We start from the raw sequence: 230,686 nt of genomic DNA, 5'->3' as shown, positions 1-230,686 counted from the left end.
GGCCAGCTCGACCTCGACCGGAAGCCTGGTCCAGTGCTCGATCGCGTACTTGGCGAGCAGACCCGCGTGATAGGAGCTGCCACAGGCCACGACGAAGACCTTGTCGAATTCGCGCAACTCCTGGTCGGCGAGGCGCTGTTCGTCCAGCACGATCCGGCCACCGGCCTCGTCCTGGGTGAAATGCCCGATCAAGGTGTCCGCGACACCTGCGGGCTGCTCCTCGATCTCCTTGAGCATGAAGTAGTCGTGGCCGCCCTTCTCGGCGGCGGCCAGATCCCAGTCGATGGTGAACGGACGCGTCTTACCGCCGACCTCGTTCCCGTCGAAGTCGGTGACCGAATACGAATTCGCGGTGATCACGACGGCCTGGTCCTGGCCCAGCTCGACGGCCTCGCGGGTGTGTTCGATGAACGCGGTCACATCCGAGGCGACGAACATCTCGCCTTCGCCGACACCGACCACCAGCGGGGTGGACCTGCGGGCGGCGATGATCAGATCCGGGTGGTCGGCATGGGTGAACACCAGCGTGAACGCCCCTTCGAGCCGCCGCAGGACCGCCAGCGCGCTCGCGACGAAATCGCCCGCCGTGGGACCGGCGGCATAGGCGAGTCCCACCAGGTGCACGGCGACCTCGGTATCGGTGTCGCTGAGCAACTCGACCCCGGCCGCTTCCAGTTCCTTACGCAGCGGCACGAAATTCTCGATGATGCCGTTGTGCACCACGGCCACCTTCTCGGTGATGTCGCGGTGCGGGTGCGCGTTGCGATCGGTCGGCGCGCCGTGTGTCGCCCAGCGGGTGTGACCCATTCCCGTGGTTCCGACGAAGCGGTCCGTGCCCGATTCGGCGAGTTCGGCCTCCAGATTCGCCAGGCGTCCCGCCTTGCGTTCCACGGCCAGAACGCCCGACTCACCGAGGATCGCGACCCCCGCGGAGTCGTATCCGCGATATTCCATGCGGCGCAACGCGTCAACGACAACGACGAGCGCGTCCCGGTACCCGACGTAGCCAACGATTCCGCACATGGCTCCCCAGAGTACTTATCGGATAACGTTCACGTCGTGTCGGCGTCTGTGAAATCCCTTTTGAGCACCCTGACCAGCCGTGGCCCGCACCGCGTGTTGCGCGGCAACCTAGCGATCGCGGGGCAGCCCGGTGTCGTCTTCACCCCCGAGTCGGGGCTGAGCCTGCCCGCTGTCGCCTTCGGCCACGGGTGGCTGACCGGCGCGTCCAAGTATCGGCAGCTGATGGAACACCTCGCTTCGTGGGGTTTCGTCGTCGCCGCCCCCGACACCGAACGCGGGCCGATTCCGTCACATCTGGACCTCGCGACCGATCTGCTCACCACCCTCGACATCTGCACCGGTGTTCGCCTCGGTGACGGCGACATCAGCGTGCACCCCGACCGCCTCGCCCTCGCCGGACACGCCATGGGCGCGGGCGCCGCCGTACTGGCCGCGAGCCGACGCCGAGTCGCCGCCGTCGCCGCCCTCTTCCCCGCCCCCACGGCGCCGTCCGCCGAGAGCGCCGCCCCCGATATCGACAGCCCCGCCCTGATCCTCGCCTCGGCCTCCGGCCTCGAGTCACTCAGCTCGAACGCCATCCCACTCGCCTCCGCCTGGGGCGGGACCAGCATCCTGCGCACCGTCGACGGCGCGTCCGGTAACGGCCTCGTCGAGGGCAGGCGAACATTCGGAGCGCTCGGTGCGGGCAAACACGAGAAGAAGACCACCCGCGCCACCCAGGCCCTACTCACCGGCTATCTGCTCCACACCCTCGTCGGCGACAAGACCTACGAAGCGTTCGCCGACCCCGAGGCCCACATTCCGCACTCCACCGTGGTCGATCCCGACGCGCCCCGCGAAGAGCAGGACAAGCCCAAGATCTCCCTCGGCACCGTCGCCTCTCTGCTGCGCAAGTAGGGACGGGTCAGCCGCGACCGGCACTCCGGTTTGTCGATGAACCGGTCGGGGGTGTCGCACATCGCCCGGTTCAGGGCCTGCGGTCCGGCCCTCGATCAACTACGTGGCGTCCGAACCAGCCGACGGTGCTCGCCCCGACTGCGACGGCGTGTTCGGCCAGCGGTCGATCGCCGACGGTCTCGCTCGAGTCGACCACCCGCACTTGGTCCGGTCAGATCAGCCAACTCTCACGTCGGTAGTACTCGCCCTCCGGATCGTCGTCATCGATCGGGGTAACGACGTCCTCCGATCTGCGCGGGACCCTCGCCCGGGCGAGGGCATCGCGCTGTTCGCGCACTTCGGCCGCCGCACGCTCCCGTTCCCCCGCTTCGAGGCGTGTTCGCTCGTCACGCTCGGCTTCGGCCCGTTCGATGGCTTCGAGCACAGCGGCACCGTTGTCCGCGCTCGATTTCCGCTTCATCTCGTCGTATTCGTCGTGGAGCCGCATCATGCCGCGCCGATATTCCTCGACGGTGCCCTCGATTCGAGACCCGTGATCCATGACGTTCACTTCCCACTCGCGCGTCTCACAGCGGGCCCGCCTCTGCCAACAGCGCGCCGCTATCGGGCTGCCGCGCTATCGGATTCTCCGGCGTTCCCGGAACCGGCACGATCTTCGGCATGTGCTCGCCGTCCTCGTGCCGACGGGCGCGAGACGGCAGTCGAGGACTCGCACTCGGTTGCCCGGTGGACCCCTCGGAAGGCTTCTGCGCGAGCTGCTCGGACTTGTCCGCGCTCCGGGACTCGTGCTTCATGCTTTCGCTGTGGAGCTCCGGCCGCTTGCCTACTTCCGCGTCGGTCTCCTGCACCCCGTTCGTGCCGTCGACCTTTCCCGCGATAGTCGGGTTGCCGTTCTCGTCCAAAGTCACGCTGTACGCATGGGAGGTCCCATCGGCACAGGTCTCGACCAACTTCGGCAGGCCGTCCGCACCGACCTCCAACGTGAAATGCCTTCCGGCAAGATCGAACTCGCCGACTTCGGCATCCTTCTTCCCGTCTGCGGCGCCGTCCTCCGATTCGGAATCGTCGGGATCGTCGACCTCCTGATCCTCGATCGCCGCTTCCGCCTGTGTCAGCGCATCGTCGATGCCCTCGGCGATCAGTTCGCCGAGGGAGGCCAACCCGGGCTCGAGCCCCCGAGCGAGTGCGCTTGCCGCCGATGCGAATGTCTGACCGAGGGACTCGAGTCCGCTCAGCGTGGTGTTCTTTTCGCTGTCATCGGCGGTACTGTCGCAATCGTTCGACTTATCTTCGCTTCCATCATGCGATGCGTTCTTGCTGCCGCCGTTATTGTCAGCATTCTTGCTGCTGCCATTGTTCGACACATTCGCATCAGCGCTACCGCCGGGCATGCACCGACTACTATCCTTCGAATCCTTCGTGCTCGGGTTTTCGGCATTTACTTCAGGCACTTCGGCCTGCGCCGGATACGGGGTTGTATCAACCCCGTTCAGCGCCGCGATCAGATCGTCGTAGAGCTGTCTCACCGCAGCCTCGGCGCTCGAACACACCTGCTCGAAACTGGCGACCGTCGCTTCCACATGGGCGGCGAAGGTCTCCCGCAGCCACCGCTCGGCCTCCCTGCCCTCCTCCGATTCGCGGTCGTTCCAGGCGGTGTCGAAGAATTTGTCGATCTCCTCGCGGCTTCGCCCGTTCCGATCGGGGATGTCGGGCAGGGTCGGGTGCCAATAGTTCTCGACGACTCGCGCCTTCACTTCGACGATCTCGCGGAGCCCACCTGCCGCCTTCGTCATCACCGTGGACAGCGCCGAGACACGGTCGTGGTCTACTTCCGCCCTCTTCACCTGGGAGTCGAGCATCAGCCACGCGGCATCGCCGGCTTGCCCCTGCCAGACGGATGGCAATGCCGCCCGCAGTTCGGTCTGACTGTCCAGTTCCACCTTCGTGGCGGTAACAAGCCGTCCTATCGTCGCGGCCATCTGCTCCAATGCCTCGATGTCCAATCCGCGCTCGATGTCGTACCTGGCATACAGCGAACTCATCCGCAAATGAGCGATTTCCCCGCATCCGATGCCGAGCGACGCGAAGCATTTTCTGTAGCGCGGAAGATATTCTTCGAAATACAACAGCCCGGAAGCGCCGTTGTTCAGCAATATGTCGGCGGTAACGTCGGCGGCCGACGACAATGGGATCGTGCGATGCTCGACCATTCAGCTCATCCCCCCGATAGGCGGCACTCGATGTGCCTTCGGCTCGAAATACCGCGAAAATCATCCGAGATCGACGGTCGCTGCCGCGATCCTTCTCACGTTGCTGTTATCGATCGACGCATAACCGCTTGCGCTCGAACTCATCTGCGCACCGGTTCTGTCGACCGCCGACTGCCAGTTCTTCAACCATGTCGTGACGCGGCCCACACCCGCGGCGATCCCGGCGCCTTCGGCGGCGTACCCCCGCCCCGCCCGTGCCGGTCCGAATTCCGATCCATCGACATCCGCGGCTCTGCCCCCGACGATCGCGGCCGAGGTCTGGAGATCGCCACCGATTCTCGCGAGCGTGGCGGTATCGACGATTACCTGTCCACCGATCGACACCAGAATCCTCCATCCGTCGCAGAAACCGCGAGTTATCAGAACGATCCGACGGCCGGGAACCGTCGTGACAGTAGGACGCGACAGGTTGATTCGGTTCCATCGAATCTCGGACGGCCGAACCATCCACGGGACTCCACAGGAACGGACCCGAGCTAGCCGACGCGTTTCGCAGGTTCCGATGATCCGCACGATCCGTGCGGATCATCGCAGACTGCGGCCGGTTCGCCCCTCGAAGGGATGGCGTGTACGGGGACCGGCGCGCATCAGAACAACGGCACCGCCCCGCCACGGAAAGTCATGCGGCGCCACCGATTTCGATGGCTGTCCGCATGGCCTGCCGCAACCTGCTACTTCCCGATCTCACCCTGGTCCGTGCGAACCCACCCCGAGGTTCCGTCGGGGTGGTGGTGGAATTCCCAGGCGGCGTAGTCGCCGTCCTTCTCGACGATGGTGACGTGGTCGGCGATGCCGTCGTGGTCGTAATCGCTCCACACGTGCATGGCGTCGTCACCGGTGGTCGTCTCGGTGTCGAGGATGCCGTCGCCGTTGATGTCCTGGGTGGGATGGTTCAACTCGACGGGGCCGAGTCCCTCCAGTGACGACGAGGTATCGATGTCGGGTAGATCCAGACCGGGGAATTCGCCCGAAGTGATCATGACTCCTCCTCGACAGACTCGGATGACAGTTCTGCGGGCTTCCCCTGCCGACGACTTCCCCCGAACATGGGCCTCCCCCTATGCGATGGAACCACACCATCCTGTCATCCATGACTCCCGGGCGCAGCCCCGTACCTGTCCGGTGGGGTCACTTCTTCGGAATTATCAGCCACAGCGCCAGGTAGAGAATGAACTGCGGGCCGGGGAGCAGACAGGACAGCACGAACAGCAGACGCACGACATTGGCGTTCCAGCCGAAGTATTCGGCCAGACCACCGCAGACCCCTGCGATCCAGTTGTCGCCGGTGGAACGGGTAAGGCGGCGGACGGGTGCGGTCATCGGATTTCCCTCTCGAAGTCGGTCGGTACGCCATCAACTCTGCGCCGAGCGACCGTGTCGAGGCATCGGGCCACCGACCGATCTCGACCCTGATTTCCACGGCATCCGTCTCAGGGAGAAACCCCGAACGCGGGAGTGCGCGGCGCCCGGTGGCGACCGGGTGCGAATGCCGCGACGGAGCACGGCAGACTTCTCCAGGTGAGCACCACTCTGCATGCGCGCGGATTGTCCGCGGGACACGGCGAACGCACCCTGTTCGACGACCTCGACATGACCCTCGCGCCCGGTGACGTGATCGGCCTGGTGGGGGTGAACGGGGCGGGGAAATCGACGCTGATGCGGATGCTCGCCGACCGTGACGCTCCCGCGGGCACCATCACCTTGAGCCCGCCCGACGCGACGGTGGGTTACCTGGCACAGGAGCCGGAACGTGTCCCCGGGGAAACGGTGCTCGAATTCCTCGGTCGGCGTACCGGAGTGACCGAGGCACAGCACGCCATGGACGCGGCCGCGTTGCGATTGGGCGAGGGCGGCGACGACGATTACACCCCCGCCCTGGAGCGTTGGCTGGCACTCGGCGGCGCCGACCTGGAGCAGCGGGCCGAGGAGGTCGCGGCGGATCTCGGGCTCACCGAATCGCTCGTCGGCGGCCTCGACACCCCGATGACCGGGCTGTCCGGTGGACAGGCCGCGCGCGCGGGACTGGCCTCGGTGCTGCTGTCGCGCTTCGACATCCTGCTGTTGGACGAGCCGACCAACGATCTGGACCTCGACGGTCTGGCGAAACTCGAGCAGTTCGTCACGGCCGTGCGAGTGCCGCTGATGGTGATCAGTCACGACCGGGAATTCCTGGCACGCACGGTGAACGGGATCATCGAACTCGATCTGGCGCAGCAGCAGGTCGGCCTGTACGACGGCAATTACGACTCGTACCTGGCCGAACGCGCGATCGCTCGCCAGCATGCCCGCGAGGCGTACGACGAATACTCCGATACGCGATCCGGCCTCGAGGCGCGCGCCCAGATGCAGCGCAACTGGCTCGAGCACGGCGTACGCAACGCTCGTCGCAAAGGTAAGACCGACTCGGACAAAGCCGGTCGCAAGATGCGTGCCGAATCCACCGAGAAACAGGCCGCCAAGGCCCGCCAGACCCAGCGCAGGATCGAACGGCTCGACGTCGTCGAGGAACCGCGCAAGGAATGGGAGCTGCGCATGACGATCGCCGCGGCCCCGCGCAGCGGATCGGTGGTCGCCACGTTGACCGATGCCACGGTCACGCGCGGAGATTTCACGTTGGGTCCGGTCACCACCCAGGTCGACTGGGCCGACAGGATCGTTCTGACCGGCGCGAACGGATCGGGCAAGTCCACCCTGCTCGCGATGCTGCTCGGCAAATTGAAACCCGACACCGGGACGTGTTCGCTCGGCTCGGGCGTCGAAATCGGCGAGGTCGATCAGGTGCGCGAACTGTTCCGCGGCGACACCCCACTGGCCGAGACCTTCGGCACCGAGATGCCCGACTGGCCCGATGCCGAGGTCCGGACGCTGCTCGCGAAATTCGGGCTGCGCGGGCAGCACGTCGGACGCTCCTGTGAAACCTTGTCCCCCGGTGAGCGCACCCGTGCCGCGCTCGCGCTGTTGCAGGCGCGAGGAGTGAATCTGCTGGTGTTGGACGAGCCGACGAACCATCTCGACCTGGCCGCCATCGAGCAGTTGGAACAGGCCGTCGAATCCTTCACCGGCACCATGCTGCTCGTCACCCACGATCGCCGCATGCTCAACGCCGTCACCTCCACCCGCCGCTGGCGTATGGCGGACGGGCGACTCATCGAAGAGGGATAGGGGCGCGGAGACGGTTCGCCCCGCCGGCGAACCGACCACCGCACGACTCGATACCGCGACCGTAATGACCGCTTCACCCGTTGCCACGGTCACCGCCGATCCGCGACACCGCCGGCGGCGTAGCGCAGCACACCGGGTGCGGAATCGTGCGAGCCGCGTCACAGAACAGCCGCGCGGCCGGGATCGGTTCCGCAGCGCCCGGATCGAGGTCGGTTGTCGGAGTTACACCCGCCTTCGCATACCCTCTCGCCGTGGCCGGGAGTTCGCCGTGGCATGCCGCTACCGGTCCGGAATCGAGCCGTCCGATCAACTCCATGGCTTGCCGGTATCCACGCCGACCACGGTGCCGCAGCACCTCGCGCGCCAACCGAACCGGCGAAACACCTTGTTCGACAACCGCTTCCAGCGTCGCGGCGGCGACATCCCGGCTCGCGATCCTGGCGACATCGACGGCGGTACGCGCCGCGGTGGTGGTCAGCGTCCCCCTGATCAGTTCGAGCTCGGCGGATTCGGCGTGATCACGGTGCACGAACAACTGCGCCGACCGGGCCGGGCGCGCGCCGAGCACATGGGTCGTTCGGGTATCGGCGACCGCGAACCCGTGTAGTTGCGCGGCGGTGTCGTAGGCGGCGATCACGGAGGTGAGACCGGTCGTGAGCCGCGCGGCCTCCACCCGTAATTCCGGGACCGGCGGTGTATCCGCCTCGCGGTAGACGCCACGGAAGACCCGCATCCACTCCCCGCGGTCCACCAGGACGCGCATTTCACCCCTGGTGTATTCACAGAGCACCTGCCACACGGCGAATGCACCGAATTGCTTGTCTCGTGCCTGTTCCAGTCCTGGTCGCATGGGCCGAGTCTCGTCAACGGCGGCACCACCGACCTTCGACCGACCTGGGAAAACACTAGGCCTGTGGATAACTCTCGACCTGTGGATTTCGAGAAACCCCGCCCCGGATCGACAGCCGCGCTACATCCCGACGAAGTCGATCATCGGCGCGGGATAACCTGCGACACCGCCGTTCTCGCGCCAGGGGCGATGCGCCGCCGCACCCGCCAACTCGGCCACCTCCGGCACCCACCGTCGCACGTACACGCCGTCCGGATCGAAGCGTTCCGCTTGCCGCAGCGGGTTCAGGACCCGGTTCGGCCTGGTGTCTGTCCCGGTTCCGGCGACCCACTGCCAATTGAGCTGATTGTTCGCCAGATCCGCGTCGACCAGCCAACGCAGGAAATGGTCGGCGCCGATCCGCCAGTCCACGCGCAGCGATTTCGTCAGGAAACTGGCCGCGATCAGCCGCGCGCGACCGTGCATCCAGCCCTCGGCGCGCAATTGGCGCATTCCCGCGTCGACGATCGGATATCCGGTACGCCCCTCCGACCACGCTTCGACGGCCCGCGGATCCTCTTGCCACCGAATCGACCGGTCGTGATAGTCCTTCCAGGCGACGGCGGGGCGGGCGGCGAGCAATTGGTGGTGGAAGTCCCGCCACGCCAACTGGCGGGCGAAGGCCGATCCGCCTTCGCCGGTGACATCGGTCCGGTGCAGCACTTCCGACGCCGACAGACAGCCGAAATGCAGATACGGCGAGAGCCTGGAGGTGGCATCCGCCACGAGGTCGTCGCTGCGTGCCGCGTAGTCCTCGACGGGGCCGGACAGCCACTCGGTCAGCAGTTTTCGGCCGGTCGTCTCGCCCCCGACGGCCAGTTTCGGCGACGTCTCACCGCGACAGATCGACTCGACGGTGGGCAGATCACCCGCCGCGATTCTCGGCAAGGTGATCGCGTGCGGGCGCGGAAGCGGTGCGCGCCGATGGACGTCCATCCATTTGCGGAAATACGGCGTGAACACCGCGAAATGGTCGCGACCTGTCGACGGGACGACGGCTTCGGGCGCCACCGTCATGACGGAGGCCTCGTGCACTCGCAATTCGCATCCGCGCGGCACCAGCCGTTCGCGCAGCGCGTTCTCCCTACGTCTGCTGTAGCCGCTGGCATCGGCCGCGATATGCACGACGTCGGCGCCGACCTGGGCCACGATCTTGTCGACCTCGTCGACTACCGTGCCGCGTCGGACGACCAGTCGACCACCCATCCCCTTCAGTTCACCGTCGAGTTCGGCGAGGGCGGCGGCCAGGAACGCCGCGCGATTGGGGGTCGCCGCTCGGCCCGCCAGAATCGTGTCGTCGAGGACGAACAGCGGCACCACCTTCTCGGCGCGGCATCCCGCGGCCAGGGCCGGATTATCTCGCACCCGCAGATCCCGGGTGAACAGCACAATTCCGACACCGACCACGCTGTCGCACCTCTTTCGCTGGAAAGTGTTACCACAGAACGTCTTCCGCGCGACAACCACGAGGGTCGCGCCGCGACGGCAGTGGGCGGCTCAGCCCCTACCGGCGCGGCGCGCCCTCGCGGACGTCGCGTCACCGATCCCACCAACACTTCGGCGTAACCCATGATAGCCGATAAACGATGCAAATTCGATGCAAACTTCGGAAACCGGAAGATAGCGAACAGCACCGACGTTGGCGAAAGACAGCCCGGATGCACGCACCTCAATGATTCACCATCCCGAAACACGATTGTACGAGGCGTAAACGATGCATACGGAGGATTCGGGCGTGGTTGCCACAGACACGCCGACCGACCTCGTGCTACCGCGAGCTCGGTCGCACTCGATGAGCAGCGCACTGCGACACCGCTGACTGCGTGCCATGGCGACGTGACGAACTCGCATCCACACCGGCGAAAACCGATCGGCGGGCATGCCTACCCGGTAAATCCCGGTCGGCCGCGGCCGACGATCGGGCTTTCTACCTATACCGAGGCGACACGCTTGGCGAGATCATCGGCCAACTGCCGCGCCTGCACCGGATCGGTCGCCTCGACCATGACCCGAACCAATTGCTCGGTACCACTGGGCCGCAACAGGACTCGGCCGGAATCACCGAGAATTCGCTCGGCTTCGCGTACCGCGTCCAGCACTTCGGGCGCGCGAGCGACCAGTGATTTGTCGGTGACGGGCACATTCACCAGCACCTGCGGCACCGTCGTCAGCACCGCTGCCAGGTCGGACAGCTCGCGCCGGGTCTGTGCCATGCGCGCCATCAGTTTGAGACCGGTGAGAATGCCGTCCCCGGTGGTGCCGAAACGCGGCAGGACGGTGTGACCGGACTGTTCACCACCGAGGGTGTATTTGCCGCGGCGCAGTTCCTCCAGCACGTAGCGATCGCCGACCGCGGTGGTGCGCAACGTGATTCCGGCCTCTCGCATGGCGATATGCAGGCCGAGATTACTCATGACGGTGGCGACCAGGGTGTCCTCGACCAGTTCGCCCGCTTCCCGCATGGCGATGGCGATGATCGCCATGATGGCGTCACCGTCGACGATCGTTCCCCGCGCGTCGACCGCGAGACAGCGGTCGGCGTCACCGTCGAGGGCCAGGCCCAGGTCGGCGCCGTGTTCGACCACGGCGGCCTGTACCTGCTCGAGATGCGTGGAACCGCAGCCGTCGTTGATGTTGAGGCCGTCGGGTTCGGCATTGATGGCGATCACGGTCGCGCCCGCCTCGCGGAAGGCGGCGGGGCCGACCTCCGAGGCCGCGCCGTGCGCGCAGTCCAGGACCACGGTCAGACCGGTCAGATCCTGCCCGGCCGCCTCGACCAGATGTTCGACGTACCGTTCGTGCGTGCCCTCCAGGCTGTACCGATCGGGGATGTTCGAGCCGTGATCGCGCGCGCCGGCGGCGTTGAGCACGCGTCCGATCCCCGCGCCGGTCGGGCGGTGCGGTGTGCGCTCGTCGATCAGCGCTTCGATCCTGTCCTCGACGGCGTCGTCGAGTTTGTGCCCGCCCGCGGCGAAGATCTTGATCCCGTTGTCCGGCATGGGATTGTGCGACGCGGAGATCATCACGCCGAGGCACGCGTCGTAGAGCCCGGTGAGATAGGCGACAGCCGGTGTCGGCAGCACACCCACCGAGAGCACGTTCACCCCGGCGGCCGTGAGCCCGGCGGTGACCGCCGCTTCGAGCATCTCGCCCGAGGCGCGCGGATCGCGGCCGACGACGGCCAGCGCCCGCTTCTTGCCCCTGCTCAGGATCTGTGCCGCCGCCCCCGAAACCGCGAGCGCCAGTTCCGGACTCAGCGAATCGTTGGCCAGTCCACGGACTCCGTCGGTGCCGAACAAACGTCCCATAGTCGTCCCTCGTTGCCCTTCACGAGAAATACAGCAATACAGCACGAGAGCAGGCGACCAGCGATTGCTGGAAACCTGCTCTCATACAGCTGCCGCGCCGACCATACCGCTCCCGGCACCGCGTAGGTGCCGGAAAGCGGGGGCCGACGATGCCAAAATCAGCGCTTCGAGTACTGGGGCGCCTTACGCGCCTTCTTCAGACCGTACTTCTTACGCTCGGTGGCACGCGGGTCACGGGTCAGGAAGCCCGCCCGCTTGAGGGCGGGACGGTCGTCCGGGGTGACCTCGATCAGCGCGCGGGCGATGGCCAGACGCAGGGCGCCCGCCTGTCCCGACGGGCCGCCACCGTGCAGGCGAGCGTGGATGTCGAAGGACTCGACGCGCTCGACGGTGACCAGCGGGGACTTGACCAGCTGCTGGTGCACCTTGTTCGGGAAGTAGTCCTCGATGGTGCGACCGTTGAGCACGAAATTGCCCGAGCCCGGGGTCAGCCGCACGCGAACGACGGCTTCCTTACGACGGCCGACGGTCTGCACCGGGCGATCGATCAGGACCGGGGCGTAGGTGGCGGGTTCGGCCTCGTAGCCGTACTCCTCCTCGACGACCTCGACGGTGCCGTCGGCGTCGAAGGTCTCCTCGACGGCCTCTTCGGTGTATTCCTCGGGCGCGGTCACTGGGCCACCTGCTTGATCTCGAACGGAATGGGCTGCTGAGCGGTGTGCGGATGCGTCGGGCCCGCGTAGACCTTCAGCTTGCCCGCGATCGCGTTGCCGAGCTTGTTCTTCGGGATCATGCCCTTGACGGCCTTCTCCACCAGCCGGTCGGGGCGGCTCTCCAACACCTGACCGACAGTGCGCGACTTGAGGCCGCCCGGGTGGCCGGAGTGGTGGTGGATCAGCTTGTCCGCCTTCTTGTTGCCGGAGATGGCAACCTTGTCGGCGTTGATGATGATGACGAAATCGCCACCGTCGAAGTTGGGGGCGTAGGTCGGCTTCGTCTTGCCACGCAGCAGATTCGCTGCCTGGACGGCGAGACGGCCGAGCACTACGTCAGTGGCGTCGATGACGTACCACTTGCGGGTCACGTCACCTGCCTTGGGGCTGTACGTAGGCACAGTGCTTCCCTGTCTGTAGTCGGTGTTGCCGGCCAAGCGTGCGATCGAGGCTGTTCCCGGCGGCCGGTGGAGACCCGGGCCTCGAAGATGCCGCACGCCGACGAGCCACGATACCAGGAGGGTATGGCTCGGGAAGAATCGCCTCAGATCACGACCGGCGGACCCGGATCGCCCACACCGGGCGCCCCCGGAACCACGAAGCGCAGGTTGTCGGTGTTCGGCTCGGCGCAGCCGGGATCCTCGCCGCGCGCGTGCGCGATCGCGGGGCCACGTTCGACACCCACACGCGGGGTGAACGCGCACGCCGCCGCGTCGAGCGAACCCGCCAGTTCGACGCGATCCGAGTCGGGCGAGAAGGCCACCGCCAGCAGCGCGGCCACGCCGACCACGGCGTGCGCGCCGAACAGGTTGTCCTTGATCTTGTTCCAGCGGGTGCCCTTGCGGGAACCGGACTCGTCGTCCTCTTCCGCGCCGGGCGGGCTCTGCCACTGGGCCGGGCGTGCCTGATCCTGCGGCGGATAGGGCGAGCCGGGCGCGGACGCCTGCTGTCCCGGCGCCGGGAACTGTTCCCTGGTCTCCGGCGGTCGGGTGAATCGGCTGCCGAGTTCGGCCAGATGCGGCGGAAGTCCGCGAGACATCTCCTCGCGGGTGACCCTCGTCGTCGGTTCCTCGCTCGGCGCGGGCTCGGGCGGCGCCGTCGGATATCCCGGACCGTAGGTGACGGCGGGTGGCGTGCGCGGTTCGACCGGCGGCGGGGGCGCGGCCTGCGGCGGCACCTGGTCGACCGGTCGACGGACCGTCTCGGGGGAGGGCGCGTCGTGGCGCGGGGCGACAGGTTCCGGTTCGGCCGATTCGCTGTCGGTCACCAGCAGATGGGTGGCGCCGAGCACGAGGGCGTGCATCGGGTGGTCGGCCACCCGCAGACGATGACCGAGATGATTCTGGAAGGCGTACCGCAGCGCCTCGTTGAAGCAGACGTTGCCGCAGAGCAGCACGGTCGAGGTGTCGGCGCCGATCGCGCGGGCGGCCGCCATCACCTCGATCACCACGTTGTCCGCCGAACGGGCGTCGCGCATGGCTTCCGCGGTCACCGCGACGTCCACCGATTCGGTCGGCTGCTCGTCGTCCCCGTGCACCGCGACCACCAGCATGGTCCGGCCGTCGGAATACACCCCCGTCGCGCCGTTCCCCCTCGGAGCGCGCTCGTCGGGAGCGCGGACCAGTCCCAGCGCCCGCACGTAACCCGAGAGCGCCACGCTTTCGGGCAGCGGCTCGACCGCGACGTCGAGCTGCTCGACCATCTCGACGTAGATGTCGATCTTCTCGTCGGGCCAGCCGTCCGGATACGGCAACGCCACCACGTCGGGCCTGCCGCGCAGATACTCGCCGACAGCGGCCAACGGGTTGTACATCCTGGCCCGGAACACGAGTTCCGCGGGCCACGTCGCACCCGCGATCACGATCTGCGGATGCCCGAGAATGTCACGCACATCGGCGATGGCCATGCCCAGATCCGGCCGTTGCCGCTCGACCCCCGCGGTATGCAATCGGCCCGACGAATCGGCCAGAAGATAGGCGGGCGGTGTATACGTCCCTTCCACCTGAACCGGGCGGATCGGCGTGTCCGCACCGCCCGCAGCCACCGACACCACATCCCATCCGAGATGCACTGCCCCTACTCGCACCGTCACAGGCATAAGTGTGCCTGGTGCGTGGACGTCGTGCTCGCGATCCCCGTCATCGAGACGGCGCCGAACGGATCGGTGTCACTCACGCGGCGGACTTCTTCAGCCGCAGCCTGCTCCAGGTGAAAACGGCCAGGATCGCGGTAATCACCAGCAGCAGCGCGATATCGAGAATCCAGGTGCCGGACGTGTGATCCCACAGTCCGTCGGGTTGGGAGTTGAGGAAGATTTCCCTGATGTTCACCGTCGACGCACCCGCCGCGTAACCCCATCGGGAGGGGAACAGCCACGACACCTGTTCCAGGCCCGGCCTGCCGGTCACCGGGATCAGACCGCCCGCCATGACCAGCTGGACCATGATCATCACCACGAGCATCGGCATGACCTGCTCGTTCGATTTCGCCAGGCTCGACAGCAACAGACCGAACACCACGCAGCAGACCGCGGTCAGCGCGATATCGACGTACAACTCGACGCTGCCCGAGGGGATCAGCGAGCCCGCGCCCGGCGGCTTCTTGCCGATGAGGGTGATCGCGATGAGCACCGCGGCCTGCAGGAATGCCGTGATGCTGAAGACGGCGATCTTGGCCAGCAGATACGCCGACGGCAACAGGCCGACCGCGCGCTCGCGGTGGAAGATCGTCCGCTCGCCGACCAGGTCGCGCACCGTGAGGGTCGCTCCCATGAAACAGGCGCCCAGAATCAGCACGACGAGCAACTGCTGGGCTTCCGCGCCGCCGGAGGGGGTGATGGCGCCCGACACCGGGTCCTGGACGAGTCCGCCCGCGGTGAAACCGTTCTTCCCTGGCACCACCAGGGACAACGCGCCGAGAATGAAGGGCAGGACGAGCAGGAAGGCCAGATATCCACGGTCGGCGAATATCAGGCGGACCTGTCTGCGCATCAGTGTGGAGAACTGTTTGACGCCACTGGCGCGTGGTGGGCGGCCCGCCGATCCCGGTTGGACGGGCGCGGGAGCGGGAGCCGGGGGGATGAAGGCCTGACGGGACCGGTAGGCGGCGAAGGCCTGGTCCGGGTTGGACGCCACATTCGCGAAGATCTCGGCCCAGTCGCTGGTGCCCATCGCACCGCCGACGCCCGCGGGATGTCCGCAGAACGCGGTCTTACCGCCCGGCGCGAGCAGCAGCACTTGATCGCACATATCGAGGCAGGCGACCGAGTGAGTGACCACGATGACGACGCGACCCGCGTCCGCCAGTTCGCGCAGCATGACCATGACCTGGCGATCCAACGCCGGATCCAGGCCCGAGGTGGGTTCGTCCAGGATCAGCAACGAGGGGCCGGTGAGCAGTTCCAGCGCCACCGACGCGCGTTTGCGCTGGCCTCCCGACAGCCGATCCACCCGGGTGTCGGCGTGTTCGGTGAGCGAGAGTTCCTTCAGGACACCGTCGATGACCTTCTGACGATCCGCTTTGCTGTTGTCGGGCGGCAGCCGCAATTCCGCGGCGTAACCGAGCGCTTGGCGGACCGTGAGCTGGCGGTGCAGCACGTCGTCCTGCGGGACCATGCCGATCCTGGAGCGCAACGCCTCGTATTCGGCGTGCAGGTTGCGGCCCTCGAAGGCCACCACACCGCCCGAGGGCTGTGTGCTGCCCGCGATGAGTTTGGACAGCGTCGACTTACCGGCGCCGGACGGCCCGATCAGCGCGGTCAGGGTGCCACGACCGGCCTGCATGTTGACGTCGACGAGCAGCTGCTTGTTGCCCTCGACGGTGAATCCGACACCGTGCACGCTCAACCCCTGCTCGGCGACCGGCTTCTGCCGATGCACCAGCGTGCCCTGCTGGACGACGAAGTCGATATTGCCGATCGTGACGATGTCGCGTTCGCGCAGCACCGTGCGCTGCTGGCGGGTGCCGTTGACGAAGGTGCCGTTGGCGGATCCGAGATCCTCGATGGTCAGCCCCTCCGAGGCGGCGACCAGCCTGGCATGTTTGCGCGAGGCGAGCGGATCGTTGACGACGATCTGGTTGTCGGTGGTGCGGCCGATGGCCAGCCCGCCGGGCGGGAGACGATCGGCGCGGGCGATCGGCGAGGTCGACGGCCGCGCGCGCAACGGTGGCAGCGCCGAGGTGTCCGCCCTGGTCGTCATATTGAAATTCGGCTGCTGCGGGACCGGAGGCTGTGCGACCGGAGGCTGCGGGACCGACTGCTGCGGCAGCGGAAGTTGCGGCGAGGACTGCGACGCCACCGGCTGCTGCGGTGTCGGCGGCTTCGGCAAGGCCTGCGACGACGATTGCGGCGGCGCGGGCGACTGCGCCATCGGCTGCGCCCCCGACTGCGACGGCACCGGCTGCTGCGGACGTTGTTGCTGGCCGGGAGCGGGACGATTCGGGTGCTGATAGCTCGGGCGCTGTCCCTGCTGCGGCTGGGCGACCGGGGGCGTCATCGGCCGCTGCTGACGCGGCTGCGGCGCGGACGGAAGCAGATGCAGCAGCGGCCCACTGATCGCGTCACCGAGACGGACCTGCGTCGGGCGATCGATCGCCACCGGCTGACTCAACCGTCTGGCGTCGACGAAAACACCGTTGGTACTGCCATTATCGGAGAGAACCCAGCCGCTCCCCTGCCAGGCGAGCGTCGCGTGTACCCGTGAAACCAGCGGGCTGTCCACGAACAAGGTGACCTCTGGTGCGCGGCCCATGGTGATCTTCTGACTCGAATCGAAGACCCGATCGGTTCCATCATGGCGCACGGTGATGGTCTGCGCCCCCGGTGAAGACATGCAGCGGATACTATGCCATCACCCGGACATCGGCGGTGCCCCCGACGCGCCTTTTGTCCCGATCCGGTGCCCGACGCGAACATCATTCCGGCCGACTTAGGGGGAGCCTTGCCGAAACTCCGAGCGACAGCGGTCATATCGGCGCTGTTGTGCGCGGTAGTGCTGCTGGGGGGCTGCACACGTCTGGTGGACGGGCGCGCGGTCTCGGTATACGACGACCCGTTCAAGGTGGCGGGACTGCCGACGACCAGCGGCCCCAGCGGCCCGAAGGCGAACGTCCCCGATTCCGACCTCACCGCCGTCAACGGCGACGGAGGCGCCGCGGACACCCTGGCGCTCAACGCCGTCGACGATATCCAGGCCTACTGGCGGACCGAATTCCCCAAGAACTTCGACGGCGAATTCGTCCCGGTGGACCGGTTGCTGTCCTGGAACGCGAAGGCGCCGCGCAGCCAGGCGCTCGAATTCTGCAAGGAGACCACCTACCACCTGGTCAACGCCGCGTACTGCCGACTCGACAATTCCATCGGCTGGGACCGCGAGGTGCTGCTGCCGACCATGGAGGAGACCTTCGGCAAGATGGCCGTGGTCATGGTGCTCGCCCACGAATACGGTCACGCGATCCAGAACATGGCCAAGATCGTCGATTCCAAGGATCCGGTGATCGTCAAGGAGCAGCAGGCCGACTGCTTCGCGGGCGCGTTCATGCGTCACACCGCCGAGGGCAAGTCCGAGCATTTCACCATCAACACCTCCGACGGCCTGAACTCGGTGCTCGCGGCGACCGTCGCCATTCGCGACTCCGACCCCGACGATCCCGAGAGCGTGCACGGTTCGGCCTTCGAACGCGTCACCGCCGTTCAGATCGGTTTCACCGACGGTCCCGAGGCCTGCAAAGGCATCGACATCGACGAGATCAATTCGCGGCGCGGCAATCTCCCCCAGTCCTTCGACGGTGACGACAACCGCGGCGAGTATCCGATCGACAAGAGCACGCTGATCGAACTGAGCAAGGCGCTCGCCGCGATCCTGCCGGTCGCGAACCCCCCGACCTACGACTACAACGGCGCGAAGATCGACTGCCGCGACGGTGTCACCACCGAACCGGTGTCCTACTGCCCGACGAAGAACACCATCGCCACCGATGTCCCGGCCCTGGCCGAACGCGGGACCGCCGACAGCGAGGAAGCCGACAATCCGTTACCGCTGAAGGTGACCGGCGATTACAACGGCTACGTGGTGTTCATCGCGCGCTACACCCTGGCGGTCCAACTCGGCCACGGCCAGCCGCTGGTCGGCGCGAAAGCCGGACTGCGCGCCGCGTGTCTGGCCGGAGTCGTCACCGGCAAACTGGCCGACCCCGAGCGCACGCGCAACGAGGGTGACATCACCCTCGCCGCGGGCGACCTCGACGAGGCGGTATCGGGCCTGCTCACCGATGGTCTCGCCGCCAGCGACATCCAGGGCAAGACCGTGCCGAGCGGATTCGCCCGGGTCGACGCGTTCCGTGCCGGCGTGCTCAACGGCGAGAACACCTGCATTTCCCGCTACTCGTAACGCGCGTCAGCCGCCGAAGGGCGGCGGCGCCGCGGGCTCGTAGCGCAGCACGCGGTTGCCGATCATCACCTCGGTGCCCTGCACCAGGATCATCGGCTGATTCGGGGTGAGCCGGACCCAGTCCCGGTAGCCGGGCAAGCGGGTGCGGGTGCCGTTGGTCGACCCCCGGTCGATCACGGTCACATCCCAATTCACGAGATGGACCTCGGCGTGCGCACGCGACATCCCGCCCGACGAATCGTCCACCTTCAGCGGGATCAGCCCACGTTGCACGGCATCGGAATGCTCCGGATCGCGTCCGATGACCGCGTCGGCGGCCAACATGTAGGTCATGCCGTCGTCGAGGACGAGCATGCCGAGCGGCGGACGCACCACCTCGATCAACTGCTGGGTCTGATCGACCGGCATCCCGCACACCGTGCAGAACGCCGATCGAGGATCGCTGGGATGGGCTCGCGCGCATTTGAATCCCAGCACCTTGACGGTGAGCGCGGTCGCCTTCGCCGTCGCCTCCAGCCTGCGCTGTAGATCCGGGTCGGGTCGCGGCGCCGGGTTGGTGCCGCCGAGCTGAGTCAGGGCGTGGTGCGGATCGGGTTGTTCCGCCACCGAATCCAGCATCGACGTCGCCGCCTGCGTGGCCGTGACGTGCGGTGCGGGCTCGGGCGGCTCCGGGCGCTGCTGCGCCGCCCGGGGTTCGGGATCGATACGCGCGGTGGGCAACGGCGCTTGTTCACGCGACACCGAGGCCCCCGCTCGGCCGGGATCGCTCGACCGCGCGCCGTCGGACCACACGATCGCGCCCGCGGCCTGCGCGATGCCCTCGACCAGCCAGCCGATCCCTCTGCCCGCGGGCAACTCCGGGATACGGCCGTCGCCGCCGTCGACGAACAGCGCGACAGCGCGCGACGGAATCGACGCGACCCGGTCCACGGTGAACGCCGCGTCACCACCGCGGAAGAACTCGGTCCGACCGGCGTCCTCCAACACCACCGTCACCGCGCCGTGCAGGAAAATCGCCATTCCCCCGTGCTCGGCCGAGGACAGAATGCCGAAATCGATCGGCACACCCGGACTGATCTGCTCCGCGTGCTTCATCAACCAGCGCGTCGCCTGGCGCGCAATGAACGCACCCGGACCTTCGGGTTGCCGCTCGACGGCGTCACGCACCAGTTCGGCCAACGACTCCACGGCGACGGCCGCGGACGAATCCGGGGTCGGCTCCCCGCCGCCCCGATGCGCGACCAGCACCACCGCGCCCGCGACCCTGGCGACAACGTGGTTCCCGGCGACGACTTCGACCTGCCGCTCCTTCAACGGAATCCGCCTACTACGCGGGCCGGGGTCGTCGCCATACCCAACAGGGTAGTGCGCGACCGCCCGCCGAGTACGGGTTGGTCACGATCGGCCGCCACACACGGGGGGCAGCGCGAGCCCGGAATCAGCGGTCGCTCTGTCCCCGCTCCATCCGGTAACTTCGGAGGGCACATACGGGAGGAACGAGGGGCCTGTCATGGTTCGGATTTCGCGCGTCGCATCGGTGGCGGCATGCGTACTGGTGGCCGGGTTGCTGAGCGCCTGCGGCGGGGTAGCGGGGACGGCGGTTCCCGGGGAGCTCGACGTACGAAAGCTGGAAGTCGGCACCTATCCCGTCGACGCCCACGAATACGATCAGAACTCCTCCGGAAAAGGCTCGTTGCTGGAGGGTATGCGCATGGCCGACGCGGTCGTGCCGAGTGTGCAGATCGACTCGTCGCTGAAATTCGGCCGGGGCAGCACCGTACTCACCGACGCCACCGAAGCACTCGACTTCCTCGCCAAAGTCTCGAAACCGGTACTCGACAACCGCAAATACATCACCGGCTTCGCCGCGAGCGGCGCGGACAAACCCGACCCGGCGGGCGAGACGCGTCCACCGTCGGACGCCACCGCCGTCACCAACGTCCTGCTGCGCTTCCCCGACGAGGCCTCGGCCAAACTCGCCGCGCGCGAACTCGAGGACGCCGACCTGAGCGTCTCCCCCGACAACCGCAAGATCCCCTCGACCAAATACCCCGACGCGTACGTGCATTGGCGACCCGGCGTACCGAACGTCGGCGCGTTCCACGCGCACAAGGAGTTCGTGATCTCGCTGTTCGTCCAGCGTCCCCGCGCCGACAGCACCGACCTGCTGAACTGGGTCGACCGCACCCTCGCCGCGCAGGTCCCCGCCATCGACAACTTCCGCGCGACCCCCGTCAACCAATTCGACTCACTGAAGGTCGACCCCGACGGCCTGCTCGCCCGCGTCGCCGTCGCCGACCGCAAGGGCCACACCCCCGACGACGACTCCTTCGCCATCTACGGCCCCAACCACGGCATCCACTCCGCGGACGACGAATCGGTCACCCAGAAACTCCTGCAGGACACCGGCGCCGACAAAGTCGCGATCGTCGACGCGAGTTCGGTCACCCGGGTCCGCGATTTCGACGCCGCCCGCAAACTCGTCGACGGCCTCATCGACACCGCGGGCGACAAGTTCGACCCCATCACCGCACCCACCGACGTCCCCGGCGCCAAATGTCTGCAACTCAACAGCCGGGGTGACCTGGAAAAGGATTACAAATACCGCTGCTACGTCCCGTACAAGCGGTACGTGGGCGTCGTGACCAGCGACAAGGAACCCGATGTGCGGCAGAAGGTAGCGGCCCAATACGCCCTGCTGGCCAATAGTTTGTGAGGTCCACAGGGGGCTTGTCAGCGAATTCTCAGCAGGGGCGGAAGGCACCGTGAAGTCCCAAGAGAGCAGGGTCGCGGGACGAACGCTCGCAATGCCGGTGCAGTAGCATGCCCGGAGATCGTGGGTATCGAAGGGGGAGCAGTGAATTTCGTCAGGCGTCCGATGGCCCGCGCCGCCTACGCCCTACTCGTCACCGGTGTCCTGATGGCTGGTGCAGCATGCGGATCGGAAATCTCGGGTACACCCGAACGAACGCCCTCCGATACGTCGCAACTCGACGTCGGCAACTATCCGACAGCACCACGCGGAATCGGTAACGCCAAGAACGATAAACAGGCCCGCGCTCGTGAATCACAACGCCTCGCAGATTTTGTCATGCTCCCGTACGAGGCCGACCCCAGTTACGTAGAGGACACCTGGGCCGTTCGGTCGCATGTGGTACTGAATCGGAAATCGCTCGATCGGCTTGTCATCAACGACACCTTCGACGATGTCGCGAAAGATCTGGTAGCAGGCTGGGTCAATGCCTGGTCGACGGGAGGTGCCGTCGACGCCCCGCGACGCGTGTTGAACATCGCGGTGCTGATGTTCCCGGACGCACAGACTGCGGCACAGGTCGGGCCGACACTCGAACACGACGATTTCACCTACAACCGCGACAACGAACCGGTGTCGATTCCCGAACACCTGAACACGACGGCGCATTGGCGTCCCGGCGTCTCCTCGATCGGTTCATGGACGGTCAAGGATCGCTACGTCGTCTTCATCAAGGTCATCGATGACACCGCCGCCCCCGATCTGCTCTCGCTGACCGGTCATGTGGATCGAGCGCTCGACGTCCAACTGCCGCTGTTGGACAAGTTCCAGCCGACTCCCGCTGCCGAACTGCCTCGTATACCGCTCGATCCCGGGGGGCTCCTGGGTCGCACCCTGCCGAGCAATCCCGAATCCCCGATGCGGGCCGAACCCGATGGGCTCTATACCGGCCGCGGGTCGGTGACGCTCCTGGTCGCGAGCCCGGACACGCTACCCGAACTCGAACGTAGCGGCATCGATCTGGTTTCGTTCGGCGATGCCGTCGTCTTCCGAAGCCGAAACGCATCGGGTTCGGAATCACTGTGGCGGGCGTGGCGCCCTTCATCCGATCTCGACGAAAAAGAGAGAAAGGTCGGTGGGCCGACCGGGATCCTGAACGATATCGAATGTGTCGCACATCTGGTGAAGGCCGGAGATCCCTCTTCGGCCGTCGCATTTCACCGATGCGTTTTCCGAGTCGACCGCTACACCGTACAAGTGGCGGGCAGATCGCTGCAGGACGTCCACCAGAAGGTCTCCGCGCAGTACGCCCTGCTGACGAGCAACTGAGGACGGACACCACGTGACGAAACGACTCCGTGTCATCGCCGCACTGGGCGCCTGTGTCGCCCTCGTGGCCGGTTGCGCCGGTTCTATCGTCGGAAACCCGCAACCTGGATTGGCCCCAGTTGCGGTGGAATTGCTGAAAACCGGCGGGAACGCCACTGAACCGACGCCGTTCGACCTTCGTCTCACCGACGGTGTGAAGAACGTTCGCATGATCGAATCACGCCGAATGCTGAACTACCTGATCCATCCTTTCGATATCGATCCCGAACTCACCGATACCGGCTACGTGAGGTTGATCGCGGACCCACGAACCATGACGGTGGACGGCGCTTTTCCTGAGATCTACAAACCGATCGCCGAGCGGTTCGATGTGGTGGCAGGCGCATACGCGACCAGGACCAACGGAAGCCTGCGCGCGACCAAGAAACTGATCATCTCGGTCCTGCGCTTTCCGAACGACATGATCGCGTCCAGCGCGGCGGACGAATTCGATCGCGTCAGCACACAGGCGAGGCCACGTCGACCGCTTGCGATCGACGGTTATACCGGTGCACGCGCGACCGTAGCGGACGATCTCTCGATCCTGTCCTTCCAACCCCACGGCCCCTATGTGATCGTCACCAACGCGTCTCTACCGCAGCCGAACGCGGAGGTGCTCGCGGGGCTGGTGAAGAAGACTCTCGACAAACAGATCGCCCGTTTGGACGAGCAGAAGCCGACGCCGCTGGACGACCTACTGGACTTCCCGACCGATCCGGATGGCATCATGCGTCGCACGGCTCCGAAATCGAAGGAATACACCGACCCATTCTTCAGTCAATACGACGAGATATTCGGAACCTTCGAAACGGAGGGGATCCTGCATTATCTCGCCAACCCGATCGAGGTGCGCAGGGCATTTCAGGAAGGCGGGGTCGATCTGGTCGGTCGACGGGCGAGCACCGTGTACCGAGCCCGTGACGTCCGCGGCGCCATCCTGGTGCAGACGGCACTGACCAGGCTGGCTAAGAACGAGGAACCGCTGGACCCACCGCCGGGTTTGAGTGACGCCCGATGCGTATTGCTCGAAACCAGGGACTTGAATCTGGACTTCACGTCGTTCTGCGCTGTGGTCTATGACCGATATGTCGCCGTTGTCATCGCTTCGGCGCCGACGCTGGCACGCGTCGATCGCGGCTTGCAGGAGCGGACAGCGGCTCAGTACTCGATTCTGGCGAAAAGCGAGTGAAGCCGATGCCACGTGCTCATGTCGCTACCGCCGCACTCCTCGCATTGGCACTGACCGTGGGTGCGTGCGGAGACGACGAGAGCACCACACCGAAGACACCCGAAGTCCAGATCGGCGCCTTGGACTCGGGGAACCACAACACCACGCCGATCGACGTCGAGCGAGCCCGGACCCCCGAGTCCGGTTCGATTCGCGAAGCCATCAGGATCGGCGCTGTCACACCGCTGATGGTGGATATCGACAACCGCCTCATCTTCAACTCGTCCGCGGTCTTCAATCGCAGACTGATCACACCGACCTTCCCGCCCGATGTCTTCGTCTCGACCGAGGTCGGCCCCGAGGAGTTCAATGCGGTTGCCCCCGGACTGATCGCGGGCTGGTACTCATCCGGACAGCGACGCGAAAAAGCAGAACTCGGTCGGACGGCAACTCTGCATACCCTGCGTTTCGGCGACGCCACACTGGCAGGTACCGCACTTCGGGCGCTGGCAGACCGAACGGCAGGCACCGAATACGCCATCCCGGGCCACCCGGAGACAGCGGCGAAGGCGAGCATCGGGAACTCTCTGCGCCCACCCGCCGTCGATGCCTGGTCGGCGCACAACGACATGCTGATCCACGTGCGGGTCGAGGATCCGCTCTCGGTTCCTGTGGACCCGGCCCCGATGGCCGAACTGGCCGGTCGCATCATCGATAGACAGATCGAAATGCTGTCCGCGTACGCGCCGACCCCGATCGACAAGATCGCCACCCAGCCGTTGGACGTCGACGGCATACTGAGCCGGGTTCCGCTCTATGAGAAAAATGATCTCCCGGTCATCGGCGCGAATCCGTGGGGGGTCTATCCGCGCCAGGTAGCGCTACAGGCCGAGGAGCAGCCTCATCTGGCACGTCCGGCCTTCGCGGACGCGGGAGTCGAATTCCTGGCAATCGGGAATGCCGTCCTCGTCTATCGGACACAGGACAACGCGAGTACAACCCGACTCATCGCCGCATTGCGGTCCATGATCGTGGACGAGGACATCTATCAGAAGGCCGATAGCCCACCCAATTTGCCGTCGGCGCAATGTGTCGAGGCAAAACCCAATACAACGTCGACTTCTCGAACCCGACCACTGTGCTGGGTACCGATCGGACGAGATATCGCTCAGGTCACCGGGCAGAACCTCCAGGACACCCATCAGCGAATAGCCGCCCAGTACAAATTGATGGTCGCCGATCGATGACGTCGAATGTCGTCACACCGTGCGAACGCGGGAACTCGGATTCCGGGAGCTGCGCCACGATGTGCGCGACCCCCGGCCCAACTCGTACGATCGGGCAGCCCATATCATCGAGGAGGATCGAATGGCATTGCGGCCCGGAGCAATCGTAGGTGGCTACCGCGTTCTCGACACCCTCGGCAGCGGTGGTATGGGAACGGTGTACCTCGCGCAGAACCCGATCCTGCCGCGCCGGGACGCGCTCAAGGTTCTCAGCGCCGATTTGTCGACCGACCCTGAATTCCGCGCGCGTTTCGAGCGTGAGGCCAATCTCGCAGCGGGGCTGGATCACCCGAATATCGTCGCGGTCTACAACCGTGGCGAGGAGAACGGCCAGCTGTGGATCGCGATGCAGTACATCGACGGAACCGATGCCGCCGAGGAGGCGAGAAAAGGCCCATCGGCGATGACACCCCAACGTGCGCTGCGCATCGTGAGCGAGGTCGGAAAGGGTCTCGATTACGCCCATAGACGAGGTCTACTGCACCGCGACGTCAAGCCGGCGAACTTCCTGCTCTCCACAGTCGACGGCAACGACGAGGAGCGGGTGCTGCTGACAGATTTCGGCGTCGCGAAATCCGTCGAAGACGGCCAAGACCTCACCGGCACGGGCAATTTCATGGCGACCGTGGCATACGCGCCACCCGAGCAGTTGGTCGGCAACCGCCTCGATCCGACAGCTGATATCTACAGCCTGGGATGCTCGCTCTTCAAACTTCTCACCGGACAGAATCCCTACCCCTCGACATTGCCCGCCGTGGTCATGATGGGTCATTTGCACGAGCCCCCTCCCAAACTCAGCGCCGTCCGTCCCGGGTTGCCCGCGGCATTGGACGTGGTGCTGGAGAAAGCCCTGGCCAAAGACCCGGTCCAGCGCTACCGCACCTGCCGTGAGTTCGTGCAGGACGCAGAGGCGGCACTCCACGGTGCAGCACAGCGCTACCGCGCACCGGTCACCGATCCACACGCGAATTACGTATCGCCGACCACTCATCCGCGTATGACTGTCGGCCATCCTTCCGATCCGCAGGCCACGTTCACACCCCATTTCCTCGACCGGGATCCGACCGACCAGAGCACCGTGGCGACCGAACGCAACCCCCGCGATGCCAGACTCTCGCGGTTTCGGAAACTACTGGTCCCCGCCATCGTGACGGTGGTCGTCGCGGTCGCGGTCGCCGCCGGAACGTTTTTGCTCGTCGGCGGCGGGGATTCCGGAAATTCCGGCGGCGGCGACCGACTCACGCAGATTCGCAATGCGAATCCACAGTTCGCGGGCAAGACCGTGACAGCCTTCAACTACGACAGTTCCACACTGTCGGTCGTGCTGAACCCGAGTGACCAAGCGGAATTCTTGCAGGACATGGGGTTCACCTACAGCAGCGAATACCGAGCGGTGGGCGTCGAGAAATCTCCCAGACCGTTGTCTGCCAATGCTTATTCGGCGAAAGTAGATTCTGACGTCATCATCATCGTGCGTTCCGACAGCCAGGCGGGAAACGGTGGTCTCGGCGGACTCCCCGGGTCGCTTCTGGCCGGTTCCGGAAAGTACGTGATCGTCGACGACCTGGCAACGGTTCAGGCATTCAAGATATGGACCGAACAATCCCCGAATACGCTCGCGGACAAGTTGATTCCGGTTATCACCAAAGTACTTCCCAAGCAGTAGTTCGGCGGCGCGCGTCACTCGATCCCTTGTCGTCGAGAGCATTTCGTGCGATCGGTGACTTGCCGGTAGCGTTCGGCCTGCCCGTTCGGTAGGGTGATGCCAGCCAGCCCACTCGCCAGTTCAGGTGGTAGCGAGCAGGGGGAAGGAGGGGACAGCGCTGGCAGCGACCGACGCGACAGCACCCGCGGTCGAGATATTCGAGATGTCCGGGGGGATCTCATCAAGACCCCTGTCCTCGGTGACAGCCGGTCCACCGAAGCGCAGGTGCGATTCGTGATTACCCGCCATCAGTTTTTTCCGATCTGGATGGAACCGATCGCACCCGGGGCGCGTCCAACCATATGAACAGGTCAGCTGGGCACTCGCATTTGTTGACCACGTACAGGAAGAGGAGCCGCTATGGCAGGGTCATTGAAGGCCGATAATGCACTCATCGGCCAGAAGGCCAAGGAGTTCCAAGAGCAGCACAACAACCTGATGCTCGCGATCCGCCAGTTGAAGTCCGACGAGGATGCCGTCACCAACGGCGCCAACTGGCAGGGTATGGCGCGCGACGCGTTCAACGCCTTCATGGAGCGCTACTACGTCCAGGCCGACAAGCTCAACGACAAGCTCATGGAGACCTCCGAGAAGCTGATCAAGGCCGGGTCGTCCTACGAGGACCAGGACACCGACTTCGCGCAGAAGGTGCAGGCGCAGGTCTCCAGCCTCGATCTCCCGCCGGTCTAACCACTTCCAGAAATTCACGAACAAGGAGCTGAAATATGAGCGGCAAGCCTATCTCCGCGAATTTCGCGGGTGTCGAACAGGGTGCCCGGGACATCATCCGGCGCGGCGAGGCCATTCGCGATGAGCTGGAGCAGTTTCACAAGAAGGTCGAGCAGTTCGTCGCCGAGCAGTGGGAAGGTGACGCCAACGAGGCCTTCGCCGAGTTGCAGCGTCAGTGGCAGACCCACGTCACGCAGTTGAACACCACGCTCAACGGCGCGGCCCAACTCGTGAGCTCGGGTAACTCGGAGCTGCAGAGCACCGACTCCGCGCTCGCGGGCCTCTTCTGAGTTCGACTCGGAACTGTTCGTGCCCCCGGCGATTTCGCCGGGGGCACGAACTATTTCACGACCGAAACAGAAACCCTACGGCATCACATCGACCGAGGCCGCGAACTCTTCGCAGGTCGTAGCCAGCGCTTCCCATCCGTTCCCGACGTACTGGCACCCGATGCTCACCTGGGTCCCGTGTTCCACCAAGATGTGCCAGCGCACGGTCGAGCCGCCCTCGGGCTTCTCGGTGTAGGCCAGCATCGAACGGCCGCCGAAGACGACGTCGCGGCGCAGGTCGCTGATCGTCGGCTTCTGTTTCATCTGGTCTGCCAGATCGGCGGCGATCTGTTCGTATCCGGCGTTCGGGGCGACGGAGCCCTGGATGACGGTGATTCGCAGTCTGGTGCCGTCGATCGGTGCGAGGTCGATACGGGAGCCGCCCGTGGCGGGGGTGGCCTTCCAGTCGTCGGGGATCTGAAAACGGATGCGGCCGAACACTTCCTGTGCTGGCGCGGGCGTGGCGGTGGGGGCGGCGATTCTCGTCGTCGTGGACGGGGCGGGGGCCGTCACGGTACTGCTGGGCGGGGGTGCTGCCGCCGCATCGTCGTCGGAACCACCGAGTGCCACGACCGCGCCGACCGCCGCGGCGGCGATCACGACGACGGTCGCGACAGCGCCGAGGATGTACATCGTCCGGCGCTGTTTCGGGTCCTGTTGCGCGGCCGCGCGTTCGCGCAGGGGTTGCAGCCATTCGTTCGCGGGAAACGCGGGGGCTGGGCGGTATCGGGGTTGCGGCTGTGCGGAGCGAACCAGATCGGCGCCGGTCACCGGGCGTACCTCGGCATCGGATCCGCATACCTCCAGCACCGAGGACCGGATCGTTTCGAGTTGCGCGGGAGTCGAAACGCCTACTACTCGAACGATATCGACCGGTCGGCCATCGAGGAGCGTGCCGAGCAGTGAGGACAGGGTCCGGGCGGCGCGCGGGTCGGCACCGAGGTCGGTGACCGCGAGATCCGGTTCGAATTCGCAGGATTCGAGTTGGGGACCGTGTAGGCCGGGTGTCACCGTGGACGCGGTGGTGGTGATCGCGCCGAATTCCAGGACCACGCTGCGTGCGGCGCGTGCGGCCGAGAGGTCGGTGGTCACCGAACGGATGGCCATTTCTTCGAAGGCCACGTCGGTGGTGAAGCGGCGGACGGCGGCGTCGACCACCGAACGCCTGCGCCCGCCCCATTCGGTCGGGCAGACCACGATGACACGTTCCGCGGGCGAGGCGACGCCGAGATTCTCGAAGACCGCGTCGACCAGCGCGGCCATGGATTCGACGACGGTGGGCACGCGGGGCAGGAGCGCGATCCGCTCCGCGGGGACGAACTGGACCGCGGAACTGACCTGGGTCGGAGGGGTCAGCGACTCCCCCACCACCAGATTTCCGTTGCTGCCCAGCACCACCGACGGCGGCACCTCCCAGTGGGTGGCCGGGCCGACGGCCCAGACCCTGGTGTCGGTCATGACCAACTCGACGGTCGACATCACTCCGCCGCCGGCATCCAGGCGAGCTGGATCAGTTCCTGCGCGTTACGGGTGATGAAGTGACCGCGGCCCGGCGGCAGCGGGCTCGGGCGCACGGTGCCCATCAGCACGCCCTCGTCCTTGTTGCAGCTCATGATCAGGCCCGCGGAACCGAGATCCTTCATGCGCGCCATCGTGGCTTCGTACATGGCCCTGGCCGAACCACCCGAACGCCGCGCGATGATCAGGTGGAAGCCGAGGTCGCGGGCGTGCGGAAGATGTTCCACCAGAACCGATGTCGGATTGCCCATCGAGGTGGCGACCAGATCGTAGTCGTCGATGATCACGTAGAGCTCCGGACCGCTCCACCAGGATCGGTCGCGCAGTTGTTGCGGGGTGACGTCCGCACCGGGGGTGCGCTGGCTGACGTAGGCGGCCAGATCGGCCATGTTCTGGGTGAACTGCGGCGCGGTCGAACCGTATCCGGCGAGGTAGCCGTCGGGGACGAGGCCGAGCATGGAACGCCGGTAGTCGCCGAGGATGATCCTGGCCTGGTTCGGGGTGTTCGACGCCGCGATACCGTCGATGATCGAACGCAGCAGGGTGGTCTTACCGGATTCGGTATCGCCGATGATGATGAAATGCGGACTCTCGTTGAAGTCGATGAAGACCGGGGCCAGTTCGGACTCGTTGATACCGAGTGGAATCCGCATGGTCTTGACGTTCGGATCGACCTGCGAAGGCCAGTTGCCCACGTGCTGGAGCAATTGTTCGCGGGGCAGCACCTCGGGCAGCATGCGGGCGGCGGGCGCGGCGCGGCCCGGGGTGAGCCGGGCGATGGTCGACACCGCGTCGGCGACGGCCTGACCCAGATTCGTCGGGTCGGAGCTGCCGTCGATGCGCGGCAGGCCGGTGAGCATGTGCAGGCAGTCCGGTGTCATACCGCGGCCGGGGCGGCCCTGCGGAACCAGTGCCGCGAATTTGCGGCCCAGGTCGGAATCCATCGGGTCACCGAGTCGCAACTCGATGCGGGTGGCGATCTGATCCTTCAGGGCGGGACGTGCCTCGGCCCAGCGGTTCAGCGCGATCACCACGTGCACGCCGTAGGAAAGACCCTGCACCGCGAGGTTCATGATCGGCTGTTCGAGCGGCTCGAAATCCTGTCGGATCGAGCTGAATCCGTCGACCACGAGGAACACGTCGCCGAACGGATCGTCGTGTGTGCCCGCCGCCGCCGGACTGCTCGACGGGTCCATGGATCGCAGCCGCCGGAACTCGGCCATCGATTCGATGCCGAGCGCACGGAAACGTCCCTCGCGCTGACGCACGATGGTGGTCATCTCCGCGATCGTGCGGCGGACCTTGTCCTCGTCCAGGCGACTGGCGACCGAGCCGACATGCGGCAGTCCCTCGAGACTGCCGAGCGTGCCGCCACCGAAATCCAGGCAGTAGAACTGCACCTGTTCGGCGGTGTGGGTCATGGCCATCGCCATGATCAGGGTGCGCAGCGCGGTCGACTTGCCCGACTGCGGACCGCCGACCACCGCGATATTGCCGCGTGAGCCGGAAAGGTCGACCACGAGCGGGTCGCGCCGCTGGTCGTAGGGACGGTCGACCAGGCCGATGGGCGCGCGCAGGGTCGCGGGCGAGGCGTATTCGCCGGTGAGGACCGAACGCGGGATGAGCTGATCCAGGGTCGGCGCCTCGTCGAGCGGCGGCAGCCAGATCTCGTGCGCGGGACGGCCGTGCCCTCGGATGCGGGAGACCAGCATGTTCAGGTTGGACATCTGGTCGCCGTCGTCATGCTGATCGTCGGGTTCGTGGGTGGGTTCCTGCGGCAGCGGAATCCGGTCGACAGCGCGGAAATCGACGTGGTGGGCGGTGAAGGGCCTGGCCCTGACGTCGATTTCGCCCCCCGCGATACCCGCGCTGGTGACCTCGCGCTGCGACCCGCCGCCGACATAGGGGCCGGAGACGTAGGACGCCTGGAAGCGCTGGATCTCACCGGAATCCGACTTGAGGTAACCGCCGCCGGGGATACCGGGCAGGTTGTAGGCGTCGGGTACCCCGAGCACCTGGCGTGATTCGTTGGCGGAGAACGTCTTCAGACCGATGCGGTAGGAGAGGTGGCTCTCCAGACCCTTCAGCTTGCCTTCTTCGAGCCGCTGGGACGCGAGCAGCAGGTGGACGTGCAGCGACCGGCCGAGGCGGCCGATCATGACGAACAACTCCGCGAAATCCGGGTGCTGGGTGAGCAGTTCGGAGAATTCGTCGAGTACGACGAACAGCGCGGGCAGCGGATCCAGATCCGCGCCCGCGGCACGGGCCTTCTCGTATTCGGACACGTTGGCGAAATTGCCCGCCTGGCGCAGCACTTCCTGGCGGCGGTTCATCTCACCGGCCAGCGCGTCGCGCATACGGTCGACGAGATCGGCTTCCTCCTCGAGGTTGGTGATGACGGCGGCCACGTGCGGCACGCCGTCGAGACCGAGGAAGGTCGCGCCGCCCTTGAAGTCGACGAGGACGAGGTTGAGCTGATCCGGTGAGTGCGTGGCGAGCAGGCTCAGCACCAGGGTGCGCAGGAATTCCGATTTACCGGAACCGGTCGCGCCGATGCACAGACCGTGCGGACCCATACCACTCTCGGCGGCTTCCTTGATATCGAGTTCGACGGGCAGTCCGTCCGCGCCGACGCCGAACGCCACCCGCAGCCGCTCCCGGCCGTAGCGGGGCCGCCAGGCGTGCTCGGGATTGAAGGTGCCGATATCGCCGAGGCTCATCAGCTGCGACCAGGTCGAGATCACCTCGCTGTCGTCGGCTTCGACGTCGCTGCTGCGCTGGGTGGCCGCGCGATACGGTGCGAGCCTGCGCGCCACCTGCTGGGCCTGCTGGCTGCTGATCCGGTCGATGAGCGCGAAACGCTCCTGATTGCCGGTGGCGCCGCGACCGATGCACTCGCCGTTCTCGATGACCATCTTGATACCGCGCGACACCGCCAGGCGCGGCGCGTAACCGCAGAGGTCGATGATGGTGACGCCCTCGAAGCCGGATTCGCGCAGTTGATCGTCTTCGGCCTCGAGCAGGCCGCCGTCGACCACGATGACGATATGGACGAGATTGGCGTTCGCGGGCTGATTACGGGAGTAGCGGACGCGATTGGCGAGCAACGAATGCAGGCTCGCCATCGCCTCGCGGATCGAGCCGAAGAACATGCGCTGGGAGCCGATCCCGTCCTGCGCGTCCGGATGCTGGGTGTGCGGAAGCCATTTGGTCCATTCCCATTCCCGCGCGGTGTCCGGCCCCGCCACCACGGCGACCAGAACCTGGTCGGGCGCTTGGAACATGCACAGCTGCAACAACATCGCGCGTGTCATATCGCGGGCCTCGACCCGGTCACCGTCGAGGGCGATGGTCGCGAAACCTTTGACCGCGATGGCCGTCGGCAGATCCGGCACGGTGGAATGGGCGCGCACGAACCGGCGCAACGACACCGCGGCGATCGGCTCCAATTCCTCGACCGGCCCGGTCTCGGGGGCGACGAGCCTGGTCGCCAGACGCTGACCGCCGATGCCGATGCGGGCGTGGCAGAAATCCTTGTCCCCCGCGCGCCGCTCCCACATCCGGCTGGTACCGGCCAGCATCCAGATCAGCGCCGGTTCCGGATGACTCCATTCCACCGAAGCGCGCTGCTGGGAGGCGGTTTCGTCGACATCCTTGCGGACCTGGTCCAGGTAGCGCAGGTAGTCCTTGCGGTCCTCGTTCGCCTCCGCCGCCTTCGCGCCCTTGCCCCCGCTCTGGCCCGCGAACATTCCGACCATCGAGAACATCATCATGAGCGGGAACATCATGCTCATGGGGTTCGACGCGATGCCGCCGCCCTGGGTGAAGAGCAGGGCCATCATGCCGACCATGCCGATCACCATGACGACCGGCATCATCTTCGACAGCAGATTGCCGGGTGTCACCCGGGGAATTTCGGGCGGCGGCTGTAATGTGACCTCACCACCCGGGGTACGGGGCATCTCCCGACGGGCACGGCGCTGGAACCGGACAGTACTCATCGGTCGAGAAATCCCCCTTTTGCATGCTGCAACTTCGGGCTCAGTGTAGAGGCCGCTGCCGACATGTCGTACAGTTCGTCCTGCATTCTGCTGTCAGGACGCCGGGGTTCGCAACCTCGCCGCCTCGGGCGCGCGTCAGCGGAAGTACGAGGTAGAACACGAAGTTGGGGGAAGTTTGACGCACGCGCGCCTTGACCACATCGACGAAGACTCCTCCCGCGGGATCGTCCGCGCGCCGGATCTGGCGCGGGTCACCATCCTGGCCAAACACACCCAGGTGGACATGGCCATCCCGGTCGACGTGCCGGTCGCGTTGGTCATCCCGAGCGTCGTCGACATGGTCGCTCAGCACAGCCGGACCAACGATTTCGACAACGAGGGCGAACGGTACGAGCCCGCCGAGTGGGTACTGGCCAGAATCGGTCAACCGCCGCTGTCCAATTCGCTGAGTCTCGGGGAACTCGGCGTACGCGACGGCGAACTGCTGATGTTGGAAAGCGCCTCGCATATCGCGCCGACACCGCTGTTCGACGACATCATGTACAACGTCGCGATCGCCGACGCGGACCACTACCGAAGCTGGACACCGAAAACCGCGCGCCTGACCGGCTCGGTGCTCGCCGCGATCACGATGGTCATCGGCTGCCTCGGATTGCTGATGTCGCCGGACGAACTGCCGGTGTGGGTGAGCGGTTCGATCGCGCTCGGCGTCGGAATCCTGCTCGTCGTCGCGGGCATGGTGCTCAGCCGCATGTACGGCGACACCAGGACCGCCCTCGTCCTCGGCGGCTGCGCGCTACCCGCGGCCTTCTCGGCCGGAATGCTCTACGTCCCCGACGATTACGGCTGGGCGCACCTGCTGCTCGGCTCGGTACTGCTCGGCGCGACCTCGATTCTCGCCTGGCGCGTCACCGGCGTCGGACTCGCGCTGTTCATCGGCACCGCGACCCTGTCGGTGTACGCGGTTCCCGCGGCCATCGTCGGATTGCTCACCGATCAACCGGTCAAGGCGATCGGCGCGGTCGCCGCGGCCATCGGCCTGGCCGGACTCTCGCTCTCGCCGCGGATCTCGATGCTGCTCGCGAAACTCCCGCTGCCTCCCGTGCCCTCCCCCGGCACCCCGATCGATCCGACCGAGGACGATCCCGACGATCACCGGGCGCTGCCGACCATGGACGCGCTGCGGGTGAAATCCGAGCGGGCCAGGATGTACCTCGCCGGGCTGGTATCGGCGACCACGCTGGTCACGGTGGTCGGCGCGCTGGCGGCCACCGATCCGGAGTCGGGTGATCCGTATTGGCAGGGGATTTCGCTCGCGCTGGTCTGCGCCGCCGTGCTGATGTTCCGCAGCCGCACCTACGCCGGCGCGGAACAGGCCGTCGTCCTGATCGCGGGCGGCGCGTCCATCGTGCTGCTCATGCTGGTGGGGGCCAGTTTCGAGATGGATATGCCGCTCGGGGTGTTCGGGGTGGCCATGATCATCCTGATCGCGTCGCTGATCCTCGGCATCATCATCCCGAACCAGTCGGCGACACCGCCGATGCGTCGCGGCGTGGAACTGCTCGAATACGCCTTTGTCGCCGCCGTGCTGCCGCTGGTGTTCTGGGTGGCCTCGCTCTACTCCCTCGTCCGCGGACTATGAGTGCGGGCAACGAGCCGAAAGCGATGAGGATGAGCGAGGCGCTGTCGTGAAGGTGCCCCTGCGAATCGTCGCGGTCGCTGTCACGCTCGGTCTGAGCGCGTCGCTCGGGCTCGGCGCCGGGCACGGTGTCGCGCACGCCGAGCGCCCGCCCGCGGTGGATCCGGCGGCACGCCCGTCCGGCGATCCCGCCGTGCCGCCCGAGAAGACCGAACGGCCGGCGAATTCCAATTGCGCGGATATCGTCACCGGCGGAAGCGGTTCGACGATCCCCACCGCGCAACGCTCACTGGATCTGGAGCGTGCCTGGAAGTTCTCCCAGGGCGAGGGCCAGGTCGTCGCGGTGATCGACACCGGCGTGGCACGACACCCGCGACTGCCCGACCTGGACGCGGCCGGTGACTACGTCGCCCAGGTCGGTGACGGCACCGAGGACTGCGACGGTCACGGCACCTTCGTCGCCGGACTGATCGCCGCGTCCAGGATCGACGGCCAGGGTTTCGCCGGCGTCGCTCCTTCGGCGCGGATCATGACCATCCGCCAGACCAGCAAGATGTATCAGAAGGAAGGCGCGAGCCGGAACAAGTCGCCCGAGGACCTGCCCGAGGGCTACGGAAATCTGGGCACCATGGCTTCGGCCATCGTGCGGGCGGTCGACCGGGGCGCCACCGTGATCAACATCTCCGAGGTCTGGTGCGGCTCGGAGAACAACGTCGACGGAAAAATCGGCGCGGCACTGCAATACGCCGTCGAGAAGGACGTCGTCGTCGTGGCGGCGGCGGGCAACACGGATACGTGCAAAACCGAGAACACGGTGTTCGATCCGCTCGACCCGACGGCGGACCCGTGGAGCAAGACCACCATGAACGTCGTCCCGGCGCGTTGGGACGACTACGTCCTGTCCGTCGGCTCGATCGACGCGAACGGGGCGCCGTCGAAATTCACCGTGCCCGGTCCGTGGCTCAGCGTGGCCGCCCCCGGCGAGAACATGGTCTCACTCGATCCGCGCGGGAGCAGTACCGCCGTCGGCGCGCTCAACCAGCGCGGTGAGCAGGGACCGATCTCGGGAACCAGTTTCGCGACCCCGATCGTGTCCGGCGTGGTGGCGCTGGTCCGCGCGCGTTTCCCTGAACTCAGCGCCCGCGAGGTGATGAGGCGGATCCAGGCCACGGCACACGCGCCCGCCGAGGGATGGAACAAATACATCGGCTACGGGGCGGTCGACCCGATCGCCGCGCTGACCGACGAGGTGACGGGACCGCTCCCGCCCAAGACCCCGACTCCCCCCAAGAGCAGGCAACTGGCGGTACCCGCCGCGCCGCCGCCCCCCGACAATCGGGCGCGCGATGTCGCGCTCATCGGCACCGGGATCATCGCGGGCACACTGCTTCTGGGCTACCTGGCGTCCTTCCCGATCCGGCGGCGCTTCGGGGTCCGTGGCGACGACATGTGACCACGTCATGTGACGGCGGCGCGGCCGGGCTGCCGCCGCGCGTCGGCAACCGGTAGCCTCAGCGGACCGACCTGCGGTGATGCCGATATCGCAGCCGAAACGACACAGGTAAACCATGGCCGAAACACCGCCCGCGCTCACCCGTCGAGAAATCTGGGAACGGACGACCGGCATCCCCATGATGGTCCTGGCCATCGTGTTCCTCGGCGTCTACGCCTGGCAGGTACTCGATACCGGGGCCTCACCCCGGCTGGACGCCTGGCTCACCCGGGTCGACTTCGCGATCTGGGCGGCATTCGCGCTGGACTTCGCGGTGCGCCTGTGGCTGTCGGGGAACAGGTGGAGATTCCTGCGCACCCATCCGGTCGATCTGCTGATCGTGGTGCTGCCGCCGTTCCGTCCGCTGCGGCTGTTGCGGGCGGCCATGCTCGTGATCGGCACTCTGAACCGCAACACCACGACCAGAGCCAGGCTGGCGGTGTTCGTCGGTGTGAGTTCGGTGCTCGTGCTGTTGCTGTGCAGCCTGGCGTTCTTCGACGCCGAATACGGCGCCTCAGACAGCAAGATCCACAATTTCGGTGACGCGCTGTGGTGGTCGATGGTGTCGGTGACCACGGTCGGCTACGGCGATGTGTACCCGGTGACGACCGAAGGCCGTTTGATCTCGCTGATCCTGATGACCTTCGGCATCGGCCTGATCAGTTTCGCGATCGGCACCACCACCAGCTGGGTGATGGACCAGCTGAAGAACGTCGAAGCCAATGTCGAGAGCACCGATCGCGAGATCACCGTTCTCGTCACCGAGATCAGGGCGCTGCGCGACGAGGTCGCCGCGCTGCGCACCGCGCGGGATTCGGTCGCGGCGGCCGAGTGACGACCCTAGTTGCTGGATTTACCGACGGTCTGTTTCGCCGGTGACGCGTCGGGAGACACCCCGTCGTGGGCGACCATCGCCTCTTCACGTCCCAGGGTCGGCCCCGATGCCAGCAGACCGACGATCGGCCACGGCGCGGGTTCCGGCTTCACACCGGATCCGGTGTCGAGTCCCAGCGCCTTCTGCGAATCCTCGTTCTTGATGCCGTAGCGAACGCCGGTGTCGGCGATGTAGAACATGCTGTCCTTGCGACGGCTGTCCGGCTCGATGCCGGTGGTCTGCACGAAGGCCCCGGTGCCCGGCGGGATGTACACCGAATCGGCGTTCGGTCCCGAACCGTCGGACTGGGCAAGCGGCACCAGTTTCGCGCTGTCCGGAATCGGCAGGGTCACACCGGTGATCACCGAAAGTTCGGCCCACCTGCCGCCGTCCTTGTTGTCGGCCGCCGCGGGAATCGGCTTCCAGGACATGCAGCTGACCGGCTGGTCCTTCACCTCGACGATGCTGGGCGCGCGCTTGGGATAGTCCTCGACCTTGAGCGCGTGCGACACATCGGCATTGGTGCGATCCGACTGGCTGATACGCGGGTCGTCGGACAGCGTGGGATTGGAATTGCGGATGATGTCGGCGGTCAGCTTCGACACTTCCTGGAATCCGTCGCCGAGCACGACGTAGTACTTGTCCGGTTCCGACGGCACCTGGACCACGTCGGCGATGCGGTGATTGTTGGCCTGGTAGGTCACCGTGCCGCCGGGATTGTCGATCTTCGGCGAGATGATCGGCAGCACTTCGGGAACGGTGTTGATGAACCCCTCGGCGACCGGGCGCGGGGTGGCTCCGGTGATGCCGAGCGCGTCGGTGACCGCGCGGACGTTCATGTCCACGCGCGCCCGCTTACCGTCGAATACCAGGTAGACGGTGTCCTTGGCCTTGACGAGCAGAGCCTGGTCCGCGCCGAGGACGGAGGCCTTGTCGCCCAGTTGCGGGTCTCCCGCGAGCACCGAGGTGGTGAGATCCTTGCTGCCGTCGACCTTCAGCACGTCGCAGACCGTCCAGGCCCGGCCGCTGCCGTCCTTGTCGTAGCGCAGGGCAGCGGGCGCGCCCGGAATGCCGATCAGCTGGCCGCGTGGTTTCTTGCCGAGTTCGGATTCCTTGACGATGACGGCTTTTCCGGATTCACCCGAGGCCAGGCGGGCCGAGGCGAGGTTCAGCGCCGGATGCACCACGTCGTCGATGACCACGTAGACGCCACCGGATTCCTTGCCGATCAGCAGGGTGTTGGAACCGATCTTGTCCTGGGGGCGAAGCAGCGCGAGAATGCCGCAACCGGCCAGCACGACGAGCCCGAGCACCAATCCCACCGCGTACGCGCGAGTCTGCGATCGCATCGGATCGTGCAGCATGCGAACGTCCCTGCGGACCAGGGCGTGTTCCATCCGGCGGACCAGGAAGCGATAGCCGCTGACCTGCCAGCGCGTAGTAGGTTTGGACGGCATCTTCTCTCCCCCGGACAGTGCTCACCTTCGCCGAACACAGTACAGTTCGCGGGGACTGTTGTTCAGCTCGGCCGGTAGGAAGCGGTCGATATCGGGTACTTGGGGGACGATCATGGCCGAAGCAGCCGGAGCAGGGCCGCGCCCGCTCCTTGGTCGCATCTCACTACAGAATCTGCTGGTAGCACAGGTGATCGGACTTTGCGCCGGTCTTGTCGCGCTGCTGGCCGGACTCGACAAGTGGCCCGCCCTCGGCGTCGCGATCGCCCTCACGCTGATCCCGCTGATCCCGATAGCCAAACGCACCGTGCTGGATTGGATCGCCACCTGGTGGCGCTATCTGAGCAAGCGCGACTACGAGATCGGCGACACCGTCGATTTCCGCGGGCCCGACGACCGCTCACTCGGCCTGTACTGGGACGGCAGCCGCGTCGTCACCGTCGTCGAGGTGCTGCCGCCGCGCGGCGGTCTCACCAGGATCTCCAGCAGCACCGTGCACGCGTCGCATCTGCTTCCGCTGCCCGAACTCGCGAAATGCCTGAACCAGCACGACATTCTGCTCAGCGGTATCGACATCATCAGTCACGGACACCGCAGCCGATCCGGCACGCCCGCGGGCACGATCTACGAATCCCTGCTCGGTCCGCTGCCCGCCACCGCCCATCGCGCGGTCTGGCTGGCCATCAGCTTCGACACCATCGCCTGCCCGGAAGCAGCGGCCCGGCGCGGCGGTGGCAGCGAAGGCGCCTCGCGCGCGGTCACGATTGCGACGCAGCGGATCATGCGGGCGTTGGAAGACGCCGATTGCAGCGCGCGCATCCTGACCGCTCCCGAAATCCGCAAGGCCGTCCTCCAGATCACCGCGGGCTACGACCCGCGCGCGCTGACCCACCGCTGGCGCTACGCCGAGATCGGCAACGCGGTCAATATCGGCAGCGCCGTCGATCCCAAACGGCTCGGTTCCGATCTGCTCGCCCAATTGTGGGTCGCGCCGTCGCGCGGCACGACCGTCGCGGTACGACTACGGCCGGGCAACTCCGCCGACTCGGTGAGTATCGGCGCCGCGTGGCGTCTCACCGCCAGGGAACTGCCCGACCGCGGCAAACTCGCGGGCATGGTCTCGATGGCGGGGCGGCATCGCGACGGGCTGCTCGCCCACCTGCCGCTGGCGGCCCCCGGTGTCGACGACACCGTGCCGATGATCGAATATCCGATCGATGTGCTTTCCGCGCTGCATCTTCCGTCGTCGGGCTGCGGACAGCTGATCGGGTCGGACGAGGAGAATCAGGGTGTCGCGGTCCGAATCGTCGGCACCGGTATCTCCACCGTGTACGTCGCGGGCGAGCTGTATCTGGCCCAGCAGTTGGTCTTCCGCGCGCTCGCGGTCGGCGAACGAATCCTGATCCGCACCGATCGCGCGCGCGCCTGGGACAACCTGGTGCAGACCATCGGCAACCCGGAGCGGTTGACCATCGCGGTCGAAACCCACCAGTCCGACGCGGGTTTCACCGCGACGGTGGTGGACGGGGTGCTCGCGCCCGCGCCGCACGCGGGTGTCACGACCATCTACGTCACGGGCGATCCGATGGGCTGGCCCGCGACGCGTCCCGATCTGTCGATCCACCAGCCGGGAGCCATCGGCAACCACGTGGTGCTGCGCACCGGGACGGCGCAGGTCGATCTGACGCTGGTCTCCATCCCCCGCGAGGCCACCTATATCGGACAGCCGCGCGGTCGACGGGTCATGCAACACCAGTGATTTCCGCCGTCGCCCGAGCCGCACCGCTCAGCCGGGGTACGGGTCGGCGGCCCGCGCCGTTCGTAATGTGCTTGCCCACCAGGCCAATTGACGCAGCATACGAGCCGACGCGTCGACCGCCGCACCGTCTCGGGTCTCACCGGCGGCGTCGAAAGCGCGCTTGGCCTGGTGGAAACTGACCGTCTCGCGGACCGACACCATGTGGATCTCGGCCACCACCTGACGTAACTGCTCCACCGCGCGCAGCCCGCCCGACAGCCCGCCGTAGGACACGAATCCGATGGGCTTGGCACGCCATTCGTGTTTGGCGGTGTCGAACGCGGTCTTGAGCGAGGCCGGATATCCGTGGTTGTACTCCGAGGTGATCGCGACGAAGGCGTCCGCCGCCGCCAGTCTGGCCCGAAAAGCTTCGACCTGCGGTGACTCGGTGAGGTCCACCGGGAGTGGGGTGTCGATCAGGTCGATGACGCCGGTGTCGAAGGCGGAATCCGCACGCACGGTCCGCAGGAACCACTCGGCGACCACCGGGGCGAAACGTTCCGGTCGCACACTGGCGACGATGACTTCGAGCCGTAGCGGAGTGGTCATGTCGCGAGCCTAGCCCCGGGCTTCCACCGCGAGGCGATCATCCGCCGACGTCCGCGGGCCGACACCATTGCCGCCGGACGAACTCACCGCGCCGTCGGAGGGTCGGGCAAAGTCGAAAGGGCAGCGGAGAGTTTCGCCGGAAGCGCCCTGCCACGATTCAGGGTTCGACGGATTTCACGGCGGATGCGGCGAATTCGGCCAAACCGGGTACCGGGGCGATGGTCGCGGTGAAGTCGATGGCGCGTTTCGCGCGTTCGGGATCACCGACGAAATGCCGGATGTCGGCGAGGCGATATTGGCCCGTGACGACGGGGGCCTGGCCGCCGCAGGCCCGCGACATGGTCGAGGCGACCTGATAGAGGGTGACGGGGTGTCCGGAGGCGATATTCAGCGGGACGAATCCAGGCAGGGCGCGTTCCACGGCGGCGACGGTGGCGGCCGCGGCATCGTCGACATGCAGGAAATCCCTGACCTGGCCGCCGTCTTCGAACACGCGCGTAGCGCTGCCCGCCGCGAGCGCGTCGCGGAAGAGCGCGGGGATCCCGAAATGCGCTCCCGGACCGTAGATCTGGTGGTAGCGCAGGACCGTGACAGCGTTACCGGTGGCGAAACCCCAGGACAGCGCGTAGTTCTCCTGCGCGGCCTTACTCGCCGCGCAGAATCCGCGCGGACGCGACGGCGCGTCCTCACCGACGGGATCCCAGGTCAGCACCTCGCCGGTGCGCGGTGCGCGATGGTCGAACATTCCCCGGTCCAGGTCGGCGCGCAGCCGTACCCCGGGTGAGAACGAGCCGCCGTGCACCATGCGGTACCGGCCCTCGCCGTAGACGTCGACAGAGGATGCCAGCACCAGCCGCTTGACCCCGGCCCGGCTCATCGCCGCGAGCAGGACGGCGGTACCGAGGTCGTTGTGGGCCGCGAATTCGGCCGGGTTCAGCCCGGATTCGACGAGTCCGCCCGTCTCGGGCGGGCCCGTCATGCCGGTGACCCCCGCCAGATGACAGACCACGTCGACGCCGCGAGCGAGCGTTTCCACGGCCGCGGCGTCACGGATGTCGACGCGCGAGACACCGTCCGGCGGCGTCGCGTCCTTACCGTGCACGGCGGGATGCATCACATCGATCGCGACGACTTCGTGATCCGCCGCCGCCAGGGCGCGCCGCACGTGCGATCCGAGAAATCCGGCCGCACCGGTCACCAGCACTTTCATATCACTATCCCTGTTCGGCTACCGCATCGAATTCGCGGCGAGCGAACCCGCCGGACTCGTCTCTCACGGTAATTCGAACGGCAGTGATACTCCCGCATGAACACGGCAGCGGTCGCAGGTGTCGGTCCCGGTCACCGCGGAGACCGAACGGCGAATCAGTTCCTTGAACGGCCCGAGGTTCCGTTTGAACTCGGCGAACACGTCGACCGCGTGCACACCCGAACCCTCTTCGAGTCCCGCGTCCAGATCGGTCACCAGAGCGACGGCGGCGTAGCACATCTCCAGTTCACGGGCGAGGACGGCTTCCGGATGCCCGGTCATGTTCACCAGATCCCAGCCCTGCCCGGCGAACCAGCGACTCTCGGCGCGGGTCGAGAAACGCGGCCCCTGCACGACGACCATCGTGCCGCCCGCTTTCAGCGGCAGCTGCTCGATCTCGGATTTGATCGCCGCGGAACGCAGTTCGTCGCAGTACGGATCGGCGAAGGACACGTGCACGCCGCCACCGTCGAAATAGGTCTGCGGACGGCCCGAGGTCCGGTCGACGAGTTGATCGGGCACACCCACGGTGCCCGGCCCCCAGTCGGCGCGCAGACTGCCGACCGCGCACGGCGCGAAGATCCGCCGCACCCCGAGCGAGCGCAGCGCCCACATATTGGCCAGGTAGGGCAGGGTATGCGGCGCGTATTCGTGCTGCCTGCCGTGGCGCGGCAGGAATGCCACCGCCCTGCCCTCGACCTCGCCGATCGCGATGGGCGCGCTCGGCGTGCCGTACGGGGTGTCGACGTCGACATCGGTCGCGTCGTCGTCGAAGAAGTCGTAGAAGCCACTGCCGCCGATGACGGCGATCGCGGGCCGGGGAAGCGAACTCATGACTGCGTATTCTCCCGATCGCCGAACCGGCCGACGAAACCGGTACCCGATCCGCGCACCCGCCACCCCGGTGACGACCTCGATCACGCGATGATGGGACGCGCCCACCTGACAACCCGTTCGAACAAATGTACCCTAGGGGGGTATCAACTATCGGCGATACCCGGCAGGCAGCGAGGAGAGATTTCGGTGACATCCCCCGAGACGAGCACCACCCAGGATCAGCCCTGCCACGACGAGCACGCGCCGCACGGCTACATCACCGCCAAAGACGACTACCTCAAGCGCCTGCGCCGCATCGAGGGCCAGGCGCGGGGCCTGCAACGGATGGTCGAGGAAGAGAAGTACTGCATCGACATCCTCACCCAGGTCTCCGCCATGACCAAGGCGTTGCAGGCGGTGGCGATGGGGCTGCTCGAAGACCACATCAGTCATTGCGTGGTGGACGCGGCGGTCGCGGGCGGCCCGGAAGCCGAGGCGAAGATCAAAGAGGCCACCGACGCCATCGCCCGGCTGGTGCGCTCCTGAGCGGTGGCCGTCGCAGACAGCCGCCCGCGACGGCCGAGACGATTTCGATCGACAGTCGAGGTGGTCGGTGGTCACGCGGATCGATGAGTCCCGCGCTCATGGCGCGGGACTCATCCCGAAGCTACCGACCGACCCTAGGAAACCGCGTCAGCGCCCCAACGGCAGGATCGCCGCCAAGGTCCGCAGCGCGTCGAGGTAATCCTCGTTCAACGCCTGGATCGCGACGTGATCGGCGCCCGCGTCCAGATGCGCCAGGAGCCCGGCGGCGACCTCGGCGGGTTTGCCGTGCACCGCGAGCACGTCGATCAGGTGATCGCTGCCCGGTTTGGCCACGTCTTCCTCGGAGAATCCGAGACGACGCAGGTTGCTGACGTAGTTCACCAGCCCCAGGTACATCGGCACCATCTTCCTGGCCACCGCGCGCGCCCGCTCCGCGTCCTCGTCGAGGACCACTTTCTGTTCGGCGACGAGCAGCGGATCCGCGCCGAGCGTCTCGCGGGCGATCCTGGTGTGCTCGGGCGGGGCGAGATAGGGCAGCGCGCCCGCGGTCCGGTCGCGCGCCAGCCGCAGCACGCGCGGACCGAGCGCGGCCAGCGCCCTGCCCTCCTTCGGCACCCCGGCCGCGTCGAGTTCGTCCAGGTAGGCCACGAGCGCGTCGTAGGGTTTCACGGCTTCGGTTCCGTCGGACTCCGGGTGACCGACACCGATACCGAGCAGGAAACGTCCGGGAAAGCGCTGCTCGATCCGGTGATAGGACTCAGCGACGGCATCGGCCCGTACCGCCCAGATATTCACGATGCTGGTACCGATGGTCAGCGATTCGGTCGCCTCCAGCAGCGATTCGACCACCGGCAGATCCGCCGGAGGCGAACCACCGAGCCACAACGCGCCGAACCCCAGTTCTTCGAGCTCCCGCGCCGCCTGCGGGGTGAAATTCCGGTAGTACCGCCACACGCCGAACTTCCCGAGATCAACTTTGGTCATGCCGGAGGCAACCCGGGCCCGTGCCTCATCTATTCCGGCGGCGGCCGATCAGCTACCGCAGCATCCCGCGTCGCCGGTGGGGACCGTTCGCATTTCCCGCGTCTCGGCATTGCGGGCCGCGAGGTCGGCGTCGGCCGGGTAGTCGACGGCGATCAGGCTGAGCCCGTGCGCGGGGGCTACGGTGACCGAACTGGAGCGCTCGGTCTCCTTCAACAGTGCGCCGACCCACTCCGGGGTGCGTCGTCCCTCCCCCGCCGCGAGCACCGCGCCGACGAGACTGCGGACCATCGACCAGCAGAAAGCGTCCGCGCTGACCCTGGCAATCAGCAGATCACCGTCGCGCTCCCAGTCGAAACGCTGTAATTCGCGCACGGTGGTCGCGCCCTCGCGCCTGCGGCAGAAGGCGGCGAAATTGTGCAGGCCCAGAAGTTTCTCCGACGCCGCGCGCATGGCCGCGAGATCGACGGTGCTCCGACACGGGACGACCCCGCGCGCCGACAGCGGGTCGGCGCCGTAGGGGGCCGTGGTGAGGCGGTAGGCGTAATGCCTGCGAACGGCGGAGAAGCGGGCGTCGAATTCGGGCGGGGCGACGCGCGCGTTCTTGATACGCACATCCCTCGGCAGGAATTTGGCCATCCGGTGCACGAGGGCGGGGCCGTCGAAGGTCGCGGCGGTATCGAAATGGGCGACCTGACCTTCGGCGTGGACCCCGGCGTCGGTGCGGCCCGCGACCGTGAGCTGGACCGGCTCGCGGTACACCTTGCTCAGCGACTCCTCCAGCACGCCCTGCACGGTGCGCAACCCCGGCTGTTTGGCCCAGCCGATGAAATCCGTTCCGTCGTAGGCGATATCGAGCCGGATTCGGGAGACCGCGGGTTCGGGCGCCGCGACGGTCTCCGCATCGACCGCCGTTCTCACCGAATCCGACGTATCGGTCGGAACCATCGAATCCTCCACGCTGTCGGCTCGTCCGTCGACGAGAGTCGTTTCGTACGAACACAAGGCCGGAAAGAGAGCGAGCCCGCCGACCCGAAACGGGTGGCGGGCTCGTTCTGGAACTCCGACCGAGGTCGGGCGTCCGGATCATCCCCGCTTGCGCGAGGAACGATCTCAGGCGTCCTTCTTGTCCTCGGTGGCCTCGTCGGCAGCCGGGGCCTCGACCTCGGCGGTCTCGGCGACGACCTCGTCGGCGGCAGTCTCCTCGGCAGCCGGGGCGGCCTCGGTCTTCTGCGACGCGGCAACGCGACGGGCGCGGTCGGCCTCGTTGGTCACGGTCTTCTCCCGGACCAGCTCGATGACCGCCATCGGCGCGTTGTCACCCTTGCGGGGCAGCGTCTTGGTGATGCGGGTGTAGCCGCCCTCACGACCCTCGAACGAGGGGCCGATCGAGGCGAAGAGCTCGTGCACCACATCTTTGTTGCGGATGACCTTGAGCACCTCGCGACGGTCGGCGAGAGTGCCGGCCTTCGCCTTGGTGACAAGCTTCTCGGCGTAGGGGCGCAGCGCCTTGGCCTTGGACTCGGTGGTCTGGATCCGGCCGTGCTCGAAGAGCGCCGTCGCCAGATTGGCGAAGATCGCCTTCTGGTGCGACGCCGACCCGCCGAAGCGAGCACCCTTCTTGGGCTTGGGCATGAGTTGTTCTCCTTGTGTGAGGCCGAACCGGGGCGCCTACCCCAGTGGCCTAAAGCTGTTCGGTCTCGGCGTAGTCCTGCTCGCCGCCGTCGGTGTCGGTGAACGTGCCGCTGTCGCTCCACGTTCCGGTGCTCGCGTCGTAACCCACCACGGAGGACGGGTCGAACGACGCCGGGCTGTCCTTGAGCGAGAGGCCGAGCGCGTGCAGCTTGACCTTGACCTCGTCGATGGACTTCTGGCCGAAGTTACGGATGTCGAGCAGATCCGACTCGGTGCGGGCGACGAGCTCGCCCACCGTGTGCACACCCTCGCGCTTGAGGCAGTTGTAGGAACGGACGGTGAGGTCCAGATCCTCGATCGGCAGACCGAACGAGGCGATGTGATCCGCCTCGGCCGGCGAGGGGCCGATCTCGATACCTTCGGCTTCGACGTTCAGTTCGCGGGCCAGGCCGAAGAGTTCGACCAGGGTCTTGCCCGCCGAGGCGAGCGCGTCCCGCGCGCTGATGGAGTTCTTGGTCTCCACGTCGAGGATGAGACGGTCGAAGTCGGTGCGCTGCTCGACACGGGTGGCCTCGACCTTGTAGGTCACCTTGAGCACCGGGGAGTAGATCGAATCCACCGGAATCCGGCCGATTTCCGCGCCGGACGCCTTGTTCTGCACCGCCGGGACGTAACCGCGACCGCGCTCGACGACGAGCTCGATCTCCAGCTTGCCCTTGTCGTTCAGGGTGGCGATATGCATATCCGGGTTGTGCACGACGACACCCGCGGGCGGCACGATGTCACCGGCGGTGACGGTGCCCGGGCCCTGCTTGCGCACGTACATCGTGACCGGCTCGTCCTCTTCCGAGGACACGACCAGACCCTTGAGGTTCAGGATGATGTCGGTGACATCTTCCTTCACACCCGGGACGGTGGTGAACTCGTGCAGAACGCCGTCGATACGAATGCTCGTGACCGCGGCCCCCGGAATTGAGGACAGCAGGGTACGCCGGAGCGAGTTGCCGAGCGTGTAACCGAAGCCGGGCTCGAGGGGTTCGATGGTGAACTTCGAACGGTTCTCGGCGACGACCTCTTCGGTCAACGTCGGACGCTGGGAAATCAGCATGTGGATCATCCTCCTGTACGGGCGCCCACTATTTGACGCCCACGTTGTGGGATTTTCCCTCCCGCCACCGAGGTGGCGGGAGAGACAGCAGCGCGAAAGCCGTTTACTTCGAGTAGTACTCGACGATCAGCTGTTCCTGCAGCGGCACATCGATCTGGGCGCGCTCGGGGACCTGGTGCACCAGGATCCGCAGACGACCGGGGATCACCTGCAGCCAACCCGGAACCGGGCGGTCGCCGACGGTCTCGCGGGCCACCTGGAACGGCAGCGTGCCCAGCGACTTCTCCTTGACATCGATGATGTCGTACTGGGTCACCTGGAAGCTGGGGACGTTCACGCTGCGGTTGTTCACCGTGAAGTGACCGTGGCTGACCAGCTGACGCGCCTGACGACGGGTACGGGCCAGACCGGCGCGGTACACGACGTTGTCGAGACGGGTCTCGAGCAGACGGAGCAGGTTGTCACCGGTCTTGCCCTTGAGGCGGTTGGCCTCTTCGTAGTACCGGCGGAACTGCTTCTCCATGACGCCGTAGGAGAAGCGGGCCTTCTGCTTCTCCTGCAGCTGGAGCAGGTACTCGCTCTCCTTGATCCGCGCGCGGCCGTGCTGGCCGGGCGGGTAGGGGCGACGCTCGAACGCCTGGTCGCCTCCGACGAGGTCGACACGCAGACGACGCGATTTGCGGGTGATGGGGCCTGTATAACGAGCCATTTTTCGCTATTCCTTTCCCGCTAGACGCGACGCCGCTTGGGCGGACGGCAGCCGTTGTGCGGCTGCGGGGTGACATCGGAGATCGTGCCCACCTCGAGGCCCGCGGCCTGCAGCGAACGGATCGCCGTCTCGCGACCCGAACCCGGGCCCTTCACGAAGACGTCGACCTTCTTGACACCGTTCTCCTGCGCCTTGCGGGCAGCGTTCTCGGCGGCGAGCTGCGCGGCGAACGGGGTCGACTTGCGCGAACCCTTGAAGCCGACGTGGCCCGACGACGCCCACGAGATGACGTTGCCGCTCGGGTCGGTGATCGACACGATCGTGTTGTTGAACGTGCTCTTGATATGCGCGTGGCCGTGCGGGACGTTCTTCTTTTCCCTGCGACGCGACTTCTGGGTCTTCTTGGGGCCGGAAGCCCTGCTCTTCGGAGGCATGCGCTATCCCTACTTCTTCTTGCCTGCGACGGTGCGCTTCGGGCCCTTGCGGGTGCGCGCATTGGTCTTGGTCCGCTGGCCGCGAACGGGCAGGCCACGACGGTGACGCAGACCCTGGTAGCAGCCGATCTCGATCTTGCGACGGATGTCGGCCTGAACCTCGCGGCGCAGGTCACCCTCGACCTTGAGAGACGAACGCTCGATGTAGTCACGCAGCTGCGTGACCTGCTCGTCGCTGAGGTCCTTGGAACGCAGATCCGGGCTGATGCCGGTGGCGTCCAGGATCTCCTTCGACCGGGTGCGGCCGATGCCGAAAATGTAGGTCAGCGCGATCTCCATGCGCTTTTCGCGCGGGAGATCTACGCCCATGAGACGTGCCATGGTGGCAGTTCCTTAATGTTGCGGAGGTCTGCTCCCTGTCCGTTCCCCTCGTCTTGGCGGGGCACCGGCCTCCGTACCGGTGGTTGGCTCGCACGCCTCGGGGTAAACCCGAATAACCGCAGCGTGCAGCTGGAGCTGGGAGTTCTTCTTGCCAATCCGAACCGCGTTCGGTGCTCGGCTAGGTGACCGGCCGGGGTTTCCCCCGGCGGGGATCAGCCCTGGCGCTGCTTGTGACGCAGGTTGTCGCAGATCACCATGACCCGACCGTGACGGCGGATCACCTTGCACTTCTCGCAGATCTTCTTGACGCTCGGCTGAACCTTCACGTCCGTCCAATCTTCTTGTGGTTCACACGGGTGTGAACACAGTTTTTCCCCAGCCGACGACTGGGGAAGTCTGTGGTGACGGACTCGCGCCCGTCGATTCGATCGCGCCGGAGCGCGGTCACTTGTACCGGTAGACGATCCGGCCGCGGGACAGGTCGTAGGGCGACAGCTCGACGACCACCCGGTCCTCGGGAAGGATACGAATGTAGTGCTGCCGCATCTTTCCGCTGATGTGCGCGAGAACTTTGTGTCCGTTCTCGAGCTCGATCCGGAACATCGCATTGGGCAGCGGCTCGACAACTCGACCCTCGACCTCGATGGCCCCGTCTTTCTTCGCCATGTCCTCCGCGATCCCGGTTCACCGAACGGCAGCGCCGTTCGAACCTGGTTTGATTGCCTGGGTTTCTGCTCGTATGGACCCGGCGGAATATCGAACCGGCGACACGCAAGCAGTCGGCGCATAGGTGCACCGCCGCTCCAGCCTACCGGGCCGGTCGTCATCCGGCAAAAACGCATGGCCGATGGACAGAGCCAACACCATACTCGCCGAGGCCGCCGAACGCTCGCGGACGGCGGATCCCTCTGCCCACATCGGGTGCGCACCGGTCGCGTAAACTGTCCTCGGTCGAGAACCGGTCGAGCAGATCCCAGGGGGATGTTCCGTGAGCCAGCGCAGTGACCGAGCCGCGCGCCCGACCCCCTCGGCCACGGTACGGCAATTCGCGGACGGGTACCTTGTGGACGAGAGCGCTGTACGGATCGCGGAGATCGCGGCCCCGTGTGCGGCCGGATCGAGCCTTCAGTGGGGTGGCGTGTGAGTCGGAACGACGACGGCCTGCCCATGCTGCCGCCGTGGCTGTCCGAGAGTGACGTCGCAGGCGGTTACGAAGCCCCTGTCCAGAATCTCCCACCCGACGAGGTGATCGACGACGCGCCGTCGCGGCGTAGACGCGGACGGTCGGCCGCCCCCGAGGGCGGACGCCAGGATCCGAATTCGACACCGGGCCGCAAGGACAAGAGGCGCAGACTGTTCGGCGGTCGCGACAAGGACGAGCGCCCGGAGATGCCCGAATCTCCCGCCGATGACGAGCCCGACGCACCCGCCGCGGGCGGCTCCTGGTCGCAGCAGCCGCCCGCCCAGCACGCCCCCGAATCGAGGCGGGCCGAGCAGGCACGCCACGTCGACCCACGCCATGAGCAGCAACGTCCGCCCGCGCCGTCGCAGCGTGGACCCGCCCCTACGGCGCCCGACCCGCGTCATGGTGGGCCGCCCACCGGTTACGACGCCCCGGATCCCTCCGGCGCCGCGCACTACGACGCCGGACTGCCCACGCGACTGCCGGGCACCCCGTCCACGGCTTTCCAGCCGCTCGGTACCAATCCGCCCGGGTCCGAGGAAGCGACGACCAGGTACCGGCGGCCACTGCCCGACGCGCCGGTCACACCACCGACGACGGAGCGCACCGGCGCGCCGGAAGGCGGCGAGCTGCCGTCGTCACCTGCCGCGATGCGGCGACCACCGTTGCCGGAGGCGCCGCCGAGCGCGCAGCGGCCCCCACTACCGGAACCGCCGTCTCCCCTGCCCGCACCGTTGTCCGACCCGCCGTCCCCGAACCGGCGGCCGCCGCTTCCCGAAGCACCGCCGAGCGCGCAGCGGCCGCCGCTGCCGGGACCGCCGCCCACGTCGTCATCGTTCTCCGCGCCGCCGCCCACACCCCCACCGACCTCGCCACTTCCCGGGGTTCCGACCGTCGATCAGCGCACGCCTGCCGACGATTCCGCGCCGACCGCCCAGCGGCCACCACTCGCAGATATGTCACCGGCGACCCGACCGCCGCTTCCCGGCACACCGCAAGCGGCCCAGCGGCCACCCCTCCCCGATCCGCCGACGGCCGAGGGACGACCGCCGCTTCCGAGTACACCGCCGACCGCCTCCGGCGACCAGCCGAGTTCCGGGGGTGGCGGCACCGAGACCCGTCCCGATACCGGCACGCCGAGTCGTCGCTCTCCCGTCCCCGACCGGGCTTCGAACGAACTCGACGGCCCGCCACCGTGGTTGGCCCCTCCCGGCGGCGACGCGCGCGAACTTCCCGAGGATGCCGCGCGATCGGCGGCGACGGGTTCATCGGCCGAGACTGCCGAGGCCGACGCGCGACCGGAATCCGAGGCACCGGCCTGGTTGCACCGGCCCGACGACACCGCCGCGAGCCGACCTGAACAGTCGCCGCCGAGCGAAGGACTCGCACCGACGCACGGCGACGCGGATCACTACCGTAGGTCCGCTGACCAGCAGCGCTCCGGTACCCCGCCCGATCGCCCCGCCACACCGGTACCGGATATTCCGGTCGCCGGTGGCGACAACCGAGGCGCCCGGGAGGGTTTCGCCCCGGGTGGACCGACATGGTCGACCGGTTCCGGTGTCGCCCAGAGTCCACCCGGCCCCGCTGGCTACCCCGCGCCGATACCGCAGCAGCCCCCGGGCGGCGGATGGGTCGATTCGCCCGCGGGCGAATCGATTCCTCCTGGTCGCCACCGCCTTTCGAATCCGGAAGGCGGCGTAGGCAGCGCACCCGATCACCGCGCGCCGGTCAGCGATCAGCCCTCCCCGGGCGTCGTCGGCCGTGACCCGAACGTCTTCGCGCAACCTCCCGCAGATCCTCGGGCACCGGGCTGGCAGCAGCCCATACCGCAACCCCCGGTCGGTATGCCGTACGGGCCTCCGCCCGGTCAGCCGAACCCAGCGGCCGCGCCGCCGAACGCGTACATCCCCGTCGACGGTCGCCCCGGCGAGCCCATGTACCCGCCCGCGGCATACCCGCCCGCGGCACCGCCTCCCGGCCCCGGGGGGCGATTCCCCCAGGGTGACGCGCCGATGCCGCAGCAACCACCGGCCGCGAACGCGCCGCAGTGGAACACGGGGGCCGCGGCGGCGAGCTGGGGTCAGGGCCAACCCGCGACAGGCCCGCACGGCCAGGGCCAACCATCCCTCGACGATGTGCCGCTACGGCGGGCAAAGCGCTCGCCGGCCGGCGGATGGCGCAAAGCCGTGCACCACGTGTCGGGCGGAGCTATCAATCCGGGCATGTCGGCCGAGGAGATGCGGCTCCAGGAGTTGGTGGCTCGGATCAGGCAACCGGTCCGCGGTGACTACCGCATCGCGGTGCTGTCACTGAAGGGCGGCGTCGGCAAGACCACAACCACGATGGGTCTCGGCTCGATCTTCGCCTCGATCCGCGGCGACCGTGTGATCGCGGTGGACGCCAATCCCGACTTCGGCACGCTCTCCCAGCGGGTCCCACTCCAAACCCGGTCCACGGTGCGCGATCTGCTGCTCGATCCGTCGATCGAGCGGTACTCCGACGTGCGCAGACACACCTCACAGGCGACGAGTCGGCTGGAAGTGCTGGCCAGTGAACGTGATCCGGCGGCCTCGGAGTCCTTCAACGACGAGGAATACCGCGCGGTCGCCCGAATCCTGCAACGCTTCTACAACATCATCCTGACCGACTGCGGTACCGGCCTGATGCATTCGGCCATGACGGGTGTGCTCGATCTCGCGCATTCGCTGGTGCTGGTCTCGTCCGCGGCGATCGACGGTGCGCGCAGCGCCGCGGCGACTCTGGACTGGCTGTCTCTGCACGGCCACGATCACCTGGTGCGCAATGCCGTCGTAGTGATCAACCTACCGCGCGAGGGGTCGCCGAATGTCGGCGTGCAGCAGTTGCGTGAATACTTCCTGGCGCGCTGTCGCGCCGTCCACATCATCCCGTACGACCAGCACCTTTCCGAGGGCGCCGAAATCGATCTACATCGGCTCAGCAAACAGGCCAAGCGAGCCTACGTGGAGTTGTCGGCAACAGTCGCCGACGAGTTCGGGGTGAATCACCGCCGGTATCACTGACGGCGGGCGCAGACGGCCGGGGACATGGGAACCCGGCCGCCCGACTCACCGTCGTGCACGCCGCGGCATCACCAGGCGGGTAGCCGCCTGCGTCCCGCGAGCACGTCGCGCACCAGATCGTCGTAGCCGTCCGCGAGTTCGGCCAAGTGGTACCACGCCGCGTGCAACTGTTCGTCGTTCGCGTCGAGCGTCTCCAGCGCATGATGCGCGCGCACCGTGGACTGGGAGAGCCGGTCGATCACCGCGCCGACAGTCTCGGTGTGCAGCGTCGCGCCGAGCCGGTGCTGCGGCACCGCGCGTAGCACCCAGTCGTCGATGGCCATCACCAATTCACCTCGGCGACGGTCATTTTCGAGAATATGCGCGGGATCGGTGTCCACCGAACCGCCGCGACCGATCCACCGGCGCTCATGGAGCACCGCCAGATCGCGCGCGAACCACAGCAGCGGGCCGCCGACCACACGGTGGCCACGACACGCTCTCACTAGAACACCCGAAGAGGGTAGTACGCCGAGTATCCCCGACTGCGCTGCCGGGTCGACACTCCGCGGCGCCTCGGGAACCGCCATCACAACCGTAGATGAATCCGAACCTGCCACGTTGCCTCGCCGTTCATAGCCGCACAACACCGGATCAGGACGTTCTTACAGTAAACCTCCGAGGGGACCTGTCAAGCACTACACGGCCCCGTTAGCGCACTGTAATCGGTGCCGTTCTCCCGCGTACGAGCTTTGCCCAGCGAACTCACAGCACGGCGAGATTCCGCGGCGGGCGAATTCCGGGCGACCACGGGCACGGACGGAATCCGCCGGAGGACACCATCGGTCGACGGCGCGACGCCTAATTCGGCGGCAGATAGGCGATCTGCACCATTTCCGGTTCGCCTCTCGTCAGCAAGGTGCCACGACCCGGCGGCAATTTGGACGCCCGGATGTCACCGAGGATCTTGCCTTCGTCCTTGGGCGCGCTCATGAGCAGGGCGGCGACCGACAGATCCTTCATCCGCCCGAGCACCTTGTCGTACAGCGCGCGTCCGGCGCCGCCGGAACGTCTGGTCACGATGAGGTGCAGACCGATATCGCGTGCCTGCGGCAGGAAATCCAGTAGCGGGTCGAGGGGATTCTGACTGGTCGCCACCATGTCGTAATCGTCCACCACGACGTAGATTTCCGGTCCGGTCCACCAACTGCGGTCGCGCAGTTGCTGCGGGGTGATATCCGACCCGGGGATACGTTTGTTCAGATATCCCGCGACCTCCTTGATCATGCCGATCGAGGTCTGCGACGAGGTGGAGTACCCCGCCAGCTGATCCCCCTCGATCAGCCCGAGCATGGTGCGCCGGTAGTCGATCAGGATGATTCGCGCCTGATCGGCGTCGGAGTTCTCCGTGATGCCGAGAACGATATTGCGCAGCAACGTGGTCTTGCCGCATTCCACGTCGGCGAAGGCCAGGAAATGGGGCGAGGCATCGAAATCCAGGATCAGCGGCTGCAGTTCCGACTCCCCGAGGCCGACCGCGACGCGGGTCGGCCCGAGCTCGATACCGCGGGCCGCGACCGCGGCGAGGACCAGTTCGCGCGGATGCTCCAGCGGCAGCATCCTGACCTCCGGTGCCCGCCTGCCACCGTAGAGCTCTTCGAGTTCCCGTTTGGCGGCCGCGACTCCCTCGGACAGTGTCTGCGCGGCGGAATCCGAATCCAGACGCGGCAATGCGATGAGCATGTGCAGTTTCTCCGGATTCAGACCACGGCCGGGCCGCCCGACCGGCACCAGTACCGCGGTACGGCGGTCCATTTCGGAATCGGCCGGGTCACCGAGTCGCAATTCGAGCCGGGTGCCGATGAGATCCTTGACCGCGGGCCGGATCTCGGCCCAGCGAGTGGCCGAGATCATGAGATGGATTCCATAGGAAAGGCCCTGCGCCGCCAGGGCGTTGAGGGTCGGCTCCAACATGTCGAACTCGGCGCGAATAGTCGGCCAACCGTCGACGACGAGGAATACGTCTCCGAACAGATCCTCCGAGAGCGGATCCGCGATCCGCTCCGCCTCGCCCAGTTGTGCCGATCTGGCCTTGCGCTTGCGGAATTCGTGAATCGTGTCGATGCCGAGTTCGCGGAAGCGTTCCTCACGTTGACGCAGCAGTGTGGCCATTTCGGCGATGGTCCGGCGCACCCGGTCGACCTCGAGCCGCCCGGCCACCGATCCGACGTGCGGAAGGCCCGCCAACCCGGTCAGGGTGCCGCCGCCGAAATCGAGACAGTAGAACTGCACCTGCTCCGGCGTATGGGTCGCCGCGGCGGCCATGATCACGGTGCGCAGTGTCGTCGATTTGCCGGATTGCGGACCACCGACCACGGCGAGATTGCCCTGCGCCCCGGCAAGATCGATGACGAGGACGTCACGGCGCTGCTCGTACGGCTTGTCGATGACGCCGATGGGCATCCACAGCTGGCCGTGCCGATTGGCCGGGGACTTCCAATCCGGATCGGGCAGCAGCATATCCACCGAGGGTGATTCGTCCAGCGGGGGCAACCATACCTCGTGCGCGGGACGTCCGTGGCCGGTCAGCCGCTGTACGACGACCTGGAGCAGCGTCGCGGGCACGGCTTCGGTCGCCCGGACCGCCTCACCGGGCGGCGGTGGGAGTTCCGTCGCGCCGGGCGGCGGCGGCAGCGCGGGAAGCCCGCCGGGGCCGAGCCTTTCACCGACCGGCAGCTCGGACTCGGCCGTCTCGACCTCGGCCGCGGTGAACACCACCGGGATCTGACCGCCGACCACTCGTCCGTCGACCTGCTGACTGCCGCGCGGGGAGACGTACGGACCGGAGACATAGGCGGCATTGAATCGCAGCGGATCGTCGGCATCGCTTTTCAGATAGCCGGAGCCGGGCACACTCGGCAGGTGATACGCGTCGGTGATGCCGAGCACCGCGCGGGATTCGTTCGCCGAGAAGGTCCGCAGACCGATCCGGTAGGACAGGTGACTGTCCAGGCCGCGTAGCTTGTTCTCCTCCAAGCGCTGTGACGCCAGCAACAGATGTACCCGCAGGGAGCGACCGAGGCGACCGATCATGACGAACAGGTCCGCGAAATCCGGTTTCTGCGAGAGCAACTCGGAGAATTCGTCGACCACGACGAACAGCGCGGGCAGCGGATCGAGCTGCGCGCCCGCGGCCCGAGCCTTCTCGTATTCGGTGACATTGGCGAAATTACCCGCCGCGCGCAGCAATTCCTGACGACGGTTCATCTCGCCGGAAAGCGCGTCCTTCATACGGTCGACCATCGAGAGTTCTTCCTCGAGGTTGGTGATGACCGCTGCCACATGCGGCAGCGACTCCAACCCGAGGAAGGTCGCGCCGCCCTTGAAGTCGACGAGCACCAGATTCAGCAGATCCGGCGAGTGCGTGGCGACCATCGAAAGAACAAGGGTACGAAGGAATTCCGACTTTCCGGAGCCGGTGGCGCCGATGCAGAGCCCGTGCGGGCCCATTCCGTTCTCCGCGGACTCCTTGATGTCGATCTCCACCGGGGTGCCGTCCGGTGTGACGCCGATAGGCACCCGGAGGCGCTCGCGGTCGCTGCGCGGTCGCCAGACCACCGCGGGGTCGACCTGCGCCGCGTCCGGAATCTTCAGCAGCGCCATCAGACCCGGCACGGCCCTCGTCTCGTCGCCGAGGCTGACGATCTGGGCGGCGGTGGCGATCCGGTAGCGGGCCAGATCCCTGGCCAGCGCCTGCGCCTCGGCGATGGTGACGCGGTCGGTCGAGGCGAACTTCTCTACGCCCGCAGCCGATTTCGCCGCGACCATACCGTCGGCGACCACGAGTTGCAGACCGCGCCGCACGGCGAGACCGGCCTGGGGCGCGGTGAGGTCGAGCACCGTCACGGAATCGAGACCCGCCTCGCTGATGATCCGCTCGGTACCGCTGACGAATCCGTCGTCGATGATGACCAACAGGTGGATACGCCCCGCGGTGGGCTGGGCGTTACGCATGAAACGGCCGCGTTCGAGCAGTTCGGCGGCCATCGCGGTCTCCAACTCGGCCAGCGAGCGGTACATCATCCTGGCCGAGCCCATACCGTCCCGGTCGACCGGATGCTGGACGTGCGGCAGCCATTTCGCCCAGGCCCAGGCGGGCGCGTCCGGGTCCGCGCAGATGATGGCGACCGCGGTGTGGTCGGGTCCGTGAAAGGTGGTGAACTCCATCAGCATCGCGCGCACCAGCATGCGCGCCTGATCGGAGTCGCCCTCGACATTGATCGCGGGGAATGCGCGCAACGAGATCGCGGTCGGCAGGTTGTGCACCACCGAATGGGTGCGCACGAAACGCCGTAGCGCGACCGTCGAGACCGGTTCCAGGTCTTCGAGCGGCCCTGTCTCCGGCCTGGCCAATTTCGTCGCCAGCCGGTGCCCGCCGACGCCGACCCTCACATGACCGAAATCCGGATCGTTGGGCCTACGCTCCCACATCCGCCTGCTACCCGCGATCGACTGGAGATCACTCGGATACGGATGACTCCACAACAGGGCGTCCAGTTGCGCGCGCCCGGTCTTGCGCACATCACGACGGACCTGATCGAGATAGCGAAAGTAGTCCTTACGTTCCTCGTTGAGCTCCGCGGCCTTCTTCGGGCCGCCGGAGCCGCGCATCCCCGCCATCATGCCGACCATCGACATCAGCATCATCATCGGGAACATCATCATGAAGGGGTTCGCCAGCAGATTGCGGCCCATCATGACCATCATCGCGATCATGCCGACAACCGCGACCACCATCACCAACGGCATCAGCTTCATCAGAATCCCGGCGGGCACCGGCCGTGGAATCTCCGGCGGCGCGGTCAGCGCCACCTCTCCCCCCGGCGCCCTCGGCGGCGCTATTCGCGGCCTGCGCACGAAACCCTCGGTGGCCATGTCTCCTACTGTCCTTCCCCGCTGTCGCCTGCGGCTGGGTCGACGTCCCGGTCACGTTCTCGGCGGTAGGGAATCGACAACGCGTAGCCGATACCCAACAGGGCGAGCAGCGCGATCGAGCCGATGGTGGCGACCCTGCGCGGCGCCGGATCGACGTACGGCGGCTCGGCAGGAGGCGGAATCCGCCGTGCCACATCGGCTCCCGCGCTGATCGGCGACTCGGGCAACTGCGCGGTCAGCGCGGCGAGCGGATCGATGAGTCCGTGGCCGATCCGGTCGTCACGGCCGTTACCCGGCGCGTGCGCGGTCGCGGCGATGCGATCGACGACCTGTCGCGCCGACAGTTCCGGGAATCGCGACCGCACCAGGGCGGCGAGACCCGAGACATACGCGGTGGCGAAACTGGTCCCGTCGATGGTCCCGGTGCCCTCGCTGGTCTGCTGTGAGTCGACCAAGCCGGTCCCGCCCGGTCTGCTGTCCAGCGACACGATATTGCGCCCGGGCGCCGCGACCCCGACCCACGGCCCGCCGAGCGAGAATTCCGACGGCGCGCCGTTGGCATCGATCGAGGCCACCGCGAGCACATACGGTGAAAACCACGCCGGGCTCACGGTGGTACGCACCGCACCCCATCCGGTGCCCTCGTTCTGACCGTCACACGACCCGTTCTGGGAGAGATTGCCAGCGGCGGCGACCACGACGACGTTGCGGTCGTCGGCGTATTTCACCGCGGCGCCGAGCGCGCCGTCGGACGGGTTGACGCCGACCGGGGCGCAGGCGACTTCGGAGATGTTGATCACCGTCGCGCCCAGGTCGACCGCGCGAACCACGGCGGCGGCCAGAGTGAGCACGGTGCCGTAACCGGCGCTGGTGATTTTGCCCGGCACATCGTTGTTGGTCGCCCGGTCCTTGGCCTCGTAGGCGGCGCTCAACTGGCGGATGGTGAGGATCTCGGCTTCGGGCGCGACCCCGGCGAATCCGTCGTCCAGACTCGGTCGCGCCGCGATGAGGCCCGCCACGATGGTGCCGTGACCGTCACAATCGGAGGTGCCGTCGGAATCGGAGACGAAATCACCGCCCGGTTGCAGGGCCGGCAGGCGCGGATGCCGGTTCACACCGGTGTCGATGACAGCGACCTTCTGTCCGGCGCCGCGGCTGAATTGCCAGGCGGCGGGCAGATCGAGCAGGCGCTGGCCCTCCGGCGCCTCGCGCGGAGGGCTGCCCGCGAGCGAGGGTTCGGCGCATATCGAGCGCTGTTCGGTCACCTCGGGCGGGCCGCCCTTGGCGTTGATCGCCAGCGCGGCGCCGAGTGCGCCTTCGTCGATGGTCGGCGGTCCGATGGCACCGGCTGGAGCACAGGTCGCGCCGAGGCCGACCATGACCGCAACGACACACGCCAGCTGCGTTAGCACACGACCACGACGTCGAGGTCCGGTGCGGTGACTCATCGCCGATAACACCTCGCGGTCATAGGTTCCTGGCTGCCGAATACAGGTCCATGACCCATAGCACCAGCGGAATCACGGTAACGATCAGCAGGTATTCGAAGATCTCCCCGGCCCGTCTGGTGACCGGTGACATCTCGGTATGCGGGCCGATCACACCGAACGCCACCATCGATGCGGCGATGACCAGCAGAATGCCCGCCATCGGCACGAGCCAGGACGGATGCCCCAGCGCCACGGTGACCAGCACCGCGAGCAGGGCCACCGCGCCCGCGCCGATCAGCGTCGCCGACTGGGTGAGATCGGCGAAGGCGCGTCCGCGCAGACTCAGGATCACCGCGATGACCAGTCCGAGCGTGATGCCCTGCCAGCGCGCCGCCCCGAACGGGTCGGCGACGAGCACCGAGGAGAGCACGGCCGCGACGGCACTGCCGATGATCACACCGGACTGGTACTCGTTGGCGACCTTGGCGCGCAGTTCGAGTCCGGCCGCGGACGGCAACGCCGTGGCGCCGATCGCGCCGATGTCCTCGATCGTCGGCCGTGGCTCGTGGTCGGCGGGATCGATGGCGGCACCAGCGGTCGGCACCGGCGGTACGGGCAGACGTGCCGCGGCGACGGCAAGCCTCGGCGCCATCGCGATCATGATGAGCGCGGCGACCAAGACACCCGCCGCGATCTTCGACGCGTCGATGTCCCATACCATCCGCACGAGCGCCGCGACACCGCCGAACAGCACCGTCATCACCGTGGCCGAGGTGAGGGTCGCCCCGACTCCGGTCGCGCTGTACCCCGCGACCGCGGCGACCAGGGCGGCGACCGCGGCGAACATCAGATGAGGGCTACCGATGCCGTTCGGCACGAAAAGCAGTGCGGCGGCAGCGCACAACAGCACGCCGTACAGCGAAAGCGCCACCGCGGGCATGCGTGCCCGGTACCTGCGCATGGCGATAGCCGCGGCGGCCAGTCCCGCGATGCCGGGTCCGAGGGCGACGAAGCCGATGGCCCACGAAGCCCCGTCCTGCTTCGCGGCGATCAGCAATCCGACAGCAGCCAGCGAGGATACGAGCGCGAGCACGACGCCCATCCATCCGGCCGCACGCGCCGACCAGTTACGGAAGGTGTCGGTGGTGAGTTTCGATACCGCGTCGATCACATCGTCGAACAGCGCGGGCGACTCCTTCGCGGTCACCGAGCGCAATACCAGCAACTCACCATCGAAAACCTCTGCGGCGGTGAGATTCTGGTCCGGCGGAATCGGGTCGCGACCGATCTTCGCCAATGTCCAATGGGACGTCCGCAGCGGCGCGCCCTCTTCGCGCTCGGTCAGATCCGGGTTGCGTGACTCGATGAGTTCGACGAGGTCGGTGATGAAGGCGGCGATCGGAATCGTCGCGGGCAGACCCAGATCCAACTGGGTGTTGCCTCCGATCACCGATACCCGGCACAGTTCCGGATCGGCGGCACCCAAGCCACTGGTCGACGACTCGGTCACGAGCGTGCAGACTCCCTACATTTCGTGCGTCCCTGCTTGGCAACGCTCCCAATCTATCCCACGCACTCCCGGTATGCTGAGCGAGAACTCGCTGAAACAGTCGCCTTTGGGGGCTCACCCGCATGACCGGCAATCGCCAAGCACAACGCGCCTTCGACGCCGGCGTCCTGTCGCTGGGAATCGTGATAGACGGGCAGGAATCGGCCCGCGACCTCGACTATGCCAAGCTCGCGTTCACCAGGGCCACCGAATGGGATCCCGGCATGTGCGACGCCTGGCTCGGCCGGGCCGCGGCGGGCGAGCTGACCCGCGAAGTGCTGTTCAACCTGTTCAAGAGCAGCCCCAACACGCTGTTCCGCGAGCAGCGCCGACTCGGCCTGCCGCCGAGGGCGCTCGCGGGCCGTTTCGTCATCGGTCAGTACATCGACTATCCGCTGGCCGGATACGTCGAGATCTGGCTCGCGCAGGCGGCGCAGTTGATCAACGACGGCGATCACGACGAGGCCGAACGGGTGCTCGACGAACTCGCCCGATACCGAAAATCCCAGCTGTCACAACCCGATAAGGCGATCGACGACCGCATCTGCGCCTATGTCCGTGCCGTTCTGCACTACCAGACCCAGCGCTGGCCGGATGTGATGACGGTGCTGAACGGGTCCACCGAGTGGGAGGATCCGTACCTCGCCGCGGGCGCGCACGTGATGGTCGGTACCGCGTGCGCCCAACTCGGCCTGTTCGGTGAGGCGATCCGGCGCATGGAGCAGGCGGAGGCGGGCCCGATTCCCGCGGCGGCCACCACCGCGCGTTTCTGCCGCGGACTGTGCCTGCGTGAGAACGGCAACGAGACCGAGGCCCAGGCGCTGTTCGAGAAGGTGTTCTCCGAGGCTCCCGATTTCGAGGCCAATGCCGCGGCCATGCGGGATCGTAAGTACCGCATCACCGTCACCACGAAAGAGCAGATCGACGCCCGCACCGATCGCTGGGATCCCGGTTCGGCCCCGACCACCGATCAGATGGGGCGCGAGGAACGCGACGACAAGGCCAAGCGCATTCTGGAGATCGCGCGCAAGGAGCTGGACGAGCAGATCGGCTTGGCCGCGGTCAAGACCCAGGTCGCCAAACTCCAGGCCACCGCGCAACTGTCCAAGATTCGCGCCGAGAAGGGTATGGCCAGCGTGTCGCGCGGTCAGCACTTGGCGTTCACCGGCCCGCCCGGTACCGGTAAGACCACCGTAGCCCGCGTCGTCGCCAGGATCTATTGCGGGCTCGGCCTTTTGAAGACCGATCACTTGATCGAAGCCAAACGCGCCGACTTCGTCGGTCAGCACCTGGGCAGCACCGCGATCAAGACGTCACAGCTGATCGACACCGCCATGGACGGCGTGCTGTTCATCGACGAGGCGTACACGCTGATCCAGACCGGGCTTTCCGGCGGTGACGCCTTCGGCCGGGAAGCCGTCGACACCCTGCTGGCCCGCATGGAGGACGACCGCGATCGACTGGTGGTCATCATCGCGGGATACGAGAGCGAGATCGACCGGCTGCTCGCCTCCAACGACGGTCTCGCGTCGCGCTTCTCCAAACGGGTGAAGTTCGATTCGTATTCGCCCGTGGAATTGGGCGAGATCGGCCAGTTCATCGCCAAGAAGAGGGATTCCGATGTCGCCGATGAGGCCCTCGCGCTGTTGATCCAAGCCTGCGAGGTCCTCTACGCGAGGGAGGTCGCCGACCAGAACGGCGCCACCCACCGCGGCATCGACCTCGCGGGCAACGGCCGATTCGTCCGCAATGTCATCGAAGCGGCCGAGGAGGAGCGCGAATTCCGCTTGGCCACCGATGAATCCCTCGATCTGAGCAGCGTCGACGCCGATGTCCTCATGCGCATCGAGGCAGTCGATATGCAGAACGCACTCGACAACGTCCTGGCGACCCTGCGCTGACGGCCGCCGGTCAGTGACCGGTGGGGAGGACGTCGTGGCTGACCAGGGCGTCCGACGGACTCAGAGTCGGACCGGGTACCAGCGCGCCGATGATCGGCCACGGCGCCTGCCGCGGTTTCGCCTCCAGGCCGAGGATCTCCGCGGTGGGGGCATCCGGGATGCCGAAGCGAATGCCGTTGTCGGCGATATAGAACAGTGAGCCCTTGCGGACGCTGTCCGGATCCATGCCGGTGACCTGGACGAACTCACCGGTGCTCGGCGGAATGTAGACGGCGTCCACCCGGTCTCTCACACCATCCGAGGTCGCGATCTCGACCGGTTTCGTGTGATCGGGCAACGGCAGTGCGCGTCCGGCCAGGACGGTGACGGTGGCCTCGGGGTCCGTGGCGCCCTTCTCCCAGGACATGCAGCTGACGGGGGCGTCCTCGGCGTCGAGAATCTTCGGTGTCCCACTCGGGAATTGGTCGACCGCGAGCCTGGTCACGTAGGGAATACCGAGCAGCCGATCCGGCGGAACCGTCGTGATATCGCTCATCCCCTGGGAATTCGCGTTGCGAAGGACGTCGGCGGTGAAGGCCGAAATCGACTGCACGCCGTCGGCGAGCACCACGTACAAATCCTCGGAGTTCACCCCGCGCACCCGGATCACCCCACCCACCGGAATATTCGACAGTTTTCCCGGTCCCGGCTCTCCGACGCGCTCGATCTGCGGCACCGCGATCGGCAGCACCTGGGAGGTCGCGTTGAGCAGTCCGGGACTGATGGGGCGGGGCTTCTTCTCGCGCAACGACAGCGACGCGGCGATCACCGAATCCTTCGGATCGATCTCCGCGCGCTTGCCGTCGAACAGCAGATAGGTCTTGTCGGCGCGAGTCACCAGCAGCGCCTCTCCTGACGCTGTCGGGCGCGCCACGGCGCCGGCCTTCGTCTCCAGTCGACCGGCGATCACGGTGGTCTCGGCGCCTGGTGATCCGACCGCGCTCCCGGATTTCGACAGAGCGACACTGTCGCACAGTGTCCAGATCGAGCGATCCCCCGCGGAGGACCCGGGCAGCGCGGCGGGCGCACCGGGGATGCCGAGCATCGCGCCGCGCGGCAGCGCGCCGAGTTTGGAGGTCTTCACCGACGTCGGCGATTCGTTGCTCTGGGTGATCAGTCGCGCCGAGGCAAGGTTGAGCACCGGATGCAAGGTGCCGTCCACCACGGCATACAGGGCGCCCGACTCCTTGGCCATCACGATCTTGGCGTCGTCGATGGAACCCTGTGGCCGCAGGAACGACATGATCGCCGCGCCGGCCACTACCAGCAGACCCAGCACCGCGCCGACGAGTAGCGACCGCGACTGCGAACGCATCGGATCGTGCAGCATGCGCACGTCCCGCCGGACCAGCGCGTGTTCATAGCGCTTGAGCAGGAACCGATATCCGTTGACTTGGGCCCGCGTGGTCAACTGTGCAGGCACTGATGCCTCCGAACTGACGTGTCTACATCGAGAGGGCGAGATCGCCTCGTTCCGCTCACAGTAGCGAAGGAGTGGAACTTCGGTCCATTATGAGCGCATGGCGTCAACAACGGCCGAGGACCCGAAATCGGCACCGCCGCTGCGGTCACCGCACTTCTGGTTGTTCCGAATGTTCCCGCTGCGACAGGTGATTCCCGCGTTACTGCTGGCAGTGGTGGTCGCACTGGTCACGGCTGCTTTCGGCGCACCGCCTATCGCCGCCGTCGCGGGCGGCGTCGCGCTCGCGCTGGTCGCGCTCGTCCCGATACGCGGCGCCACCGTGGCGGCACGCGTCGGTGGCGCGATCACCTTCCGATGGCAAGTTTTTCGCAATCGTTCGGCGACTGTCAACCATGCGCCGTTCGATGTTCCCCTGCCCGACGGCGGCAGTTACGGAATGCGCTGGGACGGCCTTCATCTGATCACCATGTTGCGCATCGACGCTCAGCCCCCGTTCGTGACCAGACTCGGTCCGAGCGGGCTGAGCGCGGGCGAGATGATCCCGCTGCCCGAGCTGGCACGCTGCCTGAGTCAGTTCGATATCGCGCTCGCCGCGATCGACGTGATCAGCACCGGCTCCAGGACGTCGGACGCGGGCGCGGTAGCGCGGCTCTACGACCAGATGCTCGGTCCGTTGCCCGCGGTCGCCCACCGCACGGTGTGGATCGTGCTGCGGCTGGACCCGCTGTCCAATACCGACGCGGTGACTCGTCGCGGCGGCGGTTCCACCGGCACGCTGCGCACCGCGCTCGTGGCCACCCAGCGCGTCGCCAACCGGCTCGCCGCCCGCGAACTCACCGCCTCGGTGCTCTCCGCCGCCGAAATGACCGCCGCCGTCAATCAACTCGTCCGCGGCGGTCACCTCGACGAATTCAGCGAATCACCCGACAGCCTCGAACAGAACGGAGTCCACTCCACCACCTACCGTGTCGCGCTGGAGGAATTCGGTGATCGCGGTTTCACCGATATCTGGGCGACGCAGAGTCTGGCGACAACACTGACATTGCGACTGCGCCCGGCCACCGGTAGCGCCGCGCCTGGTTCCACTTCCGGGATCGAGGTCACCGCGACAGCGCGTTTCGACGCCAGACACCAGCCCGCCGAAGCGACGGTGCCGGGTCTGGTTCCGCTGCGCGGCAAACAGTATCGCGCGCTCGTGCACAGTCTGCCGATCGGCGACAGGGGCCCGGAACTGCCGATCGACGGCTCACTGGGGACACCGGAGTCACTGGCGGGATTCGATCTACCGCTCACCGGTTGCGGACAACTGATCGGCGCCGACTCCAGCGGACAGGGCGTGGCGGTGCCACTGGTCGGGCATGTGCGCCGGGTCGAGATCATCGGCGCGCTGCTCATCGCCAAACAGGTGATCCTGCGGGCGATCGCGCTCGGCGCGACGGTGGTGGTCCACACCAACCGGCACGAGCAGTGGCGCGAGATGGTGGCCTATGTCGATTCCCCACAGGCGCTCTCACTGGCGACGTGGTCGGCCGGGTCTCAGCAGGCGAACGCGTACCGCGCCGCGACCGTCATCGTCTACGACGGCCTGACACCGTCGACCCATCACTCCGACGCCACGGTCATCCTGTTGCGTCAGGAGTCGGGCGGAGCCGGTTTCGATCCCGATCTCACGCTCGTCGAGGATTCCGAGACGGCCAACCTGGTCACATTGCGGTCCGCGGCGGGCAGCACGCAGGTGCACATGGTCGCCACACCTTTCGAGATGACCTATCTGGGTGCACCGCAACCGATTCCGGTGTGACACCGGAGGCCCGCTCACGCCGATCGTGAACGGGCCTTCGGCAACGCTGTCGGTCGAGGTCAGCCCGCGAAGCTGTCGTAGACCTTTTTGTCGGCGGCCTGCGCGTTGCCGAGCGCGCGGTCCACGGCGTCACGCAGATTCTCGAGAATGGTGGTGGTGTCGCTGAATTCCAGCGTCCACGCGTCGTGTGCGTCCTTGAACGCCACCGCGGACTCGTTCTCCTCCCACGCGACGTTCAACAGCTTGGCGGCCACACCCTCGAGGTGTTCGATCTGGCTGTTCAGTGCCCTGTAGTGGCCATCGAGCTGGTCGATGAGCGGCACCAGGTACTTGGGGTCGTAAAGCATTGTCTGTCCTTTCGAAATGAGTGGATCGCCGCGATGGTCAGACCAGGTTGGTGAACGCGTCGACGTTGTCGGTGTCCACGCTGCTCTTGGTCTGGTTGCCCTCGAACACCTTCGAGGTCATCACGTCCAGCTTGTTGTTGAGCCGGATCCCCTCTTCTTCCCAGTTCTGCGCGGCGGTGGTGCACGCGCCGTTCGCCTCGCCCTGCCATCCGGGTTTGGCGGACTCGATATCGGTTCCGATATTGGCGATCGTCTTCTTGATCTCGCCGACTGCCGTCAAGAGGTCGTTGACGACCTCGGCGGCTGCGGCATCATCGAGACTTACCTTCGACATTTGTGGACCTTTCTCGTATGTCTGTTCACTGCTGTTCGATTGACGCGGCCAAGATTTCGCAAGCAGCCCTCGACGACGCGCGAGCTACGGCATCCACCTTCCTCCGGGCAGCGACTCGATCAAGGCCGCGATCGCCTGCGCGACACGGTGATCGGTGCCCGGTGTGAAGGTGGACCAGACCCGCAGGTCGGCTGCCGCTCCGGGGCTGGCGACGATACGACCCCGCGAGGTGTCGTAGACCGCGACAGCACCGGAAGATCTGGTCGAACTACCGTCGACCGAGCTGTAGGCGACGATCTCGGCATGCGCGCGACAGCTCGCCAACGCGAGCCCGTATTCGATCGCGTCACGTTCGGCCACGCCCACCGAGTAGACCGCCTGGGTGTAGTCGCCGGCGTCGGTCGCGCCGTCGAATCTTTCGCGTAGTTCGTCCGAGAGCGCGCTGAAACTCACCACTTCGGCGGGCGGGCACGGACCGAGCGCGGCCAGCACCGGACGGGCGAGCGCATGCGCGTCCTCGTCACCCCACGTGGTGTGGATGTCGAAGACATCGCCGATCCTGGTCGCCAACGCGTGCTGGGCGCCGCGGCGGGCCAGGCACACCCGGCGCATACCGTCCTCGGCGTGGACGCGCGCCACCAGTTCCCGCTCCGGCTGCGCCAATACCAGCAGGGCCGTCGCGAGTTCGGAGTCGACCTCGTCGTATCTGTCGAGCAGTCCCGCTCCGCGCAGTTCGCCCAGCGCGTGGTGCTGCGCGGCCTCCCACTCCGCCACCGAATCCTGTCGCGGACCGACCGCGAGCACGGAGGGCAGGGTCTGGACACCCAGTACATTCGACACCGCGAGCAGGGCGTCATTGGTCATCGTCGACATCACGCCGCCCGCCACCGCGGCGGGGCCGTCACGGCTGGACCTCCACCCGCTGCACCCGCGTCGACTCGGCCGCCGCGCCGAGCACCGGCGGCGCGGCATCGATTCCGGCCTCGAGCTCCAGTCCCTCACCGGGCCTGGCGGCCGCGGCGCCCGCCCGTACCGTTCGCTCGACCTCACCGAGCGCGGTTCCCGGGGCCATGGCGCCGGGGGCCATGCGATTGGCCATACTCCTGTCCGTCGCCACCGGGGCCGTTTCCACCGGGACGACCTGCTCGTTCGCGGTCGTCCGCACGACCGACTGTGCTCGATAGGCGGTCTTCTCCCGTGCGACGGAGAGCCCGCCGAGACCGGAAAGGAATCCCGGCGGCAGGCCAGCCGCCGACACCGGACCGACACCGGAAGGTGTTGCCGGACCGCTCTGTTCGGCCTCGAGCGGCGCGCTGGACGCGATGACGGGGGGCGCCTCGTGGGTCCACGGTGTGGCGAGCGGGGTAGTCGCCGATTCATAGCTCTGCATCACGCGCGCGGCGTTGGCCTTGGCGAGATCCTGTTCACCCTCGACCTGCGCCGCCGCCGCGACCAGCGGCGCGCCCAACGCGGCACCGGCCTGTTGGATTCCACGCATGGCGGTCTCCAACGCGGCGATCTCGACCATATGCGGCATGGCGAGCCGCGCCACCTCGTATGCGACCGCCTGGCCACCCGCTCTCGTGGCGTTCTGTCCGGCCGCCGCCGCGGCCTCGACCAGCCATTCCCGCAGTTTGGAAATGCGCTCCAGCACCGCTTCGCTCTCGCCGGAACGCCAGGACTCGCGAATCCTCGCCAGGATCTGGTCGTATTCGACCACGGCCGCGCCGAAACTCGCGGCCAGCTTCGCCCATGCCGCGCTCGCCTCCGACATGGGTACCGCGCCGGGCCCCGTCGTGAGATCGCGAGCCAGCTGATCGGTGGGTCTGGCCTGCCAGACCACACCGGTGAAGCCGATGACCGGTGGTTCGACCATGCGCGCGCCGCCCGTGTCAGTTCGCCGCGCTGAAGCCGCTCGCGTTCTCGTCGTCCATCCGCACCAGCAGGTCGGACTGAGAACGCAGGGCCGCGGCCAGCTTACGGATTTCGTGAATGCCCTGCACAGCCGCCTCGTCATAGGACGACGCCGCGTCGCGCAGCGTCGCGGCGGCCCGCCCCGAGACCTCGTCCAGTCCGGCGGGCTGTACGAGCAACGCCGGAAGACTCTGTCGCAGTTCGGTTTCCAGTCTGGCAGCCAAGGCGTCCAGATCGGTGGCGGACTGGCCTGCCCGAATCGGATCGAATTCCATGACATCCTCCTGTCAGAGGGTGAGCGCCTTGTCGGGCGAGTCGGAGTCGAGTGGTTCCGATACACGTTCGGCCGCGCCGACCACCGGCAGCGAAGCCCCCTCGATATCACCCACGACCTCGTTGCCGTGCTGTTCGGTGACCAGCAGACCGCGCAACCCTTCGGAGGTCGATTCGCCGGTTCGGGCTGCCGCGGCGCCCGCGGCACCGCCCATCGGCATCATTCCGGGGCTCGACATCGCGCCGCCTCGTGTCATCGCCTGTGTCGCACCGGTGGCCTCGGCGCTCGGCGCGCTCGCGCCCGCAGCGCCCAACGGGCCCGCTCCGCGTGCGGAGCTCCACGACGCGAGCTCTCGCGCGCTGCCGCCGCCGATCGCGCCGAATCCGATCGGACCACCGCCGAGAACGCCGCTGCCGCCACCGTCACCGAAGCCACCGAGATCATCCGTGCTCGCGGGATCGAGGCCTTCCGTACCTTTGCTCGCGATCGACTTCGGCGTGTTCAGCGCGGTATTCACCGCCATCAACTGTTGCGGCATCGTGGTCGCGAGGCTGGTCAGCGGACCCAGGATCTGCATCACCTGGGAAATCGCCTGCATGGCATCGACGTTCTTCGGCGCCTGGGTGACCGGAACCTTCGTGCCGGTCTCGGCCATCGCGGCGCTGTGCACGGTGAGTTCGCCCCTGGTCTTCGCGATGACGGCGAGGGCCTCCGAAATCGTCTCTGTCGTCAGAGCGACCAGAAACGCCTGGCCGGGCGGTGTCGCGAGAAATGGGGCGGCGGCGGTGACCGAGGCCATGAATTTCGTGATGATGGCGGTCATCTGACTCGAGCCCTGGAAAACCGAACTCGCGGCGGTGGCGACACCCACCGAGGTCTGCGCACTCTGATCAGCGACGGCAGCGGTGTCCTTGGCGGCCGCGCCGCCCTTCTCCGCGGCTTCCGCGGAGGCCGCGCTCTGCCACAGCGTCATCGCCAACTGCAGCGCGGAACTGCCGAGCGTGGTCGCGGTCTGCAACACGGTGGAAACGATCTGCATGACCTGGGCCGGATCGACCGGCGGACCTGCTGCGGCCTGCCCCGCCGCGGGTAGGGTTCCGGTGCCGAAGCTACCGGCCAGATCCGTGAGTGGCTTGGCGAGAACAGACAGGTCGATCACCGGCAGCGGCGGCAGATCGGGCATCGGGGGCAAGCCCGGAATCTCCGGCAGCGCCGGGAGACCCATCTCCTTCAGGACATCGTTCACGGGCCGATCGAGCATCGGTCCGATCGCGCTCTGCCGGAGCAGGTCCACCACGGATTGATCCAGGGGAACACTCATATCTTGTCGACAGACCCGAAATCGGTGACGGCCGAAGCCTCGGTGACGTCGTACAGCGCGGCGCTCTCGTGCGCCGCGACCGCGGTCATGGCGTACACGTGGGCCAGCTCGGCGACCGAGGTCAGGTTGTTGGCCTGGGCTCCCGCGAAGGTGGCGAGAAAATCCTGACCGATCAACCCGAAGACGGGGATCGCGGCGGCGATGATCGCCGCCTGGTTGGCCGCACCGGCGACAGCGACGTCCGCGGCCATGCCGGCAGCAGCATTCCCGTACTGCCGAACGGCGTCGGACGTCACAACAATCTTATCCATCGGAAACCTCAGCTGCGAGAAGACTATTGGTCCGTGTGAATCCAATGTACCGGATCACCCGTACTCTCGAGTAGCGAAATATCAGTAAACAACTCGCAAAATGCGGACCATAAGACGATTACGTGCCCCAGTTCGAGAGCTATTCTGCCGCTTCATAATTGAACGCCGCGACGAGTTCGCCGCGCTCGGCGAACGCCCGTTGCGCCGCTCTGGCCGCGGTATTCACGACCACCTGCTCGAATTCCGCGGGTGACATGCGCGCGATCGCACCCGAGAGTTCCAGATCGCACAATGCTCCGTTGCCGTCGACCACCGCTGTCACGGCGGCGTCGGCGGAGGTTTCCCGTACCCGGATCGCCGCCATCCGCTCCCCCAGATCCCGAATCCGATCCAGCTGACCACGCACTCGCGCTTCCAGCGCGTCCATCGCCTCACTCATCGTCGCCCCCTCAGACCGACCGCAGCCAACTCTGCGGTTCGTCCTCGTAGTCCTGCTCCTCGATCAACTCCTGCCGCGCGACATCTTCCGGCTTCGGCAGCCCGGTCAGCGCGAGCACCTCACCGGTCAGCCCGGCGGCCTCCAATTCGGCGCGGCGAGCCAACCCGGCCCGATTCGCGGCCTGCCTGCACAATCGCACGATGTCACCGGCCAGAGCGCTCGGATCCCGCCGCAATTCCTCGGGTTCCACGGTGAGGGATATCGGCAGACCCTGTTCCGTGGTCTCCACCGAGATCGAACCGTTGCGTGATGTTGCGGTAGACATGTCACCCTCTATCTGCGCTCGTCCTTGATCGCCCTGATGACCGAAGCGATTTCGGCGTTGATCAAGGTGGTCAGCCGCACCGCGTCCGCGCCGACCGCACGCGGCGGAACGCCGGCGATGATCGCGTACCTGCCGTCGTCCACCAGGTCACGCCACTCGATCTGATGTCGGGTGATACCGCGCGGGCCGAAGATCGACCGACCCTGCACCACCGTGATGATCCCTTCGGTGATCGCGGGCGCTTCCAGGAACTTCCGGGAACGGTGCGCGATCGGTTCGTCGAACGAATCCTCTACCAGCGAAGCGCCGTATTCGTGTTCCACCTCGTGATCGCGCTCGGCGACGGGCATCATGATCTCGCCGAGTTTCCCGGCGTCCAACGCGGGCATCTCCGCGACCAGGGATTTGGCCAAGTTGACGGCACTGCATTCGGTGATCACGAAACCGCCGCTGTGCCAAATAGTTTCACCGGGAAGTTGCTTCACCAGGTAGCCGATATCACCCTTGCGACCGGCAAGCAGGCGAACACACCCTTTCGGATCGTCCATATCCTGCGCACCCCAACCGTCGACCACGACGCGGATATCCGGAAAAGCCAGGGTGTCGAGCATTTCGGCACTGTCTCGATCATCGATCTTGGCGGACAGAACCTCTCGCGTCCGGATCTTCTCGCGAATGAAATCGTCGTGTCCCGCCGTCCTGCTGGTGAAGGTGAGCGGTGACGGAACCTCGTCGTCGGATTCGGCGCGCTCCCAGAGCACGAAGAATTCCAGGTCGGTGAAGTTCCAGGTACGACTCACTTGTCGACCACCGGCTTGACGACGCGGGGTGCGTCGCCCAGTGCCTCCTCAAGATGTTCGCCGGAGTCGAGAAAGGTCGGCCGCTTGTGGTTCTGGTTGTTCTCGCCAGCACCGCGACCCGCCGCACCCGCTGCGCCCGGCGAACCGGGCATGCCGGCCCCCGACATACCCGTCACACCGGACATCCGGCCCAGCGCGGTCGCGGCGGTCTGGGCCGCGCCCGCTCGCGGGAATAGTTTGGCGGCCTGCGACAACTCCCTGGACACCGGTGACACGCCACTGCCGGAACCACCGACGCCGCCGCCCTTGCCCGCCGAGAGCGCCGCATTCTTTGCGGCCTCCAACGCGGCCGCCGTGGGTGCCAGTCCGGCGAGACCGGGAAGTCCTGCGAGGTCGGACAGGCCCGACAGACCGGAGGACGCCTCCTGCGCGGCTTGCTGCGCCGCCGAGAGGGCTTCCTGCGCGGCCTGCTGGCCGGCCGAGACCGCCTCGGTCACCGCTTGCTGTGCCTGCTGAGCAGCCTGAGCCCTGGCCGCGTCTTCCTGCTGGAGACGCGCCGCCGCCTGCTGCTCGCGCTGATACTGGGCGGCCTCCGCCTGTTGCCTGCGCGCGGCTTCCTGCTGTTCGCGCTGGAATTTCGCGGATTCCTCCTGTTGTTTGCGCGCCGCCGCCTCCTGTTGCTTGCGCGCACGCTCGGCGGCCTCCCGTTGCTGGCGCTCCCACGCCTGCTGGTTGCCGAGGTCCGGACTGCTCGCACTCTGCAACGTGGGTTTGGTCCCGCCCGGTCCCGGGCCGGGCCCGGGTCCCGGGCCAGGACCCGGGCCGGGGGCGGGAGCCGTCGTGGTCAGTTCCTTGTTCGGCGACGGAATGGGAGGGATTCCGGCACTGGCGGTCTGGACTCCGGGGACATAGAGACTATTGAAGGCCTGCCGTGCTCGCGGAAGATATCTGTCACGCGCGACGATTCGGCCGACACCACCGCCGCCGCCGGTACTCCACGCGGTCGGCGGCATATTGAGGCCGACCGCCCACAACCATCCCGATGTCCACTCGAGATTGGTGCCGATGGTGTTGATGACGGATTTCAGATTCAGGATGTTCGTCCGGTAGGTCAGGGCGGCAGCCACCGACGCCTGCGGTCCCTTGCCGCCCCATTGTCCAGATGTGTGCAGGGATTCGATGCTGTTGGCGAGATCGCTGAAGGCGATGTCGAGCCGGTCGCCGATCCAATTCCATACCGCCGAGGCATCGCGCACGGCGGAATTGTGGTCACGAAGACTCACGCCCAGCTGATAATAGGTGCCGTATTCGATGCCGTAGGCGTTCTCGATCGTCGGGTCACCGGTCCAGGCGTCGCCCGGCTTGGCCGAGTCGGCGGTAGCGGTGATGAGCGACACCGGGATGGAATCGGCGCCCTGGGCGGCTTGGAAATCCGCAGGCGGGAGCTTTCCGTCTCGCGGCATCGACGCCGTCGAATTCGGGTCGCTGTAATCGGAATGCAAGTCCGCCGCCCAGCCGGGAAGGCCGCCCTCACCCGCCAGAGGTACGCCGGGAAACTCCCAGGTGGGGTTCTTCCACGCGAAGTAGCGGCTGGGATCGGTTCGGTATTTCTCGAAGTTGTCCGCGGAGGAGTCGTCCGCAGTCGTGTAGATCTTGCCCGCGATCGCGAACATCTCACCCATTCCGCGCAGGATCTTCTCGTCCTCGGCGAGCCGATCATCGAGATCGTTGGCGGCCGTGAAGAACCGGTTGCCCAGCGTGGTGCCCGAGGTGAGGTTGCCCCACCCCTGGAATCTGGTGATCGAGTCATCGATCGCGGATTTGGCAATGAGCAACATGGTCACTGTCTGGGCGACCAGCAACGCCGCGTCTTTCGCGGCCTGCTCGCCGATGTCGATCTTGCCCTCGGCGGCTTGCTGCTGAAAGGTCTTCCACGGGTTCGTTCCCTCGCCGGCCACAGGTCTTGCTCCCGCCTCTCACGACTCCGAATCTCCCGGAATCGATCGATCACTCGACACGCTGTACGACAACTTCCATACTGACACGGTTACCGCGCATCCTACCCACCGAACAGACTGCACGAACTGCCACCGGATTTAGGGGCACGGACGAATCCGATTCGTGAATACGCGATGACTCGGGGGCTAAATCCGGACTACGGTCACGAAATATGTTGTACACGGGATCATTTCGCGCTCTCGTCGGCGAAGCGGTAGTAGGTGGAGCGGCTGGGTTGGAGGAGGGCGCGCATGAAGGGGGCGCCCTCGGCGGGCAGGACGACGCGGCGGTCGTGGCGGGAGAGGACGCCGTCGCGGTAGTACTCGCGGGCGAGGCCGCCCCATTCGTCGTCGACGACCGTCAGGGTGACCCCGCCGTCGTCGGTGCAGGTGAACTCGGCGACCCGGTGCGGGCGTAGGTCCTTGGCGTAGGAGTACAGCACCACCCGGGAAGGGCTCGACGGGTCGCTCATCGGTCGGTCTCCTCTGCGCCGGGTTCGGCGGTGGGGTCGGCGGACTGTGACCAGACCGTCAGACCGTGGCGCCTGCGTTCCTCGCGGGTCGCGAAATCGTTGATGGTGCCGAGGAAATCCTTGGAACTCACCTCGTCGGACGGCTCGTCGGCAGCGGTGGTGAAGGTGAGCTCGTCGAGTTTCAAACGCCGGTCGCCGTGCTCGATCAGCAGGTGTGCGAAATAGTTTCGGCGCGTCTTCCAGTAGCGGACGCTCGTGCGGTCGTCCAGCGGGACTGCGGTGTCGCCGGACTGCACCACGTAGCCCGTGCGATCGGCGTTCACGTAGAACGCCACGGTTCGGCCGAGACATCTGGCGATGAGCCCGGCGGTCGGCGCGGACCGGGTCTCCGGCCGCAGGGTGTGGTGCACACGCCCGGTTCCGGTGTCGTAGAGCACCCACTCGAATCGGTTGTTGCGGGCCAGCCAGATCCTCGCCATCTACCGCACCCCCAGCATCCGGTTGATACGTCCACTGGTCCGGCCCGCCGACGCGATGATCTGCGTCGGCGTCTTGCCTCTCACCTCGTGGAGATATTCGTACGTCGGGCCCACGGGATCACCGTAGTGGCGAATGTTGCGTCGCTCCGCCCAGATATTGAATATGCGTGGCAGCACCGCCCTGGTCTGCACCTTCGCCTGATTCCTCGTGTCGAGCGCCCAGCGGGCTATCTGCTCGGGATCGGCTCCGGCCTCGATCTCGGCCATACCCTGCTCGGTGATAGCGCGGGCGGTGTCGACATAGCGCTGCCGGGCGGCGCCGATCGGCCCGAGCGTCCGGATCGCCCGCCACCAGCCGCCACCGCATCCTGCCAGTCCGAGCGGGTCGACCCAGGTGTGCGGATTGTGCACGTAGGCGGTGGCATTGGCCGGATTCGGCGTCTGCCCCAGCGGATCCGGTGCGGTGTAGGCCGCGGTGACCGGGTTGTAGTAGCGGTGCCGGTTGTAGTGCAGTCCCGTTTCCGCGTCGTGGAATTGGCCCGCGAAACGCAATGCGGTGGCGGCGCGGCCGTTCCACCACGTCTGCCCCCACAGGGTTGCCGACGCCCAGCCCTCGACCGTGCCGGTGCCGGGATCGAGCAGTTCGGTGGGCGCGCCGGCCAGATCGGTGACGATGGCGTGGAACGCGAGGTCGACGACGGTCTGCGGCGCGGTCGCCGCCGACTCGACCGCGCCGTACGCGGGGCCGCTGGTCCGGGTGTACTGGGTCAGCACCTCCCCGTTCTCCGGGTGGTGGGTCCAGCACCAACTGGCGGTCGACGGCACCGAACCTGCCGCGACGGCGTGCTGGAAGACGAGATCGTCGCTGTCCCAGGCGAAGATCACCGATTCCAGCACCGTGCCCGCGCGATCGGTGCGGATCTTGGACACCCGGCGGCCGAACGGGTCGTAGCCGTAGCGCCAGAAGGTTCCGTCGGGGGCCGAGACGGTACGGATGCGACCTGATTCGGTGTGGGTGAACTCGAAGACCTCGGGCCGATGCGACAGCCGGGTGCGCACGATCCGGGTCAGGCGGCCCGCCGCGTCGTACCAGAACCGGCGTCTGCCCGATTCGGTGACGAGGGTGCCCGTCGAGCGCACCCGGTTCGGCACCGCGGGTTCGTCGGCGTCGGCGGCTGTGGCGAGGGCGAGCACACCGGCCGGGTCGTAGCCGTAGTGTTCGTTCGCCGCCGGTGTCCGCTCCGCGGTGATCGCGGTGACCCGTCCCGCCGGATCCACGTCGAATCGCCGCGGTCCGCGCAGGACGTCGTCCGTCGCGGTGGCGTATCCGTCGGCGCGATAGGTCCAGCTGCGTCCGGCGACGACGCCGGACGGATTCCGGACATGCTGGGCGATGATCCGATCGCGGGTGTCGTAGCGTCGCGTGATCGAGGCCGCGCCGATCGCGCGAACGGTCTCGTTGCCGCTCGCGTCGTAGCCGAAACGCACGACACCGCCGGGGCCTGTGCCGTCGTCGGTGGTCGCCGCGCCGAGCAGACCGGTGTCGTCGTAGTCGAAGACGGTGCGCCAGCCGAGTCCGGCATTCGGCACCGCCCTGGTGTCGACGATGCGCTGCGTTCGCCGTCCCGCGCGGTCGTGGGCGCTCGCCACGGTCACGCCGTTGATCTGTTCGGTTCGGACGCGGCCGGTGGCATCACGGGTGAACCGCACGACCGCGTCACCGTTGGCGGCTTCGACCAGTTCACCGTGCCGGTCGTAACGGTAGACGGTGACGCCCTCGTCGGAGTGTTCCTCGGCGACACGGCCCGCGGCATCGTAGATGTAGCGGGTGGTCTGCCCGACGGCGTTGGTCGTGGAGCGGATCCGGTCCGCGGAGTCGTGCGCGTAGGTCGTCCGCGCGCCGTTGTAGTCGGTCTCGGCGACCAGCCGTCCGGCGGGATCGTATTCGTAGCGCCACACCAGGCCCGCCGGATTGGTGACCGAGGTGATCTGCATCTGCGTGTCGTAGGCGATCCGGAGGACACCGCCGTCCGGCCCGGTCATCTCGGCGGGCGAGTCGAGCACCGTATAGGCGGTGGTCTCGACGTTGCCCGCTTCGTCGGTGTGGGAGATCTGGTTGCCCTCGGCGTCGTAGGTCCACGACAGGACCGTGCCGTCCGGATTGCGCCGGGTCAGCGGTTTGCCGTCGATGGTCCAGGTCTGGGCGGTGGTACGGCCGAGCGGATCGGTGACCGAGCCGATGCGGGCGAAGGGATCGCGCGCGTAGGTCCAGGTGCGCCCGCCCGGCGCGGTGACCCGCAGGGGCAGTCCGGCCTGGTCGCATTCGACCGAGGTGACGAGCCCGGTGGGATCGATCACCCGACGCAGCGCGGAACCGGCGGGTCGGTAGTCGTATTCGTAGCGGGTGCGGGAGCCGTCCGGCCCGATGACCGCCGTCGTGTTGCCGACCGGGTCCGACTCGTAGACCCACCGCCTGCCCCCGGGCCAGGTCTCCGAGAGCGGCTCTCCCCACTCTCCCCGAGTGATCCGTGTGACCCCGCCGTCCGCGCCGGTGACCGCGGTGACCGAGCCGTAGCGGTCTCGTTCGAAGGACACGCTCGCGCCGCTGGGATCCACCCGGCGGATCAGATGGTGGGCGGCGTCGCGTTCGAAGGTGCGCACCGCGCCGACCGCGTCGGTGATCTGCCAGACATCGCCGCGGGAATCGGTGCGGAAGATCAGCACTCTGATACGCCCGAAGGTCGGATCGTCGCGCGCTACCGAACGGTTGGCGACCACGCGCGGGCCCGCCGCGCCGAGTTCGTGGACCACCGGCATGTCGCGCAGGGCATCGAGAGCGGATTCGACGTCCAGTTCCCGCGAGGTGTCCAACGGCCGGACCGTTTCGATCAGCGCCGCCCACCGGCCGCCGGGTTGCGCGTCGGCCGACCGGTCCGCGCCGTACACGTAGGCGTTCGCGTAGACACCACCGGTGCCGATCTGCGCGACGCAGCGGCCTTGGTCGTCGTAGCGGTGGTGGTAGGAGACGCCGTTGCGATCGGTCCACGAGGTGAGGCGCAGGTCGGCGTCGTAGGTGTAGCGCAATTCCTCGCCGGACTCGTTCGTCACCGCGAGCAGTGCACCGTCGGCCGCGTACCGGTAGCCCGCGACGGAGACGGCCGTGCCACCCGCCTCCAGTGCGAGCCCGGTCACCCGGCCGGTCGCTGCGTCGGTCGTCACCCGAAGTAGCGCGCCGCCCGAATGGCGCACCGCGGCGACGGCACCCGCGTCGTCGTACTCGAAGGTCGTTCGCTGGCCGCCGCGATGACTCAGCGCCGCGACGGGCGCGATCGCGGACCCCGCCGCGCGCACGAATTCCCGGACGGCGCCCTCCGCCAGATCGCGCACCCGGAATATGCCGTCGGCGAACGACAGCGGACGACGGGGGCCCGACTCCGGGAAGACCTCCACCTTACCGGGTTCCGGATGCGGGTAACTCAGCACGGCGCCGTCCGCGCACACCAGGACCACGCCTGCGTCGTCGAATTCCAGCCGCTCGTCCAGGGTGGACAGCCACCCGGGCCCGAAATGCCTGCCCAGACGCAGTGTCGACAGGTGAACGCGACGAACCAGTAGCGGGAGGGCGCCCGCGGTGCGCAGATCCTCGGCTTCCACCAGGACGGCGCCCGAGGACATGTCGACCGGCTCACCGTCGGTGCACCGGTCGGGCCCTGTCACCGACGCGGCCTCACCGGCGGCTTCGGCCACTTCCCGCGCGGCCGTCGGGAGGATCGGGGCCGGATCCGCGGTCGCCGAGGAGCTTTCGTCCGGGGAACCGATCTCGTCGGCGCTTCTCGAGTCCCCATGCGACGAATCGGGGGCGGCGGGCGCGGGGGCGGTCCCGGCGTTCCTGGCGAGGGTCGCCCCGCCGTTCGGATCGATCGGCATGAGGACCCCCGACCGCGGTTTCGAACCGATCGGATCCAACCAGGTCTCGCCGGTGATCCGGCCGTGTGCCTGGATCTCTCGCAGCCGCGCCGTCGCACCGTCGATGGCGGCGCCCTCGATCCCCAGTCCGCCGAGCATCGCCTCCACCCGGGCCGGGTCGAGCGCCCGCACCTGTGCCACCACGGTCGGCTCGAGGTTCTCACCGAGCATGTGCGCGACGAACTCGGACTGGATCAGCGTCCGCGGCCCCGGATCGGCGCGGGATCCGGGATCGGGCACGGGGGTGAAGGACTCGCGGTCCACCGGGAAGGTGTAGCCGTGGTCGATCGGGGCCACGTGCGGCGCACCGGATTCGTCGAGGGTGGTCAACCAGTTCCGCGAGGGACGATCGTGGGATCCGGCGACGTAGTCGAGTACCGCCGTCATGCTGCGCTCGACCCAGGTGTATGCCTCGACCTGGCGCGCGGGGGCCGCGTCCTGGACGAACCGCATCAGCGAACCGGACCCTTCGGGACCGTCCCACAGCGTGGTCGTCGGAACCAGGCCGAAGCCGAGCAGGTCGTCGAGGCGCGCGAAGGCGACGTCGCGGACGGCCATCCCGGTGGGCGGCAGGTTCATCCCCCGGGTCCACTGGCCGTCCTCGGGTTTGTACACCCAGTCGCCGCCGTCCGGGAACCGCACGAGCAACACGGTGTTGAGTTGATCGAAATCGCCGAGACGGCCGCCGATCTCGCCGTGACCCAGTTCGTGCACCTCGGCCTCGCGGGCACTCATCGTCTCGCCCGCGGGGACCGAGGCGAATGCCGAGCCGACGTAGCCCGGCGCTCCCAGGCCGGGCCAGGCCGCACCGGTGATTCGGCCGCCGTCCCTGATCTCGGCGAGCCGGGCCAGGGCTCCGTCGACGGCGAGTTGTTCGATACCGAGCCGATTCAGCAGATCCACCAACCGGCCCGGCTCGAATTCCCTGATCGCGGTCAGCACGGTCGGATCGAGCGGGGTTCCGAACGCGTCGATCACGAACGGCGAGCGGATCCGCCCGATGCGCGCGCCGCGCACATCGGCCCCGTCGACGAAGGTGAACGATTCCGGCCCTTCCGGCAGCACATCCGGGTTGTCGAGCAGCAGGATTCGCGGCGGCGCGTCGGGTCGGTCCGGTGATCCGGGCAGTGTGCCCCAATTGGTCGCGTTCCGATCGATATGCCCGAAGACGTAGTCGAGCACCGCCGCCCAGTGACGCTGCTCGATCGGATACCGCCGCACCGGAAGTCCCTCGACGAACGGAACGAACTCGCTCAGCGATCCCCGTCCGTGCGCGTCCTCCCACAGGACCGCACTCGGAACCAGCCCCGCTCCGAGCATTCGGTCGAATTCCGACATCGCGACCTCGCGCACCGCGAGACCCGAACCCGGAATGCCGAGGAAAGCGGCTCTGCGCGGGTCGAGTTCGATGCGGTGCACGCGCACCGAACCGTCCGCGAACTCGAGGCGGAAGACATTGCCGAATTCCCCCAGCGGTGACCGGCCCACCACCGGCCCCGGTCCTTCGGCGTTCGGATCGGCCGCCGCGTGCGGCAGTTCGTCGGCGGGGTTCGGCGGGTGATCGCCGTCGCCCGGTTCCGGCCGCGGGGGCTCGGTGGCGCCGATGCGGCCGGACGGCTGCGCCGACAGGTCGAGACCGTGAATATTCGTCGGGCGCAACGGATTTCCGTCTGCGTCGAAGGAGATGGCCGACATATGTGCCACGTCCGGCCCGGACTCACCGCGCCGGTACGGACGCCACCCGCCTTCGTTGGGGTCGCGCACCATGACGACGCCGTCGCGGGCGGCCATCACGTAGGCGTGCGCCCCGACCTCGTCGGCACCGAACCGCCCCCGGTACTGATCGACCAGGATCACCACCCGGGCCGGATCGCGGGCGTCGAGCAGCCGGTCCGCGATGTCGTCGCGCGAAGCGACGGTCTCCAGCCGACCGCCCGCGTAGCCCTCCAGCGCCGCGCCGGACATGCCAGGCAGCCCGGTGTCTCCGATCGGCACCCGGGCCACGGTGCTACCCGTCTCGTCGATGACGGTCCGAATCGATTCGGGGGCACAGTTGTTCGGGGCGACCGTCTCGGCGACCGAACCTCCGAGGCCGAGCCGTCCGATCACGCGCCGCAGCAGCGATCCGGAACCGTCGGCCGTGGCATCGAGGGCGGGTTGCCGGGTGTCCGCGGCCACCAGCAGCCCGCGTCCCGGATCCGACAGTTCCACATCGAGCCAGGCCCGGCCGGTGATCCGGCCCTGTGCCTGGATCTCCCCGAGTCTGCCCAGCGCCGCGTCGATCGCGCGGCGTTCGAGCCCGAGTTCGGTCAGCATCGTCTCGAGTCGCACCGGGTCCAGCGCCCTGACCTTGGCGAGCACCTCGCGCGGCAACGCCCGGTTCAGCGCGTCGGCGACGAAGACCGAACGGAATCCGAAGCGGTCGACCACCGTCGCGTCGGCCGGGAAATTCGCCGCGTCCTCGGTGAAGGAGTGCCTGTCGACGGGGAAGGTCTCACCGTGGTCGAACGGCACCACCCGTCCGGTGTCCGGGTCGGTGAAATAGTTGCGCGAATGCCGGTCGCTCGCACCGGATATGTAGTCGAGTACCGCCATCATCGCGCGGTCGGCCCGGGAATACTCACCGACCTGACGGCCCGGGGCGACCTGCGCGGCGAAGCTCATCAGGGAGCCGACGCCGAGATCACCGCGCCACAGCGTGGTGGTCGGCACCAGACCGAAATCGAGCAGCCGGTCCAGTCGATAGACCGCGACCTCGCGCGGGGCCATCGAGGAGAGGGGAATCACGCTGCCGTACACCGGTTCACCGACGACGGGCTTGTAGACCCAGAGGCTGCCGTCGGCCAATCGCACCCGGAACACTTCGTTGACGTGTTCGTACCGCCCGAGCGGTTCCGGCCTGCCGACGGCCGGGCCGAGCTCGTGCACTGCCCGCTCCGCCGCATCCGCCGGTACGAGCAGGGCTCGGAGCCCCGGCGGTGGACGCCGCACGTCGTGCACGTCACCGTGCCAGGCCGATCCGGTGATGCGGCCCGCGGTCTGGATTTCGGTCAGCCGGGCGACGGCTCCGTCGATGGATTGCCGATCCAGGCCGAGATCACCGAGTACCCCGGCCAGCCGGTCCGGGTCCAGTGCCATGACCTTCGCCAGCACCGCCGCGTCCAGCGGGCGGTTCATCGCGTCCGCGACGAAGCTGGAACGAATTCCGGTGGTGTCACGGCTATCCGGGAACATGTACCCGTTGTCGATCGCGACCAAGCCGCCGTCGGGCGATTCCAGATAGTTCGACCAGCTCCGGTCCCTGTTGCCGCCGACGTAGTCCAGCACCGCCATCATCTGGCGGACTGCCGGATCGTGATCCGCCAGCGGACGGCCCCACGGCCGCGATGCCACGAAGCGCTGTAGGGACCCGGGTCCGCGCGGACCGTCGTAGAAGGTGGTCGGCGGCACGAGTCCGAACTCGAGCAGCGCGTCGAGTGCGTATGCTCCGACCTCCCGGACCGCCGCGCCCGATTCCGGGACGTGGACCTGCGTCGTCGCCTCTCCCGAGACCGGCTTGTAGACCCACTCGCTACCGTCCGAGAAGGCGAGTACGGAGGCCTCGTTGGCATGGCGCAGTGGACCGGGTACCCGCGGCGTGCCGACCGGATCGCCCAGCGCCGCGACCGTCTCGTCGACGTCGACCCACGGCGGCGCCTGCGGTGTCGCCTCGTCGATCTCGAACCAGATGGCCTTGCCGTGGCCCGCCCCGAACGGGGTGATGTCGTAGTCGTCGGCGAGTTGGCTGAGCAATCCGAGGCCGCTGGTCGCGTCGGCCGCCGCCTCCTCGTCCGGGATGACCGGTATCACCGGGTCGTCGTCGAAGACCTCGACGCGCACCCGCCGCACACCCGCTTCTTCGACCAGGACCACGATGATCTCACCACCGGTGTCGGTGTGCTGCTGGACATTGCGGACCAGGGCCACCGCGAGCAGGGCCGCCTCGTGCACCTGGTCGGGATCGGCCCAGTCCACCATGACGTCGCGGACCAGCCTGCGCGCCCGGGTGAGCTGCGCCGGATCGGAGGTGATCGCCATCCTGCCGTGGTCGGGCGGGCCCGGCTCGGGCGGCAGTCCGGCAGCCTGGCGATGACCACCGAGATCGGGCCAGCTTTCGGCGGTGATCATCCCGAGACGCTGGATCTCGTCCAGTCGATTCAGCGCGCCCCGGATCGCCTCGGGTTCCAGTCCGAGGGATTCGAGCATGGCGCGCAGGCGCTCGGGCGGCAGTGCCCGCACCGCGTCCGCGACCGCGGGATCGAGCGGCCGGTTCAGGCCCTCCTCGACGAAACGGGTCGCGCTGCCGCCCACGCGCTGTCCGTCGGGCGAGATCCAGACGAACGAATCGCGGTCGACCGGGAAGGAGTAGTCGTTGTCGATCGGCACCAGCACCCGGGTCCGGGTGCCCCCGTCGGATTCCCACCTGGTGAACCAATTCCCGCCGTGCCGATCGGAATTGCCCGCGATGTAGTCCAGCACCAGCAGTCGATCCTGCTGGACGCGGTCGTAGACATCGGGATGTTCGGATCCGGTGAGCCCCTCGACGAAGGTCATCAGCGAGCCGGGGCCCTCGTCGCCGTCGTACCGCGTCGTCGGCGGGACGAGACCGAATCCGAGCAGTTCGTCCAGACGGGAGAAGGCGATCGCGCGGACCCCGAGACCGGAGGGCGGAACGCCGTACTCGAGACTGTGCGCCTCGTCCGGATCCGGCTTGTAGACGCCGCGATGATCCGATCCGAATCGCACCTCGTAGACCGGGTTGAAGGTGTTCGCGCCGATATCCTCCTCGACGCCGCGGCCCCACCCGCGCATCGCCTGTTCGGCGGGGCTCAGCGGCCACGACTGTTCCTCCGGCAGGCCGATGCCGACCTCGGGCCGGTGCACGCTGGGCGCGAAGCGGTCGACGGGACGGTCGGCGCGGCCGTCGGCGTGGAACAGGATGCCGTGGGCGGCGAGCACGCCGCGGGGTATCAGGCCGCGGCGGTAGGGCTGCGGTGAGGTGCCGAGGGCGCTGTCGTACACCATGACCCGACCGCCGCGGTATGTCATGACATAGGCGTGGGCGCCGACACCGTTCTCGTTCGCGGGCCCGCTGTACTCGTCGACGACGAGGACGGTCATCCCCGGCTGCGCGTGCCGCTTCAACATGGCCGCGATCCGCGCGGGTGAGTCGTACATCCGCATGCGACCGCCGGTCGCCGCCTCCAGTTCGGCGGCGGTCATGCCCTCGGGTCCGATCTGATCGGGAATCCGCAGGTCGGCGTTCGGCAGCAACCGGGAGACGGTCTGCACCGCGTCCCGGCCGCATTCGGGGACACGCTCCTGTTCCCGGCGCGGCGGCAGCCATCGGCGGCGCGGCGTGGATTGCGGTTGCCGGTGCGCCGTCTCACCGGTGACCGTGGAGATCGCGCTCGCGGGCCGCTGGTGTTCGGCGCCGCGGGTATCGGTGCTGTCGAATTCGACCGCGGTGCGATTGGCTTCGGGATCGTTCGGCCTGTTGACCTGGCGCTGCCGCCACGTCGGATCCACCAGCCCCGGCCTGCGCCTGGCGCGGATCATGTCCCGGGGGCGCTCGGCGGCCAGCAGCGCCGCGTTGCGCAGGGACTCCGACGCCCTCGCTCGCGGGCCCGAGTCGTCGAGGTATTTGAAATAGGCCCGGTGCTGATCGAATCCGGCCATCCCAGTCGGGAATTCGGCGGTGACCCGGACGCCCTCGAAGGCGCGGGTGGACGGATCGAGGCCCTGCCCGCGTCCGGCGAATCGGCCGAGGCGCCCGGGAACATCGGCACCGGCCCAGGTGACCGGATCGCCGGAGGACGACGCGACGTACACCGGCACGCCGTAGTCACCCGCGCCGTGCACCGGGCCGACACCCGGCGAACCCAGCAGCATCACCGCCTCCACCGACCCGAGGAACCGGCCGCCCGCCGCCGCGTAGCTGGTGGCGACCGAGCCGTAGCTGTGCGCGAAGAGGTAGTTGCGCGGCATGGCGGCGGATTCGGAACGGCCCGTGAGATATTCGCGGGTCGCGCGGTAGCCGGCCATATCCCGGCGCAGCACGCGCGCGCCTTCCTTGGCGGGGTCGGCGCTGATCGTCTCGCGCAGGATGTCGGAACCGTTGGGCGCGTCGTAGCCGATCCACATGACGGTGGCCACCCGCAGATCCGGATTCATCCGGGTGGTCATCTCGTAGAGGTTGACCGTACTGCGCAGATTGCCCGGCAGTTTGAGCATCGTGGTCGTGATGCCCGGCACGATCCACGACACCGACTGCGCGGTGTCCACCTCGCCCACCGCCACGACCGCCCGCCCGGTGCCACCGAATTCGGCACGGTCGTAGGACAGGACGTGCACCGGTGGGCGGTCGGGTAGTTCGGCCGCGCGGGCGTCGGATTCGGCCAGCGCTGCCCTGGTGGCGATCAGATTGCGCAGTTGGCGCGTCTCGGCGTCGGAGAGCCCGCGCGACGAACCGATTCCGTGCTGGGGCATGCGCGCGAGGAACGCGTCGAAATCGCGGGTGATCTGCAAACGGTTGGCCTGGTCGCGCACCTCGGCCGGGATACCGTCGGCATTGCCGATCTCGAACGGATGCACGCGGATCAGGGCCGCGCGTTCGGCGTCGCCGAGTTGTTCGTGCCACCAGCGCGCGATCCGCTCGGTGTGCGCGCGGGCCTGGCTCTCGATGGTGGCCTCGTCGTACCCGCCGTGCCGGAGCAGATCCGGTTCGATCCCCGGTTCGAGCAGATCGAGCGCGTCGCGGGCGAGGACTCGCTGCGCCTGCGACGGTGCGACGACGGCGGTCTGGGCGGCGGCCGGATCCACCGGGACGACGACCTCGCGGCCGAGGAATCGGACGGTCTCCCGCGCGCCGGGCCGATGCGCGTCGGTGGTGACCGTGGTCCCGAGGCCGGCACCGATACGGCCGAGGTTGTCCAGTGCCGCGGTCGGCGTCGTCCGGCTGCCGTCGGTGAACCAGTAGTACTGGTGGCGCGCGGCCAGCTCGCTGGCGAAGCGTGGATCGACCGGGAATTCGGCGGCGACACGGATCGCGCCGAAGGCCGACGTCGCCGGATCGACGCCGAGCACCTGCGCCTCGCTCGGACCGGCGATGGTGGCCGGTGTGTCCGAACCGCGCCAGGTGAGCCGATCGGAGGAAGCGGTGAGCACGAAGACCCGGCCGGGGCCGAGCCCGAACCGCGATGCGTCGGTGATCGGCCCCACCCCGGGGGAACCGACCAGCGTGACGTCGGCGACCTGCCCGACCAGCCTGCGGCCCGCCCCGGCGAATCCGACAGCGGTCGAACCGTATCCGTGCCCGATCAGGTGGTTGACCGGAAGCCCAGCGGGCCCGGTCTCGCGATGCCCGTTGAACGCCGCGATATCGCGCAGCAGCCGGTGGCCGCCGTCGCGGGCCGGATCGGTGCGCGAATACTCCGACCACATGGCGTGACCGCTCGGCGGGTCGTAGCCGAGCCACATGATCGAGGCCACCGTCGTATCCGGCGCGGTGCGGGCGGTCGAGGCGTAGTGGTTGCGCGCCGCCACCAGACTCGCGTCCATCGACCGGACGGTGGCCGCGAGCCCCGGCACATGCCAGGAGACGTGTTCGGCGGTATCGACATCGCCGAAGGCGATCACCGCGCGTCCGTCACCGTGGAAGGCCCTCGGATCGTAGGCGAGCACCTGCGCGCGGGGGGAGCCCGGCAACGCGGCGGCGTCGCGGTCGGCGCGGGCCAGCAGTTCTGACATGGCGGTGAGGTTGCGCAGCAGGTCGGCGTCCGCGCGGCCGAGGCTCGACAGCAGTCTGCGGACCTCGCGCGCTTCCAGGTCGACGATCGGGCCCGGCACCGAATCCAGCGCCACCGCGTCCCCGGTGAACAGCAGCTGCCGCAGCAGCGCGAATTCGCTTCCGTTCAGGCGTCGCCCGACGATGCGGTGCATGACCTGCGGGATATCCCCGATCCGGGCGCCGAGTTCACGCCAGGCCCTGCGGTGGGCCAACCGGTTGGCCCGGTCGCGCACCTCGGCGGGGATGCCGTCTGCGGCGCCGAGGAACTGCGGATGCACCCGCAGCAGCGCCTCTCGCCCCGCGGTGTCGAGCGAGTCCCACGCCCGACGGTTGGCCGTCGCCTTCGCCCGCGCGTCGGCCACGACGGTGGTGTCGGTGTACTCGCCGTGCGACAGCGACCGGGGCGAGGCGTCCGGGGCGAACAGCGCGAGTGCGCGGTCGGCCCGCGCGACGTCGGCACGGTCGAATCCGAGATCGGTGGGCAGGAGTCTGCCCGCCGCGGGTTCGGGCAGCACGCGGCCGCGGTGGGCCATCACCTCGCGCACCCGATCGGGGAAGTCCGAGACGAGGGCATCGACGCCGAGTTCGATGAGCCGGTGCATATCGGCCGGATCGTTGACCGTCCAGACCGACACCGGCAGAGTCGCCGAACGACTCTGCGCCATCAGGGATTCGGTGACCATCGACCGTTCCGGCGACAGGATCGTCGCCCCGGCGGCCCTGGCGAGCGCCGGGAGATTCCCGCCGGGCGAACGCGGTTTTCCCGTCACCTGCGCCCACAGCATCCGCGCCCGCTCCCGTGCGCTGATCTCCGGATCGCTGCCCATCCACTTCCGGTCGGCGGTGCGCGCGCTGACCAGTGCGACGCGTTCGACGTCCGGCGCGTGCTGTTGCGCGTATGTCAGTACCCGCCAATCGAATCCGAGGATCCGGAAGCGCGCGCCGTGCGCCCGCAGTGTCGCGACCGTCGCCGCGACGAGAGCTTCGACATCGGCGTCACTCCAGCTCGGATCGGTCTTGATCTCGACGGCGAGCGTGCCCGCCCATCCCACTTCACCCGGAAGCCGCGCGACCTCCTCCAGCGTGGGGATACGCGTGCCGGGCTCGACGGTCTGGGTCTCGGCGAAGTCCGAGTGGGTGACGCCGGTGTCGAGGGTGCGGATCTGCGCGGCGGTGAGCGTCCTGATCGGCTTGCCGACGTAGGGATATCCGGCGTCGTCGGGCGTAACCGGGCCGGTGTCGCGCACGGTGTGTCCGTCGACACGCTGTTCGTGGTGGACGACGGGCACACCGTCGGCGGTCAGCCCGACATCGAGTTCGATGACATCGACACCCATCCCCATCGCCGCCTCGAACCCCGGCAGCGTGTTCTCCGCCCACAGACCCCGACCACCTCGGTGCCCCTGCACCTCGGGACCCGTCGGCCCGATCACGGGACCGTCGACCGGGCGGTAGCCCTGGGTTCCGTCGTCGATGTGGGCGGTGGTGGCGGGATCGATCTTGGCGATGCCCCGGATCACGCGGCGCAGCACACCCGCGTCGCCGCGACCGGGCCTGTGCAGTTCGGGTGTGACGGTGTCGCCGAAACCCGCGGCGATCCGGCCGAAATTCTCCAGCGCCTCGCTCGGGTGTGTTCTGGCGGCATCCACGAAGTCGTAGTACTGGGTGTGATGGCGGCTCGGGTCGGCGAACTCCGGTGTGGCCGGGTACTGGGCGACGACGCGCCGACCACCGAAAGCCGAGATGGACGGGTCGACGCCGATACCGAGGAACCGTGACCAGCGCCCCGCCCGGTTACCCCCCACCCAGGTGACCTTGTCCGACGACATCGTCGCCACGAAAACGTTGTCACCCACACCGAACTCACCCGCACGACCCACCGGACCCGCACCCGGAGACGCCGCCAACGTGATCGTCGACACCTCCGACGCCAACCGACCACCACCACCGGCATAACTCGTCGTCGTCGAACCATAACTGTGGCCGAACACATGATTGACCGGGAGCGCCCTCACCCCGTCGGCACGGGCCTCGCGCGCGGCGTTGGCGGCGGCGATATCGCGGGCAAGCCACTCCCCGCCCTGTTCGGCGGGGCCGGTGCGGAAGGCGGTCGAATACCCGGCGGGCGCGTCGTACCCGAGCCACGCGATCGAGGCGACCCGCAGACCCGGATTCTTGCGTGCGGTCACTTCGTAGTGGTTGCGCGCGAATTCCGCGTTCCAGCCCAGCTTTCCCAGATTCGTCTTGATGCCAGGGACATGCCACGACACCGAATCGGCGGTGTCCACGTCACCGAACGCGAGCACCGCCCTGCCCTTGCCCCCGAACGCGGCCGCGTCGTAGGACAGCACGCGCACATCGGGGGTCGGCACATCCGAACCCACCTCCGCGGCATAGCGTTCCGCGTCGGCGAGAGCGGTACTGGTCGCCTCCAGGTTGGCCAGTACCTGTCGCTGGGTGTCGGTCAGCTGCGTTTCCCGGATCGCGCGCAGGTCCGCGAGATCCTGGGCGATGGCCAGCCGGTTCGCCTCGTCGCGGGCGGGCGCGGGCAAGCCGTCGGCATTGCCGATCCGGTGCGGGTACAGATCGATGAGCGCGACCCGTTCGGGATCGCTGAGCGTGTCCCACCAGCGGGCATTGGCGGCGGCGCGGTCACGGGCGGAATCCATGGTCGCGGCGTCGGTGTAGTCGGTGTGCAGCAACCGGTCCGGGGTGGCGCCGGGCGCCCGCTTGTCGAGCGCGCCGCGCGCGACCTCCTCGGCCGTGGGTTCGGTCTGCTCGGGCTCGCTGCGATGTCCGCCCGCCGGTCCGTCGGTGTCGGGACCGTCGGAATCGGGAATCGGCGGCCCGGAGGAGTCGTCGGGGCCCCCGACCGCCTCGGGAACCCGACGTCCCCGGTGGGACATCACATCCCGGAGCCGATCCGGGAAATCCGTCACGATGCCGTCGACGCCCATCTCGATGAGGCGGTGCATCTCGGCGGGATCGTTGACCGTCCAGACCGCGACCGCAATTCCGGCGGCACGCGATTGCGCCAACAGCGATTCGGTGACCATCGTCCGCTCGGGCGACAGCATGGTGGCTCCGGCCGCCACGGCCGCCGCCGCGAGGTCACCGCCCGGATCTCGCGGGGAGCCCGACTTCTGGGCCCACAGCATCCGCGCTCGCGCGAACGCGGAGATGCCCGGGTCGACGCCGAGCCACTTCTGTTCGGCGGTCCGCGCGCTGACCAGGGCGACCCGGTCGACCTCGGGGGCTATCCGGCGCGCGTGGGTCAGGACCCGCCAATCGAATCCGAGCACGCGGAAGGCGACACCGTGTGCGCGCAGGGTGGCGATGCTGGTCTCCACCAGCTGCCGGACCTCGCTGTCGCTCCAACTCGGATCGGTCTTGACCTCCAGCGCGAAGGTGCCGTTCCAGCCGAGTTCCGCGGCACGAGCGGCGACCTGCGCGAGAGTCGGAATTCCGGTGCCGGGTTCGGCGGTCTGGGTATCGGCGAAATTCGGATGGACCACTCCCGCGTCGAGGGTCTGTACCTGCGCGAGACTCAGCTCGCGGATGGGTGTTCCCACGTACGGGTAAGCCTCGTCACCCGGAGTGGCCGGCTCGGTGTCGCGCACGGTGTGGCCGTCGATACGCTGTTCGTGGTGGATGACGGGCACACCGTCGGCGGTCAGCCCGACATCGAGTTCGATGACATCGACACCCATCCCCATCGCCGCCTCGAACCCCGGCAGCGTGTTCTCCGCCCACAGTCCCCGACCACCTCGGTGCCCCTGCACCTCCGGCCCCTCCGGCCGGGTGACCGGACCTCGCACCGGACGGTATCCGTGCGTGCCGTCATCGATTCCCGCGGTCACCGCGGGATCGGCCTTGGGCACCTTCCCGAACACCCGGCGGAAGACATTCGGATCGCGGTCGCCCGGCCGGGGACGTTCGGGTGTGACGGTATCGCCGAGTCCGGCGGCGATGCGGCCGAAATTCTCCAGCGCCTCACTCGGACGCGTCCGGCTCGCGTCCGTGTAGTCGTAGTACTGGGTGTGATGCCTGCGCGGATTCGCGAAGGCGGCGGTATCCGGATATTCGGCGACAACGCGACGCGCACCGAACGCCTCGACCGAGGGATCGATGCCGACCCCCAGGAACCGTGACCAGCGCCCCGCCCGGTTACCCCCCACCCAGGTGACCTTGTCCGACGACATCGTCGCCACGAAAACGTTGTCACCCACACCGAACTCACCCGCACGACCCACCGGACCCGCACCCGGAGACGCCGCCAACGTGATCGTCGACACCTCCGACGCCAACCGACCACCACCACCGGCATAACTCGTCGTCGTCGAACCATAACTGTGGCCGAACACATGATTGACCGGACGGCCCGGCCCGCCGACGCGGACCCTGGCCTCACGAGAGGCGTTCGCGGCGGCGATATCCCGGGCGAGCAGGGCGCCGCCCTGTTCGGCGGGGCCGGTGCGGAAGGCTCCGACATAACCGGCCGGCGCGCCGTAACCGAGCCAGGCGATCGAGGCCACCGTCCGGTCCGGATTCCGGCGTGCGGTCACTTCGTAGTGGTTGCGCGCGAAATCCGCGTTCCACCCCAGCTTTCCCAGATTCGTCTTGATGCCAGGGACATGCCACGACACCGAATCGGCGGTGTCCACGTCACCGAACGCGAGCACCGCCCTGCCCTTGCCCCCGAACGCCAGGGCGTCGTAGGACAGCACGTGAACCGGCGGTGCGCCCAGATCGGCGCTCAGGCCGACCTCGGCGGCCATCCGATCGGCCTCGGCCAGCGCTGCCAGCGTGGTCTCCAGATTGCGCAGGCGCGTGCGATCCGTCCTGGTCGACTCGCTGGAATGGGTGGCGCGAAGGTCGGCCAGGTCACGGACCATGGCGAGCCGATTCGCGTAATCGCGTGCCACCGAAGGGATTCCGTCGGCATTGCCGAGTTGATGTGGGTGGGCGCGCACCACGAGCATCCGCTGCGCGGGGGTCAGCGAATCCCACCAGTGCGCGTTGGCCGACGCGCGGTCGCGCGCCGAAGCGACCGTGTCCGGCGCGGCGTAATCGCCGTGCAGCAGCCGGTCGGGGCCCGCGTCGGGAGCGCGGCGGTGCAGCAGGTCGGCGACCGCCCGCAGTTCCTCGCTCGTCGGCCGCTGGTCGACCGGGAGCAGACCCTCCCGCCGGAATCCGCGGTTGCCGTCGTCCGGATCGGACGGCGTCGGCGGTGCGGGCGGGTCACCGGGGCCGCGTCCGCCGCGATCCCCCTCGCCCACACGCGGCGGCTGTTCGCCCTCGGCCTCGGATTCCGCGACGGCGGGTCGGACCGGTTGCGGCGCCACGACCGGTTCGGTCGCCGAATCCGCTCGGACCGTGGGCTCGTCGGCATTCGGCTGCGCCGTGGGCCCTTCGGTCCGGGTCGCGGTCGAGGACTCGTCGACGGGCGCCCGCGGCGCGCCCGCGGGGTCGCCGGGTCCGTGATTGCGCGAGCGCGGGTCCGTCAGCCGCCGCGGGCCCGGATCATCCGGCCGCCGATATCGGGTCGACCCGTGCTGGATGGCCGCCACGCGAGTGAACTCGGGATCGCGCGGCCGCGACCCGATCGACCGCTGCAACCAGGTCGGGGTGTCCAGCCCCGGCCGATAGGTGCCGAAGGAGACCTCCTCGGCCCGTCCCGAGGCGATCAGCCCGAAGTTCTCCAGGGCCTCGGTCGGTGTGCGGTGCGCCCATTCGGTGTACTGCCAGTACTGGCGGTGCGTGCGCAGCGAGTCGGCGAACCGCGGGATGCGCGGGAATTCCGCGCGCAGACGACGGGCGCCGAAGGCGGCGATGGACGGGTCGGTGCCCTGCCCGCGTCCGGCGAACCGGCCCATCTCGCCGGGGATATTTGCGCCGACCCACGTCACCGGATCGCGCGAACCCGTGGCGACGTAGACGTTCTCGGCGCCGATACCGAAATCGGAAGCGTGTCGCAGCGGGCCCGCGCCCGGCGAACCGAGCAGCGTGATGGTGCTGACCTCGCCCGCCAGCCTGCCGCCCGCCCCCGCGTAACCGGTGGTGGTCGAACCGTAGCTGTGCGCGAAGAGGTGGTTGGCGGTTCGCCCCGGCCCGCCCTTGTCGGCGTAGAAGTCACGACCGGCGTTGAACGCCGCCATATCCCGCGCCAGCAACTTCCCGCCCTGTTCGGCGGGCTCCTGCGACACCGTCTCCTTCGCCATGGTGGAGCCGCTCGGCGCGTCGTAGCCGATCCACGCCACCGAGGCGAATCCGAGGTCGGGATTCATCCGGGACGAGACCTCGAAGAGGTTGAGCGAGTTGGCCATCCGCGCCTTGAGGTGCTGCAGGGTCGTGGTGACACCGGGAATCTGCCAGGACACCGAGTCGGCGGTATCGATATTGCCGAAGGACAGCAGCGCGCGGCCCGCGCCGCCGAATTCGGTGGCGCTGTATCCGATGACGTGGACCGGCGGCCGGGTGACGTTCGGGTGCAGCAGGCCGACCTTGCGCTCGGCCAGCACGAGCGCGCGCTGGGTGTAGACCAGATTCTCGAGTCGCCGCCTCTCGAGGCCGCCGAGTTCCTTGCGCATCCACTGCTCGAGGTTCGCCCCGTCGGGGGCCCGCTCGGCGAAGGCGGCCAGATCCCTGGCGATGGACAGGCGATTGGCGAAATCACGGACGTGGGCCGGGATGCCGTCGGCATTGCCCACCTCGTGCGGGTGGACGAGCAGCACCGCCCGGCGCTCGCCGGGATCGAGTGCGCGCCACCACCGCGCGTTGTCCGCGGTACGTTGCCTGGCCGCCTCGGTCACGTCCGCCGGATCGGCGGCGTGCAGCAGTCGCGTCGACCGCGCGCCTGCGGCGAGCGCGTCCAATGCCCGCCGTGCGGTGCCGCGATCGGTATCGGTGACCTCGGCGACCGTCGGCAGTGGACGTTCGGAGGTCCAGCGGCGACCGGTGCGATCCGGCTCGGCGTCGACCGGGACGGCGCTGTCGGTGTCCGCCGCGCGCACCGCCTCGAACACCCGCGCGACATCGGCGGCGGTGACCACCCTGGCGCCGGACCTGGGACGGGGTCCGTCCTGATCCGCTGCGGCCACCTCTGGGCCGCGACCCGCGGCGATGAGTCCGATATTCGCCAGCGACGCGGTGGGTGTCCTGGTGTGCGGATCGGCGTAGGTCAGATAGCCGCGGTGCGCACCCCGCCGCCCGCCGAATTCCCTGGTGTCCGGGTAAGCGGCGAGCACGCGGCGCGCGCCGAACTCCGCGAGCGCCGGATTGGCGCCGAGGCGGCGCTGCCCGAACCGTCCGATCGGGCCCGGTGTCGCGACCCGATCGCCCGGAGCCGCGACGACGAAGACGTTCTCGGCGCCGATACCGATGTCGGCTGCCACGCGCACCGGACCCGCTCCCGCCGGACCTACCAGGGTGACGGTGGCGATCTCGCCCGCGAGTCTGCCTCCGGCGACCGCGAAACCGGTGGTGGTCGCGCCGATTCCGTGCCCGACGAGATGATGGGCCGGACCGGGTTCCGCGGACGGCAGGATGTGGGCCCGCGTCGCGTTCCACGCCGCGATATCACGCGCGAGCAGGTACCCTCCGACGGCGGCGCGGCGCGGATTGCCCGCCTCTGACCTGGTGTCGGGATGGTCGTATCCGATCCAGACGATCGAGGCGACACCGATCTCCCGGTTCAGGGCGCTGGTCACCGAATGCTGTCCGCGTGCGAACGTCATCCGGTCGCCGAGGTCCTGCATCGTGGTGCGGCGACCGCCGACGTGCCACGACACCGAGGACGCGGAATCGAGATCGCCCAGCGACACCACGATCTTGCCCTTGCCGCCGAAGGCTCTCGGATCGTAGGACACCAGCTGGACAGGCGGGGACCCGACGCTCGCGGCGGCGCGCTGGGCCAGCGCCGCCAACTGCCTGCGGGCGGCGACGATATTGCGCAGTTCGGTCCACTGCTCGGGCGACAGCGGCGGCCGGTTCGAGCCGTCCGCCATGGCGAGGAAGCGTCGCAGGTCACGGGTCATCGCCAAGCGGTTCGCCACGTCGCGGACCGCGGCCGGAATGCCGTCGGCACCACCGATGACCTGGGGGAACCGCACCACAAGCGCCGATCGCTGGATATCGGAGAGTCCGTGCCACCAGGTGGCGTTGTGCGTCGCGCGGTCCCGCGCGGCCCCGACCACGTCCTCCGGTGCCACCGCGCGGTGCAGCATCATGAGCAACCGGACCTGCTGCTGATTCGCCAGTTCCGGGCTCGCGAGGCGACGCAGCAGTTCCTGCGATCGGTGTTCCGGATCGGCGAGTAGTTCGCGCAGCCCTCGTTCTGCCTCGGCCACCGATGCGGCGTCGGCCGGGTCGGGCCGCACGTCGGCGGGAAGTACCGGGACCCGATGCGGGTCGCCGGTGGCGCGCGTGCCGTCGTCCGGTGTGATCAGTTGCCGAACGGCCGCGGCATCGGTCCTGGCGGGAACGCCGACGTCCGCGCCGCGACCGGCGGCGATCAACCCGAAATTCCGCTGCGCCTCGGAAGCGATCCGACCGTCGGGATCGGTGTGGAAGTACAGCTGCGCCAACGGCTCACGCTCGTTGACGCGGTTGTCGACCGCGATCGGGCGGGCCCGGAATCGCGGTGTGGTCGGGTCGACGGTGGTGTCGAGACCGACCAGTCGACCCAGCCGGGCGGGGGTGGTCGCCAACGCGGCCGCGCGGTCACGCCCCGACGTGGCCACGTAGACGTTGTCGCCGATCCGGAACTCCGTCGCCGAGCGCAGCGGCCCCGCGTCGTGGGTGCCGACCAGGGTGATCGTGCCCGCCAGGTCGGCGAGACGGCCGTTGCTGCCCGCGTAACCGATGACGCTCGATCCGTATCGGTGCCCGAACAGGTGATTGGTGTGCCGGGGCGCGGGGTCGTCGGATCGTCGCGCGGCCGCCGCCCTGGTCGCGTCGAAACCTGCCAGATCACGTATCAGCACCTCGGCGCCGCGTGCGGCCGTTCGGCGCGCGCTCGGCAGATGGGCACGGCTCGGCGTCTCGGCGCCGAGCCAGACCACCGACGCCGCCGAGCGTTCCACGTCGGCCCGTGCCGTCGCCTCGTAATGCCCTGCGGCAGCGATCAATTGGTCACCGATGGTTCGCACGGAGGTTCCGCTGTCCGGCACGTGCCACGACACCGAGGCCGCCTCGTCCAGATTTCCGAACGAGACGAGAGCACGTCCCTGACCGCCGTAGCGCAATGCCTCGTAGGACAGCAGTTGCACCTCCGGGACCGGCACGCCCGGATCGAGCGCGGCGGCCAGCAGGTAGGCGCGGTCGAGTGCCCGGTTGGTCGCGATCAGATTGCGCAGGTGATCGGGTTCGGCGCTGTTGAACTCGGGATTGAAGACCTGGCCCATGCCGAGCCGTTCCGGGGTCCGCATCCGGTAGGAATTCAGATCCCGTTCCAGGGAGAGGAGATTCGCGCGATTGCGAGCCTCGGCGGGAATGCCGTCCGCGTTGCCGACGAGTTCGGGGTGCACCCGGATCATCGCCGCGCGCTGAGCCTCGTCGATCCGGTGGTGCCACCAATCCGCGTTCGCCTCGGCTCGCGCGCGCGCCTGTGCGGCGATATCGCCGCGGTAGTTGCCGTGCGGCAATCGCTCGGGGTCGCGGCCGAGCGCCTGGACCGCCGCCTCCGCGTCGGCGTTCTCCTGATCGCTGATCGGCCCGTCGTCGACGTCGGGACGCCCGGCGACAGGATCGGGCGCGGCGATATCGGGTGCGGCGGGATCGGTCTCGCCGACGCGGGAACCGGGACGCAACGGATCCTCGTCGGTCTCGGCGCCGCTGCCCGCGGCGAGTGGACGCAGCAGTTCGCCGTCGGCCCCGTAGAACACACCCCAGGTCGCCTTGGCGTCGGAAGCGGCGGCCGGATCGAATTCGAACGGCTGATCGGCCCGCAGCGGATCATCGACCATGACCTTGCCGGTCTCGGGGTCGAAGTACATGGCATAGGCGTGCGAGCCGACGCCGTGCTCGTCCACTGGCGCCCGCCTCTCGTCGACGACGAGCACGGCTGCCCTGCCACCCTGGTAGCGCAGGCCGTCGGCGATCATCTCGTGTGCCGAGCGCGTCCGGTTCCCGGCGACCGGGGACAGCTCACCGCCCGCGGCCTCCTGGAGTTGTCGCCAGCTCACGCCCTCGGGTCCGATGGAACCCGGTTCGAACAGTTCGATCGCGTCGTTACCGGTCTGCCGCTTGACCCGCCAGAGCGCGGGTTCGGCGCAATTGTTCTCCGACAGCGCGGGCCGGTCGGTATCGGGCGATTCGGTGTCCTGGTTCCGATGCGCGGCAGTGCCCGCGCGATCGGCGGCGAGGACCTCGACGCGGTACATCGCGTTCGTCGGCACACCGTTCGGCGGCTCGCCCCGGTCCGGCAGCGGTGGTTCCAGCCTGCTGAACAGCCCCGACGACGCGTCGGCGACATGCACCCTGACATCGCTGCCGAAATGCCCGGGCCGGATGTACGGGTCGCCGGGCAGACCGCCGAGCACCACGTCGGCGGCAAGGCCCTGGAGACGGCCGTCCTTGCCCGCCGCCTCGGCGACGTCCACGCCGTAGCCGAGCGCGATGACCTTGTTGGTCGTCGGGGTGTCCCGATCGCCGTCGACGGTCCTGACCGCGTCGGCGGCGGCGAGGTCCTGCAACAGCAATCGAGCACCCGCACGCGCGCGCCCCAGGAAGAAACCCTTCCCCGCCCGCAGGCCGCGCGCGGGTGCGTCGTACCCGACCCAGGCGATCGAAGCGATGGACTCGCCCGTTCGCACACTGGCGACCGACGACCGGTACTGCCCGAGCGCGGCGCCGAGACTCGAGCCGAGCGCCCCCACCGTGTGGTTCTTGCCCGCGACGTGCCACGACACGTGGTTCGCGGTGTCCACGCGCCCGAAAGCGACGACGGCCCGCCCCTTTCCGCCGAACGCGGTGGAATCGTAGGCGAGTACATGCACCGGCAGGTCCGGATCCACCGCTGCGGCCTGGACCTGCGCCGCGCGCAGTCCGCGAATGGTGGCGCGCAGATTCTGCAGCTGTTTGCGTTCGGCGCGGGTGAGATCCTCGCGCCCCGCGAGATCGCGGAATTCCCGTGCCATCTGTAGCCGGTTGGCCGTGTCGGAGGCGGTGGGATCGATCCCGGGCGTCCGGCCGATCACCTCCGGATGGGTCCGGATCATGCCCGCCCGCTCCTCGGCGGTCAGCGAATTCCACCACTCGGCATTGGCGCGGGCCAGATCCGCCGCACGTGCGGTCACATCGGTGGCGGCCGGATCGCCGTGCAGCAGGTCGCCAAGTGCCGCGCCGCCGCGCCCCTCGGCGAGTTTGCGCAGCGCGGCGTCGGCGGCCGCGGTCTCATCGACGGTGGGCGGAACGTGGTTCTCCGGCAGGACGCGCATCCGCTCGGCCGCGGCGCGAACCGCATCCGGATCGGTACCGGTTTTCGGGTCGGCATCAGGACCAGCATCGGCATCGGGCACGGTGCTGTCTGCATCGGGCGCACCCGGTATGCCTGTCTCGGCGTCACCGTCGTTCGCCGTTCGGGCGGCACGGTCGGGTGTCGGCGCGCGATTGGCCGCGTCCACTGCCGCGTTGCCGACAGCGACGGGCAGCACGAACCCTTCGGTGGGCAGCGCGGAGTTCTCCGGCTCGGCCTGCGGGCCGACGTCGGTGTTCGCCTCGGCGTCGTCCCGGGTCCGCGCACCGGGATCGGAATCGGCATCGGTCTCCGATCCGGCCCTGTTCCGCTGTGGCACTTCCGAATCCGCGCGATCGGCACGCAGTCCCCCTGCTCTGTCCGCCCCTGCGGAGGTGGGATCGGCGGCCCCGGCGCGCTGGTTCGCGGACGACGGACCCGCCTGCGCGGCCGAACCGGACTCCCCAGCGACCGGTGCCTGCACGGGTCTGACCGCCCCCGGCGACGCGGCAGGCGCGACATGGGACACACCGGCGGCTGGACCGGATGTCGCTGTCGACGGCGCGACACTGGGCTGCGCGGGGGTCGCCGCCGAGGGGGTGCCGCCGACCGGCGCGGCTCCGATCATCCCCCCGGCCGGAGCCGCCGCGGTCATCGCGCCGACCGGACCAGTCCCCGGCATCGCCACCGAACCGTCCGGCGAATTCGTCTTCGGTGCGGCGTCGTTCGTTGTCGCACCGTCGGTCGACGCGGCGCTGGTCGTCGAATCATCGGACAGCGAGCTATCGGCGACGTTCGAGGATCCCTGCGACGACGTCGTGTCGACGGCCGTCGGCGTGTCCACAGCCCCGTCCCGGCTCACCTGCTGGGTGGACGAATCCACGTGCCCCTCGGATTCCGGCGCCTGGTTCGCGACCGACGGATCGTGATTCACGGCCGCGGGCTCCGAGCCCGACCTCGCATCGATCTCGGTGGACCCGTTACCGGTAGCGGACGATTCGGCAGCGGCAGCGGCAGGTGCGTCGGCGCCACTCTCCTGGGCACCGACCTGATTCGACGGTGAGCCGGAATCGGCTGCGGAATGGTCCGTTCGGCCGACCGGCTCGGCGTTCTGACTCGCCTGTCCCGTCGTCGAGGTGTCCGCATCAGCGCCGGTGACATCTGTCCCTGTCGTCCGCCCGCCGTTGGCGGCGGGTGCGCCGGTGTCGGCGACGCCGCCGCCCGACGTGGTCGCGCCGTTGGTCGTGGTGCCGCCGGTGGGAGCGGTGGCGACCCCGGACGGGTCGGCGCTCGCCGGACGCACCGATGTGCTGCCGTCACCGCCCGGGGGCATGGAGCCGACATTCGATCCGGGCCGCACATTCTGCATCGGGCCGCCCGCGTAGTTCGACGAGCCGCGCCAGCCGTGCACCGCGCTCGGGCCGACGCCGGAGAGTGCCCCGCCGGTGAGCATGCGCGGGTCGAGTTCCCATCCGCCGCCGGAGAGGCCGGTCGACACATATGCCGCACCCGCACCTGCCAGTCCGGCTCCGGCACCCGTGACCGCGCCCTTGAAAAGCCCGGCCCAACGCGCGTCCCCGAGCGGGGTGCGATTCATCAGGCTGTGCATGCCATAGCCCGCGCCGCCACCGACGCCGCCCGCCACCGCCGAGATCCAGGCGTTGGTGCCGACCTGACCCCAGTTCATGTTGTCCTGGTAGCCCTGACCCACATTCAGGCCCTGGACCGCCATCTCCTGCAGCGTGCCCTGGATGACCTCGGTGAAGGCTTCCTGAACGATCTCGTAGACGACCTTGGTGATGATCGCCTTCGCGGTCTGCGAGATCGCCATGCGCCCGACGATCGAACCGATCACACTGAGCAGCCGCGAGCCCAGCCAGCGGAACGCGGTCTGGCATGCGGCGATCGCACCGGCCTGAGCCAGCGGCGCGGCAGGGCCGAACCAGATCGAATAGGCGAGTTCGGCGGCCAGCCAGGCCAGCGAGAAGATGCCGTTCAGCTTGTTCGAGCGAATCTGTCCAGCGAAATCCTTCGCCGACGCGCCCATTTGATCGAATGCCTTGGCCAGGCTCTCGATCGACCCCTCACCGGTGAGGAGTTTCGCGAGTTCGCGCTGGATCTGTTCCTTGCCCTCGCCCTCTGGATATGCGACGAGCAGCGATCGAATCGCGGTCTCCGCCTGGGGAATCGCGGAGTCGCGCAATTCGTCGGCAATATCGGTCAGTGCGATGCCGAGTTCCCTTTGCAGGTCCTCGTTGCCCTCGGGCCAATCACTGCCCGCCACCCACTCCAGCCATTGCAGCCAGCCGGGGATCATTATCGCCATTGCCGAGAAAACCCTGTCCTACCAGCTGGAATCGCTGACCCCCGAAGCGGGTTCACTCCGTGCCTCGTGGTCGAATTCCTCCACGTCGGCGAAGACCATGGGTTCCTCGTCGCCCCCGCGTTCGGCGGCGCCCGGCGGTGCGGTGGATACCGGAGGTTCCAGCGGAATCTCACGCTCGAAGTCGGGCATGCCCTCGATGACCTCGGATAGTTTGGGCAGACGCGCGCGGCGCTCGGTGATCGGCGCGGCCAGTTCCTGATTCTTGCGCGCGACCTCGGCGGCGGCTTCCTGCGCGGTCTTGGTCACCGTCTTGGCGATCTCGTCGTAGCCCAGTTCCCCGATACCGGCGGAGAATTTGGTTTCGATGACGATCCCGTTGGCGTTCACGGTGACCGTCACCAACTTGTCGCGCGAAGTGGCGCTCGCGGTCAACTTCACCCGCTGCTGCTGAACCAGCGCGATGGCACGCATCTGATCCTGGAAGGCATCGATCACCGATGCCAGATCGCCCTCGTCGTATTCGCTTCCCATACAGCCCTCTCCGCCGCCCGGCCGACTCACGGCGCACGGCCGCGAGAACGCCGGTTACAGCTCTTGCCACCTCGGATCTTGTCGCCTCGGATCCGGTCGCCTCAGATCTGCTCGAAGCCCTCCCGCGAGGCCTGTTCCTGGCGCTGGACCGCGTCGGCGGCACGGTACTGCCCCTCCGACATCGATCGGAACGATCCGGCCATATTCTCCGTGCCGGTGACCATATTGGTCATGGAGGTGCGGAAACCTTCCGGGCCGTCGGCGAATTTACTGCCGAACTTGTCGGGACCCCATGCCGCGGGCCCCACGGCCATGGCCGTATGCACCGCGTTCGCCAGCCGACTCACCGTGTCGTGAACTTTGCCGGTGTCGGAGCCCGCGGTCCGGAACTTCTCCTCGTAGTTCTCGAATCTACCCACGATGATGAACCTCGCGTCCTCTCAACAGACTTCACGTCCGATCATCGCACGTACGACAAGCGAGGTATCGGTGAACCGTCGAGAAGTTTGTCGACCACCGGCAACGGATCGGTCTAGGACGTCGCGTCGCCCTGCTCGCGCCGATTGTGTTCGATGAGCATCCGCTGGAGGCGATCCCGGCGCGCGGCGGCATTCGTCCCGTCCAACTGCCCGGCGAACGCGGCGCGTGCGGCGCCGACCAGAGCGTCGGGAATATTCGGATACGCCTTGGCGATCTCGATGAGCGCGGCATCGGTGTCCACGTCGAGACCGGTCTCGGAGCGGAGGCCGCCGCCGGAGGTCACCGACTCGAGTTCGCGTTCGAAGTTGCGGCGCAGTTCATCTCCGGTCGGGTACCTACTGCGTCCCATAGCTGCTCCTGATGTCTCGTTTCGAAGTCACGGTATCGGTCACCGCGCGGATCAGCCGGGAAGCCGCAGGAAATCCGGCGGCGGAACCTCCGCGCCGTCCGGATCAGTGCTCTCGCGCACCGATTCGACCGCACGCAGCAGCGCGTCGTGCAGCAATCGCTGGGTCTCGGTCGCGGACGCCACGTCGGGAGACAACTCCGCGTGGGTGACTGCGGCGAATGCCTCCGGCAACGCCTCGACGATGTTCACCCCGCTCGACGGCGTGAGGCTGTATCTGCTGAGCTGGCCCTCCAGCCAATCCCGGTATCGGCGGTCCACGTCGTCCCCGAAACCCGCGGTATCGGCGCCGAACTCGGTCCGATAGCGCACCGCGAGCAGTAGCGGGCCTCGGCTGCGCGCGCCGTAACGTCCCGCGACGTCGACGGCGTGGCCGAATTCGTGGACCACCGCGCCGAATACCGGGCGATCCATCGGGCCCGCGCAGAAGCCGACCTCGACCGCCTCGGCCCAATCGTGCTGGAAGAGCAGCGGATCGGCGGCATAGCGCTCATTGAGGATGATGATCGAGGTCGTACTCGGTCTACCGTGCTCGGCGATCGCCATGGTTCGCCCGAAGACGTTCTCCTCCAGGGGCGCGATGCGGATTTCCGCGAGGTCGACACCGGGGTGCCGCTCGAGCATCAGATCGATGGCCCTGGCGTACTCCCGCGCGGTTTCGACGTCGACGCCCGCCAGATCGAATCCGGTCACGACGACACCGTGTCCATCGGTCAACGCCTCGGCGATCCCGCGCGCGTCCGTGTATCGGCCCCACTCGCCGTCGTGCTCCGGCGCGACGAACGACAGGCCGATATCGGAGGTGGAAGGGTCGACTCGAGTGTCCGCGGCGGCCTGCCGAGCGAGCAGGGCGGCCGATATCCGGTGCCCGTCGGACGGCTCGCCCTCGTCGTTCGCCATCGCCGCGTGTGCTTCGGCGAGGGCCGCGGCGGGCCGGAACGCGCCGAATTGTCCGAAGCTGTCGAAACTGAACTGCCGTTTGAGCCACGCGGTGAATTCGGTCCGGTCGACCGCCGCCCGCCCCTGCCGGTAGTGCAGGAAGAGTTCGCGCATCAGCAGTCGCTGGGCGGTGCCGCCACCCTCCAGATCGAGGAGCCGACCGAGTTCGTAGGCGATGACACCGTGGCCCGGCCGATCCAGCGGACCGACGATGGCCGCGCCGGATTCGCTGTTCTCCCATTCGTATCGGAACAGATCGGGATCGATGGCGTACTGCTCGTTGAGTGTGATCCGCGGCCCGCCGGTAGGGCCGGAGGAATCGGTCCGCGCGAAAACACCCTCCGGCAGCGGGGCTATCCGGATCTCGCGCAATGCCGTCGCCGGATAGTCGGTCAGCAGGCGATCGACCGCGTCGGCCACCTCCCGTGCGATGTCGACATCGATATCCTCGATGTCGAATCCGGTGACGTTCAGGCCGTGTTTCCCGGCCAACGCGGCGGCGACCTCGGACGCGGTGGTGTGGCGGCGCGCGTCCCACACGCCGTCCTCCGGATCCGGGCCGGGATATCCGCCCGCGCGCGCGGCGTCGCTGCCGTACATCGGTCCCGGCGGTGGCGGTTCGGGTACCAGGCTGGGCCGGCGCCCACCCAGGTGGTCGAGTTGCTCGAAACCGTGGCTGAAGACCACGCCCTGGGCGAGCAGACTGCGCACGCCGCGATCGTTGATCTCCGCGGTCGGCCAGTAGTGGCCGCTGTGCTCGTCCATCGCGATCGGTCTGCCGTAGTGCACCTGGATGGTGCCCACCGCCGCGACATCGCCGCCCGCGAGGAACGAGGAATGCGCCAGTCGCCCGGATACCTGTCTGGTATCGGCGTAGATGTTCCCGCTGCCGTCGATGACGAACTCCGTGCGGTTCCAGTCGCCGGAGACCCACCCCGAGTGGAAGGGCCTGCCGTCGGACGCGCTGTGCAGCCTGCCCTCCGGGCCGACGAACAGCCGCGTGGATTCGCGTTCGGCGGGCGACATGTAGTGGATACCCCGATACATCGGGTCCGCCGGATCGCTTTCGCCCGCGTAGTGCGGGCGCATCGGCCAGTCGGCGGGCAGATCCGGTGCGGTGCGCGGCGGCGGAATCCGGGCCGTGGGAACGTCGACCGGTGCGCTACGCCAGTAGCCGTCGAAATCCTGCCAGTAGGTCATCGTCATCCCGGCCCATGGTCCCTCCGGTATGACACCGTGCCGGACCTCGGGCGATTCGATCTCGCCCGCCGTGACCTGTCCCGCCGAATCGACTTCGCCGAGCAGATAGCGGATACGCACCCGTGGATGGTTCAGCACCGCGCGCAGGTCCGGCCATCGATCCAGCGCTTCGGTGAGGGTCGCGTCGATATCGGGGCCCATCCAGTCCGCGACGAGTATCAGCGGTTCCGGACCTTCGACGACCGCCACCCGATCGCTCAGCGCTCGCGCGCCCGCCGCGTCGAATCGCGCACGCAGCACCGCGTCCAGTGGCCGGTCGAATTCGTAGAATCCGTAGACCTGCCGATCCTGGAAGGTCGGCGGCAGGCCCGGCTGACGCACCACGCCCGGCGGACGCAGACCCGCGCGTTCGGCAGGCGAGGACATGACGATCGGCGCTTCCACGACCGGCGCGGGGGCGTCGATATCGACGGCGACCTCGGTAACGGCGGGGTCGCCGAATTCGTTCGAGTCAGCGGCGTGCTCCCCGGTGATCGTCCCGGCGTCGATGATCTCGTTCAGTCGTCGCAGCACGCCGTCGGCAACCGGCCCTGGAACCCCCCGCCCTTCCATGGCGGTACGCAGTTCGGCCGGATCGAGCGATTCCAGACGGTCGAGTACGCCGGGATCGAGGGGCCGAAACATCGACGCCGCGACGAAATCCGAGGATTCGAAATATCCGGCGAGATAGTCGAGCGCGCCGTGGGCGTTGCGCTCGGCCGGGGTCGCGATATCGATGTCGACGTCGGGGAGGAATCCGGGCGGGAGCAGATCGGCGAGCACGGCCTTGACGACCGAGCCCGGAGTCCCGTCGTGACCCGCGAAATCGGTGCCCGCCGGGAGCACCGGGCCGAGAGTATCCGGATCGGGCCCGTTCACGTCGGCAGCGAGGAAACGAACAGCGCGGGTTCCCGTCAGCGTGCCCTGCACCAGGACCTGCTCGAAATCGTCGAACGGGTCCATGGTGGGTCTGTACCGCCAGCCCGCACCGTCCGGCGGCGCGCCCGTCCGCCATTCGAGGATCAGCCCGTCACCCTTGGCGAATGCGCGCGCGACCGCGAGCTGACGCGACCAGGATGTGGTGTCGCTCTCGGTGGTGCGCTGGGTGACATGTTCGTCGTAGGAGGCGTCGTACTCCCCCCGCGGCACCGCCGCGCCGACCAGCGCCGCCAGGTACGTCGGATTCACCCGGCCGTCGGCGAGCAGCCGTGGAATGCCCCGATACAGAGGCCTGCCACCGTCCGGCAGATCCCCGGGGAACAGGACGGCCCCGTTCGGATGCGTGCTACCTGTATCTGCCGGAAGCGCCACGGTCGGATCGGGTACGGCACCGGCCTCACGCAGCAACAGCGCGGTGAGTAGGCGCGCACCGTCACCGGCTACCTCGCCGTGATGCCGCACCGCGGCGAACGACTCGGCGAGCGCTTCGGAGGCGACGAATGTCGTCCCGTTCCAGCTGTATTCGCTGAACTGGGTACGCAGCCACGCGTCGAAGCCGGTCATACTCGGCTGCCGGTGGGTATCCAGGTAGTGGCGCATCAACACGAATTCCGCTTGCCCGCGCGCGGAATTGGCGCCGACATGATCGAGCAGATGCCCGAATTCGTGCACGACATTGGCCGCGACCGGCTGATCGATCGGCCCCACCCGCAACCCCGACTCCACGTCCGCGCGCCACCTGCTCACGAACAGTGCGGGGTCGGCGGCGAAACGCTCGTTGAGCGTGATGGCGACGGTACGGCCGCGCCCGTGCTCGAGCACCCATTCGGCATTCATGTACAGCTCGTCGTCGTCGAGTCTGCCGATGCGAATCTCGCCGACCCTCGGCTGTGGATGGGTGTGCAGCAATTCCTCGAGGGTCGACGCGTACTGCCGCGCGCTGTCGAGATCGATGCCTGGAAGATCGAATCCGACGACCGGGATACCGAGCCGTTCGCCCAGTGCCGCGCCGACCGCCGCCGCGGTGTCGTAGCCGTCGAGATCCCATCCTGTCGCCGAGACCTCCGGGCGCGCGGGCGACCGGGCGGCGGCATCGTCGGGGTTCGACGAATCCGAGGCGCGCGCGAAATCCGTACCCGAGCCGTCGGCATCGGAGACGCCGGGCTCGGGAAACACCGGGAAGAAGGACTGCGCGGCAGCCGCTTCCGCTTCGGCCATCTCCACGACGAGGTGGTAGAGGATCTTCTCGCCCTCCGACGCCCGGTCACCCCGGTGTTCCACGGCGGCGAACGCTTCCGGCACGGCCTCCTCGACATTGAGGGTGTTGTGCTCGTCGAAGCTGTAACCGCTGAACTGGGTGCGCAACCACGCCTCGAACCCGTCGAGCGCGGTGTCGTGGTGAGTGTCCACGTAGTACCGCGCGAGCGCCTCCTCCGCGCGGTGGTACGCCTCCAGGCGGCCCGCGTGCACCAGTGCGTGGCCGAATTCGTGCACGATCGTGCCGTAGGCGGGGCGGTCGACCGGGCCGCGCATATGGCCTTCGCCCACTTCGTCGGCCCAATAACTGTCGAAGATATCGGTATTCGTCGCCCACATCGCATTCAGCGCGACGAACGAGGTGCGCACGGTGAGCCCGCGGACCACCGCTTGGGTCTCGCCGTAGTGGCTGCCGTCGAAGGGACCGATGCGGACCTCGTCCAGCGAGATCTCGGGATATCTGGTGAGCATCGCGTCCACCGCGCGAGCGAATTCGCGGGCCGTCTCCACCTCGAGACCGTCGATGTCGAACCCGGTCACGCGCAATCGCCGATCTGCCCAGCGCTCCGTCATCGCCACCGCGACCTGCGCCGGGGTGTCGTACCCGGACAGATCCCACGCGGGCACCTGCCTGGCCCAGCGCGGGGTCTCCGACCCGGCGCGAGCGCTGTCGGCGCCCCGCTCGGGGGAAGCGTCCGGCGGCAGTTCGTCGGCCAGCAACTGCGTCAGTTCACGGACTGCGCGGCGCTGGATATCGATCACCCGGCCGCGGTCCAGACCCATGACCGCGGCGGTGTCGTCCAGCGAGAGTTCACGGACGAACCGCGCGTCGACAAGCGCGCGCTGCTGTTCGCCCAGGAGACCGACCGCACGCGCGAACGCCTCGGGATTGTTCTGTTGCAGCGCCCGTACCACCGACACCCTCGCGCCGTGTTCGGGCGGGCGCGGCAGTGCCGAATCGGCCAGTTCCGCCCGTGCGGCGGCGAGTAGTTCCGGCATCTTGGCCAGAGCCCGCCGTTGGACAGCGAGCACGCCGTCAGCGCTGCGCCCCATGGCCTCGGCGGTTTCGTTGATCGAGCGGCCCTGCACGAAACGCAGATCGAGGCACTGGGCTTCGATATCTGACAGTTGCCGCATCGCCATGGTCAACGCGGCGGGGGCGGTGTCGCGGGCGCCCACCACCAGGCGCGACAGCTCACCTCGAGTTCCCGGGTCCTCCAGGACGGGTATGGGGCCGATTTCGGCGGAGAGGGCCTGGGCCAGATCCACCACCACTTGCCGCTGGAAATGCCTGGTCGCCTGTTCGGTGCGTCCGAGCGCGGAGGCGACCGCGATGAGTTTCCTTCCCTGCACAAATCGCAATTCCGCCAGCACCCTGGCCTGTTCAGGCAACCGCGCGACGGCCCGGCGGACGGCCGCCGGATTGTCGTGCACGGCGTTCTCCAGGAATGCCGTGGCCTCCGCCGGACTCGGCACTCGCCTACCTGTGAGCAGTTGCGCGAGCCGTGCCACCGCGGTGCGCTGTAGATTGTTGATCGCGGTCTCGGTGCGGCCCATGGCTGTCGCGGTATCCGCCGCGGTGCGCTCCTGCACGATCCGCATCCGAATGACCTTCGCCTGTTCGGGGCTCAGCTCGCGCAGTGCACGGCGTACCGCGCCCGGATTGTCCCGCTGGGTGGCCCGGACCAGCGTCAGATCCGCGCCGCCCTGGAAATCGGGGGTGATGCCGCCCGCGAGCATCTCGGCGAGCCGGGCGACCGCGCGCGCCTGCAATTTCGCCACCGCGTTATCGCTGCGACCCATGGCCTGTGCGGTCCGGGCGATATCGAGGCCGTCGATGAACCGGTGCGTGGCGACCTCGGACAGCGCTCGAGGCAGACGCGCGATATGGGTACGCAGGGTATCCGAGTCGGCGCTGCGGACGGTGTCGAGTGGTGCGACCGTCGGCTCCGGCACGCTCGTGTCCCGAGGATTCGGCTCCGACCGCGGTGTCTGCGCCTCGCCGCTATCGGCGGCGATCAGGTCGGCGAGTTTGCGCGCGGCTCGCCGTTGCAGCGCGCCGACCGCCTCCGCGGTGCGGCCCAGTGCCGCGGCGATATCGGCGACCGGACGCTGCTGGATCAGTCCGAGTTCGATAGCCGAACGTTGATCGGCGGAGAGCCGGACCAGGTTGCGGTGCACCACCTCCGGCCGGGTCTCCAGTGCCGCCCGCACGGTCGCGATGGCATCGGTCGGCGCTGCCGGGGCGGTGCCGCTCAGCAATTCGGTCAGCCGGATCATCGCCTCGCGATACAGCGCCTTCACCGCGTTCTCGCTGCGGCCCATGAGTTCCGCGGTCTCGCTCTGCGAACGGCCCTGTAGCAGTTGAAGTTCGATACTGCGCTGTTGCGCGTCGGACAATCTCGCCAGCGCGGCGCGCAGTCCGCGCGGGTCGGATTCCGCGGCATTCTCGACCACGGCTTGCCGCTGCTGCGCGGTGAGAGTTTCTGTACCGGATAGTAATTCGGCCAGTCGACGGGTGGCCCTCGATTGCAGCGCCTTCATCGCGTCGCCGCTGCGGCCGGTGCGCGCGGCGATATCCGCCGCGTCGAGGTTGTCGACGAATCGAAGCGTGGCGAATTCACGTTCCGCGGGACTCAGTCGCTGGATCGCCGACGCGAACGCCTCTGGGTCGCGGGCCCGCGCGGCCTGCACGGTCAGGATCGCCGTCCCGCGTCCGGGCGCCCCGGTCGGCACGGTGTCCTGCGCGAGGAATTCGGCCAGGGCGCGGAACGCGCGGGATTTCACCACCGCGAGTTGGGCGCGGCTGCGGTCGGTCGCGGCGGCGACCGCCTCGAACGACTGTCCCCGTAGCAGGACCTGTTCGGCGAACTCCTTCTGGGCGCGGGGCAATCGGTCGATAGCGCGGCGCAGTCCTTCCGGATTCTCGCGCAGCGCCGTCGCCACCGTCGCTTCCGCGGCCGAGACCCCCGTGCCGCGCGCGGCGACGATCAACCTGGCGAGTTCCCGGACCGCGCCGCGCTGCATCACCTGGGCCGCGTCCTGGCCGAGGCCGAGCGCCCGAGCGACCTCGGCGGGGGAACGTCCCTCCCAGAACCGCAGCATCACCGCGCGACGCTGTCCACGACCCATCAGATCGAGGGCCTGACGCAGTTCGGTCCTTGTCATCGAGGCCAGGGCCTGGCTTTCCGCCCCCGTCTCCGCGACCCGTTCGGCGCTCAGCAACGCGGCCTGCACATTGCGCCGGAAGTTGTTCAGCCTGGCCTGATCCATCGCCGCGGTCCTGGCGATCGTCAGCAACCAGTCCGTGACAGATTCACCGCGCACACCCAGTGTCCCGATATCACGTGCGGCCCTGGCGAATGTCTCCGCGACGACCTCCTCGGCCGTTCGCGCATCGGGCATCCCCGCGGTGACCCGCTGACGGATCTCCTCGACATGCAGGTCGCGCAGCGTGGCGAAGGCGTCGGCGTCACCTGCCCGCGCGGCACGAACGAGGGCCGGGATATCGGGTGGGTCCGCGGTCGCGCCGGTGTCCTCCTGCGGCGGACGGGCTCCGATCCGCGCGACCGGAGCATCGGTGCCAGGGTCGGCACCGGACTGTTCGCCCCGGACGAGCGGACGCTCGGCGGTTCCGTCGGCTTCGAAGACGATGCCGTGCACGCCGACGACCTGTCTGGAGGATTGTCCCCAGGTGTGCACATATTCGCGTACCTCGTCGCCGACTCGCTCGTGCACGATGACGGCGCCGTTCTCGGCGCGGAACATCACGAACGCGTGAGCACCGACCACATCGGCGCGTTGCAGGCCGCTGAATTCGATGACACCGAGGATCACCGCGCCGGTATCGCGGACCAGCGCGGCGGCCGCGTCGGGCGAGGCGAATCCGCCGCGATGCCAGTCTCCGCCCGCCGCTGCGGCGAAATCCGCCGCGGTGACGCCACGCAGCGGGATCTGTCCGTCGGGGTCGGGAATCTCCGACGCCGCTATGCCGAGTTGTTCAGCGGCGAAGCGCAGTGCCTCCGGCGCGCAGTTCTTCGGAACACCGCCCTCCAGATGCGATTTCGCCCCCTGCGCCGGTTGTGTCCAATAGGTGGTGCCGTCGCCGCGCGCGATACGCCGTGCTCGTTCGTCTGCCGCCTGTGCCTCGCTCACCAGCAAGGTGTGCAGGACCCGGGCGGGCTCGGAGGCGTCGGGACCGAGCACTTCCACATCCGCGAAAGCCTCGGCGATCGCCTCGTGCGGGACGAAGGACCCCTGCGGCCCCTTGAAGCTGTATCCCGACAGCTGACGTAGCCATCCGTCGAAACCGCCCTGATAGCTGCCCACCCGCAGCCGGTAATGGTCGCGCAGCACCTGCGCGATCCGATTCGACGCGACACGCCTGCCCTGAATGTCGAGTGCGTGTCCGAGTTCGTGCACGATCCGGCTGTACACCGGCCGCTCACCGTGCCCCGGCGCGATATTCCCGGTATCGATCGCCCTGGCGATGCTCGTGCGCAGATCTCTCGGCGCGACGGCGAATCTCCTGTTGAGGCCGAGCCCGGCGACATGATCGCCGCGCGCCGATTCCCGTGTCTCGGCAACAGTGTTCGCACTCTCGAGATCGGCGATACGGATCTCCCGCAGTCCCAGCCGGGGGAACCGTGACAGCACATCGTGCACCGCCGCCGCGAATTCCCGCGCGACGCCCGCATCGATAGCTGGATCGTCGAATCCGGTCACCACGATGCCGTGTTCGCCGCGCAGGAATTCGGCGACCTGCGCCGGTGTGCCCGTTTCCAATACCGCTGGCACGACGGGAGTCTCGGGCGGCGGCGGGTCGATTTCGAGGTTGTTGCGTTCGATCATCCGCGTGATGTCGGCGATCTGTTCGCGCAGCCCGGCGATCGCGGTGTCCCTTGGTGATTCCACCGTCCGTCGCAACAGATCGGCTTGGACCTCGAGCAAGGCTTGTTCGAGCACACCGTGGCGCGCGAGGGCGATCTCGACCCGCTCGGCGGGCGTCATCCGGACCAGTGCCGGGTCCAGGCCCGGGCGGAACAGCACCAGCGGCTCGCCGTCCGTACCGCCGTGACGGTCCATCAGACTCAGGTAGATATCCCAATCGGCCCGTGACATGGCGTTCCAGTAGGCCAGCGGTGGATGTTGAATTCCTATCCGCTCAGCATGGATTCGATCGAAGTGCAGGAAATTCTCGAACGGAGACAGTCGGCTGCCGTCGGCGTGACGGGAGTCGAACAAGTCGTGATCGCCGGTGAGAGCGCGCAATTCGCCATCGCTGTCTCGTCCGTGCACCACGCCGTCACGGATAGCGAACCGGCCGCTGTCCACAAGCTTGTCCATCGACGCGCGCAACGCCCCGAATTCGGCGCGGCGCTCGTTCAAACGGCCGAGCAGTTGATTCCAGCGTTCCTCGGACACGGTGCCGCGTGCGGGCATTCGCAGATCACCGACTTCGGTGTCGCTATCGGGGAAACGGAAGAATCCCACCAGTCCGAGTACGTCGGCGGGTGCGCCCAACGCCACATCCAGTGCGTTGACGGATTTGGCCTTCACGAGTTCCGGCTTGCCCGGATTGCCCGCGTTGATCCAGCTCACCGAATCCGGATTGCCCGGCCGTACCGAGATCATCAGGCCGTGCCGGTCCGCGTACCCCTGGATCGCCCGCTGACGGTCGAGCGGAATACCGTAGCGCGCTTCGATTTCGGCGGCGGTCACACCGATCACCGGATCGGGTTCGGTATTCGCCGGGACCATCGCGGGTTGCTGTGCGCCCGGTTCGTGCAGGACGAACCACGTGGATTTGCGCGGGACCGGTCCGGCGGTGTCGGAGGCGGGCAGATCGAGAATTCCGCTGTCCGCCGTCATCTCCACGACCATCGGGAGACCGCGCCCCCGCTCGCCGAGCCCGGCGATCAACGCGTCGAGATCCTCGCCGTCGAGCGTGTCGACGAGATCGTCCGGCAGCGTCCCGAATTCGGACATCTCCGGCCGGGCGGCGTTGGTGTCGAGCACGTCCACACGGAGCGTGCGCGAACCAGCAACCCCGGTGACCCTGACTTCGATATGTACCGGGTCGGCGCTGTGATCGAGTGAGTTCGCGACCAGTTCGGACACGATGACACGAATGTCATCGATCTGATCGGGATTGCGCCAGGCGAGCGCCCGCAACTGGTCGACGACGCGATCGCGCGCAACGGCGGCGTCACGGACTCGCTGCTCGGGCGGCAGCGGAACACCGTCCGAGTCGGGCAGCCCGACGGTGACGACGATCGGGCCGACATCCGGCGCTCGCGGCTGATGCGGGTCGGAGCCGATGCGCGTGCCGGGCCGCGTCGCGTCGAGGTCCTCCGGATCCACACCACCTCCCGACGCGCGGGGGATGACGATCTCGCCGTCGGCGCCGTAGTGAATACCCCAGGTGGCCTTCACATCGGGCGGATTATCGGGATCGAAGGCGAAAGGCGGGCCGACTCGCGGATCATCGACCATGATCACGCCGCTGTCGTTGTACATGACGTAGGCATGCGCGCCGACCCCGTGCTCGTCGGCCGGGCCGTGCTGCTCGTCCACCACGAGAATGGTCGCGCCGGGCCCGAGGGCTGCCAGTTGGGCCGCGGCCACCTGGTGCGGCGTCCGCTCCTGCTCGGCGACCAGCGGAATCATGACGCCACCGGCCGCCGCCTCCAGTTCACGCCAATCCATCCCCTCCGGCCCGACCTCGCCGGGCACCAGCACCTCCGGATTCCCGGTGCGGGCCGCGACCCTGGCCAGCGATTCGGGTCCGCACTGATTCGGCAGCTCGAAGTCGTTGTCCCCGATCGCGGGATCGGTGGACGGCGGGTCGACCGGCTGGGCCGAAGGACCGTCGGTCGGCGGCCGGAATCCGGTGACGCCGTACTTCGCGTCGGGATTCGAGGCGCGGGTTCCCAACGAGTCCGTCGACCGATCGGCGGCGGTCGCGAAGTCGGTGTCGGCCGCCGCGGACGCATCGACGCGAACAGTCCCGGACGACCTCGGTCCGGATGTGTTCGGCGGTGCCACAGCCGGTCCTGGAACGATGAGACCTGCCTCGGGCAGATCCGTATCCGGTTCGCCCGGCACCCCCGACAGCTCCTGGTTCCCCACCGTGGATGGGATATCGGCTCGGCGAGCCTCGGAGTCCGCGACCCGCGCGTCGATCGCGCCGCCCTGGTCCGGCCTGCCTCGCCCGACGCTTCCGGCACGCGGGAGCGCGTTCGGGTCGGCTGTCTCCTGCGTACGCGGGGACCCCGTATCCGCCGGACGTGAGATCGGCTGTACCGCACGAGATTCCACGGCGGGCACCGAATTGCTGTTCGCGGCGGTCGCGTTCGGCGACGCTCCCGGCAGCGTTCGACTCGTGACGGTATCGGGCGTCGTCGTGATCGGCCCCACCGCGCCCGGCGCGGCGACCTGCCCCGACAGCCCCGGGACACCCGAAGGCTGGATCGCCTGCGACGCGGTGATGTCCGGGGCGGTATTCGGCATCGTCCCGTCGTGGATCGCGCCGGAATCCATCGAACCGGGAGACCCCGCTCCCGGGCTGTGCACAGTCTCCGCCCCAGCGGCACCGCTTTCCACGCCTCCGTGGTCGACACCGGTCCTGTCTACCCCGGACGATCGAGCGTCGGTCTGATCTATACCCGACTGGTCGACACCGGTCTGATCGATGCCTGGCTGATCGATACCGGCCGAACCGACGCTCGGCTGATCAACGCGCGCGGACTCCGCGTTGCGGGGATCGGCGCCACCGGCCGAGTCGGAACTGTCGTTTCCCCCGGTGTCCTGGGGTACTTCCTGTGGGGGCGCGGCGGTTCGGCTCGCCGGTGCCTCTCCCGCGGAAACCTCGCCACCACCGATGCCACTCGGATCCGTCGAAGCCACCGGCGCCGATCCGGTCGGCCCGAATCCGTTCGCGGCCGCCGGACCCGAACCGTTGCCGTTCGCCGCCCCCGCGGCGGAGGTACTTCCGTTCGCGGAGGTATCGGCACCGTTCACCCCGCCTTCCGGCACACGGCCCGCCCCGATGGTCGGCGCTCCCGTTGGACCACCCGCGGAATCGGTTCCCGGGTTCACGCCGTTCGCGGCGGGTGCGACACTGTTGGGCGCGATGCCGGTGACCGAGGCCGGGATGGTCGCTGTCGGGGCCGCACCCGGCATCGCGCCGATGCGGGTGAGCGGCATCGGCGCGCCCGCATGGGTGTTCAGTCCGCGGTAGCCGAAGACGGCCGACGGGCCGACACCGGAAAGCACACCGCCGGTGAGCATTCGCGGATCGAATTCCCACTGCTTGGTGATGAAGCCGGTGGCCGCCCACGCGGCGATGGCGCCGCCCGCTCCCGCTCCCGCGCCGACCATCGCACCGCGTAGCGCGCCGCCCCAGCCGCGGTCGGACAGCCCGGTCCTGGACACCAGAGGGTTCATGCCGAAACCCGTCGCGCCGCCCGCGCCGCCCGCGATAGCCGAGATCCCGGCGTTGAAACCGACCTGGCCCCAGTCGAATCCGTCCTGGTGACCGCCCGCCACATGAATGCCCTGGACCGTCAGTTCCTGGACCGTGCCCTGGAAGACCTCCACCAGCGCTTCCTGCACGATCTCGTACACGACCTTCTTGACGATGAACTTCGCGCCTTCCGAGATGGCCATTCGGCCTACGAGCGTCCCGATGAAGGTGAGCAGTCGACCCCCCATCCAGCGAAAAGCCCGCTGGGTCGCGAAGATCGCCCCGGCCTGAGCGAACGGCGCGCCGGGGCCGAAGAGGGAGGCGTAGGCCAACTCGGCCGCCAACCAGCCGAGGGAGATGATGCCGTTCCACTTATTGGAACTGATCTGGGTGCCGAAGCCGCCCGCCGCATCGGCGAGCGCGTCGAAATAGATGGCCAGATCCTCCACCGATCCAGGGCCGGTGCGAACTTTCTTCAGATCCCGCTCGATCTGTTCGCGGCCATCACCGGCCGGGTATGCGACGAGCAGAGCCGAGATCGCCGTGTCGATGGCGGGATATCCCCTGTTGCGCAACCGGTCCGCGACAGCCTTGAGTGAGTCCTCCATCGCCCACATCAGGTCTTCGTTGCCCTCGGGCCAGTCGGTACCCGCCACCCATTCCAGGTGCTGGAGCCAACCGGGGATCATTATCGCCACGGAACCGCCGACCTCATCCGGTCACCGGAACGGTAGCCACCAAACCGGCCAGCGAGAACTGCAGGAGCGCGCCGTCGGTATCGAAGTCGACGCGCCGACCGAAGACACTGTGCACGGTTCCCGCGGTCACCACTCCCACCTCGGCCGCCGTCAGCAGCAGTGCCGCCGCCGTGCGTCCGGGTTCGTTCGGATATCGCGCGACCGCGCCCGCGACCGTCCGAATCACCGTGTCCGCGGTCCACACTCCCGGCATCGCCGTGCCGAAACGACGCGGCGGTGCCGACTCACCTCGAAACCAGCGCCCGCCCGCGACGGGCTGCCACCAATAGCAGAACGCGAGCACACCCTGTTCCGCACGCCGATTCAGCACCGGATCCGCCACCCAATGCGGCGCGCCCGCGAAAAGCGCTGCCGTGGTGGCGCATCGCGCGGAATGGTCCATACCACCGGAAAGCACCGCGCGACCCCCCGGCAACAGGGTCAGCGTCGAGCCGCCGCCCTGTGCGCTCTCGTACCACGCCACCGACGGCACGATCCGGGGGCCGCCGGGCGAGCCCGCCGCGACGAAGGTCGCCGCCATCGTCGCCCATCGCGCCCACAGCACCGGCAGCGCCGGGATCTCGTCATCGACCGGATGCGGAAGTATCCCGCTCGCCCTGTCCGCCCGCGACTGCGCGGCCGCCTCCCGTGGCGTCCGCGACCGGCCGATCATCCGATCGGCCTGCACGATGCCGGACACGATCACTCAGGTGAAATTGTCGGTGGAGGCCTGCTCGTTCCGCTCCAACGCGGTGGCCGCGCCGTACTGGCCGCCCGCGATCTCGTGGAACGAACCGGACATATTCTCGGTGCCGCCGAGCACGTTGCTCAACTGCGCGAGAAACCCTTTGGGCCCCTCGGCGAACTTCGCGCCGAACTTGTCCGGCCCCCACGCGACAGAACCCGCCGCGGTCGCCCTGCGCGCGTCATCGGCGACGGCGGCGAGCACTTCGTGCGCCTCACCGTTCGCATCGCCGGAACGCCGCAGCTTCTCGGTGTACACCTCGACTTCGCTGTTGCCCATGCCGAACCCCTGATGTCGTTGTGCGCCGTTGTTTGTCCACCCCTTCGGGGGCGGGACACACGCACCATCAGTTTCGAACGGAACTGTTAAGCAATCGTGTCGCGGACGATTCGGGTACAAGTCGCGGTTGCACGATCGTGCCGAAATACACTGCTCCGCCGGAAACCTCGGTGAAACCTGGGCGCTCAGATATCGACGGACCCGTGCCGCTGCTGGAAGCGCTGCTCGAACTCGGCGATATAGAGCGCGGGCGCCACCGAGGACGAAGACTGTTCGAGCACACCGTCATCGGCGATGTAGAACAGGGCTCGGCCGATCGCGATCTCCCCCGGCCTGGTCGGGACGTACACCATCCAGCCGACGCTGATCCGGTCCGCGCGCAATTCGTCCAGCGGGTAGCCACCGGTGTCCATGCCGCGATCGATGATGAACCGGCGCACCCGTTCGACAGCGTCCGCCTCGGCCATCGGCTCGGGCAACGTCATCGCCACCCCCGCCATGGTCAATTGGTAATAGGCGCTGTCGATGTCGAAAGTGCCGTCGTCGCCGAATACTTCGACCAGAGTGTCCCGCGTGACCAGGCCGACCTCCGCCGCGGACACCAGATTGAGCACTGCCGCGCGCTGCTGATCGGTCGGTTGGTCGACCACCAATCCGACGATCACGTCGACCACGGTCTCGGTGGTCCAGATCCCCGGGATCGCCTCGCTGAGCTGATCGGCGGGCGAGGACTCACCGCGATACCAGTCGCCGCCCTCCCACCAGAAGCAGAACGACAGCAATCCGTTGGCGGCGCGAGGGTTGAGGACCGGATTCGCGACCCACTCCGGTGCACCGGCGTACACCTCGGGCATCGGTTCGCCGCCGTTGTAGGTGGCGTCCAATTCCGGTGCGTTCCAGACCCCTCCGGACAACACGGCGCGGCCACCGGGCAGGACATACAGTGTCGAACCGCTGCGCTTGGCTCCCTCGAACCAGCCGAGCGCGGGCAGTACCCGCGGCCCCCACTGCGATCCGGCCGCGACGAACGCCGCCGCCATCACCGCCCAGCGTGCCCACATCACGGTCAGAGCGGGAAAATCGCGCTGGGACAGCACAGCTCGCGTTCCTTCGGCCCGATCGGCGCGTGCCTGGGCGGCGGCCTCCTGCGCGGTGCGCGACTGTCTGCCCTCGTGGCCGATATAGGCCGCCAGCCAGACCGGCAACGTATCGCGCGGGTATACCTCCATATCCGCGCGATAGATCTCGGGCGGGAACAGCTGGTCATCCGGGAACGGTTCGTCGCCGTAGTCGTATTCGACCTCGATCGAGCCCGCGCTCGTCAGCGTGAGCAACAGCCGCCACCACGGGCCGTCACTGAGTTGCGCCGACAGATCGCGTTGTTCACGCACCATCGCCAGAACCGATTCGGTCGGCTGGACACGCACCGGACGTTCCGCTTCGTCGGAGAAGAACACCTGGGCGACTTCCGCGGGCGCCGTCAACACGAAGATCGCGTTCAACTGCCGCCAGCCTTGCGGACCCGCCGCCGCCAATTCCCTCGCGATCCGATGATTGAGCTGTTTGGCCTGTTCGGCGACCTCCGCCTCGGATTCCGCATCCTCGACCAGGGTGAACTCGACATCGGGATCGTCGTTCCGGTCCTGGAAACTGCGCATGAACTCGCGCATGAACTCGTCTTCGGGGTCGCGACCGTCGGCGGTGAGTTCCTCGGGATCGCGAGCACCCGGCGTCGACGACTCCAGTTCGGGGGCAACCCCGTCACCGTTGCGGTCCTCACGCGTCTGGTCGTCTGGGTTGGTCACGACGCCGCAATCTCCTCATCTCCTACGCCGGTCGCCACCGGGCCCCGCGGGAGCACGGTGGGCGCCACGACGCCCAAGCCTGTGATGCCACACCATCCTGGCACAGCGACCGACCGGGTAGCCGTGAAACTTCCGGCCCGGCGGCCGAACCGACCGCGCGACGGCCCATCCGGTCGAATGCGAGAACGCCCGAGGCGGGTACCGGTACAGCGAGTCGGCCGGCGCGAGTGACCGTCGACGGAGACGAGGGATGTGTTCGGAGGTGCGGGGTGAGGACCGATCTACTCCGGACGCAGCGTCAGAATGCGCGGACCGTCCTCGGTGACCGCGACGGTGTGCTCCCAATGCGCGGCACGCGTGCCGTCGGTGGTGACCACGGTCCAGTCGTCGTCGAGAACTTTGGTCTGGGTGGTCCCGAGTGTCAGCATCGGCTCGATGGCCAGCACCGACCCGACGACGAGCTTCGGCCCCTTGCCCGGAGCGCCCTCGTTCGGCAGGAACGGGTCCATGTGCATCTCGCGACCGATCGCGTGACCGCCGTACCCGTCGACGATGCCGTAGGCGCGGCCGTGCTTCTCCTCGGCCGCGCGGGTGCCGAGTTCGATGGCGTGCGAGATATCGGTGAGGCGATTGCCCGGCAGCATGGCCGCGATACCCGCCTCCATCGACAGTTTCGTGGCCTCGCTCAGCAGTTCATCGGCGTCGATCATGTTGCCGACGCCGAACGTCCACGCCGAATCACCGTGCCAGCCCTCGAGAATCGCGCCGCAGTCGATCGAGACCAGATCACCTTCGGTGAGGATCTCTCCCGAGGTCGGAATGCCGTGCACCACACGGTCGTTGACCGACGCGCAGATCGACGCCGGGAATCCGTGGTAACCCTTGAAGGAGGGCACCGCGCCCGCGTCACGGATCACCTGCTCGGCGACCTCGTCCAGGGCGAGGGTGGAAACCCCCGGGACCGCCGCCGCGCGCACGGCGACGAGCGCGCGTCCGACGACCGCGCCCGCCGCGGCCATGGCGTCGAGCTCACCCGCGGTGCGGAACGGCACCACTTTCTTGTTCTTGCTCCGACCGAAGACCATCGCGGATCAGCGCTCCCGTTTCCGGGGCATCCCCCAGGTTCGGCACACTCGGAAGACTCGGGACACTACTGTCCCAGCGCGCGCAACGCGCGCGCGTTGACGTCATCGACCTCGCCGATACCGTCGACGGTGACGACCAGACCGTCGTAATGCTGGAGCAGCGGCTCGGTCTCCTCGCGATACACCCGGAGCCGGTTGCGGATCACGTCCTCGTTGTCATCGGCGCGACCACGCGCGAGCATGCGCTCGACCACGGTGTCCTCGGCGACGACGAAGCACAGGACGGCGTCCAGCTTCTTGTCCATATCGCCGAGGATCTTCTCCAGGGCCTCGGCCTGGTCGATGGTGCGCGGGTAACCGTCGAGCACGAAACCGTTGACGGCGTCCGGCTCGGCGACCCGGGACTCGACCATCCGGTTGGTGACGTCGCTCGGAACCAGATCTCCGGCATCCATGTACTTCTGCGCTTCGCGACCCAGCGGTGTCTGCTGGCTGATATTCGCGCGGAACAGATCCCCGGTGGAGATGTGCGGGACGCCCAGCTTCTCGGACAGCAGGACGGCCTGGGTGCCCTTGCCGGCACCCGGCGGACCGAGCAGAACAACTCTCACTTGAGGAACCCTTCGTAATTTCGATTCATCAGCTGGCTCTCGATCTGCTTCACCGTGTCGAGACCGACGCTCACCATGATGAGGACCGCGGTGCCGCCGAACGGAAGGTTCTGGGCGCCGCCGGACGAGCCGATGTCGAGGAACAGGTTGGGCAGCACTGCCACGAGACCGAGGTAGATCGAGCCGGGCAGGGTGATGCGGCTCAGGACGAAATTCAGATAGTCGGCCGTCGGCCTTCCCGGACGGTATCCGGGAATGAAGCCACCGAACTTCTTCATCTCATCCGCGCGTTCCTCCGGGTTGAAGGTGATCGCGACGTAGAAGTAGGTGAAGAACACGATCAAACCGAAGTAGATCGCGATATAGACCGGGTTGCCCGGGTTCACCAAGTATTTCTGGATGATCTCCTGCCACCAACTCGGGTCCGTCGCGTTCTGCGAACCTGTCAGCTGAGCGACCAGGTTCGGCAGATACAACAGCGAGGAGGCGAAGATCACGGGGATGACGCCCGCCTGATTGACCTTCAACGGCAGATAGGTCGAGGACCCGCCGTACATCTTCCGGCCGACCACCCGTTTGGCGTATTGGACCGGAATGCGGCGTTGCCCCTGTTCGACGAAGATCACCGCGGCGATGATGAGGAAGGCCGCCACACAGACCAGGCCGAAGACCAGGCCGCCACGGCTGTCGAGGATGTTCTTGCCCTCGGTCGGAATCCTGGCCGCGATACCCGCGAAGATCAGCAGCGACATGCCGTTGCCGACGCCGCGTTCGGTGATCTGCTCGCCGAACCACATGACCAGGGCGGCGCCCGCGGTCATGACGAGCACGATGATGATCATGCCGAAGATGCTGGTGTCGGCGAGGATGTCCTGCTGACAGCCCTGGAGCAACTGGCCGCGCGCGGCGAGCGCGACGAGACCTGTCGCCTGGAGGATCGCCAGCGCGACCGAAAGATAACGCGTGTACTGCGTCATCTTGTTCTGACCGGATTGGCCTTCCTTGCGCAGGTCCTCGAACCGCGGGATGACGACGGTCAGCAGCTGAATGATGATACTGGCGGTGATGTAGGGCATGATGCCGATCGCGAAGACCGACAATTGCAGCAGCGCACCACCGGAGAACAGGTTGATGAGCTGGTAGATGCCCTGGGAATCACCACCGGAGACCAGCTCGATACATTCCTGCACCGCCTTGTAGTCCACACCCGGTGAAGGCAGCGCGGCACCCATGCGGTACAACGCGATCAACCCCAGCGTGAAGAGAATCTTCCGCCGTAAGTCCGGAGTCCGGAAGGCCGATACGAAGGCGGAAAGCACAGATCCTCCTGGCGCGAACGACATGGTCATGACATGGATATTTCAGCGATGTCCAACTCTGGAGAAGCCGAAAACCATGACGTGGCTTGGCAGACAACAATTGAACTCTAACAGCGGCACCGGACGAGCTTTCACCCGTCCGGTGCCCACTACGTTGAGAGTACCGTCAGCCCAGCTCGGTGACAGTGCCACCGGCAGCGGTGATCTTCTCTTTGGCGGCGCCGGTCACCTTGTCGACGGTCACCTGCACCGCGACACTGATCTCGCCGTCGCCCAGGACCTTGACCAGGCGGTTCTTGCGAACCGCTCCGGCCGCGACCAGCTCGGCCTTGCCGATCTCGCCACCCTCGGGGAACAGCTCGGCGATCGAGCCGATGTTCACGACCTGGTACTCGGTACGGAACCGGTTCGTGAAGCCCTTGAGCTTGGGCAGCCGCATGTGCAGCGGCATCTGCCCACCCTCAAAGGCGGCCGGGACGTTCTTGCGAGCCTTGGTGCCCTTGGTACCGCGGCCCGCGGTCTTGCCCTTGGAACCTTCACCGCGACCGACACGGGTCTTCTCGGTCTTGGATCCGGGAGCAGGACGCAGATGATGCAACTTGATGGTCATGTCAGACCTCCTCAACTGTCACGAGGTGGCGCACGACGTTGATCAGGCCGCGGTTCTGAGGGGTGTCCTCACGAACCACGGTCTGACGGATCTTCCGCAGGCCGAGCGTGCGAAGGCTCTCCCGCTGGTTCACCTTGGCGCCGATCGACGACTTGATCTGGGTCACCTTGAGATCTGCCATTTACCTGGCACCTCCCACTGCCTGAGAGCGCGCGCGCAGCATGCCCGCGGGGGCGACGTCCTCGAGGGGCAGGCCACGGCGGGCCGCGACCTCTTCGGGACGCTGCAGCATCTTGAGTGCCGCAACCGTCGCGTGCACGACGTTGATGGCGTTGTCGCTACCGAGCGACTTCGCCAGAATGTCATGGATGCCAGCGCATTCCAGCACGGCACGAGCCGCACCACCGGCGATCACACCGGTACCGGGCGAAGCCGGACGCAGCATGACCACACCGGCCGCCGCCTCACCCTGAACCGGGTGGACGATGGTCGAGCCGATCATCGGAACGCGGAAGAAGCCCTTGCGAGCCTCCTCGACACCCTTCTGGATGGCCGCGGGAACTTCCTTGGCCTTGCCGTAGCCGACGCCGACCAGACCGTTGCCGTCGCCGACGATCACGAGGGCGGTGAAGCTGAAGCGACGACCACCCTTCACGACCTTGGAGACGCGGTTGATCGCGACGACGCGCTCGAGCTGGTTCTTGTCGGTCTGCTGGTCGCGACGGTCGCCGCCACCACGCCGATCGCGGCCACCGCCGCGGCCGTCGCGGTTGTCGCCGCCACCGGCGGCACCTGCCTGCTGTCCGGCGGGTCCGTTGCCGCCGTCACGCCTCTGACGTCCCGGCATCAGACGTTCCTTCCGTAAATGTTTGCAGTCATCAGAACTTCAACCCACCTTCGCGAGCGGCATCGGCCAGCGCCGCGATGCGGCCGTGGTAGTCGTGACCACCACGGTCGAACACGACGGCGTCGATGCCTGCGGCCTTGGCACGCGCGGCCAGCAGTTCGCCGACCTTCTTGCCCTTGGCCGACTTGTCGCCGTCCAGGGCACGCACATCGGCCTCGATGGACGACGCGGCGGCGATGGTCTTGCCGATCGAGTCGTCGATGAGCTGTGCGTGCAGATGACGCGAGGAGCGGTTGACCACCAGGCGCGGACGCTCGGTGGTGCCGACGACCTTCTTGCGCAGACGGAAGTGACGGCGGGTCTTCGACAGACGACGTGTCGTGGACACGTCCTTGCCACGCGGCTTGCGCTTGGCGATCTGGTTTTCGGTTTGCGCCATGATCACTTACCCGTCTTTCCGACCTTGCGGCGAACGACCTCGCCGGCGTAGCGGATGCCCTTGCCCTTGTACGGGTCGGGCTTGCGCAGTCCGTGGATGACAGCGGAGATCTGACCGACCGCCTGCTTGTCGATTCCGGACACGGAGAACTTGGTGGGCGACTCCACCGCGAAGGTGATGCCCTCCGGGGCTTCGATCGGCACCGGGTGGCTGTAGCCGAGGGCGAACTCGAGGTTCGAGCCCTTGGCCTGCACGCGGTAACCGACTCCGAAGATTTCCATCTTCTTCTCGTAGCCCTTGGTGACGCCCTCGACCATGTTGGACACCAGGGTCCTGGTCAGGCCGTGCAGCGAGCGGTTCTGGCGCTCGTCGTTCGGGCGAACGACCTCGAGCTGGCCGTCCTCACCCTTGGCGATGGTGATCGGTTCGGCGACGGTGAGCGACAGGGTGCCCTTGGGCCCCTTCACCGACACGTTCTGGCCGTCGATGTTCACCTCGACGCCTGCGGGAACTGTGATGGGCTTCTTGCCAATGCGCGACATTTGTCCTGACCTCCCTTACCAGACGTAGGCGAGGACTTCGCCGCCCACGCCCTGCTTGGCCGCCTGACGATCCGTGAGCAGACCGGTCGACGTGGAAATGATCGCCACGCCGAGGCCGCCGAGGACCTTGGGCAGGTTGGTGGACTTCGCGTACACACGCAGACCGGGCTTCGACACGCGGCGCAGGCCCTGAAGGCTGCGCTCACGGCTGGGGCCGTACTTGAGGTCGACGATGAGGGCCTTGCCCACCTCGGCGTCCTCGGTGCGGTAATCGGCGATGTAACCCTCGCGCTTCAAGATCTCGGCGATATTCGCCTTGAGCTTCGAGTGCGGAGCCTTCACCTGATCGTGGTACGCCGAGTTGGCGTTGCGCAGACGCGTCAAGAAGTCTGCGATCGGATCAGTCATGGTCATGGTTAGACCTCGACACCTTTCTCGCCGCGGTTCCCATACAACACCGACCTGCGCGAGGCAGACGGCCGTGGGCCTACAGCAATGGGGCTGGTCCGGCCGACACTTGCCGACCGGATGAGTTCTCTTACGAGCGCTCGGTGCCGGGACTGCCGCACGTCGATCCGGTCATGAGATTCGGAGACATGCGGACATGGGGGTGCCCAGGCAACCGCTCTAGTGTAGGCAACGGTCTTGACCAGGACAAAATCGGGGTGTCATCACGCCGACAGCGAGCAGAACCGAGCCGTGGCGTCTTCGGGCGGGCGCAGCGGCATCGGACCGAAGTTCTCAGAAGCCGGTCGGGTACACCTTGTCGTGTGCGAGCAGACGAGCCAGCCCGATGAGCTCACGCACACGCGGGTCACCGATGCGGTAGTGCAGGGTCCGGCCTTCTCGACGCGCGAAGACGTAGCCGCATTCGACGAGCACCGACAGGTGAACGGAGATGCGCGGTTGGGAGATACCCACGTGCTCTTTGCATTCCGCTGCGGTTCGTTCCCCGGCGAGGATGAATTCGAGCAACCGCAATCTGGTCGGATCCGACAACGCGCGAAAGCATCGCACCGTCGGATCGGTGGGAGACGGAGCGTCGCTGACATCCTGAACGGCGACGGGACAGCAGGGGTCATTCATGAGCATCGTCTTTCGTGGATCGCGTCCATCGGCGAGCCCCACGTTCACCACCGCGGAGCTCGCCACGGGTACGGCTAGCTCGGGACAGCGGCGGTCGGCGCGCCGACCTTTCTGCCCCGGCCCGGCAGCAGGAAGATCAGGCCGAAGACGGCCACGAGAATCGCCGCCCCCGCGATCAGGGTGTCGGCGAACGCGTCGGAGAAATTCGCGGCGCGGGCAGTCTCGCCCGCTTCGGTGAGCGCGTCGGTAACGGGCCCCGGCGGACTCACGACCCGGCAGCTCTCGGGAAGCGCGCCGGGATCCTGGGATGCCGACCGATCGTGGAAGCACCGACCGAATGCGCTGATGATCTCCTCCTGCGCGGGGGCCGGAATTCCCGCGGCGTTCAAATCCGAGCGCAGACTCACCACCGCGGTCGCGGCTCCCCCGGCCGAGCCCTCGTCCAAGACGGTGAAGAACAGCACACCCGCCAAGGCGACACCGAGCGCCATCCCGAGTTGCTGGGCGGTGTTGAGCAGGCCCGAAGCCGACCCCGCGTCGGTGGCTGGCGTATCGGCCAGCACCACCTCCATGGTCGAGGCGAACATCATGCCGAATCCGATGCCGGTGAAGACGAGGACCGCCGACATCGCGGCGGTGTCGATGTCACCACCGAAAAGTCGGGCGAGCTGGGCGTAGAGGACGAAACCTGCCGCCGTGATCAGCGACCCCACCAGCAGCACACCGCGACCGAACCTGGGTACGAGCAACTCCATCGACGAGCCCGCGCCGAGGCCCGCGCCGACAGCGAAGGTCGCCGCGACGAGTCCGGCGTGCAATGCCGACCAGCCGAGACCGATCTGCATGTAGAGGGTCCACACGACGAAGTAGCCGCCCATGGCGAGATTGAACAGCAACCACACACTTAGCCCCGAGCTGAACGATTTCAATCGGAACAGCGCGAGCACAACCAGCGGTGAGCCGACCGTATCCGTGCGTCGACGTTCGAACAGCACGAACAACGCGAAGACGACAACCGATGCCGCTATCGATACGAATGTCCATGCGGGCCAATCCAACCGGCGTCCTTCGGTGAGCGGATAGACCAACAGCGTCACCGCGACGACAGCCATGACCATGCCGACGGGATCCAGGCGCGGCGTGGAGTCTGAACGCGACTCCGGGATCAGCATGCGACCCGCGACGAACGCCGCGACGCCGACCGGGATGTTGATCAGGAAGATCGGACGCCAGGACCAGCCGAACAGATCCAGTGCGACGAGTGCGCCACCGACGACCATTCCCGCCACCGCGGCCAGTCCGCTGACACCACCGAAGATGCCGATCGCCCGCTTGCGTTCACCCGGCGGGAAAGTGGCTTGCACGATCGAAAGCACCTGCGGAACCATGAGCCCTGCCATAGCGCCCTGGAGCAATCGCGAAACGATGAGCATTTCCGGTGTCGTGGACAGACCGCACAGCGCCGACGCGACGGTGAAACTCGCGACACCGATCAGGAACAGTCTGCGGCGGCCGTAGATGTCACCGAGCCGTCCGCCGGTGATCAGCATGGCCGCGAAGCCGAGCACATAGCCGGAGATCGTCCATTCGATCTGCGTGTATGTCGCTCCCAGATCCTCCTGCAACGTGGGAACGGTGACGTTGACGATCGTCATGTCGAGCAGATCCATGAACGCGGCGACGAGAACCACGATGAATGCTGCCCAGGGTCCCCGACCCGGGGATGCGGATGGGGTGGTGCCCGTCTCGGCGGGCTCCAACGTGCGGGTGCGCATGAGTTCTTCGACCTTTCGGTTCGGACATGGAGGCGACGGCTACTGCCCCAGCAAGGATATGCACATCAAGTGATTCGCACTAGAGGTGAGTCTCTCGATGTCGCGGTAAGTTGATCGACATGCCCTCCAACAGCGACCGCGCGCACGTCGGGCTCGACGCGCATCCGACGTTCCTGCTCGCTCAACTCGGCGTCCACACGACCGAGCAGTTCGCGGCATTGCTCACCCCACTCGGCATCCAGCCGAGGCACGTCGCCGTGCTCAGCACGCTGATCGACCGCGAGGGACTCTCGCAGCAGCAACTGTGTGAATCGCTGCGCATCCACCGCAACGTGATGGTCGGCATGGTGGACGACCTGGAACAGCGAGGTCTGCTCACCCGTCGCAGACACCCGGTACAACGCCGCGCGCATGCCCTGCACGTACTGCCCGCAGGCGAAGAACTGCTCCGCGAGGCGGAAGCCGTGCTCGACCGATACGAGACCGATCTCCTCGAGCCCTTCGACCCCGATCAGCGGATTCTGCTGCTCGAATTCCTTCAGCGTCTCGGCGTACGGAGCGGCGTACGCGCGGTCCGGCGCATCGACGTCGGGGGCGGCTGCGGAGCCGACCCCGCACCCGACTGATCGGCCGCTCACACCTCGATGGGCGCCCCGACACTACTTCCGTATTCCGCCCATGAACCGTCGTAATTACGTACATCGCGCAGGCCCATCAACTCGCGCAGAACGAACCAGGAATACGCCGACCGCGCACCGACCCAGCAGTAGGTGATCACCGCCGCATTCGCGGAAAAATTCGCTTCAGCGAATACTTCGCGAAGTTCCGGCAGTCTCTTGAACGTGTGATCGGCATTACCCGCCAGTCGCCACGGCACATTGACCGCACCAGGTATATGACCGGCTCGCTGACCGCCCATGGCATTGGGCGCATCGGAGGGCGAGAAGGTCTCGCCCCGATATTCCTCAGGTTCTCGAGCATCGATGAAAGCGGACGTTGTCAACGAACCGAGGACATCCGACCGAAGCGCCCGAATCGATTCGTCCACACCGGCGGAGCGATAAACGGTCATCGAAGGTCGGGGGGATACCGAGTCCATCGGATATCCGAGTCGCTCCCATTTCGTTCGACCACCGTCGAGAACGCTCGTCCGAGCATGGCCGAACAGCCGGAAGTGCCAATATGCCGAGGTGGACCAGATGTTGTTGTCCGCACTGTAGAGTACGACGAGGTCGGTATCGCGGATCCCCTTGGCCGCCATCAGATTCTCGAACATCTCCTGCTCCAACACTCCGACACAGTCGGGGTTGCGCAGTTCGGATGCCCAATCGATCCACAGAGCTGTCGGTATGTGGCCGGCCAGGTATCGCGCCCGAGTTGTCTCGTAACCGTTCAACTGGCCCACTTCGACGACCACCACATCACTGTCGTCCAAATGCTCGAGCAGCCACTCACAGGAAACCAACGGCGATTCTTCGATCAATGCCATATTGCCGACTCCGATACTTTGTGATCAGGTATCCCACATCCGTAGGCCATGGATTCTCACTGTCCATCGAGACCGCACTCGATATGGGTACCCCGAGATTGATATCTTTCAAAAAGGTGATTGCATGAATTATTACGAAACAACGAGTTCAGACGCACGTCGGCCGATATCGACCGCGTTCGTCGACGTCGACGAGACATTGGTCCGGGATATCACATTCCTCTCACTCTTCGAATTCGACGCACACAGGCGCGAAGGGCGTCCGGCGTGTCACTCACCGGCAGCCGAACACGAAACCGTCCAGAGGTTCCGATCCTTGCGCGCAGCCGGGCTGGGCCGCGCGGACTCCCATCGCTGGCTCTATCGGCACTGGGCCGGCCGGGACGTCGCCGACGTGCGAGCAGTCGGCCGCGAATGGTTCACCGACCGCAGCGCCGCGGCGGGCTACTTCAACGAAGCGGTTCTGCGTCGACTGGCCGAAATCGCTGACACCGGCGCACACATCGTGCTCGTATCCGGTTCGTTCGACGCCGCCCTGGCTCCCATCGCGGAGCAGATCCGCGCGCACGCGGTGTTGTGCACCGACCTGGAGATCGACCGCGGCCGCTATACCGGTTCCGTCACCGCCACGATGGTCGGACCCGATAAGGCGGTCGCGGTGCGCCGCTACGCCGACGAGCACGGAATCGATCTACGCGATTGTGCGGCGTTCGGCGACCACCACTCCGACATCTCGATGTTCGACCTGGTCGGCCATCCTGTCGTGGTGGGGGATGCCGATCCGGCCCTGCGCGGCTATCCCGCCGAACGGCTGGCAGGCTGATCGCTGTCCGAACCGGAGGCGCGAATGCCCGAGCGTCTCAAATGATCTGGATTCGCTGAAGTCGGCGTCGGGTGGACCCGGTGAAACGATTGCGGCCGTGCAACAGGCCGTGGTTCTCCACGATCATGATGTCTCCGCTGTCCCAGTGGTGGGAGTAGCAGTACTTCGGATCGTGCAGCCGAATCGCGAGATCCTCCATCACATACGAGGCGTCCTCGGGAGAAACTCCCTCGACGGTCAGAAACAGCGGATTCAGATACCGGGCCGGATCCAGCGGCTCGGCGTACCTGATGACGGTCTCGCCGGTCGCCGGGTGGGTTCCGAGCAGCGGACTGGTGAGCAGACCGCCGTAGTGAGCCAATTTATCCGTGCGATAGGTGACGGTGGTCCGGCGCCACAACTCCCGAAGCTCTTCGGGCGCTTCGTCGTACACGGCGACCGAATCGCAGAACACCGTTTCGCCGCCGGCCCCGGCGGGACTGCCGGTGACGCACTGGAACAGGAAGAAACTCGGTACGCGTGCGGCGAACGCACCGTCCCAGTGAAATGGGACATCACCGGAGTCGAACAGGTAGTTCTGCGGGTCGTCGCGAACGTCGAGATCGAGGACCGCACCGAAGTCCCACCGCAGGATCTCGCCCGCCGCGGCGCAATACGATTCCAACTCCTCGATACCGAGTAGTTCGTAGCCGCGCAGCACGACCACCTTGGCGCTGAGCGCCGTCTCGAGGAGTCCGTCGATCGCGATGTCGCCCAGCGATGTTCCTGGAACAGCAGCGGTGATCACGGTGCCGAAGGGGCGCAGATCGGTTCCACTCGGACACGAACGGGACAGGCTGTGTGTCATTGTTCTCCACCGGCGATAGTTGCCTCGGCGTCGAGAACGCCGAGATCGTGGACGAAGTGGCTCGGCCTACTGTGCCGCCACACCAGACGAGCGCCGACCGATTCTGCGTACGCGCGTTTGACCAGGGTGAATCCAGCACCGTCATCCAGAACGACACCGTGCCACGGAGTCAGCCAGCTGTCGTGAGTGCGCAGCAGATGCATGCCGATCTTGTCGCTGTGATCGCTTTGCGGATGGATCGAGAGTCGCACGGCGTCCGGGAACATGTGCGATACCAAACCGCTCCATGCCTGACTGCGCTGCACCACCTCGTATGCGGTCCGCTTGGAGCGGATCCGGCACTGGTTGGCGCTCAACTCCGGCTCGATGGCCGAGTTGTCCTCGACCATGAATCGGTGGATCCCATTGAACATCCGACGCATCGGTTCCTGGGTTCGGACCGAATCACGGATGGCATCGATTCCGTCCGAGTACTCGTTGAGCAGGGTGCGCCGGCGCTCATCCCAGCTCATCTTCGGCATCGCGTCGCTCAGGCCGTACATCCCGATCGAACCGCCACCGGTCGCGCCGATGATCCGCCGTAGGTGCGCGCCGTACTCGTCGACGTGTCCGTCGGGGATGCCGAGGGCATCGCTGAACACGTGACCATCAGAACAGATCGTGATGACCGCCCCCGGTGGATAGATCGCGGAGACCTGGTCGCAAAAGGACTGCAACGATTCGATCGCCACGACTTCCGCCATATCTGGCACCCGCCCGAGCACCTTGCGACGGTTGCGGGACTTCGCCGGAAACGCCGGAATCACGAAGTGGATCGGGCGATTCGCCTCGATGAAGGCGACAACCTTCCGCCGATGAGGTGCGAAGCACCGCGGACAAGGATCGGTCGAACAGGGTCCGTCCGGCATCGCGCTGCGACGACGCTGGAAGACTCTGCGCAGGACCCGCTCGGCGACGAGTTCTTTCGGCACGACCGGCCCGGTCGTGCCGCCACAGGTTTCGATCCGATCAGGTAATAGTGCGGCGGTTTCGGTGACTGCATTCATCGACATTCCTTTCGACCGCGTGCACACGAAAAGGACGCGGTTGAGGTGCAACTGTGTGCGAAGGCAGGTTCGCATTTCGTCGGGTGCGTCGCATATCGGAGTACAGCGTCCGGAAACGCTTCAGGAGAGCCGGGAATGCTTCGAACCATGCCGGAACAACGCAGAAGTGGACACGCATTGCACCGGAGCAGCCTCGACTAGATCTGCGAACTCGACGAAAATTCAATCCGATAGGCAATAAATGAATCGAACTTCGATTTACTCCCTGATAACTAGAGATAATCGATGGCTACCGAGACGAAAATTGAGATCTATCATATCGAACGAGGTATCGTCCCCTGTTGGCGCGAATATTCTCGCATAAATCTCCCCCGACTCGCTATCTCGATTATCGGCCTCCCCTACGACCGCCATTCTATGCCACACCCACAGGCCCGGTAAAGCATGTGGCGTGTATCACGTCAATAATTTGTTATTCGCGAAGGCGAATTCGTGCAGTTTGTCGCATCGCCCTGGATGAGGGGCCGAGCTTCTCGGGACTTCCCACTACGCAGCTGCCCGGCCCGCCGGTCGGCCCGGAAGCACGACGTCGGGGATCCGCTCCGCACAACTTCAGCAGCGGACCGGTCATACCGGTGGTCACCAGTGCCATCAGCACCATCAACGAGTACAGCCGATCTCCGACCAAACCGATCGTCAGCCCTATGTCGAGGATGACCAGTTCGGTCAAACCTCTGGTATTCATCAAACTCGCGAGCGCTCCGGCCTCCCGAGGGGTGATGCCGACGCATCGCGCGGCGACGTAGGTGCCCCCGATCTTGCCCAACAGCGCGGCAGCGACTATCACGACGAGTTCGCCGACGCCCGCTCTGTCGAGCGTTCCGAGATCGACATGGAGGCCGACGACCACGAAGAAGGCAGGCAAGAACACTCTGCTGAGGACTTTCACCTCGCCGACGACGGCACCTCGCTGATCACGGGGGAAGATCAGGCCGAATGCGAATGCGCCGAATATCAGGTGCAGACCGAGCCATTCGGTGGCCGCTCCCGCCAACAGCGCGCCACACACCGCCACCACGATCACGAGGTTTCCGCCGCTCACCCTGATCGAGCTGGTCAGCGCGACCAACGCAGGGCGCACAACCCACCACAGCAGCGCGAACAACGGGATGACCAGCAACACCGACCAGCGGGTGCCGATGTCCGGACGTGCGATACCGATAACGACCGCCAGTGCTGCCCACGCGAGCAGGTCATCGACGGCCGCGCTCGCCATCGCGAGCCGGCCGACCCGCGAGCCGAGCAGTTCACGATCGTGCAGTATGCGCGCGAGCACAGGGAAGGCAGTGACCGCGAGCGCAGCGCCTATGAACAGTGTGAAGCCCATCCGATTGTCGCCGACGTGCCTGCTCAACGACCACGGCACGATCGCACATCCCACCGCGAAGGGCGTGACATAGGCACCGACCGCCACCGCGGCTACGGATCCGCGCTCCTTGCCGATCGAGTCACGATCGATCTCGAGACCGGCCAGGAACATGAAGAGCAGCACTCCGAAGTTCGCGAATGCGACCAGATACGTGCGCACATCCGAGGGAAAGAGAAAGCCGGACAACTGGGCGCCGAGAATTGTCGGTCCGGCCAGGATTCCCGCGGTGATCTCACCGAGTACCGCGGGCTGCCCGAGCCTTTCGGCCACACGCCCCAGGGTGTGGGCAGCAACCATGATGAGGACGAGGTCCAGTAACAGGAAAATAATTTGATTTTGCGCCAAGCCCGACTCCGATCGAGGAACGAACACCGGTACCCGCACCGATGTTGAGCGCAGCGGCGTGACGACTGGAAAGCGGATACCAAAACGGTTCGAGGACAACACGGACAATAGACCGATACGTCGACGCCATGTATATCGGCGACGACACTGGCGCAAAGCTGTACCTGTCTGGCGCACATCGCACTGTCCGCCGTCTACTTGGTTTGGCTACTTTGGATATGAACTCGAGTGTGGGGCCGCTGCGAGCAGATCATCGAGCGATCTCGACGTTCGATCAATGGAGTCACGGCTTCGGTCGTGACAACGCATCCCCACTCAGAGATTCGACTTCGAACGTGAATCGGTTCGGCAACGGAGGTTTTTCATGGCCACATCCATCAGCGAGCGTTCCGACGAGTACGACGTCGTGATCATGGGCGGTGGTCCCGCCGGGTCGACACTGGCGGCCATGCTCTGCCGAGAGACCCGACTGCGAGTCGCGGTGTTCGACCGCGAGATCTTCCCGCGTGAGCACATCGGCGAATCCGGCGCGCATCCGCTGGTACCGGTGTTGCAGGCCAGCGGTGCGCTGGAGAAGGTGCTCGCCAGCGAATGTTGGATCAAGAAGTTCGGCGGAATCTATCAGTGGGACAACGACCGTCCCTTCGTCGGATTCTTCGAGCACAGCGACTACCTGGCCGACGGCGTGCATCGCTGGACCATCCACATCAACCGCGCGGAATTCGACACGGTTCTGCTCGATCACGCGGAATCGTGTGGTGCACACGTGTTCCAGGGTGAGCGGATCGTAGAGTTCACTCCCGGCCCGGACGTCTCGGACGTACGACTGGAGGACGGCACCGCGATCAGGACCAGGTACTTCGTCGATGCCTCCGGCCGCGCGAACCAGATCGCGGCGCGCGGAACCACACACGACAAGCAGTGGCTGTCGGAGTACAGGAATATCGCTGTCTGGTCGCATTACCGCAACTGCAAGCCCGCACAGCAAGCAGCCGGGGATTGGAACATATTCCGCGCGGATGACCTCTCCCCCATCTACGCGGTCGCTTTCGACCACGGCTGGGTGTGGTACATCCCCACCCCACGCCTGGTGGACGGCGCGCGCGAAACCGTCTGGTCGATCGGCATCGTGACCAACCCGGAATCCCTCACCCGGATGGACCTGCGTGATCCGCAGATCTTCCACAAGGCGATACAGTCCATCCCGGTCCTGCGCGACCTGGTCGCCGACGCTACGCCCATTCGAGATGAAATGCTCACCGCGACGAACTATTCGCGAGTCAGCGATAGTTTCGGCTCCTTCCCCGAGCGCTGGCTCGCGGTTGGCGACGCCTCATACTTCGTCGACCCGCTGTTCTCCTCGGGCATGTCGTTCGCGGTGACTCAGGCGTGGGCCGCTGCGCTGGTGCTGCGCAAGAGCATCGATCCCGACATCGACGAACAGGGCAAACGAGACATCTGGCGCGACTACGACGTCGAATGGCGACGGATGGCCGAGACCTGGGCGCTGAGCATCGACCAGTGGTACTACGAGATCTCCAGATCTCACCCCGACAGTCCCTACTGGAACGCGCAAGCGCGTCGCGTCGAAAGCGACATCGCCACCGAGGGAACATTCCAGGCTCTGCTCAACACCGCTCTGGTCCCGGACCTGCTCAACATCATGACGAAGAACAGTCGCGATCCGAGGGATCTCAGCACCGAAGGCCCCTACCTGCGTGCCTTCACCGCCGCCGACGCGCTCGAACTCGGACCCGACGATCTGCTCGCGAGCGCCCCGCACGCCCGAATCCGCGCCGGAATCGCCGCGGATATACCCGGTTTCAAGGGCATGTCACCTCCGTTCGATGTACCGCAGCACATCCGTGACGGTCTGGCGGACTACTGGCGCGACCCGATCGCGAACTCCGATTCCGCGCCGTCACCCCTGGCGGACACGGTGGCGTGCCATCGCATCTATTCTGTCGAATCCCCGGAGATCGAGGTGCGCTGCTTGGAACGTGATGGCGGGTGGGAACTTTGGCAGCTGTTGGGTTCAAAACCTGTTCGATGGTCGGACGTCGCCGACGACCTCACGGTTCTGCAGGGCCGGACTCTCAAGCGCTTGATCCACGCGGGCTTGGTTGTCGTCGTCCCGGTTGCGTAATGCACGCCGCGTAGGCTGATTCCATGAGATCGGTAGCGGTACTCGCGGTCGATGATGTCATTCCATTCGACCTGTCGGTACCGCTCGAGATCTTCGGACGCAGTGTTCGCGACGACGGATCGCCCTGCTACGACGTTCAGGTCTGCGGAGAGAGGTCCGCGGTCTCATCGAAGTTCTTCGGGATCTCCTCCCTCGCAGAAATCGAGTATCTGGCCGAACACGCGGATACCGTTGTCGTTCCGGGCTCGATGAGTTACGCCGCGAAACCGTCGCCCCGGCTCGAGCGTGCCCTGCACCGCGCGCACGAGCGGGGCGCACGGATGGTTTCGATCTGCCTCGGTGCCTTTACCCTCGCGGCGGTGGGCCTGTTGGACGAGCGACGAGCGACAACTCACTGGATGGTCGCGTCCGAGTTGGCGGCAGACTATCCGCGGGTGCGCGTCGATCCTGCGGTTCTCTTCGTCGACGAAGAGTCGGTGCTGACATCGGCGGGCGCGGCCGCGGGCCTGGATCTCTGCTTGCACATAGTCCGGCGCGACTTCGGTTCGGCGCTCGCGGCCGACATGGCCCGGCTGTCGGTGATGCCACTGACACGCGAAGGCGGTCAGGCACAGTTCATCTCGGCGAGGCCGCGGTCGAAGGCGACCGATCGATCCATAAATCCCACCCTGGAATGGGCCGAGGCCACGCTGAGTTCCAAGATCACAGTCACCGACCTCGCCGCCCGGGCGGGTGTCAGCAAACGCACCTTGATCCGACGTTTCACCGAGCAGGTGCGCATGTCTCCGAGCGAATGGTTGCAAACCATTCGGGTGCGAAAAGCGCAGGGCCTGCTCGAGACAACCGACGCGACCATCGAGAGCATCGCCGAACAGGCTGGATTCGCGTCGATCGCCGCTCTACGACAAGCTTTCCGGAGAACTGTCGGCGTCACCCCCCAGGCGTACCGCAAGACCTTTGTCTGACCGCGCCCTATCCCGAGGCCGTGGTGTCCGCCCTGTTGTCCTTCGCGACGACCACCACATCGCTGTCGTCCAACTGCTCGAGCAGCCATTCACAGGAGCCAACGGCGATTCTTCGATCAGTGTCATGGGAGTCCACAGATCACCCGCCCGGCCAACGAACAGTCGCGCGATGCTTGCCGCGCGATGCCGACGCATTCGCGGACGATACCTTCGGTGTCGTCGTCATGACGAAGCCCGACCGCGATGCCGGTTTCGTTGTTGTACAGGTTTATTCGTTTCGAGGCATCGCTGTACTGGCGGTCGTCGGGTGCGGCGAGCGAATCCCTCTCGCTCGTTCCAGGTTCGGCATCGTCGCCGCGATCGACGGGAAGCGCATCCTCGCAGGGTGATCCCTCCCGACCCCGACCTTCTATCGCATCCCGCACCGCGGCGTCAGGTGTGCCCGCAGACCTCGATTAGGGCGTGGTCAGTGGCGCATCATGAGCGCAGTAAATCACCCTGCCGACCGCAAGCGCATCTACTCTGAGGCTCATGGTGCACGCCCTGCTGTCCTTCGCGGTCGTCGCCGGTCTGCTCACCCTCGTTCCCGGTCTGGATACCGCACTCGTGCTGCGGGCGGCGGTGAGTCGTGGCCGCCGATACGCGTTCGGCACCGCGATCGGGATCGGGAGCGGCACGCTGGTGTGGGGCGTGGCCGCGGCCGCCGGTGTCTCGGCGCTGGCGACCGCGTCGGAACTGGCCTACACGGTGTTGCGGATCGCGGGTGCGACGTATCTGGTGTGGATGGGTCTCACGATGATCAGAGACGGGCTCCGCCGCCGGGAGGTGGATCCGACAGACGCGGTGAGCGATTCGCCGCGGAGTGTGTTCGGCGCGTGGGCGCGCGGGCTCGGCACCAATCTGCTCAATCCGAAAGTCGGCGTGTTCTATGTGGCGATGCTGCCGCAGTTCCTGCCCGACAGTGTGCCACCGCTGCTGATGGGTTGCGCGCTCGCGGTGGTGCACAACATCGAGGGCATGCTGTGGTTCACCGCGATAATCACCGTCGCGGAGCTGGCGCGGACCTGGTTGAGTCGGGATTCGGTACGGCGTGCGATGGACGCGGTCACCGGAGTGGTCCTGGTCGGGTTCGGCATGAAGCTGGCGGCCGGTCACCGGTGAGAGCCCTTCGATCGAGACCGAATCCAGTGCTCGCAGTATCGAACCGGTGAACGGACGCCACGAAAACCAGTGGCGGCAATCGGTGTCCGGCGAGCATCGTTGTTCCCGTGGTGAGCAGCGATGTGTGGGATGCCGCGACGGCCGAACGCTACGACCGGGATTCGGCGTTCATGTTCGCGCCCGAAGTGCTCGATCCCGCGGTGCGGTTCCTGGCCGACGCGGCGGGCGACGGTGCGGCGCTGGAGTTCGCCATCGGCACGGGTCGGGTCGCGATTCCGCTGATCGAGCGGGGTACCGACGTGAGCGGAATCGAACTTTCCGCGCCGATGGTCGACCGACTCCACAGCAAGCGTCCCGACGTACCGGTGGTCGTGGGCGACATGACGTCGAGTCGGGTGCCGGGCGAATTCTCACTGGTGTACCTGGTGTGGAACAGCATCGGCAACCTGCGAACGCAGGCCGAGCAGGTCGAGTGTTTTCGCAATGCCGCACGACATCTCGCGCCGGGTGGACGGTTCGTCATCGAGCTGTGGGTTCCCGGTATTCGGCGATTTCCGCCGGGTCAGGCGGCCGTGCCGTTCCATGTGGGGCGCGGTCACACCGGATTCGACACCTACGACCTCAGCACCCAGCAGGGCACATCGCATCACTACCGGCACCACTCCGACGGCACAGTCACTTACGGGTTCAGCAACTTTCGATATATCTGGCCGGCGGAATGCGATCTGATGGCCCAGTTGGCCGGGATGTCGTTGGAACTGCGGAGCGCGGACTGGCTCGGCAACCCTTTCACCAACGACAGCGAAAGCCATGTGTCGGTCTGGCGTAAACCGGCGAGGTAGGCGTCTTCGCCGACCGACCCGCGCACTACGGGGCACGTTGTTGGTGTGCGACGGCGGTGCCGCGTCGGCCGTCGCAGGTGCCCGAACTTCTCGACCATCCAGGAAAGACGGCGCTCGGACGTTCGGGCAGGACCACCACTCACGAATACAGCAACCTCGGATGCGTGGCGCACTCGAATCGCACCCCGCGAACCGTAACCTCGAGGGCAACTTATCGGCACTCGGCCGCAATCCTCACAGACAGCGCCGATCCGTTCCACCTGCGCCTTCTTGCCGGAGCCCGGAAGTTCGAGGCAGTTATCCGACTTCACATCGGATTTCGCTTTCCCACAATGCACTCCGTACCGGAAGCTCCGAATTTCGAGTTCCAGCTGCCCGCGCGCAAACCCTCGACCTTCGGTATCGGACCGTGACCTTTCACCCACGCGAATCCGTTACTATCGCAACAGTTACCGACTGGCGTCGGTGACCGGGGAGGAATTCGATGACCGGCCGGTGGTATCCGCATCTCTACAGCATTCGATCCATCGCTGTGCGCGATCCGCTGTGGGCACTACCCCTCCGAGATGTCGCCGGGACGACAATCCTCGAGCTACAGCCCAATCGGCACATCACCGGCTGAACACATCACCCTTCTTCGAGGCCGTATCTCTCGCGGCGAGCACCGTGCTCGCCGCGCCACACGCCTCTGAATTCACCCTGCGATAACCACGCTCATCCACAGTCCGTTCGACGTCGGGACCGTCGAAACGGGCCGCTCGGTGCGCGCACCTCACCATCCACCGAAAACCCGAGGAATCCAGCACAAATGAGTATGAAGAAGTACGCCGTCACCGCACTGCTCGCCATCGCGGCGCTCGCCATCACCGACGGAACCGCTTCCGCCGCAACGGATCTGGCCGACACGGCACCGCATGTCGCGCAGGGGACAGATCAAGGCGTCGGCTTCACCTTCCAAGGCGGGAAGCGCACCACGCTGGACGCGACGCTGACCGGCGGCTCCTTCCGTCAGGCACAGGACGCCGTGGAAATCGTCGCGGGTGACGGCACGGTGGTGGCGACACTGCCCCTCGCGGTCTCCGTGGAAGACCAGGTCGTCACCCTCGCGCCCCGCATCTCCGCGGACGGAACGACCATGATCGCGGACGTGGCCGCCCAGGACGTCGGCTACTGGCGCAAGACCTCCCCGCGCCAGCGCAGCATCGAAGCCGGCGCGGGCATCGGAGCCGCGTTCGGCACCATCGCAGGTTTGTTCGTCGGCATGGCGCTCGGCGTCGCCACCGCGGGCTTGCTGCTGCCCATCACCCTTCCGGTAGGACTCATCGCCGGCATGATCGGCGGTTTGGCGCTCGGAGCCGCCGCGGGCGCGTCGATCCCCAACTCCGATATCCCCGATCAGTGGCAGTACGAGCTGGAGTGCCGAGGCTCCGGCAACTACCGTTTCTGCTGGTAATAGGCGCGATCTGTTACGCGAGGGCACGGAGTTCATCGACCTATGCGCCCTCGGAGACAGGCCGACCTGCCGGATATCGGTTCGCTTCGTCGGCACGACACACCTCGACTTGATCTGACAGGCCCAGGTATCGAGCCGACCGACCGGCGAGAATGTGCGATCGGTGATCGAGCCACCCAAGTGGTCATCTGGCGGAGTTCGCCCTGACATCAGGGGGCACACCCTGCCTGACCAGCGTCGACAATGCTCCGGAGTGCGCCGCCATCGCCCCGGACTGTCCAGCATCGTGCGATGACTGTGCGCCGAGCCAGCGATCTGACGACGCCGATGAGCACGATTTCGCGAACGGGGAAGACCGCTCGTCACGGGACTCCAAGCGACACCGACGGATCTATGTCGGTAGAGGCTGCGGTGCAGCGGTTCTCGGCATGGAAGGACGCGACCGCGATGCGACGCTCTCGCCGTGGCGATGAACTCGAAAGATTTCTGCCCTGCTGCGAAGCACGCTCCACGCGTGGGCCACAACGGCGACCGTTATGCGCGATCCCATCCGTCGCGTGGTTGCACACCCACACCGCTGACGACTCCGACCACGATCCGTGCCGAGATGTCGGTCTCCGCGCAGGACAGCAGCGTCGGCAGACGGCGCAATGACGCTGGTCTCCGATCTTCCGACTCACAGCGGAAACCGAAAGCCGGTGACTTCTGCCCGGGGGAAATCGATCTGTTCGACGACCACAGTGATTCCCACGGAATATGACCGACCGCGTGATGTGGATAGGACCGACTTGAGCGACGTGCAGAATTGGTTCGATCGGCGCGATGCTGCGATCGGGTGGAACCGATCATGGCCGGCGTGCGTCCAAGTGATTGATGGCAGGGTTGCTGTCGTGTCCGACCGAGTAGGAGTGCTGTGCGTAGCGTTGTGGTGATACGGGCTGTGGTCTGCGGTGCGGTTGCGGCGGCGGCTCTCGCCGGATGCGGGGAGTCGGTCGACGGGGCGGCGGGGGCGACGACGACGGTGCGGGATCCGGACACGATCGAGGTGTTTAATCCGTGCCGGGGCGCGTTGTCGGATGAGGTGCTGCGAGGGGCCGGCCTGGATCCGGCCACCAAAGGCGTGCTGACGGATCCGCCGACTGGCGTATCTGCTTGGCGAGTATGTGACTGGATGCCGCTCGATAACCGGTACGGGACTGGCACCCGAAGCGTCAGCATTTTCTCTACCAGCCACACGCTCGAGGATGCTCGTACGAAGGAGAGCGCGACCGTAATCGGCGAGACCACCGTCAATTCCCGACCGGGACTGGTTTCGAAGGAAAAGCGCGACAACGATAGCTGCTATGTCTCATTCGAGGCGGACCAAGGCATGTTCGAAATAAACGTGCGGTGGCTCAGCACGGAGGGTCCGCGTATCGGTGACACCTGCGAGATGGCCGCCAAATACGCAGCCACCCTCGAGCCGCATCTGCCGAAGTAGTCAGCGAGGAGGATCGACGATGACACAAGACCATGCTGGCTACTGGCGTGACATGAAGAGCAAAGCGATCAACGGCGAGTTCAAGATCGAGGCTGACGTCGGCCAAGCCATCGCCCAAGTCGTCAGCCAGTACATCACGGACCTCGAAAGGCAGAGGGGCTACGCGCAAGGACTCGAACGCTTGGCGGGTTGGGGCAGTCTCCCTTCAGCTCAGGCGATCCGCCAGAAGCTTGAATTCAAAGCGGTCGCAGGTGGGTCCGACGACCCCGAAGATTCGGCAGTTAAACGCCTGGACCAACACATCTCCATCGCCCGCGACCAGCGCGACACCTTCCTGGCGGCGATCGGAAAGTTGCAGACTGTCGACCAGCAGAACGCGAGCGGCCTGGGCATGAACGGGGAGGGCATCTGATGGGGTTGGGTGATTTCGGCGAATTCCTCGGCCATGTCGGCACTCTGGGCATCTTCAAGGTTGTCGACAACCACGACAGATCCGACAACGCGTACAACGATCGCGGCAGGAACGAGTGGACGCGGTTGGACGGCAACTCGGAGGTGTCGATGGCCAAGCCCGCCGTGACCGATCCCGAAGCGTTCAACACCTGGTCGCACGAGCAGATCTGGAACCCGCTCAACGGCGGGAACGGTCAACCCGAGGTCAAACCGGGCGATGTCAACATTTACGTTTTCATGACACCGGGAGCGCCACCGGCGATCGGCACCTCGACGATCCTGCGCGGCAGGCATCACGGTCCGAAATCGGCGGGATACTCGCGCACCATCCACTACGAGATCAGCGGGGCCGGGCGTATCGACTACCAATACTGCAACAACACGACCGAAGGCACACACGGCGATCCGCACCACGTCGTCAAAATACTCACGATAGATCTTGGAAGTCACTGACTTCGAACGTGCGGGCCTCCGGTGGCAGGTGCCCCTCAGCGAGGAAACCGGAACGGGCCTTCCGTTCACCTGAGCCGTTCACCCGCGGACGGTTTCCGTTTCGAGCGACGTGCAGAATTGGTTCGATCGGCGCGATGCTGCGATCGGGTGGAACCGATCATGGCCGGCGTGCGTCCAAGTGATTGATGGCAGGGTTGCTGTCGTGTCCGACCGAGTAGGAGTGCTGTGCGTAGCGTTGTGGTGATACGGGCTGTGGTCTGCGGTGCGGTTGCGGCGGCGGCTCTCGCCGGATGCGGGGAGTCGGTCGACGGGGCGGCGGGGGCGACGACGACGGTGCGGGATCCGGACACGATCGAGGTGTTTAATCCGTGCCGGGGGGCGTTGTCGGATGAGGTGCTTCGTGGCGTTGGGCTGGATCCGGCCACCAAAGGTGTGGTGACCGATCCGCCGACTGGCGTGTCTTCGTGGCGAATCTGTAACTGGATTCCGCTCGATGACAGATACGGAAAGGGTCGGCGCACCGTGGGCGTGCTCTCGACAAGCCATACCCTCGCCGAGGCTCGGGCAAAGCAGAACTTGGTCATCATCCGCGACACCACCGTCAATGCCCGTCCAGGCATGGTGTCGAAGGAGAAGAACGACCCAGATGCCTGCTACGTGTCATTCGAGGCCGACCAAGGCATGTTCGAAATTCGCACGTCATGGTTGAGCACAGAGGGGCCACGAGTTGGAGACCTCTGCGAGATGTCGGAAAAATACGCCGCAGCGCTCCAACCTCACCTGCCGAAGTGAATACGGGGTAATCAGATGACGCAGGATCACGCCGGTTACTGGCGAACTATGAAGACTCAAGCGATAAACGGCGAGTTCAAGATCGAAGACGAACTCGGCCAAGCGATCGCCGATGTCATCGATCAATACATCAGCGACTTGGAGAGGCAACAGGACTTCGCTCGGACGCTCGAACACCTCTCAGGCTGGGGCAGTCTCCCCTCTGCTCAGGCGATCCGCCAGAAGCTTGAATTCAAAGCGGTCGCCGGTTCCGACAACACCGACGACTCCGCGTCCAAACGCCTGGACCAGCACATCTCCATCGCCCGCGACCAACGCGACACCTTCCTCGCGGCGATCGGAAAGTTGCAGACTGTCGACCAGCAGAACGCGAGCGGCTTGGGCACGAACGGGGAGGGCATCTGATGGGGTTGGGTGATTTCGGCGAATTCCTCGGCCATGTCGGCACTCTGGGCGTCTTCAAGGTCATCGACAACCACGACAGATCCGATAACGCCGACAACGATCGCGGCAGGCTCGATAACGAAGGCAAGCTGGCATGGGAGGGCGACCGCAGCATTATCGGCAACGAGTGGACGCGGTTGGACGGCAGTTCGGAGGTGTCGATGGCCAAGCCCGCCGTGACCGATCCCGAAGCGTTCAGCACCTGGTCGCACGAGCAGATCTGGAACGCGCTCAACGGCGGGAACGGTCAACCCGAGGTCAGAGCTGGCGATATCAACGCCGGTGCGGATGGTTGGCGACGACTCACGACGGGAACCGAGACGGCGGTGACCAACTACCGGAACAGTTTCGAGCGAGTGCTGTCCGAGAAGTGGTCGGGCACATCCGGAACCGCGGCGATCGACGCGGTGAAGAGTTACACCACCGAAGCGGCGGCACTGCCCACCTCGTTCCAGATGGTCGCCAACGGCATCGACTACATGGAAGGCCTTCTCGGACAGGCGAAGATGACCATCCCGAAGCCGGACAAACCGTCCGGGTTCGACGAATTCCTCGGTCATATCCCCGGTAATGGCCTGGTCAAGGCCGCCAAGCATCGAGCAAACGAAGCCGAGGCCGACGCCCAGCGTTTCATGATCGGCACCTATCAACCCGGTTCGGTCACCGTCGACAACCAGACTCCGGTACTTCCCGTTCCCCGAAACACCGTCGCCGACCCCGGCACCGTCCCGGGCGGCAACGACAATGGCAACGGGACCGGCGGCAACGGAAGCGGCAACGGCGTCGGAAGCAGCGGAAACAACAACGGCGGCACGCCGACTGCTAATCCCACCGGGACGCAGGAGAATCCCGCCACCAACCCGCAATCGAACGGCACCGACGGCAGTCAGGGCAACAGCGACGGCAGCACGAAACCCAGTAGCACCGACCCGTCCGGGAACACACCCACCGGGACGACGCCCGCGGGGACCGACAAGCCGACCACGCCCGGTGACGGCAAACTCGGCGGTTCCGGATCTCCGGGAACAGGATCTCCCGGATCGGGATCATCCGGCTCGGGCTCACCCGGTTCCGGCGCGCTCGGCGGAACGGGCGCACCCGGTGCGGGACGCAGCGTCACGGGTACGCCGGGCAGCTCTGGCGGTTCCGGGTCCGGCTCCGGTGGCTCACGGACGTCGAGTACCTCGGGCACGCGAGGGATGAACGGCATGCCGGGAATGGGCGGCCGCGGTGGTGGCGGCCGCGACGACGAGGACGAACACAAGATCCCGGACTATCTCATCCAGGATCGCGAGAACGAACTCATCGGACAACTGCCCGCGACTCTTCCGCCGGGTGGGGTCATCGGCGGATGAATCGGTTCCACGATCCCTCGGGAAGCGAATACGCCGAGAATCGAGTGCGATCTTCAGGTCGCTGGGAGCTCGACCCGCACGCGTTCACCCTCGCGCTGGAAGCGCACGGCCGCGACCGTCTGCCCTACCCGCTGACCTACCGGCACGAGTTCGCCGAATCCATCGACGTCTACCGGGAACGTCGCGAAGCCGCCGTGCGGAGGCTGCTGGGTGTTTACGACGAAGAGCTGCACGCGGCGTTCGGCGCGCTTCTCGAACCGCAGGTCCGCGTCGAGATCGAAGGCCTGCACGGTCCGGGGCAGACCGAGGTCGTCCGCGTATACGCGGGAATCGTGGGCGACCGGTGCACGCTCGTCGTCCAGGCCCCGGGTCCGACCCGCGAACACGGCGGCGCCGTCACCATCAGCACCGTGGCGCTGCACGCGCTCGCCGCGGAGATCGTGGCGCACCTGCCCCGCGTGCGGGGCGGGACCACGCCACGGTTCCAAGGTCGCCGGGGTGACCTGCACTCCCCCACCTACGGTCGACATCCGACGCGACTCTCCCCCACCGAACAGGTGCAGCGGTTCTTTCTCCGCCCCCGCTCCGGCACCGGCGAAATCACCGTATACCCCGGCTATCAACTGGACGCTCGGCCCACCTCGGACGGCAGGGCCTTCCTCTGGCTCGACTATCCCGACGACGGCCGCTACCTCCTCCAACACACTGGCGACGAGGATTTCACCGTGATCCCCGGACCGCCGGCGGAACTGCAACATCGCCTCACCAACCACATCGCGATGTTCACCGACCGGCGCCAACTGTCGAGGTGACAACCCCGGGTGCCCGGGCAGCGATCCGGTTTGCCATGGCGCCATGCCCGCTCCGGATGTCGAGCGACCTGATCTCCCGGAGTCCATGACCTGGGAAGAACTCGAGCCACTGCCCGAGGAAGTCGCGGCGCGAATCGTGCCGCGGGAGGGGCGAGTGGTGCGGTTGCGGCGCGGGCCCGCGGAACATCAGGCATTCACTTTCGCGTTGACCAGCGCGTTGAAACGCTGGGCGAAGTCGACGATGTCCGAGGAACCGGGAGCCTGCCGGCGCGTCGACTTCGAGACGAACGTGTTCGTCGGCGCTCACGGAAAATCCGGGAGCGGGATGGGCGCGCACGCCCCCGCTACCCCCACCGGTCGACGGGTGTGAAGAACCCGCCACGATCGCTGCTCACCTTGCCGTCCTTCATCACCAGCAGGATGTCGTCGGGGCGGCCGACGGATTCGATGTCGTGCAGTGGATCGCCTCGTACCACCACGATGTCGGCGAGTTTGCCGGATTCGAGGGTGCCGAGACGGTCGTCGACCCCGCACAGGGCGGCGCTGTCGCGGGTGGCGGCGACAATCGCCTCCATCGGGGTCAGCCCCCCGAATTTCACGAGTAGTCCCAGTTCTCGCAGGTTTGTGCCGTGATCCGGCGACAGACCCGCGTCGGTGCCGACGGCGATACGGACACCCGCGGCGGCGGAGCGGCCGACGGCTTCCTGGGCGAGGCGGTGCCAGGTGACGCTCTTGGCGTGCGCGGCGGGTGAGGTCTTGTGCGGATCGAGATCCTCCATGGTTTCCAGCAGTGTCGGCACCAGGAATGTGTCCTGGTCGACCATGCGGCGGCGGAGTTCGTCGTCGAGTTGGTAGCCGTGTTCGACGCTGCTGACACCACCGTCGACGGCGGCCGCGATACCCGCGTAGCCGATGGCGTGCGCGGCGACGGGCTTATTGCCGTAGGCGCGGCATTCCTCGACCACCGCACGCACCAATTCGGTACGCAGGCCGAGCCATTCGGGTTGATCGTTCGGCGAGGCGACCCCGCCGCTGGAGGCGACTTTGATCAGATCCGCGCCGAGACCCAACAGTTGGCGTGTGCGTTTGCGCGCCTCGTCGACGCTGTCGATCAACGGAGACGGCGTCTCCGGGCCGTGCAGATACGACATCGGGTCGAATCCCGACAGCTGGGTCAGATCCGCGTGCCCCGCCGTCTGGCTGAGCATGGTGATCGCCACCTGTAGACGTGGACCTTCGACGAGGCCCTGTGCGACGGCCATCCGGACGCCCGCGTCGATCCCCATCAGGTCGCGCGCGCTGGTCACCCCGTTGTGCAGGGTGACGCGCAGCCGTTCCACGACGGCCAACGTCCGGTACGACGCGGGCACCGACACCGCTTCGTACGGATTTCCCGACCCGCCCGGCAGCGCGAAATGCACGTGGCAGTCGAAGAATCCGGGGCAGACGGTGTTGTCCCGCAGATCGACGACCTTCGCTTCTCCGATATCGGGAGCCGTCGAACGTTCCCCCACCCACGAAATGGTATTGCCCGAAATCAATAGAGCACCGTCACGAAGTGGATTCCGCCCGCTCCCGTCCACCACCCGCACGTTCGTCAAGAACAACTCGGCCATGCAAACCCCCTTCTCGTCAGGGTCACGCCTGTGCGCGAACAGCGTAACCATCGCCCCCGGCAACATTCGCGCGACGTGCGCGGTGCCGAAGGACTTCATCGAATCCGACCGGTTCGCGTGTCACGACAGCACCGGTCCCGGAGACGACCGTGGTGATACTGCCCGCTTCATCGATGGACGCGATACTTCCCCTGCGATCCAGCGAGAACGGTTGCGGCACGGACCCGTTCGGTACGGGCCGGAGCGCATCGCGGTCGGGTTCGCAGGCGGATGACCGGCGGATTCGGCGTCGGCGATGCCGGTCTCGGCGGACATTCTCCGTTCGTATCGGCGCAATCCTGGAATCTTCTTCCGAGAATGTCCGCTGGGAACGGGACCTGGTATCCCGATTCAGAACAACCGAAAGCGTTTGTGGCCGCGCCTATCCGAGCACGAACGAAAGCGTGACCATCAGATGCCGACCCCGCCGTGTCGCTGCTGGAAGCGACGCTCGAACTCGATGACGAACACCGACGGTGCCACCGAGGACGACGACTGTTCGAGCACACCGTCGTCGGCGATGTAGAAGATCGCGCGGGCGATGGCGATCTCGTCCGGGTGGGTCGGCGCGTAGACCATCCAGCCCACATCGATGCGATCGGCGCGCAGGTCGGAGACCGGGTATCCCTCGGCGTCCAGACCTCGCGCGGTGATGAAACGCCGCACCTTGACCAGCGCGTCCTCCCGCGGCATCGGTTCAGGGATAGAGACCGCCACACCTGCCATGGTGAGCTGGTAGAACGCGCTGTCGACGTCCGAGTCGTCATCGAAGACCTCGGTGAGGGTGTCGCGGGTGACCACACCGATTTCGGCCGCGGAAACGAGGGTCAGCACGGCTGCGCGTCGCTGATCGGTCGCAGGCTCGGCGAGCAGACCGCAGATCACGTCGGCGACGGTATCGGTGGTCCACATTCCTGGCACGGCGTCAACGAGCCGCTCCGCCGTCGGGGATTCGCCGCGATGCCAGTCACCCGCCTCCCACCAGTAGCAGAACGACAGCAGCCCGTTGGCGGCACGCGGATTCAGCACCGGATTGGCCACCCATTCCGGGGCGCCGGCGAACAGTTGTGGGGTGGGCGCGCCACGGTTGTAGGCCGCGTCCAGTTCAGCGGCATTCCAGACGCCGCCCGAGAGCACGGCGCGACCGCCGGGCAACATGTACAGCGTCGCGCCACTGCGACGCGATCCCTCGAAAACACCCAGCGCGGGCAGGATGCGCGGACCTCGCGCGGAACCCGTCGCCACGAAGGCCGCGGCCATCACAGCCCAGCGCCCCCACATCACCGGTAGCGCGGGAAAATCGTCGCCGCTTCGTATCGGACGCACGTCGCCCTGCCGATCCGCACGCGCGTGAGCGGCGGCGACGCGTGCCGGACGGTTCTGCCTGCCACCGTGATGGATGTAGGCGGCCAGCCAGACCGGAAGTGTGGAACGCGGATACACCTCGAGGTCGGCGGCATAGACCTCGGGCGGGAAGAGTTGGTCACCGGGGAACGGGTCGTCGCCGTAATCGAAATCGACCTCGATGGCGCCCTCGCGGCTCAGGGTGAGAATCAGACGCCACCACGGTCCGTCACCGAGTTCCGCCGACAGGCGACGATGTTCACGCACCGTGGACAGCACATCGGGTCCCGGATGCACGCGCCGCGAACGGTCGTGCTCGTCCGAGAAGAACACCCGCACCATCTCGGTGAGGGTGGTCAGCGTGAAGACCGCGTCCAAACGCGTCCAGCCGTGCGGGCCTGTGGCGGCGAGGTCGCGGGCGATTCTGTGGCACAACCGTTTCGCGCGCTCCCGCACGTCTTCGGCCTCTTCCGCGACCCTGAAGGCGACATCGGGGTCGTCGCTGTCAGCGGGCTCGGTTGTCGCACCGGATATCTGGTCGAGCCCGTCCGCGTCCACCTCCGACCCATCGTCGCGCGCGGACTCGATGTCGGGGATATCGTCGCGGGCGGATTCGACGACCGGCTCGTAGTTACCCTGTTCGTTCGGCGTGTTCACGTCGCCGCCCTCTCCTCGATCGGGTGTCCACGTCTTCGTTCGACACCGAAGTCCTTGTACAGCTGTGCCGCTGGGGACCGCGGCGATGACGGGCCGATCACGGCCGATCCCGCAGTCTCACGTGAAGACCTCCGCGCGTCGTGCCGTATCCGCCCAGAGATCCCGGATGAAGCGGCCGATATCGAGTTCCTCGGGCAAGGTGCGATAGGTCAGTCGGCACAGGATCGAAGCACCATCGGTGACAACGAATTCCGTCCGCCGCCCCGGGCCCTGGACCCACTCCACCGTGATCGGCCCGTCGAGGTCGAACCAGAATCCGCCGATCCGCGCCACCAACCTGGAGTCGTGGCGATACAGCACGACCATCACGTCCGCGAGTTCGCCATAGACGCCCGACTCCTGCCGGTAGCGGATCGCGGTCGCTTGCAGCGCGCCGGTGTCCGGATCGAATTCGGCGGAGACGCCGTAGCCCGCGAACGGGCGGACCAGCAGGGTCGATTCGGTGTCGCTATGCCCGTCCGGGACTCGACCGTTCTCGGGCTGCCTTCGACGGTTGTCTCGACCGGCTGTGGGCAGGCCGGACATCCCCGGGGGCGGTGGGATCGTCGGAGTGGATCCTTCCTGCGACCAATCGCCCTGCGGCGGGTTTACTGTCGGCGGTATGCCGTTGCCCGGCAGAGGAATTCCCGGCTGGGCCTGGGTTCCGGGTTGCGATCCATGTGCGGGTGGGATGTCGGAGGGTGTCCATGGAGTCGGCGCAGCAACCGGATTCGGCGGAACGGGGTTGCCGGCGTTCCACCCGTTCGGTGGGGTATGGGCAGTGCCGCCCGGTGAGACGTGTGTGCCCGGCGCGAGCTGCCCATCGGTGTCGGGCAGCCACGGGGGCGGAGCCTGGTCGCCGGGGGCTGTCGGGAATGTCGGCCAACCGGACGGCATTTGCCCTCCGGACTGAGGTTGTCCCGTCGGCTGGTCCTGACCTGCGCGATCCGGTGGAGCAAACGCATCAGAAGGGGTCGGCCAACCAGGCGATCGTTGCCCGGGTATCGGATTCTGCCCGTCGGGTCGGTGTTGTCCGGCGGACGGCGTCAGCCAGTCAGGTCGCGCCTGATCGACCGACGGAGTCAGCCCTTCCGGCGGATTCTGCGCTTCCGGCTGAATTTGTCCACCGGGATGATCCAGCCCGGTAGACGGTGGCGTCATCCAATCAGGAGTGTGCCCGCCTGGCATAGCGGGCGCGTCGGAAAGTGGCGTGAACCAATCCGGCGGAACCTGCCCAGCGGGCTGATCCTGCCCGGCGGAAGGCATCAGCCAATCCGGAGGAGTCGGCGCGCCAGGCGGAACCGGTGTGGCGGAAGGCGGCGTCATCCATTCCGGAGGGACCTGCTGATCGGGTGGAGTTGGCCAGGCGGACGGAGTCGGCCCGGCGGGCGACGGCGTCAGCCGATCGGAAGGAACCTGTTCAGGCGGGGTCGGCAGACCGGGCGGAGTGGGCCCGGTGGTCGGCGTCATCCATTCCGGAGGAATCTGCTGATTGGGCCAAGTCGGCCCAGCGGGTGGGGTCGGCCGATTCGGCGGCGTCTCGGCAGGTGGGAAACCGGGCCACGAGCCGGGAGGGATCGGGGGCGGCGGCAGAGGTGAGCCGGGCGGGACCGACTGATCCGGTGGAACAGTGCCCGGCGGGCACGGTTCAGCAGGTGGCGGGTCGGTGCACGGTGGTGGGTGCTGATCACCGGGGGGCGGTGTCGGGATCAGGTCGGGCGGGCACGACGGGTCCGGCAGCCCTTGTTCCGGTGGCGGGTTTTCCGATGGCGGAGGTGTGGGTTGCGTTGGAGGGAGGGGTAATTCCGGTCGCGGCGACCCCGGTCCCGGCGGAGTCGACGGAGGCGGAGTCGACGGAGGCGGAGTCGACGGGGGCGGGTCGGGCTGATCCGATGGAGGTTCGGGCAGGGGCCAGGGGCCCGGATCGATCACCCGGATATCGAGCGGCGGCGGGAATTCGACGTCGTAATCCTTCGGCGGATGCGGAATATGCGAGCGCAGTGCGGAGCCGGGCAACCGATCGGGTCGGCGGCTGCCGGGATCCGCACCGTTCGAGGACGGATTGTCGTCGTTGTCGCCACGGCGACCGTTCCCGTCCGATGCCTCTGACGGTTCGGCGCTCGCGGTGTCTCCATCCGGTGCGGAGGGGCTTCCGGGCGGCGGGACTCCATCCCTCGCAGCCCGGACCGGTGGATCGGGATGATCACCCTCGCGAGAGTTCGCGCTCGACTCCTCGGTAGCGGGCTCAGCGGGCTGGTCGGCGAAGTGGCGGTGCGCTTCTTCGGCGTCGAGGTAGCGTTCGGCGGACTCGCGCAGGGCCTCGATTCTGGCGACCTCGCCGGCCATCTCGTCGACACGCATCGTGCGTGACAACAACCCCTCGACCACCTGGTCGACGGATTCTCGTGACGCCAGATCCTCCGGGTTCACCGGCAAACCACGCATCGCCTCGGCACGTGCGGCTCGGGCGGCCTCCCACTCGGCCGCCGCTCGATCCGCCGCATGCTGCCGGTCGACATCGGCGGGCGACGGCGAATCAGCGGTGGCATCGTCACGACCGACGGCGGCACCTTCCCGCGACGGCGAACCGGAAGCCGCATCGTCACGACCGGCAACCACGCCTCCGGGTGACGGCGAACCGGAAGCCGGTTCACCAGGATCAACGGCAGCGCCGGACTCCCGCGCGGTCGATCGGGCCGGATCGGATGGCGGAGCTGCGTGATCGGGGGGTCGGCCACTGGTCGCGTCTGGCGCGAGGTCATGGAGCGCGTGCGCTTCTTCGGCGTCGAGGTAGCGTTCGGCGGCCTCGCGCAGGGCCTCGATTCTGCGGACCGTCTCTGCCATCTCGTCCACGCGCATCGTGCGCGACAACATGCCTTCGATTGCCTCGTCCACGGACTCGCGCGATGCCAGATCCTCCGGGTTGACCGGCAAACCACGCATCGCCTCGGCGCGCGTGGCTCGCGCGGCCTCCAACTCGGCGGCTGCGTCCTCCGCCGCCCGCTGCCGGTCGAGATCGGACAGAACGTGCTCGGGATCGGAGACGGTACCGGTGACAGATTCGTCCGGCAACGACGGCGATGGGGGGATAACCTCCGCCGCATCGTCGGGGGTCGAGGCACCGGGGGCACGTTCGGAATCCACGGGATCGAGGTCGCGAGCGCTCGCCTGTCCCTCGTCGCCCGTTTCCAGCGGCCACACGCGACGATCCGACGACCGGTCGGTGTTCGTCGACGCGTCACCGTCAGTCGTCGGCGCTGGGTTCGTCTCGCCGGGCAACGCGGGCGGCGAATTCGACGGACCCGTGGGCAGTGCTGCCGGGCCGCCGTCATCCGGGTCGCTCGATGGCCCGTCGGGATTCGACGGGATCGGGCGTGGCGGTGTCTCTCCGGCGCTTTCCGGCGGGCTCCAACCGGGGGCGATCGGGACCGGCGGGGGCGCGTACGGGATTCCGGCACGCCAGTCGGTGAGCGGTGGGCGGTCGGCGTCCCAATGGAAGCCGAGACCGACCGCGTGCACATTCGCGTCGCGCCATCCGGCGTCGGGACGCTGACGCAGGTAGTCGGATTCGGCGAGTGCGTCGCCGAGCAGGACCAGGTCCTGCGGCAGTGGTTCGCCCGCGATGAGGCGATTCCACGCTTCGGCCACGTCGGCCAGGCGGTCCATCGGCCTGCGCGTGTAGACGGCGTGCGGGTCGGCGTGATCGCGCACGCGATGCGCGTCGCGCATCAGGTGATCTTTGATCTGCTGGATCTGTTCGCGTGTGTAGACGGGCGTGTCGTCGCGAGGGTAGGCGGCGAGCGCTCGGGCGATGGTGTCCTCGGGGGTTTCGCCGGGCAGGCGATCACCCGCGAGATTGTCCGGGAAATCGTGCGCGAGCATCAGATCCGCGATGTCGGCGACCGTATCGCGCACCGCCACCTCGTCGTCACTGGCGAATCGGTCCGCGAGTTCTGCGGCGACACGGTCGATTTCATCGTTGATGCGGGCGATCTGCGCATCGACGTCACCGGTCGGATCGATACCGCGATGCCGCAGGACCAACTGCTCGCGAATCGCGTCGACGATCTCGCGGGCCGCCGCTTCCTGACGTGCCCTGCGGTGGGCTTCCAGACCGTCGGCGATCGTGTCGATGTCGGAGTCGTCGGCGAGGAAACGGTCGTATTCGGCGTCGGCCCAGTCTTGAACACGCTGCCAGGCGGCGACGTCGCGATCCCACTCGGCTTGCAACGCGGGCGGGATGTCGACCCGGCCCGCGGGCGGCGCGTGATCGGCCGGATCCCACGGACGGAACATCGGCTGCACATTCCGTTGCGGCGGAGCGAACCACTCGTAGTTCGCGAAAACCGTTCCGAACGGCGGAATATGCTTCAGCCAGGGACGTTGCTGAACCCATCGGCCGATCTCCGGGTGTCTCTGGATCCACGCCTTCACCGCCGGATGATTCGGCACCTGCGCCGCCATGAGGATCAGGCGCACCACATTGTAGGAATCGGCACCCCAGTGCTGGCCGAAAACCTCGACACCCGCCGGCACCCCGGAGGTGTCGTACTGCGACGGTGCCTGCGGCGCGTGGACCGGTAGTGTGCTCTCCGGAATCTGGCCCGCCGGAACGTCATCCGTCGGCAAGGTGATGTCGTTGACGACATCCTCCATCGCCCAGCCGCTCACGCCGTCCGGCGGATCCTTCGGGGTGAACTTCTTGGGCAGGGTCGCGCCGTCGCGCCCGGTCGTCCAGTCGGGACGGGTCGGATCGACCGGGTGCCACCGGCCTTCGGAATCACGCCACCCGGTCATGTCGAGGCGGTTGCCGTCGCGCCAGCCCGAACTCAGTCGCTCGACCTCGGGCGGGGTCATCGGTTCCGTGCGGACTCCGCCATTGCGATCGGCGAGCACTCTGCGGTATTCGACCGTCGTCTCCGCGCGCACCACGGCCTGAGCGACCGCCGAATCCGTGCGCACCGCGTGGTCGAAGGCCCGATCATATTGGGTGCGTGGGGCATACGGGTCGGGCCTGGTGCCGAAAACGACGATACGAGGCCGCTCGCCTTCGATGATCCCGACGCGATCGGTGACCATCCTTCCGCCCTCCGCCTCGATCTGGCGACGCCACTCGCCCGCGAGCCCCGCCATCTCGTCCTGGAGTCGGCCGACGAGATTGTGCGCGCGGGCGACGTCGGCGGCCGCGTCGGCCAGCGCGTCGACAGCGCGCAGGCGTGCCGGGAGTTCATCGACACGCAGAGCGCCGGAACGCAATTCGGCATCGATACGATCGCGCAGGTCGGCGATCGTCTCCTCGAGATCACGGGTGAGGGCCGTCTCGTCGGGAGCACCGGATTCGTCGACGACGCCGAGGCGGATCGCGAGATCGTCGCGCATCGTCCGGCGTGGCTTGACGCGCTGGAGTTCGGCGGCGCGCTGCCTGGCCAACTCATCGATCCGCGCGGCCGCCTCGGCGCTCGCAGGACGATGCACGGCGATACCGGCGTGTTCCAGTTCGGAGAGGCGCTGCTCCGATCGCCGCACCTGTTCATCGAGTTCGTCGAAGCGGTCCGTGGCCTCGATGAGTTTCTCGATCGCCTCGCGACGCGACCGCTGCGCGTCGGCGTCGGCGAGTCTGCGGTCCTGCCTGCTCAGCTCGTCGATGCCGCCGGTGATATCGACTCTGTCGGTGCCTGTTTCGGCGTGCATCGCGCGGATGGCGTCCTCGCGACTCTCGGAGTCGCGCGCCGTCCACGGCACCGAATCGTCCGGGCCGAGACCGATTCTGTGAATCAGATCGTCCGCACGCCGATCGGCTTTGGCGCGCACGAATTCCCGTTCCCTGACCAACTCCTTGTGCTCGGCGAGCAGGCGATCGTATTCCTGGATGAGCCCGATCCGGTCGGCGAGTGCGGCCACCTCGGCGTGCGCGGCGAGGTAATCGGGCACCAACCGGCCGAATTCGGCGAGGGCGACGGCCTGTTCGTCGGTCAGACGCCAACCCGACAATTCCCGAAGTGTGGCGGCGATCCGTTCGGGCGCGAGGGATTCCGCGTCTCGGATGGGGAGTCGGTCCGCCAGTTCGCGCAGACGCTCGGCCAGTGCGTCGCGGCGTGCGACGGCCTCGGCGTGCTCGCGGACGGCATGGGCGGAGTCGTCACCGCCGTCCCGGGTCGGCGGCGCCGGATCGGAATCGGCCTCCGATACCGTTGGGCCGTCAGGTCGCCCGCTGCCGGGGGCGTCGCCACGATCATGAACCGGAGACGCGGAATCCGCGTCCGACGCTGCTGTGACGTCGGGGCGCCCGCTGTCGGCACCGGCATCACGGCCGTCGATCCGGGATGCGGATTCGGGATCCGCCTCCGATACGGGTGGGCCGTCAGGTCGCCGACCGCCGGAAGGCTCATCGCGATCGTGGATCGGAGACGCGGACTCGGAATCCGGCGGATCGGCTTGTCGAGGGGCACCGGAAGGCGAATCGGTGGCACTCTCGCGCGCCGAAATGTTGGACTCGGCGTCGCTGTCGGAACGGGCCGAATCGTCGTGTCGTTGCTCGCCGGGGGTGGGATCCGTACCGGGGTCGTGGGGAATCGACGCAGAGTCCGCGGGGACTTCGGTGTTGTACTCGGCGTGAACGGTGATCGCACCGTTCTCGTCCATCGCCAATCGCAGTTCACGGATCTCTACGCCGGGCATACGCAACAGGTCGGCCAAGCCGGGGTCGGCGGTGAGCGCTTCGGCCAGAACCGAGGCCGCGTCGGCGGCGCTCCAGCCCGCGACGAGGTAACGGGGTGGGTCACCGTCGAGCACACCGAGTCGGTGGTCGCCGATGAGATGCGCGCCAGCGTCGAGCAGTGCGTAGCGTTCCACGGCACGCAGCAGCGCGGCGTCCAGAAGATCGCGGCGCGCGCTCGCCTCGGCTGCGGCCTGCTCGTCCCCGGCTTGCCTGGCCGCGTCCGCTTCTCGCGCCGCGGCACTGGCGTCGGCAGCCAAGCGGTTCAGCACCGCCTGCCGGAATTCGCGCTCGGAGGAATCGTCGGAGCGACCCCCATCGGTTCGTTCGACCTCCTCGGTTCGACTTTCCACGGGGGTGCTGTCGCGCCGCGTGCGATCACTGAAATCGGAGTCGCCGGGATCGTCCGGTCGCGCCGCGCCCGCCGGGGGGTCGGGCGGCTGGGAGGGCGGTCCGGAGGGGGGTGACGCGGATGCGGGGTCGGGAGGGTCGTCGCCGTCGTCGTCGGGGCGGATGTTTCCCCGGTTGTCGTCGCTGTCCGGCCGTGGTTCCGTCTCGGAGTGTCGTCCGTCGGGTTCGATGCCCTGATCGGCGGGAAGCGGTTGTGGCGCTTCGCTGTCCGGACGCAGTGTGTTCGGGCGAGCCGGACCGGTGTCAGGTGCCCCCGAATCCGCGGGCGACAATTCCGTGGGTGGCGTATCCGCGGACGCCACGTCTGCGGGCGTATCCGTAGGCGGACGATCCGTGGGCGGCGTCGCAGGTTCATCGCGCGACGTCGAAGGTTCGGCATCGTCTCGCGGATCGAGTTCGCGGGCAGGGCCTTCCGGGCGACGCCCGGTCGCACCGTCGGGCTCCGCCGAGGGCGGACCCGCTCTGCGTGCGAGATCAGCGAAGAACTCCTGATTCCGACGACGTTCCTGCGCGGCCTGATCCGCGATATCCCGATCCAACTCGTCGAAGGCGTCGTTCACTCGACGACGAAGTGCCTCGAACTCCGCGTCGGTCGACTCGGCCCGCATCCGAGCGACCCACTCCTCCAACTCCGCGCGACGATCGGCACTCCACTCGTCGATCTCGGCGCGACCGCGGGTGAACCATTCCGACTCGCCGCGCCCCGGGTCACCGGGATCCGGGGTCGCCCGTGACGCCGGATCGGCGGGTGGCTCGTCCGAGCCCCCGTCCGATCGGACAGTCGGGGTTTCGGCTTCATCGATCGATGCCATATCCGGTGGGATCTCACCGTCGACAAGTGGTTGCGGGCGCGTCGACTCGTCATCGGCGAGTGGCGCGTCCTCTCGGTTCCGGTCAGGAATGGTCCGCTCCGCGTCGGGATCGCCGACCCGTCGGTCGGGCTCTACCGGATCGATGACCGTGTCGTCACTACCGGGCAACGGCATACTCGCATCCGCGACGGTCTCGTCACTGCCGGGCGGCGGCCGAGTCGGATCCACCACCGTGTCAACGCCACCGGGCAACGGCTGTGTCGGATCGATGACCGTGTCGTCACCACCGGACAACGGCCGAGTCGGATCGATAGCCGTGTCGTCACCACTGGACAACGGCAGAGTCGGATCCTCGACCGTGTCGTCACCAGCGGGCAACCGCCGAGTCGGATCCGGCCCACCCGGGGGCAGCCCGGGCCGAACCGGCGGGGTCTGCGGCCCGACGGGGCGTGGCGCGTACGGGATATCCGCGCGCCAATCCGTCAGAGGCGGGCGGCTCGCGTTCCAATCCAGGCCGAGGCGGATCGCATGCTGATTCGCGTCACGCCACGTGGCGATCGGGTTGTCCCGCAGGAAGTCCGATTCGGCCAACGCGTCTCGCAGCAACAAGATGTCCTGGGGTAGCTGGGTACCCGCCACCAGCCGGTTCCACGCTTCCGCCACGTCGGCGACCACATCCAGCGGTCGGCGTATCAGCACGCCTTCGACGGGATCTCGGACCAGATGATGGTCGTTCATCAGGTGGTTCTTGATTCGTTCGAGGTCGCTCTCGCTGAACGCGGGCTGATCGTCGGCCAACTGGTCGGCGACCAACCGGACGATCTCGGCACGGTCGGCCCCGTCCAGCGGGGTTCCAAGCACGTCGCGCAGGTCGGCGACCAGGCGCGCCGCGTCGCCCGGCTCCTCGTCCACCAGGCGGCCGGTGAGTTCCTCGACTATCGCGTCGACCTCGGCGGTGACGTCGTCGCGGCCCGCCAGGCCGCGCAGCCGTTCGAGCAGTGCGTCCGCGCGCGCGAGCCGCTCGGCCTCGTTCAGTCGTGCGAGGTTCTCCGCGATGATCGGAATATCGCCGTCGTCCGCGCGGATTCGCGCGTATTCCGCATCGGCCCATGCCTGAACCCGCGCCCACTGTTCCTGTGCGGCACGCTGACGCTCGCGGAACGGCTCGGAGAGATTGCCGTCGTCGGCGACGTGGTCGGCGGGGTTCCATTCCCTGGCCATCGGCTGCACATCCGGGCGGGGCGCGCGGAACCAGGGATGGCCCTTGAATCCGGGGCGAACTCGTCCGGGGTTGTCGGGATCGGCGTACCAGGTGAAGCCGGAGAGTTTCGCGGTCTCCAGGATGATGCGCATGGTGTGGTAGAAGGCGTCGGCGAACGGCAGGGAGTAGCTCGGCACATCCTGATTCGGGCCTCCGCCGGGAATCTGCGGCAGCAAGGCCTCGTTCACCGCGTTCGGCGCGGGATTGTCCGACGGATCGACGAAGGGATCGGCCACCGCCGCCTGGAACGGATTGACCGCCCACCCGCTGACCCCTTCGGGAAGATCGCGCGGGGTGAACGTCTTCGGCACGGTGCCGTCGTTACGCCCGGTATTCCATTCGGGTAGAGCGGGATTGACGTCGTTCCACTGGCCTTCGCCGTCACGCCAACGCGTCAGGTGTATGCCGGGATCGCCGCGTCCGGGTGGGGCGGTGACGAATTCACGCACGGGAGCGGTGGTGTCGACCGCGCGCCAGTTGCCTTCGCGATCGGAGACGATCTGCCGGTACTCGATGGTCGTTTCGGGCCGGACCATCGCCTGGGCCAGCGCGCCACTGCGGCGCAGCGCGTCCCTGAGCGCGGCGTCGTGGTCGGCCAGCGGCGCGTCGATATGCCCGCGCGGCGCGACGACGATGATGCGCGGATGCTCGCCGTCGACCAGACCGACCCGGTCGGTGATCCGTCGCGCGCCCGCGGCGTCGAAGATCTCGCGATTCGCGCCCGCCAGTTCGGCCATCCGATCCTGGATGCGGCCGATCTCGTTCTCCGCCCGATCGACCCGGTCGGCGGCTTCGGCCAGCAGCTCGAGATTCCGTTGATGCAATAGGGTTTCGTCACCCGAGACCGGTCGCCGGGCCAGTTCGTCCAGTGTCGCGGGGAGTTTGTCCGGACCCAGACGATCCAGCGGAACCTCCAGTCGGCCCGCGACATCGTCGCGCATCGCCCGCAGCGGCGACAGGCGCAACACCTCGGCGGCGCGTTCGCGGCCGAGTCGGTCCAGTTCGGCTGCCACTTCCGCACTGGGTCGCCGATCCCCGGTCGCGCCTTCGGCTTCGAGCGCCGCGATGCGCCTGTCCAATTCCGTCAGCGCGTCGCTGGCCGCGATGAAACGCTCGGCCGCCTCCTGCAAACGGAAGATCGCCTCGCGTCGCATCGCCAGGATCTCCGGACCGACCAATTCCGGTGTCTGCCTGGCGCTCTCCTCTCCCGTTCCCGGAACATCGCGGACGCCGACCACGGAGTCCAGCAGTCGCTGCAATGTGGGTTCGAGCCGGTCGGGGCCGAGTTCCCGGTCCATGGGATCGCGGCCGTCACGCCGGTCCTCCCCGTGCAGGCCCTGCCGTTCGGCCCTGTCGTTGCGCTTGGCGCGCCAGAACTCGCGTTCGCTCGCCAGTGCAGCCCGCTCACGGATGAGGGCTGCGTACTCGGATTCCGTTGTGCTGTTTGATGGTTCGCGAACCCCGTCGGCGCTCGGCTCCCTCGTAGGATCGGACTCGGTCTGGTCGGCGGGACGGGGCGTTCGCTCACCGTCCGGGCTGGTCTCCGCCACGGAACTCTGCCGCCGATCGGCGGGAGCGGTCTCGTCGGCGGGACGCGGCAGCCGCGCCCCCTCGGGGTCGGACTCCTCCACGGGGCGTCGCTGCGCATCGGCATCGGAACGTGGTTCGTCGGCGGGGCGCGGCTGCCGCTCACCATCCGGAACGGTCTCTTCCGTGATAGGCCGCTGCCGATCCGGCACGGTCTCTTCCGAAGTCGGCCGCTGCCGACCGGCGTCGAAACGCGCTTCGTCGGCCGGACGCACCCGCTCATTCGCGGCATCGCCGATCTGCGCCGGAGGCCGCTGCTCCCCCTCGGGACCGGCGTCCCCCGGCCGCTGACGGTCAGCACCCGAGCGGGTCTCTCCATCGGACCGTTCGGGCCCCGATTCCGCAGCGGGACGGAACTCGCCCTGCCCCTCGGAACGAGCACGCTCCCCGGTGGTCGGAAGGTCGCGCACGGTGACCCGGCCCGCGCTGTCCACTTCGACGAGCCGGTAGTCGATGCGCACGCCGCGGTCGTGCAGCATACGACGGGTGTCGGCGGAGATGACCGCGTCGGGATCGGTCAGCGGGGAGGCGACGACGACTCGGCGGCCATCCGGCGACAAGCCGACGCCCTCGCTGATCATGTGCGCGCCCTCGGCGGCGATCACGTCCCGTGCGGCCAGCACGCCGGCGACCGTCCTGGCTTCACTTTCGGCGCGCAAGGCCTCGTACAACCGTGACAGTTCGGGGCGAATCCGGTTGACCGCCCTGACCGTGTCGTTGAGCGCGGCCTGCGCGGCACGCAGATCGTCGAAATGCGCGACCATCCGCTCCGGCGGAACGTCCGCGGTGTCGCGCAGCCGCTCGACGCGCTGTTCGGCCGCGCGCATCCGCTCGTCGACGGCGCGCGAGATCTCACCGGGCGTCGAACCGTCGGGGTCGATGCCCAATCCGCGCGCGAGCTCGCCGACCCTGGCCTCGGCGACTCGCCGGGCCACGACGGCGTCGGCGATCCGTTCCCCGGCACGGGTCAACTCCGCGCGCACCGAATCCGTTGTCGGCTCATGGGCGGTCACCTCGGGACGCGCCGGGGAGTCGCCGCGTTCCGGAACCGTCGCGTCCGCGGCCGTCGCGTCCGGAACCGACGCGTCCGGAACCGTCGCGTCCGGAACCGTCGCGTCCGGGTCGGGACGCCCGACAGCGGCGTCCTGATCGCCGCCCACCGGGGGTGTGCGGTGCTCGAATCCGTCGCCACCGGACGATTCGGGCTCCTCAGGCAACGGCGCGGCCGATACCGGGGGTTTCGTCGGCGGGTTACCGCCGCCACCGCCGGATTGCGGCTGCGGTACGGGATCGTCCGATTCCGCCCGCGGTGACCTGTCCGTCACCGGTCCCGTTCGACGGGAGGTCCGGTCGGCCGAATCGTCCGCTCCCCGGGTGGGAACCATATCGGGCGGCTCGGCACCGTCGACCGGATTCCGCTGCCGAGTGGCGTCGGTGGGCGTATCGCCCGGATCCGCGAGTGGAGTCGCCTCCGGCCGACTGAAACGGACAGTCGCGCTGGTGTGCTCGCCGGGCGGACCTTCGAGCGCGCCCGGACCGAATTCCACCCGGGTGAAGCCCATTTCGGCCGCGAGCCGCCCGGTGAAGGTGGTCAGCGCCGCCTCCTCCGGGGTGTCGAGGAACAACTCCTGGATCGCGGCGTTGAAGGCCGTCAGGTTGTCGTCGAGACCACCCTCGCTGAACCATTGGGCCTCGATGACGCGAACCCGATGACCGAGTTCCCGCATCATGTCGGCGAACATCACCCGGCCGGACGGGGTCGCGGGCCCGCTGCGCACCACGACATGCAGGACGCCGTCCGCGTCGACGACACCGGAGATCCCGTAGCGCTGCGCGCCGCCGTAACGATTCACGTAGGCCGTGTCGCCCTCGCCGATCTCCACCTCGGGCGCGGGGGACGGCGCGGGCCTCGCGTGCTCGCCGATGTCGTCGAGTCTTCCGAGTGCGTCATCGAGCCAGTGGGGGCGCAGCATTCGCTCGAACTCGGGCCGAAGCGCCTCGACCCGATTCCTGATGTCGGCGATCTCGGTCTCGGTCAGGTGGTGGTCGACGACCTCGATCGTGCCGTCGTCACCGGCACGCAGGAAGTGGGAGGCGAAGGGGCTCAATGTGTCCGGGGTCAGCGTGCCGTCGAAGGCGCGATGGTTGCCGATTCCGACGACACCGTCGTCGGGACCGATCATCCAGGTGCCCGCGTCGCGGTCGGGGATCTGTGCGAGCGCGTCGACCAGCCCGAGCGCGCGACCGCCGTCGGTGTCGTGGAAGCCGAGTTCGTGCGCGTCGATGAACATCGGAAACCGTTGCCGCGCCGTGGTTCCGGGGAGATTCTGGTGATAGACGACATTCGGCGCGGCGCGGAACGCTTCGGGTACCGGTGCGCCGACCGCGCGCGCCAAGGCGGAGAACAACTGTTCGGCGTCGGCGTGGCGCGAGCTGATCATCGTCCGGCGAATCAGCTGGGTGCCGTCGTTGTAGGTGACCAGTTCTACCCGGCGCGGGGTGTGCACCGAATTGCCCGCGTCGATCAGCCGCACCGATTGTTCACCGGAGGCCATCGCGTTCCGGACCGTGGCGTCGAAGGAATGGATGCCGTGAGCCCTGTCCCAGTCCGCCCCGTATGCCTCGCCGTAGGTGAGACCCGTCGGATCCGCCGCGAGTCGCTCGACCAGTGGCCGAAGCGCCCGCATACCCGCCTCGTTCGCGTGGCGATCGAGTTCGGCGGCATTCACGTCGGGATCGAGTCGCGCGGCTTCGGCCCTGGCCCGGTCGAACGCGTCGCTGTAGGCCGATTCCTCCGGAGTGACGGGGAGGTCGTGACCCGCCGCGCGCAGCTGTGTGCGCGCGACGATCTCCATGGCGTGGGCCCTGGTCTCCTCGTCCAGCATCGCGTCGACGTAGTCGCGCCGTGGCAGCAGCATGCGGTCCCTGGCGCCGCCGGGGGTGTCACGCGCTCGCGCGGTGTCGGCGTGGATGGCGCCGTGCACCAGCGCGGCCAACTGCTCGGCATCGGTGGCACCGGCGTCGAGTCGCAGAGTGCGCTGCGACGGCAGGTACCGGTTCTCACCGTCTGAGCCGTGGACGACACGCACACCGTGGCTGTCGAGTACCCCTTCGGCCCATCGGCCGACCTCGGTCGTGGCCAGCTCGGCGCGGATTCGCGCCACATCCGCGTCGACGGACGCCGCGCCGGGATCGTGCGGGACCGGCGCGGGACGGGCGGACGACTCCGGACCGGCATGCGGGTCGGCGGTATTCACGAGCACACGTCCGTCGGAGTCGACACGCACATCGAGACGAATGTGGTCGCTCTCGGCGCGATCGATGATCGCGGCGACCTCGGGGGCGGTTTGCGCCCGATCGAGCACACCTTGGTGTTCGCCGGGCGGCGCGACGACCAACACGCGGTCCGACACCAGGAGCAGTTGCTCGGCGATGGGCCTGGCGTCGGGGTCCGATTCCGCTCGAATGGCCGTGTATTCGCGCGCGCCACGGGTGGCGAGCTCGCTCTCGCGACGGTCGACCGCGTGCTCCGCCGCGTCCCGCTGATCGGCGAGATCGGACAGCGTGCGCAGATCGTGTTCGGTCCGGCGCAACGCGGCGGCATCGTCGGCGGACAGGTCCGGCGAACGGAGTGCCGCGGCCACGTCGGCGTGCCGGTCGGCGATACCGCGATCGAATACCGGGCGCGCGGCGGTCGGATCGACCCCTACCGACGTCGCGAGCGTCGTCACTCGGGCGGAGATCTCTTCCAGCGCGAGCAGATCCGCGCGCACTGCCAGGGCGTCGGCGCGCAACCGCCGGGCGGCGTCGGGGTCGGCGGGCCGGTGGACTTCGTCCGGTGGAGGCGTGTCGGCACCCTGTGCGCGTGGCAGGCGCTGCTCGCTCCAGGCGTCGCCGTAGAAGCGGGTGTAGGTCGCGCCGTTGTCGAACTCGAAGCGCGCCAGCGGTTCCCGCAGCGCGTCGACCGCCACCTCGTGCGCGATCGCGGCGATCTCGTCGGGCGAGAGCTCCGGATCGGACCGCAGCAGGCTGAGTTCGGCCCGCTCGTAGGCATCGGCGTAGACGGCTTCGAGCTGGTTGGTGCTCACCTCGTAGCCGATGGCACGCAGGTCACGGGCGAGTTGGAAGCGGCGACCGGTGGCCGCGGCCTCTTCCTCGACCATCGTCCGGACGTAGTCCTCGCGCGACATCGACCGCACCACCTCGGCGCTGTGCGGTGTCAGACCGTCGACGAATCGCTGCGCGTGCACGGACTCGTGCGCCAGCGCCAGCACCTGCCCGATGTGGCTGTTCCCCTCGGTGAACACGACGGCCGCCAGAGCGCTGCGGCGGAACGAGCCGACCCGGCCGTCGGCAGCCGGGTTGTGATCGTAGAGGTCACGTACCGGTCCTGCGTCCAGCGCGGCCAGGATCTCGCGGCCGGTGGGAGTCTGGGCGAGCAGATCGCGGACCTGATCGCGGTGGTCGTCGACCGAACGGCCGATGCGGGGCGAGGACTCGGTGTCGGCCAGGGGGTGCGAGGCGTCGTCGGGCAGGGCGTTGCCGTCGGCGTCGAAGAGCACGGCCGAGACACGGTTCAGTTCGGCCGGGATGTCGGGCGGGAAGCCACGGCGCACGCCGACACCGGGATCGCTGACCTGGACGGTGCGTTCACCGGTCACCGGATCGACGTGGGTCCGCATGGTGTACGCGTGCGCGCCGACACCGTATTCGTCCAGCACACCGTGGTATTCGTCGACCACGAGCGCCCATTCGGCCGGGTTGTTCGGGTCGAGGAGAGCCTCGGCGATCTCCTGGTGCCGGGCCACGACGGTGTCGCCCTCGGCATGCGGCACGGGCACGTCGTGCAACCTGCCGCCGGTATGGGCTTCCAACTCCGCTCGCGACATGCCCGCCGGACCGACGTCGTCGGGGACTCGCACGGTCGTGCTTCCGGTCTCGCCGACGATCTCCGCCAGCGAGAGCACCACACACTGGCCGCGTCGAGCATCGTCGTGGTGCGGGAGAGAACGATCCGGCGCGGCGTCGGCCGGTTCCGGGCCGGTCCTGTCGTCGGTGTCGCGGTGGGCGCTGTCCGAGCGGGCGGTGTCGCGGGGAGCCGCGGGGGTGTCGATGCCGGCCGCGGGGATCAGAGCGAGCAGGCTTTCCGGCGAGACATCGGTGCCGGTGTCGTCACCGCGCTCCGAACGCGCGGGCTGGTTCGCCGAATCAGCGGGTGGCGCGGTGGACTCGACACGTCTTCCCGGTGCGGCAGCGTCGCGGCCCTGCTGGTCGGCCGTGCTGTCGCGGCCCTGTGGACTGGCCGCGCTGTCGGCGACTGCGGCCCTGCCCGCGAAGGGGGTAGCGGGACGGCGTGAATCGGTCGCCGCGCCCGCTCGGTTGTCCGGCGATCCGGCGGTCGGACGGTCGCCGGTCTGCGCCGCGCCCGCCTGCGGCGCACCGCTGCTCGCGGTCTGCGCGGAGGTCGACGCGGGATTCGTGGTCGGGCCAGGATTCGCGGTGGCGGGGGAAGCCGTACCCGAGGTGGGGGTTGCGGTGGTGCCGAGCGGAGTCGGTGAACCGCCGGTGGTGGGGGTCGCTCCCGGCATTCCGGGCGTCGCGGGTGGGGACTGCTGTGTCGCGTCCGCTCCGCGGTGGGCATCCGAGGTGGGCGCGTCCCGGGTTGTCCGGTCCGGGCTCGCCGCGTCCGCTCCGCTCCGATCCGTGCCTGACGTATCCGCGCCGGCCCGGTCCGAACCCGACGCGTCCATGCCGGTCCGGTCCGCACCTGACGCCTCCGCTCCAGGCCGGTCCGAACCCGACGCGTCCATGCCGGTCCGGTCCGCACCTGACGCCTCCGCTCCAGCCTGGTCCGAACCCGACGTATCCGCGCCGGTCCGGTCCGCGCCTGACGCCTCTGCTCCAGGCCGTTCCGGACCCGAGGCTTCCGGGGCGCTTCGGTCCGGAGCCGCCGCGTCCGCCCGGTCTGCGGCCGATAGGTCGGGGGTACCGTCTCGCGACAGGGTCGCGTCCTGCGTGGCGGGGGTATCGGCTGCGCGGGTTTCGGGGGTGGTGTCCTGGGTAGGTGAGCCCGACGAGTCGCTTCCGGTATCCGGTGACGTCCCAGCGGGTTTCGCTTCGGATGACACCGCTGGATCCGTGACGCCATCGCCCATCGGTGGCGAGTCGGCACTCGGGTGGGGAGTTGAGCCGTCGACCGGCGGTACCGGACCGGCGGACGCGTCGTGGGTCGCCGTCTGCCCATCGGCGGGGGCGAGATCGGCAGGGCGAGCACCGGGCAGATCGGATGCCGGCGCGACGCTGTCCGGCCGAGCCCCCGGATCTGTCGCGCTCGGTTCGCCCTCGCGGCGGTCACCGTCGGAATTCGCCCCCGGTTCCGCACCGGGAGCTCCCCGGCTCGTCTCGCCGGATTCGCCCGAATCCGTTCCGCCCGTGAGCGGCTCACCGTCCGGTCCGAGAGCGTCCGGCCCGCGAGCGTCGGGACCGCGTCCGTCCGGTCCGAAGGCGTCGGGCCCGAACCGATCACCGCCGAAAGCGTTCGCGTCGGCGGGATCTATATCGAGTCGTGGCGAGCCGCCGATGCGCGGGCTCGGGTCGGGGTCGGAGGTCGGCGCGGGATACCACTCGGGATGTCTGTTCTGGTAGAAGCCGTCCGCCATCGCCCTGTTACCGCCGGAGAGTCCGCCGTTGGACACACCCGCGGTGAGCATGCGCGGATCGAATTCGGTATTTCGCGCGTTCTCCCACGCGGTGCCCCACCCGTCCTGGTAGGCGTCGATACCGAACTGGGTCACCACGCTCGCACCGAAACCCGCACCGGCGCCGACCGCGCCCGCACCGGCGCCGGTCACAACCCCACGGACGACGTTCGGCATCGCCTCGGGCAGTCTGCGCCCGAGCCAGTCGCCGAACGGGCCGGCCGCGCCGGCGCCCGCGGCCGAACTGACCGCCGTCACGGCGACCTGCTCCCAGTTGAAGCCGTTACGGTGATTCTGGGTGACCTGGTAGCCCTGGATGCCGACTTCCTGGAAGGTGCCGATGAGGGTGTCCAGCGCCATGTGCCGGACGATGAAGGTCGCCACCTTCTGCCCGACGAGTTTGGCGAGATGCTGGATGATCCGGTTCATCAACCGCTGGGCCAGAATTCGGATGCCGACCCGGGTCAAACCGATCGCCGCCGCCTGCACCGCGGGCGCGGTCGGCGGAAAGGCCCATGCCGCGGCGAGTTCGATGGCGAGCAGCGCCAGCGACGAGATCATCATCAGCTGGGCGTAATCCATCTCGGTGCCGACCGCGTCCGCCGAGGCGGCCATTCCCTCGAAATACTCGATCAGCTTTTCCAGCGACTGGTCACCGCTGCGCAGTTGATCGAAAGCCGCGGTCATCGCCGCGAGGCCTTCCCCCTGCGGATAGGCGGCGATCGAGGCCGCCTTGGCATCGTCGATATCGTCGAGGATGGCGCGCAGCCCACCGGCGGCGGTGCGCCAGTCGTCGGCGATACCCCACATGCCCTCGGGTTCACCGGCGGGCCAATCCGAACCGGCAACCCACTCCAGCCAGCGCAGATACCCGGGTAACTCTGCCATCAGCGGCTACGCGTCCGTCGCGGCCGGTCAGTCGAACTGACTCTCGTTATCCTTTTCCAGCTGCCGTAACTGCCTCGCCGTGTCGTACTGGGTGGTGCTGAAATTGTCGAAGGATCCGGCGATCGCCGCGGCGCTCGTCTTCAGGTTGCCCCTCGACGACAGGTAGCCCTCCGGACCGTCGGAGAATCGCCTCCCCATCTCGTCGTCCCCCCAGGGCGCGCCGCGACCGGCCAGCGAGGCGTCCAGGGTACCCATCACGGTATTGATGGCATCGCGCACGCGGCCGGTTTTACCCGCCGCGATATCCAGCAGATTCGGGTAGTTCTCGACAGTGCCCATGAGTACCGCTCCTAGGACCGCGTGATGAGCACGGCCGCCACCTGTTATCTCGATGTTCGCGTCCGCCGACCATGCCAGCGTCAGACGACAACCGAGTAGCGCCGACATGAACGAGCAGTGCCGCCGAACCGACATCCATCCCGAATGATCCGATCCCGCAACGGCTCCCGCCGCCGGGTCGCGGTGCGGGCGCACCCCCGTGACGTGCGAGGATCGGACTATGCGGGTACTGCTGCAACGCGTCACCTCCGCCCGGGTCACCGTCGACGACGAAGTGGCCGGGCGGATCGAGCCGAACCCGCAGGGCCTGGTAGCTCTGGTCGGCATCACCCACTCCGACGACCTCGCGACGGTGAAAGCGCTGGCGGACAAGGCCTGGCGCTTACGAATCCTCGACGGCGAGCGTTCGGCCGCCGACCTGGACGCCCCGATCCTCGTGGTCAGCCAGTTCACCCTCTACGCCGACACCGCGAAGGGTCGCAGACCGTCGTGGAACTCCGCGGCCCCGCGCCCGCACGCCGAACCACTGGTCGACGCGTTCGTCGACGAACTACGTGCCCTGGGCGCCACGGTGGCGACGGGCCGCTTCGGCGCGGATATGCGCGTCGAACTCACCAATGACGGTCCGGTGACGGTCATGCTGGAGATCTGACCCGGTCGGCTCCACCCGCTTTCACAGGCTGCCTCGCCCTATCCGCCCGACCGAAGGAATCCATCGCGAGTCCACGGAACGGCCCAGGTAAAACCCTTTCCGCAGCGGCGACGCCCCGCATGTGGCACACTCTGCGATCAGCGAGTACGTCCTTATGACGTGGCGTGTGCGGAAGGTGATGCGCGAGTTGGAGATCGCGATGGAATTGAGTGCGATCGAGCGTCGAGCGGCGGTAGACCGCAGTACGGCACGGGACAGGTCGGCCGAGAGCGAACTGGCTCTCGCGGCCACGCTGTGCGAACTGGCCAAGGCGCTGCTGGCGACGAGAACCAACGGGGCCCCGCGCGACCGTACCGCCGATGCGATCGCCCCGGCCCAGGAAGCCGTCGGTATCCGGCTGCATTGGCTCGCCAATGGACAGGTCACCGCCCGTCATGCCGGTGATGTGCAGGAAGCGTTGCGCGTTTTCGAGCAGGCCACCCGCCAGACCGGGCACCGCGAACTCGCCGTGAGCACCATTCGCAATGCCTGCCACACCTATCGGCAGGTGGCGCAGCAGTACCCGCACGTGGCGGGGACCTGTGCGGACGGACTCGGTAAATGCGGGGTGTGGCTGGGCAGACTCGATCAGGATTCCGCCGTCGCCGCCACCGCGGACGCGGCCCGCATTCGCGCGGATCTGGCGGGCGCGACGCCGGAGCTGGCGGGGAAGTATCTGGCCAGCCTGAGCACACTGCTGCGCACCTTGATGGTGGGGCGTTCCCGCAAACAAGCGATATCGATGTATCGGGAACGGTATTCGTCGTTCACCCCGATGAGTTTGCAGATCCGGCTGCGCGCCTGCGCGGTCAACGATCTCGATCTCACCCCGAAATCGTTGGCCGCTCTGCTGGAATTGGAATGCCGGACGCTGGAGCAGGCCGGGCGGGTGACCCAGCAGCAGATCCTGCGAAAGACCTCCGGTGATCTGTCGACCGTCGAAGAGATTAACTGGCGGTTGGCGCTGGTCGGCATGCGACCGTTGACACCGGGCTCCGATCCGGAACCACCGTCGATGCCGGTGGAGATCGGGGCGACCTTCGGCGCGATCGGTGTGCGTTGCCCGGATCGCGATGCCATCGCCAAGATCAAAGCGGCCATCACCGTGGCGTACGGAACCGACGACGTGCAGCCGGTCGACAACGCCACATATTCGGCCGAGGCTTCCGAGTCGGCGATCGGAGCGGCCGAACTCAACACCGCGAGCACACTCGGCGAGGATGTCGTGGTCATCGAGATGTCCGACGGCGGCTGGATCACCGTGATGAGCCTGAACTGGGAACTCACCCCGGTAGGCAAACATCCACTGGCCCTGCGTCTTTCGCAGGACTGGCCGGTCATCACGGTGAACGCCACCGAGAATCTGTCCTACGAACTGTGCCGGTACGACGGCGGCAAGCCGACCGAATACGCGGCACTCGGCCGACCGCCGGGTTCGGCCACCCTGGACGAGCCGTTGCGGCCGTTGGACTTCGAATGGCTGTCCGCCTACGGTGCGCATTTCGCCACCGAGAACAAATTGCGGGTCGCCTTCGGCAACACCAAGAGTTTCGCCAACCTCACCTATCTGCCGGAGGCAGGTATCCGGCAGATCCGCAAAACGGTGCCGCTGATCGATCACGATCACGTGTTGTTCTTCCGCAAGAGCCCTTCCTGATCGGTGCCCTCGTGGGCGCGTGGAAGAGGACTGTCGTGCGAGAGTGGTAGCGGGCGGGCCCGGTCCACGCGGACATTCTCGGCCGCGCCTGACGGTGTCCTGTCGGGCCGCGGCGAGAATGGCCGGCCAGGCCGGGCCCTTCCGCCGACTACCCCTTCCCTCTGCCCCGCCAACAGTAACTCGCAGCGCCCCGAAAAACGCCCCCGGTGGCGCGAACTCGGCGATCCGCGGCTACGGCAGCGGAATCCACTGGCCGAAGATCCAGAAGCCGTGCGGCGACGGCTGCTGCTGACGCTGTTGCTGCGGCTCCTGACGCTGCGGCTCCTGACGCTGCTGTTCGGGCACCGCTCCGCGGCCGCGATCGTCATGTCCCGGATCCGCGCTCGCGACACCCGCGCCGAGCCCGAGAGCGGCCAGCGCGACTCCCCCGACCATCGTCGCCTTCGCCACCTTCGTCTTCAGCACCCGCATATCGATTGCTCCTTGTGTCATCCGGTCGCGTGGTCGTGTTCGACCCGCACCATCGACCTTCGTCCCCCGACCTCGAGGTAGGCCGAGTCCGCGCTGGGAAGTCGCTGGCAGCGGGTGGAACAGCTACCGACGAGATCGCCCACCCGATCGATTCACGGGACGGGCCGGTCGCCAGGCAGGGGGTGGCCTGGCCGAACATCAGGAATTCACCAACCTGATCTGGAGGTCAGGAAAGTCCGATTTCGTGACGCCGGATTTCTCGACACCCAAGGAAGGTTGCCGGAAAAGTCCACCCGATCTAATCCGCCTGTTGATCGGAAAGTGGAGGCCAGAGGATTCCGACGCGATCCGGGCCGAATACCCCTTCCCGATCGATACGCCTGGTCGGACCTCGAATTCTGAGTGATCGGATAGGAACGCGTCTGAGCACGGACTCGGCGAGTCCGTGCTCAGACGCTGTGTTCAGTTGGGTGCGCCCATTACGGGCGCGGGCTCACCAGGAGCTCTTGTGCACGCCGGGGAGCTCGCCGCGGTGCGCCATTTCGCGCAGGCAGATGCGGCAGAGGCCGAACTTGCGGAAGACCGCGTGCGGGCGACCGCAGCGCTGGCAGCGGGTGTAGCCGCGGACCGCGAACTTCGGCTTGGCGTTGGCCTTGTTGACCAGTGCTTTCTTAGCCATGTGCTCAGTTCTCCTTGAACGGGAAGCCGAGGTGCTTGAGCAGGGCACGGCCTTCTTCGTTATTGGTCGCGGTGGTGACCACGGTGATGTCCATACCGCGCGGACGGTCGATGGAGTCCACGTCGATCTCGTGGAACATCGACTGCTCGCTCAGGCCGAACGTGTAGTTGCCGTTGCCGTCGAACTGCTTCGGCGACAGGCCGCGGAAGTCGCGGATACGGGGCAGCGCGATGGAGACCAGGCGGTCCAGGAACTCCCACATGCGATCGCCACGCAGGGTGACCTTCGCGCCGATGGGCATTCCCTCACGCAGCTTGAACTGCGCGATGGACTTGGTCGCCTTGCGGATTTCCGGCTTCTGGCCGGTGATCAGCTCGAGATCCTTGACGGCGCCGTTGATCAGCTTCGCGTCACGGGCGGCGTCGCCGACACCCATGTTCACGACGACCTTGACCACGCCGGGGATCTGCATGACGTTGGCGTAGTTGAACTCGCCGTTCAGCGCGTCCTTGATCTCGGCGCGGTAGCGCGCCTTGAGCCGGGGCTGGACTTTCTCGGAGGTGGTCATATCAGATGTCCTTCCCGTTCTTACGGGAGATCCGGACGCGCTTGCCGCTCTCCTCGTCGGTGCGGTAGCCGACGCGAGTCGGGTTGCCGTCCGAGTCGACGATCATCACGTTGGACACGTGGATCGGAGCTTCCTGGGTCACGATGCCGCCCGAGGAGGCGCCGCGCTGGTTGGCCGAATCCGCGACGTGCTTCTTGATCCGGTTCACGCCTTCGACGAGGACCTTGTTGTTCGCCGGGTAGGCCTGGATGACCTTGCCCTTGGCGCCCTTGTCCTTGCCCGCGATGACGAGAACGGTGTCACCCTTGTGCACCTTCATGTCAGAGCACCTCCGGAGCCAGCGAGACGATCTTCATGAACTTCTTGTCGCGCAGTTCGCGCCCGACCGGGCCGAAGATGCGGGTGCCGCGAGGATCGTTGTCCGGCTTGATCAGCACGGCCGCGTTCTCGTCGAACTTGATGTAGGAACCGTCCGGACGGCGGCGCTCCTTGACGGTGCGCACGATGACGGCCTTGACGACGTCACCCCGCTTGACGTTGCCACCGGGGATGGCGTCCTTGACAGTGGCGACGATGATGTCGCCGATTCCGGCATAGCGGCGCGACGAACCACCGAGAACGCGGATGCAAAGGATTTCCTTCGCTCCCGTGTTGTCGGCGACGCGCAGCCGCGACTCCTGCTGAATCACTTCAGCCTCCTTGACCTGGACGTATAAGCACGCCGGATTGCCGACCCGACGGGCATGGTCATGTCACCACCCGAACGCGCGCCTACCAGCGGTTTCATCGGATCCGAGTGGAAACTCGGACGCCGACCACTGGGGGTTCACGGCCGGATCGCGGGTACAGCTCCCGCAGGCAACCGGTCAAGCATAGGCGAAGCCCCAGGTCCGGCCAAAATCGGGGTCGGTCAGGGGTCTGTCGGGGGCCGCGAACTGAGGCGGCGCTGTGAATTCGCGCCCGCCACCCGTCACCCCGGTAGCCTCGGTCCGAATACCGGCTGCCATTTCGTAACGCGTGCGGCGTCGCCGCATCGGGGAGAGGATTCTCGTGACATCATCCGGTCGTCCGGTCCAACTGGATCGCCGCACCTTCCTGGTCGCGCTCGGTGTCGCCGCGCCCGCCGCCGCCTTCCTGGCTTCTTGTTCGACCGATTCGGACAACCAGCAGGTACGGCTGACCGGTGTGGACATGGGCGGGGCCGACAACGCGATCCGGCCGCAGGACGATCTGTACCGGCACGTCAACGGGACCTGGCTGCGCGACTACCGGTTGCCGCCGGACAAATCCACCGTCGGCGCGATCACCGAGGCGAACGATCGGACCCTCGATCAGCTGCGCGCGATCATCGAGGGCATCGAGAATCCGAAGTCGGGTACCCCGGAACAGCAGATCCGCGATCTCTACGACGCCAGGTTGGACACCGACGAGATCGAACGGCTGGGCATGACGCCGCTGGCCGATCTGTACGCCGCCATCGACGGCGCGGCCACCAAGGCCGATCTGGCCAAGGTGATGGCACAACTGCCGATCGGCGGGCTGATCGGGATCGGCATCGGGATCGATCGGAAGAATTCGACGGCCTATATCCCGACCATCGGCCAATCCGGACTCGGCCTCGGTGAGCAGTACTACCGCAAGCCCGAATTCGCCACCCAGCTCGCGGGCTACAAGACCTACCTGGAGAAGATGGCGGCGGGCGCGGGCTTCCCCGATCCCGTGGGTATGGCCCAGCGGGTGGTCGCGCTGGAGACCAGGATGGCGGCGGCGCACTGGGACAATGTCCGGCTGCGCAACACCGATGCCACCTACAACCCGATGAGCTGGGCCGAATTGGTCGCGCTCGCGCCGCAATTCGACTGGGAACCGTGGATGGCGGGCAATACCGACCGGCCGCGGGCGCTGTTCGAGCGTCTGGTCGTCGGGCAGCCGTCGTATGTCACCGCGGCGGGACAGTTGTGGACCGAAGTCGATATCGCGCAGTGGCGTGAGTACCTGAAACTACAGACGACCGCGTCGTTCGCGCGTTTCCTGCCCAAGGCCATCTCCGACGCCCGATTCGATTTCGTGGGCCGGGTGCTCAGCGGGCTGGAGGAGCGCCCGGAACTGTGGAAGTCGGCGGTCGGCGTCGTCGACGACAATCTCGGCGACCAGCTCGGCAAACTGTATGTCGCCAAGCATTTCCCGCCCGCGGCGAAGGAACGGGCCAAGGCGATGGTGGCCGACCTGATGGCCGCCTACAAGGACAATTTCACCAATTCCTCGTGGATGTCGCAGCCCACCCGCGACGCGTCGATCGCCAAGCTCGACAAGATGAACGTGAAGATCGGCTACACGGACAAGTGGGACGACTACTCCAAGCTGGTCATCACGCCGGGCAAACTGGTCGAATCACTGCGCGCGGTCAATATCTTCGAGTCGAAGCGGGCCTTCGACCGGCTCGGCACTCCGGTCGACAAGGCGGAATGGTCGATGTCGCCGCAGACGGTGAACGCCTACTACTCCCCGACCAACAACGAGATCGTCTTTCCCGCCGCCTACCTGCAACCGCCGTTCTTCGACAAGGACGCCACCACCGCGGTCAATTTCGGCGCGGTCGGTGCGACGATCGGCCACGAGATCGGTCACGGCTTCGACGATCAGGGTGCCAAATACGACGGTGACGGCAATCGGCGCGACTGGTGGACCCCGGAGGATCTGCGCGCGTTCGAGGCCAAGACCGAACAGATCATCGGCCAGTACAACGCGCTGACCCCGGAGGGGCTCGATCCGGCCACCTACCACGTCGACGGGGCTCTCACGGTCGGCGAGAACCTGGCCGACCTGCGCGGATTGCAGATCGCGCTGGCCGCGTACCGGATCGCCGCGCGGCGCGAGGGCGTCGAGCCGAACTACCGCGAGATGTTCCTCGCCCACGCCAGGGCGTGGCGGGAGAAGCAGACCGACGAATACACCATCCAGTTGTTGCAGGACACCCACTCCCCCAACGAGTTCCGGTGCAATCAGGTGGTCCGCAACATCGCCGAGTTCTACACCACGTTCGGGGTGCTCGAAGCCGACAAGCTGTTCCTGCCCGCGGATCAGCGCGTCGCGTTGTGAGTCGCGTCCGGCGGCACGCGACGCGTGCCGCCGGGGGCGGGAGTTCCGCTCAGCGGGCCGCTACCGTGACCGGGACGATCCGGTCCGCTTCGGCGAGTTCCTCGTCCTCGTCGCGCGCGCGGTCGTTACCCGCGAACCAGGAGGCGAAGGCCGCCAGCAGCATCATGACCGCGGCCGCGATGAAGACCACGACCAGTCCGGAGTGGAACGGCCCGGTGAGCAGGTTCGGGAAGAATTCCTGACCGGTCAGCACGTCGGCGTTCACGCCGGGTTTGCTCAATTCGCCCGAGGGGCCGAGTAGCTCCTCGATCGGGTTGAACCCGAGGAAGGCCGCGAACATACTCGCCACCGGCGGCATCCCCGCCAGTTCGGAGGCCGCTCCGGCCGAGACGCCCTGGGCGCGCAGGCCCGCGTCGAGGGCCGAGGGCAGGGTGGCCGCGAGGCCGACGACCATGAGGGAGAAGAAGATTCCCATGGACAGGGCGTTGCCGCCGTTGAACAGGGTGCCGCGCATTCCCGACGCGGCCCCGCGCTGCGAGGCGGGCACGCTCGACATGATGGCGGCGGTGTTGGGCGAGAAGAACAGTCCGCTGCCGATGCCGTTGAGCAGGATGATCAGCGCGAAGACCCGGTAGTCGAAATCGACGGGGATGACGAGCATCAGGATGAAGGTGAGGCCGGTGAGCAGCGCCCCGCCGGTGGTGAGCAGGCGCGCTCCGTAGCGATCGGAGAGCCAGCCCGATACCGGCCCGGCGGCCAGGAATCCCACGGTCAGCGGCAGTAGGTAGATACCCGCCCACAGCGGAGTCTTCTCGAAGTCGTAGCCGTGCAGCGGCAACCAGATGCCCTGCAACCAGATGATCAGCATGAACTGCATGCCGCCGCGGCCGATGGAGGCCATCAGATTCGCGAAATTTCCGAGTCCGAACGCGCGGTTGCGAAACAGCGCGAGGTCGAACATGGGTTGCGCGACGCGTTTCTCCACCACGCAGAACGCGACGAGCAGGGCGAGCCCGCCGAGGACGGAGCCGAGGACGAAGGGACTGGTCCAGCCGGTGGCGTGGCCGCCGTGCGGCTGGATTCCGTAGGTGATGCCGGTGAGCAGTGCGGTGAGGCCGAGACCGAAGGTGATGGTGCCCGCCCAGTCCAGCCTGCCCGAGGTGCGCACGCCCACTTCGTGCAGTGAGCGATACGACCACACCGCGCCGATGATGCCGATCGGGACGCTCACCCAGAACACCGCGCGCCAATCCCATTCCGAGAGCACACCGCCGATGAGCAGGCCGAGGAACGATCCGGCCACCGCGGCGACCATATTGATTCCCAGTGCGGTACCGCGCTGATGGGCCGGGAAGGCGTCGGTCAGGATCGCGGAGGAGTTCGCCATCAGCATGGCGCCGCCGACACCCTGCACCACGCGCCAGACGATGATCCACATCGCCCCGGCCCCGCCGTGCCACGGATCGAAGGACAGCGCGACGGCGCAGATGGCGAATACCGTGAAGCCGAGGTTGTAGATCCGCACCCTGCCGTAGATATCGCCGAGCCGCCCGAACATGACGACGAGGACCGCGGTGGCGAGCAGATATCCCATCAGCATCCACAGCAGATAACCGACATTGCCCGCGTCCAGCGGATTCAGGCCGATTCCGCGGAAGATGGCGGGCAGCGAGATCAGCAGGATGGACGAGTTGATGGCGGTGAGCAACACCCCGAGGGTGGTGTTGGTCAGCACGATCCATGTGTAGCGGGGATGGTCCCGGTCGTAGCGAAGTCGGCGCCGGATGGTCCGGACATCGCCCTGGTCGAGATCGACGGATTGATCGGTCACGGCAGCCCTTCGGAGATATTTACCTCAGCAAACTATATAGTTAGCGTATGTAACGATCAAGTCGCGATCCCGTCACCCGGACCCGGCCCACCCCTTCAGCGGAAGGGGTTGAATAGGTTAGGCTTGGCTGACTTGCCCTGTCGGCTCCGCGCCGAGACCGGGGCCGTCTCGCCCAGATCGGCTCGACCAGCGGAGGTAAGCGGCTTGTCCGCCGTCACATATCCCGACCAGACCAGGTTCGCGCTGCGCACCGGCGTCACCTGCCTGACCACACCGGCGGGCGCGATACTGCTGAACCCACCGCACAACGAGAAGCTGACCGGCCTCGCGGGCGGACAACTCCACGCGCTCAAAACCCTCAACAAGGGACCCGCGACCGTCGCCGAGATGGCGGCCGGAGCGGACGGCGCCGATGTGGCGGGCCTGATGGATCGGCTCGCCGACGCGGGCTGGCTCGCGGTCACCGTCCGTGACGGCGGGCGTGACCTCTACACGATCCGTCCGTTCGGGCAGCCCGCCCCGCGCCCGACGACCCCGCCGCGCTGGTCCGCGACGCTGTCCAAATTCGCGGTACTGCACCGGGATTCGGAGGGTTTCGTCCTCGAGCACCCGCGCGGTTGGTGCGATCTGCGGATCCACGACCCCCGACTGCTCGCCCTGCTCGACGGACCGGGCGCGGCCGACGCCAATGTGCCGATCGCGGTCAAGACGCAATTCGCCGAAGACCTGCACTGGTGCGGATTCATGGTTCCGGACGAGACCAGCGAGGACCGCGAGTTCGGCACCCGCAGCTGGAGCGCGCCCGATCTGTGGTTCCACCGTCGCAGCACGCTCGGCGAACGCACCGTCACCTGGGAGCATTTCGGCCCGACCAAATGGGGTAAGGGCCAGTTCCCGCAGCCCGCGGCGCGCAAGCCGAACTACCCCGGCGAGCCGGTCGCGCTGGCCACGCCGGATCTGACCGCCAGACGCGAGCAGGATCCGAGTCTGACGGCCGTCCTCGAGGACCGGGTCTCGACGCGGGCATTCGACGACGCGCGTCCGATCACCGTGGAGCAGTTGGCCGAACTGCTGTACCGCACGGGACGCACCCGCGGCAGCCAGACCGTCGGCGAAGGCGAAGAACTCCTCTCGCGGCCCTACCCCTCCGGTGGCGGTGTCTACGAACTCGAGCTGTACCCGGTGGTGCGCAATGTCGCCGGCTTGGCGCCGGGCATGTATCACTACGACTCGTTCGACCATGTGCTGCGGCCGGTCGCCGACGCGGATTCGCCCGCGGTGTCACGGTTGCTGAAGTCGACGCGCGCGACGTTGGCCGAGGGCGCCGATCCGCAGGTGCTGCTCATCATGGCGGCCCGCTCCGGACGGGTCATGTGGACCTACGAGCAGGTCGCCTATGCCGTCATCCTCAAGCACGTCGGCGTCCTGATGCAGACCATCTACCTGGCGTCGACGGCGATGGGTCTCGGCGCGTGCGCCCAGGGGTTCGGTGATACCGCCGCCTTCGTGTCCGCGGCCGGTGTCGACGAGCTGGAGGAATGCAGCGTGGGGAGCATGATCATCGGTTCCCCGGCACCGCGCTGAGCCCCGAGCGATCGGTGGCGATGTAGGCCGATTCGGCCTCGGGCCACCGATCCGCCAGTGCCAACAGGTGGCGCAATTCCACGTCGTGACTGTCCGCGCTCGAACGTGCGGGGAGTCCGAGTTGCGCGCCGCGCAGGATCTCCAGGGCGCGGCGGCCGATGTCGTCGTCGTGATCACCGCCGGCCTGCCTGCGCAGATGCAGCAGCGCGTCGCGGATCTCGATCGCCATCCGATATCGCCGCTCGGCCGGTGCGCGAGGCGTGTCGTCGGGGGTCAACGCGACGTGGGGCACCGCGTCGGTGAGCGCGGCCCACAGCGGGCGCAGCCTGCGGCAATCCCGGCTGTCCCGGTCCCACCCGAATCGCACCGCCGCGATGCGCGCCAGCGGGATCGCCAGCAACGTCGTGATGACGGCGAGGGAGGTGAAACCGGCCAGCGCCCAGACCTTTCCCGGATCGTCCGGCGGCACCCCCCACCGGTAGCGCACGAGCAGAATGGCGGCGTAACAGGCCCAGAACACGCCGACACCGATCAGCGCGCCGTAGGCGACCCGTTCCCCCACCTGGGTCTCGGCGGAGCGGAACTCGCGCAGACTCGCGCGCATCAGCAGGAATCCGGACACGGCGAGTGGAAGGCCCGAGCCCGCGGAGCAGATGCTGTGCCACCGCGAGGAGATCTCGACGGGTATCAGATGCACTACGACCGCCATATTGACCAGCACGGCCGACACCGCTCCCCCCAGGGCGACCAGGTCGTATCGGCGCTGACGGCGGTGGGCGTCCGGCCCGCTCCCGCCGTCGAGCATCCGCGCGACACCGTATATCGCGCTCGTGGTGAAGAATCCCGTGATCGCGCTCACATGACCGACGACGACGGGAACAGCGGACGAGGTGGTCGCCAATCCGATGAGCATGCCGACACCGGCCAGGCCGAGCGCTCGGTTGATCAGGCGGTCGACCGCGCTGTCGCGAACGAAGAACCACCGCAGGATGGTGACCACGATCGCGTAACCGGTGATCACCAGTACGGGAAGGACGGGCACGCCGGTCACGAGCGCGTATTCCGCTCGGCCGCCACCCCGATCACGCCAACGGCCCGATTCCTCATGGACCGAAACGATAGGCGCGCGCGGCACGGAAAGCACCGCCGGGTGCGCTGCCCCGCCATCGGCTCAGGCCTCGGCGAGGATCTCCTCGTCCGACATCGCGGCGACCTCGAGGTAGAGGCGCGCGACGGCGGACAACCGGTCCGGCGTGCCGCGATCGGCTTCCCGTTTGCCGAGCCGCTCGGCCAGACTCGCGACGGTGCGGGTCGCGAAGATATCGGCGACCAGCGCGTGGTCGACCTCCAGCCATTCCCTGACCCTCGCGATGACCGTGGTGGCCAGCACCGAATCGCCACCGAGGGCGAAGAAGTCGTCGTGCACGCCGACCGATTCCGCGCCGAGCACCCCGGCGACGATATCGGCGAGCGCGGCCTCGACCTCGTTGCGCGCGGCGCCGTTCGCGGTATCGCCCGCGCCCGGTTCGAGTAGCGCGATCACGGCCCGGCGATCCAGTTTGCCGTTATCGGTGAGCGGCATCCTTTCGAGATATTCGACCCTGGTCGGAATCATGTAGCCGGGCAACAGATCCGCGACGGCCGCGGTGATGTCACCGAGGGCGATGTCACCGATGGCGTCGCCGTCGCCCGCGATCGCGGCGACCAGTTTGGGCGCGCCCGCGCCGACGACGGCCGCGACGGCGTGCCGCACACCGGGCACCGTGCGCAACGCGCTCTCCACCTCGCCGAGTTCGACGCGGTAGCCTCGGATCTGCACTTGGTGGTCGGCGCGGCCGAGGAATTCGATGGTGCCGTCGGGCCAGTACCTGGCCATATCGCCGGTCCGGTACCAGCGCAGACCCTCGTATTCGACGAATCGCTCGGCGGTGCGTTCGGGATCGTTGCGATAGCCCGAGGCGACATTGGCTCCGCCGACCCAGAATTCGCCCGGTACCCAGTCGGGGCAGTCCCGCCCGGCGGGTGAGACTACCCGGCACCGCACATTGCGCAGCGGAATTCCGAACGGCACCGTCGCCCACTCGGCGGGCGGTTCGCCGACGACCTCGCAGACGGTGTTGTGGATGGATGTCTCGGTGGCCCCGCCCAATCCGGAGAAGCGGCAGCCCGGCACCTGGGCGGCCAGCCGCCGCGCCAGATCCGCACCGACCCAGTCGCCGCCGAGCGTCACCGCCCGCAGCGAATCGCCCAGCCGGTCACCGCCGATCTCCAGGATCATGTCGAGCATGCTCGGCACGCAGTTCAGGATCGAGACCCGGTGGTGGCGTAGCAGTTCCACCCAGCTGGTGGCTTCGGCGCGCTGCTCGGAGTCGACGGCGACGATCGAGCCGCCGACGGCGAACATGCCGAAGATGTCGTAGACCGACGCGTCGAATTCCAACGCGGACAGGGCGAGTACGCGATCGGCGTCCCCGACGTCGAACCACTCGTTGACCGCGTCGATGGTGTTCATCGCGCCCCGGTGCGGCACATCGACGCCCTTGGGCACACCCGTGGAACCGGAGGTGAAGATCACGTAGGCGATCGCGTCGGTCTCGGGCACGACCGGCGCGGGCAGGGGTTGCGCGTACTCGCTCGCGGCATCGATGCTCAGGCACGGGATCGGCACACCCATATCGGCGCCGGGGACCGTCAACGCCGCGACGATCGCGCCGGTGCGCAGGATTTCGGCACGCCTGCCGACCGGCTGATCGAAGCCGATGGGCACGTAGGTCGCGCCCGCGGCGAGGACACCGAGGACGGCCAGGATCTGATTCGGCCCCTTGGGCAACTGGACCGCGACGGCGTCACCGGGCCGCACGCCTTCGGCATTCAGCGCCCCGGCGACGGCGAGCGCGCGGGCGGCGAGTTCCCCGTAGGTCCATCGGCCCGTCTCGGATCCGAGGCCCCACACCACGGCGGAAGCGCCGGGGGTGTATCCGGCGTAGTCGAAGAAACCCTCGTGCAGGCAGCGCCCGCTGACCGGGCCGTCGGTCGCGTTGACCGCGGCCCTGACCTCGGCCTGCGCGCGCGGCAGCCGGACCGCGGCTTCGGCGTTCCAGCCCGCCTCGCCGTCGCCGAGCCGACCGATCGCCGTGGTGTAGTGGTCGAACATCGCGTCGACCAGACCGGGCGGGAACGCCGACTCGCGAACGTCCCAGTTGAGCAGCAGACCGCCGCGTACCTCGGTGACCTGGGCGTCGAGCAGGACCTGCGGGCCCTGCGAGATGATCCAGACCGGTTCGCCGAAGGTTTCGGTGACCCGATCGGCGAACAGTTCGCCCAGATTCAGCGCGCTGGTGTAGACGACGGGGGCCAGTACCGGTTCGCCGCGATGCCTGCCCAGATCGCGCAGCACCTCCAGGCCGGAATAGGCGGTGTGCGCGCCGCTTTCGTGCATGGCGCGCTGTAACGCGGCGGCCCGTTCGGTCACCGACATGTTCGCGGTGACGTCGACCTCGAGCATGATCGAGGAGGTGAAATCACCGATCACCCGGTCGATTTCGGGATGTACCGGCTCGCGGTGGAACAGCGGGACGTTCAACAGGAATCTGCTCTGCGCGGACCAGCCGCCGATGGTCTCGGCGAAGATCGCCGCCAAGGCCATGGCCGGGGTGATGCCGCGCTGATGCGCCGCGGCGAGCAGTCGGCCCTTGGCCTCGGGCGCCAGCCAGTGGTCGTAGCGGACCGTGCGCTCGGGTGCGTTGCGGTCACCCACGGGGACGGTCGGAAGTTCCGGCGCGCCGGGCAGTTCCGGCAGGCGCTCTTGCCACCATCGCCGGTCGCGTTCGCGGGCGGCGGCGTTGTCGTCGCGTTCGATGCGGTACCGGCGATAGGTGTAGCCGGGGGCCGACACGGTCGCGCCGTGGTAGAGCTCGGCGAGTTCGGAGATCAGCACGCGGTAGCTCATGGCGTCGCCCGCCAGCATGTCGACGTCGAGATGCAGTCTGGCGCTGTCCTCGTCGCGCAGGGTGAGCGTGATATCGATGACCTGGCCGTCTTCGATGGCCAGACGCTGGTGGGTCTTGCGGTCGCGCAGTTCGAGCAGGGCGGCCTCGGTCGCTTCGGCGGTCTCGCCTCGTAGATCGACCACGGCGAATACCGGTCGGCCGGGCTTCGCCATGGTCTGCTGGGTGCCGTCGGGCAGGAATCTGGTTCGCAGCATCGGGTGCGCGGCGATCAGATCGGTCACCGCGTGTTCGAGTCGCACCGGATCGATACGGCCACCGTCGAATTCGACGTAGAGGTGAGCCGCGACGCCGCCGAGTTCCTGCTCGTCGGACCGCCCGATCCAGTACGCGTGCTGCATGGTGGCCAGCGGGAACGGCGCGTCGGCGGTGTCGGCGGTGTCCGGTTCGACCGAGGACTGTTCTTCGTCCGAGTCGACCGGCGCGACGGCGGCGTCGACGCCGAGCAGGGCGTGCCACGACTCCACCGTCGGAGTGGCGGCGAGCTGCGCGAAATTGATGTCGGCTCCGCGTTTGCGCCAGCCGCCCGCGAGTTTCATCGTGCGGATCGAGTCCAGGCCCAGCTGGATGAGATCGTCGTGATCGGCGATATCGCCCGCCGCGATACCGAGTTGACCCGCCACCGCGGCCCTGATCTCGTCCCTGCTGATACTCGACGTGCCGTCGTGCGGCTGCCGTGCCGACTCCATGGCCTTCACTCCCCTCGGCCGCGTACGCCGATGAACACTCGCTGATCCAGCAGGGCCACCGGATGGTCGCCCTCGGGCAGGACGAGTTCCGGGTGCAGCCCCGCCGCCACCAGTTGCTCGCGCCATTCCCGTTCGGTCAGGAAGATCCGATCCGTGCCCGCGCGCACGTCGGTCAGTCCCGCGTGCGGCTGATCCTGGCCGGGCGACATCAGGAAGTGCACGGAGGTCAGCTGTTCGCAATGCGCGTGGCAGGTCTCGATGATCACTACCGCGCCACCGGGATTCAGCAGATCGTGCAATTGCCTCAGGGTCACCCCGATGTCGAAGGCGTTGTGCAGCACGTTGGCGGCGATCACGATGTCGTAGCGCGGCTGCTTCGCCAGATCCGCGTTCATGTCGACGAGTCCGTAACGCATCCACGGATAGTCGGCGAACCGGGCCTTGGCCGCCTCGAGGAAGAACGTGGACACATCGGTGAAGTGGTATTCGACCGGCAGCCCGGACAGCGCCGCGGTGACGTCGTCGGTGGTGCCGCCGATGCCCGCGCCCAGTTCCAGGACGCGCACCGGCGATCGGTCACCGCGCAGGCCGTCGACCAGGTCCGCGACCGCCCGGCCCGCAGCCAGATTCAGATAGCGGCTGCTGAGATTGTCGCGGTAGGCGGCCTCGGCGGTGGTCATATCCCCATCGGGGAACAACAACTCCTGCAATCGCATGGTGTCGGTGGCGAGTTCGGTCAGGTGATCGTCGGAGGCTTGGAGGAAGGTCGCGAGGGGACGCGAGTAGCCCAGATCGGCACACACCTGGACCAGGTCGGGCCGGATCGGCGACCGAACCGCGCGTACGAAGCGGTAGCCGCTGTCCACGTCGCCCTCGACGCTGCCGTGCGCGCCGAGTGCCTGTAACCACTGGCGCAGCAGCCAACGGTGGCGCGGCGCGAAGTCCATCCGATCGGCGATATCGTCGACGGTGCGAATATCGCTGTCGGACAACGCGGGTCGCACCGCCGCGAGCATGGCCCGCAGGCCGAACAGGTCGATGTCCGCACGCGCGGACTCGAACCGCCGCGCGTCGAAATCGTCCGGAACGGCGTGCTGGGCGGCGAGTTTCGCCCTGGCGATCCGTTCGGAAGGGCTCACCACAGCGCCCGACGGCAGCGTTTCCACCACGGGGGCCGAACGCGTCGGCGGCGCGACCGAGGCGCCGACGGCTTCGGGCGCGGCGCGACCGCCGTGCTCGGTGCCGACGAGGCGCACCACGTCGGCGAGCGAGGCTCCGCCGATGAGATCGGCCACGGGCAGATCGGCGCCGAACGCGCTCTTGACCCGCCTGCGCAGTTCGAGCGCTTGCAGCGAATCGAGCCCGATGGCGACCAGCGGCTTGGTGGCGTCGATGGTCTCGACATCGTCGGCGCCGATGATCTCGGCGAGCAGTCGGGTCACGCGCGCCGACACATCACCGCCTCCCGTCACCGGGGCCGGGGCGGTGAGCGCCGGTACCGGGGCCGCCGCGGCCCCGGTGGCGGTGGGAGTCCGGAGTCCGGACAGCAGGGGGCCGTAGCCGAACGCGCCGAAGACGGTACGTCCGCGATCCCAGTCGAAGGCGGCCACGACCGCGTTGCCGGTCAGCCCGCCGAGACCGAGCGTGATCGCGTCCGCCGACGCCATCGGCAGGTAACCGACCTCGGCCAGTCGCGCGATATCGCCGTTGCCCTGACCTTCGAAGACCGACCACTGACCCCACTGCACCGAGACGCAGTCCAGACCGTCGGCCCGGCGACGACGCGCGAACGCGTCGACCATCCGATTGGCGGCGGCGTAGACCACGGTGCCGCGCCCGCCGAGCGTGGCGGCCAGCGAGGAGCACAGCACGATCCGGCAGTCGGCGGACAGGTTCACGGTATCCAGCACGTTCGCGATACCGGCGACCTTGCCGGACAGGGCCTGTGCGACCTGTCCGTGAGTGATCTCGGTGAGTTCGAGTTCCCCGATGGCCGAATTGTCGGCCGCCGCGTGGATGACGAGTTGCGCGGGAGTGCCGCGCAGCCGGTCGGCCAGCAGCGCGACCGACACGCTGTCGCCGATATCGCAGGCGACGACGTCGATCTCGGCCGAGCCGAGCGCGCGAAGCGCACGCAGCCGCCCCGCGACCGCCTCGGTCTCCCCCGACCTGCTGACCAGGGTGACGCGCCGCGTGCCGGAGCGCACCACGTGTTCGCAGAACTCGAGGCCGAGGCTTCCGGTGCCGCCGGTGATGACGACATTCTCCGCCGTGACCGGACCGACCGAGTGCGACCGATCGGCCTCGATGAGCCGCTTGGCGTACAGATTGCCCTCGCGCAGCGCCAGTTCCGGCTCGTCGGCCGTGTGCAGCGCGGTGACGATCGAGGTGACGGCCGACGCGTCGGATTGTCCCGGTGCGAGATCCAGATGCCGGAAGGCGACCCCCGGATACTCCGCACCCGCCGAACGGAATCCGGCCGCCACCGCGGCGTGTACCGGATCCGGCGACGTGTCCTCGGGGACGACGGACTCGCCGCCGATGGTGAGAAGCCAGTATTCGGTGACGGCCGCCTCGGGTTTGAACAGCCAGCGTCGCGCGCCGAAGAATGCGGCGGTCTCCGCGATGGCGGCGGTCACGTCCACCTCGGGCACGGCGGGCAGTAACACCACCACGGTGTCGATACCGCCGTCGCCGATACCCGCCTCGGTATCGAGCAGACGACCGCCCAATCCCTGACTCGTCGCGTATTCGACCAGTGCCGCGGCCAATTCGGCGCTCTCGCCGGTGTGATCGACGATCCCGAGCGCACGGGGCGCGGTCATCGAACGCCGCACCAGCCTGGCCCAGTTCTCGACCAGCAGTTGCGGCACCGGACCTGTCCGGACCACCTCGACCGGTTCCGTACGCACCGGCGCGGACTGCGCCCTGGCCACGCCGTTCGCGGCGGACCCGGCATTGCCGCGGTTCGCGTCGTGGGCGATCCACAACGTCATCTCGTTCATCCGCACATTCGGGAAATCGAGCAGCGGCAGCGGGACCGGGGCGTCGGATTCGACGCGCAGACTGTCCCACCGGTAGTTCAGGTCGTTGACGGCCAGTACCGCGAGATTACGGGTGAAAACGCTCAGATCGGTCGCGGTGCGGCTGGACGTGCCGCTCACCAGGGTGGCGCGATCGCTCGCGAACGTGGCGAGGCTTTCCTCCACGGCCAGTTGCAGTGTCGGATGTTCGGCGAGTTCGACGAAGGTGTCGACGTCCCGCGCGACGGCGGCGGCGACGGCCCGGTCGAAGCGAACCGGATTGCGCAGATTCCAGAACCAGTACTCGTCGACCGGCAGATCGGCGGTGATCGCGTCACCGAGAGTCGCGCCGAGGCAATCGATCTCGCTGTCGAGGAAACGCTCGTTCTCCAGCCTGCTGTGCACGGCGTCCCGGATGACATCGCGGAATTCGTTGAGCAGATTGGTATGCGCCGGGTAGCGCACCTTGATCACCCGGGCGAACCGGCCGCGTGCGGCGAGGACGTCCACCACGCTCCGCACGGTGTCGCGATCGCCGGAGATGCCGACCTGGCGCGGCGAGTTCACCACCGAGACCTGCGCCCAACCGGATTCGCGCGCGAGCACTTCCTCGCACTCGTCACGGTCGGCCGCGACCACGGCCATCGCGTATCGGTCCGAGGCGATCTTGTCGACGGCGCGGGCCCTGGTGCCGACGACGACGATCGCGTCGGCCAGGCTCATCGCACCGGACAGATACGCCGCCGCGATCTCGCCCTGGCTGTGCCCGACGGTGGCCTGGGCCTCGACACCGACCGAACGCCACATCGCACCGAGCGCGACCATCTGCACGAACAGCGCGGGCTGCACGATCTGCGCGTCGTCATCGGCTTCGGCGTCGGGGTCGAGCAGATACGGCAGCGGGGATTCACCGAACAGATCGCGGAAGATCGCGTCGCAGCGGTCGGCCTCGGCGCGGAAGGCGGGGACCAGATCGTAGAAGAGTCTGCCCATACCCGGGCGCTGGGTGCCCTGGCCGGGCAGCACGTACGCGAGCCGATGCGCGGCGGCGGGTTCGGCGCAGGCGACCACGGCCGGATGGTCGTATCCGTCGCGCACGGCGGTCAGCGCCGCGTCGAGTTCGGCGCGATCGTTCACCATCAGCAGGGCGCGGAACCGCCGAGCGACCCTGGTGCGCAACAGCATGTCCGCCACCCGATCCGGGCCGAGCTTCGGGCGAGCGGAGACGTAGGCGAGGATGGCCGCGGCTTCTTCGCGCAGCGTGACGCGCGTATCCGCGGACAGCAGGACCGGAATGGAACCGTCGGGAAGTCGATAGCTAGAAATCGTCGTTCTCCTCACAAACGGGCATCGCGATGATGGCGTGCGCGTTGGATCCCCCGGCGCCGAACGAGGACACCGCGCCGTAGCGCACGCCGTTCGTCGGTTCCCATGGCTGAAGTTTCGTGGCCAGCCGCAGACTCGACCGGTCCCAATCCACTCGGGTGGTGGGATTGTCGGAGAACAGGGTCGGCGGAATCATGCCGTGCCTGCCCGCGAGCAGGAGTTTGACCAGACCGAGCATGCCCGCGGACGCCTGCGCGTGACCGGCGTTCGATTTCACCGAACCGAGCAGCGGTTCCGAACCCGCTGCGCCATAGGTGTTCTGGAGTGCGGCCAATTCGACCGGGTCGCCCGCGCGGGTGGCGGTACCGTGGCCCTCGATCATGCCGACGAGCGCCGGATCGATACCCGCTCTGTCGATGGTCTTGCGGATCAGCCGTTCCTGGGCGTCGGTGCGCGGCACCAGGATCGGCTTGCCCTTGCCGTTGTGATTGTGATGGGAACCGAGGACACGGCCGAAAACCCGGTGACCGAGTCGTTTCGCCCGTGATTCGCGTTCGACGATGACGATGCCCGCGCCTTCGCCCCACAGGGTTCCGGTGGCGTCGTCGGAATAGGACCGGCAGTGACCGTCGGTCGACAGCGCGTTGTGCTTGGCGAATTCGTAAAAGGCGATCGGCGAGCCCATGACGCAGACCGCACCGGCCAGCGCCCATTCGCAATCGCCGTCGCGCACGGCGGCGGCGGCGAGGTGGACGGCGGTCAGGGACGAGGCGCAGGCCGCGTCGACGGTCATCGACGGACCCGTCAGCCCGAGACAGTGCGACACCCGGCCCGCGACGCTGAGCAATCCGTGGCCGATGATCCGAAGACCGTTGTATTCGTTCAATTCCGCGCCGTACGGGCCGTACTCCATCGGCGAGCAGCCGATGAAACAGCCCGCGTCCTCACCCGCGAGCGCACCGGGATTGATTCCCGCATTCTCGAGTGCGCGCCAGGCGACGCGCAACGCCACCCGCTGTTGCGGATCGGTCGCGAGCGCCTCGCGCTGGCTGATGCCGAAGAAGGACGGATCGAATTCGGCGGCGTCGGCGAGGAATCCGCCCGCGTCGCTGACGTGACTCCAGCCTTCCAGATCCGAGACCGACAGCAGGTCGTCGACCGCCCAACCGCGATCACGCGGGAACGGCCCGATCAATTCCTTCGACGCCTCCAGCGCGGACCAGTACGCTCCCGGGCTGTCCACTCCGCCGGGCGCCTCGATGGCCATACCGGAAATGACGATGTGATCGACATCGGACGCCGTTGCTGCTGTCACCGCTGATCCTCTCGAGTTCATACCGGCGATCCGGGGCGCGCCTGTTCGGCGAGCAACTCCGTGATGGCGTCGACGTGGTTGTTCAGATAGAAATGGCCGCCGTCGAACATCGTGATCTCGACATCGTCGCCATGGCGGTGCCAGCCGTGCAGGTCGGCCATCGACACGATGGGGTCCCGATCACCGCCGATGGCGTGGATCCTGGTGCCGACGCGCACCGTCTCGGGGCACCGGTAGGACTCCGACGCGCGGTGATCGGCCTTGATTGCGGGCAGGGAAAGACGCATGATCTCGCGGCTGGCCAGGACATCGGAGCTGATGCCTTCCAGCATGGCGAGATGGTCGAGCAGTTCGTCGTCGTCTTCCGGTGTCGGCTTGCGATATTCGGCGCGAGAGGGCGCCACCGCCGCCGAGATCGTCAGCTGCCGTACATCCACACCGGCGGCGAGCGCGAGTCGGACGAATTCGAAGGACACCAGCGCACCCATGCTGTGTCCGAACGCGATGATCGGTACGTCGCGGTTGTACGGGGAGAGCCGGAATTCCGCGAAAGCGCCAGCGGCGATATCCGGCAGCGAGGTCAACGCGGGTTCGCTCGCGCGATCCTGACGTCCGGGATATTGGAAGATGATGACGTCGAAGTGCGCACTGAACGCTTTGGAGATCGTCCGATACGCCGACGCCGACGCGCCCGCGTGCGGGAAGATCAACAGCGGCAGCCGCTCGGGCGAATCCGGCTTGTGGAACTTCCTGATCCATCCCGGTTTGTGCTGCATAGCGCTACCCACTTTCGAAACTCCCGCCGACAACCACAGCGGAAGCAAATCCGCGAACCGTTCGATACATGTTTCACCGCAGCAGATCCCGGCCCCTGCGTTGGGTAAGGGTATCATAACCTAACTTCAGTATTCGAGCGCCTCCGCCAGGGCCGCCACGCTCCGATTCCAGAGCGCGGCCACGCGGTCGATATCGTGCTCGGTGAACAATTCGGTGCTCCAGCGCCAGGTGACCATCAACCTCGGACCGTCCTCGGCGGCGTGCACGGCGGCGATCAGGCCGAGCGAATAACGCAGCGGCAGATCGGGTTCCGGTGCGATCGGCATCGCCTGCGTGAGTGCCGGATCGGTGATCATCGACCAGGTCCGGTCGGCACCGCCGCCGAGATCGACCCGGCCGAGATAGTTGAATTCGACCTGAGGTTCCTTGGTCCCGGTCAGTTCGGGAACGCCGAGCACCGAGTGCAACAACCCGTAGTCGAGGCCCTGTTCGGGCACCGAGGAGAGATGGGCGACAACGGAATCCAGCAGCGTGCGGGCCAGCGCCGGATCGGCCTCGGTCCGGTCCACATCGACGGCCGCCGCCCCCACGCCGAGCCGGACCGGATAGGTGGCCGAGAACCAGCCGACGGTGCCCGAGGTGTCGGCGCCGACGACGGCGTCGGCCCTGCCGTGGCTCTCCAACCCGATCAGCGCACCGCCGTCGTGGATCTGGCCGCGTTCGCGACGCCACGAGACCAGTGTCATCGTCAACGCCGCTAGCAGGAATTCCCGCACGCCGTCGGCCCTGGTCAGCGCCTTGATGATCCGCGCGGTGGTCGCCGAGGGGATCTCGGTCGGGGTGAGTCGCAACGAGGACCAGGTGTCGGTCCGCTCGGGAACGCGCTGTCCGACCGCGGGATCGGGGCCGTCGACCTGCTCGACCCAGTAGTCGCGCTGGGCGAGCACCTCGGGCTGTCCGGCCCGGTCCCACATCAGCTGACACCACTGCCGGTAGGACGTCGGTTCGGCCATGGCCTTGGGGACCGCGCCCGCCACGACCTGCTCCCACGCCGCGGCCAGATCGGCCGTGAGGATGCCCCAGGACACCACATCCACCGCGAGGTGGTGGATCACCAGCAGCAGGATGTCGCCGCCGGGCGCGCCCCGGAACCACACCGCCCGCACCATCGCCGCGGCGGCGGGGTCGAGCCCGTCCAGCGCGGACCGCCCCGCCGAGGCCAGCACCTCGGCGAAACTGTCTGCGGGACGGTCGAATTCGACGCGGGTGAGGATATCGGCGGCCGAAACCGCGCCAGGTTCGCGGGTGACGAGGCGCGGACCGTCGTCGGTGTCGTCGAGCCGGGAGCGCAGGGTGTCGTGCCCGTCGAGCACGGCCTGCAACACGGCTTCGAGATCGGCCGCCGACATCGCCTCGGGCAGGGTGAGCAACAGATGCTGGGCCAGCCTGCGGAAGTGCGGCTGGCGACGCATCCAGGAGACGATCGGCAGCGGCGGGACCGGACCGTAGTCCTCGGCGCTCGCGACCCGCGCCGCGAGCGCGCTCACCCGGCTGTCGACGGCGGCGGCCAGATCACGGATGGTCGGCGCGGCGAGGACCATGCGCACGTCGATCGCGATGCCGTGCCGCCGTGCCTTGTTGACCAGCGAGATCGCCACGATGCTGTCCATGCCGAGCGCGAAGAAATCGTCCTCGACGCCGGGGGTGCGTCCGTCGAAGACCTCGGTGAGCACCGCGGTCAGGGCGATCTCGGTCTCGGTCTCGGGTTCCGCGGCCGAACCCGAACCGTCACCGGCGAGCGAGCGTTCGGCGAGCACGGCGAGTTCGCGCACATCGAGTTTGCCGTTGGCGTTCACCGGGAGCCGTTCCAGGACCACCAGTCGCGCGGGAATCATGTAGGCGGGCAGCCGATCGGCCAGCGCCGAACGCACGGCCACCGGATCGGCGGCGCGTCCGGGCGAGCACACCACGAATCCGACGAGGGTCACCGCGTCGCCGCGCCGCACCACGGTCGCCGCCGCGCCCGCGATCGCGGGCAGCGTCCGCAGGGCCGTCTCGACCTCTCCGATCTCGATGCGGTAGCCGCGGATCTTCACCTGATCGTCGGCGCGGCCGAGGTAGGCGATATTGCCGCCGGGTAGTCGGCGCACCAGATCGCCGGTGCGGTACATGCGCCGTCCGCCCGCGAACGGGTCGGCCACGAACCGGCCCGCGGTACCCGCCGGGCGTCCGACGTAGCCGCGCGCAAGTTGCGGTCCGGCGAGATACAACTCCCCGACCACGCCGACCGGCGACGGGCGCAGCCGCGAATCCAGCACGTACGCCGACGTTCCCGCGGTGGGCCTGCCGATCGTCGGCACCTCGAGGCCGGTCGCCCCCGGCGCGGTGACGTCGGCGACGACCGCTTCGACGGTCGTCTCGGTCGGGCCGTAGCAGTTGTGCACGGCGACATCCGGCAGCGCGCGCAGCCGACTCCACAGCTGGGTGTCGATGGCCTCGCCGCCGAGAGCGAGCACGGCGGGCGGACCGTCGAGCAAGCCCGCGGCGGCCAGTTGCCGGAACATCGACGGCGTCGTGTCGATCATGTCGATCCCGTGCTCGGCCATCCCGTCGACCAGGCGACGCGCGTCCCGCATGGCGGCGTCGTCGAACAGGTGGATGGCGTGGCCGTCGAGCAGGCCGACCATCGGCTGCCAGGACGCGTCGAAACTCAGCGACCAGGCGTGCGCGATCCGCAGCGGTCGGCCCAGCCTGGCTCGCGCGGGCCGGTACACCCGTTCCCGGTGATCGGCGGCATAGGCCACGACGGCGGCGTGCGAGTTCACCACACCCTTGGGTTCGCCGGTCGATCCCGAGGTGAAGATGATGTAGGCGCTGTGCGCCGGATGCCGCGCGAGCACGGGCAATTCGGTCCGTTGCCCGGACGGGGCGAGATCGTCGAGGTCGACTACGAGGGCCGGGTCGAGTTCCGCGCCGTATCCGTCGCGGACCAGCACCAGTTTCGGCCGCGCCTGTCGCAGGATGGATTCGACGCGGGCGGCGGGCAGCGCGGTGTCCACCGGTACGTAGGCGGCCCCCGCCGCGAGGACGGCCAGGACGGCGACGATCGCGCGCTCGTCGCGTGGCAGCGAGATCGCGACGACGTCTTCGGGTTCGATACCGCGCGCGAGCAGCGCACCGGCGAGTTCCCGTGCCCGCTCGGACAGTTCACGGTAGGTCAGGCGCGCGGTGTCGGTGGTGAGGGCGACGGCGTCGGGCGTCGCGGCGACTTGGCGTTCGAACAACTCGAAGATCGTCGCGTCATGATCCCTCGGCACCTCGGCGGTGGTATCGAACAGACGGGATTCGGCGCGCGCGGCATCCGGCAGCACGTCGAGATCGTCGGTGGGCAGTTCGCCCGAGTCGGGCAGACGACGCAACACCGCGAGCATCGCCGCGCCGATGTCGTCGGGCAGGTAGGGCACCGATTCCCGCATCGCCTCGACCACGACCGCCAGTTCGTCCTCGTGCACGTGCGCGACGACGGTGAGCGGATAGTGGGTCAGATTCTTGGCCATCATGGGCCGGAAGGTGACCCCGGCGACGGTATTCGCCCCGATCGCGTCGTCCATGGGCGCGTTCTGGAAGACGAACATGGTGTCGAACAGCGAGCTGTATCCCGCCGCGCGCTGCACCGAGGACAGGCTCAGATATCCGACGTCGCGCATGGCGGCCGATTCGCGCTGTAGCCGAGCGGCTTCGGCGGCCACCGAAGCGGACGGATCGACTCTGAACACCACGGGGATGGTGTTCAGGAACAGCCCGATCATCCGCTCGACGCCCGAGATCTGCTCGGGGCGACCGGTGACGATGGTGCCGTACACGACGTCGCTGCGGTCGGTGAGCCGCGACAGCAGAATCGTCCAGGCGAACTGCACCGTCGAATTCAGCGTCAGTCCGTGCTGTCGCGCCCAGCCGCGCAGGCGGGCGGTTTCCCCCGTGGACAGGGCGAATCGGGTGACCTCGGCGATCTCGGTCGACGCGCCCATGGCGATTCCCATGCTGGCGCCGCCGTCGGCGATCATCAACGGTCCGCTCAGATCGCCCAATTGCTCGGCCCACCAGCGCTGTGCCGCCGACATGTCCTTGGCGCCGAGCCAGCCGATGTAGTCGCGGTACGGCCGCACCGGCGCCAGCGCGTCCGCCGCGCCGCCCGCCTGGTACAGCGCGCGCAGTTCGCCGAACATCACGCCGAGCGACCAGCCGTCCATCAGGATGTGGTGGATCGTCATGATCAGCCGCCATCGCGCGGTGCCGTCCTCGGCGGGCGGCAGCGTCACCAGCGTGGCCCGCAGCGACGGTCCCCTGGCGAGGTCGAACGGACGGCTCAGTTCCTCGGCCTCGACCGCGTCCAACTCGGCGGGCACGGCGGCGCGCACGGTCCACGGTAGTTCGACCCGGCGCGGCACGATCTGAACCGGTTTGGGCACGTCGCGATCCCAGAACACCGCGCGCAGATTGGGGTGGCGGCGCAGCAGCGTCTCGAGGCAACCGCGCAGCAGTTCCGCGTCGAGCGGGCCGTCGATATCGATCACGAACGGAATCGTGTAGACGTCCTGACCGTCGCCGGTCAGCTGGGACAGCGAGAAGAGACCCTCCTGGAGGGGGCTGAGTGCCAGTACGTCCTCGATCTCCGCCATGGCCTCACTCATTACCGCTCTCCTGAATCGCCGCCACCAAAAGGTAGGCTTGCCTAACTCATGTGATGGTAGCCGACACCGACGCGGAGATATACACATGTGGTTTGGCTACCCTAATGCGATGATCGATGAGCCCCGCGCAACCGACACGGCGATGCCGCGCGGAAGCGCAGGTAGGTCGTCTACCGCATGGGACGACTCGGCAAACCGGGTCAGGACTCAACCCGACGATGGAGGTTCAACAATGAAATCCGGGCGAACATACAGCATCTGGGCCCGCGCGGCGGGCGCTGTACTCGCGGGTGCCATGGCATTCGGCCTGGCGGCATGCGGATCCGACGAGGACTCCGCGGGCGGCGGCGACTCCCTCACGATCCAGCACGCCCGTGGCGAGACCACGATCGACGGGACCCCGGAGCGGATCGTCGTCCTCGGCAATCAGTGGCTGGACACCGCGTTGGCACTCGGGGTGACCCCGGTCGGATATCTCGACAACGTCGCGGTGCTGTCCAAGAGCACACCGCCGTGGCAGGGTCCGATCGCGTCGTCGGCGAAACAGATCGAGGCCACCGGCGATATCCCCGAACAGGTCGCCGCGCTGGAGCCGGATCTGATCCTGGCCGACACCTTCATCGCCGATCAGCCCCGCTACGACGCGTTCTCCAAGATCGCGCCGACCCTGCCCGGTCTGAGCAAGGAGATCGTCTCTCCCTGGCAGGAACTGGTGACCACGCTCGGCAAGGTTCTCCACAAGGAGGACGCCGCCACCGCCCTGATCGCGGGCGTCGACTCCAAGATCACTGCCATCACCCAGGCCAATCCGGGACTGAAGGGTAAGACCTTCGCCAGCACCTGGCTCGGCGGCCCGAGCCAGCTCATGGTGCTGACCGACCCGAACGACGGTTCCGGCAAGGTTTTCGGACAGCTCGGCCTCGGAATCCCGCAGAATCTCATCGCTATGCCGTCCAGCCAGGGCCGGGTCTCGCTCTCGCCGGAACGTCTCGACGAACTGACCTCGGATCTGCTGCTGGCCGGATACACCCCGGGTATGGAGAGCAAATACCGCGAACTGCCCGGCTACGCGGACCTGCCCTCGGTCCGCAAGGGCGGGGTCGTCTTCCTGAGCACCCAGGAGATCACGGCGGTCAATCAGCCGACCGTGCAGTCGATCCCGTACATCCTGGACAAGCTGACCCCCGCGCTGGTCAACATCTCCAAGTAGTCCGGAACACCACCGCCCCGGTCACCCGATTCGCTCGGGTGGCCGGGGCGGTGTCGTTCCTGCGCGTTGATCAGCCCTGCGAGGCCCACGAACTCTGGAGTGCGGCGAGCGCGTTCGCGTCCAGACCCGAGGCCGACATCGGCGCGGTCTGCTGCTCCTCGGCGGTCACCTCGGGCGGGTTGGCGATCGCCTCGTCCACGGCCGCGGCCAGATCCGCGATCGTGAAGTACTCGAACACCATCTGCGGGCTCAGCGGCAGATCCGCCTCGGCCGCGCGAGCCGCCCACTTGATCGCGATGACGCTGTCACCGCCCAAGCCGAAGAAACCGTCCTCGCGGCCGACCTCGTCGATTTCGAGCAGTTCCTCGAGGATCGAGGCCAGTACGCGCTCGGTGTCGGTTCGCGGTGCGACATAACCGGTTTCCCCGTCGATAGCGGCGGCGGCGTGGCGGATCACCGAACGGCTGGTGTCCCACCCCTGCGGCAGCACGTCGAGTTCGCCCACGGCGCGGTCCGGCTGTTCGGCGAAGGCCTCGAGCACACCCACCAGCACATCGGCGAAGATCTGGCCGGTCTCGGCGTTGTACAGATCCGGATTCACCACGACGCGCGCCATCAGGTCGCCGTTGGTCTCCACCGAGTAGTCCAGGTGGAAGTCCATGAAGGAGACGTCGTAGTAGCCGGCGATACCGCTGAGCGTCGTCGAGCCGTCCTCGGTGAACGGGACCGTGGTCGGTCGATGCCGGAAGTGCATCATGACCTGGAACAACGGATTACGCGACAGCGAACGTGCCGGATTCAGCGTCTCGACCAGCCGCTCGAAGGGCACACCCTGATGGCTGATCGCGTCGAGCGCCGCGTTGCGCGTGCGCTCCAACATGCCGCGCGGAGTCGGGTTCCCCGAGACGTTGTGGCGCATCACCACCACATTGGCGAACAGGCCGACGAGTTCGTCGGTGGTCTGGCCGATGCGGTTGGCGACCGCCGCGCCGATCGCCACGTCCTCACCGCCGCCGAGCACGTTCACCACGGCGGCGCTGACCGCCTGGCAGAGCATGAATTCGGTCGCGCCGACCTCGTCGGCCCTGGCCCGCAGCGCGTTCCAGGTCGCGGCGGGCACCACGCGCGCCGCGCTGAAACCGTTGCGGCCCAGCACCTGCGGACGCGGACGGTCGTGGGCGACGCAGATCTCGTCCGGCAGCCCGGCGAGGGTCTCGCGCCAGTAATCCAACTGCGCCCGACCATACGGACTGACCTCACGGCCCGCCCCACGATCGAAGATCTCGCGCTGCCAGATCGCGAAATCGGCGAACTGGATCGGCAACTCGGACCAGCCGGGCGCCGCGCCCGACAGCCGGGCCCGGTAGGCGACGGTGAGATCGTCGAGGAAGATCTGGCAGGAGCGCATATCCGCGATGATGTGGTGCATCAGGATGGACAGCACATGCTTGTCCGGGGCGAGTTCGAGCAGGCGGAACCGCACCATCGGCTCGGCCGCGAGATCGAATACGTAATCCCAGTCCGCCGCGAGTTCCGCGTCCAGCCTGGCCTGAACATCGGCGACATCGGCGGCGTCGCCGATCCGCACGAGCGGGACCGGCACCGGTCCGGCGGGGGCGATCACCTGGTAGGGCGTGCCGTCGTGCTCGGGGAAGCTGGTGCGCAGGGATTCGTGCCGGGCCACCACATCGTCGATCGCCGCGCGCAGCACGTCCACGTCGAACGGTCCGTCGAAACGCACCGGGTAGCTGACGTTCTCGCCGTCGATCGCGCCCTCCAGCCGCCGTTGCAGCCAGTAGACGCGCTGGGAGTAGGACAGCGGAATATGTTCCGGACGGTCACGTCGCACCAATTCCGGCTTCGCGGCGCGTGATTCGGCGACCGGCGCGGGCTCGCTCGGCTGTTCTCTCGTCTCGAAACCATCGGTCTCGAAACCGTCGATCTCGTCGAGGTCGATATCGAATTCGTCGCGGAACGCCGCGACCAGGTGGGCCGCGAGCGCGGTCACCGTCGGCTTGTCGAACGGCACCCGCATATCGATCTCGATGCCGAATTCGGCGCGGATCATGGTGATCAGCCGAGCCGCGAGCAGCGAATGCCCGCCCAGTTCGAAGAACGAGTCGTCCGCGCCGACCCGCTCGCGGGTGAACAGCGTGGCGAACAGTCCGGCGATACGGACCTCGGTGGGGGTCTGCGGTTCCCGGTAGGCGCGGGTCTCGGCGAATACCGGGGCGGGCAACGCGCGCTTGTCCAGTTTGCCGTGCGCGGTCAGCGGCACCTCGTCGATGACGGCGAAGGCCGAAGGGACCATGTACTCGGGCAGCGTGGTCGCCACGTGGGCGCGGATCTCGTCGAGATCGACCTCGGCGCCCGAGGCGGGAACGACGTAGGCGGCCAGGATCGGACCGAGCATCTCGTGCTCGGCGACGATCACCACGCAGTGCGCGACCGTCGGATGATCGGTGACGGTGGCCTCGACCTCGCCGAGCTCGATCCGGTGCCCTCGGACCTTGACCTGTTCGTCGGCGCGGCCGATGAATTCGATCTCGCCCTCGGCATTGCGCCGGGCGAGGTCACCGGTGCGGTACAGCCGCCCGCCTTCGAGGAACGGATCGGCGACGAACCGCTCCGAGGTCAGGCCGGGCCGGTGCAGATAGCCGCGCGCCAACTGACGTCCACCGAGGTAGATCTCGCCGACCACACCCGAGGGCACCAACTGCAACGCGTCGTCGAGCAGGTAGAGGTACACGTTCTGGTTCGGCAGCCCGATCGGGACGATGCCGTTGCCCTGCGGGCCGTCGACCTCCATGTGCGCCGAACACACCACCGCCTCGGTGGGGCCGTAGTGATTGCGCAGTTCCGCGTCGAACTGGGTGGCGAAACGGTCGGCCACCTCACCCGCGAGCGCCTCGCCGCCGACCGGCACGCGCCGCAGCGTGCGCCAATCGTTGACCTCGGGCAGCACCAGGAAGGTGGCGAGCATGGACGGCACCATGTGCAGCACCGTGACGCCGTGGCGGGTGACCAGATCCGCGACATAGGGGATGTCGCGGTAGGCGTTCGGCTTCGGAATCACCACGCGCGCACCGGCGGTCAGGGTGACGAAGATATCGAGCAGGGAGGCGTCGAAGCTGACCGAGGTCGATTGCAGCACCCGGTCCTGCGGGGTGAGATCCCATTCCGCGTTGAAACCCGACAGATGTTCGGCGATCGCGTCGTGCGGTACGGGAACACCTTTCGGCTTACCCGTGGAACCGGAGGTGTAGATGACGTAGGCGGTGTTCGACGGGTGCAGCGCCGCAGAGCGGTCGGCGTCGACCGGATCGCGGTCGGGCGACGTCGCGGCCTGCTCCTCGGCGGCGGCCACCGTCACCTCGTCCAGCGTCAGCCTGGGGTCGGCGTCCTCGAGCAGGTACTCGGTGCGCTCGGCCGGATAGGCCGGGTCGATCGGCAGGTACGCGGCACCGGCCTTCTGCACCGCCAGAATCGCGACGACGAATTCGACCGAGGTGGCCAGGCGCAGCGCGACGATGTCCTCGGGACCGACGCCGTTGCCGATCAGCCAGTGCGCCAACCGGTTCGCCCGCTGGTTCAGCCCGCGATAGGTCAGTTCGACCTGGTCGGAGACCATCGCGACAGCATCGGGCGTCGCGTCGACCTGACGTTCGAACATGGCGACCATGGTGGTCGGCCGCTCGTCGACGAGCGTGCCGCGCGATACCGCGAGCAACTCCTCGCGATCGGCGTCGCCGAGCAGATCCAGATCGCGCAGACGCCGCTGCGGATCCCGGACCGCGCTGTCGAGCAGCTGGACGTAGTGGTCGAGCAACTGCACCACCAGCGACTGTTCCAGTTCGTCGACCTGGTAGGTGGCCTCCACCCGCGAGCCCGCGGCGTCGGAGACGACCATCAGGCCCAGCGGCTCCTGGGAGACGACGCTGCCGAGCGGCAGTTCGGTGGCTTCGATTCCGGGCAGGTCGAATCCGTTGGCCTGGCCGCGCACGGTGAAGCTGAGCTGCACCAGTTGCGACATGGCGTCACTGCCCGCCACCCGCTCCGGACTCACCGCCTGGATCACGCGATCCACGCCGATGTCCTGGTGGGTGAACGCGCCGACGACGGCGTCCCTGGTCTGTTCGAGCAGCGCGGCGAAGGTGTCGGCGCTCTCCGGCATCGCGCGCACCAGCACGGTGTTGCCGAAATATCCGATCAACGCCTCCGCGTTCGCGTCACGGCGGTTGACCACGGGCATCGAGACCAGGAAATCCGTCGCGGCGGTGTAGCGCCGGATCAGCGCCTGGAAACCGGCGAGCAGCACCGTGAACGGGGTCGCCGAATGCGCGCGACCGGTCGAGGCCACCAGCGTCATCAACTCGGCGGGCAGTTCACGAACCACGCGATCGGCGCTCTTGGCACTCGTGCCGCCGGTGCGGCGACTCGGCAGTTCCAGACGCTCCGGCAGCGGAGTCAGCGCGGAGCGCCAGAACTCCAGGCCCGCGCTCTCGTCGCGCTCGGCCTGCCCGAGTACCTCGACATCGACGTACTGCGCGCGGATCTCGGGCAGTTCGCCCTCGCCCCGGTACGCCGCGTTGAGTTCGGCGAAGAAGACCGGCCACGAGTCGTCGTCCCAGCCGATGTGGTGCACGACCAGAACCAGGACGAAGGATTCGGCGTCGGTCCTGATCAGCGTCGGACGCAACGGCAGATCGGAGGACAGCGCGAACGGGCGGGCGAATTCGCGCCGCGCGAGCACCTCGACCCGGCGCTGCCGGACGCTGTCCGGCAGGTCGGTCAGATCGTGTTGCTGCCAGGGGATCTCGACGTCGTCGCGGGAGATCTGGTACGGCTCGCCGTTCTCGCCGGTGTGATAGGTCGTGCGCAAGATCTCGTGCCTGGAGACGATGGTCGCGAACGCGGCCCGCAGCCGGTCCGGGTCGACGGTTCCGTCGAGCCGGTAGGCGACGCAGACATTCAGTGTGGTGTCGCTCGGATCGAGCCGCTGCACGAACCACATCCGCTGTTGGGCGGCCGAGAGCGCGCTCGGCTCACCGGGAACGCGAGCGGGCACGGTCGGGGCGGTCCGGTTCTCGGGCGACGCCTGCACACCCTGCTCGCGCAAGCGTCTCTGCAACAGCTGCTTGCGGCGCTCGAGAATGTCGTCTGCCATGTTCGTCCTTCGAATCGTCTGTCTGGCTGGATGTCCGGACGCGCCGGATACGCGGTGGGGCCGATCAGGTCACTGATCGGTGAGGTAGCCACCGCGCGCGAAGAATGCGGTTCCGTCGTGCTCGACACCGTCGGCGTCGCGCACGCGGGTGATCACCAGCGCGTGATTGCCGCCGCGGTGCGCGTCGACTCCGGTCACCACGGCGCCGCCGCCCTCCTGGACGATGACGCGTCCCGGTGTCCCGCCGTAGCGCGCCTCGGAGACCCGCGCGGACAGCACCTCGATACGCTCGCCGCGGTAGTGGCTGAACGCGCGCGGATACGGCGCGGACAGCGCGCGCACGAAACGCTCCAGATCCTGGGCCGACCACGTGAGATCGATCCGGCTGTCGCGGTCGGAACGCTTGTGGAAGTAGGTGCGTTCGGCCCTGTCCTGCGGCCGCCACACCGCGGTGCCCTGGTCCAGCGCGGTCAGCGCCTCGTTGATCGCGTCCGGAATCAATTCCATGCCGCGCAGCACGAGTTCGGTGCCGGTGTCGGTCGGGCCGATGGGAATCGAGCGCTGCACGATGATGTCGCCGGTGTCGAGACCCTCGTCCATGCGATGCACGGTGAGACCGGTCTCGGAGGCGCCGCTGATCAACGCCCACAGCACCGGGGAGAAGCCGGTGAATCGCGGAAGCAGTGAGTCGTGCAGGTTCAGGGTGCCGTGCGCGGGCAGGTTGTACAGCTCGGCGGGCATCCACGTGTACCAGCTGTTGACCACGATGACATCGGGTTCGGCCCGCTTGACCAGGTCGATGGTCTCCGCGTCGGCGCGTTCGGTGAGGTGCACGGGTATCCCGTGTTCGCGCGCCAGTTCCTCGACCGAATCGGAGAAGATCGCCTTGTAGGACTGCTCGCTCGCGGGGTGCGTCACCGCGAGCACCACCTCATGTTCCGAGTCGATCAAGGCCTGCAGGGTTTTACGACCCCAGGTCTGGAATCCGAACGACACGATACGCATGAAATGAACCTTCCCTCACGAATACAAAGGTTAGCCTAGCCTACTCGGCCGGGCCTGGTCGTCGACCGGATCAGTCGACGGGAACGGCGGAGTTGCGACGCCTGGACGCCGATTGGCGCACCGTCGCCGTCTGCAACACCCGATCCGAAAGCGCGCCGAGGCAACTGAGATTCGGGAAACCCGGCCCCTGGGCCAGCGCGGCCAGATTCGGCAGGTACAACTTGCTGTCCAGACCCGAGACCGCTAGGTCGTAACCGATGGACGCCTCGATCCTGGCGTGCGTCAACTCTCCGCCGACGGCGAGTTCGAGCAGGTCCTCGGCATCGGCGTCGAACAGGTCGAGGAACCACAGCGGACGGCCGCCCGTCGCGTCGATCACCAGATCGCAGGTGTGCAACTGGTCCGGACGCATCTCGTTGCGCAGGGTCAGCGCGACGCAGTCGTCCTGATCCGCGACCCGCACCACCCGGCCCTGCATATGGTGCACGCGATTGTCGGCGAGCAGACTCTCCTGGACCCGGACCGAGAACACGCCGCGATCGGTACGCCGGATGACATCCCTGCGCTCGTCGACGCTGAGCGTGCCCCATTTGATGGGATCGCTGAAAAGCGAATTCTCGAAATAGCTCTCACCGCGGGTGTAGATGGTCGCCATCGGCGAGATCACCGAGATCGACAGCATGCCGTGCCGAATCAACTCGTCCAACGCGGAACCCGCGGTCTCACCGCCGCCGATCACGGCGACCCGGGAGGCGACGGGGAGACTGCGCTTGCCCGCGAGATCCCAGAACTGCGCGATGCTGAGCACCTTGGGATGTTTCGCGAGCGCCTTCTCGCTGCGCCCCTGGCCGGTGATCATCAGGCCGTCCGCCTCGATCTCGGTGGCGACGCCGTCACCGTCCAGCGCGGTCACCCGCCAGCCGTCGGCCGCGGCGGCGATCGAGTCGACGGTGCCGTAGACGACGTCGAGATCGACTGCGCGCGCGACCCATTGCAGGTACTTGGCCCAGACGTGGTGCTGCGGACTCGGCCTGCCCCGGTCGATCCACTCGGCGTAGGTGCCCTGGTCGACGAGGAAGGAGGTCCAACTGAAGGCCATCATGGCGTCGTTGATGTCCCGGTTGCGCCCGCGCGCCCAGGTGGAGTGGTACGGGAAGCCGATATCTTTCTCGGGACTCGTGCCGAGCCGGTGCTGACCGTCGGTCCAGCCACCCGTCGGAAGCCAATTCCCCCCGACCGCCTGCGCTTCGACCACCACGACGCGCGGCGCGGGCAGACCCAGTTCTCGCAGCACATAGGCTTTGGCCGCCACCGCGATGGCTTTCGGCCCGGCCCCGACCACTACTAGTGTTCCCACCGGTACTCCACTCTCGACTCGCGTCATACTCGTGGGCACGCCCACGCCGACCAACACTTTGCATCTATGTTTGCATAGGCTTACCTTACAGTGAAGGCGCGCGCTCGACCCAACCGTGGGCGAACCCGCACACTGGAACGATTGGAATGAACACATGATCGGAATCAGCCGAAAGACCATGGCCGCCATCGCGGTCGCGGCCTCGGTCCTGACGGGTGGCCTCGGCACCGTCGCTACCACCGCGGTCGCCCAGGCCGCCCCGATGACGGCCCCGATGCGCGCGAACACCCCCGGCGTCGGCGAACTCCGAGCCAAGGTATCGGTGCTGTTCAACACGGGCGCGTCGCGTTCGGCGCGCGCCGCAGAACTGGAGAACGGCGAGGCGGGCCTGCCCGCGTTCGATCGCGCCGCCACCCTGATCGCCATCGCGCCCGCGAGCTGGCACTGGGATGTCGTCGGCCCGATCACCAACGACGGCGACGTGGTGTACGCCCGTCTGCTGACCGCCACCGACGGTTACGACCCGTGGTACTTCGACTTCTCCTGGCGCCAGATCGGCGGCACCTGGAAGCTGACCCAGGAATCCGTCTGCGAAATCGGCAATTTCGTCGGCACGGGCTGCTGAACACCGCCACCGTCGACTGAGCGCGGCACGACACCGCGACACCCGGAATGCCCCGCCCCGGTGCGGGGCATTCCACGTTCCTCGGGTTCGCGCCCGTGACGCCTGGAGCTTTATTAGGCTACCCTCAGTCGCATGAGCAGAGGATTCAACGGCGTCGTGGTCAAGGCGTGGGGCGGAAAGGACTACCGGCTCACCGTGACCTCGACCGAAGAGGTGACCGACACATTCGTCCGACTCGGCTTCGACGCGGGCGGCCTGCTCGCCGACCACCCGGTGCATCCCACCCAGTGGGTGCGCGTGTGGATTCCGGAGCCGGGCAGCGAGAAGCTGCACCACCGCGCCTTCACCCTCGTCGATCCCGATCCCGAAGGTGATCGGTTCTCGATGGAATTCGCTCTGCACCACGGACCCGCCGCCGAGTGGGCGCGAACCGCCTCGGTCGGCGACCCGCTCGACGCCACCGTGCTCGGCTCCACATTCCAACTGCCGCAGACCACTCCGAGCGAATACCTCGTCTTCGGTGACACCGCCTCGCTGCCCGCGATCAATTCGCTGCTCGACGCGATCGGCGACACGCCCGCGCGAGTATGGCTGGAATGGCAGTACGAATCGGACAGGACCCTGCCGGTGCGCAACAAGCCACATCACGAGGTGAGCTGGTGGCAGCGCGTCGACGACGGCAGGCTGCTGCGCGAGCAGGCACTCGAAATCACCTGCGGTACCGACGCGTTCGGCTGGGTCGCCTGCGACGGCGCCACCACCCGTTCGATCGTCAAAACCCTGCGGACCACACACGGCCTGTCGAAGAACTCGATCAAATACCAGGCCTACTGGAAGTAGTCGTCACATGACGGTGCCGCCCGCTACCTCAGCAGCGGGCGGCACCGTCACGAAAGTTGTCAGACCGCAGCGGGTTCCAGCCGCCAACCCGCGGCGCGCGACCTCTCGTTCCAGAAATCGGCGTAGCGGCCCGCGAGCGCGAGCAACTCCTCGTGGGTCCCGCGTTCGACGATCGTGCCGCCGTCGACGAACAGGATCTGGTCGGCGTGGGCGATGGTGGCCAGACGATGCGCGACCACGATAACCGTTTTGCCCCTGGTCAATTCGTGCACACCGCGCACCACGACGGCCTCGCTGTGCGGATCGAGCGCGCTGGTCGCCTCGTCGAGCAATACGATCGGCGCGTCCTTGAGCAACGCGCGCGCGATCGAAACACGTTGCCGCTCACCACCGGACAGCGCGGCGCCACCCTCACCGACGGCGGTGTCCATGCCGTCGGGAAGGCGCTCCACGATCTCGTCGACCCGCGCCGCTGTCGCCGCGCGCCACAACTGTTCGTCGGACGCGTCCGGTTTTCCGATCCGAATGTTCTCGGCCACCGAACGGTCGAACAGGTAGACGTTCTGGAACACCAACGAGAGCTGATCGAGCAGCGTCTCCGACGGCTGTTCGCGCACATCGTGTTCGCCCACCGCGACGCGACCGGAGTCCACATCGTAGAACCGCGCGGCCAGCCGAAGCAGAGTCGTCTTGCCCGCTCCGCTCGGCCCGACGATCGCCGTCGTCGTGCCCGCGGGGACGCTGAAGGTGATATCGGTCAGCACGGGTTCACCCGGCCGGTAGCCGAAACTCACACCGTCGAAGACGACCGTCGGCGCCCCCGGCGTCACGGGCACGGTCGCCTCGGGCAACGTCGGCTCGTCCAGCAGAGCGCTCACCCGCTCGACGGCGGTCGCGGCCGCGCGCAGGCCGTTCCCCAACTGCGCGGCCAGGTTCAGCGGTTCGATGAACCGCGAACTGACCGCGATCAGCGCGATCGCCGCGGCGACCGAGATCGCCCCGTCGGTCACCCGCGCGACGACGATGTAGGCCAGCACCAGGAACACCGCCTGCACGAACAGCGCGAACACGATCAACCCCGGTACCGAGGTGAACACCTGGCGCGCGATCGCCGCCCGCTGCCGGTGCAGCGCGGAGTCCAGCGCCTTGTTTCCCGCGCCGACGGCCCCGAACGCGCGCAGCACCGACTGGGCCTGGGCGAATTCGACCACGCGGGCATCGGCCTCGGCCGCCGCCTCGTGCGCGTGCGCGTCGGCGCGCTGATAGGCCCGCCCCGCCACACCGTTGATCGCGAACAGCACCGGGGCCGAGAGCAGCATGGCCAGCGCGATTCGCCAATCGATCAGCAACATGCCGAGCGCGACACCGAGCGGAACGACGATGCCGCCGAATACCTTGGCGACCAGATAGGCCACCGCGCCCTGGATTTCGCGGACATTCTCCACGGCGATCCGCGAAAGCCGACCGGAACTGCGGGTTTCGAACCACCCGAGCGGCAGGGCGTTGAGATGGTCACCGATCCGGGTCTGCAATCCGCGTTGCATCCCCACCGCGATGCGCAGGCCGATCGAGGCCTGGAGGTATCCGAAGATCGCGAAGGCGACGACGGCGGCCAGCATGCACAGCGCCCAGATCCACGCGCGCTCCAGATCGTCGTCGAACACCGCCTCCAGCGTCGGCACCAGCAGCAGATACGCGGCGGCCTGACTCAGCGACTGCGCGACGATGGCGGCGAGCAATTTCGGCGTGAGCGGGGCGAATCGGGCCGGAACCAGCCCGAGCAATGTGCCGATCATCGGGACTCCTCGCTTCCGATCAGCGCGACCGTGCTCAGCGCCGCCTCGTTGATCTCCCACAGTCGCTGATAGGTGCCGCCCGCCTCGCGCAGACTCTCGTGGTCACCCTGTTCCACCAGGGTTCCCTGCTCCAGCACCAGGATTCGGTCCACACCGGTGATGGTGTGCAGCCGATGCGCGATCACCAGCACCGTGCGTCCGGCGACCAGAACCGCGAGCGCGTCCTGCACCGCCGCCTCCGATTCCGGATCGGCGAAGGCGGTCGCCTCGTCGAGTACGAGCACCGGACTGTCGGCGAGCAGCGCGCGGGCGATCGAGAGCCGTTGCGCCTCGCCGCCGGACAGACTGGCGTCGCCGCCGATCTCGGAGTCGTAGCCGCGCGGCAGGGCCATGATCCGTTCGTGGATCTGGGCCGCGCGCGCGGCCTGTTCCAGCGCGGCGTCGTCGGCGTCCTCGCGGGCCAGCCGGAGGTTGTCGCGAATCGTGCCGCGGATCAGCCGGACGTCCTGGAAGACGAATCCGACTGTGCGATACAGCTCCTCGGTGGTGAACTCACGAATATCGCGGCCCCCGATGGTGATCCGGCCCGCGTTCACGTCGTAGAAACGGGGAAGCAGCTTCGCCAGTGTCGACTTGCCCGAACCGCTCGGGCCGACGAGCGCGGTCAGCGTGCCCGGCGTCAACTCGAAGCTGACATCGCGCAGCACCGAATGGTCCTCGCGGTAACCGAATTCGACGGATTCGAATCGGACCGTTCCCACGGTCGCCGGGTCCTGGGTCGCGCCCGCGCCCGAAGGCAGTTCGGGAGTCTGCTGGAGGTCGTGCAGCCGCAGCACCGCCGCGCCCGCCGCGCGCAGCGCCTGCCCGCCGTAGCCGAGCCCGAGCAGCGCGCTGCCGAGCCCGAGACCGACCAGCAGGAACGGCAGGATATCGAGCGGCTCCAGCCAATCGAGTCCGACCGCGCCAAGCCCGGCGGCCACGATCACCAGCATCACGAAAACCGGGGCGATCACGACATCGGAGATGGCCTGCAACCGGATGATCGGCGTCTTCCACCGGTCGAAACTCCTGGCCTGCGAATCCACCGCCTCCTGGTACACGCTGTGCGCCTTGCCCGCTTGCCCGAACGCGCGCACCACCTGGATACCGTCGGCGAATTCGATGGTCGCTTCCCGCGTCCGCTGCTCCCAGCGGTTGTAGACCGCGAGACGGTCACGACTGTTCTGATCCATCATCATGGCCAGGGTGATCGCGTAGAACACCAGCGGAAGCAGCAGGACGAGGGTCATCCGCCAGTCGACGGTGAACAGATAGCCGAGGGTGACCAGCGGCATGACGAGCGCGCCGACGAATTCCAGCCGCGCGTGCGCGACCAGGTAATGCAGGGCCTCGACGTCGTCCTGGAGGTACTTCTTCACCTCGGCCGAGGTACGCTCACCGAACCAGCCGAGCGGCACCCTGGTCAGTTTCTCCGCCAGCGCCCGGCGCACCGTCAACTGGTAGCCGGCGTCGACCAGGTGTGACCAGGTCAGCGCGACCGCCTGCAACAGACCTCGGACGACCAGGACGACGACCGCGCCGCCGAGCAGACGCCACACGCGATCGGTGTCGACCGGATCATCGAGCAGTTCTCCGCACGCCTCGACGATCAGGATGAACGGAACCACGTTGCAGACCGAGGAGATGGCGATGATGATGCTCGCCGCCGTCAACGCCGGTCTGACGGGCGCGAGAATTTCCTTGCGGGCCTGGGCTTCCTGCTGTTTACGTTCCTTCGCCACCGCCTTGGGTGGCCGGTTCCCCGTCTCCGCCGTGGGTAGCGGCGTGACCTCCACCGTCATTGGACCTCGCCTCTCGCGCTCGTGTGGCATCTCACCGAATCGGCCTCATCTTCACATAGTCGACGCGAGGAAAGATAGGTAAGGCTAAGTTTCCCGTTCCGCGGGCATCTCGCGAGGATCGGACAACTCGGACACATACGGAATCGCACGCCGGATCGCCGCGTTGTGCACGGCATGACCTCTACGGCATCCGATCGCTCAGCACCGCCCGTCGTCGACACCGAGACCGAACTCGGAGCTAAAGTTACCGCCCGATTGAACAGCGAGCACGTCATCTGGCTGACCACCGTCGGCCCGAGCGGCACACCCCAGCCGAATCCGGTGTGGTTCCAATGGCGTGACGGCGAATTCCTGATATTCAGCCAGAACGACAAGCCGAAAGTTCGTAATATCGTTCGCAATTCACGAGTTTCGCTGAATCTCAACTGCACCGAGTGGGGCGACGAGGTCACCGTTCTCACCGGCGCCGCGCGTATCGCCGACGAACGCCCGAGCGACGCGGAAATCGCCGCTTACACAACGAAATACGCCGAAGGCATGGTCAGCATCTCGATGACACCCGAGCAGTTCTACGCCGAATACTCCGCCGCTATCCGAATCACGCCCGATCGACTGCGCGGATTCTGAGTCGTTTTCGACCGGGGCGGCGGTATCGAATGACGACCGGTCATCGGCCATCGACGGCCGAGGACTAGGGTCGTCTCCGATGAGAAGGAGGCAGCAGCCGCCGTTGCCCAAGCGGTTCGGCTTGGATCCGGCCCGGCTACGGCTGCCGGAGGACGGTACGTGGGCAACCATCCGGGAACATCTGGTCGAGCGGCTGCCCCGGGTCGATCCCGCGCGGATCGATGAACTGCTGCGCGCCGGCGCCATCGTCGACATGGACGGCCCCATCGCCCCGGACGCACCCTACGCACCCGGCGGAGCCGTCTGGTTCCACCGCGATCTGCCGCTCGAGACCGATGTCCCGTTCGACATCGGCATCGTGCACCGCGACGACACCCTGCTCGTCATCGACAAACCACATTTCCTGGCGACCATTCCGCGCGGACAGCACATCCGGCAGACCGCACTGGTGCGGTTGCGGCACGAACTCGACCTGCCGGACCTCATACCCGCCCACCGGCTCGACCGGGTGACGGCCGGGCTGGTGCTGTTCATCATCGATCCCGCCAGGCGCGGCGCGTATCAGACGATGTTCCACCGTCGCACGGTGCGCAAGGAATACGAGGCCATCGCGCCCTACGATCCGACGCTGACACTGCCGAGGACGGTGCGCAGCCGGATCGTCAAGGAGAAGCAGGTGCTCGCCGCGCAGGAGGTCGAGGGCGAACCCAATGCCGAAACCGTGGTGGAGCTGGTCGAGGTGCGCGGCGGACTCGCGCGCTACCGACTGCGGCCGCACACCGGGCGCACCCATCAACTGCGGCTGCATATGAACAGCCTCGGCGTGCCGATCCTCGGCGACGACTTCTACCCGAGGGTGACCGACAAACCGGTCGACGATTTCACCCGGCCGCTGCAATTACTGGCCGCCGCGCTGGAGTTCACCGATCCGATCAGTGGGGAACTCCGACGGTTCCGGACACGGCGGTCGCTCCAGGCGTGGACCGATCCCGAAGGGTGGGCGGGTCCCGGCGCGAGCGGCCCGCACCACCGGTGACCGGCGTCCCGCCGACCGGAAAGCACGGTTGCCTCCGCCCTGACCAGGACGATTCCCGCAACCCGACCAGGTGACGATGGTTGCGTCACAAACACTCGCGGCCTCGGAGTCCGTCCGTACACTGGGCCGGGTGCTTGGAACCGACCTCGAGGAAGCGGCCCCGCCCCGCCCACGTCTGCATGCCTACATCGATGTGGCCGTCGTTGTCGTCGTCCTCGCGGGAACCAATCTGATCGCGCATTTCACCACCGCGTGGGCGAGTATCGTCACCGTTCCCGTCGCCGCGCTCGTGCTGCTCGCGCTGGTGCGCAGGCGCGGTCTCGGATGGTCCGAACTCGGCCTCTCGCCACGGCACTGGCGACGCGGCACGCTCTACGCGCTCGCCGCCGTCGGCATCGTCCTCACCGCCGTGGCAATCGGCGCGCTATTGCCGGTGACCCGCCCCTTCTTCCTCGCCGACCGCTACGCCACGATCTCCGGCGCGCTCATCGCCTCGATGATCGTGATCCCGTTGCAGACGGTGATCCCGGAGGAACTCGCCTTCCGCGGCGTCCTGCACGGAACCCTCGATCGGGCCTATGGCGCCCGCGGTGTGTTCGCCGCGGGATCACTGCTTTTCGGTCTGTGGCATATCGCTTCCTCGTTCGGCCTGACCTCCAATAATCGCGGCCTGTCCGGATTCCTCGGCGGCGGTGTCGTCGGTCAGATCGCGGGCATTGTGCTGGCCGTGGCCGCCACCGCCGTCGCGGGTGTCGTCTTCACCTGGTTGCGCCGCCGCAGCGGCAGTCTGCTCGCCCCGATCGCACTGCACTGGTCGGTCAACGGCGCGGGCGCGCTCGCCGCCGCCATCGTCTGGCACACCACCGTCTCCTGACCATTTCGGAGCGTTCGGCAAGTTCGTCGCAATCAATTCCTGCGACCTGACCAATCGATCCGACAGGCGATTTGTCACGCCATTCCTCGGGCCATTTTTCGACGTATCTCGGACATATCACGAGGTCGCGAATCATCGGCGCGAGCGCTCAGAAATTACCGCCGAACACGGTTCGATTCCGACGGTCCGTCGACGGCTTTCCCCGGGTATCGAGCCCCCGCGTCGCGATGGTTCGTAGGACCGCGCGCACCGTGAGCTTCATCATTCAACCGATGCCCACCAGGGTAAATATGCGTTGTTCACAACACGCCCCCGCGTGGCATTGACCGCGGCGGGGCGGCGGGATTACTCTCACTGCGTTCAAACATATGTTCGAGCAACTTTGTCGCCACCGATGAATCGGCACGATACCCGTTCCAGGGAAGGTTCGCGATGCCCGACGAACAGTCGACCGGCACCTCCGAGATCGCAGCACTGGCGGACCGGGTCGCGACGGCCCGTGGCATGCTGCCGCTCCAGCACGACGCCGCCCTGGTAGAGGTGCTGTCGGATGCCGAGATCGTGGCCGAACGCGAACTCGCCGAGTGGATCCGCGCCCAGCGACGCGGACAGCGGCGGCGCGCGGTCCAGGACGAACTGGCCGCCGAGAAACGCGACCGTCGCACCTCCACCTCCATCCAACGAGCCGACGAGGCGGACGCCAGATGGCATCGGCGCGCGCTCGCCGCACGCCGACGGGTCGCCAACCAGGACGCCAGGCTCGCCCAGCTCTACCGACGCGCCGAGTGGTCGTCGCGGGTACTGATCGGCGTCGTCGTTCTCGGCATGGTCTGGGCCGGTGTCAACGTGCAGCACAATCTGGTGCCCAGTGGCGACATGTCCGATCCGCTGTACTGGCTGAGTTACGGCATCGAGGCGATGATCTCGATCCCGATCATCACGATCATGGTGGTCGCGACCACCGCCGCCAGCTGGGGCAGGGAACTGCCGCGCGGCAAGGTGGTCGTCTTCGAGACCGCGCTGCTCGGCACCACCGTCGCGCTCAACACCGGCCCGCACCTGGCCGCCGGACACTGGGGCAAAGCCGCCGAATTCGCCATCGCACCGGTCATGGTCGGCGTGGTCATCTGGCTGCACGCCTGGGTCGCCACCCGATACGCGCAGCTCATCGACAGTGTGCCCATCGTCGACGACACCGCAGCGCCGAAACTGGGCGGAAGTATCTACGCGTCGCCGTCGGTGGACGACGACTACCGCGAACACCGAAGCGACACCAGTGCCGAGCGGGTCGTCGAAGACGGGCGTTCCGGTGACGAGCCGCTGTCGTCATCGATCCCGATGACGCTGCTCGGTCGCCCCGGTCCGACCGAGCGTCCGCGAAGCAACGGACACGACCGCGATATCACTCCGCACCGCGAGCACAACGGCAGGAACGGACACAACGGCGTCAACGGCTCCGCGGCGCATTCCGGACACAACGGCAACGAGCCCAAACGTCGCAACGGCACCGAGCCGTCGGCACGGTGGGACGACCGCGCCTCGGAGATCCTCACCCACGAACTGGTGTCCGTCGCCGACCTGCGGACCGGAGTGAATGGCGCGGCACGCGCCACCGGACGGGCGAACGGTCGCACCGCCCGCACGCCGAACGGGCGTACGGTGCACGGTCCCGACGATTCGGTGCCCCACCCTGCCCCCCGGTCCGAACGGCCCGTCGACGGGTCGGCACTCCATCCGACCGAGCACAATGCGGGTGATCAGTCGCGTCGGGGTGGCGGGTTCGCCGCGCTGGAGGAGTCCGCGGCGGAATTCGTGGATCAGCGCGCTGCTGTCCGGCGCGAGGTAGCGGCATCCGTCCGTGACGAGTACGCCGTCGACGCTGATGGAGCCTGTGTCGCGGAGGCGGATGAAGCTGTGGCCACCGGGCGCGCCTCGGCCGCTACGGCCACCGGCAACGGCGGCAACGTATCCGAACAGGCGCAGGAATACACCCGGTTCTCGAATGAGCCCGGCGTCCCCACGATGAACGACAGCGCGCCGGTTCACGGCGAATTCGATTCGACGCCTGCGGCGTCGGTTCCGCCTTCGGATCAGGCTCCGTCTCCAGATCGAGTTCCGGCTTCGGTTCAGATTCCGGCTTTCACTCCGGTTCAGACTCCCGCTCCGACTCTGACGTCTGCTCCTACTCCGACATCGGCTTCCACTCCGGTTCAGGCTCCCGCTCCAACTTCGGCTGCGGCTCCCGCTCCAACTTCGGCTGCGGCTGCGGCTCCAGCTCCGGCTTCAACTTCGGGTTCGGCTCCGGCTTCGGCTTCGGCTTCGGCTCACGATGGTGTGGCGCGCCGAGCGGACTACTCTCGCACCGCCGCCTCGCCGAACATCGACGGACGCGACACCGTCACCGAATCGGCGCGAGGCGCCGTGGTCGGCCGAACCGACCGCATCGGAGCGGTCAGCGACCTGAACGGCCACGCGCATCCCAGTGCGGAATCCGTTGCGATGGCGTCCGTTCCGACGGAACCCGTTTTCGTCACGCGCAGCATCGAATCCGATCATGACAACAACACCGCGGGTGGCACCCCCACCACGGCCGGTGACGCTGTCACCGCGATCACCGACGCGCACACGGACACGTCGACAGCAGGTCGCGACAGCTCTCACAACATGCCGCACAGCGAAGACTCGGCAGCCGAGTCGAACCGCTCGTCCAGCGATTCCGAGTCCGCGACCACAACCGAACATCTGGCAGCCCGTCCCGAACCGTCCATCGCGACGGCAACCCGAGCACCGATCTCGCACCGGACCGGCGGCGCGGTCACATCATTGGCCGACCAACGCGCCGCACGGCGAAACGCCATGAACGGGCACCCCGCAGGATCCGCCCTCGTCAACAGCGCGACCACCGCCACCCGCTCCAGCACCAACGCGGACTTCAACCCCGACACCCACTCGAGGTCCAACTCCCACTCGGACTCCAACATCGGCTCCGGATCCAACCCCGGCTCGGGCTCCAATACCCGCTCTGACGCCCACATCACCGCCGGTTCCGGATTCAACCCCAACCCAAACTCGGGCTCCGGCTCCAACTTCGGGTCCGACATCCACTCCAGCACCAACACCATCGCGGACTCCGATCTCCGTGTCACCGCAGTCTCTGAAGCCAACCCCAGCTCCAGCGCGGGCTCCGGCATCGACACCCGCTCCGACTCGGGCTCTTTCTCCGGCTCCAACGCGGGCGCTGACACCTACTCCACCGCAAGCCCTGGATTCAACTCCGGCTCTGATACCGACACCGGATCCAACACCCGCTCGGGCTCGGGCTCGGGCTCGGGCTCGGGCTCGGGCTCGGGCTCGGGCTCGGGCTCGGGCTCGGGCTCGGGCTCGGGCTCGGGCTCGGGCTCGGGAGAGCGTGCGGCGCACGTCGTTCCGATCCACACCGCAGAGGCTCCCCGCACCACGAAATCCACCGACCGGCAGACGTCCACCTCCGCACCCCGTCCCGCCGAACCCCCGCTGATCCCCCTCGAAGATCTCCCCGGCAGCGACCAGCCCGCCCCGGCGGAATACCACCGCAGGACCCCGCGCTCCACCTCGCCGACCCCCGAGGAGCAGAGCGCCCCGGTGAATACCGAACAGCTCACCCTCGACGCCGATCCCGGCCCGGAACCGCGCCACCCGCGCCTCACCCTCGACGCCATCGCCGCCGCACGCAACGCCGTCGACGACCTCGAGCCCGAATTCGACGAGCCCGATCCCGATGCTGACGGCGACGTGGAGATCTGGTCGGTGGCCCGCACCATCGCCGATCGCGGTTTCTCCCGGCTCCCGGTCGGTCAGGTCGCGGAGATCCTGACCCTCGCGGATCAGTCGTGGACCCCGGCGGGCATCGGCAACGAGGTCGGCGTCCCCACGTCCGCTGTGACGAGGGTGCTCGACGCCGTGGTCAAGGTTCGTCGGCCCTTCGCCGTGAGCTGATCAGGCGAGGTCGATCACTCGGACAGTCCGGCGCGGGCGAGCAGGTACCCGATCAGCGGTTCGTAGTCCTCGGGCCGGATGCCGTCGTCCAACGGCACCGTCACGACGATCTTGCCCTCGGCCTGCCCCGCGAACAGCGCGGGATCGTTGCAGTCGGCGAATCCGACGACATCGATACCGGCATCACCCGCCGCGCCCGCCCAACCGTGATCGGCGATGACCAGATCCGGCCACGTGCCGTTGTCGAGTTCGCGCAGCATCGCCCGCATCGGATGCGGATCGTGGGTGTGAGCGGGTGCGCCGTCGGGCCGGACCACGGTCGCGACCCCCGAGTTGTACCGGATCTGGCGGCGGCGCGGACCGTAGTGCTCGTCGGCCTCGTAGGACCAGCCCGCGGCGGGCGTCAGCACGGCACAACCCGCCGCACGCAGCCGATCCTCCACGGCGCGATAGACATTCATGAGCGTGCCCGGATGCCCGGTGGCGAGCAGCACCGTTTCCCGACGCCGGGCCGCCTCCCCGATCCTCGCGCCCATCACGTCGAGGGCATCGAGCGTGAGATCGGGGTCGATGGTGTCCACGCCGCGCAGGAACCGCGAGTCCGGACTCACCCCGCACAGCCTCGCCATCATGTCGAGGGCTTCGTCGAAGGTCCAATCCTTCAACGTCAACCCGAACTGATAGTGCGGATCCTTGCCCACCATGCGCCGGAGATGCTCGAGATTCACCTCCCTCGGCGTCGCGACATCCCCCGCGATCCGAGTCCGCACCAACTGCTCCCGCAGCGCCCGTCGATCGACCTGTCCGAATCCCACTGCCGAACCTCCGCATATTCGGTGGGCCCGTTCAACCCCACCGGACCAGACAACCAGACGAACATGACGGTCCCGTTCTCAGCGGACATTCTTCGAAGAAAATCCCAGGAATCCGCCGAGACGGACGGAGAATTTCCGGCCGGACCGATCCCCCACCCAAACAGCTCATTCCATGAGCACTTTTCCCACGATGATCGATAGCAACCACCACTTCGAGCCACCGGGAGCCCCCATGGAATCACGCGATACCGCCGACACCCTCGACTTCGCCACCCCCGCCGCGTGGGAATCCTGGCTCACGGATAACCACGCGTCGAGCACCGGCGTCTGGCTGAAAATCGCGAAGAAGAATTCCGGCAGCACCACCATCACCATCACCGAGGCACTCGACGGCGCCCTCTGCTACGGCTGGATCGACAGCAACCGCCGTTCCCTCGACAGCAGCCACTACCTCCAGCGCTACTCCCCCCGCCGCCCGAAAAGCCCCTGGTCCCAGGTCAACGTCACCAAAGCCGAAACCCTGATCGCCGCGGGCCGCATGCGCTCCCCCGGCTTCGCCGCCATAGCCGCCGCCGAATCCGACGGCCGCTGGTCATCCGCGTACGCACCCCAACGCACCGCGACAACCCCACCCGACCTGGCTGCGGCCCTGTCCGAAAACCCGACGGCTCGAACCCGATTCGCCAACCTGGACCGCACCGCCCGCTACTCCCTGTTCCTACGCCTGATGAAGGCGACCCCCACCACCCGCCCCACCCAACTGACCCGCATCATGGCCCAACTCTCCGACTGACGGGCCCCGATCATGCGTCGCGGGCGGATCCGATCACGACGGGGCCGGAACGATGGTTCCCACAGGCCCACCACGCCACTGAGCCGGGCCCGGCGAGGAAGCCACCCGCGACCGCCGAGCACTCCTGATGTCGGACAGTTCCCGAGCAACTCCTTGCCGAGGATGGTGCCCCGGCTGGTCTCCTTGCTATGCCGTACCCAGGTCGTCGGGCAGAATTCGGAACGCTGGGAATCGGTTCAGCGGCCGCAGCACTCGGAAGTCACGCCGATCCAGCGTCAATATCGCGTCGGTTTCGTACTCATCGGCCAGGGCTACGCAGATCGCGTCGACCAGATCGAGGTTCAATCCGTCGTAGCCCGCACGCACCGCGATCGCGGTGCGCAGCTGTGCCGCATCGACATTCGCAATCGCGATGCGGGTGGCGGCAGCTCGATCAGCCACCAACTCCAGGATGCCGTCGGCCACTTTGCGGCCCGCGCGGACACTCGCGACATGGTGAACCTCGGTGAGAGTGAGCGGACTGACGATCAGCGCGCTGGCCGCGTCGGCCGCTCGCCGAGCCGCGAAATGCTCGGGTTCGGACCGATTGAAGATTGCAAGAAGTCCGGAGGTATCCGCGACAACGATCATGCCGACCGGTTCATCGCATCGTGAATATCATCCTTGCCGACGGGACCACCGAGATCGAAGGTCTCCTCGTCGGTCAGCAGGGGTTCCTCCCACCGGCGGTGGCGCATCAAATAGAGCCGAAGCGCGTCACGGGTGATTTCATGTTTGGAACGCCCTTCGGCATCCGCCTGCGCGGTGAGCGCAGCGTCTTCGTCCTCGGGGAGCCGCATCGTCCAGGCCATAGTCGAATGATACCAAGCGTGATACCAAGGCTCGGAAAGTCGGGGCCTTGGGAAATGCCGAAGGCCCGCTTCCGAGTGGAAGCGGGCCTTCGGTGTTCGACTGTCAGCCGTGGAGGGGACTTACTTGGCCCGCTCCAGGACCTCGACCAGACGCCAGCGCTTGGTGGCCGACAGCGGACGGGTCTCCATCAGCTGAACGCGGTCGCCGACGCCGGCAACCTCGTTCTCGTCATGCGCCTTCACCTTGGAGGTGGTGCGAATGATCTTGCCGTAGAGCGGGTGCCGGTGACGGTCTTCCAGCTCGACGACGATCGTCTTGTTCATCTTGTCCGAGACAACGTAGCCGCTGCGAACCTTGCGGCTGTTGCGCTGCCCTTCCACTTTTTCGCTCATGCCGCATCTCCCTTGCCAGCGGGTCCGGTGGCCAGGCCGAGCTCGCGCTCGCGCATGACCGTGTAGATGCGCGCGATCTCGTGACGAACGACGCGCAGCCGACGGTTGTTGTCCAGCTGACCCGTCGCCATCTGGAAGCGCAGGTTGAACAGCTCTTCCTTCGACTCACGCAGGCGGGAAACGAGTTCGTCCTCGGTGAGCTCGCGGAGCTCGGCGGCCGGTGTTTCGGTAGCCATCAGAACTGCTCCTCCCTGGTCACGATCCTGCACTTCATGGGGAGCTTGTGCATCGCGCGGCGCAGGGCCTCACGAGCGGTCTCCTCATTGGGGTACGACATTTCGAACATCACGCGACCGGGCTTGACGTTCGCGATCCACCACTCCGGCGAACCCTTACCGGAACCCATGCGGGTCTCGGCGGGCTTCTTGGTGAGGGGGCGATCCGGGTAGATGTTGATCCAGATCTTGCCGCCACGCTTGATGTGGCGGGTCATCGCGATACGGGCCGACTCGATCTGCCGGTTGGTCACGTAAGCCGGCTCCAGCGCCTGGATTCCGAACTCGCCGAACGTCACCGCGGTGCCGCCCTTGGCCATGCCGGAACGACCGGGGTGATGCTGCTTACGGTGCTTGACCTTACGAGGCATCAGCATTGCTTCAGCCCTCCTGTGTCTCTGCCGGTGCCTCCGCCACAGCGGTGGCGGCGCGTCCGGCCTCGGTGCTGGTCGCCGTGGTGCCGGCGGACCCGGACCGACGCGGACGGCTCGGACGCTCGCGGCGCGGACGATCACGATCGCCTGCCGGAGCGCTCGCGGCGGTCAGCTCACGCTTGCCACCGACGATGTCGCCCTTGTAGATCCAGACCTTCACGCCGATGCGACCGAAGGTGGTCTTGGCCTCGTAGAGGCCGTAGTCGATATCCGCGCGCAGCGTGTGCAGCGGAACGCGACCCTCACGGTAGAACTCCGAGCGCGACATTTCGGCGCCACCGAGGCGGCCCGAGCACTGCACGCGGATGCCCTTGACGTTCGGCGAACGCATGGCCGACTGGATGGCCTTACGCATCGCGCGACGGAACGCCACACGGTTGGAGAGCTGCTCGGCCACACCCTGGGCGACGAGCTGCGCATCCGATTCGGGGTTCTTGACCTCGAGGATGTTCAGCTGCACCTGCTTCTTGGTGAGCTTCTCCAGCTCGGCGCGGATGCGGTCGGCTTCCGCGCCACGACGGCCGATCACGATGCCCGGACGCGCGGTGTGGATATCCACACGGACGCGATCACGGGTGCGCTCGATCTCGACCTTCGAGATGCCCGCCCGCTCCATGCCGGTGGCGAGGAGCTTGCGAATGGCGACGTCTTCCTTCACGTAGTCCGCGTACTGCTTGTCCGCGTACCAACGCGACTTCCAGTCGGTGGTGATACCGAGGCGGAAGCCATGGGGGTTGATTTTCTGTCCCATTTACTTTGCCCCTCCCTTCCGGCGGTTACGAGTGGATCCACCGGCGGTGGGAACGCTCTCGACCTCGATGGTGATGTGGCTGGTGCGCTTGCGGATCCGGAACGCACGGCCCTGGGCCCGCGGCTGGAAACGCTTCATGGTGGCGCCCTCGTCGACGTAGGCCGTCGAGATCACCAGGGTGGCCGGGTTCAGGCCGAGGTTGTTCTCGGCGTTCGCCGCGGCACTGGCCACGACCTTGGCGACCGGCTCGCTCGCTGCCTGGGGCGCGAACTTCAGGATCGCCAGTGCGTCCTCGACTCGCTTGCCGCGGACCAGGTCCACGACACGGCGAGCCTTCATCGGGGTCACGCGAACGTGCTTGGCCGTCGCGCGCGCAGTCGGATTCTGAGTCTCAGTGGTCATCGCCGCTTGCTCTTCCGATCTTCCTTGACGTGGCTCTTGAACGTCCGGGTGGGCGCGAACTCACCCAGCTTGTGTCCGACCATGTTCTCGGAGACGAACACCGGCACGTGCTTGCGACCGTCATGGACGGCGAAGGTGTGACCGATGAAATCCGGGGTGATGGTCGAACGGCGGGACCAGGTCTTGATGACCTGCTTGGTGCCCTTGTCGTTCTGAACGTCCACCTTCGCTTGGAGGTGGTCGTCGACGAACGGGCCCTTCTTGAGGCTGCGTGGCATTTCTTACCTCCTCCTTCAGCGCTTCTTGCCGGTCTTGCGACGGCGGACGATGAGCTTGTCGCTCGGACGGTTGGGCTTGCGGGTGCGGCCTTCCGGCTGACCCCACGGCGAGACCGGGTGGCGACCACCGGAGGTCTTGCCCTCACCACCACCGTGCGGGTGGTCGACCGGGTTCATGACGACACCACGGACCGTGGGACGGCGACCCTTCCAGCGCATACGGCCGGCTTTGCCCCAGTTGATGTTCGACTGCTCGGCGTTGCCGACCTCGCCGACGGTGGCGCGGCAGCGCACGTCGACGCGGCGGATTTCACCGGAGGGCATACGCAGCGTGGCGTAGGGGCCTTCCTTACCGAGCAGCTGGATGCTCATACCGGCCGAACGGGCCAGCTTGGCGCCGCCGCCCGGACGGAGCTCCACCGCGTGGATGGTGGTACCCGTCGGGATGTTGCGCAGCGGCAGGTTGTTACCCGGCTTGATGTCGGCCGTGGGGCCGGACTCGATCGGGGTGCCCTGCTTGATGCCCTTCGGCGCGATGATGTAGCGCTTCTCGCCGTCGACAAAGTGCAGCAACGCGATGTTGGCGGTGCGGTTCGGGTCGTACTCGATGTGAGCGACCTTGGCCGGGATGCCGTCCTTGTCCAGTCGACGGAAGTCGATCAGACGGTAGGCACGCTTGTGGCCGCCACCGCGGTGCCGGGTGGTGATACGACCGTGCGCGTTACGGCCACCGCTCTTGGTCAGCGGACGCAGCAGCGACTTCTCGGGGGTGGACCGGGTGATCTCGGCGAAGTCCGAGACGGACGCCCCGCGCCTACCCGGCGTAGTCGGCTTGTACTTACGAATTGCCATGAGTTCTTCTCTGCTTTCTGGATTCCCGTCCGCTTACGCGACCGGGCCTCCGAAGATCTCGATGGGCTTGCTGTCGGCCGAGATGGTCACGAGCGCACGCTTGGTGTCCTTGCGCTTGCCGTAACCGAAGCGGGTCCGCTTGCGCTTGCCCTGACGGTTGGCGGTGTTGACGCTGGTCACCTTCACACCGAAAACCTTCTCGACGGCGATCTTGATCTGCGTCTTGTTGGAGTCCGGGTGCACGATGAAGGTGTAGGTGCCTTCTTCGATGAGTCCGTAGGACTTCTCCGAGATGACCGGCGCCAGCAGGATGTCGCGGGGGTCGGCGATGGTGGTCACTTGCTCTCCTCCTGAACAGCGGAGCCGGGCTGCTCATTCTGGGCCGACTCCGTCGGACCGTGCACGAAGGCGTTCAAAGCCTCAACGCTGAACACCACTTCGTCGCTGTTGAGCACGTCGTAGGTGTTGAGCTGGTCCGGTGCGATCGGCAGCACGTTCTCCAGGTTCGCCACGCTCTTCCACGCGGCGACGTCCTCGCGGCCGACGACGACCAGGAACTTCTTGCGGTCCGAGAGCTCGGCCAGGAAGGTCTTGGCGGTCTTGGTCGACGGGGTCTGACCCGAGACCAGTTCGGTGATCACGTGGATACGCTCGTTGCGGGCCCGATCCGACAGGGCGCCACGCAGTGCGGCGGCCTTCATCTTCTTGGGGGTCCGCTGGCTGTAGTCACGCGGCTGCGGGCCGTGGACGACGCCACCACCGGCGAACTGCGGCGCGCGGGTCGAGCCCTGACGGGCGCGGCCGGTGCCCTTCTGCCGGTACGGCTTCTTGCCACCGCCACGGACCTCGCCACGAGTCTTCGTGGAGTGGGTGCCCTGGCGAGCCGCGGCGAGCTGGGCCACGACGACCTGGTGCATCAGCGCGATATTGGCGGTCACGTCGAAGATCTCCGCGGGGAGGTCGACGGTTCCGTTGGATTTGCCGCCGATCTCTTTCACCGGCAGCGTCAGATTCACGGACTGCTCCGCGGAATCCTTCTTCTCGGTATTGACGGTCATGCGTGCGCACCACCCTTCACGGCGCTCTTGACGATCACGACGCTGTTCCTGCGACCCGGGATCGCTCCCTTGATCAGCAGCAGGCCGTTCTCGGCGTCCACCTTGTGAACCGACAGGTTCTGGGTGGTGACGCGGTCGTTACCCATCCGACCCGACATGCGCATGCCCTTGAACACGCGGCCGGGGGTGGCGCAACCACCGATGGAACCGGGGCGACGGTGCACGGCCTGCGCACCGTGCGAGGCGCCCTGACCGGCGAAGCCGTGACGCTTCATGGTGCCGGCGAAGCCCTTGCCCTTGCTGGTGCCGGTGACGTCGACGTAGGCGCCCTCTTCGAAGACATCGGCGGAGAGTTCCTGGCCGATCTCGAAGTTGGCGGTGTCGGCGACGCGGATCTCGGCGACGTGGCGGCGCGGGGTGACACCGGCCTTGGCGAACTGGCCGGAAGTCGGCTTGTTCACCTTGCGCGGGTCGATGGCGCCGAAAGCGATCTGGACGGCGCTGTAGCCGTCGCGCTCCACGGTGCGGATCTGGGTCACGACGTTCGGGCCCGCCTTGATGACGGTGACCGGAACGACCCGATTCTTGTCGTCGAAGACCTGGGTCATGCCGAGCTTGGTGCCCAGGATGCCGGCCGCGGGCCGGTTCTTGTTGTCAGTCATATCTCGAGTCCCCGTCACTGAATGTTGACGTCGACGCTGGCCGGCAGGTCGATGCGCATCAGCGCGTCGACCGTCTTCGGCGTCGGGTCGAGGATGTCGATAAGCCGCTTGTGCGTACGCATCTCGAAGTGCTCGCGCGAGTCCTTGTACTTGTGCGGCGAACGGATGACGCAGTACACGTTCTTCTCGGTGGGCAACGGCACCGGGCCGACGACACGTGCCCCGGTACGGGTCACCGTCTCGACGATCTTGCGCGCGGACGCGTCGATCGCCTCGTGGTCGTAGGCCTTGAGCCTGATGCGGATCTTTTGTCCCGCCACGCTAAGTGTCCTTTTCTCCGCTTTCGTTCGTGATCCGGAAGCTGCGCTCCCGAACCACCCTCATTTGCACAGTCCGAACACACGAAAGACGCCTCAGAAGAGACCTACGACCGGGCACCGCCCGATCTTCGCCGCTGTTCATCTGTCATGGTTCTCCGGTCCACGCGGTCGGGCGTGTCGCCTTTCCGCTCATTCCTCTGCCCGGACAGAAACTTCATCTCAGGCCTGGAACGTTCGTCCCGGACGTACCCGCGCTGATAAACCAGCGGGATACACGATTGGGTACTGCTCGCCTCGCCCGACCGCATTCGATTCCGACTTCGGGAACAGACGCGGCCCGGTGCAGGGCAACCCGAACAGTATGCCCGATGCCCCTGGACACTTCAAATCCGCCCCCACCACCGGCGCGTGCCTCCGAAGAAGCGCAGCTCGCGGGCCGATTCGTCGAGTATGCCCATACTTCGGCCTGGCAGAACTTACTTTTGAGTAAGATGCGTGCATGACGAAAGAGACCGCGACCTACCGCGGCTGGAAGAAGCTGCCGGACAACCGCCTGGGGCACGCGCTGTTCTCGCTGGGCATGGTCGCGAGGGTGCCGTATTTCGGCACGGTGCTGCCGAACGTGGTGCGGCTGGAACCGGGATTGTGCGAGGTCACCTCCCCCAAATGGTTCGGCATCCACAATCATCTCGGCACCTATCACGCGATCGCCGCGTGCAATCTCGCCGAGGTCGCGATGGGCATGCTCAGCGAGGCGACGGTGCCGTCCTCGCACCGCTGGATCCCCAAGGCCATGAATGTGCGGTACCTGGCCAAGGCCGAAACCGGGCTGCGCGCGGTGGCGCGGTTGGCCGAGGTACCCGACTTCTCGCTGATCACCGAGGGGACCGAGCTGACCGTGCCGGTCGCGATCTTCGACAAGCACGGGGTCGAAGTCGTGCACGCGGAGATCACGACGTGGGTCACGCCGAAGTAGGTACCGGACGCTTTCGCGAACGGCATCGGTCAGGCGGCCCGGTGAACGGCGCACCCCCGACCAGGCGAATCCGACAAGCAGTGGGGTTCGCCACGGGTAGTTGCACCGGCCGATCCCGACGGCATTGAATGCTTCTATGAGCGACAGCGCAGTCCGCGATTTCGATATCGCTGTGGTCGGACTCGGCCCGACCGGGCGCGCGCTGGCCCATCGCGCGATGCTGGCCGGGTTCCGCGTGGCGGCCGTCGATCCGCGCCCGGATCGGCTCTGGCCGCCGACCTTCTCCTGCTGGGTCGACGAATTGCCCCGGTGGCTGCCCGCCGAGGCGATCGCGGTCCGCATCCCCGCCCCGACGGTCTGGACCACGACCGAACACCGGATCGAGCGCCCCTACTGCGTGCTGTCCAAACCGGGTCTGCACGCCGCCCTGCCACTGGACGACGCGACCGTGTTCGCCGCGCGCGCGAGCGAGGTCGGCGCACACGAGGTCGTACTCGCGGACGGTACGAAACTCAGGGCCGCAACGGTTTTCGACACCCGCGGACTCCCGTCCCTCGGCCAGCGGCGAGCGGCGAGCGCGCACGGCATCTTCGTCGACGCCGACACCGCCGCCCCCATGGTCGCCGACGGCGAAGGCCTGCTGCTGGATTGGCGACCGGAGAACGGCGCGGGCCCCGACGAGCCGCCGTCGTTCCTCTACGCGGTTCCGCTCGGCGACGGGACCGTCATCTTCGAGGAGACCAGCCTCGGACTTCGGGGCGGTATGCCGCAGCGTGAACTGCGCAGGCGCACACTCGAACGTCTTGCCGCGCACGGTATCCGGCTCACCGGCGACGAGCCGAGCGAAGCCGCGCACTATCCGCTCGATCAACCGCCACCGCGCCGGGGGGCCGCGTCGGCGGTCCCGTTCGGTTCTCGGGGCGGGATGATGCACCCCTGCACCGGCTACAGCGTCGCCGACTCACTGGCCCTGGTCGACACCGCCGTCGCCGCGCTGCGGGGGGGCCGCGACCCGATCGAGGCCCTGTGGCCGTGGCAGGCCCGCCTGGTCTATTGGATGCGGACGCGCGGCCTGTACGGCCTCGGCCGACTCACCACCGACCAGTCGATCGCCATGTTCGAGGCGTTCTTCACCGAATCCGAACGCGGTCAGCGCGCGCTGCTGTCGGCCCATGCCGACTACACCGCCCTCGGCGCGGTGCTCTTCAACACCGTCGCCCACACCTGGCCGTTCCGCTGGCGCTACGACCTCGTCGGCTGGACCAACCGCGACCGCTGGTCGAACTACGACTTCCCCGCCGTCACCGAACGATTGCCCCACCCCACCGACTGAGGGCGAGATGATGGGGGAATTGCCGTGGCCCAGGTGCCGCCTGTGCCTTATTTGAACTCGGCGGTCTCCAAGGTCAGCGCAAAGGGCTCGGGAAGGTCGAGCGACTTGCCGAAAGGCACCCGGATTTCCAGGCGATAGTCGATGAGATCAGCGTGTCCGCCGGGTTCACCGAGAAGAGTGACGGCCTCGAGTTCACGATCTATCAAGAGATACAGGGGCACGCCACCACGCGCGTAGCAGTATCTCTTCGATTTTCGGTCTCGATCGGCCCCTGAACTGGTGACCTCCATGACCAGCAAAACCTTGTCGACAGGCATCCAGCCCGGCTCGTCCGCATACGCGCCGACAGGAGCGAACACACCGTCCGGAATCAGGTGGTTCTTCGGGCACAGACCGCCACGATCGAGGAGAAGTCCTTTATTGCCCGAGAAGTCGAAGTCGATGGCCGATCGCTTGATGATCTGCCGCACTACCGAGGCGATATCGCTTTCGTGATTTCCCGTCGGTGGCGGTGTCACAACGATCTCCCCCTCGATCAGCTCGGCCCGGAACCCTTCGGGAGTTTCCAGTGCATGAAAACCCTCCAGCAATACATCTGCCGGATCCCCCTGCGGGTCATGCGCTGTAGCGGCGGTCACTGCGACACCTCCCTCTGCTTCGTGCCATCAGCATACGGATCACAGCTGATCATCGCCGCCGTTCATCAGCTCTCCGGGGCCCGGGTCACCAGCATCCCGCACCCCGAAGTACAGAACTCAGGCTCCGGTTTCGGCGGCGCGCTGGTAGCCGCGGATCGCGGGCCAGCCGAAGACGAGGAGGATGCCGACGGTCCAGGCGACGGTTTTCATGAGGGGTTCGGCGACGGGGCCGCCGTAGGACAGGCCGCGCATGGCGTCGATGGCGCAGCTCATGGGCTGGTTCTCGACCACGTCCTGCAACCAGACCGGATAGGCGTTGACCGGGACGAAACCGGTGTTGAAGAACATCAGCAGGGTGTTGAAGATGCTGACCAGGCTGACCAGCATCACGCCCTCGGTGATGGTCGCCAGTGCGGTGACGAGGACCGCGAAACCGACGCCGAACAGGACCGGGATGCCGATCATGGCCAGGGCGGCGATCGGTCCCTGGTCGAAGCGGAAGCCGATCGCGAAACCGACGGCGATCACGATCAGCGTGGTCACGAGCACGCGGACGGCTTCGGCGAGCAGTCGACCGGTCAGGCCCGCCGCCCGGTGCACGGGCATGGTCCAGAAACGGCCGAGCAGTCCGGTGGCCTTCTCGACCTTGAACCCCAGCGCGCTGACCACGGCGCCCGCCATGGCGGCGACCAGCGTGATCATCGGCACCTGACCGTAGACGGCCGGTTTACCGGTGGCGTCGCTGATCGAATTGCCGAGCACCACGTGGAACATCAGCAGGGTGACGGCCGGGTACAGGATCGTCTGAATGGTGGTCGCGGGGTCGCGGGCCCAGCCGTAGAGCAGTCGTTTGCTCTGGATGAGGCTGTGCGAGGCCCAGGTGGTGAGCGCGCCCTCGGATTTCGCGTGCGTGACCGTCGGCAGCGGGGTCCACCGCGGCGTGCTCGGCGAATCGGGGTCGGATGTCACATCGGACGCTTCCGGTCTCATCGTCGTCTCCACCGAACTCATGATCGCCTCACACTCGCCCAGACCGCGAACGGGATGAACACGATCGCCAGCCCGCCCAACCACACCAGCGGAACCCACAGCACCTGCCAGGTCACGCCGTCGGCGGCCATATCGCGCATCGCGAAGGAGAACTGGGAGATCGGTTGATTCCGCGCGAACGGCCGTATCCATTCGGGGAAACTGCTCTCGGGAACGAACCCGCACGACAGCATGCCGAAGATGATCGTCGGCAGGGTGAGTGCCTGACTGAGCGATTCCGGGCTCTTGGTCACGCTGCCGAGTCCGTCGGCGCCGATCGCGAGCACCGTGCCGACCGCGAGCGAGAACGCGCAGAACAGCACGGCCTGCCCGAGTCCCGCCTCGAATCGGAACCCGATCATGTGGCCGAACAGCAGGGCGCCGGTCAGCGAGACGACCGAGCGGATCAGACCGGCGCTGATACGCGCCGTCAGCGGCACCAGGGTGCCGATGGGCATGGTCTGCAACCGGGTACTCAGTCCGGTGAGCGCTTCGAACGCCGAGAGTTGCGCGTTCGACATCATGGTGAAGGCCATGGTCTGGAGCACGATGACCGGCATGACGAACTGCGCGTAGTCGATGCCCTGGAATTTCATGACGTAGCGCAGCGGCAGGTAGAAGCCGAGGGTGAAGACCAGCGGGGTGACGAACGCGACGATCAGTTCGCCCTTGGTCGCCATCGTCCACACGACACGACCGGCCAGCGCCCGCCACTGCGCGAAGGAGGACGGGTTCGCCGCGGGGAGTTCGGCGAAAAGGACGGCCGGGTCGGTGCGTTGCTCGGCTCTCTCGCCGGTGGCCGCCGTCATGCGTGGCTGCCCGAATGTCCGGTGATCGACAGGAACACGTCGTCGAGCGACGGCCTGCGCAACCCGATATCGGCCAGGTCGACACCGGCCGAATCCAGCCTGCGCAGCGCCTCGGCCAGTGTGGCCGCGCCCTCGGGGGCCGGAATGGAGAGGCGGTCGACGCCCTCGAGTTCGGCGAGCACCGCGGCGGGCACGAGATCACCGAGCGCGTCGGCGACCTTGCGCATCTGGGTGGGATCGAGCGGGACCACCTCGCAGTAGCTGCCGCCGGTGCGCTCCTTGAGCTCGTCGGCGGTGCCTTCGGCGATCACCGTGCCCTTGTCGATGACGATGATCCGATCGCTGAGCACGTCGGCTTCCTCGAGGTACTGCGTGGTCAGCAGCACGGTGATGCCCTGACTCTTGAGGATCTGCACCAGATCCCACACGCCCTGGCGGCTGCGCGGATCCAGGCCGGTGGTCGGCTCGTCGAGGAACACCACTTCGGGCCGGACCACGAGTCCGCAGGCGATGTCGACGCGGCGGCGCATACCGCCCGAGTAGTTGCGCACCGCGCGGCGACCGGCGCTGACCAGGTCGAACTGTTCGAGCAGATCGTCTGCGCGGCGGCGGGCGACGGTCTTGCGCAGTCCCATCAGCCTGCCGAAGAGTTCCAGGTTCTCCCGGCCGGACAGATTCTCGTCCAGCGCGGCGTACTGCCCGGTCATCATGATCGAGCGGCGCACGCTGGAGGGATCCTTGCGCACGTCGTGGCCCGCGACGACCGCGTTTCCGGAATCCGGGCGCAGCAGCGTCGACAGGATCTTCACCGTCGTCGTCTTACCCGCGCCGTTGGGTCCGAGGATGCCGAGCACATTGGCCTTCGCCGCGGTGAAACTGATGCCCTGCAGCGCGTGGACGTCGCCGAAGGATTTTCGGACGTCCTCCACGATGACCGCTGGTTCACTCGCGGGCGAATCTGCTTGGTTCGAACTCGGCATCAACTCTCCACTATCGGCCGGGGGCGGCGACCGGGTCACCGGTGCACACGGCTGTGCGCCCTCCGGAGGGTGATCGGACCGCTCGGCGTGATGTTACCGGGCGGAGGTGGCCCGACCGTTCCTGCGCCGGTATCCCGTCGACGCGGAACCTAACTGTGTCTTTACTCACATTTTCCGAGGGCACGCGGGCCGCCGTCGAATCGGCGCTGGTAGCGCCGGTCAGGGGCAGCGCAGGGGCAGCGCCTACGCCTTGTCGGCGCGCGTCGACGCGCCATAGTCTTCACGCAGGGGAACCAATGTGCTCACTCGTCGGCGGGGTCGCTGTACACCGAGTGGGCATCAGGGCGGGGATGACTGCGAAGAGGTGACCATGGCCGAGTCCGCGCAGCCACAAGTGGTGGTGTATCCCGGTGGATCGGGCCGAACGAATGTGCTGACGTCCTACGATCCGCGCACCGGTGAGACGGTCGGGACGTACGCGATAATGGGCGCGAGCGAGTTGAACCGCACGATTCGCGCCGCACGAGCGGCCGAAAGATGGTGGGCGGATTTAGGTTTCGCGGCGCGCAAGCGCTGGCTACTCGATTGGAAGCGCAGCATCGCAAGGCGGGCAACCGAATTGGTGGAGCTGCTGTGTGAGGAGACCGGAAAACCGGAGGCGGACGCGGTAATCGAGGTGATGCTCGCGGTCGAGAATCTGGATTGGGCCGCACGCAACGCGGCCCGCGCGCTGCGCCGCCGCAGTCTCGGCTCGACCTGGCTCACGCGCAACCAGAAGGCCTCGGTCGGCTATCTGCCGCTCGGCGTCGTCGGGGTGCTCGGGCCGTGGAACAACCCGGTCTTCACCGCGATGGGCTCGATCGCCTACGCGATGGCCGCCGGAAATGCCGTGGTGTTCAAGCCACATGAGCTGACCACCGGTGTCGGCGTGTGGCTCGCCGAGAGCTGGACCGAACTGGCGCCGAGCCAGCCGGTGCTCCAGGTGGTCACCGGCGACAGGAGCACCGGCGCCGCGCTGTGTCGGGCCAAGGTGGACAAGATCGCCTACGCGGGTTCGGATTCCGGTGCGCGCGAGGTGATCTCGCTGTGCGCGCAGAGCATGACGCCGGTGGTGGTCGAACACAACGGCAAGGGGTCGATGGTGGTGCACGTCGACGCCAAACTCGACGACGCCGCGGAGGCGGCGGTTTTCGGGGCGATGGCCAACGCGGGCCAGAACCCCACCGGAATCCAGTGCGCCTACGTCGCCGATTCGGTGTTCGACAATTTCCTGGAACTGGTCGCCGATCACGCGAAGAGGTTGCGTCCCGGCGCGGACCGCAAGGCGTCCTACGGTCCGATGATCATGGAATCCCAGGTCGGCGTGATCCGAAAACAGGTGCGCGACGCCCTCGCGCGCGGCGGCCGGGCGGTGGTCGGCGGACTCGATTCGATACGCGAACCGTATATATCGCCGATCGTGCTGGCCGAGGTTCCCGAGGAGAGTCTCGCGGTCACCGGGGAGGCGATCGGGCCGGTGCTGATCGTGAATCGGGTCTCGACGATGGACGAGGCGGCCCGGCGCATCAACGCCTCGGGCAACGGGGTCGCGGTATCGGTGTTCACCCGTGACGTGCGCAGTGTCGACGCGTTCGCCGAACAGTTGCGCGTCGGCGTGGTGACGATCAATTCCTCGACCGCCTACGCGGGTATTCCCGCGCTGCCGTTCGGCGGGGTGGGCGAATACGGGCAGGGACACAGCCACGGCGAACACGGACTGCGCGAATTCAGCCGGACGCTGGCGGTGGCGCGCAAGCAGTACCGGGCCGCGGTGGACCTGTCGACATTCGACCGGCATTCGCGTCATCTGCGGGCGGCCAAGACCATGTTCCGACTACGGCACGCGCGCTGAGGGGTGGGCGGTGGTCCGGTTCAGTCGCCCCGGCCGGACTCGCCGCCCAGCAACACCGCGCCCATCAGGGTGATGACGCGGGCGAGTTGCTCGGGCCGGGAATCGAAACGAACGGCCCGGCCGACGTCGATGACCTGACCGATCGCGGCGTGCACGCGGAAACGCGCCTCGATCGGGTCGCCGTCGAGCAGATTGGCCCACTCCAGCACGTTCTGGCGCTGGATGGCGCGCAACTTGTGCTGTTCGGCCTGCGGCAGATTGCTGAACTCGGCGTAGTAGACCGGCATGATCTCGGGCGTCGCGAAGGTCAGCTTCGCGTAGCGTTCGGCGATGCCGCAGGCCGCGCCGGGCCGACTGGTCGCCTCGGCCAGCGCCTCGGTGATCGCCATCGCGACCCGATCGCCGGTGCGGTAGAACGCCGCGGCGAGCAGATCGGATTTGCTGGTGAAGTAGCGGTACAC

160 protein-coding genes and 1 pseudogene (2 of these 161 only partly in view) are annotated in these 230,686 nt (G+C 67.4%); 50 read left to right on the top strand and 111 right to left on the bottom strand.

The window, feature by feature from the left end; genetic code table 11:
* Positions 1-1,023 carry the 5' portion of a glutamine--fructose-6-phosphate transaminase (isomerizing) gene (gene glmS, locus DAT37_RS16080; protein ID WP_109525488.1) on the bottom strand. It extends 858 nt beyond the left edge of the window, so the window shows 1,023 of its 1,881 coding nt (coding positions 1-1,023); its start codon is at positions 1,021-1,023; the stop codon falls past the left edge of the window.
* A 36-nt stretch (positions 1,024-1,059) separates the two neighbouring features.
* Between glmS and DAT37_RS16075 the strand changes: the two genes are divergently transcribed.
* Complete coding sequence (locus DAT37_RS16075) at positions 1,060-1,920, top strand: dienelactone hydrolase family protein (protein WP_109525487.1); 861 nt, start codon at positions 1,060-1,062, stop codon at positions 1,918-1,920.
* Between the two features lie 211 nt (positions 1,921-2,131).
* On the opposite strand, the gene DAT37_RS16070 is transcribed toward DAT37_RS16075, so the two are convergent.
* From DAT37_RS16070 to DAT37_RS16050, 5 genes are all read right to left on the bottom strand, one after another.
* Positions 2,132-2,461 carry a hypothetical protein gene (locus DAT37_RS16070; RefSeq protein WP_109525486.1) on the bottom strand — a complete coding sequence of 110 codons (330 nt, stop codon included), beginning with the start codon at positions 2,459-2,461 and terminating at the stop codon, positions 2,132-2,134.
* A gap of 25 nt (positions 2,462-2,486) precedes the next feature.
* Positions 2,487-4,130: a hypothetical protein gene (locus tag DAT37_RS16065; RefSeq protein WP_109525485.1), complete on the bottom strand. Its 1,644-nt coding sequence runs from the start codon at positions 4,128-4,130 to the stop codon at positions 2,487-2,489.
* A 60-nt stretch (positions 4,131-4,190) separates the two neighbouring features.
* Complete coding sequence (locus DAT37_RS16060; protein WP_232839772.1) at positions 4,191-4,514, bottom strand: hypothetical protein; 324 nt, start codon at positions 4,512-4,514, stop codon at positions 4,191-4,193.
* Between the two features lie 347 nt (positions 4,515-4,861).
* Entirely contained in the window at positions 4,862-5,170 is a 309-nt protein-coding gene (locus DAT37_RS16055) for a DUF6802 family protein (protein WP_109525484.1), read from the bottom strand.
* Positions 5,171-5,318: 148 nt separating this feature from the next.
* Positions 5,319-5,510, bottom strand: a complete 192-nt coding sequence (locus DAT37_RS16050; RefSeq protein ID WP_109525483.1) for a PspC domain-containing protein — start codon at positions 5,508-5,510, stop codon at positions 5,319-5,321.
* Positions 5,511-5,708: 198 nt separating this feature from the next.
* Between DAT37_RS16050 and DAT37_RS16045 the strand changes: the two genes are divergently transcribed.
* On the top strand, positions 5,709-7,352 hold the full coding sequence (locus tag DAT37_RS16045) for an ABC-F family ATP-binding cassette domain-containing protein (protein WP_109525674.1): 1,644 nt from the start codon (positions 5,709-5,711) through the stop codon (positions 7,350-7,352).
* A 73-nt stretch (positions 7,353-7,425) separates the two neighbouring features.
* On the opposite strand, the gene DAT37_RS16040 is transcribed toward DAT37_RS16045, so the two are convergent.
* The 7 genes from DAT37_RS16040 to DAT37_RS16010 all read right to left on the bottom strand — a co-directional run bounded on the left by DAT37_RS16040 (position 7,426) and on the right by DAT37_RS16010 (position 17,094).
* Complete coding sequence (locus DAT37_RS16040; RefSeq protein ID WP_109525482.1) at positions 7,426-8,202, bottom strand: hypothetical protein; 777 nt, start codon at positions 8,200-8,202, stop codon at positions 7,426-7,428.
* Positions 8,203-8,322: 120 nt separating this feature from the next.
* Positions 8,323-9,648 (bottom strand): cryptochrome/photolyase family protein, encoded by a 1,326-nt coding sequence (locus tag DAT37_RS16035; RefSeq protein WP_109525481.1) that lies wholly within the window; start codon positions 9,646-9,648, stop codon positions 8,323-8,325.
* 524 nt (positions 9,649-10,172) lie between these two features.
* Positions 10,173-11,549: a phosphoglucosamine mutase gene (gene glmM / locus DAT37_RS16030; RefSeq protein ID WP_109525480.1), complete on the bottom strand. Its 1,377-nt coding sequence runs from the start codon at positions 11,547-11,549 to the stop codon at positions 10,173-10,175.
* A 158-nt stretch (positions 11,550-11,707) separates the two neighbouring features.
* Positions 11,708-12,223, bottom strand: coding sequence for a 30S ribosomal protein S9 (gene rpsI / locus DAT37_RS16025; RefSeq protein ID WP_109525479.1), 516 nt, complete (start codon positions 12,221-12,223; stop codon positions 11,708-11,710).
* A complete protein-coding gene (rplM, locus tag DAT37_RS16020; protein WP_109525673.1) occupies positions 12,220-12,663 on the bottom strand; it encodes a 50S ribosomal protein L13 in 444 nt (147 codons plus the stop codon). Before rplM ends, rpsI begins: the two co-directional genes overlap by 4 nt.
* Positions 12,664-12,806: 143 nt before the next feature.
* Complete coding sequence (locus tag DAT37_RS16015) at positions 12,807-14,360, bottom strand: hypothetical protein (RefSeq protein ID WP_232839771.1); 1,554 nt, start codon at positions 14,358-14,360, stop codon at positions 12,807-12,809.
* A 73-nt stretch (positions 14,361-14,433) separates the two neighbouring features.
* Complete coding sequence (locus tag DAT37_RS16010; RefSeq protein WP_109525478.1) at positions 14,434-17,094, bottom strand: FHA domain-containing protein; 2,661 nt, start codon at positions 17,092-17,094, stop codon at positions 14,434-14,436.
* Between the two features lie 108 nt (positions 17,095-17,202).
* Here DAT37_RS16010 and DAT37_RS16005 point away from each other — a divergent pair, with 108 nt between their 5' ends.
* On the top strand, positions 17,203-18,651 hold the full coding sequence (locus DAT37_RS16005) for a neutral zinc metallopeptidase (protein WP_109525671.1): 1,449 nt from the start codon (positions 17,203-17,205) through the stop codon (positions 18,649-18,651).
* Between the two features lie 6 nt (positions 18,652-18,657).
* On the opposite strand, the gene DAT37_RS16000 is transcribed toward DAT37_RS16005, so the two are convergent.
* A complete protein-coding gene (locus DAT37_RS16000) occupies positions 18,658-19,965 on the bottom strand; it encodes an FHA domain-containing protein (protein WP_109525477.1) in 1,308 nt (435 codons plus the stop codon).
* Positions 19,966-20,161: 196 nt separating this feature from the next.
* Between DAT37_RS16000 and DAT37_RS15995 the strand changes: the two genes are divergently transcribed.
* From DAT37_RS15995 to DAT37_RS15965, 7 genes are all read left to right on the top strand, one after another.
* Positions 20,162-21,367, top strand: a complete 1,206-nt coding sequence (locus tag DAT37_RS15995; protein ID WP_109525476.1) for a DUF7373 family lipoprotein — start codon at positions 20,162-20,164, stop codon at positions 21,365-21,367.
* A 141-nt stretch (positions 21,368-21,508) separates the two neighbouring features.
* Positions 21,509-22,732, top strand: a complete 1,224-nt coding sequence (locus tag DAT37_RS15990; RefSeq protein ID WP_232839770.1) for a DUF7373 family lipoprotein — start codon at positions 21,509-21,511, stop codon at positions 22,730-22,732.
* Positions 22,733-22,940: 208 nt separating this feature from the next.
* Positions 22,941-23,960, top strand: a complete 1,020-nt coding sequence (locus DAT37_RS15985; protein WP_157978506.1) for a DUF7373 family lipoprotein — start codon at positions 22,941-22,943, stop codon at positions 23,958-23,960.
* A gap of 5 nt (positions 23,961-23,965) precedes the next feature.
* Positions 23,966-25,186, top strand: a complete 1,221-nt coding sequence (locus tag DAT37_RS15980; RefSeq protein ID WP_157978505.1) for a DUF7373 family lipoprotein — start codon at positions 23,966-23,968, stop codon at positions 25,184-25,186.
* Between the two features lie 121 nt (positions 25,187-25,307).
* Positions 25,308-26,891, top strand: a complete 1,584-nt coding sequence (locus DAT37_RS15975) for a serine/threonine-protein kinase (protein WP_109525669.1) — start codon at positions 25,308-25,310, stop codon at positions 26,889-26,891.
* Between the two features lie 399 nt (positions 26,892-27,290).
* Positions 27,291-27,620 (top strand): WXG100 family type VII secretion target, encoded by a 330-nt coding sequence (locus tag DAT37_RS15970; protein ID WP_109525473.1) that lies wholly within the window; start codon positions 27,291-27,293, stop codon positions 27,618-27,620.
* Between the two features lie 35 nt (positions 27,621-27,655).
* Positions 27,656-27,949: a WXG100 family type VII secretion target gene (locus DAT37_RS15965; protein ID WP_109525472.1), complete on the top strand. Its 294-nt coding sequence runs from the start codon at positions 27,656-27,658 to the stop codon at positions 27,947-27,949.
* A gap of 75 nt (positions 27,950-28,024) precedes the next feature.
* Here DAT37_RS15965 and DAT37_RS15960 read toward each other — a convergent pair whose 3' ends face one another.
* A complete protein-coding gene (locus DAT37_RS15960) occupies positions 28,025-29,467 on the bottom strand; it encodes a type VII secretion-associated protein (protein WP_109525471.1) in 1,443 nt (480 codons plus the stop codon).
* Positions 29,467-33,507 (bottom strand): type VII secretion protein EccCa, encoded by a 4,041-nt coding sequence (eccCa, locus tag DAT37_RS15955; protein WP_109525470.1) that lies wholly within the window; start codon positions 33,505-33,507, stop codon positions 29,467-29,469. Before eccCa (DAT37_RS15955) ends, DAT37_RS15960 begins: the two co-directional genes overlap by 1 nt.
* A 175-nt stretch (positions 33,508-33,682) precedes the next feature.
* On the opposite strand from eccCa (DAT37_RS15955), the gene eccD (DAT37_RS15950) reads away from it, so the two are divergent.
* From eccD (DAT37_RS15950) to DAT37_RS15940, 3 genes are all read left to right on the top strand, one after another.
* The gene (gene eccD, locus DAT37_RS15950) at positions 33,683-35,149 is read left to right on the top strand and encodes a type VII secretion integral membrane protein EccD (RefSeq protein WP_109525469.1); all 1,467 of its coding nucleotides are present in this window, start codon (positions 33,683-33,685) and stop codon (positions 35,147-35,149) included.
* 46 nt (positions 35,150-35,195) lie between these two features.
* Entirely contained in the window at positions 35,196-36,599 is a 1,404-nt protein-coding gene (gene mycP, locus DAT37_RS15945) for a type VII secretion-associated serine protease mycosin (RefSeq protein ID WP_232839769.1), read from the top strand.
* 115 nt (positions 36,600-36,714) lie between these two features.
* On the top strand, positions 36,715-37,473 hold the full coding sequence (locus tag DAT37_RS15940; RefSeq protein WP_109525468.1) for a potassium channel family protein: 759 nt from the start codon (positions 36,715-36,717) through the stop codon (positions 37,471-37,473).
* A 5-nt stretch (positions 37,474-37,478) separates the two neighbouring features.
* Here the strand turns inward: DAT37_RS15940 and eccB (DAT37_RS15935) are convergent, their stop codons facing one another.
* Entirely contained in the window at positions 37,479-38,969 is a 1,491-nt protein-coding gene (gene eccB, locus DAT37_RS15935; RefSeq protein WP_109525467.1) for a type VII secretion protein EccB, read from the bottom strand.
* Positions 38,970-39,081: 112 nt separating this feature from the next.
* On the opposite strand from eccB (DAT37_RS15935), the gene eccE (DAT37_RS15930) reads away from it, so the two are divergent.
* A complete protein-coding gene (eccE, locus tag DAT37_RS15930; protein WP_109525466.1) occupies positions 39,082-40,725 on the top strand; it encodes a type VII secretion protein EccE in 1,644 nt (547 codons plus the stop codon).
* A 27-nt stretch (positions 40,726-40,752) separates the two neighbouring features.
* Here the strand turns inward: eccE (DAT37_RS15930) and DAT37_RS15925 are convergent, their stop codons facing one another.
* The 3 genes from DAT37_RS15925 to DAT37_RS15915 all read right to left on the bottom strand — a co-directional run bounded on the left by DAT37_RS15925 (position 40,753) and on the right by DAT37_RS15915 (position 43,396).
* A complete protein-coding gene (locus DAT37_RS15925) occupies positions 40,753-41,313 on the bottom strand; it encodes an NADPH-dependent FMN reductase (protein ID WP_109525465.1) in 561 nt (186 codons plus the stop codon).
* Between the two features lie 157 nt (positions 41,314-41,470).
* A complete protein-coding gene (locus DAT37_RS15920; protein WP_109525464.1) occupies positions 41,471-42,523 on the bottom strand; it encodes an NAD-dependent epimerase/dehydratase family protein in 1,053 nt (350 codons plus the stop codon).
* A gap of 63 nt (positions 42,524-42,586) precedes the next feature.
* Positions 42,587-43,396, bottom strand: a complete 810-nt coding sequence (locus tag DAT37_RS15915; RefSeq protein WP_109525667.1) for an S-methyl-5'-thioadenosine phosphorylase — start codon at positions 43,394-43,396, stop codon at positions 42,587-42,589.
* Positions 43,397-43,585: 189 nt separating this feature from the next.
* On the opposite strand from DAT37_RS15915, the gene DAT37_RS15910 reads away from it, so the two are divergent.
* Positions 43,586-43,924 (top strand): metal-sensitive transcriptional regulator, encoded by a 339-nt coding sequence (locus DAT37_RS15910; RefSeq protein ID WP_109525463.1) that lies wholly within the window; start codon positions 43,586-43,588, stop codon positions 43,922-43,924.
* Positions 43,925-44,071: 147 nt separating this feature from the next.
* Here the strand turns inward: DAT37_RS15910 and DAT37_RS15905 are convergent, their stop codons facing one another.
* The 9 genes from DAT37_RS15905 to infA form a co-directional block, all read right to left on the bottom strand.
* Positions 44,072-44,908 carry an LLM class F420-dependent oxidoreductase gene (locus DAT37_RS15905; RefSeq protein WP_109525462.1) on the bottom strand — a complete coding sequence of 279 codons (837 nt, stop codon included), beginning with the start codon at positions 44,906-44,908 and terminating at the stop codon, positions 44,072-44,074.
* Between the two features lie 48 nt (positions 44,909-44,956).
* Positions 44,957-45,769, bottom strand: a complete 813-nt coding sequence (gene truA / locus DAT37_RS15900) for a tRNA pseudouridine(38-40) synthase TruA (RefSeq protein WP_332873333.1) — start codon at positions 45,767-45,769, stop codon at positions 44,957-44,959.
* A 249-nt stretch (positions 45,770-46,018) separates the two neighbouring features.
* Complete coding sequence (gene rplQ / locus DAT37_RS15895; protein ID WP_109525461.1) at positions 46,019-46,540, bottom strand: 50S ribosomal protein L17; 522 nt, start codon at positions 46,538-46,540, stop codon at positions 46,019-46,021.
* A 49-nt stretch (positions 46,541-46,589) separates the two neighbouring features.
* Entirely contained in the window at positions 46,590-47,648 is a 1,059-nt protein-coding gene (locus DAT37_RS15890) for a DNA-directed RNA polymerase subunit alpha (protein WP_109525665.1), read from the bottom strand.
* A 103-nt stretch (positions 47,649-47,751) separates the two neighbouring features.
* On the bottom strand, positions 47,752-48,357 hold the full coding sequence (gene rpsD, locus DAT37_RS15885) for a 30S ribosomal protein S4 (protein WP_109525460.1): 606 nt from the start codon (positions 48,355-48,357) through the stop codon (positions 47,752-47,754).
* A 20-nt stretch (positions 48,358-48,377) separates the two neighbouring features.
* Positions 48,378-48,791 carry a 30S ribosomal protein S11 gene (rpsK, locus tag DAT37_RS15880; protein WP_014349147.1) on the bottom strand — a complete coding sequence of 138 codons (414 nt, stop codon included), beginning with the start codon at positions 48,789-48,791 and terminating at the stop codon, positions 48,378-48,380.
* A 9-nt stretch (positions 48,792-48,800) separates the two neighbouring features.
* Entirely contained in the window at positions 48,801-49,172 is a 372-nt protein-coding gene (gene rpsM / locus DAT37_RS15875; RefSeq protein ID WP_109525459.1) for a 30S ribosomal protein S13, read from the bottom strand.
* A gap of 212 nt (positions 49,173-49,384) precedes the next feature.
* Complete coding sequence (gene rpmJ, locus DAT37_RS15870; RefSeq protein WP_011207363.1) at positions 49,385-49,498, bottom strand: 50S ribosomal protein L36; 114 nt, start codon at positions 49,496-49,498, stop codon at positions 49,385-49,387.
* 118 nt (positions 49,499-49,616) lie between these two features.
* Positions 49,617-49,838 carry a translation initiation factor IF-1 gene (gene infA / locus DAT37_RS15865; protein ID WP_003418601.1) on the bottom strand — a complete coding sequence of 74 codons (222 nt, stop codon included), beginning with the start codon at positions 49,836-49,838 and terminating at the stop codon, positions 49,617-49,619.
* A 474-nt stretch (positions 49,839-50,312) separates the two neighbouring features.
* On the opposite strand from infA, the gene DAT37_RS45490 reads away from it, so the two are divergent.
* The gene (locus DAT37_RS45490; RefSeq protein WP_232839768.1) at positions 50,313-53,399 is read left to right on the top strand and encodes a MinD/ParA family ATP-binding protein; all 3,087 of its coding nucleotides are present in this window, start codon (positions 50,313-50,315) and stop codon (positions 53,397-53,399) included.
* 68 nt (positions 53,400-53,467) lie between these two features.
* Here DAT37_RS45490 and DAT37_RS15845 read toward each other — a convergent pair whose 3' ends face one another.
* The 4 genes from DAT37_RS15845 to eccD (DAT37_RS15830) all read right to left on the bottom strand — a co-directional run bounded on the left by DAT37_RS15845 (position 53,468) and on the right by eccD (DAT37_RS15830) (position 61,253).
* Complete coding sequence (locus DAT37_RS15845) at positions 53,468-53,968, bottom strand: DUF4254 domain-containing protein (protein ID WP_109525456.1); 501 nt, start codon at positions 53,966-53,968, stop codon at positions 53,468-53,470.
* A 271-nt stretch (positions 53,969-54,239) separates the two neighbouring features.
* Complete coding sequence (gene eccCa, locus DAT37_RS15840; RefSeq protein WP_109525455.1) at positions 54,240-58,313, bottom strand: type VII secretion protein EccCa; 4,074 nt, start codon at positions 58,311-58,313, stop codon at positions 54,240-54,242.
* A 5-nt stretch (positions 58,314-58,318) separates the two neighbouring features.
* Positions 58,319-59,692 carry a type VII secretion-associated serine protease mycosin gene (gene mycP, locus DAT37_RS15835; protein WP_109525454.1) on the bottom strand — a complete coding sequence of 458 codons (1,374 nt, stop codon included), beginning with the start codon at positions 59,690-59,692 and terminating at the stop codon, positions 58,319-58,321.
* 88 nt (positions 59,693-59,780) lie between these two features.
* The gene (gene eccD / locus DAT37_RS15830; RefSeq protein ID WP_109525453.1) at positions 59,781-61,253 is read right to left on the bottom strand and encodes a type VII secretion integral membrane protein EccD; all 1,473 of its coding nucleotides are present in this window, start codon (positions 61,251-61,253) and stop codon (positions 59,781-59,783) included.
* Between the two features lie 122 nt (positions 61,254-61,375).
* On the opposite strand from eccD (DAT37_RS15830), the gene eccA reads away from it, so the two are divergent.
* On the top strand, positions 61,376-63,193 hold the full coding sequence (eccA, locus tag DAT37_RS15825) for a type VII secretion AAA-ATPase EccA (RefSeq protein ID WP_109525452.1): 1,818 nt from the start codon (positions 61,376-61,378) through the stop codon (positions 63,191-63,193).
* 10 nt (positions 63,194-63,203) lie between these two features.
* Here eccA and eccB (DAT37_RS15820) read toward each other — a convergent pair whose 3' ends face one another.
* Positions 63,204-64,655 carry a type VII secretion protein EccB gene (eccB, locus tag DAT37_RS15820; protein WP_109525451.1) on the bottom strand — a complete coding sequence of 484 codons (1,452 nt, stop codon included), beginning with the start codon at positions 64,653-64,655 and terminating at the stop codon, positions 63,204-63,206.
* 97 nt (positions 64,656-64,752) lie between these two features.
* Here eccB (DAT37_RS15820) and eccE (DAT37_RS15815) point away from each other — a divergent pair, with 97 nt between their 5' ends.
* Entirely contained in the window at positions 64,753-66,456 is a 1,704-nt protein-coding gene (eccE, locus tag DAT37_RS15815; protein WP_109525450.1) for a type VII secretion protein EccE, read from the top strand.
* A gap of 59 nt (positions 66,457-66,515) precedes the next feature.
* On the opposite strand, the gene DAT37_RS15810 is transcribed toward eccE (DAT37_RS15815), so the two are convergent.
* The 32 genes from DAT37_RS15810 to DAT37_RS15655 form a co-directional block, all read right to left on the bottom strand.
* Positions 66,516-66,803, bottom strand: coding sequence for a WXG100 family type VII secretion target (locus DAT37_RS15810; RefSeq protein ID WP_109525449.1), 288 nt, complete (start codon positions 66,801-66,803; stop codon positions 66,516-66,518).
* Positions 66,804-66,840: 37 nt separating this feature from the next.
* A complete protein-coding gene (locus DAT37_RS15805) occupies positions 66,841-67,137 on the bottom strand; it encodes a response regulator (RefSeq protein WP_109525448.1) in 297 nt (98 codons plus the stop codon).
* Positions 67,138-67,221: 84 nt separating this feature from the next.
* Positions 67,222-68,001 carry an ESX secretion-associated protein EspG gene (locus tag DAT37_RS15800; RefSeq protein WP_332873283.1) on the bottom strand — a complete coding sequence of 260 codons (780 nt, stop codon included), beginning with the start codon at positions 67,999-68,001 and terminating at the stop codon, positions 67,222-67,224.
* 37 nt (positions 68,002-68,038) lie between these two features.
* Positions 68,039-69,013 carry a PPE domain-containing protein gene (locus DAT37_RS15795; RefSeq protein WP_198654278.1) on the bottom strand — a complete coding sequence of 325 codons (975 nt, stop codon included), beginning with the start codon at positions 69,011-69,013 and terminating at the stop codon, positions 68,039-68,041.
* Between the two features lie 16 nt (positions 69,014-69,029).
* Positions 69,030-69,326: a PE family protein gene (locus tag DAT37_RS15790; RefSeq protein ID WP_109525446.1), complete on the bottom strand. Its 297-nt coding sequence runs from the start codon at positions 69,324-69,326 to the stop codon at positions 69,030-69,032.
* Positions 69,327-69,338: 12 nt separating this feature from the next.
* Entirely contained in the window at positions 69,339-70,646 is a 1,308-nt protein-coding gene (locus tag DAT37_RS15785; RefSeq protein ID WP_109525445.1) for a hypothetical protein, read from the bottom strand.
* Entirely contained in the window at positions 70,643-70,957 is a 315-nt protein-coding gene (locus tag DAT37_RS15780; protein WP_109525444.1) for a type VII secretion target, read from the bottom strand. Before DAT37_RS15780 ends, DAT37_RS15785 begins: the two co-directional genes overlap by 4 nt.
* A gap of 139 nt (positions 70,958-71,096) precedes the next feature.
* Entirely contained in the window at positions 71,097-71,396 is a 300-nt protein-coding gene (locus DAT37_RS15775) for a YbaB/EbfC family nucleoid-associated protein (protein ID WP_109525443.1), read from the bottom strand.
* 10 nt (positions 71,397-71,406) lie between these two features.
* A complete protein-coding gene (locus tag DAT37_RS15770; RefSeq protein ID WP_109525442.1) occupies positions 71,407-71,721 on the bottom strand; it encodes a hypothetical protein in 315 nt (104 codons plus the stop codon).
* An 8-nt stretch (positions 71,722-71,729) separates the two neighbouring features.
* A complete protein-coding gene (locus DAT37_RS15765; protein WP_109525441.1) occupies positions 71,730-72,521 on the bottom strand; it encodes an ESX secretion-associated protein EspG in 792 nt (263 codons plus the stop codon).
* A complete protein-coding gene (locus tag DAT37_RS15760) occupies positions 72,518-74,479 on the bottom strand; it encodes a hypothetical protein (protein ID WP_109525440.1) in 1,962 nt (653 codons plus the stop codon). The genes DAT37_RS15765 and DAT37_RS15760 overlap by 4 nt, the downstream gene beginning before the upstream one ends.
* A gap of 227 nt (positions 74,480-74,706) precedes the next feature.
* On the bottom strand, positions 74,707-74,991 hold the full coding sequence (locus tag DAT37_RS15755) for a hypothetical protein (RefSeq protein ID WP_157978504.1): 285 nt from the start codon (positions 74,989-74,991) through the stop codon (positions 74,707-74,709).
* Entirely contained in the window at positions 74,988-75,470 is a 483-nt protein-coding gene (locus DAT37_RS15750; RefSeq protein ID WP_109525438.1) for a hypothetical protein, read from the bottom strand. Before DAT37_RS15750 ends, DAT37_RS15755 begins: the two co-directional genes overlap by 4 nt.
* The gene (locus DAT37_RS15745) at positions 75,471-101,045 is read right to left on the bottom strand and encodes an alpha/beta hydrolase (RefSeq protein ID WP_157978503.1); all 25,575 of its coding nucleotides are present in this window, start codon (positions 101,043-101,045) and stop codon (positions 75,471-75,473) included.
* An 18-nt stretch (positions 101,046-101,063) separates the two neighbouring features.
* Positions 101,064-101,576 carry a YbaB/EbfC family nucleoid-associated protein gene (locus DAT37_RS15740; protein ID WP_232839767.1) on the bottom strand — a complete coding sequence of 171 codons (513 nt, stop codon included), beginning with the start codon at positions 101,574-101,576 and terminating at the stop codon, positions 101,064-101,066.
* A gap of 101 nt (positions 101,577-101,677) precedes the next feature.
* Positions 101,678-101,995 (bottom strand): hypothetical protein, encoded by a 318-nt coding sequence (locus DAT37_RS15735; protein ID WP_109525436.1) that lies wholly within the window; start codon positions 101,993-101,995, stop codon positions 101,678-101,680.
* Between the two features lie 113 nt (positions 101,996-102,108).
* On the bottom strand, positions 102,109-102,405 hold the full coding sequence (locus DAT37_RS15730) for a hypothetical protein (RefSeq protein ID WP_109525435.1): 297 nt from the start codon (positions 102,403-102,405) through the stop codon (positions 102,109-102,111).
* Positions 102,406-102,456: 51 nt separating this feature from the next.
* Positions 102,457-115,992: a sigma factor-like helix-turn-helix DNA-binding protein gene (locus tag DAT37_RS15725; RefSeq protein WP_109525434.1), complete on the bottom strand. Its 13,536-nt coding sequence runs from the start codon at positions 115,990-115,992 to the stop codon at positions 102,457-102,459.
* Between the two features lie 22 nt (positions 115,993-116,014).
* On the bottom strand, positions 116,015-116,746 hold the full coding sequence (locus DAT37_RS15720) for a hypothetical protein (RefSeq protein WP_109525433.1): 732 nt from the start codon (positions 116,744-116,746) through the stop codon (positions 116,015-116,017).
* Entirely contained in the window at positions 116,747-117,064 is a 318-nt protein-coding gene (locus DAT37_RS15715; RefSeq protein ID WP_109525432.1) for a hypothetical protein, read from the bottom strand.
* 185 nt (positions 117,065-117,249) lie between these two features.
* Entirely contained in the window at positions 117,250-118,869 is a 1,620-nt protein-coding gene (locus DAT37_RS15710; RefSeq protein WP_232839766.1) for a hypothetical protein, read from the bottom strand.
* Between the two features lie 281 nt (positions 118,870-119,150).
* On the bottom strand, positions 119,151-119,954 hold the full coding sequence (gene map / locus DAT37_RS15705) for a type I methionyl aminopeptidase (RefSeq protein ID WP_109525431.1): 804 nt from the start codon (positions 119,952-119,954) through the stop codon (positions 119,151-119,153).
* 65 nt (positions 119,955-120,019) lie between these two features.
* Positions 120,020-120,565, bottom strand: coding sequence for an adenylate kinase (locus DAT37_RS15700; RefSeq protein WP_109525430.1), 546 nt, complete (start codon positions 120,563-120,565; stop codon positions 120,020-120,022).
* Positions 120,562-121,884 carry a preprotein translocase subunit SecY gene (secY, locus tag DAT37_RS15695; RefSeq protein ID WP_109525429.1) on the bottom strand — a complete coding sequence of 441 codons (1,323 nt, stop codon included), beginning with the start codon at positions 121,882-121,884 and terminating at the stop codon, positions 120,562-120,564. Before secY ends, DAT37_RS15700 begins: the two co-directional genes overlap by 4 nt.
* A 166-nt stretch (positions 121,885-122,050) precedes the next feature.
* Entirely contained in the window at positions 122,051-122,494 is a 444-nt protein-coding gene (gene rplO / locus DAT37_RS15690) for a 50S ribosomal protein L15 (RefSeq protein ID WP_109525428.1), read from the bottom strand.
* Between the two features lies 1 nt (position 122,495).
* A complete protein-coding gene (gene rpmD, locus DAT37_RS15685; protein ID WP_109525427.1) occupies positions 122,496-122,675 on the bottom strand; it encodes a 50S ribosomal protein L30 in 180 nt (59 codons plus the stop codon).
* A complete protein-coding gene (gene rpsE, locus DAT37_RS15680) occupies positions 122,676-123,341 on the bottom strand; it encodes a 30S ribosomal protein S5 (RefSeq protein ID WP_109525426.1) in 666 nt (221 codons plus the stop codon).
* Between the two features lie 31 nt (positions 123,342-123,372).
* Complete coding sequence (gene rplR / locus DAT37_RS15675; RefSeq protein WP_109525425.1) at positions 123,373-123,780, bottom strand: 50S ribosomal protein L18; 408 nt, start codon at positions 123,778-123,780, stop codon at positions 123,373-123,375.
* A 2-nt stretch (positions 123,781-123,782) separates the two neighbouring features.
* Entirely contained in the window at positions 123,783-124,322 is a 540-nt protein-coding gene (rplF, locus tag DAT37_RS15670; protein WP_109525424.1) for a 50S ribosomal protein L6, read from the bottom strand.
* Between the two features lie 15 nt (positions 124,323-124,337).
* Positions 124,338-124,736: a 30S ribosomal protein S8 gene (rpsH, locus tag DAT37_RS15665; protein WP_109525423.1), complete on the bottom strand. Its 399-nt coding sequence runs from the start codon at positions 124,734-124,736 to the stop codon at positions 124,338-124,340.
* A 327-nt stretch (positions 124,737-125,063) separates the two neighbouring features.
* Complete coding sequence (locus DAT37_RS15660; protein WP_109525661.1) at positions 125,064-125,408, bottom strand: ArsR/SmtB family transcription factor; 345 nt, start codon at positions 125,406-125,408, stop codon at positions 125,064-125,066.
* A 74-nt stretch (positions 125,409-125,482) separates the two neighbouring features.
* Positions 125,483-127,183 (bottom strand): MFS transporter, encoded by a 1,701-nt coding sequence (locus tag DAT37_RS15655; RefSeq protein ID WP_109525422.1) that lies wholly within the window; start codon positions 127,181-127,183, stop codon positions 125,483-125,485.
* 119 nt (positions 127,184-127,302) lie between these two features.
* Here DAT37_RS15655 and DAT37_RS15650 point away from each other — a divergent pair, with 119 nt between their 5' ends.
* Positions 127,303-127,809 (top strand): MarR family winged helix-turn-helix transcriptional regulator, encoded by a 507-nt coding sequence (locus DAT37_RS15650; protein ID WP_109525660.1) that lies wholly within the window; start codon positions 127,303-127,305, stop codon positions 127,807-127,809.
* An 8-nt stretch (positions 127,810-127,817) separates the two neighbouring features.
* Here DAT37_RS15650 and DAT37_RS15645 read toward each other — a convergent pair whose 3' ends face one another.
* Positions 127,818-128,666 carry a sulfurtransferase gene (locus tag DAT37_RS15645; RefSeq protein WP_198654277.1) on the bottom strand — a complete coding sequence of 283 codons (849 nt, stop codon included), beginning with the start codon at positions 128,664-128,666 and terminating at the stop codon, positions 127,818-127,820.
* A 130-nt stretch (positions 128,667-128,796) separates the two neighbouring features.
* Between DAT37_RS15645 and DAT37_RS15640 the strand changes: the two genes are divergently transcribed.
* A complete protein-coding gene (locus tag DAT37_RS15640; protein WP_109525420.1) occupies positions 128,797-129,495 on the top strand; it encodes an HAD family hydrolase in 699 nt (232 codons plus the stop codon).
* Between the two features lie 37 nt (positions 129,496-129,532).
* Here the strand turns inward: DAT37_RS15640 and DAT37_RS15635 are convergent, their stop codons facing one another.
* The 3 genes from DAT37_RS15635 to DAT37_RS15625 all read right to left on the bottom strand — a co-directional run bounded on the left by DAT37_RS15635 (position 129,533) and on the right by DAT37_RS15625 (position 133,339).
* Entirely contained in the window at positions 129,533-130,342 is an 810-nt protein-coding gene (locus DAT37_RS15635) for a TauD/TfdA dioxygenase family protein (RefSeq protein WP_109525419.1), read from the bottom strand.
* Positions 130,339-131,388: an L-tyrosine/L-tryptophan isonitrile synthase family protein gene (locus DAT37_RS15630; protein ID WP_109525659.1), complete on the bottom strand. Its 1,050-nt coding sequence runs from the start codon at positions 131,386-131,388 to the stop codon at positions 130,339-130,341. Before DAT37_RS15630 ends, DAT37_RS15635 begins: the two co-directional genes overlap by 4 nt.
* A 472-nt stretch (positions 131,389-131,860) precedes the next feature.
* A complete protein-coding gene (locus DAT37_RS15625; RefSeq protein ID WP_232839765.1) occupies positions 131,861-133,339 on the bottom strand; it encodes a cation:proton antiporter in 1,479 nt (492 codons plus the stop codon).
* A 187-nt stretch (positions 133,340-133,526) separates the two neighbouring features.
* Between DAT37_RS15625 and DAT37_RS15620 the strand changes: the two genes are divergently transcribed.
* The 15 genes from DAT37_RS15620 (at position 133,527) to DAT37_RS15550 (ending at position 145,888) form a co-directional block, all read left to right on the top strand.
* Positions 133,527-135,308 carry an NAD(P)/FAD-dependent oxidoreductase gene (locus tag DAT37_RS15620; RefSeq protein ID WP_109525417.1) on the top strand — a complete coding sequence of 594 codons (1,782 nt, stop codon included), beginning with the start codon at positions 133,527-133,529 and terminating at the stop codon, positions 135,306-135,308.
* Between the two features lie 23 nt (positions 135,309-135,331).
* Entirely contained in the window at positions 135,332-136,273 is a 942-nt protein-coding gene (locus DAT37_RS15615) for a GlxA family transcriptional regulator (protein ID WP_109525416.1), read from the top strand.
* A 173-nt stretch (positions 136,274-136,446) separates the two neighbouring features.
* The gene (locus tag DAT37_RS45485; protein WP_109525415.1) at positions 136,447-136,662 is read left to right on the top strand and encodes a hypothetical protein; all 216 of its coding nucleotides are present in this window, start codon (positions 136,447-136,449) and stop codon (positions 136,660-136,662) included.
* A gap of 142 nt (positions 136,663-136,804) precedes the next feature.
* Positions 136,805-137,434: a LysE family translocator gene (locus tag DAT37_RS15605; protein WP_109525414.1), complete on the top strand. Its 630-nt coding sequence runs from the start codon at positions 136,805-136,807 to the stop codon at positions 137,432-137,434.
* A gap of 107 nt (positions 137,435-137,541) precedes the next feature.
* On the top strand, positions 137,542-138,276 hold the full coding sequence (locus tag DAT37_RS15600; protein ID WP_109525413.1) for a class I SAM-dependent DNA methyltransferase: 735 nt from the start codon (positions 137,542-137,544) through the stop codon (positions 138,274-138,276).
* Positions 138,277-138,760: 484 nt separating this feature from the next.
* Entirely contained in the window at positions 138,761-138,898 is a 138-nt protein-coding gene (locus tag DAT37_RS44115) for a hypothetical protein (RefSeq protein WP_157978499.1), read from the top strand.
* A 186-nt stretch (positions 138,899-139,084) separates the two neighbouring features.
* Positions 139,085-139,729, top strand: a complete 645-nt coding sequence (locus tag DAT37_RS15595; RefSeq protein ID WP_157978498.1) for a hypothetical protein — start codon at positions 139,085-139,087, stop codon at positions 139,727-139,729.
* 913 nt (positions 139,730-140,642) lie between these two features.
* Positions 140,643-141,209 (top strand): DUF3558 domain-containing protein, encoded by a 567-nt coding sequence (locus DAT37_RS15590; RefSeq protein WP_109525411.1) that lies wholly within the window; start codon positions 140,643-140,645, stop codon positions 141,207-141,209.
* Between the two features lie 19 nt (positions 141,210-141,228).
* The gene (locus DAT37_RS15585) at positions 141,229-141,621 is read left to right on the top strand and encodes a hypothetical protein (protein ID WP_157978497.1); all 393 of its coding nucleotides are present in this window, start codon (positions 141,229-141,231) and stop codon (positions 141,619-141,621) included.
* Positions 141,621-142,115: a hypothetical protein gene (locus DAT37_RS15580; protein WP_109525409.1), complete on the top strand. Its 495-nt coding sequence runs from the start codon at positions 141,621-141,623 to the stop codon at positions 142,113-142,115. Before DAT37_RS15585 ends, DAT37_RS15580 begins: the two co-directional genes overlap by 1 nt.
* 225 nt (positions 142,116-142,340) lie before the next feature.
* Complete coding sequence (locus DAT37_RS15575) at positions 142,341-142,907, top strand: DUF3558 domain-containing protein (protein ID WP_109525408.1); 567 nt, start codon at positions 142,341-142,343, stop codon at positions 142,905-142,907.
* Positions 142,908-142,922: 15 nt separating this feature from the next.
* Positions 142,923-143,312 carry a hypothetical protein gene (locus DAT37_RS15570; RefSeq protein WP_109525407.1) on the top strand — a complete coding sequence of 130 codons (390 nt, stop codon included), beginning with the start codon at positions 142,923-142,925 and terminating at the stop codon, positions 143,310-143,312.
* Positions 143,312-144,706, top strand: coding sequence for a hypothetical protein (locus DAT37_RS44110; protein ID WP_157978496.1), 1,395 nt, complete (start codon positions 143,312-143,314; stop codon positions 144,704-144,706). The genes DAT37_RS15570 and DAT37_RS44110 overlap by 1 nt, the downstream gene beginning before the upstream one ends.
* A 44-nt stretch (positions 144,707-144,750) precedes the next feature.
* Entirely contained in the window at positions 144,751-145,518 is a 768-nt protein-coding gene (locus tag DAT37_RS15555; protein ID WP_232839764.1) for an ESX secretion-associated protein EspG, read from the top strand.
* Between the two features lie 43 nt (positions 145,519-145,561).
* Complete coding sequence (locus DAT37_RS15550) at positions 145,562-145,888, top strand: hypothetical protein (RefSeq protein ID WP_157978495.1); 327 nt, start codon at positions 145,562-145,564, stop codon at positions 145,886-145,888.
* Here the strand turns inward: DAT37_RS15550 and DAT37_RS15545 are convergent.
* From DAT37_RS15545 to DAT37_RS15525, 4 genes are all read right to left on the bottom strand, one after another.
* Complete coding sequence (locus tag DAT37_RS15545; RefSeq protein WP_109525402.1) at positions 145,863-147,134, bottom strand: metal-dependent hydrolase family protein; 1,272 nt, start codon at positions 147,132-147,134, stop codon at positions 145,863-145,865. The genes DAT37_RS15550 and DAT37_RS15545 overlap by 26 nt on opposite strands.
* 450 nt (positions 147,135-147,584) lie before the next feature.
* A complete protein-coding gene (locus tag DAT37_RS15535; protein ID WP_232839763.1) occupies positions 147,585-149,174 on the bottom strand; it encodes a hypothetical protein in 1,590 nt (529 codons plus the stop codon).
* Positions 149,175-149,291: 117 nt separating this feature from the next.
* On the bottom strand, positions 149,292-167,585 hold the full coding sequence (locus tag DAT37_RS15530; protein WP_109525400.1) for a WXG100-like domain-containing protein: 18,294 nt from the start codon (positions 167,583-167,585) through the stop codon (positions 149,292-149,294).
* Between the two features lie 27 nt (positions 167,586-167,612).
* Positions 167,613-167,924, bottom strand: coding sequence for a hypothetical protein (locus DAT37_RS15525; protein WP_109525399.1), 312 nt, complete (start codon positions 167,922-167,924; stop codon positions 167,613-167,615).
* 220 nt (positions 167,925-168,144) lie between these two features.
* On the opposite strand from DAT37_RS15525, the gene dtd reads away from it, so the two are divergent.
* Both dtd and DAT37_RS15515 read left to right on the top strand, forming a co-directional pair.
* Positions 168,145-168,576: a D-aminoacyl-tRNA deacylase gene (gene dtd / locus DAT37_RS15520; RefSeq protein ID WP_109525398.1), complete on the top strand. Its 432-nt coding sequence runs from the start codon at positions 168,145-168,147 to the stop codon at positions 168,574-168,576.
* Positions 168,577-168,742: 166 nt separating this feature from the next.
* Complete coding sequence (locus tag DAT37_RS15515) at positions 168,743-170,272, top strand: hypothetical protein (RefSeq protein WP_232839762.1); 1,530 nt, start codon at positions 168,743-168,745, stop codon at positions 170,270-170,272.
* Between the two features lie 231 nt (positions 170,273-170,503).
* Here DAT37_RS15515 and DAT37_RS15510 read toward each other — a convergent pair whose 3' ends face one another.
* The 5 genes from DAT37_RS15510 to rplN all read right to left on the bottom strand — a co-directional run bounded on the left by DAT37_RS15510 (position 170,504) and on the right by rplN (position 172,679).
* Positions 170,504-170,734 (bottom strand): hypothetical protein, encoded by a 231-nt coding sequence (locus DAT37_RS15510; protein ID WP_109525656.1) that lies wholly within the window; start codon positions 170,732-170,734, stop codon positions 170,504-170,506.
* A 502-nt stretch (positions 170,735-171,236) separates the two neighbouring features.
* Positions 171,237-171,422 (bottom strand): type Z 30S ribosomal protein S14, encoded by a 186-nt coding sequence (locus DAT37_RS15505; protein ID WP_109525397.1) that lies wholly within the window; start codon positions 171,420-171,422, stop codon positions 171,237-171,239.
* A 4-nt stretch (positions 171,423-171,426) separates the two neighbouring features.
* Positions 171,427-171,990 carry a 50S ribosomal protein L5 gene (rplE, locus tag DAT37_RS15500; protein ID WP_109525396.1) on the bottom strand — a complete coding sequence of 188 codons (564 nt, stop codon included), beginning with the start codon at positions 171,988-171,990 and terminating at the stop codon, positions 171,427-171,429.
* A 1-nt stretch (position 171,991) separates the two neighbouring features.
* Positions 171,992-172,309, bottom strand: a complete 318-nt coding sequence (gene rplX / locus DAT37_RS15495; RefSeq protein ID WP_109525395.1) for a 50S ribosomal protein L24 — start codon at positions 172,307-172,309, stop codon at positions 171,992-171,994.
* Position 172,310: 1 nt separating this feature from the next.
* The gene (gene rplN / locus DAT37_RS15490; RefSeq protein ID WP_109525394.1) at positions 172,311-172,679 is read right to left on the bottom strand and encodes a 50S ribosomal protein L14; all 369 of its coding nucleotides are present in this window, start codon (positions 172,677-172,679) and stop codon (positions 172,311-172,313) included.
* Positions 172,680-173,040: 361 nt separating this feature from the next.
* Here rplN and DAT37_RS15485 point away from each other — a divergent pair, with 361 nt between their 5' ends.
* Positions 173,041-175,089 carry a M13 family metallopeptidase gene (locus DAT37_RS15485; protein WP_232839761.1) on the top strand — a complete coding sequence of 683 codons (2,049 nt, stop codon included), beginning with the start codon at positions 173,041-173,043 and terminating at the stop codon, positions 175,087-175,089.
* Between the two features lie 49 nt (positions 175,090-175,138).
* Here the strand turns inward: DAT37_RS15485 and DAT37_RS15480 are convergent, their stop codons facing one another.
* Complete coding sequence (locus DAT37_RS15480; RefSeq protein ID WP_109525393.1) at positions 175,139-176,920, bottom strand: MFS transporter; 1,782 nt, start codon at positions 176,918-176,920, stop codon at positions 175,139-175,141.
* 204 nt (positions 176,921-177,124) lie between these two features.
* Between DAT37_RS15480 and DAT37_RS15475 the strand changes: the two genes are divergently transcribed.
* Positions 177,125-178,504 carry a SagB family peptide dehydrogenase gene (locus DAT37_RS15475; RefSeq protein WP_109525392.1) on the top strand — a complete coding sequence of 460 codons (1,380 nt, stop codon included), beginning with the start codon at positions 177,125-177,127 and terminating at the stop codon, positions 178,502-178,504.
* Here the strand turns inward: DAT37_RS15475 and DAT37_RS15470 are convergent.
* The 7 genes and pseudogenes from DAT37_RS15470 to DAT37_RS15445 form a co-directional block, all read right to left on the bottom strand.
* On the bottom strand, positions 178,479-179,555 hold the full coding sequence (locus DAT37_RS15470; RefSeq protein ID WP_157978494.1) for a DUF6545 domain-containing protein: 1,077 nt from the start codon (positions 179,553-179,555) through the stop codon (positions 178,479-178,481). The genes DAT37_RS15475 and DAT37_RS15470 overlap by 26 nt on opposite strands.
* 120 nt (positions 179,556-179,675) lie before the next feature.
* The gene (locus DAT37_RS15465) at positions 179,676-183,200 is read right to left on the bottom strand and encodes a non-ribosomal peptide synthetase (protein ID WP_109525654.1); all 3,525 of its coding nucleotides are present in this window, start codon (positions 183,198-183,200) and stop codon (positions 179,676-179,678) included.
* A 5-nt stretch (positions 183,201-183,205) separates the two neighbouring features.
* Positions 183,206-183,880, bottom strand: a complete 675-nt coding sequence (locus tag DAT37_RS45480; RefSeq protein WP_232839791.1) for a class I SAM-dependent methyltransferase — start codon at positions 183,878-183,880, stop codon at positions 183,206-183,208.
* A gap of 573 nt (positions 183,881-184,453) precedes the next feature.
* Positions 184,454-187,507: pseudogene (nbtC, locus tag DAT37_RS15460) on the bottom strand (nocobactin polyketide synthase NbtC); the annotation flags it as partial.
* Positions 187,508-187,541: 34 nt separating this feature from the next.
* Positions 187,542-188,885 carry a beta-ketoacyl [acyl carrier protein] synthase domain-containing protein gene (locus DAT37_RS15455; RefSeq protein WP_109525389.1) on the bottom strand — a complete coding sequence of 448 codons (1,344 nt, stop codon included), beginning with the start codon at positions 188,883-188,885 and terminating at the stop codon, positions 187,542-187,544.
* Positions 188,882-189,640 carry a thioesterase II family protein gene (locus DAT37_RS15450; protein WP_109525388.1) on the bottom strand — a complete coding sequence of 253 codons (759 nt, stop codon included), beginning with the start codon at positions 189,638-189,640 and terminating at the stop codon, positions 188,882-188,884. The genes DAT37_RS15455 and DAT37_RS15450 overlap by 4 nt, the downstream gene beginning before the upstream one ends.
* A gap of 126 nt (positions 189,641-189,766) precedes the next feature.
* Complete coding sequence (locus tag DAT37_RS15445) at positions 189,767-194,332, bottom strand: non-ribosomal peptide synthetase (RefSeq protein ID WP_109525387.1); 4,566 nt, start codon at positions 194,330-194,332, stop codon at positions 189,767-189,769.
* A 232-nt stretch (positions 194,333-194,564) separates the two neighbouring features.
* On the opposite strand from DAT37_RS15445, the gene DAT37_RS15440 reads away from it, so the two are divergent.
* Complete coding sequence (locus DAT37_RS15440; RefSeq protein ID WP_109525386.1) at positions 194,565-195,542, top strand: ABC transporter substrate-binding protein; 978 nt, start codon at positions 194,565-194,567, stop codon at positions 195,540-195,542.
* 70 nt (positions 195,543-195,612) lie between these two features.
* On the opposite strand, the gene DAT37_RS15435 is transcribed toward DAT37_RS15440, so the two are convergent.
* From DAT37_RS15435 to DAT37_RS15425, 3 genes are all read right to left on the bottom strand, one after another.
* On the bottom strand, positions 195,613-200,709 hold the full coding sequence (locus tag DAT37_RS15435; RefSeq protein ID WP_109525385.1) for a non-ribosomal peptide synthetase: 5,097 nt from the start codon (positions 200,707-200,709) through the stop codon (positions 195,613-195,615).
* Between the two features lie 69 nt (positions 200,710-200,778).
* Positions 200,779-201,714 carry a methionyl-tRNA formyltransferase gene (locus DAT37_RS15430; protein ID WP_109525384.1) on the bottom strand — a complete coding sequence of 312 codons (936 nt, stop codon included), beginning with the start codon at positions 201,712-201,714 and terminating at the stop codon, positions 200,779-200,781.
* A 70-nt stretch (positions 201,715-201,784) separates the two neighbouring features.
* Positions 201,785-203,071, bottom strand: a complete 1,287-nt coding sequence (locus tag DAT37_RS15425; protein WP_157978493.1) for a SidA/IucD/PvdA family monooxygenase — start codon at positions 203,069-203,071, stop codon at positions 201,785-201,787.
* 154 nt (positions 203,072-203,225) lie between these two features.
* Between DAT37_RS15425 and DAT37_RS15420 the strand changes: the two genes are divergently transcribed.
* Together DAT37_RS15420 and DAT37_RS15415 are read left to right on the top strand one after the other, a co-directional pair.
* A complete protein-coding gene (locus tag DAT37_RS15420) occupies positions 203,226-203,696 on the top strand; it encodes a hypothetical protein (protein ID WP_109525653.1) in 471 nt (156 codons plus the stop codon).
* A 132-nt stretch (positions 203,697-203,828) separates the two neighbouring features.
* The gene (locus tag DAT37_RS15415) at positions 203,829-204,536 is read left to right on the top strand and encodes a siderophore-interacting protein (protein WP_109525382.1); all 708 of its coding nucleotides are present in this window, start codon (positions 203,829-203,831) and stop codon (positions 204,534-204,536) included.
* Between the two features lie 59 nt (positions 204,537-204,595).
* On the opposite strand, the gene DAT37_RS15410 is transcribed toward DAT37_RS15415, so the two are convergent.
* On the bottom strand, positions 204,596-206,332 hold the full coding sequence (locus tag DAT37_RS15410) for an ABC transporter ATP-binding protein (RefSeq protein WP_109525381.1): 1,737 nt from the start codon (positions 206,330-206,332) through the stop codon (positions 204,596-204,598).
* On the bottom strand, positions 206,329-208,173 hold the full coding sequence (locus DAT37_RS15405) for an ABC transporter ATP-binding protein (RefSeq protein ID WP_109525380.1): 1,845 nt from the start codon (positions 208,171-208,173) through the stop codon (positions 206,329-206,331). Before DAT37_RS15405 ends, DAT37_RS15410 begins: the two co-directional genes overlap by 4 nt.
* Positions 208,174-208,347: 174 nt before the next feature.
* Here DAT37_RS15405 and DAT37_RS15400 point away from each other — a divergent pair, with 174 nt between their 5' ends.
* From DAT37_RS15400 to DAT37_RS44105, 4 genes are all read left to right on the top strand, one after another.
* Complete coding sequence (locus tag DAT37_RS15400) at positions 208,348-208,800, top strand: TIGR03667 family PPOX class F420-dependent oxidoreductase (RefSeq protein WP_109525379.1); 453 nt, start codon at positions 208,348-208,350, stop codon at positions 208,798-208,800.
* Positions 208,801-208,879: 79 nt separating this feature from the next.
* A complete protein-coding gene (locus DAT37_RS15395) occupies positions 208,880-209,836 on the top strand; it encodes an RluA family pseudouridine synthase (protein ID WP_109525378.1) in 957 nt (318 codons plus the stop codon).
* A 130-nt stretch (positions 209,837-209,966) separates the two neighbouring features.
* Positions 209,967-210,710, top strand: a complete 744-nt coding sequence (locus DAT37_RS15390) for a CPBP family intramembrane glutamic endopeptidase (protein ID WP_232839760.1) — start codon at positions 209,967-209,969, stop codon at positions 210,708-210,710.
* A gap of 432 nt (positions 210,711-211,142) precedes the next feature.
* Complete coding sequence (locus DAT37_RS44105; protein WP_157978492.1) at positions 211,143-214,685, top strand: hypothetical protein; 3,543 nt, start codon at positions 211,143-211,145, stop codon at positions 214,683-214,685.
* Positions 214,686-214,699: 14 nt separating this feature from the next.
* On the opposite strand, the gene DAT37_RS15355 is transcribed toward DAT37_RS44105, so the two are convergent.
* On the bottom strand, positions 214,700-215,500 hold the full coding sequence (locus DAT37_RS15355) for a phosphatase (RefSeq protein WP_198654276.1): 801 nt from the start codon (positions 215,498-215,500) through the stop codon (positions 214,700-214,702).
* Between the two features lie 190 nt (positions 215,501-215,690).
* On the opposite strand from DAT37_RS15355, the gene DAT37_RS15350 reads away from it, so the two are divergent.
* Positions 215,691-216,293 (top strand): YdeI/OmpD-associated family protein, encoded by a 603-nt coding sequence (locus tag DAT37_RS15350; RefSeq protein WP_232839759.1) that lies wholly within the window; start codon positions 215,691-215,693, stop codon positions 216,291-216,293.
* Positions 216,294-216,479: 186 nt separating this feature from the next.
* Here the strand turns inward: DAT37_RS15350 and DAT37_RS15345 are convergent, their stop codons facing one another.
* The 13 genes from DAT37_RS15345 to rpsJ form a co-directional block, all read right to left on the bottom strand.
* Complete coding sequence (locus DAT37_RS15345; RefSeq protein WP_109525370.1) at positions 216,480-216,923, bottom strand: type II toxin-antitoxin system VapC family toxin; 444 nt, start codon at positions 216,921-216,923, stop codon at positions 216,480-216,482.
* Positions 216,920-217,144: a ribbon-helix-helix domain-containing protein gene (locus DAT37_RS15340; RefSeq protein ID WP_109525369.1), complete on the bottom strand. Its 225-nt coding sequence runs from the start codon at positions 217,142-217,144 to the stop codon at positions 216,920-216,922. The genes DAT37_RS15345 and DAT37_RS15340 overlap by 4 nt, the downstream gene beginning before the upstream one ends.
* A 120-nt stretch (positions 217,145-217,264) precedes the next feature.
* Entirely contained in the window at positions 217,265-217,537 is a 273-nt protein-coding gene (gene rpsQ, locus DAT37_RS15335; protein WP_109525368.1) for a 30S ribosomal protein S17, read from the bottom strand.
* Positions 217,534-217,773, bottom strand: coding sequence for a 50S ribosomal protein L29 (gene rpmC, locus DAT37_RS15330; RefSeq protein ID WP_109525367.1), 240 nt, complete (start codon positions 217,771-217,773; stop codon positions 217,534-217,536). Before rpmC ends, rpsQ begins: the two co-directional genes overlap by 4 nt.
* Positions 217,773-218,189 (bottom strand): 50S ribosomal protein L16, encoded by a 417-nt coding sequence (gene rplP, locus DAT37_RS15325; RefSeq protein ID WP_109525366.1) that lies wholly within the window; start codon positions 218,187-218,189, stop codon positions 217,773-217,775. The genes rpmC and rplP overlap by 1 nt, the downstream gene beginning before the upstream one ends.
* A gap of 4 nt (positions 218,190-218,193) precedes the next feature.
* A complete protein-coding gene (gene rpsC / locus DAT37_RS15320) occupies positions 218,194-218,997 on the bottom strand; it encodes a 30S ribosomal protein S3 (RefSeq protein WP_109525365.1) in 804 nt (267 codons plus the stop codon).
* Positions 218,998-219,399 carry a 50S ribosomal protein L22 gene (gene rplV / locus DAT37_RS15315; RefSeq protein WP_109525364.1) on the bottom strand — a complete coding sequence of 134 codons (402 nt, stop codon included), beginning with the start codon at positions 219,397-219,399 and terminating at the stop codon, positions 218,998-219,000.
* Positions 219,396-219,677: a 30S ribosomal protein S19 gene (gene rpsS / locus DAT37_RS15310; protein ID WP_014349056.1), complete on the bottom strand. Its 282-nt coding sequence runs from the start codon at positions 219,675-219,677 to the stop codon at positions 219,396-219,398. Before rpsS ends, rplV begins: the two co-directional genes overlap by 4 nt.
* A gap of 15 nt (positions 219,678-219,692) precedes the next feature.
* On the bottom strand, positions 219,693-220,529 hold the full coding sequence (rplB, locus tag DAT37_RS15305; protein ID WP_109525363.1) for a 50S ribosomal protein L2: 837 nt from the start codon (positions 220,527-220,529) through the stop codon (positions 219,693-219,695).
* A gap of 33 nt (positions 220,530-220,562) precedes the next feature.
* Positions 220,563-220,868: a 50S ribosomal protein L23 gene (gene rplW, locus DAT37_RS15300; RefSeq protein ID WP_040686547.1), complete on the bottom strand. Its 306-nt coding sequence runs from the start codon at positions 220,866-220,868 to the stop codon at positions 220,563-220,565.
* On the bottom strand, positions 220,865-221,587 hold the full coding sequence (gene rplD, locus DAT37_RS15295) for a 50S ribosomal protein L4 (RefSeq protein ID WP_109525362.1): 723 nt from the start codon (positions 221,585-221,587) through the stop codon (positions 220,865-220,867). The genes rplW and rplD overlap by 4 nt, the downstream gene beginning before the upstream one ends.
* Positions 221,584-222,249 carry a 50S ribosomal protein L3 gene (rplC, locus tag DAT37_RS15290; RefSeq protein WP_109525361.1) on the bottom strand — a complete coding sequence of 222 codons (666 nt, stop codon included), beginning with the start codon at positions 222,247-222,249 and terminating at the stop codon, positions 221,584-221,586. Before rplC ends, rplD begins: the two co-directional genes overlap by 4 nt.
* A gap of 14 nt (positions 222,250-222,263) precedes the next feature.
* Positions 222,264-222,569 (bottom strand): 30S ribosomal protein S10, encoded by a 306-nt coding sequence (rpsJ, locus tag DAT37_RS15285; RefSeq protein ID WP_003938093.1) that lies wholly within the window; start codon positions 222,567-222,569, stop codon positions 222,264-222,266.
* Positions 222,570-223,068: 499 nt separating this feature from the next.
* Between rpsJ and DAT37_RS15280 the strand changes: the two genes are divergently transcribed.
* Positions 223,069-223,545: a hotdog fold domain-containing protein gene (locus DAT37_RS15280; RefSeq protein ID WP_109525360.1), complete on the top strand. Its 477-nt coding sequence runs from the start codon at positions 223,069-223,071 to the stop codon at positions 223,543-223,545.
* A 136-nt stretch (positions 223,546-223,681) separates the two neighbouring features.
* Positions 223,682-224,878 carry a lycopene cyclase family protein gene (locus DAT37_RS15275; RefSeq protein WP_109525359.1) on the top strand — a complete coding sequence of 399 codons (1,197 nt, stop codon included), beginning with the start codon at positions 223,682-223,684 and terminating at the stop codon, positions 224,876-224,878.
* 47 nt (positions 224,879-224,925) lie between these two features.
* Here the strand turns inward: DAT37_RS15275 and DAT37_RS15270 are convergent, their stop codons facing one another.
* The 4 genes from DAT37_RS15270 to DAT37_RS15255 all read right to left on the bottom strand — a co-directional run bounded on the left by DAT37_RS15270 (position 224,926) and on the right by DAT37_RS15255 (position 228,334).
* Positions 224,926-225,516: a Uma2 family endonuclease gene (locus tag DAT37_RS15270; RefSeq protein WP_109525358.1), complete on the bottom strand. Its 591-nt coding sequence runs from the start codon at positions 225,514-225,516 to the stop codon at positions 224,926-224,928.
* Positions 225,517-225,633: 117 nt separating this feature from the next.
* A complete protein-coding gene (locus DAT37_RS15265; RefSeq protein ID WP_232839758.1) occupies positions 225,634-226,506 on the bottom strand; it encodes an ABC transporter permease in 873 nt (290 codons plus the stop codon).
* Between the two features lie 17 nt (positions 226,507-226,523).
* Positions 226,524-227,354, bottom strand: coding sequence for an ABC transporter permease (locus DAT37_RS15260; RefSeq protein ID WP_109525356.1), 831 nt, complete (start codon positions 227,352-227,354; stop codon positions 226,524-226,526).
* On the bottom strand, positions 227,351-228,334 hold the full coding sequence (locus DAT37_RS15255; protein WP_109525355.1) for an ATP-binding cassette domain-containing protein: 984 nt from the start codon (positions 228,332-228,334) through the stop codon (positions 227,351-227,353). The genes DAT37_RS15260 and DAT37_RS15255 overlap by 4 nt, the downstream gene beginning before the upstream one ends.
* 370 nt (positions 228,335-228,704) lie before the next feature.
* Here DAT37_RS15255 and DAT37_RS15250 point away from each other — a divergent pair, with 370 nt between their 5' ends.
* Positions 228,705-230,225 carry an aldehyde dehydrogenase family protein gene (locus DAT37_RS15250; protein WP_109525651.1) on the top strand — a complete coding sequence of 507 codons (1,521 nt, stop codon included), beginning with the start codon at positions 228,705-228,707 and terminating at the stop codon, positions 230,223-230,225.
* A 20-nt stretch (positions 230,226-230,245) separates the two neighbouring features.
* Here DAT37_RS15250 and DAT37_RS15245 read toward each other — a convergent pair whose 3' ends face one another.
* A protein-coding gene (locus DAT37_RS15245; RefSeq protein ID WP_109525354.1) for a TetR/AcrR family transcriptional regulator crosses the window boundary here: on the bottom strand, positions 230,246-230,686 show its 3' portion. 843 nt of this gene lie beyond the right edge of the window; the window shows 441 of its 1,284 coding nt (coding positions 844-1,284); its start codon lies off the right edge, out of view; the stop codon is at positions 230,246-230,248.

The sequence above is a fragment of the Nocardia aurea genome (assembly GCF_003123685.1).
In the GTDB taxonomy this organism is placed as follows: Bacteria; Actinomycetota; Actinomycetes; order Mycobacteriales; family Mycobacteriaceae; genus Nocardia; species Nocardia aurea.
This window is presented reverse-complemented; position numbering and strand designations above follow the sequence as displayed.

What these genes read in the sequence shown, in the direction of transcription:
- DAT37_RS15440 (WP_109525386.1), top strand. Translation starts at nt 194,565, where the DNA reads ATGAAATCCGGGCGAACATACAGCATCTGGGCCCGCGCGGCGGGCGCT.
- DAT37_RS15630 (WP_109525659.1), bottom strand. Translation starts at nt 131,388, where the DNA reads ATGAATGCAGTCACCGAAACCGCCGCACTATTACCTGATCGGATCGAA.
- mycP (WP_109525454.1), bottom strand. Translation starts at nt 59,692, where the DNA reads ATGGTCGGCCTCGGCGCGACCTGTGCTCCAGCCGGTGCCATCGGACCG.
- DAT37_RS15435 (WP_109525385.1), bottom strand. Translation starts at nt 200,709, where the DNA reads ATGGCAGACGACATTCTCGAGCGCCGCAAGCAGCTGTTGCAGAGACGC.
- DAT37_RS15400 (WP_109525379.1), top strand. Translation starts at nt 208,348, where the DNA reads ATGACCTCTACGGCATCCGATCGCTCAGCACCGCCCGTCGTCGACACC.
- DAT37_RS15465 (WP_109525654.1), bottom strand. Translation starts at nt 183,200, where the DNA reads ATGGAGTCGGCACGGCAGCCGCACGACGGCACGTCGAGTATCAGCAGG.
- DAT37_RS44115 (WP_157978499.1), top strand. Translation starts at nt 138,761, where the DNA reads ATGACCGGCCGGTGGTATCCGCATCTCTACAGCATTCGATCCATCGCT.
- DAT37_RS15960 (WP_109525471.1), bottom strand. Translation starts at nt 29,467, where the DNA reads ATGTCGACCGTCGAGTTGGTCATGACCGACACCAGGGTCTGGGCCGTC.
- DAT37_RS15530 (WP_109525400.1), bottom strand. Translation starts at nt 167,585, where the DNA reads ATGGCAGAGTTACCCGGGTATCTGCGCTGGCTGGAGTGGGTTGCCGGT.
- DAT37_RS15450 (WP_109525388.1), bottom strand. Translation starts at nt 189,640, where the DNA reads ATGCAGCACAAACCGGGATGGATCAGGAAGTTCCACAAGCCGGATTCG.
- DAT37_RS15430 (WP_109525384.1), bottom strand. Translation starts at nt 201,714, where the DNA reads ATGCGTATCGTGTCGTTCGGATTCCAGACCTGGGGTCGTAAAACCCTG.
- DAT37_RS15650 (WP_109525660.1), top strand. Translation starts at nt 127,303, where the DNA reads ATGCCCTCCAACAGCGACCGCGCGCACGTCGGGCTCGACGCGCATCCG.
- DAT37_RS16050 (WP_109525483.1), bottom strand. Translation starts at nt 5,510, where the DNA reads ATGACCGCACCCGTCCGCCGCCTTACCCGTTCCACCGGCGACAACTGG.
- DAT37_RS15585 (WP_157978497.1), top strand. Translation starts at nt 141,229, where the DNA reads ATGACACAAGACCATGCTGGCTACTGGCGTGACATGAAGAGCAAAGCG.
- DAT37_RS16015 (WP_232839771.1), bottom strand. Translation starts at nt 14,360, where the DNA reads ATGCCTGTGACGGTGCGAGTAGGGGCAGTGCATCTCGGATGGGATGTG.
- DAT37_RS15395 (WP_109525378.1), top strand. Translation starts at nt 208,880, where the DNA reads ATGAGAAGGAGGCAGCAGCCGCCGTTGCCCAAGCGGTTCGGCTTGGAT.
- DAT37_RS15890 (WP_109525665.1), bottom strand. Translation starts at nt 47,648, where the DNA reads ATGCTGATTTCCCAGCGTCCGACGTTGACCGAAGAGGTCGTCGCCGAG.
- DAT37_RS15280 (WP_109525360.1), top strand. Translation starts at nt 223,069, where the DNA reads ATGACGAAAGAGACCGCGACCTACCGCGGCTGGAAGAAGCTGCCGGAC.
- DAT37_RS15980 (WP_157978505.1), top strand. Translation starts at nt 23,966, where the DNA reads ATGCCACGTGCTCATGTCGCTACCGCCGCACTCCTCGCATTGGCACTG.
- DAT37_RS15725 (WP_109525434.1), bottom strand. Translation starts at nt 115,992, where the DNA reads ATGATCCCCGGTTGGCTCCAGCACCTGGAATGGGTGGCGGGTACCGAC.
- DAT37_RS15770 (WP_109525442.1), bottom strand. Translation starts at nt 71,721, where the DNA reads ATGTCTACCGCAACATCACGCAACGGTTCGATCTCGGTGGAGACCACG.
- eccCa (WP_109525470.1), bottom strand. Translation starts at nt 33,507, where the DNA reads ATGAGTACTGTCCGGTTCCAGCGCCGTGCCCGTCGGGAGATGCCCCGT.
- DAT37_RS15640 (WP_109525420.1), top strand. Translation starts at nt 128,797, where the DNA reads ATGAATTATTACGAAACAACGAGTTCAGACGCACGTCGGCCGATATCG.
- DAT37_RS15660 (WP_109525661.1), bottom strand. Translation starts at nt 125,408, where the DNA reads ATGAATGACCCCTGCTGTCCCGTCGCCGTTCAGGATGTCAGCGACGCT.
- DAT37_RS15715 (WP_109525432.1), bottom strand. Translation starts at nt 117,064, where the DNA reads ATGGGCAACAGCGAAGTCGAGGTGTACACCGAGAAGCTGCGGCGTTCC.
- infA (WP_003418601.1), bottom strand. Translation starts at nt 49,838, where the DNA reads ATGGCGAAGAAAGACGGGGCCATCGAGGTCGAGGGTCGAGTTGTCGAG.
- DAT37_RS15775 (WP_109525443.1), bottom strand. Translation starts at nt 71,396, where the DNA reads ATGAGTGAGGCGATGGACGCGCTGGAAGCGCGAGTGCGTGGTCAGCTG.
- DAT37_RS15785 (WP_109525445.1), bottom strand. Translation starts at nt 70,646, where the DNA reads ATGAGTGTTCCCCTGGATCAATCCGTGGTGGACCTGCTCCGGCAGAGC.
- rplP (WP_109525366.1), bottom strand. Translation starts at nt 218,189, where the DNA reads ATGCTGATGCCTCGTAAGGTCAAGCACCGTAAGCAGCATCACCCCGGT.
- eccE (WP_109525466.1), top strand. Translation starts at nt 39,082, where the DNA reads ATGGCCGAAGCAGCCGGAGCAGGGCCGCGCCCGCTCCTTGGTCGCATC.
- DAT37_RS15525 (WP_109525399.1), bottom strand. Translation starts at nt 167,924, where the DNA reads ATGGGCACTGTCGAGAACTACCCGAATCTGCTGGATATCGCGGCGGGT.
- DAT37_RS15635 (WP_109525419.1), bottom strand. Translation starts at nt 130,342, where the DNA reads ATGACACACAGCCTGTCCCGTTCGTGTCCGAGTGGAACCGATCTGCGC.
- rplX (WP_109525395.1), bottom strand. Translation starts at nt 172,309, where the DNA reads ATGAAGGTGCACAAGGGTGACACCGTTCTCGTCATCGCGGGCAAGGAC.
- DAT37_RS15925 (WP_109525465.1), bottom strand. Translation starts at nt 41,313, where the DNA reads ATGACCACTCCGCTACGGCTCGAAGTCATCGTCGCCAGTGTGCGACCG.
- rpsD (WP_109525460.1), bottom strand. Translation starts at nt 48,357, where the DNA reads ATGGCTCGTTATACAGGCCCCATCACCCGCAAATCGCGTCGTCTGCGT.
- rplR (WP_109525425.1), bottom strand. Translation starts at nt 123,780, where the DNA reads ATGGCGCAAACCGAAAACCAGATCGCCAAGCGCAAGCCGCGTGGCAAG.
- DAT37_RS16065 (WP_109525485.1), bottom strand. Translation starts at nt 4,130, where the DNA reads ATGGTCGAGCATCGCACGATCCCATTGTCGTCGGCCGCCGACGTTACC.
- eccCa (WP_109525455.1), bottom strand. Translation starts at nt 58,313, where the DNA reads ATGGCCACCGAGGGTTTCGTGCGCAGGCCGCGAATAGCGCCGCCGAGG.
- DAT37_RS15905 (WP_109525462.1), bottom strand. Translation starts at nt 44,908, where the DNA reads ATGACCAAAGTTGATCTCGGGAAGTTCGGCGTGTGGCGGTACTACCGG.
- DAT37_RS15805 (WP_109525448.1), bottom strand. Translation starts at nt 67,137, where the DNA reads ATGTCGAAGGTAAGTCTCGATGATGCCGCAGCCGCCGAGGTCGTCAAC.
- DAT37_RS15420 (WP_109525653.1), top strand. Translation starts at nt 203,226, where the DNA reads ATGATCGGAATCAGCCGAAAGACCATGGCCGCCATCGCGGTCGCGGCC.
- DAT37_RS15790 (WP_109525446.1), bottom strand. Translation starts at nt 69,326, where the DNA reads ATGGAATTCGATCCGATTCGGGCAGGCCAGTCCGCCACCGATCTGGAC.
- rplB (WP_109525363.1), bottom strand. Translation starts at nt 220,529, where the DNA reads ATGGCAATTCGTAAGTACAAGCCGACTACGCCGGGTAGGCGCGGGGCG.
- rplE (WP_109525396.1), bottom strand. Translation starts at nt 171,990, where the DNA reads ATGACCACCTCCGAGAAAGTCCAGCCCCGGCTCAAGGCGCGCTACCGC.
- DAT37_RS15965 (WP_109525472.1), top strand. Translation starts at nt 27,656, where the DNA reads ATGAGCGGCAAGCCTATCTCCGCGAATTTCGCGGGTGTCGAACAGGGT.
- DAT37_RS16010 (WP_109525478.1), bottom strand. Translation starts at nt 17,094, where the DNA reads ATGTCTTCACCGGGGGCGCAGACCATCACCGTGCGCCATGATGGAACC.
- DAT37_RS15545 (WP_109525402.1), bottom strand. Translation starts at nt 147,134, where the DNA reads ATGGCCGAGTTGTTCTTGACGAACGTGCGGGTGGTGGACGGGAGCGGG.
- DAT37_RS15350 (WP_232839759.1), top strand. Translation starts at nt 215,691, where the DNA reads ATGATCGATAGCAACCACCACTTCGAGCCACCGGGAGCCCCCATGGAA.
- rpsE (WP_109525426.1), bottom strand. Translation starts at nt 123,341, where the DNA reads ATGCCGGGACGTCAGAGGCGTGACGGCGGCAACGGACCCGCCGGACAG.
- rplO (WP_109525428.1), bottom strand. Translation starts at nt 122,494, where the DNA reads ATGACCATCAAGTTGCATCATCTGCGTCCTGCTCCCGGATCCAAGACC.
- DAT37_RS15265 (WP_232839758.1), bottom strand. Translation starts at nt 226,506, where the DNA reads ATGAGACCGGAAGCGTCCGATGTGACATCCGACCCCGATTCGCCGAGC.
- DAT37_RS15260 (WP_109525356.1), bottom strand. Translation starts at nt 227,354, where the DNA reads ATGACGGCGGCCACCGGCGAGAGAGCCGAGCAACGCACCGACCCGGCC.
- DAT37_RS15795 (WP_198654278.1), bottom strand. Translation starts at nt 69,013, where the DNA reads ATGGTCGAACCACCGGTCATCGGCTTCACCGGTGTGGTCTGGCAGGCC.
- DAT37_RS15655 (WP_109525422.1), bottom strand. Translation starts at nt 127,183, where the DNA reads ATGCGCACCCGCACGTTGGAGCCCGCCGAGACGGGCACCACCCCATCC.
- DAT37_RS15940 (WP_109525468.1), top strand. Translation starts at nt 36,715, where the DNA reads ATGGCCGAAACACCGCCCGCGCTCACCCGTCGAGAAATCTGGGAACGG.
- rpsC (WP_109525365.1), bottom strand. Translation starts at nt 218,997, where the DNA reads ATGGGACAGAAAATCAACCCCCATGGCTTCCGCCTCGGTATCACCACC.
- DAT37_RS15580 (WP_109525409.1), top strand. Translation starts at nt 141,621, where the DNA reads ATGGGGTTGGGTGATTTCGGCGAATTCCTCGGCCATGTCGGCACTCTG.
- DAT37_RS15605 (WP_109525414.1), top strand. Translation starts at nt 136,805, where the DNA reads ATGGTGCACGCCCTGCTGTCCTTCGCGGTCGTCGCCGGTCTGCTCACC.
- DAT37_RS44110 (WP_157978496.1), top strand. Translation starts at nt 143,312, where the DNA reads ATGGGGTTGGGTGATTTCGGCGAATTCCTCGGCCATGTCGGCACTCTG.
- DAT37_RS15250 (WP_109525651.1), top strand. Translation starts at nt 228,705, where the DNA reads ATGGCCGAGTCCGCGCAGCCACAAGTGGTGGTGTATCCCGGTGGATCG.
- DAT37_RS15995 (WP_109525476.1), top strand. Translation starts at nt 20,162, where the DNA reads ATGGTTCGGATTTCGCGCGTCGCATCGGTGGCGGCATGCGTACTGGTG.
- DAT37_RS15920 (WP_109525464.1), bottom strand. Translation starts at nt 42,523, where the DNA reads ATGAAAGTGCTGGTGACCGGTGCGGCCGGATTTCTCGGATCGCACGTG.
- rpsH (WP_109525423.1), bottom strand. Translation starts at nt 124,736, where the DNA reads ATGACCATGACTGATCCGATCGCAGACTTCTTGACGCGTCTGCGCAAC.
- DAT37_RS15845 (WP_109525456.1), bottom strand. Translation starts at nt 53,968, where the DNA reads ATGGCGGTTCCCGAGGCGCCGCGGAGTGTCGACCCGGCAGCGCAGTCG.
- DAT37_RS15345 (WP_109525370.1), bottom strand. Translation starts at nt 216,923, where the DNA reads ATGATCGTTGTCGCGGATACCTCCGGACTTCTTGCAATCTTCAATCGG.
- DAT37_RS16070 (WP_109525486.1), bottom strand. Translation starts at nt 2,461, where the DNA reads ATGGATCACGGGTCTCGAATCGAGGGCACCGTCGAGGAATATCGGCGC.
- DAT37_RS15415 (WP_109525382.1), top strand. Translation starts at nt 203,829, where the DNA reads ATGAGCAGAGGATTCAACGGCGTCGTGGTCAAGGCGTGGGGCGGAAAG.
- rplC (WP_109525361.1), bottom strand. Translation starts at nt 222,249, where the DNA reads ATGACTGACAACAAGAACCGGCCCGCGGCCGGCATCCTGGGCACCAAG.
- DAT37_RS15750 (WP_109525438.1), bottom strand. Translation starts at nt 75,470, where the DNA reads ATGGCGAGGATCTGGCTGGCCCGCAACAACCGATTCGAGTGGGTGCTC.
- dtd (WP_109525398.1), top strand. Translation starts at nt 168,145, where the DNA reads ATGCGGGTACTGCTGCAACGCGTCACCTCCGCCCGGGTCACCGTCGAC.
- eccE (WP_109525450.1), top strand. Translation starts at nt 64,753, where the DNA reads ATGGCGTCAACAACGGCCGAGGACCCGAAATCGGCACCGCCGCTGCGG.
- rpsQ (WP_109525368.1), bottom strand. Translation starts at nt 217,537, where the DNA reads ATGAGCGAAAAAGTGGAAGGGCAGCGCAACAGCCGCAAGGTTCGCAGC.
- DAT37_RS15975 (WP_109525669.1), top strand. Translation starts at nt 25,308, where the DNA reads ATGGCATTGCGGCCCGGAGCAATCGTAGGTGGCTACCGCGTTCTCGAC.
- DAT37_RS44105 (WP_157978492.1), top strand. Translation starts at nt 211,143, where the DNA reads ATGCCCGACGAACAGTCGACCGGCACCTCCGAGATCGCAGCACTGGCG.
- rpmC (WP_109525367.1), bottom strand. Translation starts at nt 217,773, where the DNA reads ATGGCTACCGAAACACCGGCCGCCGAGCTCCGCGAGCTCACCGAGGAC.
- DAT37_RS15405 (WP_109525380.1), bottom strand. Translation starts at nt 208,173, where the DNA reads ATGACGGTGGAGGTCACGCCGCTACCCACGGCGGAGACGGGGAACCGG.
- rplQ (WP_109525461.1), bottom strand. Translation starts at nt 46,540, where the DNA reads ATGCCCAAGCCCAAGAAGGGTGCTCGCTTCGGCGGGTCGGCGTCGCAC.
- DAT37_RS15810 (WP_109525449.1), bottom strand. Translation starts at nt 66,803, where the DNA reads ATGCTTTACGACCCCAAGTACCTGGTGCCGCTCATCGACCAGCTCGAT.
- DAT37_RS15970 (WP_109525473.1), top strand. Translation starts at nt 27,291, where the DNA reads ATGGCAGGGTCATTGAAGGCCGATAATGCACTCATCGGCCAGAAGGCC.
- DAT37_RS15595 (WP_157978498.1), top strand. Translation starts at nt 139,085, where the DNA reads ATGAGTATGAAGAAGTACGCCGTCACCGCACTGCTCGCCATCGCGGCG.
- eccA (WP_109525452.1), top strand. Translation starts at nt 61,376, where the DNA reads ATGACCGGCAATCGCCAAGCACAACGCGCCTTCGACGCCGGCGTCCTG.
- DAT37_RS15455 (WP_109525389.1), bottom strand. Translation starts at nt 188,885, where the DNA reads ATGAACTCGAGAGGATCAGCGGTGACAGCAGCAACGGCGTCCGATGTC.
- DAT37_RS45480 (WP_232839791.1), bottom strand. Translation starts at nt 183,880, where the DNA reads ATGACCACCGCCGAGGCCGCCTACCGCGACAATCTCAGCAGCCGCTAT.
- rplD (WP_109525362.1), bottom strand. Translation starts at nt 221,587, where the DNA reads ATGACCGTCAATACCGAGAAGAAGGATTCCGCGGAGCAGTCCGTGAAT.
- rplF (WP_109525424.1), bottom strand. Translation starts at nt 124,322, where the DNA reads ATGTCGCGCATTGGCAAGAAGCCCATCACAGTTCCCGCAGGCGTCGAG.
- DAT37_RS16040 (WP_109525482.1), bottom strand. Translation starts at nt 8,202, where the DNA reads ATGCGACCAGGACTGGAACAGGCACGAGACAAGCAATTCGGTGCATTC.
- rpmD (WP_109525427.1), bottom strand. Translation starts at nt 122,675, where the DNA reads ATGGCAGATCTCAAGGTGACCCAGATCAAGTCGTCGATCGGCGCCAAG.
- DAT37_RS15915 (WP_109525667.1), bottom strand. Translation starts at nt 43,396, where the DNA reads ATGAGTTCGCTTCCCCGGCCCGCGATCGCCGTCATCGGCGGCAGTGGC.
- DAT37_RS15550 (WP_157978495.1), top strand. Translation starts at nt 145,562, where the DNA reads ATGCCCGCTCCGGATGTCGAGCGACCTGATCTCCCGGAGTCCATGACC.
- DAT37_RS15255 (WP_109525355.1), bottom strand. Translation starts at nt 228,334, where the DNA reads ATGCCGAGTTCGAACCAAGCAGATTCGCCCGCGAGTGAACCAGCGGTC.
- DAT37_RS15745 (WP_157978503.1), bottom strand. Translation starts at nt 101,045, where the DNA reads ATGGCGATAATGATCCCCGGCTGGCTGCAATGGCTGGAGTGGGTGGCG.
- map (WP_109525431.1), bottom strand. Translation starts at nt 119,954, where the DNA reads ATGGTCTTCGGTCGGAGCAAGAACAAGAAAGTGGTGCCGTTCCGCACC.
- DAT37_RS15985 (WP_157978506.1), top strand. Translation starts at nt 22,941, where the DNA reads ATGATCGAATCACGCCGAATGCTGAACTACCTGATCCATCCTTTCGAT.
- rpsK (WP_014349147.1), bottom strand. Translation starts at nt 48,791, where the DNA reads ATGCCTCCGAAGAGCAGGGCTTCCGGCCCCAAGAAGACCCAGAAGTCG.
- DAT37_RS15740 (WP_232839767.1), bottom strand. Translation starts at nt 101,576, where the DNA reads ATGGGAAGCGAATACGACGAGGGCGATCTGGCATCGGTGATCGATGCC.
- DAT37_RS15445 (WP_109525387.1), bottom strand. Translation starts at nt 194,332, where the DNA reads ATGAGTGAGGCCATGGCGGAGATCGAGGACGTACTGGCACTCAGCCCC.
- DAT37_RS15755 (WP_157978504.1), bottom strand. Translation starts at nt 74,991, where the DNA reads ATGAGCGACCCGTCGAGCCCTTCCCGGGTGGTGCTGTACTCCTACGCC.
- glmM (WP_109525480.1), bottom strand. Translation starts at nt 11,549, where the DNA reads ATGGGACGTTTGTTCGGCACCGACGGAGTCCGTGGACTGGCCAACGAT.
- DAT37_RS15620 (WP_109525417.1), top strand. Translation starts at nt 133,527, where the DNA reads ATGGCCACATCCATCAGCGAGCGTTCCGACGAGTACGACGTCGTGATC.
- rpsS (WP_014349056.1), bottom strand. Translation starts at nt 219,677, where the DNA reads ATGCCACGCAGCCTCAAGAAGGGCCCGTTCGTCGACGACCACCTCCAA.
- DAT37_RS15800 (WP_332873283.1), bottom strand. Translation starts at nt 68,001, where the DNA reads ATGACCAATGACGCCCTGCTCGCGGTGTCGAATGTACTGGGTGTCCAG.
- DAT37_RS15410 (WP_109525381.1), bottom strand. Translation starts at nt 206,332, where the DNA reads ATGATCGGCACATTGCTCGGGCTGGTTCCGGCCCGATTCGCCCCGCTC.
- eccB (WP_109525467.1), bottom strand. Translation starts at nt 38,969, where the DNA reads ATGCCGTCCAAACCTACTACGCGCTGGCAGGTCAGCGGCTATCGCTTC.
- DAT37_RS15780 (WP_109525444.1), bottom strand. Translation starts at nt 70,957, where the DNA reads ATGGATAAGATTGTTGTGACGTCCGACGCCGTTCGGCAGTACGGGAAT.
- DAT37_RS15505 (WP_109525397.1), bottom strand. Translation starts at nt 171,422, where the DNA reads ATGGCTAAGAAAGCACTGGTCAACAAGGCCAACGCCAAGCCGAAGTTC.
- DAT37_RS16055 (WP_109525484.1), bottom strand. Translation starts at nt 5,170, where the DNA reads ATGATCACTTCGGGCGAATTCCCCGGTCTGGATCTACCCGACATCGAT.
- DAT37_RS15570 (WP_109525407.1), top strand. Translation starts at nt 142,923, where the DNA reads ATGACGCAGGATCACGCCGGTTACTGGCGAACTATGAAGACTCAAGCG.
- DAT37_RS15340 (WP_109525369.1), bottom strand. Translation starts at nt 217,144, where the DNA reads ATGGCCTGGACGATGCGGCTCCCCGAGGACGAAGACGCTGCGCTCACC.
- rpsM (WP_109525459.1), bottom strand. Translation starts at nt 49,172, where the DNA reads ATGGCACGTCTCATGGGCGTAGATCTCCCGCGCGAAAAGCGCATGGAG.
- DAT37_RS15275 (WP_109525359.1), top strand. Translation starts at nt 223,682, where the DNA reads ATGAGCGACAGCGCAGTCCGCGATTTCGATATCGCTGTGGTCGGACTC.
- rplV (WP_109525364.1), bottom strand. Translation starts at nt 219,399, where the DNA reads ATGACCACTGAGACTCAGAATCCGACTGCGCGCGCGACGGCCAAGCAC.
- DAT37_RS15615 (WP_109525416.1), top strand. Translation starts at nt 135,332, where the DNA reads ATGAGATCGGTAGCGGTACTCGCGGTCGATGATGTCATTCCATTCGAC.
- DAT37_RS15730 (WP_109525435.1), bottom strand. Translation starts at nt 102,405, where the DNA reads ATGGGACGCAGTAGGTACCCGACCGGAGATGAACTGCGCCGCAACTTC.